Source organism: Allobosea sp. AK1, from assembly GCF_006714945.1.
GTDB lineage: Bacteria > Pseudomonadota > Alphaproteobacteria > Rhizobiales > Beijerinckiaceae > Allobosea > Allobosea robiniae.
In genome coordinates this window covers 1-184817 of the sequence record NZ_VFMG01000002.1, presented here as the reverse complement: position 1 = coordinate 184817, position 184817 = coordinate 1, and the positions used below count along the sequence as shown (strand labels likewise).

Sequence of the window (184817 nt, the reverse complement as noted above, 5' to 3'; positions counted from 1 at the left end):
CCGAGGCAATCCCTACGACAACGCGAAGGCCGAGAGCTTCATGAAGACGCTCAAGGTCGAGGCCGTCTACCCGATGGCCTACGAAACCTTTGAGGACGTCGCCGCCGACCTTCCGCGCTTCATCGATCACATCTACAACGCAAGCCGACTGCACTCCGCGCTCGGCTATCTCAGTCCGCAGCAGTTCGAGGATCAACACACCCGGCTCATGGTCAAAACCGCAGCCTGATCCTGTCTACCGTCAGGGGCGCACTCCAGATCCCCCGCCTCACGGGGTCAAACTTGCACGCCGAAACACAGGCTGACGCGACGAGGGAAATCGCAAAACTCTCGCCAAACATCCGCTATTGCCCCCGCGAGCTACGCAATCGCCACCGAAAACCGCCGATCACCGCACAAGGTCGAATATATTCAATGGTATTAGATGCTTATGATGCTTTCGTAGTGCTCATCTTCGTCGAGCGCGGGCCGCCAACCCCGCCGATTGCACGCCGTGGCGCGATATTCCGCGCTATGGATACGCAAACACCGCCGATTGCCACGTGGACCACGTACGCGGATATCGAACATGGCGTGCCGCGGGAAGCCCGTATCGGCAGCTTCCGACCCCAAAGTGGCCATGCAGGGTTGGATTGGTGTTCGCCGAAAGCTGCCATCTTATGGGTGCAACACGTGATGCGCCCACATCCGAGCAAAAACCTCGGTTTAGAAGCGGGTCGAGGCTACGGCGGGTCCCAGAAGTTACTGCTCGGCTTTGTCGTAGGCGCGACGATGTTCTTCAATGGTAGGTAGGTTATCTCGAATCCAAAAATTGAGTCCTTCAAGGGCGAGCAAAACGCCGGTTCCCATGTCGGTCAACTCGTATTCGACCCGCGGTGGCACTTCGGGAAAATAATGGCGCACGACAAGCCCGTCGCGCTCTAGATTACGCAGTGTCAGCGTCAGCATTCGCTGGGTGATCCCGTCGATCTTTTTTTTGAGCGCTGAAAAGCGAAGCCGTCGCTCATCTGCAAGGGAGAGACGCCACAGGACTTGGACAGTCCATTTGTCGCCGAGCCGCGTGCAGATCCCGTTTGATGGGGTTGGTTTGAACTCCACCTTGCCCTCTGGCGCCTGATGTGAGCGGGCAGGAATAGACTTGTCCAAGAGTATCATCCCCGTACCTAATGCTGAAAAATGTGCCGTCTTCCGATAGCCCTCTATTCGTATATATGGATGACCCTTGTTCAACGCGAGGGTCATCCATGACCAATGACAAACGTCCAATTTTGGTTTTCGGCGCCAGCGGACGACAGGGCGGATCGGTCGCCAAAGCCTTGCTGAAGGCAGGGTGGCCTGTTCGCGCGCTTGTACTGGATCCCATGGGATCGGCCTCGATTGCCCTACGAGACGCAGGCGTCGAACTGGTGCCCGGATCTTTCGAGGACAGGGATGTAATTCGGGCGGCGATGAAAGACACTCATGGTGTTTTCAGCGTGCTGCCGGCGAACTTGGCGGCAGAGGATGAAGTACGCTACGGCGCCTCGATCGCGGACTTGGGCGCCGAAAGTGGCGTCGCTCATCTCGTTTATTCCTCGGGCGCGAGCGTCGGGGATAAGCTGACAGGTGTGGCGCGGTTCGATGCCAAGCCTCACATCGAGGCGCACATCCGCAAATTGCCCATTACGGCAACCATCGTCAGGCCCATGATCTTCATGGAAATGCTTGTGCGACCCGGGTTCGGTTTGGACGAAGGGCGATTGCTCTCTCTTATCAGACCAGATCATTCGATCCAGCTCACTGCCGTGGACGACATCGGAAAGTTCGTTGCGGCCATGTTCGCCGATATGGCTCGGTTCGGCGGGGTGACTTTGAGGATCGCAAGCGACAGGGTTACAGGTCTGGAGCTCGAAGCCGCCTTCACCGAAGTCGCCGGTCGCCCGATAACTTACGCACGTCTTCCGCATGACGTTCTCGCAGCCAATGCGGACCTCGCGCACATGGCTAAGAGCTTGGAACATGGCCCGCTGGCAGAACGTGTCGATCTAGACGCTATGCGGGAGATCAATCCAGAACTCCTCTCTTTCCGATCTTGGCTTGCCGGGAGCGGACGCACGGCGCTCGTTGAAGCCTTGGGGAAAAGTGCTGCCCACCAACCGGAGTAGCAGTGTTTTGGTGGCTTCGGCTCAGTAAGTACGAAGACAAGCAAGTTTGCATGACCGTCGAGATCTTAGCGATCGCTGCCGCTCCGGCATGCTAGCGATCGCAGAGGCAAAGGCGGGCGAAAACGCCCGCCAATAAGGTGTTCGTGGACAGAACCTGACTGCATAATAGCGCAGGTTTCCATTCTGGCGAGCAACGCCAGAATGGACTGGCGGCTTCCTACCCCGACCCGGCCATTCAGAAAATGGCCAAAAAACCTGATGAACTGCGCCAATTGGCACTGGAGGTGGCACCGTGCGGCATTAGAGGGCTATAGCGTAGACGTAGTGCTCATCATCGTCGGGCGTGGCCCGCCAGGCCCGCCGATTCTACGCCATGGCGCGATATTCTTCGCTATGCCTACGCGAACGCCGCCAATGACCGCACAGTCTTGCAGCGAGGGTTATGATTTCAATTCTCTGCTGCTGACCCACACGGTGGCAAGGCCGCGCGTCAGCCTGTCACTTTCCTACAGAATCGCCCGTTTCAAGAGCTGCTCAAGCCAGTCCGCAAAGACCTGAAGCCTGCGGGAGGGATGCTGACGATGCGGGTAGAGCAGCGCCATCGGCATCGGCGCGGCGCGATGATCGGGCATCACCTCGATGAGTGCGCCGGCGTCGAGGCGGCGCTTCACATCATATGCGGCGATCTGGATGCGGCCGAGGCCGGCGATGCAGCAGGCGATGTATGCTTCGGCACTGTTGACGGTGACGCGGGCGCGCATCGGCAACATCCGCAGCTCCCGCCCTCAACCCACTCCCAATCCTCGACGCGACCGATCGACTGTGAGGCATAGTTGACGGCGAGACGCACGGCCGGTCGCGTGCGAGTTGAACGACATCAGTGGGCATTTCATTGCGGCGGGGGCGGGAGCCGGCGTCGCCGGGCTGCCCTGCTTTTTGGGAGACGCCAACCCGAAACTGATGCGATAGGAGAGAAGGTCCCGCCCTTTTCCAGGGAGATCTGGCTCCTCGTGCATCGCGATTTACGTAAGACGCCTTCCGTCCGCGCCGTGATGGACTTTGACCCTGCGGCGCTTGTAGATGAGACTTCAGACCATTTCGATCGGCTTTGGCGGTCAACGTCCGCGGACCTGTTTTAGGTCTGAAGGCTGCCCTGGGCGCTTTGAGCGATGGTGGTTCGGTTGTGCTTGTTGGGTCGATCGCAGGATCGATGGGCGCCGCATCGTACGGTACTTACGGTGCCACGAAGGCGACCTTGGGCGGCTATGCCCGGACATGGACGGCGAGCTGGCCTCGCGCGGCATTCGGGTGAATGTGGTGGCTCCGGAGCCGACGAAGACCGAGATCATGGCGCAGGTGCCCGACGAAATGCGCGCGTCCCTTGTCGCACCGATCCCGCTAGGCCGCATGGCTAAGCCGGCAGAAGTGGCCGAGCGCCGCTGTTCCTATTGAGCGACAAGGGGAGCTTCATCGCCATTGTAGAGCTATGCGCCGATGGCGGCATGGCACAGGTCTAAACGCCGCTGTAGCGGTGACTCAGTAAAGCCCGCTTTCGATTAGCGATCGGAAGCGGGCTTTACATTGCTGTCGGGCGCCGTCATTCACAAAAAGCGGCTGATCACGCTCCCAAAAATTGCTCTACCGCGTTGCGGTTCCCAACATAGGTCGGGTGGACTGAAGAGCCGTTTCGAACGGCTCGTGCGTACGGAGGATCTTTACCATCACGCTGGCGCCAAGCCACAGATAATAGAGTGACGCGGCCAGGTCTGCTGGGCGTTCCTGGATCGCAAGAGAGCCATCCGCGACGCCGTCCTCGATTGCGCGTGTCATGCGCGAGATGATCCCATTGGTGCCCTTTTTCAAAGCAAGGCGCATCGGCTCGGAGAGATCCGCCACTTCGGCACCAAGCTTCACGGCAAGGCAGCGCCCCTGACAGTCGAAGGCGCCCTGGTTCTCGCGCCAGGCAGCGAAGTACAGCATCAGACGCTCGGCGCCGGTAAGGCCCGGTTTCGAAAACAGTTCATCCATCTCGGCATGATAGCCATCGAAATAGGCAGCGAGCATAGCTTCGCCAAACGCGTCCTTGGACGCGAAATAATGATAGAACGATCCCTTGGGCACGCCGGCGTCCTTCAGGATCTCAGTCAGTCCGACCCCGGAGAATCCCTTGCGGCTCATAATCTTCTGGCCGGTGGCCAGGATCGTGGACCGCGAGTCGTGTTCTTGAGCTCCTACAGACATGCCATCCTCGTGCGATTTATTAGACCAGTCGTCTATATATAGCACCTCATACGACTTCTGCCAGTGCCCCTGACGCGGAAGCACGCGGAGGGCATTTCTGAAAAAAAGCATATGCGGCGAAAATAGTTATAGACGACCGGTCTATTTTGGCCTATCTCCCTTTCATCTGCGCTGCAGCGGCATCCGGAAACGGATCGCGAACAAGCTACCGACGCCAATAACAAGACGACCGGTCCACTCCGGTGTCTCTACTTAGAACGTGGGCCATGCCGGTCGCACGACAACATCGAAGGACGTCCAATGAAGATCCTCATGGTACTCACCTCGCACGACGAACTCGGCAACACCGGCCGCAAGACCGGCTTCTGGCTCGAGGAGCTCGCGGCGCCCTATTACGCCTTCAAGAACGCCGGCGCCGAGATCACGCTCGCCTCGCCCACGGGCGGTCAGCCGCCGCTCGATCCGAAGAGCAACGAGCCTGCCAACCAAACCGATGATACGCGCCGCTTCGAGGCGGACCGCGAAGCAACCGCAGCGCTCGCCACAACGGTGAAGCTGTCGGACGTGTCGCAGGAAGATTTCGACACCGTCTTCTATCCTGGTGGCCATGGCCCGCTATGGGATCTCGCCGAGGACGCAACGTCGATCAGACTGATCGAAACCTTCCTCGCCGCTGGCAAGCCGGTCGCCTTGGTCTGCCACGCACCCGGCGTCCTGCGCCACGTCAAGACTCCTGCTGGCCGTCCGCTTGTCGAGGGCAAGAAGGTCACCGGCTTCGCCAACTCCGAAGAAGAAGCTGTTGGCCTGACCGATATCGTGCCGTTCCTCGTCGAGGACGAGCTCAAGGCGCTGGGCGGGATCTACTCGCGCGGTCCGGACTGGGACTCGTACGTCCTTCAGGACGGCCTGCTCATCACCGGCCAAAATCCGGGATCGTCGCCTGCGACCGCACGCGCGCTGATGGACGCGATGTCGGCCCTCGATGCAGTGAAGACCGAAGCGTGACCGCTTATGCCGTCATCATCTGCGAGCGGACGACCGATCCCGACGCCCTTGCGCGGTATCGCGAGACAGCTCCGCTTGCGCGGGAGAAGCATCCGGTAGCCCCGATCGCCTTCTATGGCCCTCACGAGGTGCTTGAAGGTGACCCTGCAGAGGGTGTGGCGATCCTGAGCTTTCCCACGATGGCGGCAGCCCGCGCCTGGTACTCGAGCCCCGAGTACCAGGCAGCGCTTCCCCACCGTCAACACGGCAGCATCTCCCGTGTCATCCTCGTCGCGGGCACCGATGACCCGGTCGATAAACTGACAGAATAGGTCCGAAGATGCGCAGCCTCCGGCACTGGATTGGCGCCGCTTTGGCAGCCCAGCCCTTCTACTCCGAAGAGATCAAGCTGGTGCAGCTGATGTTCCAGACCTGGGCCCCGCACTTCGAGCCGTTCCGGGTCAACGAATAGGGCAGAGGCGGCATGCCCCTCCGCAATCGAGGCAGCCAGCCAGCCGCTGATCGGAGCGGAATCCCACACGTCGGGCGACCTCGCCTGAGCAAGACAATGACCCATTCAGAGGACGCACCATCATGACCCGCCACAAGGCCCTCTTCAAGCCTGTCCAATTGGGCACCCAGACCTTGCGCAACCGCATCGTTTTGCCGCCGCTGACGCGGCAACGTGCGGCGCAGCCGGGAGACGTCGCCACGGATCTCATGGCTGAATATTACCGCCAGCGCGCCAGCGCCGGTTTCATGATCAGCGAAGGCACGCAGATCGAGCCCCGCGGCCAGGGCTATGCCTGGACGCCGGGTATCTACACCGATCCCCAGATCGCCGGTTGGCGCAAGGTCACCGACGCCGTCCATGCCGAAGGTGGCGTGATCTTCGCGCAGCTCTGGCACGTCGGGCGCGTTTCGCATACCGAGCTCCAGCCGAACGGCGATGCACCGGTCGCGCCGTCCGCCATCATCGCTGAGAAGGTGAAGGCGTTCATCGAGATCGAGCCGGGCTCGGGCACGCTTACGGCGCCGTCGTTGCCGCGTGAGCTGACCGTGGCAGAAATCGGGGAGATCGTGGAGCTCTATGCCCAGGCGGCACGCAACGCGCTCGCCGCTGGCTTTGACGGCGTTGAGATCCATTCGGCCAATGGTTACCTCGTAAATCAGTTTATCTCTGAGCACGCCAACCAGCGCACCGACGACTATGGCGGCACGCTGCACAACCGTCTGCGCTTCCTGCGCGAGATCGTCGCAACGGTAGCACGCGTCGTAGGTCCGGATCGTCTCAGCGTGCGGTTCACCTCCCTGTTCGAGAGCACTGATCAGGACCGGGTCTACATCGGTCTGGTCGAGCAGGATCCTCACGCCACCTATATCGAGGCGATAAAGGTGCTAGAGAACGCCGGCGTCGCCTATGTGTCGATCGCGAAGCGGATTGGGACAATGCGCCCGACTTGCCGACAAGCTTCCGCGAAGCGGTTCGGCAGACCTTTTCGGGGCGCATCATCTACGCGGGACGCTACACCGCCCAGCGCGCCGACAGCCTATTGTCCACTGGCTTGGCGGACATGGTCGCCTTTGGCCGACCTTTCGTCGCCAACCCCGACCTGCCAGCGCGGATCGCCAATGGCTGGCCGCTCAACCCATTGCGAGCCGAGACGCTCTATGGCGGAGCGGAGGAGGGGTTCACCGACTACCCCGCTTATCCCCACCAGATTGCTTCCTGAGCTCGCACTCAAAAAATCAAGGAATTTGTAATGGCAGGCTCGGCATCACTGGTGAACGTGGTGGAGACGATCCGCATCGCGGTTGCTCCCGTCTTTCTTCTGACCGGGCTCGGCGCGCTCCTCAGCGTGACGACGGGGCGGCTCGCCCGCGTTATCGACCGGGCACGCGTATTGGGAGGTAAGGCGAGGCAAGATCACCTTGCGATCGAGCGAGTCGAGCTGGGCCTAATTCCCAAACGGATCAGGCTGATCAACGGCTCGATCCTTTTTGCCGCTCTGTCCGCGCTGGCGGTGTGCCTGGTGATCGTACTCCTCTTCGTCTCAAGCCTGATCGACCTGCATATCGGTATCGCGGTCGCGCTGACGTTCATTGTCTCAATGCTTTTGCTAATGGGGGCGCTGATCAGCTTTATTGCCGAGATCAGGGTTGCCCTGAGTGTGCTCTATGTCGCGACCGAAACGCTTGCTGAAGAGCAAGCTGGCTTGCCCTGATTACGCGATGCGCAGCAATGCCGCGCTTTGCGCAACGGTCATCCGGAAGGCTGCAAACGCGCTTTGACGATATGGGGGGAGCGGCTCGGAACCCTTACTCAAGAACGCCTAAATCAAAGTTCTTAAAAAAATGTCATCTAAAAATCACAACTAGACGACCGGTCTATTAAAGACTACCTAATCTTTATCGGGCTGCTTAAGGCCTGACTAACGCGAAACACTCTGACGCCTTTCTCAAGACGACCGGTTTAATATCGCCTGCCTGCAGCCTTGCAAAAACTGGAGACCCACATGAACGTCCTTCGCACCCTGCTCGCCACCGTCTCGATCGCCGCTTTGCCAGGCCTCGCGGTCGCCGCACCCGCCTCCGGACCGGTGCGCAACATCGTCCTCGTCCACGGCGCCTTCGCCGACGGATCGGGCTGGAAGCCGGTCGCCGACATTCTCGCGAAGGACGGCTACATCGTCAGCGTCGTGCAGGAGCCGCTGACCTCGCTCGCCGACGACGTGACTGCCACCAACCGCATCCTCGACCGCCAGAACGGGCCGGCCGTCCTCGTCGGCCATAGCTATGGCGGCGCGGTCACCACCGAGGCGGGCACCAACCAGCATGTCGTCAGCCTGGTCTATGTCGCGGCTTTCGTGCCCGACGAGGGTGAGACGGTCATCTCGCTGATCAAGTCCGATCCGCCTGCGGCCGATAGCATCGCGCCGACCGCGGACGGCTATCTGCTTGTCGATCCGGCTAAATTCCCGGCGGATTTCGCAGCGGACCTGCCGCTTGCTGACGCCCGGTTCATGGCCCTCTCGCAGGTGCCGTGGAATTCGAAGATCGTCTCGACGCCGATCACCACGCCGGCGTGGAAGGCCAAGCCCGTCTACGGGATCGTGGCGACGCAGGACCGCATGATCAACCCGAACCTCGAGCGCACGATGTACCAGCGCGCCAAAGCGAAGGTGACCGAGATCAAGGGCAGCCATGCCGTCTTCATCTCGCAGCCGCGCGCGGTTGCGAACGTCATCGAGCAGGCGGCGCGCGAAAGCCGCTGATCTATCACGGGCCCGGGCGCTGGTGCCCGGCCCGACCCGAAACATATAACGATCGGAATATGACATGACGCAGGGAATCGAAGGCAAGGTGATCTTGATCACTGGCGGCAGCACCGGGATCGGCGCGGAAACCGCCCGGCTGCTCGCCGCACGCGGCGCTACGGTCGCGATCGCAGCGCGTCGCAAGGACAAGCTCGACGAGGTCGTGAACGACATCAAAGCACACGGTGGTGCTGCGGCAGCCTATGTGCTCAACGTGACCGACAAGGCACAGGTGGAGGCGGTGGTCGCTGATGTCGTCAAAGAGTTCGGACGCATCGACGTGTTGATCAACAATGCCGGGTTAATGCCGATCCGGCCGATGGCGGAGGTCAATACCGACGAGTGGGATGCGATGATCGACATCAACCTCAAGGGTACGCTGTATGGCATTGCGGCTGCGCTGCCCCGCTTCCTCGGTCAGGATAGTGGCCACATCATCAACCTGAGTTCGGTCGCGGGCATCAAGGTCTTTGCACCCGGTGGTACGGTCTACTCGGGCACCAAATTTGCGGTGAGCGCCATCACCGAGGGGCTGCGGCAGGAAGTCGGCGGCAAGATCCGCGTCACCTCCATCGAGCCGGGCGCGGTCGAGAGCGACCTCAAGTTCACCACGTCCGGCACCGCGGCGGAGACGGTGCTGGACTTCTACAAGCAGGCGATCCCGGCGAGCGCGGTCGCACGCGCCATCGCCTTCGCGATCGAACAGCCGGCGGAAGTTGACGTCAACGCGATCGTGATCCGACCCACGGCGCAGCAATTCTGATCGCGGCCACTGCATCTCCCCACGCGTTCGAGCAACGCAGCTCCGAAGGAACCACCATGTCGTCGCAACCAACCAACAATCCGGCCGTGATTTATGCTGCTGGCGCGGTCTCGCGTAATCCCGCGACCGATGAGCTTATCGCCACCTACCCTTATCAGACGCCGGAGGAGGTCGAGGCCACGCTCCGCGCAAACGCGACTGCGTTTCGGGTTTGGCGCGACACTCCGATGGCGGAGCGCGTTGCCGCCTACCACCGGCTCGCCGCGACTTTGCGCGATCGTTCCGAAACGCTGGCCGCGATCATCACCGCCGAGATGGGCAAGACCATTGGTGCGGCGCGCGCCGAGGTCGAGAAAAGCGCCTCGACCATCGACTGGCTCGCCGAGCACGGCCCCGCAATCCTCGCCGACGAACCGGTTTCGGTCGATGGCGACGATCAGGTGCACGTGTCCTATCTGCCGATCGGCACGATCCTCGCAGTCATGCCCTGGAACCTGCCGATCTGGCAGGTTATCCGGGCATCGGGTCCGATCATGCTCTCCGGGAACGGTTTCCTGCTCAAGCACGCGCCCAACGTCATGGGATCTGCTTATGCCCTGGAGCAGGTCTATGAGGCGGCCGGGTTCCCCAAGGGGCTGTTCGCCAATCTCAACGCCGGCAACGACATTGTCGCCGACGTCATCGCAGACCCTCGTGTTGCCGCGATCACCCTGACCGGCAGCATGCGCGCCGGCGCTGCGGTCGCATCGACCGCCGCCAAGGCGCTCAAGAAGAGCCTGCTCGAGTTAGGCGGCAGTGACGCGTTCATCGTGCTGGCCGATGCCAGTATCGATCTCGCGGTCGAGGCCGGCATCAAGGCCCGGTTCGGCAACAGCGGCCAGGTCTGTCTTGCCGCCAAACGCTTCATCCTCGAACGGCCGATCGCCGACGAATTCACGCGCAAGTTCGTGGAAGCAGCCAGGAAGCTGACGGTCGGCGATCCGCAGGATCCCTCGATCGCCATGGGACCAATGGCACGCAACGACCTTCGCGACGAGCTGCATAACCAGGTGGAGCAGACGATCGCACAGGGCGCGACGCTGCTGCTGGGCGGCCATAAGGTCTACGGCGTGGGCAATTTCTACGAACCCACTGTGCTTGCCGACGTAGCCCCGGGTATGACGGCCTTCGAGGAGGAGACGTTCGGACCGGTCGCCGCGATCACGGTTGCCGACGATGTCGAGCATGCGATCGAGCTGGCCAACACCAGCGACTATGGGCTTGGCGGCAACCTGTGGACGGCCGACACGGCACGCGCGCAGCGGATCGCACGACGCCTGGAAACCGGCGGTGTGTTCATCAACGGCTTCAGCGCATCGAACCCGCGGATCCCGGTCGGCGGTGTGAAGAAGAGCGGCTACGGGCGCGAGCTTTCCCACTTCGGCCTGCGTGAATTCACGAACCCGCAGGCGGTCTGGACGACGTTCGTCGATTAACACACACTTTAATGACTCAGAGGACAAATAACCATGCCGCCGAGGCGATCATGGCGCAGCTGCATGATGAACTCGATTGGAATGAGGCGGAGAACTTGAATGCTCTCCGATGGCAACCCCTACCGCACGCCTTCTGCCGTCGCCGACGGTGGAGCCCTCGGCTTCAGTGAAGAGGCGCGCGAGTAACGAAGCGACAGGCTCGATGCTGAGCGTGTTCATGAACGTGTCCCGTAAGAGGATGCCGGGGGGCGCCTGAGCCCCGGGCAGGGGTTCAAGCGGCAACCGCGACGGCGAATGGCTTGAAGCCGCGCGCCTTCATCACATCCGGCACGAGCAGCATGACAGCCTCTGGCCCACGCGCCGTGGCTATGCCGCCCAATTATTCTGCGCGATGTCGTTGCCGGCTACGGCGAAACGATCATCCTCGAAAACATCTCATTCCAGCTGCGCGCCGGCCAGATACTGGCCCTACTTGGCCGCAACGGCGTCGGCAAGACTACGCTCCTCCGGACCTGCCTGGGCCACACCACCCTGCATTCGGGCGAGGTGTCTTTCGACGGCGCATCCACGACGCTCTGGCCGATCTTCAGGCGGGCGCGAGCCGGGCTGGGCTTCGTGCCGCAGGAGCGCGAGATCTTTCCGTCTCTGACCGTGCTGGAGAATCTGACCGTCGCCGCGCGAGGCTCACACTGGACGCTAGAGCGAGTCTTCGACCTCTTCCCGAACCTCGCCCGACTACGGGCCAATATGGGCAACCAGCTGTCGGGCGGCGAACAGCAGATGCTCGCGGTCGCGCGGGTGCTGATGTGCGATCCAAGATTCCTGCTGCTCGACGAGCCGCTAGAGGGCTTGGCTCCCGTTATCGTGGACGCGCTTATGGAGGCTTTCCGGCGCCTACAGCAGGAGGATCAGCTCGGGATCATTTTGGTCGAGCAGCATGCCCAGCTGGCTCTGTCCTTCGCATCCGACGCCATGATACTGGATCGTGGCCGCACATGGGGGCGAGCCTTGTACTCGAAAGCGATTCCGCAAAGCTTGCCGAGCTGATGGGAGTCACCGAACGACGGCCGGGACACTCTCAACCATAGGCCTGCCTTCCAGGATCGGCCCCTCGCCTCGTCGGCCGTGGATATGGCGCTGCCATCACTGGCGAAGCGGAGAGCGACCCTCACGCCGATACCGCTTCCCGCACCCGTGATGAGGACCACACGATCCCGACACTGCTTGCTCATCAATTCCCGCCCTGAAAGATACCGTCCGACGAAACCAACGGACGTTTGTTGTTAAATCGCCTCCGATCCTGACGACTCGATCGTCGGGCCGCCAAGAGATTTCTCGTCTAGCTGACAAACGCAAGGCGTTGCGCGCGGGCCGGTCCAAGGCCCCGGCAGCAGCCCGCGCCAAAAGAGAGCGTTACAGCAGACATAACCAAACTCTGCTGGCAGAGCGGCATCGCTGATGGTTGCATCAGGCAAAATCAGCGCCGCCCGGCATCCGGGCAGGACGCCTGTCTGGGAGGAGAGCACATGCACCGGCAGATCAGGTCAGGAAGCTCTCCGCATTACAAGCCCCGCCTAGGTTGTCGCCGAGCGCCATGACCGCCCGCTCGACCGGCAAGGGCTTTGCTGACCGCCGCAAGCGTGCGCTGACCGCGCAAGACACTATGGCCATGGCAGCAATTACGCCGCGGGGTTCTCTGCGCCTCGTCGGCCGCCTCGGGGACCGGAGGAGAGCGCCGCCATGGCCGTGACGCTCGCAGGCGACGAATGCCGCTTCATCACCGGGCCGTCATCGGCATCGACGGCAGGTATAAGATTTGGACAAATAATCAAAAGCGGAGGGAAAAAGCTGTGGGGAAGAACAACGAAAGTCACGCGGCAGGCGTCGATCAGGAAACTATGCGCAAGGTCATGCGCAGGCTTCTTCCGCTGATGATGCTCCTGATGATCGTCAACCAGATCGACCGGTCCAATATCGGCTTCGCCGCGCTGACTATGAACAAGGATCTCGGCCTGACGCCATACATGTACGGCCTTGCCGCCGGCATGTTCTCGCTCGGCTACATCCTCTTCGAGGTGCCGAGCAACCTGATACTCACAAAGGTTGGCGTGAATCGCTGGATTGCGCGGATCATGCTGACCTGGGGTCTCGTGACCATCGGCATGGCTTTCGTCGTCGGCCCCAACAGTCTCTACGTCGCCCGGTTCTTGCTCGGCGTGGCTGAGGCCGGCTTTCAGCCCGGCATGACATTCTACGTGCTGAGCTGGATTCCTCTGGCAGAGCGCGCCCGTTTCACCGGCATCTGGTTCATTGCCGTGCCGCTCAGCCCGATCATCGGCGGGCCGCTGGCGGGGCTGCTGCTGCAATTGGACGGGGTTCTCGGCCTTGCCGGCTGGCAATGGATCTTCATCATGGAAGGCATGCCCGCGGTGCTGCTTAGCGTCGTGACATGGCGCTATCTGACACCGCGCCCGGCTATCGCCGAGTGGCTCGAACCGGCCGAGCGCGACGCCCTCGAGCGCATGCTTGAGAGAGAGAACGCCGACGTACACGGCGGAGTCCATCCGACATTGCGCAACACGCTGATGAACGGACGCGTCCTGGTGCTCGGCCTGCTCTATATCGGCATGAACATGGGCATGTACGCGGCCAACGTATGGATGCCGACCATCGTCAAATCGCTGGGATCGCTCGGCAACCTGGAGACGACGCTGGTCATTTCGGTGATCTGGGCCGTGGCCTCCGCGACATCGATCTTCTGGGGTCGCCGGTCTGACAGGGTCCAGGAAAGATATTGGCATCTAGGCCTCGCGCTTCTGTTCGGCGCCGCCGGCTTCAGTGTGAGCGCATATGTCGGCTCACCCGCTCTCGCGATGGCGGGCCTCACTGCTGCGGTTGCTGGGATCCTGTCGGGTTACGTGGTGTTCTGGGTCATCCCCGGAACCTTTCTCACCGGAATGGCCGCCGCCGCCGGCATCGCGCTCATGAACAGCATGGGCAATCTCGGCGGCTTCCTCGGCCCATTCGTCGTCGGCTGGCTGCGCGAGAGCACGGGAAGCTTCCAGATCGCGTTGCATGTGCTCGCGGGTGCGATGGTCATTTCCGGCCTCATCGCCATCGCCATCCGGCCGGGCAAGCCTATGGCCAGATCGCCGTCGTTGCTGGCGCCGACCGAGTAGGCCGCGAAAGCACCGCATGAACGAGTGCGATATCGTCATAGTTGGAGGAGGTGCCGCGGGCTCAGTGCTCGCGGCGCGCCTCTCGGAGAATCCGCATACCCGTATCGTTCTCCTGGAGGCCGGGGCCGATATCGTGCCGGGCGGCGAACCTGCCGATGTGACGAGTCTGTTTCCGCTGTCGACCTTCAACGAAGCCTACATGTGGCCGAAGCTCCATGTGCATTGGCTTCGTGCTGACAATTCGCCCGCCGTTCATATGGCGCAGGCGAAGGTGCTCGGCGGAGGCTCGACCATCATGGGCATGTGGGCGATGCGCGGGATGCCCAGCGACTATGACGAATGGGAAGCGGCCGGCGCGACCGGATGGTCCTGGCAGCACGTATTGCCGTATTTCCGCAGGCTGGAGACAGATGTCGATTTCGGCGGAATGCCTCTGCACGGCCAGTCCGGACCCGTTCCCATCCGCCGGATGCCCTACGCAGACTGGCCGCCTTTCGCGAAAGCCGTCGCCGCCGTCTCGGCCAGACGGGGAACGGCATTCGTCGAGGACATGAACGGTGACTTTGGCGACGGTCACTGCACGCTTGCGCTGAGCCGCTACGAACGTTCGCGCGCTTCCGCGGGCATCTGCTATCTCGACCGTGAAACCCGTGCGCGGGCGAACCTGACGATCCGCACGGAAACGGTCGTGCGCCGCCTGCTCGTCGAGGGAGGCCGGATCGCCGGCGTCGTGCTCGCCGGCCCCGACGGTACCGAAGGCAACCTTCGCTCCTCCCATACGGTGCTGGCGGCAGGTGCCCTGGCGACGCCGGTGTTGCTGATGCGCTCCGGCCTCGGCCCGGGAGCGATGCTCGGCGCAGCAGGCGTCCAGATCATCGTCGACCTGCCGGGAGTCGGCCAGAACCTCCAGACCCACCCCATCGTGCTGCCGCTCGCCTGGCTCAATCGTGCGGGACGCACGACAGGGCAGGCGGACCGCCCGCCGTCCTCGACCTTCCTGCGTTGGTCTTCGGGCCTCGAGGGTTGTCCGCCCGGCGACATGTCCATCTATGTCCGCGCCTTCGTCACCTGGCATGCACTTGGCAGGCGTCTCGCGATGCTGGCCCCCGTCCTCGGCCGTCCGCTTTCCCGTGGCAGCGTGACCTTGAGGGGGCGAGATCCGGATGCGGCTCCCATCATCGCCTTCGATCTGCTGTCGGACGAGCGGGACCTGCTGCGCATGATGCAAGGTTTCCGGCGCGCAGCCGCCATCTACGCCGCACCGGAGTTGCGGGCGATGTGCGGGCCGGCCTTCGTGCTGGAGAATGCCGTGCAACTCTCCCGCTACAACCGGATCACGCCGGCAAATCGGCTCCTGACAGCGGCGGCAGCCTCACTTCTCGATGCCGCGCCCGGTCCGGGGCGAAAGCTGCTCGGCACGATCGCCGATATGCGCCCGCTTGAGGACTTCGTCCATGATGACGCGGCGCTTGCGGACTATCTGCGCTCTCGCATCTTCGGCACCTATCACGTCGCCGGTACGTGCCGGATGGGCGCCGCGGGCGATCCGATGGCCGTCACAAATACGCGTGGACGCGTGCGCGGTATCGCCGATCTTAGCATCGCCGACACATCGTTGATGCCGGTCGTCCCCGCCGGCAACACCCATATCCCGGCGGTAATGGTCGCCGAGCGGATCGCCGAGTACATCAAGGCCGAGCTCGGCGCGTAGCTCTATGACCTGTGCTTCCGATCTATTCCGTGAAGCAGGTGGCGGCCTCTCTGGCGGCGTTCAACGTGTCGCGGGAACCCGGCTGTAATGGAAACAGGTATTGCGGTCCGAGATCCGCGACGTCCGAACACCCGATGAGCGCGAGCGTCGTGTCGATCTCCTCCTGCAGGATCTGCATGGCACGCCGGACACCGTCGTAGCCGGCAGCGGCGACCGCGTAGAGCGTAGCACGGCCGGTGAACACGAAGCTTGCACCAAGGCACAGGGCGGCGACTACATCGGCACCACGGCGAATACTGCCGTCGATCATGACCGGAAACCCCTTCGGTACGGCTTGGCGCACGGCCGGCAGGAGGTCGAGGGCGGACGGAACGCGGTCCAGGGCCTTGCCGCCATGATTGGAAACAATGATGCCGTCGATCCCCAGCGACGCCGCGCGAACGGCATCGTCGGGATGCATGATCCCCTTGACGATCAGCTTGCGCGGCCAAATCTGCCGGAAGGCCTCGATGTCGTCCCAGGTCTGCACGATCGGGCTCTGGCTGCGGAAAAATTGCGCGACGTCGCCCGCCGAGGCCCCCGCCGGAGCGTAGGGCGCCCAGTTCTCCATCACCGGAAGGCCGCCTTGCATGAAATAACGCAACAGCCACGCCGGATGGAGCACCGCGTCGAGGACGAGGCCGGGCCGGAGTCGCATCGGCAGACGGAATCCGTTGCGCGCATCACGTTCCCGTTTCGGCGACACCGGATTGTCGAGAGTGAGCACGAGGCCTGCCATGCCCGCGGCTTCCGCCCGGCGCAGCAAATCGCGCGTTATGGCCGGATCGCGGGCCGGATAAAGCTGAAACCAAGTCGTCTCGGGCGAGATCGCAGCTATCCTTTCGAGGCTAACCATGCTGGCGCCTGACAGGATCAGCGGCAGTCCCGCCTCCTTGGCCGCCGTCGCAAGCATCGTTTCGGCGCCGCGACGGAACACCCCGGCGATGCCGGTCGGCGCGACGCCGAACGGGCCGGCGAACGTCTTGCCCATCAAGGTCGAGCGCTGGCTACGGCGGCTCACCTCGGCACAGACGCGGGGAAGGAAGCGTTGGCGTTGGAAGGCTTCGGCGTTCGTCTTCAGGCCGATCTCGTCCTCCACGCCGCTCTCGATCACGTCGAACAGCAATCGCGGAAGCCGCCGACGGGCGAGGCGCTCCAGATCCGCAATGCTGAGAATCGCATCTTGCGCCATGACACTCGCACCCTTCATGCAGACAAGCGACGAGCGGGGGACTTGCCCGCCGCGCTCATCGCATGGGACGCCACAATGTCCGATCCGGCGCGCCGTTGTAGAACGGCGCGGTCCGGGCCCGAAACGCGAGATAGTCAGAGTCCGACTGCTGCTGTTCCCAGGCGGCCCGATCCTGCCACCGCGCGCAGATCAGAAAGTGATCGGCATCTAGCTGGCTGCGGTTGAGATCGAACCGCAATAGACCAGCAGCGGTGGCGCTGTTGCGGTTGATTTCCTCCAGCATCGGCGAGACGTCGTCGGGTCGCATCTTGAACCTGACGAGCGTCGTATGCTGCGGTGCGGCGTCCGACCGCACGGTCGCGTCGAACTGCGTCCAGAGGGAGTACTCGACCGGGCCGGCAAGAGCGCTTACAAGTTCGCCCTTTAGGGCTTGGACGTCGGTCCGCTCGCCATGACGAGCCAGGGCGGCGTCGTCGTCAAATTCCGCGTAGAGCAGGAACGTATCGCACTTGTTCCAGGCGACGTGAAACTCGTACTGACGGGCTGTGCCGCCGAGACGGAGTTCTTCGGCGAAAGCCGTCATACGGGCGGCGATCGCCTCGACCTCGCCGGGCCTGACCAGGAAGGTCGCGAGGCTGACGACGCCATTATCCGGCACTTTGGACATCTCGCTACCTCGCGCATCATGTTGTTAGAGTATTCCACCATTCTCCAGAAGCGCGGAATTGCTCTGATATCTTGTTTTTGAAGCATTTTTTCACGCGAATTCGGTATCCACTTCGCTCGAAAATGCTCTAGACGCGTCACGTCAGACCGTCTCTTCGCCCCATCGGCGACGAGACATTTCGACGACCCCTGCCCTGCTCGCAAGAACCTATCAGTGATAGCAGCTAGCTGTTCCTGCTATCGCCTGCCGGCAGCAGGCGCGCGGCGTACGCGCTTTGTTTTGGCGGGCTCAAAGCCGACCTTAAGCGTCGCCCCGCGCCGGTTCGCTCGCCACGAGGTCGGAAATCAATCCGCGCAGCGTCACCTGCGCGCGCGTCAAGGCCCGTCGGCGCGAGCGCACGAGCGAGACGGTCAGCCGCAGTCCGGGGTCGGTGACGGTCCGCGCGACGACGCGGCCGTCGTTCAGGTAGCGTTGGACAGCCCCGCGAGGCAGCACCGTGCATGCGATGTTGCGCTCCACTAGCTCCATGATCGTTCCAATGGAGCCGATCTCGAACGCGACATCGGGCTCGTGGCCCGCTTGCTCCGCGGTGCTGTGCAGCAGCTCCCGCAGGTGATGTGGGCGCGCCGGCATAACGAGCGGATGGCAGCAGACCTCCGAAAGCGAAATCGTCGGTGGCAATGGCCGGTCGGCCGCCTGCACGAAGACCGCGCTCTCCTGCACGAGTGGTTCGACGATGAGGCCGTCGAGCCGCACGTCAGACAGATGAGCGAGCCCGAAGTCTACCTCCTCAGCCCGCACCCAGTCCAGCATCGTCGCGTTCATTGCTTCCTGGAACTTGATTTTAATATTCGGCAGTTGCACCGCGCTGAGCTGGATCAAACCGATGGTCACGTATGGCGGCGTGCTTGGCGTCGTGGCGAGCCGCACCGAGCCGCGCAAGGGCCCGGAAAGTTCCCGGACGGCCTGTTTCGCATCTTCGATTCGCTGTAAGATGTCGTTGGCATATTGCCGCAGCAATTGCCCGGCTTCCGTAGGCTCGACGCCGCGGCTGTGACGGACGAGCAAATGCGTCTGAAGTTCGTCCTCGAGCTTGCGAATCTGCATGCCCAGTGCGGGCTGTGCAAGGTTCATTTCATCGGCCGCACGGCTCAGACTCTTCAAGTCGACGACGCGCACGAAGTATCGAAGCCGACGAATTTCCACGCGCATGCCCTTCTTCTGCCACATCACAAATATGGTATTTTGACGACGTTAACGGCGGAGCAAACTACGAAACGATTGTCCCAATCCCCAATTTCTGGAAAGTTTTCATAGGTGTCTGTGCCCCGTTATCGGGCATGGCCGAAATCATCGATTAGGATCGCAGACGAGAAAACTCGCGCTTATTTTCGGGTGAAACGATGAATTCCGCCTTCGAATTGCGCGACCGCGATTAAGCCATTTAATGCTAGACTATCAGTTCCTTGAAGGGAAACAAGGCACGCCGGACGGAAGCGCCGAAGTGGAAGCACCAATGCAAGTCACTCCGGCTATTGTGGTGTCCGTGACCAGTTTACCCTCATTGCCCTGCTTGAACGCTTTCTGCGCGTCCGAAACTTCGACGCCTTCTTCGTCTCCCGCTCCCCCAGTCGAGGGTTTTGGCGCCTATAACTCCAGCTTTAAACGGTCAAGTTTGCGGGGAGCAGATCGAAGAGATGGACGATGCGCCGATCATCGGCTGAAGGCGGGAGTTCGATCAAGTTAATTGAGTCCTTCAACGCTGACCCCGAGCTAGTTGTTGGCGCGATTAATAGAGAGGGCCGGCGCATACACCGGTATCGGGACTTATCGGCTTAGAGATAATGCGAATGGCACGAAACCGTGGCTGCGGAGCACGTGGGGCACGAGAAGAATGAAGGCTTCCGGCCCCCGGGCCGTTGAGATCCCGCCCAGATCTTCGATCGATGCGGCGGGCCAGCCGAGATCCTGCAGCAGTCCTGTAACGACAGCTTTCGCTACAACATCTTCACCAGATAAGAACACAGACGGCGGCTGTGACAGTGCGCCTGGGTTCGCCATCACAGTGAATAACATGGTGTTGAGAGTCTTGACCACGCATGTCTCAGGCAGGGCCGCCTGAAGATGCTCCGCCAAACTATTGTTCGGATAGCTCAGCTGCGCAGGCATGCCGTCCTCGCCTCGCTTCGTTGCGTTTGAGATGTCGATAAGGATTTTGCCCTTGAGCTCGGCTCGCATTTCCGAGAACAGAGCTACGCTAGTGTCGCCGGGCGTCGCATTGAAGACCACCGCAGCATGCCGTGCGGCCTCGGCAGGCTTCGCGAAACCGACCGACGGTCCCTGCCACGCAATCTTTACCTTGGCCGGATCTCGGGCGCCGAAGGTTAGGCTATGCCCCGCCGAGGCGAGTTTCGATGCTAACGCCGAGCCGACCCGGCCCGCGCCGATGATTGCTATTTTGGTCATGTGGAAGCACCCTGTTTTGCTGCGTGACGAACTCAGGCTACGGCAGACGGAACCTCGACGGCGTGGGCGTGCACGCCCGGTGCCGCAGCCAGAAAGTTTGAGCTTTCTAGACCCCATGGCTCGCCATGGATGTCGGAGATTATGCCGCCTGCCTTTTGGACAAGGAGCGCGCCGGCAACGAGGCCGGAGCGAACATGGCGGAACTGCCCGAACACTTCGGTGCGCCCCGCCGCCAACTGAAATAACTGCCACCTCGCCGGCGCTGAAACGGCCACCACCAAAGCTCTCTCGAGCATTTCAGTCACCGAGCGGCCGATCTGCTTATGAGTGATGGCGCCTTCGCGCGGTCTTGCTTGTCCGGTGCCGACCATGGCTGCAGACAGATCGAATTTTATGGAAACATCAAGCTTCTCGCCGTTGAGGAACGAGCCGCCCCCGCGGACAGCGGTGTAGATCTTGTTGGTCGGCGGAAGATGTACGACGGTCAGCACCGGTATATTCTCACGCATTAAGGTTGCGGTGACGCACCAGTCGGTCAATTCATGAACAAGGTTGATCGCCTCCTCAACCGGGTCGACTACCCACCACTCTCCGGGCGGCAGATCCCCGCCAATGAGTTCGTCCTTGACCCAGCTGGCGGTTGGTCGCGCCTTGCTTAGACCGGCCCGCAACGCCTCCAACGAGATTTCGTCGTTGGCTGCGATCGTGTTAATGACGGCCCGCGAACCGACTGGTTTTTGCTTAGAAAAGGCGGCTAGCATGCGCCGACCTGCGTGTTTTAGAACATCTGCAACCTCGGAGATCAAGGCGCCATCTTCGGAAATGTCGGGCATCAAAGGTCGCTCTATTGCAGGTTCAAGATCAATAGACATATGAGGAAATGCTCGCATAACAACTCGCATTTTGAATGACCCTTCTGATAAGAGGCTCAGGCCTCGGACCCCGCAAATCACCGCACCAAAAGCGTTCGAAAGCGACTGTCGCTGCGGTCGTCGAGGCGGCAGCTCGCATTTTGGAAAGCAGGGGGCTGCAGGCCTACACCACAAACGCGGTTGCTAAAGTGTCTGGCGTAAGCATTGGTTCGCTTTACCAATACTTCCCAAACAAGGACTCAATCACTCAGGCGCTTATCGCGCGCGAGGCACATGTTCTGGTCGCGGAGGTCGAGCGGGCTGCGTCGTCCGCAGAGGGTTGGGAGGTCCTGGCCAAAATCGTTGAAGTCGCAGTTCGCAACCAACTCCGCCGGCCTTCACTGGCAAACATCCTTGACTTTGAAGAGCAGCGCCTGCCGGTCAGCGAGGGTATGGCGCAGCTTGGAGCTCAGCTCGTCAACACAATCGGAGTGAGTTTAAGCAGCGCTTCGTTCGAGCAAGCGGGCTCCGACCCGTTCGCGGTTCAAGACTTGATCGCAATCGTTAGGGGGATGGTCGACGGCGCGGGGGCGAGAGGTGAACGTGACGAGACAGCTCTTGCCTCGCGGGTGCAAAGGGCTGTTTTCGGATACTTGCAAAAAAATAGGGCGTGAATCGCCCCGGGTTTGTCGGAGGCCATTTCATTTAAGCCACGCCGCCATGGCTGGCTTGTCGAGCATAGGGTAGTAGCGCTCTTCGGCCTCGGGCCGGCGGAATGTTGCCGATGGGCTCCAGCAGCCGCGGGTTGTTGAACCAATCGATCAGGTCAGCGTGGCGAATACGACGGCTTCGAAGCTCCGGCAAGGTCCGTGCCGGGCCGTTGCTCCTGCAGGGCCTGGTCACGCGCGTCGAGCACGAAGCGGGCGTGTGCGGTCCGCGAGCGCCAGCGGACGATGCGACGGGCATAGGCGTCGATGACGAAGACGACGTAGACGAAGCCTGACCAGTTGCTGACACCTGACCAGTTGCTGACAGAGGAGAAGTCCGAGAGCCAAAACATCTTCGGCGCCGGCGCAGGGAAGATGCGGTTCACATGATCAAGCGGGCATAGTGCCGCCTTGCCGGCCCAGGGTGCGCTGGACTTGCCGCGCATCACACCTTATAGATCCGCGCTTCGCATCAGGCGCGCCACGTTGCATCGAGCGAGTCGTTGCCCTTCGCGCTTCATCTGCCGCCAGACCTGGCGCGCACCACAGACCTGAAAGTTTTCTCAAAAACCCGTGCGACCTCAGGCAACAGGGCGGCATCGCGCCTCTTCCGGATCGAGAGTTTGGCCGGATCGTCACGCCGAGAGGCACGAGCGTGGTAGGTTGACGGGGCGACCAGCAGCACCCTGCACATCGGCTCGACCCCATAGGTCCGTCGGGGGGGCGTCAATAAAAGCGATCATCGCTTGAACGAGCGGTCAAGCTCCGCTTGGGCAAAATACGCCGATGTCTTGCGGAGGATCTCATTTGCCCGCCGAAGATTATCGATACTCGCGTTCCAGCGTCGTGAGCTTGGCCGCCATATCTGTTGTGAGACCGGGTTTCGGCCGCTGTCGGCCTCGGACTTCTTGACCGACTCGTCAGCATCTGACCGTGCCGGAGATCGACATGATCGCCGTCCAGCGGGACGGATGGTCGGCCTCATAATCCAGCACCATCGGCGCCGCACGGAGCCGCATCTCAGGCGAAAATTTTGCTTGTCGTCTTGCTCGTCATCGCTCCACCTTCTCGTCTTAATCGTTGGCTGGTTTTCGTGCGAAAGCAGAGCTGTCGAAGGGTGGGGTGGTCCCGCCCGGCGGCGCCTGGGAGCTCTGACTGCAATCATGCGAAAATCATCGTGATGGCCAAGGCCCTCATCCGCGACGGCCATCGGTGGACCACAAGCCGCGCTTGACCAACACGGATGCTCAGGAGTTGGAGCCTCCGACCAACCCTCAGTGGTTCACCAAAGCTAAAAAGCCTACTTCACAGATGACCTCACTTAGTGGGCAGGCCAACGTGCGGAAGGGAGCGTGATCCTCCCAGTTCCCGACTGAGTTCCGTGGCCGCTTCGCGCAATGCGCGTGCAACGCGCCCGTTGTCGGAGGTGTCGAGGCCGCCGACCGTGCCAACCACCGTCAAACCGGCGACCAGTCCGGCTGGGCCGAAAATTGGCGCGCTCAATCCGGTGATACCCGGAACCAGAAGACCTTGCACTTCGGCAAGCCCTCTCGCGGTGACTTCGTCGGCGATCCGGTTGACGTCAACGATCGAGTGGATGCCAGCCCGCGCCGCGGGGCCGTCCTTGTCCGCCAGTTCACGGGTTACTGCAGCCGCTGTCGTGGCTCGGTCAAGCCAGGCCAGAAAAATGCGTCCGTTAGACGATGTTAGGACATCCAGCACCGCGCCGAGTCGCACCGTCACCACCACCGGACGACTGTTCTCGACGAGGCGCACGATCGTTGCGCCGTAACGGTTCCAGACGGTCAAAGATAGTGTCTCGTCAATTATATCAGATAGTTGATGCATAACGGAATAGGATGACTCGATGACGTCCAAACGGCGCATCGCGCCCAAACCGAGTTCGAGCGCGAAGCGGCCCAGGTCATAGAGACCGCTCGAATTGTGCTGGCGAACCAGACCAACCCGCGTGAAGCTCGTCAGGTACTTATGCGCCTGGCTCAAGCTCATATCCGCGGCTGCGGCGAGAGCGGACAAGGACATAGCACCGTTGCTGGCAGTCAGGGCAGTCAGTAGCCGCAATCCCACCTCGACCGACTGAATGCCGGAGCGGCCACCGTCCGTGGACGGGCGAAAGAAATCAGTTGACAAGGCTCGTTCCTTTTATTTCCTAATAAGACATAGATATCTCAATAAGAAATTACCACGTCAGCGCCTACGGCCGAGAGCCGTACAGAAAGGGTGCGACAGCCATGGGAAGGAAAACGACATGCGCTCATTGCTCGCGCTATTGAGTCTCGCGCTATTGGCTCTCATCAGCGCCTCCTCCAACGTCTCGGCCGACACACCGCTCCGCGTCGGCGTGGTTTCGCGAACATTCTACTACGTGCCGCTCTGGGCGGCGGTCGAACGAGGCTTCTACAAATCGGAAGGCCTCGATGTCACGCTAGAGGTGATGCAGGACGCCACAACACAGGTGTCGGCTCTGCTGGAAGGAAAGTCCGACATCACGGTCGCCCCGACCGAAGCGATCATCAGCAACGCAGAGAGCGGCGGTCCGCTCCGGATGCTTGCCGGTAATTCCGGAAAGCTCAGCCACTTCGTCATCGCCCAAAGCAAGTTCAAGCGAATTGAGGATCTCAAGGGCGCCCGCATCGGCATTCTGAGCATGATGGAGGGCAGCCGCTTCCATTTCCAGGAGATCGCGGAAAAGCATGGTCTGCACTATCCGGGCGATTACACGCTCGTCCAGACCGGTGGGGCTCCCGCGCGACACAAGCTGCTGCTTTCCGATACGATTGATGTCGGCTTGCAGTCCATCCCGTGGTCCTACGTCGCGGAAGATGCGGGGTTCGCCAATCTCGCAGATGTCGCCAAGTACATCCCGGATTGGCAGTTCACGACTTTCAATGCCGACGGCCGTTGGGCTTCCGCCAACCGTGACGTGGTGGTGCGCTTCCTACGCGCCACTCAGCGTGCCGTGGACTGGATGTATGCCAATCGCGAGGAATCGGTCGGCATCGCTGCACGCGAATTGCAAGTCAAGGAGAGCTATGCGGACCGCGCCTGGGTGTACTTCACCAGCACCGGAGCGATCACCCGCGATATGGCGATCAACGAAAAGGGGCTCGCCAGCGTCGTCCAGGTGATGCGCAAGGCACAGCTGCTGAAGGGAGACGCGCCCGTCGAGCTCAGCCGTTATGTCGATGACAGCTTTCACAAGGATGCGCGGGCCATTGCCTTTGCGACCGGTCCGTTTCTCAAGACGCCTGCCGAGACGAAGGATCTCTTCGACAAGCTATTCGCCAATGTCGCGGCGAAGGCGGGTGTCGCGCATCGGACTGTCGTCTTCGCTGACTGGAAGGATGTGGGACGCGCGTTGGTCGCCGGGCAGGTTGATGTCGCATGGATGGGGGGCGGTTCGCGCTACGCCGAAGCTAAGCTCGCGGGAGCCGGGCCAGCCATCGCGACTGCGCTTTTCCAGGGGAAACCGACCTATCGCGCGCTGCTGATCGCGAGGAACGGCATCACCTTCAAGGATTTTCCCAAAGACGCCAAAGGCCTGAGCCTGCAGCTGACTCATCGGAATTCGACCACCGGATGGCTCGCCCCGTATGCGTGGCTTGCCGATCAGGGCCTGAAGCCCCAGCGCAACTTCGCCTATCGCGAAGGAACCCAGCATCGTGACAACGAGATCATCGTCGCGAAGGGCGAGGCGGACCTAGTTTCGGACAGCGACAATAATCGCGAGCTGATGATCCGGCAGGGCGCGATCAAGGCGGATGACGGCCGTGTGGTCTGGACCTCGGCTCCGGTGCCATTCGATCCGATCCAGGTCCGCGTCGATCTCGATCCCGCGCTAGCTGCGAAATTCGCAGCTGCCTTCGTCGCCATCACACCCGAACAGGCCAAGCAGTCGATGATGACGAACTACACCGGCTTTGCGCCGGCAACGGATGCGACCTACGCGGACGTCGTGGAAGCCTGGCGCCGCTATGGGAAGGACTGAGAAACAACAAAATAAGGAGGTTGCGCCATGGAATTGAGCTTAGCTACGCAAAATTTTGATCAATCGAGGTCAGAAAATTTGCCGATTTTACTCACAAAACTTCCGGCGATGCAGGAACTTCGACGACAGCGCCGACGCTACATAGTCACTGCTTCGCTGTTCCTCCTCATCTTCAATCTGGCACAGCCAGTGCTGTCGGTATCGACCCGCTGGCTTGATGGAGTGGCCTTCGGAAATCTGACCTGGGGATGGATCTATGCCTTTGCGCAATTCCCGGTGCCGCTCGCGGTTCTGCATCTCTACCTGAGAAAAGCGCGCGAATACGAAAAGGCGGCTCAAGCCATCAGGGAAATCAACAATGGCTAACTTCCAGACTGTGGCGTTTCTTGGCGCCATCGCAGTGATCGGCTTCCTCATTTCGCTGTGGGGATTGCGCCGCTCGCGCACCACCGGAGGATTCTTCACTGCCGATTCCGGTGTATCTCCCGGGCAGAACGGCATGGCGATCGCGGGCGATTTCCTGTCGTCCGCGGCGTTCCTGGGCATTGTCGGTGCGACCGCGCTCAACGGCCTATCCGGCTTCTATCTCGCGATCAGCGTTCCAACCACCTTCGTGCTGATGGCGCTGATCATTGCCGAGCCGCTGCGCAACCTTGGGCGCTATACGCTTTCGGACGTGCTCGCCGCGCGGTTTGACGGCGCCAATCTGCGCGCCGTCGCCGCCTTCAATGCGCTGGTGATCAGCAGCCTGTTCCTGGTCGCCCAGTTTGTCGGCGCCGGGCTGGTCGTCAGCCTCCTTATCGGCACCAGCTACCCGGTCTCGCTATTGTTGGTGGGCGGGCTCATGACCGTCTACGTCTTGCTCGGCGGCATGAGCGCGGTGACTTGGATTCAGATTTTCAAGACCGTGCTGCTGCTGCTTGCTGGTTTGACGCTGGGTGTGCTGACCCTGGCGCGCTTTGATTGGAGCCCGAGCCGGATCTTCGCGGAAGCCATGACGCGTATCGGACCGCACGTCATGCTCCCGCCGCATCCCGGAACGATTGCCAGCTCCCTCGACTATGTTTCGCTGAATCTGGGTGTAGCGCTCGGCCCACTTGGCCTCCCGCATGTCCTGATCCGCTTCCTGACGGTGAAGGATTCGCGGGCTGCACGAAGCTCGGTAGCGATCGCGTGCTGGATCATCGCAGCATTTCTGCTCGCGATTTCCTTGACCGGGCTTGGCGCAGGCGTGCTGCTCGGCACCGACGCTATCCGCGCCGCCAACCCGGCCGGAACCCTCACCACGCCCATGCTCGCGCAAGAACTGGGCGGCTCCGCGCTGCTGGCCTTCGTTGCGGCGGTGATTTTCGCCACCAGCGTCGCGGTCATCGCCGGTGTCGCCATTTCGGCCTCGGGCACCTTCACACATGACCTCTACGCCAGTCTGATCCGCCCCAAGGCGAAGGAAGGCGAGCGTTTGCTGGCGGCACGCGTGGCGGCGATGGCGATCTGTTGCCTGGCCATCGTGGTTTCCCTCGGCGCGTCCAAGCTCAACATTGCCTATATCGGGGTTATCGCCATGACGGTTGCCGCCAGCGGCAATGTCCCGGTCGTCCTGCTCACCTTGCTCTGGCGCGGCTTCAACAAGACCGGCGCACTTTCCGGCCTGATTGGGGGCGTGACGGTTGCATTGGGGCTGACCCTGGTCGGTCCGACGGTGATGGGACCCGATGCGCTCTTTCCTTTGGCGAATGTGGGCCTGGTTTCGATTCCGGCAGGATGCCTAGCGGCATGGCTGGGCGCGCTGCTCGGCCGGCCGGAGGCGGGGGCGGGCGATCGCTTCGATCAGGTTGCGGCACGTGCCGCCCTGGCTCCCCAGTAGGAGATCGGGATGCGCGTCGGCCTCATCATTCCTTCGGTCAACGTCGTCATCGAGCATGACCTCAGGTTGTTTCTGCCTGAGGAGGTCCGTGCCCATGTGACACGCATTCCCTTGACCTCGACATCAACCTCGGCGCTACAGGCCGCGCTGTCGGCGGCGCCGGCCGCCGCGCGCCTGCTGGCCGACGCGGGGGTGTCGGCGGTCGCGCTCGCCTGCACCGGGGCGAGCATGATCGCGGGCGAGGGGGGGCTCACCGCGGCGGAGCGCCTTACACAGGAGACCAGCTTGCCAGCCATCGACACCATGGGGGCGCTGTTTGCCGCGTTCAGCGAGGTGGGAGCACGGCGCATTGCGCTGGTCAGCCCCTTCGGAGAGGCCTTCAACGCAGCGGAAGCCGCTGTCTTGAATGCCGGAGGCGTGGACGTCGTGGCCATGGCAGGGTTTGGAATGGCAAATCCGGCTCTTTGCCCCGACGTCGATCCGGAGGTCATCGTCGAGCGCGCGGCTGCGATCGATAACGACCGCGCCGATGCGGTGTTCCTGAGTTGCGCCAACCTGCGCGCCCTCGAGGCGGTAGCACCGCTGGAGGCGAGACTCGGCAAGCCCGTCATCACGAGCAACCAGGCGGTTCTATGGGCGCTGCTGCGCCTTTGCTCCAGTACTGCCGTCCCGAAAGACGGCGGCCGCTTATTCATGAGTTCTTTGGAGAGATGCCAGTGACTGATCGTATCCATTTGGGAATAGTCGTGCCGGCCTTCTTCTATCTCCCGTTCTGGGCTGGGGTGAGCGAAGGCTTCTACGCTGCCGAGGGTCTGGACGTTGAGATCGAGGTCTTCGGCGGCATCGATCCTCTAACGGAGGCGCTGAAGGAAGGGCGTGTCGACATCGCTGTCGGTTCCCCCGAACATGTCATCCACGACGTGGAGGTGGGTGGCTCGTTGCGTATGATCGGCGGAAACGTCAATCGCCCCACTCACGACCTCATCGCCCAGCCGGCGATCAAGACGCTGGAGGATCTCAAGGGCAAGCTCATCGGCGTTTCGTCGCTATCGGGCGGCACGAGTTCGCTTTTCATCGAGATCCTGGAGAAGGAGGCGGGGCTGCGATACGGCACGGATTATCGCATGGAGCCTGCCGGCGTCGTGCCTCCGCGGCACGAGAAGCTGCTGGCTGGGACGATCGACGCCTGCATGCAGACCGACCCGCACAACTACATGGCCGAGGATGCCGGATTTTCCAATCTGGGGCCGGTGAAGCAGTGGATCCCCTACTTTCAGTTCACGTCGATCAATGTCCGGCAAGACTGGGGCGATCGCTTCCGCGATAAGGTCGAGCGCTTTCTGGCCGCTAGCATCCGCGCATCGGCCTGGATGGCCGAAAATGAGGACGCCGCGGTTTCTCTCGCGACCGAGAGGATGGAGGTCGAGGAGCGATACGCGCGCAAGGCGTGGCATGACCACGTCGACGGCGATGCGCTGCCGCTCGATTTGCGGCTTGAGCCGCGCGCGATCGAAACGGAGCTGGACATGATCCGCCGCGATCGCAATGCGGCCTTTTCGATTGCGCCCGATTCAACCTGGCGAAAATACGTCGACGAGAGCTTCCTCGCGGCTGTGCGCGAACGGTTCCCCGAACTCCGCAAAGCTGGATAGAGGCGAGCGGCTCTCCCGCTTCCTTACGGCTCCGCCCAGTTATTCAGAGTGGAGCCGGCGCAGGTCTTACCCCGCCTTTGCGTTGGTAGCCAACGTCGATCCGCTAATCAATGTCCATGAGCGACCATTTCTGCCGTGCTCCGCAGGGGACAACCGCGGGCACCATCGCGTTCGGCGCTCGGGCCCGTGACCTCAATCCAGCAAGGCGTTGACAGCAGGTAGATTGTATGTATTCTGTTGATCAGCATACATACAATCTGGCGTAGACCAGAGATAAACATTGGGAGGAATGGTCATGCCGTGTTGTTCCCACGCCACGACGTCCGTGCAGGCTGCTTGCCGTCAAAGTCCTGGAACTGGCAAGCCCGAATGGGCCCGTTTGCCCGTCCGACGGCAGTCGACAGCAGAGGGGCCGGCGAAGCTTGCGACCCGCGGGCGCACTCTCCTCAACGACCTGACATTGCGGGCGACGCGTTAGCCCGAGCACGATGTCTTGGGGGGCGTAATGCAGATCATCTGCCGGTCAGCGCCGCATTAGGTCGTCGCATTCCCGGGTGGCGGCATCTCAGAGCGCAACCTGCTGGGCGACCTTCCGCAGCCGTATCGCCAGCCACGTGTCGTGAGCCGCGATGGAGGCACATGAGGGCAGCCCGACGCCCAAATCAGCCTTCCCTTTCGAGAAAGCCCTTGTTTCGGAGCGACGTCATGACCCTTCATTTTCGTGTAGATACCGACGCGGCCGAGCAGATTCCGTCGCTTAGCGCTGATTTCTGCCACGGCTCGATGGTCGCGAACCCATGACGGCGGGCGTGGCCAAGATGATTCAACCGTCGCGAATATCCGAGCAGATCGCCGCCGGACCGCCACCTCTCGCGGTCGAGAATGTTACGAAGCGCTTCGGCGAGGGGCCGGATGCGTTGACCGCGATTGATCAGATTTCCTTCACCGTCGAGGCAGGGGAGTTCGTCTCGGTCATAGGGCCCTCCGGCTGTGGAAAGTCGACGCTATTTCACGTAATCGGCGGTCTCACCAACGCCACGAGCGGGCAGGTGCGCGTTGAGAACGATACGATCGACGGCCCTCATTCCGCCGTGGGTATCGTCTTCCAGGAGGAGTCCACCTTCCCCTGGCGGAACGTGATCGACAATGTCGCCTTTCCATTAGAACTGCAGGGCATCGGGCGTGGTGAGCGCCATGAGACCGCACGCCACTTTATCGAGATGGTCGGCCTTCAGGGTTTCGAAAAGCGCCTTCCGTCGGAGTTGTCCGGTGGCATGCGCCAACGCGTCTCGATCGCTCGGACGCTGGCAGCGCGGCCCCGAATCCTTCTGATGGACGAACCTTTTGCCGCGCTCGACGAGCAGACGCGTCTTCTGCTCGGCGACCGGGTGCTGCAGATCCAGCAGGATTTGGCGCAAACGACGCTTCTCATCACCCATTCGATCACCGAGGCGGTGCAACTCTCCGATCGGATTATTGTCATGAGCTATCGGCCAGGGCGCGTGAAGCGGATCGTCAAGGTCGACCTGCCGCGGCCTCGCACCTCCGACGTGGTCGTCAGCCCGGAATTCGGAGCCTATGTCGCCGACATCTGGGCCGACCTTCGCGAGGAAGCCAGCAAGGGCCTGGCGGAAGCCGAGCGGCGCGGGGCCTGAGGCCATGAGGACCCATCCCCAGATTTTCGCGCCTCTGTACGGCCTTACCACGATCGTTCTCGCGCTCGTCGTTGCGCAGGGGCTTATCCTGGCGGAGGTCATTAGCCCCTATATTGTGCCCTTGCCGACGGACATCATCATTAGCCTGTGGCGGATGGTGGCGGAGGAAGGCATCATCGGCCGGTTTTTAGTGACGGCCGGAGAGACGCTTGCCGCCGGCCTGCTCATTCTCGTGGTCGGCATCCCGATCGGACTGCTGCTCTACCGCTTCACAAGACTGCGCATGGCCTTCGAGCCCTGGTTGGCGGGCTGGGCCGCGGCGCCGCTTGTACTCGCCTATCCGTTGTTCCTGGTCCTCTTCGGGCGCAGTTCTCTGACGATCATCGTCATCGGTTTCGCATCCGGCGTGGCGCCCGTGGCGCTGAAGACGATCGAAGGATTCGCTTCTACGCGGAGCGTTCTGGTCAATGTCGGGCGCAGTTTCCGGCTGACCCCGGCGCAAGAATTCCGTCAAATCCTCCTGCCCTCGGCCTTGGCGCAAATCTTTGTAGGGCTGCGTCTTGGGTTGATATTCTGCCTGATCAATATCGTAGGTGTCGAGTTCCTGATCAATCTAGGTGGGCTCGGGCACCTGATCAACGAGCTCTCGGAACGATACGATCTTTCTGGAACCTATGCTGCGATCTGTTTCGTCGTTTTCGTGAGCGTCATCTTCTTTGTAATTCTCGATCGGTGTGAAACATGGCTGCGACATCGGGGATAACGGTCGGCCGAGGCCGCAGTGAGATGAGCATCGGCGCGATCAGGCTTTGCGCCGCCGCGCTGCTGCTGGCGCTTTGGCAGGGCCTTGCGCTCTCGGGTCTGTTCTTTCGCGATGTCGTCCCGACGCTGCAGAAGATCGTCTACGGCCTGGTCGCGCTCTTCGGCACGCCGGCCTTCTACTCCAATCTCGCCGTCACCGGCGGCGAACTTGCGCTTGCGCTCCTAATCGGCGGCATAACAGGCCTGTTCGTCGGTTTTGCGCTGGGTAGCAATGCTTCCCTGTCGTCTGCCTATGAAAGGTGGCTGAGCTATCTCGGGCCGACGCCGAAGATCATCCTGTTTCCCGTGATGATCATGCTCTTCGGGGTGGGATCTGGATCGAAGGTCGCGATGGGCGCGGTCTCTTGCTTCTTCCCGATCGCGATCAGCGTTGCGGCGGGGGTCCGGGGCGTGTCCCCGACCTTCCGACGGGTTGGCCGCTCGCTGCAGGCTAATGCCTGGCAGATGTTCACGAAAATCGAGCTTCCAGCCATGGCGGCGCCGCTCGTCAACGGATTTCGGCTGGGTTTCGGAGTGGCCATCATCGGCGTTCTGCTCGCCGAGACCAAGCTGTCCAACCAGGGCATTGGGTTCATGATCATCAACGCCTTTTCGCGGTTCGACATGCCGCAGATGTACGCGCTGCTGATCGTTACGATCGCTTCCGCGGCCACGATCAACGCCTTGGCGGTGAGGGCGGCGCGGCATTTCGGCGCAAAGACATTCTGAAACTGGTCGGGAGAGAAGTCGTGATCGGCAAGCCGGCGCAAGTATTTCTCGCAGCTCTCGCTCTGATGAACTCCTTCCTGCCAGCAGCGGCGGCAGAGCTGAAGGTCGCCATCGGCCAGCGAGGCAACTGGGATACCTCGATCACCGAGCTCGGCCTTCGCGCCGGCATCTTCAAGAACCATGGGCTGGATCTCGAACTGCTCTACACGCAAGGCGGTGGCGAGACCCAGCAGGCCGTGCTCTCGCGTAGCGTCGATATCGGCGTGGCCGTTGGAACACTGGGCGTGCTCGGCGTTGCATCGAAGGGGGCACCGCTGAGGATAATCGGCGGCGAAGCGACCGGCGTCGGTGAACTCTACTGGTATGTGCCGGTCGCCTCGCCGATCAAAACGATCGCGGATTTGCAGGGGCGCACCATCGCCTATTCGACCAACGGTTCTTCGAGCCATAGTCCGTTGCTGCTGCTTGGGCGCGAGCAGAAGCTCAATCTCGACAAGCTCGTCGCGACCGGCGGGCTGCCAGGCACCTACACGCAGGTCATGTCCGGCCAGATCGATGTCGGATGGGCGGCTGCACCGTTCGGCCTCGATCAGCTTGGCAAGACCACCCGCATCGTCTTTCGCGGTATCGACGTTGTCGGGATGCGCAACCAGACCTCGCGCGTACTCATCACCCATGCAGGCGTGCTCGCGCAGAAGAAGGCGGCCGTCACGGCCTACCTGGCTGCCTATCGCGAGACGATTGACTGGATGCATGCGAGCGATGAGGCGATCCCGATTTACGCGGCATTTGCGGGCGTCAGCGAGGAGGCTGCCAAGCGTACTCGCGACGAGTTCTTCTCCAAGGCCGCGCTGGATCCAGGGACGCTGGTCGGGCTTCCCGAGATGATGGCAGACGCCGTGCAGTTCAAGTTTCTGCAGGCCCCGCTGACGCAAGAGCAACTTGCGCAGATCATTCAAATAGAGAGGAAAAGCCCATGAGACGTAGAGATGCACTGCGCCTGATCGGCGCAACAATCCCCGCCGTTGTAATTGGCTCTCAGCGCGCATTCGCCGAGGACAATTTCAAGCTCGCGATCGGGCAGCGCGGCAACTGGGAGAATTCGGTTTGCGAACTTGGCCAGAACGCGGGCTTCTTCAAGAAGCACGGTGTGACCCTCGAAATCCTCTACACTGAGGGAGGAGGTCAGACGCAGCAGGCCGTGATCTCCGGCAGTGCCGATATCGGCATCGGCGTGGGTACCTACGGCGTCCTGGGCGCCTTTGCCAAGAACGCCCCGATCAGGATCATCGGTGCCTCTATGGCCGGTGCGCATGATCTGTACTGGTATGCCAAGGCCGACAGCCAGATCCAGACCATCAAGGATGCCGCCGGCAAGACGGTCGCCTATTCGACCACCGGCTCATCCACCCACCTCGTCGTCCTCGGTCTCGCCAAGACGCTTGGCGTCCAGTTCCAGGCGGTCGCCACAGGCAGCCCGCCTTCGACCTTCACCCAGGTGATGTCCGGTCAGATCAGCGTCGGCTGGAGTTCTCCGCCTTTTGCGGTCGAAGCGGTTGATCGCGGCCAAATCCGGATCGTGGCGCGGGGTAGCGATGTTCCTGCGTTCGCCGGCCAGACGGTGCGCGTCATGATCGCCAATGCGGCGAGCTATCAGCGTCGAAGCGAAGCCTATGGTCGCTTCATGCAGGCCTATCGCGAAACGCTTGATTGGCTCTATGCCGATCCGCAGGCGCTCGACGCCTACGCCGCTTGGGCTGGGGTCACTCCCGCTCTCGCCAAGCGGGTGCGCGACGAGTTCTTCCCCAAAAAGAACCTCGAGCCGGGCCGGATCATCGGCTTGCCCGAGCTCATGGAAGATGCGGTCACGCACAAATATCTGCCGGCGCCGCTGTCGCCGGATCGGATCAAGACGCTCGTCGTTCTCGGCACAACGTGACTGGAGCGACACTACGCATGTCGCGCTCACCGTAATTGGGCGCGAGATGCGAGCGCCCGTGCACATATGCGGTCAGCGGTTACCGAGCTGAAGCTCGTGCGCGGCACTGCGGGCAGCTACTCTTGTTGCCGGAGACTTCAGGAGGCCTCGCGAGCCTCCTGAAGCCTTCTTCCGCGGCGCCTTCTGCAGAGAGTCGCTGCTACCCTCAGCCCAGCATGATGTTGATGGTTTTGGTCTCGGTGTAGGAGAACATCTCCTCGATGCCTTCTTCCCGACCGACGCCGGAATTCTTCATGCCGCCGAACGGCACGCCGAGGAAGTGATTGCTGAAGCCGTTGATCCAGAGATGGCCAGACCGGACGGCACGGGCCATGTTGAGCGCCGCCTTGATGTCGCGCGTCCAGATTGCCGCCGTTAGCCCATACTCGGTGCTGTTGGCCAGGCGGATTGCCTCGTCGGTCGTGCGCCAGCGCCCGACGGAGAGGATCGGGCCAAATACCTCTTCCTGCCAGAGCCGCATGCCTGGCACGACATCGGCAAACACGGTCGGCTCGACCCAGAAGCCGCGGGCGAACTGCTCGCCGCGCGGCCGGTTACCGCCGGTCATCAGTCGGGCTCCCTCAGCTTTGCCTGACGCGATGAAGCCCATAACCTTGTCGAGCTGAACTTTGGAGTTGACGGGACCCATGCCGGTCTCAGCCAGCGCGGGATCGCCCAGCCTGATCGCCGCAACGCGTTCCGCGACCTTCTCAAGCACCGCGTCGTAAATGTCCTCGTGGAGCAGCAATCGACTGGTCGATCCGCAGGACTGGCCCGACCAGGAGAAGTTCATGCCGCCGACGGCCGCGCGAGCAATCTCTTCCGGATCATTGTCCGGAAACACGATCATCGGATTCTTGCCGCCGAGCTCCAGCGAGACATGTTTCACCGCGACCTCGGCGGCCGAGCGCTGAATCGCGCGGCCGCTGGCAGGGGATCCGATGAAGGCAATGCGCTTGATCTCGGGATGACGGACGATGGCATCGCCGACGCTACGCCCAGGGCCTGTCACGATGTTGAAGAGGCCCGGCGGCAGCGCATCACGGGCGATCTCGCTCAGGACCATGGCGGACAGGGGGCTCGTTTCGGGCGGCTTGACGATGACGGCGTTGCCCGAAGCGAGCGCCGCGGCCGTACGGGCCACGGCAAACATGACCGGATGGTTGAACGGCACGATCCGCGCAACCACACCATAGGGCTCGCGAAGCGTCAGATGCAGGTTGCGGTCGGTGGCCGGCAAGGTCTCGCCCTTCAGCTCGTGGGCAATGCCGGCGTAATAGTTCAGGCTCTCGACCGCCATGCGGACATCACCGCGCATGGGCGTGATCGTGTTGCCTGTGTCTGCGACCTCGACGCCGAGAATCTCCTCGGCTCGCGCCATGATTTTCTCGCCAAAGCCGCGCAGCACCTCTGCGCGTTCCTGTGGAGGTCGGGCGTTCCAGAGCGGCCAGGCCGCTTGCGCTGCGGCGACGGCGCGATCGACATCGGCGGCAGTGCCAGCAGGCACCCGACCAATGACCCCTTCAGTCGCCGGATTGATGCTCTCGTCCCAGGCGCCTGACTCGCTGGCAACGAGCTCGCCCCCGATCAACATCCGGTCAAGCTTGGTAATCTGGTTCATGGGGAATTGTCCTGATTTCAGGAACGGCTGGCGCGACGCGCCTCGGCGGCTTCTTTCCAAAGCGCCCACGGGCGCTGCATCTGTGGCTCGACATTACGGACGCTGGCGTCGGCTTCCTCGGCTGTCAGGTAGGTGACCTCGCCGAGGCGCATGGCGTCCATCTGGTAGCGCGCGTTCAGCTCAGCGTAGACGGAGCGGTAGACCGCCTGCTTCAACGACTGGGCGACCAGTGTTGAGCCGTGACCACGCATCAGCACGATGGAATGACTGTCGAAATGCTTCGCGAGCGCAGCGCCGAGTTCGTTGTTGCGGATCAGCAAGTCGGTTCCCGTTCCGGCGACATCGCGAATTTCGAAGACGGGAGCCCCCTCTCCGATGAAACCGGCCATGTGGAATATCGCCCGCAAGGGCCGTCCCTTGACGACGCTCAGGGGAACGATGCTGTGCGAGTGGCTGTGTACAACGGCCATGATATCGGGACGTGCCCGGTAGATCTCACCATGAATGAAACGTTCCAAGTAGATCCGACGGCCGGCCGCATTGACCGGTGTGCCATCGAGATGAAACTCCACGATGTCTTCGGCCGTGACCTGCCCAGGCGCCATATTGCGCGCCAGCAGGAACCGCTCCGGATCCTTGTCGTGCCGCACGCTCGCGTGTCCGAATGCGTCCACGACGCCTTGGTCGAAAAGGATATGATTTGCGGTGACCAGATCGGCCACGAGGCTCGGGTCGGCGGGGGAAGCCGGCTCGCCCCGGTCAGTCGCGTTCTGCGAGACCTGTTCTGACGAAAGCGTATTGCACATCTTCTTTCCTCCTTGATTTTCGTTCCGAAACGGTCGTTCCGGTTTCGCTGGTAAAGTTCATCGCCGCGTCCGGGCACTCGATTGGAAGCGGCCCGTGGCGCGTGAAATTCAGTCGAACAGGGGGCGGTCCCCAAGCTGGGCGCAGCCGCTATTAGGCGTCCTACGCTACCCGACCTGGCCCAGCGGTCCTCTCGTTCGGAGCTGCCCTGCCTTGGGACGGGCTGCCGTTAGATTGCGTGCGATGCTCCAATGATTGGCAGTCTGCCGGGACAAGTTCCGCTGGCCGCCGGGCAGGGGCCTTTCGCGCGTCCGGAGATGGCTCATAGGTTGCTGGCTCCTCCGGGCACTTTCGGCCGACAGCGCCATCGTCGGGCATGATCTGACGCCCTTGATGGGTGCATCGATCGTCAGCATGCAGATTATCTTTCAGCTGTCAATGACGGTTCGTTCGCGATAATTCATGTGCAATGCGACATGATTTGTCCCTAAATTCGCCAAATCGCACGAAGGAAACGGCGTCCATCATGGGCGAGAAGAACGACTTGAACCCTGAGGCCGACGAGACTTTCGCGTTGTACGGCCTGCCCGGCCATCTCATTCGACGCCTGCAGCAGGCATCTGTGTCGCTGTTCATCGAGGAGACGCTGGAGGCCGGCTTCGATCTCACGCCTGTCCAGTATGCAGCGCTGTTCGGTGTCGGCGAACACCCTGGGCTCGACCAGATCACGCTCGCAGGACTCATCGCCTACGACCGGACGACAATCGGCGGCGTGATCGACCGCCTCGAGGCCAAGGGTCTGCTCCGGAGGGCGGCATCGCCGGAGGATCGACGGGTCAGAACCCTCTATCTGATGCCAGAGGGGGAGGAGCTGCTGAAGGCGATCAGCTCCACTGTGGCAAAGATTCAGGATGAGATCCTTCAGCCGCTAGGTGCTGAAGAACGTTCGATTTTCATGCTGCTCCTAAGCAAGTTGGTCCGGGCGAAGAACGAGCGTACACGCGTCCCGATGCGGCCTGTGAAGAAGCGCTAGGCTCGTGCTGTCGTAAGCACCGTCAAAACGGTCGGCATAATCTGAATATGTGTCTCGGCGGGACTGAGAAGCCCCGTGCGGCGGCGATATCATTGCACTTGGTCGCCTTGACATAACGCATATTATCAGTATGCTGATTTAAAGTGACCTATGTCGTCGCTGGGCTGACGGCCGGACACGCTTGGTGCGGGGTTTAGGCGGCGCAGCGGGATGTCTGTCTCCGAATGGCGCTCGACCAAATGGTCGTTGGACGTCGCGGTTGAGTGGGTCGCATCACGTAAGGCCAGCGGCCGTGCGGCGCGTGTGACCGGGTCAGGAAGGTCGCGTTCGCCGGGGCGAGATCAGAAGCAAAACAAGACGGAGCTTCCGGAAGCTCTCAGGAGGACTCCCATGACGACATCGCAACCGGTCGTGATCGCCGGAGCCGGCATTGGCGGTCTCGCAGCGGCGCTCGCCTTGTCTGACAAGGGATTTCGGGTCGTCGTGCTGGAACGCGCGCCGGCCCTCGGCGAGATCGGCGCTGGCATACAGCTCGGCCCCAATGCCTTCCATGCCTTCGACCGGCTGGGGATCGGCGACGCCGCGCGTGGCATGGCGGTCTTCATCGATCAGCTTCGGCTCATGGATGCGTTGAGCGGGGAAGAGATCGCGAATATTCCGCTCGACCAGCCGTTCCGGACTCGCTTCGGTAACCCATACGCCGTGGTTCACCGGGGCGAGCTACATCGCGTGCTGCTCGATGCCTGCCTGGCGCGATCGAATGTGGATTTGCGGACGTCCGCCGAAGTCATTGAATATCACCAGGATGGCAGCTCGGTGCAGGTCCGCCTGCAGACGGGCGAGCATGTGCGCGGCCAGGCCTTGATCGGCGCTGACGGTCTCTGGTCGAACATCCGCAGCCAGCTCGTCGGCGACGGTGCGCCCAGGGTGTCGGGGCACACAACCTATCGATCCGTGATTCCGGTCGATCAGATGCCGGAACAGCTGCGTTGGAACGCTGCGACACTGTGGGCCGGCCCCAAGTGCCACATCGTCCACTATCCCCTGTCCGGCTGGAAGACCTTCAACCTTGTCGTCACCTATCACAACGATGCGCCAGAGCCGGTGGCCGGCCTGCCTGTGGATCGTGATGAAGTCCTCAAGGGTTTCCAGCATGTCTGCCCGGTAGCGCGCTCGATTATCGAACACGGCACGAACTGGAAATTGTGGGTGCTCTGCGATCGAGACCCGATCCAGCGCTGGGTGGACGACCGCGTGGCGTTGCTGGGCGATGCCGCCCACCCCATGCTGCAGTATTTCGCGCAGGGCGCCTGCATGGCGATGGAGGATGCCGTCTGTCTGGCGGACTGCGCCGAAGCCTATCAGGGTGATCTGCCGCGAGCTCTCCTTGCCTATAACGAAAAGCGGGTGCTCCGCACCACTCGGGTGCAATTGCAGTCACGCGAGATCGGGCAGCACATCTACCACCCCGCCGGCGCCCATGCCGAGCTGCGCAATTCAATCCTGCGGGCCAAAAGCCCCGCGGACTTCTACGACGATCTGCAGTGGCTCTACGGCGGCTACTCAGAAAACCTTGCCGCCTGAGGCGAAGCTCCGGAGATCACCATGCTCTACGTCACGCATTGTCTCGACAAGTCGGATACCTCGTCAATCCGGCAAGCCAATCATGCGGCCCATCGCGAACATTTGGGCAGCGCGCCGGTCAATATCGTCGTCGCCGGCCCACTCGTGGCGGACGATGGAGAGACGCCGATCGGCAGCCTTTTTATCGTTGAAGCCGAAAGCCAGAGCGAGCTCGAAGCGTTTCACAAGGCCGATCCGCTCTGGACGGAAGGTGTCTGGGGCGAGATGCGCATCCATGCCTTCCTGAAGCGGGTCGATCGTCGGTAGTTCCGGTATCCGCCAAGGCCAATAGGCGCTGGCACGCAGTCGTGCCAGCGCCTTTCGTCGTCGAGTCCAAACGCTCTGGACTTGCCCTAGGGGATGTTCTGGTGCGGGGCCAGCGACCTCATGCGCTGGTTGTAGATTGGCAGCGTAAGGCCGCCGATGCCGAACCTCATGAGGTAGCCGAGCAGGAAATCATGTGCACCGGCCCGATAGAGCCAGGCAACGTCGCCCTCGGCCATTGCGCGACGCTCGTCGTCGCTCAGGTCTAGTGGGTTGAGCGCCGCCCACGGGTCGTCACGCATGGCTTCGCGAAAGGCAGGATCGCGCAGCAGCTCGCGGCAGGCATGGTTCACGGCATAGATGCTCATCGCCAAACTCCATAGGCGTGGCCGAAGCGCGTTTCCAAATGGACGAAATGCGGGCGAAGCTCGCCGATCGCGCCGAGCATGGCGAGCCAGTTGAACAGCTCGCCGCCAACATTGCCAGCTTTGTGAATCTGTTCGGGCGTGCATTCCTGCAGCATTTGCTCGATGTCGCCTGTGGCCAGGAGCGCCCTGATCCGCTCTGCCCAAGCCGGGTCCGGTATGCCGTATGGCCGGTTCTCGAACATGAGTGGACCCAGCACCTCCAGCGAAAAGCTACCACTTCCCATGAAGGCGACATTGAGCTCGCGGCCATAGCTCCTCACCGCACGCCCGAGCGTCTGGCCAAGCGCGTAGCAGCGGCGAGCCGAGGGCAGCGGTGCGATGTGGCCGTTGACGAAGACGGGAATGACCGGAATCGTCAAATCAGGCGTAGTGAAATGGAGCGGCACCGAAAAGGAGTGATCGACCGAAAACTCCTGCACGAGAGCCGTGTCGAAGCCGTCGGAGATCGCTGCCTTTCGAAGATGCTCGGCCAGAGCGCGATCCGACCGGACCTCGCTCACCGGCACCGCTTCGACCTCGTCGTTGGGACCGGCAAATCGGTCCGCGACGCCAATACCGAAAATCGGCAGGTTGTCGAAGAAGAAGGTGTTGAGGTGATCGGTCGAGAATTCGACGATCACATCAATGGGGACCGCAGCCATGGCCTCTCGGACCTGCGCGAATAGTTGTCCAGTCTCCGAGGTCGGTCCCTCCCGCAGGACGAGCGCTGGCAGGAAGGGGACATGCGGCAAGCCGATTCCGGCAGTGATACTAGCCAAGTTTTCCTCCCGCCTATTTGGTGGCGCGTGTCAGTGCGCTGGTCATCGACGGGTCGTAGCCGGTGTCCACGCGCACATCGACGACAGCTACCTCGCCTCGCCGGACGGCCGCGATCGCCTCACGGAATGTGGGCTCAAGATCCATTGGCTTCTCTACCGGTCCGAACGCTGTGGCGCCCTGGGCGCGTGCAACACCAGCGAGGTCGATTGCAGGGTCGATCATGCGCTGCCCAATCCAGCGGTTCTCGACGGGGCGGTGCCGCATGCGAGCGACGCGCTCCTGGTGAACCTCGTCGTTGAAGAAGGACTGATTGTTGGCCACCACGACGAGCAGCGGGATCCGATAGTGGACCGCGGTCCAGAGCGCGCTCGCACCCATCATGAAATCGCCGTCGCCGATCACCGCGACGGGAAGCCGATCGGTACCGCGCAAGGCAAGCGCGCCGCCGATCGCCATGCCTAGGCCGGAGCCGATGCCACCGCCGCCGTCATAGCCGAGGAGGTCGAGCGGGTGATTGAGCGGCCACAGATGCCCGGCCCAGGACAGGGGCGTGCGGATAAGGCTTGTCTCCGCTCCGTCGAGCGCCGAGCGGAGCGTCGTCGCCAGGAGCGGGACATTGATCGACGAGGCTGTCGCCGGCGAAGGCAGGTCCGGCAGCGAGACGGGGCTCCGGTCGGGCCAGGTCGCAGCGCCGCTGGGTGACGAGGAGAGGGCCTGCAAAAGGGCAGTCGCTGCGACGTCGGGTTCGGTCAGCAGCGTGATGTCCGCCGGCGGCAGACCCTGGTGGTCCATGCTCCAGCCGTTGTGGACCAGTTGATCGACAGACGCCTGAATGACGAGGGGTTGGGCGGCGTTGCAGTCGAAGGCAGCCCTCAGTGTGCCGGCCAGATCCACCCAGTCGAGGCTTAGAATGACGTCCGCTTCGCGGATGAGTGCCTGACCCGCCGGCGTCGGGAACATGCCAGCTGGCGCGCCGTGCAGCGGATGGGTTGTCGGGAAGCTCGCCGGGATCTTCAGGTCCGTGAGCACCAGCGCCCCGAGGTGTTCCGCTAGCTCGATCCGCGTCTGCCAGCCACTTTCGGAACGCGACACCCGTCCCGCAAGGATCAGGGGGCGCCGCGCCGCACCGAGCGCCTTGGCAGCAGCGGCCAGATCCTCTCGGTTCGGCTCTCCCGGGCGCGGTGCGACAAAACGGTGGATCGACGGCGGCGGCACCACCTTCTCAAGCGGCGCTTCCTGGATTTCCGCGTCGAAGCAGAGATAGGTCGGCCCGAAGGGAGCTGTGGTAGCGAGCAGGTGCGCGCGCAGCAGCGATTCCACTGCCGCTTCGACAGAGCCCGGCTGGTCGTCCCACTTCACGAAGTGGCGGACAAGAGCGCCCTGGTCGCGGGCCGTGTGGATCCAATCGATCCAGGGGCGGCGTTTGGCGGCGTCGACGGGGCCGGTTGCTCCCAGCACGAGCATGGGCGCGCGGTCACACCACGCGTTGAAGATCGCCATGCTACCATGCATGAGCCCGACATTGCTGTGCACGATCGCGGCCATCGGGCGGCCGGTGATCTTCGCCCAGCCGTGTGCGATAGCCACCGCATGTTCCTCGTGCAGACAAAGTAGCATCTGCGGTCGTTCGTTTCCGAGGAAGTTGACGAGGCTGTCGTGCAGGCCGCGAAAGCTCGCTCCCGGATTGAGCGCCACGAACGGGATGTCGAGGTCTCGCAATACAGAGGCTATGACGTCGCTGCCAAACGCCGGCGGCGTTTGCGATATGCCCACCGGCCGCTCCAGCGCGCTCGCGCTCTCGTCTATTGGCATGATGCACTCCTGCAAAACTTGCGACGATGAATGGACGAGATGGCGTTGCGGTACTGCCAGGACCGATGCAGTTCTGCCCGCAAGCGCCTACGGAAAGGCGTCTCGCCGATTTAATCAGTATGCGGATGATTTTTGGCGTGTCAAAGCGCTGCCGGGGCGCTCCAAACGCTCCTTTGCGGCTTCCCGATCTGCATCGGTTTGATCAGCCTGAGCAGTTCCGCGATTTCAGGTCGGGCATGGTGAACCTCCCAGGCCGCTTCGTCGTCGAAGATCTCGTAGAGCATGAACCGGTTGGGGTCCGCCGGATCGCGATTGAAGTCGTAGCAGTGATTGCCCGGCCCCGAGCGCACCAGGTCGACCGACCTCGTCATAAGCTCGTTGAACTCTTCGGCCTGATCCGGATCGACAGTGAACAGGACAAGGACGACGTAGCGGCGTTCCGCCAAAGAAGCCGGCATTGCAGACCCTTTCTCGAAGCTCGAATGTTGATGGGGAAGAGAGTGCGATGGGCTCGCTCGGACGCCGATGCTCACATCACATGCATGACGCCGCCATCCACCCCGAAGGTCGAGCCCGTAATCTGTTTCGCCAGATCGGAGCCGAGGAACACGACCAAAGCAGCGACATCTTCCGGCTCGCCGAGTTTTCCGAGCGGCAGTTTGCGGACGTTTTTGGCGAAGTGATCAATCGCCCCGTCGGTCGTCATGCCCCACTGCGGAGCCACGGAGGTGTCGAAGAACTCGATCAGGCCAGGCGTTAGCGTCGGTCCAGGCGCAACCGCGTTGGCGCGGATTCCCTTTGGCCCGAACTCAATCGAAAGGCTCTTCACCAGGCTGATGACGGCAGCTTTGGCGACGCAGTAATCGACATAGAACGGATCGGGCTGACGGCCGGCATCCGAGGCGATGCTGATGATGGCGCCGCGGCCCTGCTTGACCATTATAGGCAGCGCGGCGCGGCTGGCGCGGACGCCGCTGATGAAGTTGAGATCCAGCATCGCCTGCCAGGCAGCGTCGTCGACGTCGAGAAACGACTCCCGATGCTGGGCGCCCCCGAGATTGTTGACCAGGACGTCGACCGTTCCGAATTCCTTTGTCGCGCGATCAATGAGTTCCTGCGGTCCTGTCGATGCAAGCAGGTCGAGTTCCACAGGCAAAATGCCACTCGCGTCTGAGAGAGCTGAGACCGAGCGATCCCCTCCGACGACATGGGCGCCTTCCGCCGCGAAGGCCTTCGCACAGGCCAGGCCGATGCCGGAATTGGCGCCGGTGATGACCACGACTTTGTCCTTGAGTCCGGCTTGCATTGAGACCTCCCAGGGCTCGTTCCGGGCGGCTGGGCGCCCGAGTTTTGCGCCATTCTCCGATGGCGCTTGACATAAGATGTATGCTGATAATATCAATGCTGTCAATTATGCTGGCGATCAACGACCAGCGTTTTCTGGGAGGGAGCCATGGGCAGTCACCAAGGCAAGGTGGCCGTCGTGACGGGGGCGGCGTCGGGCATCGGTCAAGCCTACGCGATCCGTTTGGCGGAAGACGGCGCGGATATCGTCGTGGCCGATCTGAAGGCAGGGAGCGAGACGGTCACGCGTGTCGTCGCGCTTGGACGGCGGGCGATCGCGGTAGCAGTGGACGTATCCTCGCCCGAAAGCGTCGCTGATCTCGGTGCCGCCGTTGATGCCGAATTCGGGCGTTGCGATGTCCTCGTCAACAACGCTGGAATCTATCCAGTCCAAAACTTTGAGGCGATCAGCTTCGCTGATTGGCGGAAAGTCCTTTCCGTGAACCTCGACGCAGTCTTTCTGACGACGCAGGCTTTCGCGCCCGGCATGCGTTCCCGCAAACATGGCCGCATCATTAATATCGCGTCGAATACTCTCGGACTCGTCATCTCCGGTTTCGCCCATTACATGGCCAGCAAGGGCGGCGTGGTCGGATTGACCCGCGCTCTCGCCAGCGAGCTGGCGCCCGATGGGATTACGGTCAACGCGATCGCGCCAAGCCTCACTCGCACGCCCGGCACCATGAACCGCGGCAGCGACGCGCCTGGCGGCCTGGGCGGCGCCGACGAATTTGCTTTCGTCGCCACCATGCAGGCGATCAAGCGGAGCGAAGTGCCGGCCGATCTGGTGGGGACCCTGTCGTTCCTGGCAAGCGACGATGCCGCCTTCATCACGGGCCAGACGATCTACGTGGACGGCGGGCTGGTCCGCGTCTGAACTTTCGACAGCGGATTGTGAGCCGCGCTCGGGCCGGCTCATTCGCGTGCAGCGGAGAACGTGATGAGCCTTGAACCTGCCGTCAATCTGATCGGGCAGAACCGGGAAAGGGGGGCGTCCTTGGCCGGGCGATGGTTCGCGAAGATCACCGGCTTCGAGGAACTGGGTCTGGTTGTCGTGCTGGTCGCGCTGGCGCTCGTAATCGGGATCCCAAATCCTGAATTCTTCAGCACTCGGTCACTCGTAACCATCCTTCGGCAGTCGGCCTTCATAGGGATTATCGCCTTCGGGACGGTATATCTGATCGCCATGGTCGAGATCGACCTTGCGGTGGGAGGCATTTACGGCCTCAGCGCCATTACTGGCGCGCTGCTGATCCAAGCCGGGGTTGATCCCTGGGTGAGCGTCCTGGTGGCGATCCTCGCGGCAGTCGCGCTCGGCGCCCTCGATGGCCTCTTGGCCAATCTGCTCGCGGTGCCTCTGATAATCATTTCCCTCGGCACCTTATCCGTCTTTCGTGGGCTGGGATTGATATTGTCGAACGCACGCCCGATCACCGGCATGCCGCGCTCGCATCCATTCTTCGAAATCTTCGGCGGTGATCTTCTCGGCGTGCCAACCTCCGTTTGGGTGCTCATCGGCGTCGGCATCATTCTGCACTTCGTGTTCTTCCGTACGCGTTTCGGCGCCATCGTTCGGGCGATCGGCTCCAATCCGGCGGCAGCGGAGTTTATCGGCCTCCGCGTCTCCTTTTACCGCGTCGCGACCGCCGCCTTGGTTGGGCTGCTGTGCGGAGTATCCGGAGTGCTTACGCTGGCCTTCTTCAAGGCCGCAGATCCCACGCTCGGTGTCGGTATGGAGCTCCAGGTGGTCGCCGCGGTGGTCATCGGTGGAACATCGCTTGCCGGCGGCTCTGGCAGTCTCATTGGGGCCTTTATCGGCGTGCTGCTCATTTCGATCATCGGGAGCGGCCTCGTTTTCTACGGCATCAGTGCCAACTGGGCCCAATTCGTCACCGGCGTCTTCATCCTCGCGGCCATCGCCCTAGATCGCTTCATCAAACGTCGCCGAGCCAGGACGGCGGCCGGCAAGTAATTTGGCCTTTCGATCACCACAGAAAATATAAAGAGGGAGGAATTCCAAATGCAACGCGCTGTATTCATGAAACAGGTAGCCTTCGCTGTTCTGTCGCTGAGCATGCTGGCTGACGCTACGCCCGCTCTCGCCCAAGCGAAGAAAACCATTCGCATTTCCATTGTGCTGCCCGCCACTGGCACGCAGTTCGGTGATCGTCTGCGTTTTGGCGCGGAGGCGGCTGCTGCGACGTTTGGCGGCGCCGTGAAGCTGAAAGTCACCGGCCCGGCACAGATCGATCCCAGCCAGGAGGTCTCGATCTTCCAAAACGAGGCTCTATCCAAACCGGACGCCATCATCGTGGGGCCCATTCCGGCTTCGCTTTTCGTAGAGCCGGCGCTCCAAGCCCAAAAGGACGGCATCAAGGTTACATGGATCGTCGTGCCTCCGACGCGCGACATCAAGGACGGCCTGTTCGTTGGCAATAACGAGTACGAGATGGGCAAAACCGCCGGCGCTCTGCTTGCCGACAAAATTATCGCGGCAAAGGGCCCCAATCCTTCCGGCACTGTGGTGCCGGGCATCTGCATCCCCGGCCTGACGAATCTCGAGGATCGTTTAGCTGGTGCGAAAGAGGCGCTGAACCAGCGGCTGCCGGGCGTAAGAATCGCCAATACCATCGATACAGGCAACGAGCGCGGACGGAACTACGCTGCCTGGGATCAGGCCATCCAGGCCAACCCGGATGGGCTTGCATTCTACGATGCCTGTGAGCCAGGTATGATCAACCTCACCAAGCTTAAGGAAGACGACAAGCGTGGCTTTGCGCTTGTCGTCTGGGACACGCCCGACGAGGTACTAGCAGGGGTGAAACAGGGCGTTGTATCGAGCGCCGTTCCTCCGTCGCACTTCATCAGCGGCTACACATCCGTCTACTTGGTTGCGAACGCGCTGCTCAATGACCGGCCCATTCCCAATGGTTGGGTGCGCACGCCGACGCAGGTGATCAATTCGAGCAATATCGACGCCTTCTCGCAGGCCGAAACCTCGGCTGCGGGCATGCTGACGTATTTCAAGCCGGAAATTGACAAGCTCATAGCAGGGATTCCGGCGCAGTTGCCCCCGCTTGCTGCCTCGCATCGCTGACGGGGGCGTCCGTGGTCGCCATTCTCTCCGGGCACAAGCTCGTAAAGCGGTTCGGGGCGAACATCGCCCTGAAAGGCGTCGACTTCGACATCGAGGCCGGACGGGTAACCGGCCTCGTTGGCGCCAACGGGGCTGGGAAGTCGACCTTGCTGAGGATTCTCGCAGGTGCGCTGGCGCCCGATGAGGGACGGCTCGTCCTCGACGGCCGTGAGGTCAGGTTCGGTTCGATGGAGGACGCTTGCCGCCATGGCATCGCGCTCGTCTCGCAGGAGCTGAACCTCTTTCCTGCGCTGACCGTGTTCGAAAACCTGACCCTGACCGCGTCGGCAGGTGGGCGAGCATTGATGGGCGGGCGCGGCGCTGCGGAAGCTGCGCAGGCTGCGCTCGATGAACTCGGGTTGCATATCCCGCTGTCCGCCCGCGTACACAATCTGAGCCTGTCGGATCGCCAATTGGTCGAGATCGGACGGGCGCTGCTGCAGAAACCGCGCATCCTTATTCTGGACGAACCCACCTCTGCTCTGCGGCAGTCCGAGAAGGACAGGCTTCACCGGCTGATCGGCCAGCTGCGCGATCGCGGTGTCGCCATCGTCTATGTGTCTCATTTCCTCGAGGACCTGCTCTCGATCTGCGACGACGCGGTCATATTGCGAGACGGCGCCCGTGTCGCGGAACATCTCAACCCGAAAAGCTGCGGTGTTCCGGATGTCGTTGCGGCAATGCTCGGCGCGAAAGCCGGCGTCGAGACGGGGCGCGCGCAGGCCACCTCGCTTGCGTCGGCTGCTCCGAAGACGCTTACGTTGAGCGGGCTGCGGGGCCCCGGGCAACTCGCTATCGATGCGTGGTCCGTTCCGGCCGGTCAGGTCATTGGCGTGGCTGGCCTCGCCGGGGCCGGTGTGGAAGAGCTCTTCGGCCTGCTGTTCGGCCGATTGCAACCGAAGGCGGGCCGGATCGGGCTACCCTCCGGCGGCGGCGCACCGAATTCCATTCCGGATGCTGTCCGGCAAGGCGTCGCCTTTATTCCATCCGATCGCGCGCGCTACGGATTGATGATCTCGCGCTGCGTGGCCGACAATGTCAGCGGGGTGCGTGCGCTCGCACAGGGCCGCGACGGCTTTGTTCTCCGCAACCGGAGAATCGATGCTGCTGTGCTCGAACGGTGCCGGACACTCGGGGTCAAGATGTCATCCATCGCCCAACCTATCGGGCAGTTGTCGGGTGGGAATCAGCAGAAGATCGTCTTCGCAAAGTGGATGGAGGCCGACCCCTCCCTGGTGCTGCTCGACGATCCCACGCGCGGCGTGGACATCGGAGCCAAAAGGGACATGCACGATATCATCGGGCAGCTCGCGGGGCAGGGGCGAGTGGTCCTGATGTACTCAACGGACCCCAGAGAGCTGATCACTGCCTGCGATCGCATCTTTGTTTTTGTGGCCGGCCGGCTCAGCAAGGAACTGGCTGCGTCGGAGTTCAACGAACACGATCTTACAGCTGCGATGAATGCGGGAGTACGGGGCGCCGCATGACGTCGAAGGGGCCTTGGCGCGGCGCGCTTGGCCTCAGCTTCACTGCGGCGGAAGTGAGCATTATATTGACAGCGTACTGAGGATCTGTATGCTTACAACTGGCTTCTTGGATGAACCGGTGGAGCCGGTCGTTGGACCGGTGGTGACCGAGGTATCGGAACCGCAAAACGATATGGGAGGATAAGATGTCGGCTGTCATGACAACGGCTGCCCCGCCGAGCGCGGATGAGGCAGCACAGCTCGCGCAGCTCTATGCCGATTTCGAGCGTCATCACCTGATGCCGCTCTGGACGCAGACCAACGATCTCATGCCGTTCACGCCGGCGCCGAAGGCGGTACCGCACGTCTGGAAATGGTCGGATCTCTATCCCCTGGCGAAGCGTTCAGGTGACCTCGTGCCAGTCGGTCGCGGCGGCGAGCGGCGCGCCATCGGCCTGGCAAATCCCGGACTGGGCGGGCACGCATATATCAGCCCTACCCTCTGGGCTGCGATTCAGTATCTCGGTCCGAACGAGACAGCGCCCGAACATCGCCATTCCCAGAACGCCTTCCGCTTCGTGGTGGAGGGCGAGGGAGTCTGGACCGTCGTCAATGGCGATCCCGTCAGGATGAGCCGCGGTGATTTCCTGCTCACACCGGGCTGGCATTTCCATGGCCACCAAAATGCCACGGATCAGCCTATGGCCTGGATCGACGGCCTGGATATCCCCTTCGCGCAGCAGATGGATGTGGGTTTCTTTGAATTCGGTTCGGAACGTGTGACCGACTATGCCACGCCGAACTATTCGCGGGGCGAAAGGCTCTGGTGCCATTCGGGCCTGCGGCCCCTCTCCGGTCTGCAGGACACGGTCTCCTCGCCGATCGGCGCCTATCGCTGGGAGTTCACGGACCAAGCTCTCACCGAGCAGCTTCTCCTCGAGGAAGAGGGCCAGCCCGCCACCGTCGAGCAGGGGCATGCGGCTATCCGCTATATCAATCCAACCACCGGCGGCGATGTGATGCCGACCATCCGGGCCGAATTCCACCGGCTTCGCGAGGGAACGGTGACTAGAGGCCGGCGTGAGGTCGGCTCTTCGATCTTCCAGGTGTTCGAGGGCAGGGGTCTGGTGACTCTTGGCGGCGCCGAGCGCCGGCTTGAAAAGGGCGACATCTTTGTGGTGCCGTCATGGTGCCATTGGTCGCTCTCGGCAGAATCGCAGTTTGACCTGTTCCGCTTCTCCGATGCGCCAATCATGGAGCGGCTGCATTTCGCCCGCACCCATGTCGACGGCGGCGAGCGCTGAAGGAGCGCCATCGTGGTTTCGCTCGAACAGGCACGCGCGGCGCTGCGCGAGAGACAAGGGGACGGTGCTCGGTATGAGGCTCCCGAAGCTCCCGCCGAGACACTGGGCTGGGCTCGGCTGGGAACAGCCTATTTTGCCCGCCTGCTGAACAACCTTGCGGATACGGATCTTCGTAAGCCCAGCCTCGTTCCGGGCTGGCGCCGAAGTCATATCGTCGCACAAGTCGGCTACCAGGCGCGCGCGCTGACCCGGCTCACGGAATGGGCGGCGAGCGGCACGCCGCAGGCGATGTACCCGTCGGAGCGGGCGCGGCTCGATGAAGTCGAGAACGGTTCGACGCTTCCGACCAGGGCCCTGCGTGGGCTGTTTCGCCACGCCGCGGTGCATCTCGATGTCGAATGGCGCGATCTTTCCGGGCCGGCCTGGGATGCGGAGTTGGCTTTGCCGGACGGCCGGCTCATCACTGCGCGCGATACCGGTTGGATCAGGGCCCGCGAGATTTGGCTGCGCGCAGTCGATCTGGATGCTGGCGGCTCGTTTTTAGATATGCCGGCCGCTTTCGTCGATCGCTTGCTGGAGGAAACCCCGGCGGGGCGGAACGGTGCTCCCTTCGTCCTATGGCCGACGGATCGGACGGCTCCGCTGAAATTGGGCGATGGCAAAATTACGATCTCCGGCCGTGCCGCAGATCTTGCCCGCTGGGTGACGGGGCGTGGTGCGCGTCGCCTGCTTCACGATCAACCACTTCCGCCGATGGCCGCGCCGAACCCCACGCGCAATGAGTTTTAGGAAAAATTAGATGGCAAAGCGCCTGTTTGTATCGCCCGAATACCCTGTCGCGTCGGCGGGCGACCAATTGGACTATCCGGTGCACCGCATTTTCTGCGTGGGCCGCAACTACGCCGATCATGCTGCCGAAATGGGTGTTGAAGTTGATCGTGAGGCGCCATTCTATTTCATCAAGGATGCGCAGTGCCTTGTACCCTCGGGCGCAACGACGCCCTATCCGCCGGGTACGGAGAACTATCACTACGAGATGGAGTTGGTCATAGCGATCGGCTCGCCCGTTTTTCGAGCGACGGCGGAACAGGCGCAAGCCGCGATCTGGGGCTATAGTTGCGGGCTCGACATGACCCGGCGCGATTTGCAGCTGGCGGCGCGAGCCAAGCAGCGCCCTTGGGATCTCGGCAAGAACTTCGAGGAGTCAGCCGTCATAGCTCGCCTCGCGCCAGCGGCCGAGGTCGGGCTGATCGGCCCCCAGCGCATTTGGCTGACCGTCAATGGCAAGGTGAAGCAGGATGCTCATCTCAGCGACTTGGTTTGGTCACCGGTGGAATTGGTCCAACATCTGTCGAGGTATTACCATCTGGCGCCGGGCGACCTGATCTACACAGGTACGCCGGCGGGTGTCGGCGCGGTCGTGTCTGGCGACCAGCTTCGCGGCGGCATAGATGGTCTGCCGGACGTCGAGCTGACCGTGGGGCCGGCAGAATGATCTTCCATGGCTATTTCCGCTCCTCGGCCGCGTGGCGCTGCCGCATAGCCTTCAATCTGAAGGAACTGCGGCCCGAGACCGTCTTTGTTCATTTGAGGCGTGATGGCGGCGAGCACAAGAAAGCCGCCTACCGCGCCTTGAATCCGCAAGGCCTGGTGCCGGCATTGCAATTGGATGACGGAACTATCCTGACGCAGTCGCTTGCCATCATCGAATGGCTTGAGGAAACCCATCCAACGCCGCCGCTGTTGCCCTCCGATCCGGCGCGGAGGGCGTTGGTGCGAGGCTTCGCCCAGGCCATCGCGTGTGAAATCCACCCGCTGCAGAATCCACGCATCCAAGGCTATCTGCGCAATGAGCTGGGGCAACCCGAGGAAGCTGTTGCCGCTTGGCTCCGGCGCTGGTTAGGTGAAGGACTGGCCGCTTGTGAGGCGCTGGTCGAGCGCAGTGGTGGCGGTGGCCGGTTCTGTTTTGACGACACGCCGGGCCTGGCGGATATTTGCCTGGTGCCGCAGGTGGGGTCGGCAGAGCGCCTTGGCGTCGACACATCGGCGATGCCGCGGTTGCGCGCCATTGCGGCTGCATGCGCTGAGCTGCCAGCATTTTCGGATGCGGCGCCAGCGAAGCAACCAGACTTCGAGCCCTAAGCTCCTCGGCGAATAGGGCTGTTCGTCGCTTCTTCAACAGCGTTTGGCAGCCCGTGTCACAAGCAAAGAGCGATGTCGATGGAAGATGTCTATCAAAAGCCGGGTCATCTCATACGTCGTGCTCAACAGATCGCCGTTTCGATTTTCCTGGAGGAGTGCGCGCCCGTCGACCTTACCCCGGTCCAGTATGCGGCCCTGGTAGTCGTCCGCGAGAAACCCGGTATTGATGCGACCCGGCTCTCGGCTGTCGTCGCGTTCGACCGCTCCACGCTCGGCAACGTGCTGGAGCGAGTGGAGACCAAAGGACTGATCCTCCGCACCTTTAGCAAGGAGGACAAGCGGGTGAAGGTGCTCCATCTCTCACCCAAGGGCGAACTCGCGCTCAAAGAGGTCGAGCCGCTCGCACGGCGCGCCCAGGAGCGTATCCTGAGTCCCCTTGCTCCAGAGGATCGCGAGACTTTTTTGCGCATGCTGTCGCAGATCGTCGAGCTGAATAATGACGCCTCGCGTGTGCCGCTACGACTGGCGACCTCGCATGGGCCGGAAGCTGCCTGAGTGCTTTGCCCCAACATTGCCCGGGGAAAAACAGAAAATCCCCAAAACGTGCGCAGATACAAGTCTTAGTTTGACGGCCGGAGGTTGCGCGGCAAGTTGATAATAAATCGTTGGTGTTTTGGGGGGCGCTGGTGTTCGCGGTGGGGAACACACCTTCGAAACGCCGATTCCCGAGCGATAACGGTCTCGTTGATGAGGTCGTGAGCTGCGCTGAAGTATAATAATCTAGCGATTATTCTAATCGTCATTAGTGAATACGTAATTATGCCAACATAACGAATTCGTTCTGGGACTGCAATCCTTTTACCTAAGATAATATTATTATATTTGGCACGCCACCAGTGCTCGATAGGCAATCAAAACTATCGGATTTTCCACTGTATTAATATTAATATCAGATTGTAACAAAAAAGTCTAGCTCATCAAAGCTCAAAATTTTACAAAGAACAGCTCGACGCGCCTAACGATATTTACGCCATGGCTTAACGTGCCCGGTGGTATGTTATGATCCCTAACACATTTCACTCAGATCTCCGCCTTTGGGGGGGCGTATCCGGCGGGGCGCAATTGGAGCGCGCCGCCGGTCATTCGCGTGCTCACCGCTTGGCGAGCCAGCTGTCGAGGGCCTCGATCAGCTTCGCGGCGAGCAGGTGATCCGACGCCATGTTCTGACCGGTGATCAGTTCGCGATCGATCACGACATTGGGTGCCCAATCGACCGGATTGGTCGTCACCTTTGCGCCGCTCAGCTGCAGCGCGTCTGGCATGTAGAAGGGCAGCTTGGCATGGAAGAGATTGTCTTCCGCCCACTGCTCTTCACTTACCGAAAAAACAGTCGCCTGGTAGCCTGTGTAGATCCAGCCCTTGGCGATCGCGGCGGCCGCCTCTCCGTTACCGGTAACCAGCGCTGCCCGGAACTCCCGGGCCCGCGGCATAGCCGCGGCGATTGCCACCGGCCCGTGGCAAAGCAGGGCGGTTGGCTTTGCGGCGTCATGGAAGTGGCGCAGGATCGTGCCCATGTCCTCGTCCTGCATCAGATCAACGACCGGAGCATGGCCGCCGGGCACGAAGACGCCGGCAAAGCGGTCGAGTCCACCGTCTATGACAGAGCGCAGCGTGCGCACCTGGTTCATCGTAGGGTCGTCGGCGTAGAAAGCGTTGGCCCGCGCATGAGCCGCCTCGTCACCGCCGAAATGCTGCGCCGAGTCCGATGCTTCGTCGATATGCATCTTGGTACCGGCCGGCGTGGCGAGCACGATGTCGTAGCCGGCGTCGAGCAGCGCCATCGATGGCACGACGGTCTCGTTGAGGTACTGGCCGATCGCGGCCGAGCCACCGCCCTTCAGTTCGATCTGCGTCGCATTTGAGCCGATAACGAGTACTGTTGCCTTGGTCATTGGAGCCTCCGTTTGCTGCACCGCTGTGGGTGAAAGCACTATGAGCTCCCTGCACATATTCCAGAAGTTGATTGTTCTGATTTTAGATATGCTGTATGAGATATAGCTGTGCGCTACGATTTGAACCTTCTACCAATCTTTGTTGCCCTGATGGAGGAGCGCAGCGTCACGCGCGCTGCTGATCGGATCGGTATGACCCAGCCAGCGCTGTCAAACGCGCTCGCGCGCCTGCGTGCGATGTTCCAGGATCAGCTTTTCGTCCGTGAACGATACGGCATTCAGCCGACGCCGATCGCATTGGAGCTTTCACCTGTCATTGCCGAGGCGCTGGCGAAACTTGATGACGCCGTACTTGGCCAACAGGGGTTCGATCCCGCGAACGCCGAGCGGCTGTTTACCATTGCGCCAAATGGTTATGTCGAGTTCGTTCTGGTGCCTGCGCTTGTTGCGAAGCTTCAGGCGGTCGCCCCTGGGATAAGTCTTCGGATGATCTCGTATGGGAACGACCTTGGGGAGACCGGTGTCGTTTCCGGCAGTACCGCACTAGTGCTCGGACGGATCGTAGATCCGCCCGACAGCCTCGTGGTGCAACATCTGATGGACGAAGGGCTGGCCTGTGTGGTGCGGGCCGATCACCCCCTCGTCGGAGACAGCATCACGCGAGAGCAGTTCGAGCAGCTGCGGCACGTCAACATTGTGCCGCTTGGCCGAATGCGGGCTGGATTGTTTCAGGCACTCGCGCAGCAACAGGTCAAACGAGAGGTGGCCGTCTCGGTCACTAACTTCTTCGCCGTAGCCGAAATCGTCGCCATGACCGACTATTGCGCGACACTGCCCAAGTTGATCTGCCGCCAACTGGCGCATAACACGCGGCTGAAGATACTTGCCGCTCCTGTCGACCTCGGAACCTTTCCCGTCGAAGTTGCGTGGCATGTGCGCTACCGTCATGATCCAGCGCATCGCTGGCTGAGATCGCTGATTATAGATATCACAGCGGCTCTCCGGAATGGTGAACTGTAATCCTTTGCGGAGGGTCAGGGCACTCTGGCCTGATCCGACCTCGCTGAGAGGCCCAAGCTGATTATAGTGGGGGTTGGCCTTGGCGCCAGCACGGGCGGAGTAGCTGGACGGGCTTGCGCAGCCGCCCTTTCGGTCATGGTGTCAACGTGCACCGAGTCCCCGATGTGGGCTGGCAAAATACCCTACATAGCGGGTTGTGCGGATCAGCCGGCGTCTTGATCGGTCGAAAACCTTTCTGGAAGGCGGCCACCGCGATGGGGCGCCACTCGATACTCGCCCGGCCTTCAATAGTTGTCGGCCGGTCTCGGCCGCGTGCTTCTCGCGACGGTTCTCCACCTTACGCGGTCACAGAGTGTCTATCAGTACAGAAACGTGCGCCGCGCGCTCGTAGGTCGGCGTATGTCAAGCTCGGCTTTCCAAGGCCGAACAAACCTCCGCGGCGCGCGTGTCGGGTCGCGAGCGATCACCCTCTAGTTGGGCGGTCGCGCGGACTTTGGCGGAGGTGTCGAGAACGCGGCGCAGGGCGTAAGGTCACTGGACGGCTTAGCCCGATGAGGATGCAAAAGGTGATTATCGCGAACACCAGGATGGCGGGGGAAGATAAATTAGTAAAATCGGTATCTTACGGGAAGTCGTGTTCTGCGTTTGTTCGACTGTTCCCGTTCTCTCTCGTGTTCGTTCTTGCGCCAAAATGACCCCGCCCGTAAGGTCCCGGTAGCGCCGCCATCTTTGACCTGCGCTGCGAGGAGCGCGCTACAGTTGGACCGCCTTTGCTTGGCCGTACCCGTAGTGATTATCGCGCTTGCACGAAAATTCTTGAAATGGTGATGCTAGCGAGGAATGATCGCGCATCTGACGAACTCGGAGCCCTGATCGACCCGGATCGTCTTCGGTTAGCCCAGTTTCGCGCAGACCCTTTCGAGCGTGGCGACGACGTCCTCGGCCCGGTAGCTGAAGCGGGGATCGATCGCCGGCGAGAAGCGCGAGAAGGTGTCGACCACCGTCAGGATTCGGATTGCGACCCGTAGCAAGTTGGTCATGGACGAAATCCATCGCCCAGACATCGTTGGGCCGTGTCGCCGGCGCGCGATCCTCGCGCAGCTTCGCCTTGACCCGGCGCTTGGGCGTCTTGTTCCGGAGTTGCAAGCCTAACACATGGTAGATCCTTCGAATCCGCTTCTGATTAACATGCCAGCCCTCGCGTCGCAGCAGCACGGCGATAGCCGTAGCGAACACGGGTCTCGCAGATAGCCTTGATCCGGGCTGCCAAGGGGGCCTGGTCGGGCCGGCACGATTTGTAGTGGTAGCTTGAGGTGTCGAACTCAAGGACCGCACAGGCCCGCCGGATCGACACCTGCCATTCGCCACACATCGCGCCGACAAGCTCGCGCTTGCGACCAGGCCTTGTATCTCACGGTTGCCGACCGGCTCTGAGCCGGGGAAGCTGTCGACGGAAGGGAGCCCGTACAGGCCTTGGGTGATTGAGCCCGCCTCTGAGCATGGGGCCCCGCCCGTCGGTTCCAGAGGAGCCCGAACAGTCGCTTGGGCCGCAGTGCGAGCCCGGATTTGCAAGGACGGGTCATGGAACAACCTCCAGCGCCGCCGAGCTTCGTCGCCATCGATGTCTCGAAGGATCGTCTCGATGTCCATGTTTTGCCGTCTGGCGACGCGTTCGCGGTCGCCCGTAACGGCAAAGGCTTGGACAAACTGCTGACAGCCCTTCGCTGCCGATCCGTAGGCCTCATCGTGATCGAAGCGACCGGAGGATATGAACTCACGGTATCAGCCGCAATTGCCGCTGCCGATCTACCGCTCGCCGTTGTTAATCCGCGTCAGATTCGGGATTTTGCTCGTGCTACCGGGCGAGAACGATGCCTGCCGCAACTAGATGGGTCGTTTGACATCTCGGATCCCATGGATGCCGACCAAAACAATCTAATGGGCGATCGCTGCAACAGCAGCGTTACACACCGCGATATCCTGTTCGACGGTGCCCCCGCTGGCGCCGACCGCACCTATAATGACGTTATCATATACGATCGGCACGCCTCCACCGATCAAGACGACAGCGCCACCATTGCTGTGCTGAATTCCGTACAGGTCAGCACCCGGCTGAGCCAGATGGTTCAGCTGTTGGGTCGACTTGTCGAAAATTCTAGCGGTGCGGGCTTTGCCGATGGCGAGATCGACGCATCCGATGAGTGCCCCATCCTGCCGCGTAAAGGACAGCAAATGCCCGCCGGCATCGACCACGGCAATACAGTAAGGCACGTCGAGAGCGTCTGCGGCTCTAATTGCGGCGCGGATCATCTGCTGCGAGTCCAGGGAGCTCAGGGTGGAATATGTTCGAGGCATCGGGGTGTCTCCATTTCTCGGGGCCCTGATGCTCGCGCCGATGCGATTGATCGGATTTGGCATGAGCATTGGGTACCTTGGTGGCCGCTGGTTGGGCCCCGATGAAGCGGTACCTTCATCGGGGGCGACTGTTTGGCCGGATTAGGCGACGGCCATGCCGTCGAGCGTGACGGCAGTGCGCTCTGCGATGTCCGCGATAACTGATACGTAGTGTTGGAAGTGCGCGGAATTGCGGTGCGCCGCAACGGCGGTGTTGTTTGTGTAGAGTTCGTCGAGCACGAACCGGGACGGATCGGCTTGGTCCCGCCAAAGGTCGTAACGCAGATTGCCCGGCTCGGCGCGGCTCGGCGTGAGCATGCCGTGGAGCAGATCGCGCAGTTCCTCGGTCTTTCCCGGCCGAGCGACGAAGATCGCCACGGTTTTCACATATTGGGTCATATTATTTTTCCTTGTTGGGGGGCGTATCCGGCGGGGCGCAACCGGAGCGCGCCGCCGGTCATTCGCGTGCTCACTCCTTGGCGAGCCAGCTGTCGAGGGCCTCGATCAGCTTCGCGGCGAGCAGGTGATCCGACGCCATGTTCTGACCGGTGATCAGTTCGCGATCGATCACGACATTGGGTGCCCAATCGACCGGATTGGTCGTCACCTTTGCGCCGCTCAGCTGCAGCGCGTCTGGCATGTAGAAGGGCAGCTTGGCATGGAAGAGATTGTCTTCCGCCCACTGCTCTTCACTTACCGAAAAAACAGTCGCCTGGTAGCCTGTGTAGATCCAGCCCTTGGCGATCGCGGCGGCCGCCTCTCCGTTACCGGTAACCAGCGCTGCCCGGAACTCCCGGGCCCGCGGCATGGCCGCGGTGATTGCCACCGGCCCGTGGCAAAGCAGGGCGGTTGGCTTTGCGGCGTCATGGAAGTGGCGCAGGATCGTGCCCATGTCCTCGTCCTGCATCAGATCAACGACCGGAGCATGGCCGCCGGGCACGAAGACGCCGGCAAAGCGGTCGAGTCCACCGTCTATGACAGAGCGCAGCGTGCGCACCTGGTTCATCGTAGGGTCGTCGGCGTAGAAAGCGTTGGCCCGCGCATGAGCCGCCTCGTCACCGCCGAAATGCTGCGCCGAGTCCGATGCTTCGTCGATATGCATCTTGGTACCGGCCGGCGTGGCGAGCACGATGTCGTAGCCGGCGTCGAGCAGCGCCATCGATGGCACGACGGTCTCGTTGAGGTACTGGCCGATCGCGGCCGAGCCACCGCCCTTCAGTTCGATCTGCGTCGCATTTGAGCCGATAACGAGTACTGTTGCCTTGGTCATTGGAGCCTCCGTTTGCTGCACCGCTGTGGGTGAAAGCACTATGAGCTCCCTGCACATATTCCAGAAGTTGATTGTTCTGATTTTAGATATGCTGTATGAGATATAGCTGTGCGCTACGATTTGAACCTTCTACCAATCTTTGTTGCCCTGATGGAGGAGCGCAGCGTCACGCGCGCTGCTGATCGGATCGGTATGACCCAGCCAGCGCTGTCAAACGCGCTCGCGCGCCTGCGTGCCTGCGTTGACCACGTCCGGCTTGTCCTGAAAGTCTTGGAACAGCGGGTTTGCCGTGCTTGGCCAGCATCGCTTGACCCGGCGCCGGATCCCGCGCGGACGCGACGATGAGGAGCATCTCATCGCCGACATCTTCGATCTCATTCATTGTTATGTTCGCAAACGCGGCCTCTCTGGCTCGCGGACTTGGCCCGCCCCCATAAGGCGGCCCGGTTCTAATCTAATGCATGGTAAGCTTGGCGGCCACGGTTGAGATGGCCGGCGCTTCTTAGGGATCGGCGTCCCGCCGCCAGCCCCGACATGGGGCAACATGCTCGCCGATGGGCGCGGCTATCTGCGGCAGGCCTGGTGGCTGGCCGTGTTTCCGGGGCTTGCCATCATTGCGTAAACACACAATAGCGTCTCGAATTCGACGAATTCCACTTCACTTACTCGCCAAGCGCTGCCATCAATCGCCTGAAGATCTATGTCTTACTCGGTGTCGAAGAATAGTATAATATTCCGAGTTCATCCCATTTTTTCTCTGCGGATTCGAGATAGTTTCGACTATTATCCGCATCAACATCAAACAATGCGGCGCTTATTGCTTCGACTAGACAAATCGACGGAAGGACGGTCGGGAAGAAAGAAAAGCCTTCCGACGGAACGACCAGAGCATGGTCGGCCTTGTCCGCAACGGGCGTATTGACCGAGTCGGTTATCAGATAAACAGGAACCCCTCGCTCGCGGCAAAATTCCGTGGCGAAGAGTGCCCATCGATACAGGCGCCACACGGTGAATATGACGACGACATCGTCAGAGCACAGATCGGAGATATTGTTGCTGATTGAAACAGGATCTTCCAAAATCTCACATCGATATCCTGCAAGCCCGGCGTGATGTCCGAGAAGACGCCCTGCAACTGCCGAGCTTCCCGAAGCAATAATCACGCGACGCTTTGCTCCGGCAAGCGCCTGTGCAGTCTTCTTGACCAGGCTCCTATCGAACGTGCGCCTCAGGCTGGCCAGATGTTCCATGTATAGGGAAATGGCGTCTTCAAGCGGTTCTCCGCTGGCCTTCGACCGGTGGGCGTCGCGAAGCTGAACTGGAGAGAGGGTACTCAGGTACCTGTTGCGGATCTCGCTGCGCAATTCGGTCCATCCATCAAAGCCCAGAAACTGCGCAGCCCTTGAGACTGTGGCGGTATTGACCCCGGCGCAAGCCGCAACTTCGGCTGCCGTGGCATAGGATGCCTGTTCCACACCTTCGATGATACACTGAATTACCCGCTCGCAAGACTTTGATATCTGGGGGTTATTTTTCAGCGCATGAAGCCATTCCTCCGCCGATCGGAATGCGTCAATCCGGTTTTGCAATGGCTGTTGCATTTTAGAAAAATTTCCATCATTATGATCGAGTTGTTGCATTCTTTGTTTAAGCGTCTCACGTCGCACCGGCCGGATGCAACCGCAATGGGTGAGCGCAGAATCTTACGGCGGGGCGCATCTCAGCGTCCGATATCCTCGCGACCAAAAATACTCCGACAACCTGAGTAACAAAATAGCAGTAGGATGAGCGGTTACATGTCGTCGACTTTGATCATCAACGCTCAGATCGTCGATGCTTCGTATAAGGAGCCGTTCGAAGCGAACGTCCTCATCGAAGGTTCGGTCATCAAAGATATTCGAGCGACGGCAAAGGCCCGCGACGGGGTCAGGGTTATCGATGCGCGCGGGGCAAGTCTGATGCCGGGCCTCATCGACTGCCATGTGCATGTCGTTGCCAGCATGATGAACCTGGGCCTGAACGCTCAGTTGCCTGATGTCGTCGGTGTCTTGAAAACAGTGGAAATCATGCGGGGCATGCTGTCGCGTGGTTTCACAAGCGTGCGGGACGTCGGAGGAGCTTCGGCCGTCCTTGCGAAAGCCCAGCGCGACGGATTGATTGAGGGGCCCAGGCTGTTTGTTTGCGGCAAGGCGCTTTCGCGTACCGGGGGTCATACAGATTTTCGTGCGTCGAGCGACGCTAGCGATCGGTACGCTAACGACAGGCGATATGGCTCGATCGGACGCATTGCTGACGGCTGCGTCGAGGTTCGCCGTGCTGCGCGCGACGAACTGCGACAAGGAGCGAATTTCATCAAGGTGATGGCCAACGGCGGAGTTTCCAGCCCAAACGACCCGATCGCCTGGTTTGGCTATAGCGAAGACGAATTAAAGGCAGCTGTGAGGGAGGCTGCAGACGCCCAGACTTACGTCTCGGCGCACCTCTATACGGCCGACGCCATCGAACGTGCGCTCGTTTGCGGTGTCCACTCGCTCGAGCATTGTAATCTCATCGACAAGAAGCGCGCGGAAATGGCCGCGGCTGCCGGCGCGATTGCAGTTCCCACGCTTGTCGTTTTCGAAGAGCAGTTTCGCAGTGGGGTCTCGCTGGGCTTGCCAGCCGAAAATCTCTGCAAACTCCAGATCGTGCGCTCCGCCGGTTTCGAGTGTCTGGAAATGCTGAGGGCCGCAGGGGTACCGATGGCCTACGGCACCGATCTGCTCGGCGAGACGCACGCGGCTCAAAACGACGAGTTCGCGATCCGCAGTGAGGTTCTCGGTGCCCGCGATATTTTGGCCAGTGCTACGACGATCGCGGCGAGGCTGATCGGCATGGAGGGGCGGCTTGGTGCCGTGCGCCCGGGAGCGGAGGCGGACCTGCTGCTCGTCCAGGGCAACCCGCTCGAAGACATCCGCGTTCTCGCGCGCCCCGCTGAGAACCTTCTCATGGTCATGCAGGGCGGGCAGATCAGATTCGGGGGGCTGCAATGAGCATCCCGTCAATCAGAGGGCCAGCGCCACAGAGCCTGGCCGTTCGCGATGCCGGCGTTCTTCTTGGGCGGGTCCTTTACCTTTCGCTTGTGGCAAGTGGGTTGCTGCTCACTCTCGTTCCCGTCGTGCTCGTGACGTGGCTAAGCCTCTTCGCCAACGAGGTTCCGACTGTGCCGCCGTCGGGATACACGCTGAAATGGTATGCCGCATCGCTCGCCAATCAGCAGTTCTTGACCGGCTTTTCGATCAGTATCCAAGTCGCCGTGATCGCCACGGCCATCGGGCTCGTCCTCACGATCCCGGCGGCGATTGCGCTTGCCAAACGCGCCATACCCTACTCCGACTGGATGGTTCAATTCTTGATGGGGCCGATGATCGTTCCGGCCATCGTGCTGGGAGCAGGGCTCTACGTAACGTTCATTCAACTTGAAATCGCTTTCGATCTGCCTTTCGTGGGCTCGGTGCCGGGGCTGGTCCTTGGGCACATCCTCATTACCATACCGTGGAGTCTGCGCCTGCTCTTGGCGAACCTCAACGGCGTGAACCAATCTATAGAAGATGCTGCTGAGAGCCTAGGCGCCCGTCCTTTCACCGTTTTGACCAAGGTAACGCTGCCGCTCGTCTGGCCTGGGCTGGTCGCAGGCGCGCTTTTCAGCTTCGTCGTGAGCTTCAGCAATCTCGAGATATCGCTCTTCTTGGTGGCTCCTGGGCAGACGACGCTGCCGATCGCCATCCTTCAATACCTCCAATGGAAGCTGGACCCCAGCGTCGCTGCCGCCTCTGTCCTTCAGATCGCCGTCATCACCATCGGCGTGCTCATGACGGACCGCTTCGTCCCCTTGACCAAGGTCGTCTGATGTCATCCCTATCGTTACGGAATGTCTGCAAACAATACGCGGACTTCACTGCCGTTCACGATTTTTCGCTCGATATTGAGCAGGGCGAACTGATCGTCTTCCTGGGGCCTTCCGGCTGCGGGAAAACCACAACGTTGCGCATGGTGGCCGGATTCATCGAACCCACCACCGGATCGATCATACTCGGGGACAAGGAAATCACGCGCGTTCCGGTCTATGACAGGAACATCGGGGTGGTGTTTCAGAATTACGCGCTTTTCCCGCATTTGTCGGTCTTCGAGAACGTTGCGTTCGGGCTGCGGCGGCGAAAGGTGCGGGACGGCGAGTTGCGCAAGCGCGTCGCTGACGCGCTCGGGATCGTCCAGATGGAGCATCTCGCCGAGCGCAAACCCTCGGCGCTTTCGGGCGGGCAACAGCAGAGGGTGGCGATCGCGCGGGCCATCGCCATCGATCCGGCGGTTCTGTTGCTGGACGAGCCGCTGTCAAACCTCGACGCTAAACTGCGCCTCGATGTTCGGCGTCAGGTTCGCGACCTTCAGAAGTCGTTGGGTATCACGGCCATCTTTGTGACGCATGATCAAGAGGAAGCGATGAGCGTCGCGGATCGGATCGTTGTCATGGACGGCGGCAACATCCTTCAGATCGGCACGCCGCAAGAGGTCTATTCAAAACCCGTCAGCCGGTTCGTTGCCAATTTCATCGGTAGTGCGAACTGCCTTGGCGGGCGGTGCGACGGGGCCGACCGATTTCTCATAGACGGTCGCATTCCAGTCGCATCGACCGAACTGTTTTCCGGTTGCGACAGTATCATGATCCGCTCCGAAGCCATCTCGCTGTGGCCGGACGATTCCAGTCCGGACGGGACAGTGCTCGACGTCGAACTGCGCGCAACGACCTACCTGGGGTCCGGGGCGCTCCTGCATGTCTCCGTCGGCGGGATCGATCTCGACGTTCGTACGGCAGCGCTGCCGGCGACCGACTGGCTTGCAACCATCGCGAATAGCGGCCGACTCCGGATCAAAATTCCTGCCAGCGCGGTCGTCGGCATCGTTTGAAACGAACAATGAAGGGGAAAATGATGAGCAGCCTTTCTCGACGGTCCTTCAATCATCTACTTCTCGGGGCCGCCGCCGGGTCGGCATGTCCGGGATTCGCATCTGAGGCTGCGGCTCAGACCGGCGGCCGGCTCGTCATCGGCACCTGGGGCGGCGATACACAGACGATGCTCGACAAATTCGTCGTGAAGCCGAAGGTCCAGAGCGCAGGCGTCTCGATTGCATACGACGCAGCGTCGGAAGCCCCGCGCAAGACGAAACTGCTTGCGGAACGGCCTCTGCCAAGGGGGACGCTCGATGTCGGGGGGTTCCAGCCGCCCAGCACCTTCGAACTTCAGAACGTTGGCGCGCTTGAAGAACTCGACAGCTCTCGTGTCAGCAAATTTAATAGCATTTTGCCGAACATCCAGTCGAAATATGCCATTCCGCAGTTCTATACGGCACGCGTGATACTCTACAATTCCCAGAAAGTGACCAATCCACCCAAGTCGTATGCCGATCTGTGGAAGCCCGAATACGCAGGCCGGGTCGGCATCGTCGACATTCAGTACCAGTCCACGATCGAGTCGGCCGCCCTAACGGCCGGCGGCGCGGTCGGCAATTACGAGCCAGGCAAGGCCCGGCTGCTCGAACTGAAAAGGCAGGGGGTTAAGGTCTATCCTTCGAACGAGGCTCTCGGGCAGGGGCTGGCGAGCGGAGAAGTCTGGGTCTGCATCATGTGGCAGGCCCGCGGCGTCAAATGGCAGGACGCCGGACTGCCGATATCCATCGTCTATCCCGAGGAAGGCGTTGCGCTGTCGGTTTACGAGTACGCGATGCCCAAGAACGCGCGCAACAAGGAGGCAGCTTACCTCTTTCTGAACGGCCTGCTCGACGAAGGCGCCCAGATCGGTCATGCGCGCGAGCACGGATACATCCCGTCACGAACGGATGTCGAGCTTCCAGCTGACCTAAAGGCACGTATCCAGATCCCGGACGCGTTCGCCAACAAGCTTCTGCTGCCGGATCTCGCATATCTGCGCGAAAACGATAGCCAGCTCAAGGACTGGTGGGATCGCGTGTTCAAGGGTTGAGGTGGCTGTTCTCATGCAAACGAGAGCCCCGAAATGGCTGGTAATGCCCGTGCTCCTGGTCACAGGCATCACTCTCTTGGCTCCACTTGGTCTGTTGGCGCGCTACAGTCTTAACGAATTTCGTCCGGCAGAATTCATGGTCCCAGGGTTGACGCTGGGCAACTACTTCAATGCTTTGGGAGATGAATACTATCGGAATATCCTGGCGAACACGATCCTCATGTCCGTCGCAATCACCCTGATATCGTTGGTCGTCGGCTATCCCATGGCACTATTCACGGCCCGGTCGCGTCGGTTCAAGAAAATCCTGCTCTTGTGCGTGATATTGCCTCTGTTTATCGGCAATGCCGTTCGCGCAGCTGGCTGGATGATCGCTTTTGGCGAAGTGGGCTTAATCAATACGCTCCTGCAACGTCTCGGCATCATCGAAGCGCCGGTTCAGATCATGTACACATGGGTGGCAGTCCTGATTGGTGCCGCAGCCGTCAACACACCTTTCGTGGTTTTGACGATCCAGAGCGTGCTCGAAGGGATTAGCGCGTCGATCGAGGAGGCTTCCGCAAGTCTGGGAGCCATTCCGGCCGCCACATTCTTCAAGGTAACGTTGCCGCTGTCCCTGCCCGGCGTGCAGGCAGCCGCTGCGCTGTCGTTCATCCTGGCGATGAACTCGTTCGCGACACCGGTGCTGTTGGGAGGGCCAAGCTTCCGCATGATGGCCCCGGCGATCGCCGAGGAGATCATAGCCAAGAACAACTGGCCCTCCGGAGCGGCGCTCGCCTTCATCCTCGTGACTACGACGCTGGCTCTGAACGCGCTCATCCATCTGGCAGCAAGAGGGCGGCGAGGCACTTAACGGACGTTTCCCGACCTCCCGAAGCCAAGGCCAAGCCGACCATCCACGTCACGCACAAGCCTGCCGTGCATCGCAAAGGGGAATTGAGAATGACGTCGCTTACTCGGGATCAAGCGAGCGGGACCGCAGCATGGTGGGATGCGACGGTCGAGGGGGCGCAGCTTTTAGACGGGCTGGATCGATGAGTGAAACCCTTAGCATTCGTGCTCTCGCGCTCGACTTTTACGGATTGCAGGTGCTCCGTGGCGTGGATTTCACCATTCCAGCAGGCTCCTTCACGGGTCTGATCGGTCCCAACGGAGCCGGCAAATCGACCCTGTTTAACGCGGTATCGGGAATCTATCGCCCGAAGGGCGGTTCCGTGCGCCTGGGCTCTCGGGACATCACCGGTCTGGCGCCCGAGAAACTGGTTGCGGCTGGGCTCGTGCGATCTTTCCAACTGGCACGCGGCTTTCCCAAGCTCAGCGTGTTCCAGCATCTCATTTTGTACGGAGCGGCGCAGCCCGGCGAGGGGCTTATCGCAGCCCTGCTCGGCAGCGCGGCAGCCCGCCAACGCGAAGCGGAACTGGCCGAACGGGCTCATGCGATTGCCCGACGCCTGCGCCTCGACCACATCATCGACAATCCGATCACGGCATCTTCCGGTGGGCAAAAGAAACTCGTCGAGATCGGCCGAGCGCTGATGGCGGATCCGCAGATCCTCCTTCTCGACGAACCGATGGTGGGCGTGAACCCGACGCTGGCTGAGAAGATCGCCAGCCAACTGGTCGACCTCAACCGCGAGGGCCTGACCATCTGCCTCATAGAACATGACATGGCGTTGATCCGGAAGCTTTGCGATCCGGTTATCGTCATGGCGGAAGGCAAAGTGCTGACGCAGGGCCGCTTCGACGACGTTGCTTCGGACGAACGCGTCCTGGAAGCCTATCTCGGGAGGCGGCATTGAGCGCGCCCGCTCTCCTCGTCGCTGGCGGCCTCGTTGCAGGCTATGGCGCGTCGGAACAAATCCTGAGGAGCTTCGATCACGGTTGCCGTGGACGGGCGTCCCAGCGGCGTGGCGCTCGGTGCTTATGCCGTGGTGATCTTCCTGGAGAGTACGCGCTTCATGGCCGAATGGGTGCCTGGCTTGCAGCCGGTCCAAATCGCAACGGTGCGAGAGATGATGGTCGGCCTTGTCCTCCTTCTCGTTCTGCATTTGAGACCACAAGGCATCTTACTCGAACGCATCCCGAAGGCGCCCCCGGTGCCTCTGGCCATGTGAAACAAGGATCCGCAATGACTGACGATTTCGCTATACTTTCCGCCGTCATCAAGGAGCCCGGACAGCCGCTCACGCTCTTCCGGGCTTTCGAAGCGGTTACGCAGCGCCTCGTTGGCCATCAGCATTTCACGCTGTTGTACGTCGACGGGCCGGATGTAGCACGCATCTACTCCAGCCGGCCTGCCGAGTACCCGGTCTCCGGCCGCAAGACGATGGGCCCGACGCCCTGGGGCAAGCATGTGCTGGAGGGTCGAAAATCCTTTCTCGGCAAGGACCTGGCGGACATCCGTTGGGCGTTCTCCGACCACAAATTGATCGAGAGAATGGGCCTCGGCTCCGTCATCAACGTGCCGGCGGTCTATAACGGAACTGTGTTAGGCACCATTAATCTGCTTGCTCCAGAGCATCATTATCGCGAAGAGCACGTCGCACAGGTCGAACAACTCGCGCCCGTGCTCCTCCCCGCCTTCCTCACCGCGTGTGGCTGACACGTGCAGATGAAGCGGCCCGGCGGGGCCAAGCATGCGCCATTTCAATCGAGATTGGCGGACTCAGCGACCAACCCATCGCATCGAAACGGGGCGCAAATGACTGAAGAGATACGTCTGTCGCTCGTGGAGCTTCGACGGTTCACCGTTAACCTGCTGGTGAACAATCAATTCTCGTCGGAACAGGCGGCGGCCATAGCTGCCGTAGTATATGCCGCCCAACGTGATGAATGCCACTCCCACGGCCTGTACCGGCTGTTTGGTTACGTCCAGTCCGTTGCGATGGGATGCGCGAACCCGGTCGCTGACCCGAGGGCGATCGACCATGCTGCGGGTATCGTTCGTGTCGATGCCAGCTTCGGGTTCTCCGTCGCCCGCGGGATGCCGCTATTGACGGAGAAGGCCCGCACTGCTGGTCTTGCTGCTCTGATGATCAACAACTGCTTCAACCTTTCCGCTCTTTGGACCGAGGTCGAGGCGCTGAGCGAAACTGGGCTCGCTGGCATTTCGATGACGGTAAGCCAAAGCGCAGTCGCTCCTGCGGGTGGCAACAAGCCTCTCTTCGGAACGAACCCTATCGCTTTCGCGTGGCCTCGCCCCGACGGCCCACCCTACGTTTTCGACTTTGCCACGAGCGTCGCTGCCCGTGGTGAGATCGAGCTCCATCAGCGTGGCGACAAGCCTATCCCTGCCGAGTGGGCTGTCGACAGCCAAGGTAACCCGACAACCAACGCCGCCGCGGCTTTGGCAGGCGCAATGCTGACGTTTGGCGGATACAAGGGATCAGCCTGTCGACAATGGTCGAGTTGATGGCCGGGCCGCTGATCGGCGACAAGACGAGCGCTTCGTTGCTGGAGTTTGACCAGTGCAAAGGCGCTGCTCCATGTCATGGCAAGCTAATTTTTGCGTTCGACCCGACGGTGTTCTTGCGCGATGAGGCTGCGCATTATCTTGCCGGAGCAGAATTGATTTTCAACGCAATCGTGGGTCAAGGAGCACGGCTGCCATCACAACGGAGATACGAGGCTCGCAAGCGCAACGAAGAAGTGGGCGCCTGCATCCCTCGATCGCTCCACGACGATCTGCATGCGCTCCTTCAGCTGAGTTACTTACAATGAAAAATGCTGTCGCAGAGACTTCATACTCGGGCATTGCCTATGTGCAGGGCGAGGCGTCAGGAGAAGTCATAGCCAGCGGTCTGGAGTTGAGCTTCTGGGGTGGAGTCGACCCTGGTAGCGGGGAGGTTATCGATCGACATCACCCGCTGAGCGGTCGGATTCTAGGAGGCAAGATCCTGGCGATTCCGGGCGGGCGCGGATCGTGTTCAGGCAGCGGCGTCATCCTTGAACTGCTTCTAAATGGCAAGGGCCCCAAAGGAATGATCGTCGAGCGTAAGGACGACATAATGACGCTCGGTGTCGTGATAGCCGAAGAGGTGTTCGGCGTATCCATTCCTGTCGTAACGCTCGATCCAAGTGATTTCCGGAACGTACTTTCGTCCGGATACGTGGAAATCAAAGGCAATCAGGTTCGGTGTGACGCGCGCGCGCCCGGCAAAGACCGACGGGACGACGCGGGCATCAATCACGGCGGATTTCCTGTCGAGCTCTCGGAAGTCGACAGGCAGTTCCTGGATGGGTCGTACGGTAAGGCCGCCCAGGCGGCGATAAAAATCATACTGAGAATGGCCCAGTTGCAGGGAGCCCGGCAACTCATGGATGTGTCGCAAGTCCATATCGACGGCTGCATCTATACTGGACCCGGCTCTCTGGCGTTCGCACGGCAACTGCGCGATTGGGGAGCAAAAGTCGCGGTACCGGCGACACTAAATTCAATCTCCGTGGATTACCGACGATGGCGCGCTCACGGGCTTGATCCGGCTTTCGGAGTACCTGCAAGCCAACTGGGCGATGCTTATACCGATATGGGTGCTCGACCGACGTTCACCTGTGCGCCGTATCTTTTAGATACGGCTCCGAGCAGGGGGGAGCAGATTGCTTGGGCGGAATCGAACGCAGTTGTCTACGCTAACAGCGTACTCGGTGCGCGAACGATGAAGTATCCAGATTTCCTCGACATCTGCATCGCGCTGACGGGGCGTGCCCCCCTGGCGGGTTGCCATGTCGATATGAACAGGCTAGCGAAACTACGAGTGAATATTCACGAAGTCGGTCGCGTGGACGACGCTTTCTATCCGCTGCTGGGTTACCATGTCGGCATGCTCGCGGCGAACCTCATTCCCGTTATCGTCGGGCTTGAAGACGCCGCGCCCACGCACGACGACTTGAAAGCTTTCGGGGCTGCCTTCGCTACCGTCTCAAGTGCTCCGATGTTCCATATCGTGGGTGTTACTCCGGAGGCAAACACGCTGGAAAGCGCAATCGGGCAGGGAACGGACGTGACGTCGATAGACCTGAAGTTGTCCGATCTCATCGAGAGCTGGAATGCGCTCAACAGCGCGCACGAAGAAAAAGTCGACCTCGTCTCGCTTGGCAACCCACACTTTTCTGCGACGGAATTTGGCAAACTCGCCGAGCTATGCCGTGGAAAAACAAAGCATCGAGATGTCTCGATTATCGTAACGTCTGGGCGCGCTGTTCTCGAACAGCCAAATGTTGCAGGCTTCAAAGTGGACCTCGAAGCGTTTGGCATTCAGTTCATCACAGATACATGCTGGTGCATGATCACTGAGCCGCTAATTCCCGCGACGGCAACGTCCATCATGACAAACTCTGGCAAATACGCTCACTACGGCCCGGGCTTGACCGGTAGGCGCTTTCATTTTGGAAGTCTTTCAGATTGCGTCGAGGCGGCGGAGACCGGCTTCCGTCGCGGCGAACGACCAGAATGGCTAAGGGCCGATTGATGTTCGTGACTGTCAGCCGTCCGTCTCCCCGGCCTGTTCTTTGTCCCCGGCTCGAGATCACCGATTGGAAGCATTTCCTGGTTGGTTTGGCCTGAGCAAGCTTGGTGAAGTTGGCAATTCCGTGCGTTGAGAACGTCGCGAATCCGGGAGGGCTCTTCAGGGATCTCCGCGAGCGCCTCGAGCAACCGGCCCCTCGGATTACTCCTCGAGTGGGCATCACGGATACGGCGGATTAGCTGCTCGTCCACGGCGACCTCATGAACCCGGTTCGCGGCCATCTTAGGAGATCGACGGCTTGGAAGCGAACCCGATATCGTGAAGCAAAAGCCCACCTGCATCCTCTCGCACAGGAGCTTGACGCGCGCTCTCGGCATTCGATCGCGGCGCGACAAGCCTTTTACCGGCATGCGCAGGACGCGAGGAGTTTCTCTGTTCACCGCGTTGGGCCTGAAGGCGGCAGCCTCGCGCAATGTCGCTCCGCAGCTTCAGGCATGTGTGTTTCGGCGTGCAAGTTTTGCGGGCCGTTTGACAATCCCTAGTCCGCTGCGGCGCCATAGGGGACGTTTTGACGCCCGAAGCGGCGGATGCGCACGTTCGCCTGCTCGGCGTGCCCGACGAACCCCTCCATGATGCACAGGCGGGAACAGTACTCCCCGATCGCGACCGAGGCCTCGTCCGTGCGGACGCGCTGGTAGGTGCAGGTCTTCAGGAACTTGCCGACCCAGAGCCCGCCCGTGTAGCGCGCGGCCTTTTTCGTCGGCAGCGTGTGGTTGGTGCCGATCACCTTGTCCCCGTACGCGACGGTGGTCCTGACACCGAGGAAGAGCGAGCCGTAGTTCGTCATCCGGTCGAGGAAGTACTGCGGGTCGGCAGTCATCACCTGGACGTGCTCAGAGGCGATCCGATCCGCCTCCAGGACGAGTTCGTCGACCGTGTCGCAGACGATCACCTCGCCGTAGTCCTCCCACGCCTTGCGAGCGATCTCGCCGGTCGGGAGAATCTCCAAGAGCCGCTCCACCTCGCGTATGGTGTTTCGGCCGAGGCTCTCCGAGGTCGTGAGCAGGATAGCGGGAGAATTGGCGCCGTGCTCGGCCTGCCCCAGCAGGTCGGTGGCGCAAATCTCGCCGTCGACCGTCTCGTCCGCGATGACGAGCACCTCGGTCGGCCCCGCGAACAGGTCGATGCCGACCCGGCCGAACAGCAGGCGCTTCGCCTCCGCCACGTAGGCGTTGCCCGGGCCCGCCAGCATGTCGACCGACGCGATGGTCTCCGTGCCGAACGCCATCGCGGCGATCGCCTGGACGCCGCCGAGGCAGTAGATCTCGTCGGCGCCCGCGAGGTGCTGCGCCGCGACGATCAGCGGCGCGATCTCGCCGTTGAAGGGCGGTGCGCAGGTGATCACGCGGTCGCAGCCGGCGACCTTGGCGGTCAGCACCGACATGTGCGCGGAGGCCAGGAGGGGGTACTTGCCGCCCGGCACGTAGCAACCCACGTTCGCGACGGGAATGTTCTTGTGGCCGAGCACCACGCCAGGAAGGGTCTCGACCTCGATGTCCTTTAGGGCTGCCCGCTGCGCCTGCGCGAAGTTCCTGACCTGCGCCTGGGCGAACTCGATGTCGTCGCGCTGCCTCGTCGTCAGCCTGTCGACGCATCCGGCGATCTCCGCCGGCGTCAATCGGTAGGATGCGCGGTCGAGGCCGTCGAACCTGTTCGCCAGCTCGCGCACAGCCGCGTCGCCTCCCGACTCGACTTTTCCGAGAAGGCCCTTGACCGTCTCCGTGAGGGCGGCGTCTTGGGTCCCGTCTTCGACCCGGCCGGCTGCTTTGATGCGCCTGATCATGTCGCTTGCTCCTTTCGTGGCCCGCGTCCGCAGGCGCTCTACCGACGCCTGACTCGCCCTGGAGATTATCGGCCCGGCGGAGGGGAGCAATTTCGCACCCACTTGATTGTTGACGCGAGGTGACGCAGTGATCGCGACTGATTGCGTCGGGGCAGACGGCATGGAAACGAATGCGGAACCGGGGGCCGCCGAGAGGTTCGCAGCGAACCTGCGGATGCTTTGCGAGCGGCACGGCCCGATCACGTCGATCTGCCGGAAGATCGGGCTCAACCGGCAGCAGTTCAACAAATACCTGTCGGGAGTGCACGCCCCCTCTCCCCGCAACGCGCGCGCGATCGCGCACTTCTTTGGGCTGAGCCCTGCGATCATGCTCGCGGACCCCGACGAAGTCAGGACGCTCGTCGACGGCAACTACTTCGCCGTCTTAGAGCGTCTGCGAGGCTCGCCCCAGTTCAGCGCGTTCGTCGCCTCCGCGGTCCTCCACGGCAAGGATGCGCCGGCGGGGATCGCGGGCGTCTACGACCGCTACCAGTACTCGTCCATCTACAGGGGAGCGGTCCTGCGCTCCTCCTTCTGCGTCTACCGGAACCACGAGTTCTACCAGCACGCCTACGTCGAGAGGTTCCCCAGCCTGGAGGACGCGGGCAAGGCGGAATACGTCTTCAAGTATCACGGCTTCTCGTTCCCCGTCGCGGGGAAAGTCTTCTGCTTCGACTTCGAGAGCGTCCAGCAGAACGAGATCACGACGGCCGTTTTCACTCCCGTGCAGCGAAGCAAGACGAGATTCCTGTTCGGAATCGCGACGGGCGTCGCCGCCACCATGTCCCGCGAACCGTTCGCCACGAAAGTCGCCCTGCACTACCGGCACCCGGGATTGATCGGGCGGGAGGACTTGAAGCGCTTGACCACCCTCGCCCCCGCCGACCCCTCGATCCCGAGGGAGGTCCTGCACTACCTCGGCGACGGCGCCGACATGCTGATCGCCCGCTGACAGGAATTGAGCCCAGGAGATAGACGATGAAGTTCGCGCACGTGGCACTCTGGACGCGGGACCTGGACGGGGCCGCCGAATTCTGGCGCCGCTACTTCGAGGCCGAAGTCGGGAGCGACTACAGAAGCACTCGCCGGCCGGGCTTCGTCTCACGCTTTGCCAAGCTGCCCGGCAGCGAAGTCGAGGTAGAACTGATGACGGCGCCCTGGCTCGAAGCCCGCGTCGGCGGCGAGGCTATCGGTTGGGATCACGTCGCCGTCTCGCTCGGCAGCCGGGAGGCGGTCGACTCGCTCGCCGCTCGCTGCGAGGCCGAGGACGCCCTCGCGTCGAAGCCGCGCATGACGGGAGACGGATTCTACGAAGCGGTGCTGCGCATGCCCGACGGGACGCTCGTCGAGATCACTTCGTAGCCTCCATCGCCGCGCAGACCGACGCCGGTCGCGCCGACCCCGCACCTGCTAGGAGAACCTCGCCGGAGAGTACGGCGCGGGGTCGATTGCCGGGCGCTCCCCGGCAACGAGCTGGGCCAGGAGCTGCCCGCTCGCCGGGGCGGCGGTCAGGCCGGAGTGGCCGTGGCCGAAGCACGCGAAGAGCCCCGGCTTCCCGTGGACCTCCCCGATGGCGGGCAGGCCGTCCGGGATCGACGGTCTGTGGCCCATCCAGTACGCCTGTTCCTCGAAGGCAAGGTCGGGGAACAGGCGCTTCGCCTGGGTCACGAGGATCTTCGCGCGGGCGAGCGTGGGCGGCGCGTCGAGGCCGGCGATCTCGACCGTCCCCGAGACCCGCAAGCCGTCCGACATCGAGCTGACGCCGAAGTAACGCGTCTTGTTCAGGATCGGCATGCCCAACCGCACCGACGGGTTGCGCAGCATGACGTGGTAGCCCCGCTCCGTTTCGAGGGGGATCGCCACCCCGAGGGGGGCGAGGAGGCGTCCCGACCAAGCACCCGCGGCTACGACAAGCGCGTCCCCGCAGTGGCTTCCTAAGTTCGTCATCACCGACCAGCGTCCGTCTTCGGCCCGCCATGCCCTCATGACCCGCTCCCTGAGGAGCGTGCCCTCGCCCTCCCGCAGGAACGCCTCCGCGAGCGAGTTGACCAGTCCGTGCGGATCCACGGTGTGGCCGTTTCCGGGTACGAGGAGGCCGTGCGAGACGTCGCGGGAGATTCCGGGGAAGTACTGCCGGACCCGGTCGGCCCCCAGCATCTCCGACTCGATCCCGAGGTGCGTCCGGACCTCGTCCTCGAGGCCTCGGGCGGGAGGAGCCTTCATGCCCTCCCAGAGGTAGACCTGGCCGTCGCGCCTCGTGAGGCGGGACATGGCGTCGTGCCCGACGTTGTCGAGCCAGCCCTCGAAGGTCGACCGGTGCAGTGCCCTCAAGGCCTCCGCCGCGTGGAAGACCTGCCGCCGCGTTCCGGACTTGAGGTAGCGCCACAGCCACGGCAGCGCCTGCGGCAGGTAGCGGGCCTTGACCGTCAGCGGGCCGAGGGGGTCGGCCAGCCAGCCCGGCACCTTCCATATCATGCCCGGCTGGAACGTCGGGATAGCGGTGTCCGCCACCAGCATTCCCGAGTTGCCGTAGGATGCGCCAGCGCCGGGCGCGCTCTCCTCGATCACCGTGACGGCGAAGCCCCGCCGCTGCAGCTGGATCGCCGCGCTCAGACCCACCGCGCCGGCGCCCACGACGAGCACCCGCCGCGCTTCCATTACGCTCGTCATCGCCGGTCGCCTCACTCGCCACGCCGGCGCGAGAGCCGCTCGGCTGCGATCACGAAGGCGGTGATCAGGAGGAGGAGCACGACCGAGACCGCTGCCAGCGTCGGGCTGACCTTGAGCAGCGCGTCGTCCCACATCTGCTTCGGAAGCGTGCCGAACAGGCCTCCCGTGACGAACAGCGCGATCGTGAGCTCGTCGAAGGAGGTCACGAAGGCGAACAGGTAGGCGGCGATCAGCCCGTTCCCTATGAGCGGCAGCGTGACCCGCCTCAGGGTCGCGGCCCGGCGCGCGCCCAGCGTCGCGGCCGCCTGCTCAAGGCGCCAGTCGTGGTGCTTCAGGACGGCCATCACGGTGATGGTGACGTAGGGCACGGAGAGCACCGCGTGTCCGATGACGAGGCCGAGCGTGGTCCCGACGAGCCCGAGTTGGGCGAAGAGGTAGAACAGCCCGACGGCGGTGACGATCCGGGGTACGATCAGCGGCGCCAGGATGAGGGCGAGGACGGCGGACTTGCCGGGCAGCTCGAAGCGCGTCATCGCGAAGGCCGCCGGCGTGCCAATGACGACCGCGAGCGCTGCCGAGAGGCCGGCGATGACGAAGGAGCGCGCCGCGGCGCCGAGCCACTGCGGGGAGTCCGCGATGGCGGCGTACCACTTGGTCGAGAACAGTGCCGGCGGCCACTCAATGAAGGAGCCCGTCGAGAACGACACCGGCACCAGGAACAGGGCCGGGCCGGCGAGGAATGCCAGCACCAGGACCCTCGTCGCCCACCCGATCGAGGCCGGCCCACGGTTGAGGCCTGCCGACCGCAGCGCCGAGCCTGCGGCGTCCGAGGCGCGGCCGGCGGCGGAGAGCACCGCCTTCGAGAAGCGCGTCGAGCGGCTTCCCGGACCCGAGCGCGCGGACTCCCCGCCAGCCAGCGTCGACATGCCGACGAGCCGATCGTAGGCGAAGAAGATGATGATCGTGGCCGCGATGAGGAGCGCAGAGATCGCTCCCCCGAAGCCCCAGTTCATCATGTCCTGGATCTGCTGGATGATGAGTTGGCCGACCATGGTCTGCTTGGGGGAACCGAGTAGGGCCGGGGTGATGAAGAACCCCAGCGCGGAGATGAACACGAGCAGGCCGGCCGCCGCCACCCCGGCGAAGGAGAGCGGGAAGTAGACGCGCCAAAAAGTCGAGCCTCCCCGCGCCCCCAGCGTCGAGGCCGCCCGCTCCAGGTCGCGGTTGATCTTCTCAAGGACCGGCACCAGCGTGAGGATCGCCAGCGGCATCAGCGCGTGGACCATCCCGACCAGCACACCTGCGAGGTTGTAGATGAGGTCGAGCGGCGCGCCGGTGACGCCCAGCCGCTGGAGGACGTCGTTGACGACGCCGTTGCGGCCGAGCAGCACGATCCAGGCGAAGGTCCGGACGAGGAAGCTCGTCCAGAACGGCAGCAGCACCCAGAGCATCAGACGCGCCCGGCTCCGGGGCTCCGCGCGAGCGATCGCGTAGGCGACGGGATAGCCGGCGACTAGCGAGACCACCGTCGTCCAGAAGGCGATCTGGAGGGTGGTCCACAGCACGGACGCGTAGACCGGCGAGGCGAACAGGCGGGCGTACTGCGCGAGGCTGACCTGGCCGGCGGAATCGGCGAGGCTCAACGCGAGGAGCTTGACCACGGGATAGACGAAGAAGCCGCCGAGCAGGAGCGCGGTCGGCACCAATAGCGCCCAGCCGCGCAGATCGGGTAGCCTTGTTCCGCCCGCGCCGGGCCGGTTCGGCGAGGTGAGGTTTGTCGCAACCGTCATGGCGTCCCGCCTCAAGCTGCGTGCGCGGGCAGGACGATGCCGGCGTCGGCGTCCCATCCGACGCGCACGGCCTGCCCCTCGCCCACCTGGCAGTCGCCGGCCGTGAGGAGGAGGGCGACGAGGTGGCCACCGCCCGCAGGCTCGATCGAGACCCGGGTGAGAGCGCCGAGCATGACCGTCTCTCGCACGGTGCCTGCGAGCTCGTTGTCGGCCCTCTGCCCATCGCCGATGAGGCGCAGGCGCTCGGGCCGGACCGCCAGGAGTGCGGGGCCCGACGAGGGGCTGACCTCGAGGGCCTGGCCGACAAGGTCCGCGCCAGCGGCGGTCGACACCGAGCGGAGCTGCCCGGAATCCCGGCCCACGGTGACAGGCAGCAGGTTGGACTCGCCGATGAAGTTGGCGGCAAAGGACGTGCGCGGCCTGAAGTAGAGGTCGCTCGGCGTGCCGATCTGCTCGATGCGGGCGTTGTTCATGAGGCAGATGCGATCGGACAGACCCATCGCCTCGTCCTGGTCGTGCGTGACATAGAGGACCGTGATCCCGAGCTCGCGGTGCAGCCGGCGGATCTCGTCCTGCATGTGCTCCCGCAATTTCTTGTCGAGCGCGCCCAGCGGCTCGTCCATCAGGATGATCGAAGGGCGGTAGACCATGGCCCGCGCCAGCGCGACGCGCTGCTGCTGCCCGCCCGAGAGGCGTGACGGCAGCCGGTCGCCCAGTTGCCCGAGTTTCACGAGGTCGAGCGTCCTGCGCACCCGCTCCTCGATTTCCGGCTTCGGGCACTTCCGCATCTCAAGGGGGAACGCGATGTTCTCGGCGACCGTGAGGTGCGGGAAGAGCGCGTAGCTCTGGAACACCATGCCGATGTCGCGGTCGTAGCTCGGCAGGTTCGTCGCCGGCCTCCCGTCGATCATGACCTGCCCAGAGGTCGGCAGGATGAGGCCCGCGACGATCATCAGCAGCGTCGTCTTGCCCGAGCCGGAGGGCCCGAGCAGCGTGACGAACTCGCCTTCCGCCAGGTCGAAGGTCGCGCCTTCCAGCGCGACCACCTGGGCGTAGCGCTTGCCGGCCTCGCGGACGGCTAGCTTGATCGGCCTGCCTGAGCTCGCCGCGCTCATCCGAGGAGCCAGGCGTTGAAGCGCTCCTGGACGGCGTCCTGCGCGCCGGCCCAGTACTTCGTGTCGATCTGGACGGCGCTGCGGATGTTCTCGGGCGAGGTGGGCAGGGTCTTGGCCCGCTCCGCGTCGATGAACTTGTAGGCGTCCGGGTGGACGGGACCGTAGGACAGGTGCTGGGTGTAGGCGGCCTGCCGCTGGGGATCGCGGGTGAAGGCGATGAACTCGCGCACCAGGTCGGCCTTCGGGCCGCCCTTGATGACGCAGAAGCCCTCGGTTCCCAGCAGTCCCTGGTTGAAGACGATCTTAGCCGGCGCGCCCTCGTCGATGACCGTCTGCGCGCGGGCGTTCCACGTCGGGCAGAGGTCCACCTCGCGCGTCTTGAGCAGCTGGGAGGTCTGCGCGCCGCCTGTCCACCAGATCTGCACGTCCCTCTTCAGCCGGTCGAGGCTCTTGAAGGCGCGGTCCAGGTCGAGCGGGTAGAGCTTGTCGGCGGGGACGCCGTCGGCGAGCAGTGCCTGTTCGAGGGTGTCCTGAGGCGCTTTGCGAAGCGACCTGCGGCCGGGGAAGTCCTTGACGTTCCAGAAGTCGGCCCAGGAGCCGGGAGCAGTCTTTCCGGAGAAGGCGTCGGTCCGGTACCCGAAGATCGTCTGGAGGGCGAGGACGGGCATGAAGCTCGGGGTGACGAACTTCTCCGGTATGCCCCCCGCCGACGCCCCGTGGTTCTCCAGCAGCGGTCCGGACTTCGAGCCCATCAGCACGTCGTGCGACATCTGGTTCAGCAGGGCGCCGTCCCAGACGTAGTTCTTCGTCTCGACCATGCTTCGGATGTAGGCGATCGGGTCGTGCTGCCCGACCACGCCGACGACCTCGATGCCGGTCGCCTTCTTGAACGGGTCGTAGAACGCGAGTGTGAAGCCGGGCGTGTACGGCCCGCCGGGATCACGGACCACGATCCGCCGGCCTTCCTGCGCCCTGAGCCCCCAAACGGCCGGCGCGAACACTGCTCCGGCGCCCACGACGGCGGTTCCGAGGAAGCGGCGGCGCGACGGGCCTTGGCCTAAATCGATCTTGCTCATGTATCCCCTCCATCGGGCGTAAACGCCTCTGGCTCCAGTTGTTGACATGTCAGATTTGACATGTCAATCGACCGACTTCCATCAATGGAGCGGACATATGTCGATCAAGAGAAGCGGCACCAACAAGCGCCTGAGCAAGCTCGTCGTCCATCGCGGACTCGCCTACCTTGCCGGACAGGTGGCAGACGATCTCGGGGCAGACGTCTCGGTCCAGACCCGGGAGACCTTGGCAAAGATCGACGCCCTCCTCACCGAGGCCGGAACCGACAAGACGCGGATACTCTCTGCGCAGGTGTGGCTCGCCTCGATGGAGGATGCTCCCAAGATGAATGAGATTTGGGAGGCCTGGATGCCGGAGGGTGAGGCCCCGGCGCGGGCAACCGTGGGGGCGCCTCTCGCGACGCCGCGCCACCTCGTCGAGATCAAGGTCGTCGCCGCGGTCGACTAGGACCGCGAAGCCGCGGGGGCTCAGGCCCTCGCGGCGGAGACGTGCGCCGCGCCGCGCAGGGTCCGATGCCCCGTGATCAGTTCGGGCGCAGCCGCGAACACGCCCATGACGCGGTCTTGGCTGCGCTTGATGCCGTCGAGCGTCGTTTGGTGGGCGGCGGCGCGGTCTCCCGCCACCAACGCGTCGATCATGGGCCCGTGCCCGTGCGACCAGTCGTCCGACAGCTCCCGCTCGCTCGCGCTCAAGTAGAGCACGCGCAGCGACTCGTCGTGGAGCCTCTCCACCGAGCGCGCCAGCCTCGGGCTTCCGCAGGCTGCGGCGATCGTGACGTGGAAGTCTCGGTTGGCGAGCAGGAAACGGCGCTTGGCCGCCACGTCCGTGACGCGATACGGCGCCGCGCAGGCCTTGTTGAGGCGCCTGAGCTTAGTCTCCGAAACGTTTCCGGCCGCCCTCGCGGCAGATTCGGGCTCGACTATCTCGCGCATCGTGAAGATGTCGATCACGTCCTCGATCGTCATCGGCGTCACAATGTGGCCGCTGCGGGGGACGCTCTTCACCCACCCGTCCTGGCCAAGCCGCGACAGAGCGTGCCGCACCGGCGCCTTCCCGACGGCGTAGCGCGCCGCGAGGTAGCCCTCCGAAAGCTCTGTTCCTGGCGGGAGCTCGCAGGAGATGATCGCCAGCTTCAGGGTCTCGTACAGGTAGTCCTTGAGCTGCCCTTCTGTCGCCTCTTGCAATGCCGGCCCCGCAGTTGAGCGCCTGACAACCAGAGTCTTGACATGTCAGGCCGAGCGGCAAACTAGCCGAACGGCATCGCTTTGGGAAGCGGCGAGCGCGACAGCAGCAGTCCTCCACCGCGTGGTCGGTATTGGCTCAGCTAGATACTCGAAATGAGTCGCCCGTCCACGCGGAGCGTCGAGCCGGTGATGTAGGACGCTCGGCTGCTCGCGAGGAACGCGACCGCGTCGGCGTACTCCTCAGGCCGGCCGTAGCGTCCGGCCGGAATGGAACCCACGCTCTCGCTCACGATGTCCTCGACGCCTCTGTTCTCGCGTTTCGCTTTCGCCTCGTCCAGGGCCTGGATCCTACGGGTGGCAATCCGGCCCGGTAGGATGATGTTGGACGTGATGCCATCCCGGGCGACCTCGCGGGCCAGTGTCTTAGACCAGCCGACGAGCGAAGGCGCAACGCGTTCGAGATGCCGAGATTGGGTATGGGGGCCACGACGCCGGACGAGGTGCTGGTGATGATCCGGCCCCACTTTGCCTCGCGCATTCCGGGAAGCAACCGGTCTGTCGTGGTGATCAAGGAGAGCACCATCGCCTCGAAATGCTTTTGCCAGAGAGCCGATGCCTGGCCCGCGACTGGAGTGGGAGGCGGGCCGCCCGTGTTGTTGACCAGGACCTCGACAGCTCCAAGGCGCGACTCGATGGCCGAGCATCGGTCTTCGGCCCCCGCGATGTCGGCGAGGTCCCACTCGAATGCCTCGGCAGTCCCGCCGTTGCCCGATGATGAACCAGATGGTCTGGGCGATCGTGATGACCTCGCTCGGCGTCGTCGTCGGCTTGAACAGCGATCTAACGGGCGTGACGCAGGACCTAAACACCAAGACCTTCCGCACGTTCGAGTACTTCGCGATCGCGGCGGTCATCTACTACGGCCTGACGAAGATCGTGACCTCCGCCGCCCGCCTCATGGCCTGGCGCCTCTTCCGGTACTAGGGGTCACGCAGGTCGATGTCCTTCGGCTCATTCCACACGGCCCTGACCGCCGGCGACCTGCTGTACATGCTGCAGGGCGCTCTGGTCACGCTGTCGATAACATTCTTGGCGGTACTCGGCGGCACGGTCCCGGGGTCGCGCTCGGACTGGTCAGGGCTGTCGCCCCAGTGGTGGGTCAACGGCCCCGTCGGCGCCGTCCTCGACGTCTTCCGGTCCGTGCCGCTCCTCATCCAGTTCGTCCTCGCGAACTCGTTCAAATCGATTATCGGCCTCGACCTGTCGGTGTTCGCGGTGGGGTGCATCGTACTGGCAGTGTACAAGAGCGCTTACTGCACCGAGATCGTGCGCGCGGGCGTGCTCGCGGTGCCGGTCACCACGCGCCGGGCCGCGCGCTCCCTTGGGATGAGCTGGCACCAGGACCTCTTGTACATCGTGGCGCCGGCGGCGCTGCGGGTCGTGCTGCCGAGCTGGATCGGGCTGACGCTAGGCGTCATGAAGGATTCCGCGCTCGTCCTGTGGATCGGCATCATCGAGCTGCTGCGCGCGTCGCAGAGCGTCATCACCCGCATCCAGGAGCCCCTCTTCGTCCTCTCGGTGACGGGCTGATCTACTTCCTGAGGAGCTTCCCGATCGCGCGGCTGGCGAGCCGACTGGAAAAGAAATGGCGCGAGAATGATTGAGATCGAAGACGTCCATAAGTCTTTCGGCCCGCTCGACGTGATCAAAGGCGTGACGATGACCATCGCCAAGGGCGAAGTGGTCTCGATCATCGGAGGGTCTGGCTCCGGGAAGTCCACGTTGCTGATGTCCATCAACGGGCTGGAGCCGATCGATTCAGGCCGTATCCTCGTCGACGGCACGGTGGTGCACGACAAGGGCACCAACCTCAACCGGCTGCGGCGCAGGATCGGGATCGTCTTCCAGCAGTGGAACGCGTTCCCCCATTTCACTGTGCTTGAGAACGTCATGATCGCCCCCCGGAAAGTCCTGGGGAAAACGAGGGCCGAAGCGGAAGCGATTGCGGTCAAGAAGCTCGGCAGGGTCGGGCTCTCCGACAAGCTCGAGTCCTACCCGTCCCGGCTCTCCGGAGGCCAGCAGCAGCGCATGGCGATTGCGAGGGCACTCGCGATGTCGCCGGGCTACATGCTGTTCGACGAGGTGACGTCCGCGCTCGACCCCCCACTCGTCGGAGAGGTGCTGGACACGATGAGGCTCCTGTCGTCCGAGGGCATGACCATGGTCGTCGTCACGCACGAGATGACCTTCGCAAGGGAGGTTCGGACCGCGTCGCCTTATTCCACCACGGCAAGATCCCCGAGATCGGCCCACCAAAGCAGATATTCGCCGAACCCGAGAAGGCGGAGACCGCGGCGTTTCTCAGGGCCAGCCTTCAGCGGGAACTCGCCTGAACCGATCCGGCCCATCCTTGCAGCCCACCTCGGAGCAGTTCCGTCGAGGAAGCGACCACGAACCCACTCCGACGTTGGTTGCAAGAGGCTTTTGGCATCGGCGCCGAACGGTGATCGACTTTCTGCTCGGGTAAATAATCTCCGACGATCGGGTGCGACGACCTCGGAAGCTCGATCACGTCCGCCGCAATGGAGCGGTCACATTGAAGTTCAGCGGGGACGGATTTTAGCCTAGCATCCGCTTCCCTGTGAAAGCCAGTCCTTTCCGATTTGAAAAACGACCGTCGCACATGAAGTCACCCAGAAAGCGAGCCGCCGCGCTGCAGGTTCCCGTTCACCGGGCGCCGGAGGAAGGCGAAACCGAAACGTCCGGCTCCTCGATCGGCAATCGTATAGCGAAGGCCAGGCGGATGCGTGGCTGGACGCTGACGCAGCTGTCCCAGGCGAGCGGAGTGGCGATCGGGACGCTATCCAAAGTCGAGAACGGCAAAAGCGGAGCCTCGTTCGACACGGTCTCGCGTGTCGCCTCCGCGCTCCGGCTGCAATTCGACGACGTGCTGGCCCCGACTGGAAAGAAGTTCGCCAGCGGCCGCCGGTCGGTCACGAAGGCGGGAGAGGGCATCCGCTTCGGGTTCCGCAGCTACAACTACGAGATTCCGTGCAATGACTTGATCAGCAAGGCGATGATCCCGCTGCTAATGACCATAAAGACGCGCGAGGTGCTGCCGGCCGACCAGTGGGCGAGCCACCCCGGGGAGGAGTACATTCACGTCATCGCAGGCGCGATCGAGCTCTACACGGAAGTCTACGGCCCGGTCCGCCTCGAGAAGGGCGACAGCGCCTATATCGACAGCCTCATGCCCCACGCCTTCGTCAATGTCGGGAAGGGCGACGCGCGCATGCTGTCGATCTGTCTCTCCGGCTCGCTGCGCGAGCTCTTCGGCGAAGCTGAAGTCGTTGACCGCGCCGCTCGGCAGCAGCGGCCGGGAGCGTGACCGGATAATTCCGCATGCAGTGCATCGCATAAATTTCGTTATCGAAAATATATTGCCGACATCGAAAATATCAGGATACTCTCCCTGTACGGGAGGGCACCGATGCGCGTCGCGCTGGCTAGTTTCGAATTCGAGGGCAACACACTCTCGTCCCAGGTCCACCGACGGGCCGAGTTTGCGCGCAAAGTCCTTGCGGAAGGGGACGACATCCTCCCGGCGATCGAGGGCCGCGACCTGGCTGTCGCCGGAGCATGGGAGGCTCTGCGGAAAGAGGGCCTCGACGTCGTCCCGGTGCTCGTTGCCCATGGCGGGTCGGGCGGCATCGTCGAGGGTGCGTTCTATCGCGAGACTTTTGACAAGATTGTAGCAGGCGTCCTCAGCCAGCCGGTCGATGGCGTCTTCCTGGCCCTGCACGGCGCCATGATCTGCGAGGGCGAGAACGACCCCGAGGGCGCGCTGATTGCGGCGCTCCGTGAGGTGCTCGGGCCGGGAGTGCCGATCGCGGCGAGCCTCGACCTGCACGCGCATGTCACGCCGCGAATGGCCGACAATGCCGATATCCTCGTCGGCTACGAGACCTACCCACATATCGACGCGTACGGCACGGGACGGCGCGCGGCGGAGCTGCTCGCGGCGACCATGCACGGCCGCATCCGGCCGGTGACGCGCCTCAAGCGGATCGACGCGCTGCTGCCGGTGGCTGGGGGCTCGACCAACGGCACCGCACCAATGGCTGAGGTCAGGCGCCTCGCCCGGCTGGCCGAGAGCGGCGGGCGGGCTCTCTCCGCCAGCTACTTCCCTGTCCAGCCATGGCTCGACATCGACGACCTCGGCATCGCGGGCGTCGCCGTCTCGGACGGCGACGAGGACGCGGCGGACGCCGTCGCCAAGGAGATGGTCCTCGCGATGTGGGACAGGCGCCGGGACTTCGAGATTCCCTGCCGGTCGCCCGACGACGCGATCCGGGAGGCCGTGCGACGGCCCGGCCGGGTCCTGATCTCGGATGCGCCCGACTGCGTCGGTGGCGGAGCCCCGGGCGACGCCCCCGCCGTGCTGGCAGCCCTGCTGCACGCCGGCCTCGAGGTGGAGGCGGCGGTGCTCGTCGTCGACCCGGATGTCGCGGCCAGGGCGTTCGCGCTCGGAATTGGCCAGTTGATCCGCGTCAATGTGGGCTCCGCGCTCGACCCTCGGTTCCACCCGCCGGCCGAGGTGGACGGCGTCGTCGAGAGCCTGCACGATGGCCGCTTCACCTATTCCGGCGGCATAAGCGCAGGCACGCCCGGCAATATGGGCCCGACCGCGGTCATCCGCGCGGGGAAGCTCCGGGTCGTCGTGCCGACTTACGCGACCTACGAGTACGGCGACGAGCAGTACCGCGCCGCGGGCGTCGATATCGGCGATTGCAGGATCGCCGTGCTGAAGAACCCGATGAACTTCCGCACGCTGCTCGACGAGCGGACCTCTTGGATCATGGTCGGCGGGGCAGGCCCCACGACGCCCGACCTCGCAAGCATCGAGTGGCGCGTCAAGAAGCGCCCGTTCTGGCCCTGCGACGACCAGGACAACCCCGTCTTCATGGAGCCCCGCCGTGACAACTGAACAGCTGCTCTCGTGGCCAGCGCCTTCCCGCTCCCGTGGCCGGGAGCCGGCCGACCCGCGCTTCGCCGACGGAACGGCCTGGATCGACGGCAAACTCGTGCCGGTTGCCGAGGCGACGCTCCCGCTGCTCGACTGGGGCTTCCTGCGGTCCGACGCGTGCCAGGAGACCATCTCCGCCTGGGACGGCCTGCTCTTCAGGCTCGACGACCATCTGGACCGGTTCTGGCGCTCGCTCGAACGGCTGCGAATGGCGTCGCCGCTGAGCCGGGAGGAGGTTCGCGGCGTGGTCCACTCGCTGATCGCCGCCGCCGGCTACGACAACGCCTATGTCCAGATCATCATGACACGAGGCCGGCCGCCCATCGGCAGCCGGGACATCCGCCTCTGCGCCAACCGTTTCCAGGCCTTCTGCATCCCGTATGTGTGGATCGCGACGCCCGAAGTGCAGCAGCGCGGCCTGCACGTCCATGTCGGCAGCCGCCACCGCGTGCCGGCGGCGTCCGTCGATCCGATGGTCAAGCACTACCATTGGCTCGATTTCGAACTCGGACTCCTCGAGGCGTTCGACAACGGGGCCGAGACCGTCGTGCTGACCGACGGGCACGGCAACGTCCTTGAAGGCCCCGGCTTCAACATCTTCGTCCGCCAGGGCGACAGGCTGCTCACGCCGCGGACAGGCATGCTAGACGGCATGACGCGCCGGACGGTGATGGAAATCTGCGCGGATGCCGGGATTCAGGTCGAGGAGACCGATGTCCCGGTCGAGGCGCTGCTCGCCGCCGACGAGGCCTTTCTGACCACCACGGCGGGCGGGGTCCTCCCCGTGACCTCGGTCGGAGGGAGGGCGATCCGCAACGGCCCCGGCCCCTTCACCGCCCAGATCCACGCCGCCTACTGGCAGCGCCGAGCCGATGGCTGGCACGGCGAGCCCGTCGACTACGCCGCCGCTTCCGCCATCCTCGCCGCAGAGTAGGACCTCCAATGCTCAACAGACGCACCTTCCTCGGCGCGGCCGGCGCCGCCGCGATCGCCCGCCCTGCGATCGCCCAGAACGCGGCCGCGAGGACGCTGAAGTTCATTCCCGAGTCCAATCTCGCCATCCTCGATCCGATCGTGACGACGGCCGCGGTCTCGACGACGCACGGCTACTGCGTGTTCGACACGCTGTTCGGCGTCGACGAGCAGTTGCGGCCCCAGCCCCAGATGGCGTCCGGGGCCAAGGTCTTCGACGAGGGCAAGACGTACGAGATCACGCTGCGCGACGGGCTCAAGTTTCACGACGGCGAGCCTGTCCGGGCGCGCGACTGCGTGGCGAGCCTCAAGCGCTGGAGCCGGCGGGACAGCTTCGGCCAGGCATTGGGCGCGGTCGTGGACGAATGGCAGGCGGTCGACGACAAGACGATCCGCATTCGCCTGAAGCGGGCGTTCCCCCAGTTCCTCCGCGCAATCGGAAAGCCGCACTCCTCTGCCGCGTTCATCATGCCGGAGCGGATCGCGAACTCGGACCCGATGACGCCGGTGACCGAGATCGTGGGCTCGGGACCGTTCCGCTTCTCGGCGCGCGAGTTCGTCGCCGGGTCGCGGATGGTCTATGAGAAGTTCGAGGGCTATGTGCCGCGCGACGAGCCCGCCAACTGGACGGCCGGTGGCAAGCGGGTCAATTTCGACCGGGTCGAGTGGCACGTCATCCCGGACGCTGCGACGGCGGCTGGCGCGCTGCAGCGCGGCGAGGTCGACTGGTGGGAGCGCCCCCTCCCGGACCTCCTTCCGACGCTCGCCTCGAAGGACATCACCGTCAGGGCGCTCGACCCCTACGGACTGATCCTCGGGATGCGCTTCAACCACATGAACGCGCCCTTCAACAATGCCGCGCTGCGGCGGGCGATCCTCGCGGCCGTCAACCAGGACGACTATCTGCAGACGGTCACGGCCGGAGACGCGGGCGGCTACCGTGCGTGCCGCGCGATGTTCCCCTGCGGCCTGCCGGGCGTGAACGAACTGGGCACCGACCTGATGAAGCAGCCGCCGGACCTGACAGCCGCCCGTGCCGCGATCGAGGCCTCGGGCTACAAGGGCGAGAAGATCGTCCTGCTCCACGCCGCCGACCACCCGATGATCGCGCCTCTCGGCGATGTCACCGCGGACCTGCTGAAGAAGCTCGGCCTGAACGTCGACGTGCAAACGATGGACTGGGGCACCGTCGTCCAACGCCGCACGTCGAAGGAACCGTTGGACCGCGGCGGCTGGAGCATTTTCCACACGACCTGGCCTGGCTCGTCCGTCACGAATCCGGCGGAGAACCTCTACATTCGAGGAGCTGGCCCATCGGGTTGGTTCGGCTGGCATGACAGCCCGGAAATGGAGAGCCTCACCGCGCAGTGGCTTGAAAGCACGGATGCTTCGCAGTCGCAAAAGCTGCTGGACGACATCCAGCAGAGCGCCTTCAAGACCGTTCCTGTCGTCCCGCTCGGCCAGGTCATTCCCAAGACTGCTCATCGCAGCAACATCCAGGGCATTCTAACGGCCTCTTCATCGTTATTCTGGAACGTGCGCCGCGCTTGAGGCAATTGCTCAGCTTTCAGGACGCCAACTCTCGCTGGGGCCATCAGCAACAACGTAAGCCCTCTGGTCTAGGGCGTTATGTAATTAAGTCGGGTCATACCCTGAGCTTGCGAAGAAATTGGCGCATTCCTGCGCGGTGACGTTTTGCAGGATGTCCTTGAGGGCACCGATGATGTCAGCGAGCGAGCGTGGCTTTGACTCGCGTAGCCAGTGTTTGATCTTGGAGAAGAATTTTCGATCGGGTTCAGGTCGGGGGAAGATTTGGGCAGGAAGAGCAGCTTTGCTCCTGCTTTGCGGATGGCCCGACGCACGCCTTGCCTTTATGGGAGCCGAGATTGTCCATGACGACAATGTCGCCTGGCTTCAGTGTCGGCACCAATTCGGCCTCGACATAGGCCTGGAAACTGGCGCCATTGATCGGACCATCCAGGACCCAGGGGTCCTCCACCTGTCATAGCGCAAGGCCGCGATGAAGGTCTGGGTCTGCCAATGACCATGCGGGACAGTGGTCTCGAACCGCTCGTGATCTGAGCCCTGAAAACTGGATCGCTTTGAGCTAGAGTTTTCTGCGTCGTTTCCCTTGGGCTGGGAGGAGCGGAAGACGATGAAGGATTCGAAGTTCTCGGACGCGCAGAAGGCATTCATCCTGAAGCAGGGCGCGGATGGGATTCCGGTGGCGGAGATCTGCCGGCGGGCCGGGATCAGCCAGGCGACCTACTTCAACTGGAAGAAGAAGTACGACGGGCTGCTGCCGGCCGAGATGCGCCGGTTGAAGCAGCTTGAGGACGAGAACGCGAAGCTGCGCAAGCTCGTCGCCGATCTCGCACTGGACCCTGAGATGCTCCAGTGACGTGATCCGCCGAAAGCTCTGAGCGACTGTCTTTCGCGTCAAGCGTTTTGCCATGGCGTCGCGCTCCGGATGATCGCGTTGAGGATGGTGAGGAGGCGCCGCATACAAGCGACGAGGGCGACTTTCTTCGGACGCCCTCGTGCCAGCCGCTGATATTGATCTTTGAGAACGGGGTTCCAGCGCACGCCGACGAGAGCAGCCATGAACAGCGTTCGCCGTACGGTGGGGCGCCCGCCGGCTATCGCACGATGGCCGCGCCAGGTGCCACTGTCGCGGTTGACGGGCGCTACGCCGACAAGGGAGGCGATGCTTCGCCGATCGAGGCGCCCGAGTTCTGGAAGATCAGCAATCAGCGTACGAGCTGTGACGCTGCCGACGCTTGGAACGGACAGAAGAAGGTCATCCGCGGCACGCCAGATAGGCGAGGCGCGAACCGTATTGTCGATGTCGTGATCGAGAGCGGCAAGTTGCGCCTCAAGCATTTTGAGCGTTGCCCTCAGACTCTTCTGGATAAGCGGAGTGTGCGCCTGGCGTAGGCGGTTGCCTTCCATGCCGATCATCTCGACCAGTTGACGCCGCCTCGCGACCAGATCCGCAAGTGCTTGTGCATCTGGCCCAGGCAAGTGGCGCGCTTCCGGGCGGATGCGCTCAGCAAACAACGCGATAACCTCGGCATCGAGCGCATCGGTCTTCGCCAACCGCCCGGTAGCACGAGCAAAATCCCGAATCTGACGCGGATTAACAACGGCGAGCGGTAGATCGGCAGCGGCAATTGCGGCTGATACCGTGAGTTCATATCCTCCGGTCGCTTCGATCACGATGAGGCCTACGGATCGGCAGCGAAGGGCTGTCAGCAGTTTGTCCAAGCCTTTGCCGTTACGGGCGACCGCGAACGCGTCGCCAGACGGCAAAACATGGACATCGAGACGATCCTTCGAGACATCGATGGCGACGAAGCTCGGCGGCGCTGGAGGTTGTTCCATGACCCGTCCTTGCAAATCCGGGCTCGCACTGCGGCCCAAGCGACTGTTCGGGCTCCTCTGGAACCGACGGGCGGGGCCCCATGCTCAGAGGCGGGCTCAATCACCCAAGGCCTGTACGGGCTCCCTTCCGTCGACAGCTTCCCCGGCTCAGAGCCGGTCGGCAACCGTGAGATACAAGGCCTGGTCGCAAGCGCGAGCTTGTCGGCGCGATGTGTGGCGAATGGCAGGTGTCGATCCGGCGGGCCTGTGCGGTCCTTGAGTTCGACACCTGACCTGAGACCCTGATCTTCCTCCAGATTTGAGTAGAGTCCGTCACTCACGGAGACGGACGATGCGCCCCTCACGGTTCACGGAAGAGCAGATCATCGGGATGCTGAAGGAGCAGGAGGCTGGAGCTGCGACGGCTGACGTCTGCCGCAAGCACGGCATCTCCTCGGCGACCTTCTACAAGTTCAAGGCGAAGTATGGCGGGATGGACGTGTCGGATGCGCGTCGGCTGAAGACCCTCGAGGATGAGAATGCCCGCCTCAAGAAGCTGCTGGCCGAGCAGATGCTCGATAACGCGATCCTGAAGGACGTCGCCGCAAAAAAATGGTGACGCCCGACGCGAAGCGGAAGGCGGTGGCTCATGCCTGCACGGTGCATGCGGTGAGCCAGCGTCGGGCGTGCCTGGCCTTGACGATCGACCGCTCGACGGTGCGCTACACGAGCACCCGGCCGGACGATGACCTGTTGCGCGAGGCGATGAAGGCCGTGGCGGCGGAGCGCCGGCGGTTCGGCTATCGCCGGATCCACATCATGCTGGACCGTCAGGGCATCGTGATGAACCAGAAGAAGCTGCGGCGGCTCTATCGCGAGGAGAAGTTGCAGGTGCGCCGGCGTGGTGGCCGCAAACGGGCATTGGGCACGCGCAGGCCCATGCTCGTGCCGGATCGGGCCAATGCGCGCTGGAGCCTCGATTTTCTGTCCGACACGATCTCGGACGGTCGCCGCTTCAGAGTGCTCGCCATCGTCGACGACTACACGCGCGAGTGCCTGGCGCTCGTCGCCGACACTTCGCTCTCGGGCCTGCGCGTGGCTCGGGAACTGGATGGTGTCATTCGCCTGCGCGGCCGGCCGGGGACGATCGTGTCCGACAACGGCACCGAGTTCACCTCGATGGCGATCCTGCGCTGGTGCCAGGAGACCGGCGTCGAGTGGCACTACATCGCCCCCGGCAAGCCGACACAGAACGCCTTCGTCGAAAGCTTCAACGGGCGCTTTCGGGACGAGTGCCTCAACGACACGCTGTTCTCGACGCTCGTCGAGGCCCGCAGCGCCATCAGCTCATGGAAGGAGGACTACAACCGGAACCGACCCCACTCGGCCCTCGGCAACATCACGCCCGCCGAGTTTGCCCTCAAATCCACGCTGGAAAAACAGGCCGCCTGAGGCCAGAAATGAAACCCAGGACTCTCCCTCAGACCGGAGGAGAAAAGGGTCTCAGGTCACACCTCAAGCTACCACTACAAATCGTGCCGGCCCGACCAGGCCCCCTTGGCAGCCCGGATCAAGGCTATCTGCGAGACCCGTGTTCGCTACGGCTATCGCCGTGCTGCTGCGACGCGAGGGCTGGCATGTTAATCAGAAGCGGATTCGAAGGATCTACCATGTGTTAGGCTTGCAACTCCGGAACAAGACGCCCAAGCGCCGGGTCAAGGCGAAGCTGCGCGAGGATCGCGCGCCGGCGACACGGCCCAACGATGTCTGGGCGATGGATTTCGTCCATGACCAACTTGCTACGGGTCGCAATCCGAATCCTGACGGTGGTCGACACCTTCTCGCGCTTCTCGCCGGCGATCGATCCCCGCTTCAGCTACCGGGCCGAGGACGTCGTCGCCACGCTCGAAAGGGTCTGCGCGAAACTGGGCTAACCGAAGACGATCCGGGTCGATCAGGGCTCCGAATTCGTCAGCCGCGATCTCGATCTGTGGGCCTATGCCAAGGGCGTCACGCTCGACTTCTCGCGGCCAGGCAAGCCGACGGACAATGCCTTCATCGATGCGTTCAACGGCCGCTTCCGCAGTGAGTGCCTGAATACCCACTGGTTCCTGACGCTTGCGGATGCGGAGGAAAAGATGGAGACTTGGCTCAGATACTACAACGAGGATCGGCTGCACGGGGCCATCGGCAACAAGCCTCCGATCCTGCTGCAAAATCCCGGCGGAGCACCCAGCCTACCGCCGTGATCAAGGCCGGAAACTCCAGCCTCCGGCGGTCCAGCAAACGGTCTCGGATCAAAAACCCCACGCCACTCCCTCAGACCGGAGGAGAAATGGGTCTCAGGTCACAATCCTTCGCGAGATGGCCAAGTCCAACGACGTCCGGAACGGAGGCAATTTGAAGTCCCATCCCGCTGTGATTTTCGCAATGAGCGGGTGGGTAGTCCTGATTTCTCGATCGGGATCCGTTGTAGCCACGTGGTAGCTTTAGCTTTTTACATGATCTTTCAGAAGCTCTAATGTCTTTGAGTGGTTCATGCCCTTAACAAGCAGCATCATGACTGAAGCGGAGGCGACAGCGGGAACAATATGTCGCGCATTTTCGCCGACCCAGCCGCTATGTATGCCGCGAACGTTTAACCCGGTTTCGTGCAGACTACGAGCATACCCTGGCCATTGCCGGCCGGGCCGGAAAAGCCATACAGATTTTTCAGGTGATCGTCGGCAGAGGGGAGGGCGTTTAAGGCTTCAAGCTCAGTTGACGAAAGCTGCTCTGCATCATCGTAAAAGCCGTCGATAGTGACGCGCCCATCAGGCGATTTCATTGGCGAGAGCAATGTCGCTACCACTCAGCAGCGCTGGGCGCGAAATTGGTGAAATGTCCTGTACAAAGAACAATGTGCCGTAGACAGTGATTTCGGCTGTTGACGTGCCTCTTTGCCCAAACCAGGCGGTCGTCTGGCCCGTGTAGTAGGTAGGACCATCACAAGAAAAGAACGCATCTGATTCAAGCAGCGCGGGATAGGATCTTACGAAACCCGCGATATGCTTTGATCTGGACTCTTCTTCCCCCTCGAGAACAAAGCGTATATTGTCTCTCAACGGCAGCTCTCAGGCTTTGACGGCATCGAGCGCCGATAGCATCGCTACGATCGGTCCTTTGTCGTCGCTGGCGCTACGGGCATAAATTCGCGAATCTTCGTCGAAGGGCTCACTCGGGGCCGGAAGCGTTAACGCAGGGTCCAAATGCCAACCGCGAGGCTGGGGCGATGCAGATGCGCCCTCGCCCTTTGGAGTCGCCTAGTTGAACCACGTATCGGACAGTCGATAGCCTTCTGGAAAGGGATCTTCCGGGTCAACGCCATAGTAGCTCACGCCGGTGAGCCACGCCCTTCCCGAGACGAGCGGAACAACGGCAGGTGTTTCGCCCACGGTAGCGGTCTCAAGAATTCGGCAATCGAACTGTGTGTCTAGGATTGACAGGTGTCGGAAAGGTTCGTCGATTACAAGATTACCCCTGGCGTGCAAAAGAGCCATCCTAGCGGAGGTTCCGGTTCCACAAGGGCACCGATCCAGACGGCCCGGCGAAACGACAACAGCGTTTTTCGACGTCTTGACGCCATCAATGATGCCAAGCGGGCCGGCGAATTCCACCTGATTAATGGTGTGGATTTCCGGATTACCGGGGTGGATTGAAGGAAGCTGGTCAGCCGCGGCAGCCTTAATCTGCTCGCCGATCTCGACTAGCTTCCGAGCTTCGCTCCGGTCCAACGTCAGCCCCAGATCGAGCGCGTCGACAATGCAATAGATCATTCCGCCGTAAGCTACGTCTACCCGCAGCGAACCGATACCCGGCACCTCGATTATGCTGTCTCGATGCATAACGAACGAGGGAATGTTCCGGAAGCTGATTTTTTTGCATTTTCCGTCTCTACACTCGGCCTCCACCTCAACAAGGCCGGCTGGGGTATCGACACGAACAAGGGTGTTAGGGCCACGCATCGGAATCACGCCCGTTTCGAGCGCTGCTGTGACCGTGCAGATCAAATTTGAACCTGACATCGGAACGAAATAGTCCGACTCCATCACAATAAGGCCGAAGTCCGCGGTGGGATCGCATGCCGGAGTGATGAGATTTACCGCGGCGTTAACACTGCCGCGTGGATCGAAGAGCAGCATGTTTCGCAGCCAGGAGCTCTCTCTCTCAAGATTTTGCATTCTTTCGAACATATTTGAACCTTTTGGGGGAAGGATACCGCCCGTAATGACGCGTCCCACCTCCCCTTCGGCATGGGCTCCCACGACTGTTATTGCCCGGTCTAGGTGCATTTCACTCTCACGTTATCGGATCGAACGGGGCCCAGGGGGGCTTTAGGAGACTCTGCGCACGATGTGGGTGGGCGAGCAGGCGTCCAATTCATAAGCTGCCTTGCGACTTGTAGAATGGATCCAGTGAAGGGTAATTTGAGGTTATGAGGCCGTCAAGTTGGCTGTGTCCATTCTTTAAGGGTGGGTCTGCGTCATTCCGGCAAATCTCGGGAGCGAAGAATGTTGAAGCTTTGCCACTGAGCTTCCGCGAGACTGATGGACCTGCGAGTTCGGTCGACGTCGATTCCCTCAAGCTCTGAGCACACACTTTCAATGACCGACAAGCAGGGGACTAGAGCCGGAAAATAGGAAGCCCCTTCAGCAGGGATCGCTATAACTAAGTCTGCGTATTGAGCAAGTTGAGACTTGGTTGAATCCGATATCAGGAGAATTTTTGCGCCGTTCCTGCGCGCAGTTTCAGCCGCGACTAGAGACGGATTATAAAGACGCCAAAACATAATAATGACGACAACATCTCTCGGGCCGCAATCCGCAAGTCCATTTGCCGCTGCTATGCTGTCATCATAGAACTCGGATCTATAACCTGCTATCCCGCAGTGATGGGCTAATATTCGACCGACGCCGCCAGAGCTCCCCCACGCTAGGATAATTCTACGATCACCGCGTGCGAGCCCTTTAGCAAATGCCTTGATTTTCTGCCGCGGGACATTCTTTCGGACGAAATTCAAATCCGCGATTTGTTGCTTGATGGTGTCGCCGAAGGCCGAACTGGTCGCTTGCTCATCGTGCAGTGTCGCAAGTTCAGGGGCCGTGAATGAGCGGATGTAACGCGCCCGGATCTCCTGACGAAACTCTGGCCAACCCGAGAACCCAAGCGCTTGTGCCGCGCGAGTCACGGTCGCCGTATTCACTTCCGCAACACGGGCCAAGTCAGCTGCCGATGTATATGCCGCGCTTGCGGGGTTCATAACAGCTGCGTTCAGCACCGCCGTTGTTCCTGGCGACAGGTGCAAATGCCTCACCCTATCGTGGATCCACCCTTCCACGGTTTGGACCGTCATTTCAGCTGCACCATTTTTTGCGGTTGACATTATCGAAAGCCGATTGCAAATGTTGTTGCAAGCGTCGCATAGAACGCCGTGACAGCGCAATACCGATAACGAGGGCCCTCGCCGATGGCAGAGAGGAGCACCTTGAGGGGAAGACATGTTGCAGTATGGATCCAATCTACAGTTGCCAGTCCTTCGCCGCTTTGGAATTCATGAAGCCGTGCAGTGAGGTGGCCATGACTCACGTCCTCACTATCCGCGATGTGGTCCGAGAGTTTTACGGAGCTCGCGTCCTGCGCGGAGTGACATTTTGCGTCGAGGCTGGCGCCATCACTGGGCTCATTGGGCCTAACGGCGCTGGCAAAACTACTCTCTTCAACGTCGTTTCTGGGCTTTTCCCGCCGACTTCCGGAAGCATCGCCTTCATTGGAGACGAGTGCGCTGGTGTGCGACCCGACCGGCTCGTTCGTCGTGGCCTAGTTCGCACATTCCAGCTGGCCCGCGGCTTTCCAAAGCTGAGTGTATTCCAACATTTGATGCTTTACGGGCCCGCTCAACCGGGTGAAGGCTTGGTTGCGGCCTTGCTGGGCACAAAGGAAAACCGTGAGAGAGAGGCGGAGCTCGCGGAGCGGGCCTGGTCGATAGCGGGACGCCTAAAGCTCCGGCATGTGATCGACAACCCCGTTACAGCTCTTTCCGGTGGCCAGAAGAAGCTCGTCGAAATAGGGCGTTCTCTGATGGCGGAGCCAAAGCTGATATTGCTCGACGAGCCCATGGCCGGCGTTAATCCGTCTCTTGCAGAAGAAATAAGCGATCATCTCCGCGTTCTAAATGCTGAGGGTATTTCAATCTGCCTAATCGAACACGACATGGCTCTAATCCGGAAGCTCTGCAAGAACGTGATCGTCATGGCCGAAGGCCAAACTCTGATGCAGGGAAGCTTCGATGCCGTCTCTGAAGACCCCAGAGTACAGGAAGCGTATCTGGGGAGGCGTCAATGAGCCTGCTGGCGGTAGACGATACTGTTGCCGGCTACGGCGCAGCTGAAAACATCCTGAAGGGTGCCTCGCTCCGCGTGGCGCCAGGCGAGATTGTCACAATTATTGGTCCGAACGGTGCGGGAAAGTCTACGCTTCTCAAAGCGGTCGCCGGCCTCGTTCCCCTCAAATCAGGGCGTATCACACTAGGGGATACCGTCCTCACTAACCTCGATCCCATGAGCCGCGCACGCGCAGGAATCGCGTTCGTGCCCCAGGAGCGAAACGTCTTCGGCGCCCTGAGCGTCGGAGAAAATCTATCGATTAGCTCATTTCTCGCACCGGCGGAGGAAGGCGCCAGGGTCACTGAAATTTACGAGCGATATCCAATGCTGAACTCGAAGCGGAAGGCGCTGGCGAGAACTCTTTCTGGAGGGCAGCGGCAGATCCTAGCTATGGCGATGGGCCTTATGGCCGGACCAAGCCTTATCTTGCTTGACGAACCCACTGCAGGGCTCTCCCCCAAAGCCGCAGAGGAGCTTTTCGACGCTATCGTCTCGCTCAATCGGGGAGGACTTCCAATACTGATGGTCGAGCAGCACGCCATCGAAGCCTTGGACATCTCTCACCGCGGCTACGTGTTGGTTTCCGGAAAAGTTGCTGCTGAAGGAGCAGGCCAAGATCTCGCGAGGGATCCTGAAATTAGACGCCTCTTCCTTGGAGGATGAGGCCGGCATCTACAACGCAATCAAAAACGAAGGGGAAGACCATGCGAAACATTATCAACTTCGACCGCCGTCAGTTTATCACTGGAGCGGGCGCCGCGCTGGCGGCAAGCCTTGCTCCAGTCGTGGCAAATGCTCAGAACTCTGGTCCTATTCGCCTAGGCGGCATTGCTCCCTTGACGGGCGGGAATAGCGTGGATGGTCCCCCTACCGCGAAAGTGATGCGTGGCCTGGTTGATGAGATCAACGCCGCCGGTGGAATAAATGGCCGGAAACTTGAGATCATCGTCGAAGATGATCAGTCGAACCCTGAAGCTGGTGTGCGGGCCGTGAGGACGTTGATTGACGTTCATAAGGTAGTGGCAGTGTGCTGCTCGGGTTCGTCGGCAGTTACGATGGCGATTGCGCCTGTTTGCTGGGAATCCAAAGTGATGCTCACGACAGTGTCGGGAGCCGACGCGATCACGCAGTTGCCCCATCAAGGATACATCCTGCGGACGCAGCCGAATACCACTTTTCAAGCGCAGCGCGTCAGCACCTATCTTTTGGAGAAAGGGGCAAAAAGGGTAGCCTTTGCGTCGGCGCCCACGCCGTTTGCGAAAACGATCTATGACGCAATGGTCAGCATCCTGAAACCTAAGGGTGTTGAGACCATGTCCCTGATTTACGACGACAAGAAGCCGACCTTCCGGTCCGAGGTCGACGAGATCATACGCTTCAAGCCTGATGCAATTTCCTTTGCAGGATATCTGCCTGACACGGTCGCGCTGCTGAAAGACATCTATCGTGCGCGTTTCTTGGGAATGAAGGTCGCATACGGATTTGCCTTCAATCAAACGGTAGTCGACGGCGTGCCGCCTGAAGTTTCTGAGGGCGTTGTCGCCATCTCGCCTTCGGCGGTCGTTGGCTCCAAGGCATTTGAAAAGGTCGCGAAACTGACCGGAATGGCGGTGCCCACGCCTTACGCGGCTCAGATTTACGACCACATCAACATTCTGGCGCTGACTTTGGCTGCATCGAAGCAAGAGCCGAGCGGCTTGCTGATCCATGATACCGTCCGAAATGTTATCCAAGCGCGCAACGGGGAAAAGGCGGACAACTTTGCCGACGGGGTGAAAATCCTCGCGAGCGGAAAGCCCCTCGACTATGATGGGGCGAGCGGGCCCTGTAATTTCAGCTCAACGGGCGACATTACCGACGCACGCTTCCGCTACGAGGAAGTCAAGGGCGGAAAGTTGACCTTGGTCTCCATTTCCTGAGGCGGATTGGTAATGACCGAGGTTTTCCAAGCGTTTTTAAACGGCTTGATGGCGGGGAGCCTATTGGCAATTCCTGCCATCGGCTTCACCACTATTTTCGCGGTCCTGCGATATCCAAGCTTTTCGATTGCCGCTTATGCGACCATTGGGGCCTTTGCGGGCTGGGCAGTTGACGCACACGTATTAGCCGGGGTTCTGCCCGCTTTGATCGTCGCTGCCATTGTTGCGGGGATGGCGGGAGTAGTGGGCGAGCGGCGCATTCTTGCGCCGCTTCTGCCCGCCGGCTCACTCATGATCGCCATTGGCTCTGTCGCATTGAACCTGGTGCTCGAAAATATCGTGCGTTTTGTCTACGGCAACGAGCTGCGAAGCTTCAATATCCCAATTGAACAGGACATCGTCTTTGGAGACTTGCGCGTAGGGCCGCTTCAAATCCGTGCGATGTTATGCGCTTGCGCACTAATGATCGCGGTCTTTGCTCTCTTGAAATTCACGCGGTTCGGACGGGCTATGCGCGCAGTCGCTGACAACGCCGACCTGGCGCGTCTAAAGGGCATCGATCCGAACAAAATCGCTAACTTCACTGTCGCCTTAAGCGCTGCATTGATTGGAATGAGCGGTGTACTGCTGGGACTAGAGACGTCCATCGACCCCTTCATCGGCAATCGCATACTGCTTGCCGTGTTTGCTGCTGCTGTCCTTGGTGGACTGGGTTCGATACCGGGCGCAGTTGCGGGGGCTCTTGCCTTGGGAATTGCTGAAGAACTCGCGCTCCTCGTCGTGCCTTCGCTGTATCGGTCGGCTGTCGGTTTTGCGGCGATTCTTCTGATGCTGACGTTCCGACCCCGTGGTCTGCTTGGCGAAAGGGCACACTGATATGCTGTCCTATTTCATTTTTATCGCCACTGTCGGCGGGATTTATGGGTTGCTCGCGCTAGGGCTAAACCTCGTCTGGGGCACCGCTGGCATGGCCAATCTCGGATTGGCAGGCTTCTTTGCGCTGGGAGGTTATGCGACCGCCGTTTTGACCGGGGCAGGGGCGCCTGTTTTCCTCGGCATGCTATTTGCCGTTGGCATTGGCATTGCTGCTGGATTGCTAGTGACCGCCGCCACGCTTCGATTGCGCGACGACTATCTAGCAATCGTGACACTCGGATTCGCTGAAGTGCTACGGCTCGTTGCGCTCAACGAGAGGTGGCTTACGAGAGGAGCAGAGGGATATTCAGGCATCCCAACACCATTCAAGCAAGAACTGGGGCCATTCGGTTTCAACGCATTTTACCTCGGCTTTGTGTTGCTCATACTGGTCATCGCGCTTCTGCTTCTCCGCCGGCTTGATGTTTCTCCCTATGGACGGGCGCTCAAGTCAATCCGGGAGGATCAAGAGCTCGCGGCATTCGCCGGTAAGCGGGTAAAGCATTTCAAATTTGTCGCATTCTCAGTTGCCGCCGCTATTTCCGCTCTTGCGGGGGCATTGTACGCTCACTTCCAATCTTATATCTCGCCCGATCACTTCCAGCCTCTGCTCACAATATACATTTTTCTCGCTGTGAGCGCGGGTGGCGTCGGCCGACCGACGGGCGTTGTCATTGGTGCGTTCGCGGTAATTTTCTACCTCGAGGCGACGCGCTTCATGGCGGGTGCGATTCCTCACATCTCTGCGGTACAGGCTGCCGCCATGCGTGAAATGCTAGTTGGTGCCGCCCTCATCGCGGTGTTGCGCTGGAAGCCCGCCGGGTTGTTTCCGGAGCAAATCCCTAAGGCAGGCTTTACAGCAACTTCACAGCAGGCAACGCGATGAGCGATGTCATTTCCCTAGCGCACGCTTTGGCCCCTGAGGGACAGCCCACGCGATTCTTCCACGCCCTGGATCATTATCTCCAGGCGTCGGTGGGGCACATCTACATGACGCTTTTGATCGTCGATGGTGATGACGTCGCTCGTGTCTATTCAAGCGATGAGAGTAACTATCCTTCAGGCGGCCGAAAGCCGATGAGGAAAACGCCTTGGGGTGACCTGGTTCTCAGGGATCATCAATGCTTTCTAGCTCGCGATCGATCAGGCGTTCGATGGGCATTCTTCGATCATGCTTTTATGGAGAGCCTCGGAGTTGGCTCAGCAATCAATGTGCCGGTCCTATATAACGGCGCGTGTTTGGGAACTCTGAATCTCAATAACGCCGAGCATCACTACGAACAGGGGCATCTGCAGATCGCTCAGGACGTAGCCCCGCTCCTAATACCCGCTTTCCTAACTTTGCAGCGGGCGCAAACGAAGGCCTGACAAGTCGTCGCGGCAGTGAGTTCTACCGCGCCTAATTGGATCCAATAAATCTACATCCAAGAAGAGGAGAGGGGATATGAGTATCAAGGCGAAGGTGCTTGCTTTAGCACTCACTGGGGTTTTAGGGCTCGCTACGAGCGCGGCGGCGAAAGAAATTCGTTACGCATCACAAGGGGACTTTAGGTCCATGGATCCTCATGGGTTCTATGAAACCTTCACCCTTGGAATGCTCGGTTCGGTTTACGAAGGCCTCGTGAGGATCAATAAGGACCTCGCGTTTGAGCCCGCCTTGGCTGAGCGCTGGGAACAAAAGGATCCGCAAACTTGGGTTTTTCACATCCGCAAGGGTGTAAAATTCCATGATGGCTCGCCGTTTACAGCCGACGACGTTGTCTTCTCTCTGAAGCGGGCCGCGGCTCCCGGCTCCGATATGAAGCCGTCGCTTGCGACGATAAAAAATGTGTCGAAGGTTGATGAGGGCACCGTCGCGATTTCGACGGATGAGCCAAACCCAATTCTGCCGAGGCAGCTTGCGTCTCTCTACATTCTCTCGGCCAAATGGGCGCTCGCTAACGGGGCGGAGGAACCGGCGGACGCTCGTCAGAATAAGGAGAATTTTGCGGGCCTCAATGCGAATGGGACTGGTCCGTTCAAGCTGGTCGAACGCCAACCTGGCCAGAAAACGGTTTTCGCAGCCAATGCAGATTGGTGGGACAAGCACACGGGTAATGTGTCGCGGATCGTGTTTACGCCTATTACAAGCCCGGCGACACGCGTCGCAGCGCTGGTAGGTGGACAGGTGGATCTGATCGAGCCTGTGCCGGTCCAGGACCTGCAGCGCTTGAAGCACACCGCGGACGTCAAGCTTTTAGAGGGGGCCGAGCTACGTACGATCCTGGTTGCATTCGACGTCAAGCGGGACGAGCTGCCCGATTCATCTGTGAAAGGAAAGAATCCACTGAAGGACAAGCGCGTCCGTCAGGCGATTGCGAAGGCGATCGACGAGCCAGCAATCGTCAAAGTGGTCATGCAAGGTGCGGCCACGCCGACCGCACTTCTCGTCGGTCCTGGCCTTCAAGGCTATTCCGAAGCTCAAAATGTCAGGGCAAAGGTCGATCTCGAAGGTGCTAGAAAGTTGCTCGCGGAAGCAGGATACGCCCAGGGCTTCGAGCTCGGATTTGATTGCCCGAATGATCGTTACGTGAACGACGAGCGCATTTGCCAGGCTATCGTTCCAATGCTTGCCAGGATTGGTGTCCGGGCAAAGCTGAATGCCCAGACAAAGTCAAAGTGGTTCGAGCTGTGGCTAAATGGCAAATCGAGCTTCTATCTCAACGGTTGGACGAGCGTCACCTACGATGCGCTGAATCCGATGATCGGCTTGCTGGCTACTCGTACGGACCAGCGTGGGACATTTAATGGCGGAGGCTACTCGAACCCCGAACTTGACCAGCTTTTATCAAAGATCCAGGTCGAGATCGACCATTCGGCCCGTACTGCTCTGGTCGACAAGGTGTGGACGATCCTGAAAGAGGACGTTCCGGTTATCCCGCTTCACCAGCAGTGGCTGGCCTGGGGACTCCACAAAAATGTCGATGCGGTGCTGATGCCTGACGGTGTCGTCCGCTTCCAGTGGGTAAAAATCAACTGAATGCATAAGACCGGCCCCGCCATGCGGGGCCGGATACCGGAGCTTTGCAATGTTCGCCAAGTTAATGCTGAAGCTCGGCGAAGGCCTCGCAGTGGTCTTCGTTGTCCTGGCAGTGGCTTTTGTCCTCTTTCAATATGCAGGCGACCCGGTCGCCGGTCTTGTCGGTCAAGACACCGATTTGGCTGCCCGCGCGGCTTTGCGGAACGCCTTGGGTTTAAATGACCCGCTGTGGGAGCAGTTTGGCCGTTACGTCTGGCGAGCATTACAGGGCGAATTAGGCTTCTCATATCAGTACAAGAAGCCCGTAATGTCGTTAATCTTCGAGCGTCTGCCGGCGACGCTCGAACTCAGTCTGCTGGCTGGGTTCGCATCTCTGGCGATTGGCCTGGCGGCTGGAGTTTTCGCAAGCATCTACCAGGGCAAGATGCGGGCGAGGGCGGTTGAGCTGGCCGCGGTTGGCGGAATTTCATTGCCGCCCTTCGTAGTTTCTCTTCTGCTGATCCTGGTTTTTGCAGCAGAGTTGAAAGTTCTTCCCGCATTCGGCCGCGGAGAGACAGTGCGCGTGGCGGGGTGGGAAACGGGCCTTCTGACAAGTAGCGGGCGATCATCGATCATTTTACCAATGCTAAGCTTGATCATATTTCAAGTAGCATTGGTCATGCGGCTCACGAGAGCGCAAATGGTTGGCATTTTGGCGAAGGATTATATCCGATTCTCGAAGGCAAGGGGTTTGCCTGACCATCTAATTTACTTGAAACACGCGCTGCGAAATGCCCTGCCTCCTGTTTTAACGGTGGCAGGTCTTCAGTTGGGGTCAATCATTGCCTTCTCGGTTGTGACGGAAACCGTTTTCCAATGGCCAGGCGTCGGACTTCTGTTCATTCAAGCGGTTACCTTCGCCGATTTTCCTCTCATGGCAGGTTACCTATTCGTCGTAAGTATTCTGTTCGTGCTGATTAACCTCATCACTGATGCTGTGGTTCTATTCGTGGATCCCCGCAGTCGTCGAGCGGGAGCTTCAAAATGAGCGTCGCCAACTCACAAGGTAATGCCGGAATTAGCTCAGGAGGGGTTTTTTTCGCGGCGAGGCGAAAAGTATTCGAACTGCAACTTCTATCATTGGAAGGTGCTGCTCTCGTGACCCTGATGGCGGTGGTTGCTTCTGCTTTCCTCATTCCACTTTTCCTGGCTTATGATCCGTCAGATCTGAGCAAAATCAACCTGATGGATGCCTTTACTCCGCCGGTTTGGCTCGGAGGGGGAAATTGGAGCCTCCCGTTCGGCGCAGACGATCAGGGGCGTGACCTGCTCGCAATGATTGTGCACGGGACCAGGACATCCCTGATCATAGCAACTCTTGCGGTTTCGCTATCAATGGTGCTCGGTGTAACAGCGGGGTTGGCAGCTAGTTATTATCGTGGCTGGCTTGAGATCGTAATACTGCGTTTGGCCGACGTTCAGCTATCATTTCCGCCTCTGCTAATTGCTCTAGTTATCGATGGCGTTTTGCATGGCATCATCAAAGATCGCGATAGCGCTCTGCTTTCAGGGACTGTTGTTGTAGCTGCGATCGCGCTCAGTGGGTGGGTACAGTATGCTCGCTCCGTGCGGGCATCTGCGCTGGTAGAGCTGCAAGGTGAATACGTTGTGGCATCACTAATATCGGGATGCTCTGTAGCAAGATGTCTATTTCTTCACGTATTGCCGAATGTATTCAGTTCAATACTTGTTCTTGGAAGTATTCAAATCGCGTCTGCTATTATCATTGAGGCGACGCTTTCGTTCCTGGGGGTGGGATTGCCTGTGACAAAGCCCTCGTTAGGTACCTTAATCAGAGTTGGCAATAATTTCCTCCTGTCTGGGCAGTGGTGGGTGTCCGTTCTGCCGGGGCTGGTGCTCGTACTGATCGTCCTTTGCTGCAATCTGGTTGGAGATTGGCTGCAAGACCGGATCGCGAGGAAATGAGCATGACCGCGGCTGCATGTCTCCGAGATTTGACTATCTCGCTCTCTACTTTCGGTGGGGACCTCCCAATCGTTGAGGAGATAAACCTAACACTTCAACGCGGAGAAATATTCGGACTAGTCGGCGAGTCGGGTGGTGGCAAGTCGGTGCTCTCATCTGCTTTCTCTGGGCTGATCGCAAAACCTCTAAATATCGCGTCAGGAGCAATTGAGGTCGATGGTCGCCCCGTGGTTCCCGGCGATCTTACGGGTTTGCGGGAGATACGAGGCCGAAAAGTCGGCATGATTTTCCAAGACCCTATGACCAGTCTAAACCCTGTATTTACAGTCGGGGATCAGCTTACAGAGACCGTGCGGCATTTGTGCGCATGCACTGTCCAGGAGGCGGCTGAACGAGCAGTTACGCTACTTGAAGAAGTAGGCATCGCTCGACCTCGGGAAAGAATGAAGGCCCTCCCGCAGGAGCTATCTGGCGGGATGCGGCAGCGCGTCGTTATTGCGTTGGCACTTGCAGGTGACCCAACCCTCCTGATCGCCGATGAGCCCACGACCGCCTTAGACGTATCCGTTCAGGCACAAGTCATGGAACTCATTCGAAAGCTCGCCGCCGATCGCGAGATGTCCGTTCTTTTTATTACCCATGACATCGCTCTCGTCGGGTCGATAGCGAACCGGATTGGGGTTCTTTATGCCGGCCGGTTGGTAGAAGTCGGCGCCATTAGCGAGGTCTTGCTGCGGCCGAAGCACCCCTACACCGCCGGGCTGCTGGCCAGCATCCCCACTATTGGCGGACCCCTCGGATCACTTCACCATGTTCCTGGCCGAGTTCCGCCGCTGGATGCCCGTTCTAGCATGTGCTCGTTCACCCCTCGGTGCGATCGAGCGCTGGACTGCTGCCTGACCAGCCCGCCGCCGGCTCGGGTGGAAGGCTGCGGCCGTCGCGTCCTATGTTGGAATCCGCTCGCCGAAGGAGCGCACGCATGAACCTCCTGGATCCGGTGCAAGTGCTAGAGCCAAGGCTAAAAGTGACTGGGCTGAGCAAACAGTTCGCGGTCGGTGGAGGTCTTTTCAAAGCGTCGAAGCGGGTCAACGCCGTAACCGACGTTTCCTTTGCAATTGGGCGAGGCGAATCCTTCGGTATCGTAGGGGAGTCCGGTTGCGGGAAAACCACGCTGGCGCGCATGATCGTTGGCATCCTGCGGCCGACAAGTGGCGAGATTATCTTATCTGGAAAAACGGTTTCGAGCGCCCATTCTACGCCTAGCGCTGGACACGGCCGCCAAATCCAGATGGTTTTCCAGAATCCGTATGCCAGTCTCGATCCCCGATGGCCGATATGGCGCAGCATCGTCGAACCAATTTCCTGCGATCCGGATCTTCGCAGCTCTCGGTCGGAGCGCCAGAATATAGCGAAAGAATTGCTGATTGCGGTTGGATTATCCGCAGGCGACGCCATGAAACTACCGGGGGCCTTTTCCGGGGGGCAACGACAGCGCATCGCTGTTGCGCGAGCTATTGCCGGTGATCCTGGTTGCATTGTTTTAGACGAGCCAACTTCGGCGCTGGACGTATCCGTGCAGGCTCAAGTCATAAACCTACTTCAGAGTTTGAGAGAGAAGAGAGATCTATCTTATCTCATGATCTCTCACAATCTTGCGGTCATGTATCATTTTGCCGATCGCATCGCTGTGATGTATTTTGGTTCAATTGTAGAAATCGGTGCTCGCGATGATGTCATGCTTGTACCAAGTCATCCATATACGCAGATGTTGCTTCGATCCGCTCCTAGGATGGACGTGATCGGAAAGCATTATGAACAAATCAGGGGCGCGCCGCCTGACAATATGACCCCAGTTCCCGGCTGTGCATTCGCTAGTCGCTGTGATCGGGCAACAGACCTCTGCCGAAGAGAGAAACCCTCACTGCGCAAAAGCCCTTCGAGCAGCGCCGCAGTGTCTTGTCACCACGTATGAGCGGTAAGGAAACCGAGATGACCATAACGATTTTCAGCAACGCTGCTGTCTTCGACGGCGAAAGCTCAGAGCTCCAGAACGGCTTGCATGTCGTCGTGGAAGGGCAACGCATTCGCGAGGTCAGCAATCGTAAAGGCCGGTTCGAAGATGCTGTCGAGATCGACTGCGGTCGACGAACCTTGATGCCGGGATTGATTGACGCTCACGTCCATGTACTGGCGACGAACGTGAACCTAGCGCCTCTTGATCGCCTGCCGAAATCTTATCTGTTTGCGCAGGCGCGCTTCATTATCGAGGATATGCTGCAGCGGGGATTTACAACCGTCCGAGACGCGGGCGGGGCAGATGCGGGTTTCGCACGCGCCGTTGAGGAGGGGTTCCTCGATGGGCCTCGAATGCTGATATCTGGAAACGCTCTGAGCCAAACTGGTGGGCACTGCGATTTACGCTCTCGCATTCCGATGCCCTTCCAGAAATCTTGGATGACAACGTCGAGCATTCTAGGTCGCATCGTGGATGGCGTTCCCGCGGTTCGGGAGGCGGCGCGTGATGAACTACGCATGGGCGCGCACCACATCAAGATCATGGCTTCGGGTGGGGCGGCATCCCCAACGGATCCCATCGCGAACACGCAATTCTCCGTCGAAGAGCTTGAGGCTATCGTCGAAGAGGCCGAAGCTTGGCAGACTTATGTCATGGCGCATGCCTACACGCCGAAGGCGATCAGTAGGGCAATTAAGGCAGGCGTCAGAACGATCGAGCATGGCAACTTGATCGACGATGAAACTGCGGTTTTGATGCGCGAACGAGGCGCCTATCTAATCCCGACGCTTATCACCAGCGATAGCCTGGTTCGGTTTGGTGACGAGCTCGGCTCCCCCGAAGAAAGCATGCGCAAAATCAGGTCCATTCGCGATAAGGGCCTCGAGGCCATCCAGATCGCGGCTCGAAACAACCTCAAAATGGGGTTCGGGACGGATATTTTGGGCACTGAGCTGCATCCGCTGCAATGTGAGGAATTCCAACTTCGAGCTAAGGTTGAGAAGCCGGTCGACACACTTAGGTCTGCAACGAGCGTCAACGCTGAGGCGCTGATGCAAAAGGGTGAAATTGGCGTCATTGCCGAGGGCGCTTTTGCAGATATCCTACTGGTGGATAAAAACCCCCTCGTCGACGCCAACACGTTTGACAGCAAGGGTTCGGCAATCGCCTTTATCATGAAGGGCGGCAAGGTTTTCAAAAACCGGCTTTAATGCGGTGATGCCGGAACGCCGCAGGCGTTCAGAGCAGATTCATTGCTCCCACCCCCTTGTTGGTGGGAGCAATCGAGTGCATATGCCGGCAAGGGGACGCGGTTGTTTTCTGATGCAGAATGTTTCGCGCCAGCAGGGGCTTGCAGCCGGGAGGTGGGCTGCGAACGGCACTTTCAGAAAATTGGCGGGAGCGGCAGGCTCCGTTGTTTGCTCATTCCTCTTTATGAGACAGGGCGATAAGTTCAGCGTACAATCGGCACGGGAGCTCCACCCCTTCGCTTAGGCTCCTCGCTCTCGCCTTATACCTTCGCTCCGAAGGTAGCCTGGCTCCCTGCCGGGTAATTGCATCGAAGACTTTCTCAGCACGAGCGATGTGAGCAGCTGCCGACAGCCCCAAGAAGCCCTCGGGGTCGATCGCTATGATCAGCTCGCCTCCTATGGGAGAGGACTTTCGGCCAGCGTCGACCTGGATCGACTCCAAACTCGTCATATCGCCGATCAAAGGGCCGCCCAGCAGCTCGATCATCATTGCGAGTGCCGAGCCCTTGTGTCCTCCGAAAGTCTGCATCGCACCGGCAAGGGCGGCTTCTGCGCTAGTGGTCGGATTTCCTTCCTTATCCAGTCCCCATCCCAGTGGGATTGGCTTATTCTCCCGATTATGAAGCTCAATTTCGCCTCTAGCCGTCGCGCTTGTGGCGAAATCAAAAACAAATGGATATCGCCCTGGTCGAGGCCAGCCAAACGCAATCGGATTGGTACCAAATACCGGCTTGGTACCGCCTGCTGGAGCAACCCAAGCATGACTTGGAGTACATGCTATCGCGACGAGGCCTCGCTCCGCCATCGCCTCGACTTCAGGCCAAAGAGCCGCGAAGTGAACGCAGTTGTTAAGAGCCAGCGCAGAAATCCCGAACTTCTTGACTTTGTCGGCCAAATGAGAAACGCCGGCTGAAAAGGCAAGCTGAGCGAACCCCCCGTGAGCGTTGACCTTTGTAAGAGCAGGCGAGGGATGCGTCACTTCAGGCACTGCATCTTTGATTACATTTCCTTGCTGTAGCGTACGGGCGCAGACAATAAGCCGATAAGCACCGTGAGACGTACAGCCATCGCGCTCACCGGCGACGACAGTGGCGGCCACCGCTTCCGCGTGATCACTGGCAAGTCCGTGAGCTTGGAGAATTTTAATCGCTAGCGTGCGGAGCTCATCGAGAGAAAGCCGCACGGGATGATGCGCGTTATCCATTTCAGCGCACCTCAGCTCAACTGAAAGCCGTGTACGAGCGGGTCGCGATCGTCCGCATATATTGTGTTGTGTCCGATCACGCGCGCCCAGCCAGCTACGCTCGGCAGGATAGCATCGACGTTGCCGACCCGCCTGGTTCCCTCCACCTTGCAGTTAAACATGGTGCCGATAATGCTTTCATGGACAAACGTGTCCCCGACGGCCAGGCGCCCGCGGGCTACCAACTGTGCCATCCTGGCCGACGATCCAGTTCCACACGGTGATCGATCGATAGCCTTGTCTCCGTAGAAAACCGCGTTGCGAGCGTTGGCTCCAGCAGCTTTAGGCTTGTCGCACCACATCACATGACTGACACCGAGAATGCGGGGATCTTCAGGATGTACGGGTGCTAGTGCGTCCTGCGCAGCTCTCCGAACGGCCGGGCTTAACCGTTTAATCTCTTCAGCTGACATGCCATCCAAGCCAGCCCAGTTCGCCTGCGGTTCAATTATGACGTAGTAATTTCCGCCATAGGCGAGATCTACAGAAATTTCACCGAGTCCTTCGATGTTCAGTATGATGTCGCGAGCATGAAGGTAACTGGGCACATTGAATAGACGAACCTCATCAACATATTGACCGTTCTTGGTGTACTCGATCTCTACTCGGCCGGCGGGCGCTTCGATCGCGATGCGCCCCTCCTGTCTGGGGATCACTAGACCCTCTTCGATCGCTGCTGTCACCGTTCCGATGGTTCCGTGTCCGCACATGGGGAGGCAGCCGCTCACCTCAATGAAGAGAACACCGACATCGCAATCTTCTCTGGATGACGGATAAAGAATTGTGCCCGACATCACGTCGTGACCGCGAGGTTCGAACATCAAAGCACGACGAACCCAATCGAAATGTCGAACAAATATGTCCCGCTTCTCTGCCATCGATACGGCTGGCAAGAGAGGGCCGCCGCCCGCGACAACCCGAACCGGATTACCGCAGGTGTGAGCGTCAACACAGAAATATGTATGGCGTGTCATGTTCTATCCCAATCACGCAAACCGAGCAGCAGAGTAGGGCGACAGATCGATCGAATCTGGCCGACCGGCAGCCACGTCTGCCACCAGGCGGCCCGTTGTTGCCGCTTGCGTCAGCCCCAGATGCCCATGGCCGAAGGCATAAATGATGTTTTTGTCTCTGCTAGCGCGGCCAATTATGGGCAAGCTATCAGGCGTGGTCGGGCGGTGTCCCGCCCAGCGGGTGCCTCCCGCCGTCTGCAAAGCTGGAAAATAGCGCTTGGCGAGCGTCAACAGAGCATCAGACCGCTTGAAGTTCGCCTCCGATTCTAAGCCACCGAATTCCGCCGCTCCGCCGATCCTCAGGCCAATTGAGAGTGGTGTGGCGACGAATTTGCGGTCTGCAAAAATCAACTCCCGAGTCAGTTGGATTCCGGGCGAGTGGAGCGTGGTGTTATATCCACGCTCACTTTCGATGGAGACCAGATCCCCAATTGTCTTAGTTAGCCGGCCTGACCAGGCGCCTGCCGCCACGACTATTCGATCAGCTTCGATGCGCCGTCCGTCCTCGCATATAATGGCTGGGCGCGAGCCTGACTGAAGCGCAGTTGCATTTCCGGGCAACATAATCACGCCACGCTCCCGAACAAGCCATTCCTTTAATGTCTCGGTGAGCGCTTTCGGATCTCTGACGTGCGACCAAGCTGGGGTGAAGACTGCGCTCTTCACAAGGGGACCGAGCGACGGCTCCATATCCCGCGCGGCTTGCCCTGACATAAGCACCGCTTCGAAGCCGTGACGCCGCTTGAGGTCCCACTCGACAGCATCTCGCGTCGGGCCATGCTCGGACTCGTAGACTGTTAGGGCGCCCTTCTGCTGTAGTTGCGACGCGAGCCCGCTCGCATCCAACATTGGAATGAGATCCGCATAGACGCGGCTGTTGAGCGCGGCCAGCGCAACCGCGATGCGTTCAACCTCTGAAGGCTTGCCCGCCTTCGAAAACCTCCAGAGCCAAGGAAGGAGCTTGACCGCATGGCGCGGCCTTACAGCTAGCGGACCGAGGGGGTCGAGAAGCCAGCCCGGCACCTTCCAGGCTAAACCGGGGACGGAGACAGGCATCACTTCCGTCACTGCCATCCCTGCCGCGTTTCCGTAAGACGCTTTGTCGCCCGCATGATCTCGATCGAGAACCGTGACCTGAAAATCGTTCGCGAGATGAAAAGCGATCGATAGGCCAATGATGCCTCCCCCGATCACGATGGCGGTTTGCTCAGTCACCTACAGCCTCTCAAACCTCGTATCAATTAAGTGTAGATTGGATCCAGAGGAGCGGTGAGTCAACGCTTCTGCGGGGAGGGGCACTCGCGACACTGAGCCTGATGATATCCAGTTGTATTGGATCAACTAGATGCAATATGGGCGCCGCTTTTGGCCGTTGCCAATCAGGCGAAGAGGGGAAGAAAATGAAGGCATCTGTTAAAGGAGCGGCCGCTCTCTTGATTCTAGCGGCTTCACCCGCCTATGCAGACAAGCTCGACGCAATCTGAACCGCCCCGGCTTCGCCGGAGGCCGTTTCATTTGAGTCATGCCGCGATGGCAGGCTCATCCAGCATCGCGTAGTAGCGTTCTTCGGCTTCGGCCGGTGGGATGTTGCCTATAGGCTCCAGCAACCGGCGATTGTTGAACCAGTCGACCCAGGTCAGTGTCGCGAACTCCACCGCTTCGAAATTACACCTTGCAGGCCAAGGTCGGTCATCAAACGCTCGACCGTGCATCGCGCAACGTCGAACCCCTCGCGCAACATCTGCCGCCAGACCTTCCGCGCGCCAAAGTTCTCCCCGAACACGCGCTCGATCTGAGGCTTCAGCTCCAGGTCCCGCCTCGCCCGAGCCGATAGCTTCCCCGGATCGGTCCGCTTGGCGACATGCTCACGGTAGGTTGACGGGGCGATCGGCAACACCTTGCAGATCGGCTCGACCCCATAGGCCCCGCGGTGATCGTCGATGAAGCCGATCATGACCGGTGTCGGCGGTCGAGCTCCGCCTGGGCAAAATACGCCGACGCCTTGCGCAGGATCTCGTTCGCCTGCCGAAGCTCCCGGTTCTCGCGTTCCAGAGCCTTGAGCTTGGCCGCCATGTCCGTCGTCAGCCCGGCCTTGCGGCCGCTGTCGACCTCGGCCTTCTTCCCCCACTCGTTCAGCGTCTGCGCCGTGCAGCCGATTTTGCCCGCAATCGACATGATCGCAGCCCAGCGCGACGGATGCTCGACCTCGTGATCCAGCACCATCCGCACCGCGCGGGCGCGCACCTCAGGCGAGAACTTGTTCGTCGTCTTGCTCGTCATAGCCCCATCCTCTCAGGAGTTGGGGCCTCCGGCGAAGCCGGGGCGGTTCATGGATATCTTCCGCTCAATCCCGCTGCTGATCCAGTTCGTGATCGCCAATTCCTCGAAATCGATCTTGAACTTGGACATATCTGCTTTCAGTGTCGGATGTATTGTGTTGGCGCTGTATACCTCCGCCTACTGCGCGGAGATTGTCCGCGGAGGTATCTTGGCGGTGCCCCCGACAACGCGCAGAGCCGCCCGCTCGCTCGGACTAACCTATAGCCAGGATCTGAGACAAATCGTCTTCCCGATCGCGATGCGTGTTTCGCTCCCAAGTTGGATAGGCCTGACCTTAGGCGTGATGAAAGATACCGCGTTGGTGCTGTGGATCGGGATTATCGAGCTGCTGCGCTCCTCGCAGATCATCGTGACCCGAATCCAAGAGCTATTGTTCGTCTTGAGCGTAGCGGGATTGATCTACTTCTTGATGAGCTTCCCGATTGCGCGCCTTGGCGCTCGTCTCGAAAGGGGATGGCGAGAAAATGATTGAACTCAAGAATGTCCGCAAATCCTTTGGTAAATTGGAAGCTTTAGAAGGCGTTAGCCTGACGGTCCAAAAAGGAGAGGTACTTTCTGTCATCGGTGGTTCCGGATCTGGAAAATCCACCATGCTGATGTGCATCAACGGCCTTGAGCCCATTCAGGGCGGAGAAATCATTGTCGATGGCATCAATGTACACGCCCGAAGCACCAATCTGAACAAGCTACGTCAGAACATCGGCATCGTGTTTCAGCAGTGGAATGCCTTTCCGCATCTTACGGTTCTTGAGAACGTAATGCTGGCGCCTCGCCAGGTGCTTGGGAAAAGTAAAAAGGATGCGGAAGAGATTGCCATAAAGCAACTCACGCACGTTGTCCTCGGCGAAAAATTGAAGGTTTATCCTTCAAACTCTCGGGCGGCCAACAGCAGCGGATGGCGATCGCTCGCGCGATGTCACCCGAATAGATGCTGTTTGATGAGGTCACATCTGCGCTCGATCCGCAGCTCGTCGGGGAAGTTTTGGATACGCTTCGCATGCTTTCGGAGGAGGGAATGACGATGATTATCGTCATGCACGAAATCCGGTTTGCCAAAGATGTATCGGATCGGGTCGCGTTTTTTCACAAGGGCCTTATGCACGAGATCGGTACGCCCGATCAGTTGATCGGTAGCCCGCAGAAGCCAGAAACGATCGATTTCCTGAAATCGACGCGCTAGGTGAAGGGGCTGCACAAGCTCTCTCAGCTGCCTGTGCAGTGCTGCTGGTACGGGGCTATCGCAAGGGTGGCATCGTAACGATCTGAGCAAAAATAGCGCGCGCTGCTGCTTGATTACCGAAGCGGATACTTATTGTTAAATATTGTGCTCCCTCCCTGCAAGATTAGAGGATACGCTAAGCTAGCGGGAAGGGGCGCATGAACTTTTCATGCTAGTCCACAGCGCTTCTGCCGAGCCAGTACCTTCATATCAGCAATGCAGGTCGCCTTGCTGCGCTTCCTACCAACGGAAGCGGCGGATCGCCATGAGATATGGCGATCCGCGCGTCGATTGGCTTAAACAAAGATGTTTGGCTGCTGAGCAGACTCACGCAGCGGCGACCGACTGTGATGATGTGGGCCCGTTTCGGGCGTTAAAAATGTGCTCGCGGAGATATTCAATCGCTTTCGGATCACGGGATGCGCAAAGCCGCAGAAGTTCACGATGCTCCCTCTCGGCGGTTTCTATTGCTCCAGAAACCAAAAGCTGAACTCTAATGAAGCGATCAGTTTGTATATTAATCCCCTCAATAATAGAGAGTGTCTCCGGGCGGTTCGCTGGAAGATACAAGCTCTTATGAAACTGCCAGTTCAGTCCGCCCCACTTTGGAATGTCGTTGTTGTAATAGGCATTTTCTAGCTCAGCCAATATCTTCTGCGCATCTATAACATCAGCATCGTGGAAATTTGGCAGCGCGCGCTCAAGGATATTGCACTCAAGAAGGGCGCGAAGATCGTAGAGCTCGATGACCTTTTCGCGAGGCATCGAAGTGACAATCGCACCCTTGTGCGTCTTTAGAACAACCAAGCCTTGTCCTTCAAGCTCTCGTAGAGCTTCTCGGACAGGCATTCTGCTCACTTCGTATTCTTCCGCGATCGTTTCCTGAACGATAGGATCGCCATCCTTGAATTCCCCATTCAGGATTCGCTCACGCAAAGCTTCTGCGAGAACACGCGGTAAACTTTGTCGCTCGATGGCGAACCTCGATCGCGATCCCTTCATTTCGGCTAGCCCGATCCTCGTAATTTGATTCGCACGCGCAGGATTGCGGCAAAAGCATAGCTCATACGCATACACCGTCATCATCACGAAAAAAAGTAGACAGGATGTCAAGTCGCTTGTAGATTGGATCCAGTTAGCTGATGTGGCTCACTGAAAGGGAATGATGATGACGAAGTGGACGGGTGTTTTCCCCGCTGTGACGACGAAGATGACGCAGGACGGGAACGTCGATCTTCCGGCGACCCAGTCGAGCATCGAGCGCCTCATCAAAGCGGGCGTGTCCGGCGTGATCGTGCTGCCGATGCTGGGTGAGAACGCCTCGCTCACGCTCGCCGAGCGCGAGCGCGTGATCCGGGCCGGCGCCGAGGTGACGAAGGGCAGGGTGCCTCTGCTATCGGGCCTCGCCGAGACCAACCTCAATTCGGCTCGCGCCAATGCCAAGGCCTACGAGGGCTTCGGCGCGCAGGGCCTGATGGTGTTCCCGAGCCTGGGCTACAAGACCGACGATCGCGAGACTGCGGAATGGTACAAGGGCATCGCCAGCGCCTCATCGCTGCCGATCATGATCTACAACAACCCGATCGCCTACGGTGTCGACGTGACGCCGGCAGTGCTCAAGGAGCTGGTCGACACGCCCCAGATCGTCTGCGTGAAGGAAGAAACCGGCGATATCCGTCGCGTCACCGACATGTATATCGAGCTCGGCAACCGCTTCAGCGTCTTTTGTGGCGTCGATGACCTGATCGTCGAGAGTTCGGCGCTGGGTGTCACAGGCTGGGTGTCCGGCATGACAAATGTCTGGCCGGAAGAGTGCGTCGAGATCTTTAATCTCTGCGCCCAGGAGAAGTTCGCCCAGGCTCGCGAGCTCTATCACATCCTGACGCCGTCCTTCCATTTGGACACCCACGTCAAGCTCGTTCAGTACATCAAGCTGGCCGAGAACTTCGTCTACGGCTCGCCGGAATGGACCCGCGCGCCGCGCCTGCCGCTGGTCGGCGCCGAGCGCGAGCATGTCGTCTCCACCGTGTCCGCCGCCGTCAGCGCCCTCAAGAACCGGACCAAAAAGGCCGCCTGAGGCCTTGTTGGTTCGATTTCCCGCCCCGGCCTAACCGCCGGGGCGTTTTGTTTCCAAGAAACTCGGAGGCGGGAAATGTCCGTTGCAGCGGCCGAGGCCGGCCGAGCACCAGCTGCTCCCAGCAGTGCTCTCAAGACCAAAGTTCTGATCGCTAGTCTCGTCGGTAGCGCGATCGAATGGTTTGATTATTTTTTCATGGAACCGTAGCAGGCCTGGTCTTCAACAGGCTCTTCTTTCCCAATTATGATCCGGTTGTCGGTCTCCTGCTGACGAGCTCCGAAGGAGGTCGACGCCGACGAGGTCGGAGCCGATGTCGTCGAGGGGAGGGCTGCCGTATGAACCGCGTCGGTCTCCCGGAGCCTGCCGACACCACGCCCGGATCCGTGATTGACCCCACCTGGCATCGTGCCTGTCTCGGGCCGTAGGATTTCATCGGCTGGCCGCCGGGGAGGGCGACATGATCCCGCCGAGCGATCGCCGCGCGCGACTCCTGCGCATGGAAGAGGCCCGCCGGCAGACCCAGCATCAGCTCGATATCATAGACCGGCAGATCATACGCCGCATCACGGCGCTGATCCCGGCCATGAAGCCGAAGCACACGGCGTATCGTGGCGGTAAACCGCCCGACCCGAGCGCCCTTCTCGAACGCCATCGTGCTAGTCTCGCGGCGATCACGGCTGAGCGGCAGCCGGAGATAGACGCGTTATCGCGAAAGCTCGCCCGACAGGACCGGGGTATCGCGGTGCTATCTCGGCATTTTCCAGCACGGGCGGCGTGACGCCGTCCGTGATGCGGGCCGATCGTCGAGTGGTGACGTCTGTTAGCACCCATATCATCGCGTGAATTTCGTCCTGATTTCTGCGATGAATCGCCAAAGCCAACGGAGCGCCCGCATATGGACAATGAAACTCGCGCCGCGTTCGAGCGGCTCCTTCGCATCGCATGCACCGATATGCACCAGGCCAACCGCGTGGCCAACTTCGTCCTCGCTTGGTGGAATGCCGAGAGCCTCGGCGGCTTCGATCTCGCCGACCTCTTCGCGGTCGACTCGGCGATCGCCGCCGACATGGCGCTCGTCTTCAACCATCTCGCGCGCCTCTCCAACGCCGAGTATCCGAACGAATACCGCCGCGAAATCGAGGGCATCATCGCGCAATGGCGGCCGGGCATCTGGGCTCGCGCGCAGGCGACGGCGTAGATCTGGGCTGCCGTTCGGTTGACAGTGCAGTATCTCCGACGCGGTGGCTGATAGGGGTCTTCTCCGCCACCTTCGTCCCACCGGCGGGAGCTCCCGGCACGCCCGTCGTTTCGCGGACGCCGTCGCTGGCGGGGACGCGCTCACGTTCCGACGCGAACTGGGAGGTGCCGGGACCAGCGGACCAACAGGTCGTCGGCTGGCTCGTGCAGGGGCACGGCTTTTCTTCCCGAGGGAGCCGGAAGGCATGTTTCCGTTCTCCGGCCGCATTTGGGTGGCGCGCGGCGCTCACCGTCGTCCCCTCGGCTTGGTGATGCGGTCTGAACCGTCTGCCGTGAGCTTCAAGGCCGCGTTCCGCGCCGCGTAGCGGCCGGGCCCCGCCGATCTTGCAGACCGGGGCTGGCGTTCTGCGCGAGGGCTGAAAGCCCTGCTCGCCCGCAACCCCGGCCCGCTCGCCTGGCGGCGTCCGGGCCCTGAACCCCCCGGCCGAAGCCGGTTCCTTTCGACCGCACCCGAGGGGACACCGGCAAGCGCCGGCGAGGCTCCCCAAGGCGACCCGAAGAAAGGACTTCACCATGGCCAAAGCCGCTCAATCCCCCCGTCAGACCGCCCGCGTCGTGCAGCTGCGCAAGGGCACGACCCTCGAAATGGTCCGCCTGGCATGCCCTGACGCCACCCAGGCCTTTCGCATCTCGGAGAGCTTTGGTCTCCCCATCCTTGACGGCGACGGCATCCGCGATCTGCACGAGCGGCTCATCACCGAGGCCGCCGATAGCCTCCAGGAAGGGCTGGGCGAACGGGCGATGCAGATCCACCTTCAACGCATCGTCGGCGCTTATGTCGGCTCGGCCCACGGCGCTGGCCAGTTCTACTCCCGGGCCGTGACCGAGGCGCGGGACGCCACAGCCAAATCGGCCTGCGATGCCCGTGACGAGGACATCGACGGTCCGGTCGGCTTCGACGGCCAAGCCCAGCGCCGGCGGGAGTTCGCCGCAGACATGGGCGTTCAGGCCCATGCGCTCCGCATGGCGGCCGAAGGCGCCGTACGTGCCTACGAACACGTCGTTGGCGAGGCCTGGAAGCCCTTCGAGCGGGCGATCGAGAACATCGGCGCATCTGTCGGCCGCAAGGCGGCCGAGGCGCAGATGGCGGCCTTCGGTTGAGGCACTCAGGGCGGGACCGCGGTCCCGCCCCCTTCTTTTTCGCCGCCATCCGAAGGCGAGCGCGCTGGCGCGGGCCTCGACGCGATGCGGGGCCGGAGCTGATGCTCGTCGATGACTGCGCCATCATCGCCGTGCTGTCGGTTGAGCCCGAACCGGGTGCGTCTCACGCGCGCTCGGCGGCCGCCGTTCTCGAAATAGCCATCAGGTTCCCGCCCCCGGACAAATTCAACCTTTCGGCGATGGACAGAAGGAAGGGGGAGGCGCCCGCGCGACCCGCCCCGGCCGTGCTCGTGCCGGGCCCGAGAGGCTCGCGCAACGGCTGCGCCGTCCTCCACATACGTTCCGGCCCTGCGCCACCCCATTGCCGGGCAATGGGTCCCCGGCTCGGGTGCGCGACCTCCCTGAACGGCCCGGCTCGCCGGACCGCCGTGACGGGGTCGCGATCGGCGCGACCTCCGCGACGGAGGTTGATCATGAAAAGGAAGAACGAAGGGGAACGGACCGACATCTATTCCCGTATCACGGACAAGATCGTCGCCGATCTGGAAAAGGGCGTGCGGCCCTGGATGCAGCCGTGGCGCGCCGGCAATGCCGTCGGTCGGGTCACGCGCCCACTGCGGCATAACGGTCTCCCGTACAGCGGCATGAATGTGCTGCTGCTCTGGTCGGAGGCCATGGCCAGAGGGTACACCTCGCCGACCTGGATGACCTTCAAGCAGGCCATCGAACTCGGCGGAGCGGTCCGGAAGGGCGAAAGCGGAACCCTGGTCGTCTTCGCCAGCCGGTTCACGACAACCGAGATCGGCGCGGCCGGCGAGGAAGTCGACCGGGAGATACCCTTTCTGAAAGCCTATTCGGCTTTCAACGTCGCTCAGATCGATGGGCTGCCCGACCGATATTACGACGTTGCCGCGCCGGTTCAGGATCCTGTCGAGCGGATCGAATATGCCGATCGGTTCTTCGCGGATACCGGCGCGGTGATCCGCCATGGTGGCGACAAGGCCTTCTATTCGCCGGCCGGCGACTTCATCCAGATGCCGCCATTCGCGACGTTCCGCGACGCAGCTTCCTACGTCGCGACCCTGAGCCACGAGGCATGCCATTGGACAGCGGCGCCGCATCGCGTGAAACGCGACCTCTCCCGTTATGGGAAGGACAAGAGCGAACGCGCGCACGAGGAGCTGATCGCGGAATTGGGGAGCTGCTTCCTCTGCGCCGACCTCGGCATCGCGCCGGAGCTCGAGCCGCGGCCGGACCACGCCTCCTACCTCGATTCCTGGCTTCGCGTTCTCGCAGATGACAAGCGTGCGATCTTCCAGGCCGCCGCGCATGCGCAGCGCGCCGTCTCCTATCTGCATGATCTCCAGCCGGCGATCTCAGGCGAACGGGAGGCCGCATGATGGGTCCCTCACCGAGACGAACGGCCCCATCGGGCTCGTGCGGCGAGATCTCCGCATTTGGCTCGTCTCTGATGGCGGGGGGCAAGCTGATGCTCCCGTCTCAACGCGCCGATCGAGACGGCTTCATGCCCTCTCCGCTATCACCGCGTCTGCGCTTGACGCCGGCGCTGCCGCCGATCGCCGTCACGCCGGTCCTCGACGACCTGTTTCGCCAGCACGCCGCCGTCGCCATCGGCGTCTCAGGCGGGAAGGATAGCCAGGCGGCCGCTATCGCCACCTTCGACTATCTCGACCGCATCGGGCATGTCGGCCCTCGCCGGCTGATCCATGCCGATCTCGGCATTGTCGAGTGGTCGGATTCCCTCCCCGTCTGCGAACGCCTCGCAGAGCGTCTCGGCGTTGAGCTCGTCGTCGTCCGCCGCGAGCAGGGCGGATTGATGGAGCGGTGGGAGAGCCGATGGCGCGGGAATGTCGCGCGCTACGAGGACTTGAGCACCGTGACCCTCGTGCCGTGCTGGAGCACACCGGCGATGCGCTTCTGCACGTCCGAGCTGAAGACCTCGAGAATCCATGCCGCGCTGAAGCGGGGTTTCCAAGGCCTTCCGATCATCAGCGTGACCGGCGTGCGGCGACAGGAGAGCCATCGCCGCGCCCGTGCCGAGATCGCGGAGCGAAAGGCGTCCAATGGCATCTGGACCGGGCGGCCGATCCTCGACTGGTCCGAAGGCGAAGTCTTCGACGCGCCGATACGCGTGGTGTCGCGCTTCACCCGGCGTATCGGCAGTTCGGGCTGTCGCGGGAATCGTGCCGGTTCTGCATCATGTCGAGCCTCGCCGATCTTAAGGCCGCGAGCTGCCAGCCGGAGACCCACGACCTCTTTCGCCGGATGGTCGACCTCGAATGCCGCAGCACCTTCGCTTTCCAGAGCGCACGCTGGCTCGGAGACATCACTCCGCGCCTCCTTGATGCCGACATCCGCGACGCCCTGATACAGGCGAAAGAGGCGGCCAGGCTGCGCGTCGCGATGGAGCGCCGCATCACCCGGCCGATGTTGTACCAGAAGGGCAGGCCGAGCCGGATGCTCTCCGACGACGAGGCCGATCTGTTCGTGGAGGTCCGCGGCGAGGTCAGCCGCCTGTTGCACCTGAACGCCCAGTATCTCGATCGGGAGGCGATCCATGGCCGTTATGCTGAATTGCTGGCGATCCAGGCCAGTAGAGGGAAGCGGACATAAGCGGCGATCGCCCAGCCGATTCCGGTTACGGTCGCTTGCCCGGCTTGCGGCCTACGCCCGGGATTGCCGCGGAGAAGCCCCGCCTTGCGTCGGGCTTCAGCGAGGGAGCACACCTTGCGTGGCAGGCGGCTCTGGACGCCGGCGATGCGGGCCTCCGTCTGGGCGCGGCCGCACCGCCCGATGGCGCATGAATGCGCGCTGGTTACGGCTAGACGGAGATGTTGGCCCGGTCGGCGGGGAGACGGTGCTCCGGTTCCCACCAACCTCAGGCCCCCGAGCGATGGAGGTGGCGAATCCGAGGGTCAATCCTGTGAGGCATCGACGGCGCAGAACGGGCTCGGGACCGGACGTGGCACCGGGAGGGGCGACGCCGCGGATCATCCGTCGCCGTTGTTCATGTCACCGAACGCCCCCGATGAGCCAGCGCCATGGCCAGGCGCCTCTCCGCTCTACCATCCGGGAGCGCCCACGCAGACCTCGATGAGTTCCGGTGTGACCGAGGGACGACTGCGTCTCGATCGTCCTCCGCAACGGTCGGCCGCGACTATTTTCCGCCGGCGGGCAAGCCCGCCTTTGCATCGCGAGACAAAATTGCCCCGTCCGGCCGCCCTCCACTGCGTTCCGGCCCTAAGGACCACCCCATTGCGCAGGCGCAACGGGGACCCCGGTGGGTGCGGGGTCGATCGCCCCCGGTCCTTTCACCGTCATCGAGGCCACGATGGGCGCGGCCCGAGCGCAACGGAAAGGAACCTGATCATGGCAGTCATCGGAGAATTCGCGACCAACGGAAACGGCACCATCAGCGGCAGCGTCCGCACCCTCGAAGCCAGCTTCCGGGCGCAGTTCAACCCCATCGAGCGCGTCTCGCGCGATGCCCCGGACTTCCGCGTCACCGCCGGCCGCTTCGGGGCCGAGATCGGCGCGGGTTGGAAGCAGACTTCCAACGACGGCGAGCCCTACGTCTCGGTCAAGCTCGACGACCCGAGCTTCAATGCCCCGATCACGGCGGCGCTGTGGCCCGGCGAGACGGAAGGCGAATACGCCCTCATCTGGAACCGGCCGAAGCGCGAGGCCTGATCCCCGAAAAGAAGCCCCGCCGCAAGGCGGGGCTTCTCCCGCGAATACGAAAGCCGGGGCCGGGCATCGAGCCCTGGCCCGGCTTGCCTGGCGCCCATTCAGGTCGAGTTGTCTTACGAAACGATGTCATCGCGCAGGTAACGGTGGCATCTCTCCCTGACCTGTGTGCCAGATCCAGCTATCCATTTCCGGGCGGGAGCCTATCATCTCCGCGAGCGCGCTTTCATAAGCCTCATCCGCGCTCGCCGGCACGACGAAAAGAGCCAGCGGTCGTGGCCTGTGTTGCATCAACAAAGCTGCCGCGATCGGCTGGTCCGACGGCGAGGCGTAGCGCAGGCCCTTGACGCTCTGTTCGCGGACCTTGGCCAGCGCCTCGACAAGGCGCAGCTCCTGCGCGGATTCGTAGGGAATCCAGTTTTCCGCCACCACCATCAGCGCGATCTCCTCGACGATCGCAATGCCGGCGGCATTCAGTCCGAAGGTCGCGATCGCGATGAGATGCGAGGCGTCATTTGCCGACCACAGCGCGACCTCGGCCTCGAACCGCGCCTGCACCCGTTGCCAGGTTCGGTCATCGAGCAGAAACGGAAAGCCCGGCATGTGCTTGACCACCAATCGGTGGCCGCCGCGCGCCTCCTGGAATTCCTTGATCTCCCCGACCAGCACCATCAGCTTTCGGGGGCCGGTTTTCTGCGCCTGGATTACGCTCAACGCGGCGGCGCGCCGCTGCTCAATCGCGTCCTTGTTTTCTGCGCGGAAAGGCTCGGGGATCAGTAGCACCTCGCCGAGCGGCGCACCTTTCGCCAGCATCGTCTTTGCCGCTTCGATCAGATGGTAGCGGATGGTCCACCAATCGCGCTTCCCGGCCCAGGCCGAGGTCCATTTGGTCAGGCCCGACTCGTTCCAGAGCAGGTGCAAGAGGCCGCGCAGCGAAAGTCGCCGTGCCTCGCTCTTGACTGAGGTTGCCTCCGCCACCCCAGGCATAGGCGCTGCGCGGCTGCCGGTCCGCGTCAGGCTGAACTCGAGCCGTAGCGCCGCCATGCCGCTGGCGGGATCGAGCCGGATCGCACTGCCCATCAGCGGACCAAGACCCGATAGATCGACCGGCGGCTCATAGGAGTCGCAAGCTGGATCGTGCTGGCCGCCCGAGAGCGGCATGCGCTTGACGACGTACTGGTCGCCCATCGCCGCGACATACATCGCGATGCCGGGATCCCGGCACAGACAAGTCGGGCGGATCCGATCGCGATAGGCCCTAGCGATCGCCGCGGGTAATGCCGGATCGTCCTCGCCCAGCGTGCTGCCTCCGATCTCGAACCGGCGCATCCCCATTCTCCTCGCTGACCGGCGAAGTTTCGCCCGGTGCGATCTGAGCCGCAACCCGCGATACGAAACGATGCTGAGGATGCTCCGGGTATTTGCCGGCGGATTTCGTTTGGGGCGCGTAAGCCGGAATCCGGCTTCGAGCCGGCTTCCGGCTTTTGGCGCTGACCGGAGCCCCAAAAGTCTGCTCAAATCGTCCAAGGGTGCCATGGCGGTCCGAAGGCCTCAAGGACGAGCGGTACCCCCAAAATGCTATCGCATTTCGGCTCCCCCACCCGCCGCCTCCGGCGGTCGCTGCGCGATCCCTGACCCCTCCGGCCCACCATGACTGCCGGCCTCGTCCTTCACCAACATCAGGGAGACGACGATGTCGATCGAACAGCACATCGAGGAACTGCGTGCCGAACTCAGGAACTGCTGCGACGTCGCGGAGCGCGCTCAGATCGAGGGCGAGCTGGAGACAGCGCTGGCGGAGTGCCAGGCGATGCTGGCCGCGGCCGAGGCGCGCTACAGCAGCGAGCCTCCCTTCTGAGGGAGGCTAAGTTCAGAACGAGCCGGCGTCGTCGTTGAGACGGCGCCGGCTCTTTAGCGGATTTCGGCTCCTAGCCGTTGAGCGCGTCCTTCATCGCCTTTGCCGGCGTGAAGGTGAGCTTCTTCGAAGCGGCGACCTTGATCGTCGCACCGGTCGAGGGATTGCGGGCTTCGCGCTCCGGCATGTCCTTGATCTTGAATTTCCCGAAGCTCGCGATATTCGTCTCAGTCCCAGCCTTGGCTGCTTCGGCGATCTGCTTGAACACGCTGTCGACGATGGTCTTCGCCTGTGCCTTGGTCAGGCTCTGCTCGGCGGCGATCTTGTCGGCGATATCGGCTGTGGTCGTCATGGAAGAAATCTCCAGTCAGGTTGACAATCTTGTCCGGTATCGCAGGCGGCTTGTGGCGATGGTAGGGCGAGGAATACGCCACGGTGCGGAATCCACGAGATTTCGCTGTCTTTCGCTCGCCAGCTTCGCCTTCTCGGCCGAGATCGTCATCGACTGCGCGACGCGAATGCTGGTGTCGGGCTCTTCGAACACGATGCCGGCGTCCCATGGTGACGCGACGGCTCAGCCTTAGGTTCGATGGGTGGAAACCACCTGGTCAACGAGCCGGCGCAGCTCTTCGCGAACCGTGGTCCGGTTTCTGATGCAGTGCATCTTGAAGGCCTGAGCCTTGTCGATGGGGACCGTCGTTTGCAGCACCATGTGCTCGGGCTTGTGGACCGGGTCTGATGATGCGGGGGCCGTTTGTCGCTCGGGGCAATGAGCTGTGTCGGTTGGCGGTGTGGTGTCGGAGCTTGCATTCCTGGCGGGATCGTTCGTCATGCCGCTGGCATCGAGGCTGCGCGGATCGCGTTGCGCCTGAAGTCGCAGATCCTGTGGTGGATCGCCGATCTCCGTCAGCTCTTCGAGTCTTTGGAACGGGCCGGAGCCTCGCTTCTTTGGCAACGACGGTAGCCGGCTGCCGGCCGCGGACAGCGCTTTGTCGGGTTCCTCGGCCATCAGCGCGCACTCCTCAAGCGATTGATGATTTCCGCCGCAACGGCGTTCGTCTGATCCCGCGCGTCTTTAATGGGTCTGGTCTCGCCGTCGACCTCGTAAAGGGTGCCCGCCGTCGCGATCGCGCCAAAGGTAGGACGCTGCGACAGATAGCTATCGAACAGATGCACCTCGGCTTTGGTCAATTGCGCGAGTGCCGTCCTGAAGGCCATGGTGTTCTTGTCGATGCCCGACACGCCGTTCATCAGCACACCGTACGGAATCGTCCTGTGTCTTCCTCCGAGCAATTCGATTTGCCGGATCAGAGCCAGTGAGCTGTCGACATCGAAGACATGCGGGCGGGTCGGGATAACGACGAAGTCGGCATAGGCAACGGCGGCGCCCATGGCCGCGCTCGCGGTCCCCTGGATATCGACGAGAATCAGGGAGTAGTGCCGCGCGTTCTTTAGTGTCTCGCCGAGAGCGGTGACATCGGTCACCGAGACCAGGTCGATATGGCGTAGCGCGAATCCGACCTTCTTGCTGTTCCGGTACCAGCGCGAGGCGGATTCCTGCGGATCGGTATCGACGACAAGGACCTTGTGACCAGCGGCAGCGAATTCGCCGGCGAGCAGGATCGTGGTCATGGTCTTGCCCGAACCGCCTTTGGGCGAGGCGATCGTGATCTGTAGGGCTTCGCTGTCAGGTTCGCTCACCTGGCGCTTTTCCTTCAAAGAGCTTGAGTCATTCCACCATTCTGCAATGACGCCATTCGCTCAATATATCAAGCAACGATCCAAAAACCGACGTCTTTTCAGCTCCGGCTGAGGGGATGGGACCGTGACGCGATGAGCGAATGACACGATGATCGGCAATGCGAATGACAGAATAGGAGAATGAGAAGTTGACGGGATGGTCAGTAGGCCGAATGATGAAATGACGCCATCGGCAAATTGTTTGATGTATTTATGAGTGCAGTGTAGGTCTCTGTCGCGGTTTTATTGACAAGATACTCAATTTGGGTCCAAATTGATCAGCAGGTCGCGCTGCGGCGACCTGGGCCGGCTGCGCCGACAAGTTTCCCGGGCCTAGGGAGCTTTCATGTCTGGGATCAGGACCCGCGGCGACGACCGCAAAAGAGCCCGTGTCGACCTCACGCCCGAGGTCAGTGCCTGGCTCGATGCAGCGTCGCGGGCCTTTGGTTTGAGCCGTTCAGAGACCCTTCGACGTCTGGTTCAGGCAAGCCTCGATGTCGGTCCGGCACTCTCCGCAGAGAACAGCCGGACGGTCGCAGCGCTGGCATCGCAGGTCCGGATGGTGGGCCGGAACCTATCGCAAATGGTCCATGCGATCCATGCCGGGCGCGCCGTTTCGATGGAGGCGGCGCTGCCGATCTGGGAAATGTTGGATGAGCGCGTCAGTGCGATCGATCATGAGCTGACGGCGATGACCGTGGCCCACGGTCTGAGGCTCCGCCGGGCCGCGCATCTCCTGGAGGTCGAGACGTGAGCCCGGACCTGGCTGTCTTGCACGACATGGCGGCGCGGATGCGGGCACGCCTCGCGGCGGAGGCGGAAAATCGCGCGCGCCGGCGCCGAGTGGGAGAGGGGGCCTCTACCGGGCTCCCGTTCTCCGCGGCCCGGTATGCACGGGGCTTACCGTTGGGCGATGGCAGGCCGGCACGTCCCATCGCGTCGCGTTTCGATGTCGAGGATCCTCCGCTCGGAAAAGCGGCCCGACGGGTTTCAGGCGGTAGGCAAGCTTCGCGGCCTGTGCCGAGCGCCGGAGCCGTGACCCCGGCCGGTCTGCTCGCGGCCGGTTATCAGCCGGCCGTGCTGAAGGTGATCTCCTACGGTCATGGCGTCACGCGGGCCACAGCGATCGGCCAGTACATCCAGCGGGACGAGGTGGCGCTTGAAACCCATGACGGTCGACTTCTCGAGACCCGGGAGGCAGTCGCCGCGGAGATGAAGGCGTGGGCGCGGGACTTCGACAAAAGGCGCGAGAGCGACGATGTCGTGACATTCCGGCTGACCGTGGCGGGGCAGAAGGACCCTGAGCGCCTCGCCGCAGCGGTCGAGGCCGCATTCGCAGGTCATCGTTATGCCTACAGGATCGATCGGCGTGACGATGGCACAGCTTCCGCTCGCATCGTCGCGACGATGGCCGGGCACAGCGTTGTGCGCGGCCAGAACGGTGATGAGAAGCTGCATCACCGCTTTCATCTCTCCGATGCCCGGGTGCAAGGGGATCGCCAGTTCAGTGCACCCACCCGACGAATGATCGCCGACCGTGTCGAAGCGGCGCTCGGCGTTTCCGCTGCAACCGTCGACCTGGTCCCGGTTGGCAAGGCCAGCCACGGCAAGGCTGGGGTCGTCTATCAGCTCTCAAGGCTGACCCACGGCGGCGCGGCCCGCAACGAAGCTGGCGAGGCGATCGCGTCCGAGCCGCAGGTGCGCACTGCAGCCCAGGCGTGGAGCAAGGCGCTCCATTCCTTCTCACCACGCGACACGATGCACATGATCCTCTCGGCGAAGGCCGGCGAGGATAAGGAGGCGCTGGTTCGGGCAGCGCGCGGGTTTCTTCACGAGCAGTTCTCCGAGCATAAGTTCGCCTTCGCGCTTCATGACGACAAGGAAGTCGACGGGCATATGCATGTCCACGTCATCGTGGCCGTAAAGGGCGAGGACGGACAGAGACTGCGGCCCGGCCCGGCCGATCTGCGAAGCTGGCGTGAGCTCTATGCGGCCCATGCTCAGCAGCAGGGCCTCAAGATCGTCGCCACCTCGGCCGCTTACCGCGCCTCGTCGCAAAGCTATGGTCCGCGTGACAAGGCGATCGTCGCCGTCGCCGAACGGCCTCGGGCGGGGCGGGAGGCCCGGGACCTGGCCTATGCGAAAGCCAATCGGCACGTCGTCGACAAAGCGCGGCAACGGATTGAGCGCGCCAGGATCAACCCCGTTCGGCTACCGGAGACGAGGCGGCAGCTCGCCGCCACGGAAGAGGGGCTGCGAGACTGGCAAGCGGTCGCACAAGCGCAGCCGGAGCATCCGACGACGGCTCAATATATTGCGCGGCTGACGCAAAGCCTTGCTTCGGGTAAGATTCTGGTCTGGCTCAACGCGTACCGAAAGGCACCCAACATGGCTGACGCGACCGCCGCCGAGATGCGGGAAAACCTGAAAGGCATCAACGAGGCCGTGGCGATTGCCGCCGGCGTCATGGACGGGGCAACGAAGCTGGAGTTCCTGCGCCGAACCGCCGCAACCATGGAGAAGCTGGCAATCCAGACGGACCTCAAGGCCAGTCAGGAGAGCGGGCAGACCTACATGTCCGAAGATGAGGTGCGCCAGCTCTTCGGACCGCAGGCCGACGCACTGATCGCACGCGCCCGCGAGATCGAGGCGGCTGAACGGCGCGAGGCCGAACGGGCTGAGGCCATACGCGATCGGTCGATCGCCGAGCAGAACCGGGAAGAGAGTTCCGGCGCAATCGATCCTGCCTCGCTGCGGGAGGTGGCCGAGGACCGCGCCGCCACTCACCATGCCGAGGCGATTGCGGTGCGCGAGCGCCGCGAGGCTCAGGCCGCGGCCGAGGCTGCACGCGCGCTGGCGGAAAACCCAAATGAACGGCTCGATCCCAATCTTGCACAGGGCGAACGCCTGCAGGAGCTGAAGCATCAGCAGGACACCAGCATCAACACCCGGCCGATCGAGGGCGAGGAACCGGACAAAGAGAAGCCAGCGAGCCAGCGGATGTGATCACGATCTTGGCGCTATCGTAGCGATGGGCCCTGTCGCATATCCGCCGTAGCCTGGACCGACGTGCCGTGTTGGCCGTTTGAAAGGCGAAAGCGCACATTTTATTGACCGGGCACTACGATGGTCACGCCGGCTCTCCCCGTTTGGGCGCCATCGGTCACTATATAATCTTTGTAAACTTCGTGCTACATATCTTCCAGATCTGTAGTGCGAAGGTGGCAAATGCCGACTCCTCACAATCCTCCTGCCGCTGTGCGGCGCGCCCTGCGCAAGCTTGGGGCGGACATCCATGACGCCCGCCGCCGCCGCCGGCTGCCCATGGCGGTCGTGGCGGAGCGCGCCTTCACGTCCCGCTCCACCCTTCAGAGAGTCGAAGCCGGCGACACCAATGTCAGCATCGGCATCTATGCCGGTGTCCTCCAGGCGCTCGGTCTCCTCAACGGCCTGGGCCAGGTTGCCGACATCAGCCACGATAGCGTCGGGCAGGCCCTCGCGAGCGCCGAGCTGCCAAAGCGTGTCCATCTCAAGCGGCCGACCGGACCGTCCCGTGATGGCTGATTTCGAGGTCCATATCGATCTCGAAGGTCGCACACGCCGGACCGGGCTGGCGCGGAGCAATCGCGTTCGCGGCGCCGAGACCATCCTCTTCGAGTATGACGGCACGTGGCTGGAAGACCCCGACGCCTTCTCGCTTGAACCCGCCCTCGCTCTGGGCCGCGGCGCCTTCGCGCCGCCCGCCGGCCTTGCGACTTTCGGTTCCATCGGCGATTCGGCTCCCGACACCTGGGGCCGTCGCCTCATGCAACGTGCCGCGCGCCGCCTTGCCGAACGCGAAGGCCGTGCGGTCCGCACGCTCGCGGAGAGCGATTATCTCCTCGGCGTCGCCGACGAGACCCGATTGGGCGCGCTGCGCTTCCGCTGGGCTGGCGACGACACCTTCCAGGCGCCGATCCGCGCGGGCGTGCCCGCCCTGATTGAACTTGGTCGCTTGCTTCAGATCACCGAGCGGATTCTCCGGGACGAGGAGACGGACGAAGACCTTCAGCTCATCTTCGCGCCCGGCTCCTCCCTTGGTGGTGCGCGGCCCAAGGCGTCGGTCATCGATCAACACGGCCATCTCTCCATCGCCAAGTTCCCGAAAGAGACTGACGATTACAGCATGGAGACGTGGGAGGAGATCGCGCTGCGCCTTGCGGGCCAGGCCGGCATCGTCACCCCCACGCATGAGTTGATCGACGTTGCCGGCAAGAAGGTGATGCTGTCGCGACGCTTCGACCGGCGTGGGGCAATCCGTATTCCATTTTTGTCGGCCATGGCGATGGTGGGCGCCCGGGACGGCGAACGCGGCAGCTATCCCGAAATCGTCGATGCCCTCGCCGAACATGGCGCGCAGGGCAAAACCGACGCCCATGCCCTTTATCGGCGCGTCGTCTTCAATGTGCTGATCTCCAATGTCGACGATCATCTGCGCAACCACGGCTTCCTGTGGCTCGGAAAGGCGGGATGGTCGCTCTCCCCCGCCTACGACCTCAATCCTGTCCCGACCGATCTCAAGGCGCGGGTCCTGACGACCAACATCGATCTCGACGAAGGCACCTGTTCGCTCGATCTGCTGGAGGCTGCTTCCGAGTTCTTCGCTCTGACACTGGTGCAGGCCCGCGCGATCATCAAGGAAGTCGCCATCGTCACCGCGACCTGGCGCGACACCGCGAAGGCGGTCGGCGCGCGCGGCGCTGAAATCAACCGCATGGCCAGCGCATTCGAGCACGACGACCTGAACCGAGCGCTGGCCTTATGACGAGAACCTTCCTGCACAGTTTCGACCCGCCGACCGCCAATCCCGTCACCGGCCCCACCGTCAACCTTGATGTCGCAGCCATCGAGGACGCCGGTATCCGGGAAGTGCTGCAAACGCCCGGCGCGGCCTATGGCGCATGGTCCATTCTGGATGCGTTGCTCACCCCAACCGGCTCTGGGACGCCCTTCATCTTCAAGGAGCCGCTTGGTCAGGCCCGCGAGGTGAAGGTGGCCTTATCTGGTCTGTTCGGGCGCTTCATCGCCCGCGCCTACCTTGAACGGTACTTCAACCTGTCGATCTTCGCGCATCTCGGCAGCCGCGTCATCGATCTCGACGGGCGCCGAAAGGTGAGGATCAAGCGCCTGTCCCGAGGTGATCTGCCTGACTGGATCGCTTGCGCCTCCGACCTATCCTCCCTGACCGTCGCGGAGGCCAAGGGCTGCCATGATGCGGGAGGCCCGGCAGCGGCGTTGGCCCGCGCCTGGAAGCAGGCCGCGCGGATTGATGTGACGGCCCGAGGCCGCAAAGTCACCGTGAAGCGCATCGCCGTCGCGACACGTTGGGGCATGGCCGTCTCCGGCCCGGCCGATGCCCACCTCTCGGTCAAGAACCCCGTGGACGAGGGCGAGCCCGTCAAGCCGGAGGAGAAGGACGCACTCTTCATTGGGCTGCTCCGCCTCCACATCGCCAATCTGATCCGGCCACTCGGTCATGCTGAACTGTCGGATGTCCTGAAGCGCATGACCCATCAGCCCTTCGCCAACCGGCTCCGGGCTGATCTCCAGACGGCACGATCACTGCTCGATGCCGCCCCGGTGCAGGATGTTGAAAAGGCAAGCGCGATAGGTGGGCTTGTCGGTGGAATCGTCACCCGCGCCGGACCTGTAAACAATGCCGATATCTCCGGCGCCGATCAGGAAGCGCTTGCCCGCCTCAATCTCCGGCCGATCTTCGTCGGGATAGACCGGGATCTCATCCGCGCCGCCATCGATGCCGAGCCCGAGGCAGTGCGCGTCCGGCTAACCGAGACCGCGCAGCCGGACGACTTTGCACGGTCTGATCGTGCGGGAGGCTGGATCGTGCCGCTCGGACAGGAACGCCGGATCATCGGGGGAACCTGAGATGATGATTGCGAGAGCGAAACTTAAAAACGAGGCCTGTGGCGGCAGGTAAAGGTCAGGGGGAATCATGGACGGACAAGACGGCGATCTTTCGAACGAAGCAGCAGCTCTTGCCGACATTCTGAAATGGTCGGCGGATTTGCCGGCTTGGCAGCGCGATGCACTGCGGCGACTATGTAGTCAGCCCAAGCTAGAAGGCGCCGATATCACGACGCTTGTTAGCATCTGTAAAGCCACCGAACAGGGAACGCCCCTCGACGCAAGCCACGTCCGGGATCCGGCGGCCAGCCATGCCGCTGTCAGCCTTGGCGCCCTTCACGGCCTGTCGCACGTCAACGCCCTGGCACCCGGCGAGCGGCTATCCTTTGGCAAAGCCGGCCTCACGGTCATCTACGGTGACAATGGCGCAGGTAAGTCGGGCTATGCCCGCGTTCTCAAGCAGCTCTGCCGCGCGCGTTCGCCGAAAGGCGACGCGATCCTGTCCAACATCTATGCAGCCAGCCCCGGCACTCCCGCCGCCAGCATCGACTTCTTTATCGGCGGACAGAAGCGAAGCGCGTCGTGGACCCAAGGTAGCGCACCGGACGCCATGCTTTCCGCCGTGAACGTGTTCGATTCTCGGACTGCCAACGTCCATGTCGAGAACACCAACGATCTCGCCTACACACCGTATCCGCTCCGCATTCTCGCCGGTCTCGCGCAGGCCTGTCAGGACGTAAAGGCCAAGCTGGTCGCCGAGACAAAGACGCTCCACGAGCAGACGCCGGCTGTCCTTTCCAAACCCGAATGCAAGCAAGACACCGCAGTCGGCAAGCTGATCACCAGCCTGTCGGGCAAGACCAAACCAGAAGCTGTCGAGAAGCTCGCCGGCCTATCGCCCGACGAAGAAGCGCGCCTCCAGACGCTCACAACCGATCTTTCAAGTGATCCGGCCCGGACCGTTCGCCAGCTTCAGGGCCAGGAAAACCGCATCAATACCATGGTCAGCCAGCTCGAGCGGCTGGCTGCGACCGCCACGGATAAAGCATGGACCGCGCTCAGCGCGTCCCACACGCATTTGTCGAACGCGCGCTCCGCCGCGGCGGCCGCATCCGCAAATCTCTTCGCCGATGAGCCGCTGCCGGACATCGGTTCTGACGTCTGGAAGGTCTTGTGGGAGGCCGCCCGCGATTATTCGCGCGCATCAGCCTACCCGGATCGGCCGTTTCCGGTAACGGAAAGCGGCGCCCATTGCGTCCTCTGCCAGCAGCCGCTCAGCGAGGAGGCCGCGCGACGGCTCCGCAGTTTTGAGACCTTTGTCCAGGACGAGAGCAAGCGCCGCGAGCAGGAAGCCGCTGACGCCTATGACGAGAAATGCCAAGAGGTCTCGTCGAAAGCCGTCTCGATGACCGATCTGCTGGCGATCGTCGCCTTGATCCGGGATGACATCGGCCAGGAAGAACTGGCGGTCACTCTTCGCCACGAAATCCTGCGACTGGCCTGGCGGCTGCGCGCGCTTCTGAGAACTCACCATTTGGCGGCGATGCCGGCCCTTCCGTCCGCAGCAGTCCCTTCCGTTGCTCCTTTGCGCACGGTGCTCGATGATATCGCCGTGCGCATTACCGGCCTCCAGGCCGAGGCCAATTCTCCACAGAGGGCAGCGCTCATCGCGGAGCGTGATGGCCTCACCGACCGCAAATGGCTCGGTGTGGTGAAAGCCGATGTGCTGGCCCAGATCGAACGCCTCAAGGCCATCGAGGCGATCGAGAAGGCCAACAAGGACACGGCGACGAACAAGATCACGACCCAGAGCGCCCGTATCGCACAGGCGCTTGTCACAAACCGTCTCCGTGGCCAGTTCGCCATTGAGGTAAATAAGCTCGGCGTCGCCGGTCTGGCCATCGAGCTTCAGCAGGCGAAAACCAGCGCGGGCGTTCCCTTCTTCCAGGTCAGGCTCATCAACAAGCCGAACGAGCCGGTCGGTAAAGTCCTGAGCGAAGGCGAGCATCGTTGCGTGGCGCTCGCTGCTTTCATGGCGGAGCTTTCGACCATCGACGCCCAGTCGGCGATCGTGTTCGACGACCCCGTCTCCTCACTCGACCATTTGCACCGTGATAAGGTTGCCGCCCGACTGGCCGAGGCTGCGCAGGCTCGGCAGGTGAACGTCTTCACCCACGATATGGCCTTCTTGCTCCTTCTTGATGAAGCCTGCCGAGCGACCAAAGACCGGGAAGCGACGCCGGTGGCCTATCGGCTGATCAGCCGCGGCGCCGAAAACTCCGGCTACTGTCACCAGGAGCCGCCGGCCAGCGTCATGCCGCTCGACAAAGTGATCGAAGGGATGAAGACGCATCTTGCGAACGTGAAAATCCATCACGAGCGCGGCGATCAGGCGAAGTGGCTTCGCGAGGTAACGTCCTTCCAGGATCAACTTCGCACCACGTGGGAACGCGCTGTCGAGGAAGTGGTGGGGCCGGTGATCCGCCGCTTGTCGCGCAAGGTCGACACGACGGGGCTCATCAAGCTGACGGTGCTTACCGACGCTGATTGTACGGTGATGCGGGACGCCTTTGGGCGGTGTTCGGCGCTTCTCCATAGTCAGCCCGGTGAAATCAATCCGCGCTTGCCAGCCCCGGCTCTGATCGAGGGCGAGATCGATGTCCTTGAGAAATGGATCGCCGACGTCCGGACTCGTCAGGACAAAGCAGCATGAAGTGATCCTAGCTGAAGCGGGTGTCCAAGACCGTCCTTGCTGTCTGTGCTCCAAGTCAGCGGCCATCGTCATGCCTGCGGCGCCGGCGTCGGCGCGGTATTCACCCATGCCTCACCGTGAGCCTCCATTTGTTGCTTCGCGCGATCGAGGGCCTCTCGTGCTTCCGGCGTCAGATCAGCGAGCATCGCATCCGGAAGCAATTCCAGTTGCTCGGCCAGGGCCCCGCCTGAATTCGCCTGGATCAGGGCGGAAATACTGACGTTCCTGGCGCCCGGACGTATTGGAAGTGCCAGCAATCGCTGAGGGGAGGGTGAGGGTTCCGTCGTTCGTTCCTCGGCCTTTGCGACTTTCGGGAGCTTTGCCGCTTCTGTCGGGCGCCCGGGTCTGAGCTCGACGATATCGTCTGCGCCGTTCTCTTCGGGATGCTTTGGAAACGGCTGCGCCTCCTGTTCCGGCGGTGGCGGCGTCTCCTCAATGATCACGCCTAGTCCATCGAGTGCTGGCGGAGAGGGAGCGGCAGGTTCGGCCGCCGTCTCGCGACCGACGACATGTCGTATGGGAGGCAGCACCTCAGGCTCGACGAGATCGATGGGCGGGTGGGAGGCTGCCGGGATGGTTTCCCGAGCAACCTTAGCCTTCACCTCCGCTAACGATGCGAGCGGCTGCGCTTCCCAGGCGGGGAGGGGCGGGACTTTAAGGCGCCGGTCGCGGAAGCGGCGATAGATCGTTTTGAAGGGCGCATCGCGGAAATACCTCAGCTTGCCGATCACGAAGCCCGGAGCGTTCGGCACCAGCACGATCGCACGGTCCGACGGCATCTGGCGCAATTCCTCGGCGGTGCGCAAGGCGCGCTCCTGATAGCTGACGCTCTTGTCGCGGGTCGCGAAGATGCCTTTGCCGGCGCGGATGATCGGGGTGCGCACCTCGATCGTGGTGGAGCCGAGCATCTTCGAGACGTATTCCGATGTCTCCAGATCGTTCATGCGGATGAAGAGCTTGACCTGGCAGGCCGAGACGGTGGTTTGCCGCGTCGCCTTGCCATAGAGCTCGTCAAGCTGGGCGAGGTCCTGAAGGATCAGGACCATGCGGAAGCCATAGCCGGCATTGATCGTGAGCTTGGAGACCAGTGACTCCATCTTGCCGAGCTGGCGGAACTCGTCGATCACGATCAGCACCTGATGGGGTTCATCCGGCCCGGGCATCGCGGTCATCAGCACATCGTGGATCTGCTGGATCAGGATCTTGATGATCGGCCGGAAGATGTCGAGCTGCGCGACCGAGCAGCCGATGAAGATGGCCATTGGATCTTTGCGGAGCTGCGCGATGTCGAAGTCGGTGCTCGCGGTCGCGGCCGCGACGAGATCGTTGGTCCAGGGGTTCAGCGCGGCGGTCAGGTTGAAGAAGGCCGAGTTGCGGGTTTCCTTCTCGAGCGCGATGAACTGGTTCAGACCCTGGACGACCCAGCTCGGCAGAAGCGCCTGCTCATCGTCGCGGATATTGGTCAGCACCCGAAGAAACTCGACGCCTGTCGCGGTCAGGTTGGAGACGGCGCGAAGATGGCGCTGGCCCTCGTAGCGCGGGCTCGCGATGACATAGCCGATCAGGGCAGTCAGGAGCTGGCGGCCGGTCCGCGCCCAGATTTCCGAGGATCCGGTGCCCTCCGGAACAATGAAGGAGGCGACCACGGCTGCATCCGTCGCCATATGCGCATCGCGACGGATGAAGTCGAGCGGATTGAAACGGTGCGTTTCCCGCTCGCCGGGGGAGAACATGAATACCTTGTCGCCGAGCGCCTGGCGATGAGCGCCGATCGCTTCGAAGAGCTCGCGTTTCGGATCGAACCAGACCGAGGATCCGCGCCAGTTGTAGCCATTCGGGATGACGAAGCTGACGCCCTTGCCCGAGCGGGTCGGGCCGACGACGAGGACATGGGACGGGTCGTCCGAGATGATCGTCGCACCGCTCAGCCGGCCGAGGATCAAGCCATGCCTGGCCAGAAGCCCCTTCCGGCCGGCATCCATGAGATTGCCGAAGCGCGCATTGCCGTGGTGGGTGGGCTTGCGCATTACCACGGTGAAGAGGGCGATTCCCGCAGCAAGCGCGATTGTCGCGCCGCCGGCGAACAGCCCGCGGAGGATCGTCTCCGAGCGTGTGGCCGGATAGGCGAGGCGCTGCGAAAAATGCTCGAAGGCGACGAGCAGGGCACCTGGATCGCGACGGCTGTTCTGGTACTGAAGGAGCGCCCAGCGCGATTTTCCCTCGCCAGGCAGAGTGGGATTCCAGCGCGCGGTGACGACGAGCTCGTAGGCGAGGCTGGTCAGGAGGAAGGCGGCGATCAGTGCAAGCAGCGCGATCAGCAGCCTAGACGCGTAGACTCGCGCCATGGCCAGGCCCCTTTCTGGCCGCCTGCCAATCGGCCATGCGGTTGAAGAAGATGGCGGACGTTCCGCGCCAGCCACCGCGACGGGTCTGCTGGATGACGATCGGCAGGACCGAGCGGATGTAGTCGACGATCTCCGATTTCCGCAGGCCGAGGCCGGCCTGCATGACCATGAGCGCGAGCTGCTCGAAGGCGCCATGCGGGCTGTCGGCATGGATGGTGGTGATCGAGCCGGGGTGACCTGTATTGACGGCGCGCAGGAAGGAATAGGCCTCGGCTCCGCGGATTTCGCCGAGGAAGATCCGATCCGGACGCAGGCGCATGGCTGCCTGCAGAAGGCTCTCGATCGTGACGCGCGCCTGACCCTGATCGCCCTTCGAGGCGACGAGCGGGAGGTAGTTCGGCTGGACCGGCTTCACCTCGCGCGTATCTTCGATGGTGATGATCCGCTCGGCCGCAGGCACCTCGTGCAGAATGGCGTTGAGGAAGGTCGTCTTGCCCGATGAGGTTCCGCCCGAGAGAAGGATCGAATAGCGCTCAGCCACAGCGAGGCGGATGAAGTTTTCGATCTCACCGGCGTCGAGATATTCGCACAGGCGGATATCGGTCGCGCTCAGCGCGTTCGGATCGCCGATATCGATCGCCTCGAACGAGCCGCGCTTGCGGTATTCCTGAAGGCGCATGTCCTTGACGACCTGCTTGCGGATGGCGAAGGCGCCGCCGTTCGTCGTCGCCGGCGGCAGCACCCCCTGGAAGCGCTCGCCATCCGGAAGGGCAGCCGAGAGCAAGGGATACTCTTCGTTGACGGACTGCCCGCTGAAGGCGGCGACCCGTTCCATCAGATGGCGCAGCGCTACACGGTTCAGCTCCGGCACGTCATGGCGCTCCATCTCGATGCCCCCGGCGACCTCGATCCAGACCTCTCCCGGCCGATTGGCGCAGATCTCGACGATCGAATCGTCGGCGAGCCAGCGCCTGATCGGCTCCAGTGCGCGGCTCAGAAAGACGGTTCGAGTCGTATCGCTCATTGGTGTGGGCCGCGATTCGCATAATGGAAATTATGGAATATATTCCTAGTATCAGATTTATTTCACAGGGCGTGCTCGGGCGCGCTCTTGCCGGATTTCCCGCAAAGCCTCCTTCACCGGATCCGGGTAAAAGGCCGAGAAATCGAGATCGCGCCGGACGAAGACCATGATGCGTGAGCCCTGGTCGACATGGATCGTCGGCGGAATGTTGATGGAGTCGCGCAGCGCCTCTTCCGCAATCCGGTTCAGCGTCATCGAGACCTGCTGCGCGCCAATCTGGCGGGCGTAGAGTGAGGTTTGGTTCGGCTGGCCCTGTACGAGCACCGGCTGTCTGGTGGCCGGATCGATCGTGCTGTACTGGTTCTGACCGGACTGGTTGTCCTGGCCGAGATTGGCGATGAACTGCGCCGCGCCGCCCACGAGGCTGAGCAGGATCGCCGAGCCGAATTTTTCGACCCAGTGTTTGTCGACGATGCCGGTCATGCCCGCCCGGCCGAGCGCGTCGGTTCCCGTCGAGCCGAGCTGTACGGAGACCCCATCGCTTCTCAGCATCCGCGTCCAGACGATGAAGACGCGGGTCTGACCGGTGCTCAGGCCACTGCGATATTCGCCGATCAGGCGCGAGCCGGCCGGGATGAGAATCCGGCGGCCATCGAACGACCAGACATTCTCGGAGACGACGGCGCGCACCATGCCGGCGAGATCGCTCTGGATCGCCGTCTCGAGCACGCCCTTGATCATCGTCCCCTGCGCGACCAGGGCGTCGATGCGCGGGTTTTTGGTCGCCTCGGAGATCTCGACGCCGGCCTGCCCGGTGCGCGCCAGGAAGCGCCGGTTCGGATCATCTTCGGTATTGTCGGCCGCGATGGGTCCACCACCATTGCGATTGGCGGCCCTGGTCTCACCGGGGGCCCCGCCGCTGTCAGCCACGAGCTGGCCCGCGCGCAGGCGCTCCCATCTCTTGCGTTCCTCCTCTGCCAGGCGCAAGCGCTCTTCCTCGGCCAGCCGGCGCGCTTCGCTGTCGTCGGGCACGGTCGCCTCCTGGATCGGCGGCTGAAGGGGCGGCGGCGGTGGAGGCGCTTCGATTGTCGTCGGCGGTTGAACAGGAGGGGGAGGCGGAGGCTCGGGCGCTGGCGGCACAGTGATGGTGCCGTTGTCGAGCTGCGGCCGCGGCCTGTCGATCGAGGGAGCCGGAAATTGTGTCGTTCGGAAATCCTCGGTGTCTGGGGTCGTGATCGACGGGCGTTCGGGGGCCCGGATCGCCTTGTAGATCATCCAGCCGGCGACCAGGATCGCGCCGGCCGGAACCACAACCTTCAGGAAGGTCCCGGCCCGTGAGGTGCGCGCTGCGACCACACTCCCGGCAGCCTCCTCGGCCAGAGCCCGGTATTCGTTAGGAGATGGCATTGCGGGTCCTCACCGGACGCGGCTTTGGGCCACCGATGCGCTGCGGCGCATGAGGCTCCAGACTCGTCGGCTCGTTCACATTGTTGAGGCGCATATTGAAGATGCAGGTCGCGTCATCGCCGTTGCGCAGCGTCCACTGGTAATTGACCCGATCGACGACGAGATATTCTCCCTCCCGCCGGAAATTGATCAGGCTCTCGTTGCGCTCGGCATCGACGACATAGATGGCCGGCGTCTCGCGGGCCGGATCGAAGCGGAAGAAGGTCTTGGTGCCGTCATCGAAGATGACGAGCGGCTTGTTGGCCGAGGAGCCCTTATAGCCATAGGCCGAGTTCACATTCTCCGCCCGCAGATTGCGGAGATTGGGCTGCGCGGCGCGCTCGCGCGCCTGCGCCAGCATCGCGGCATTGTCGCCCTCCTCATCGGGATAGCGGAAGACGATCGAATAGACCTGCTGCGCGACGGGGCGGAATTCGCCCTTCAGGATGAAGACGTAGGAGCGCTTGTTGGTGAGCACGTTGAGATTGGCGTGGGCCTCCTTCTCGACAGGCTTCACGAAGAGGACGTTGCCCTTCTTGTTGGGTTCGATGCGCCACGCCAACGCATCGCCGGCGCCCAGCGTCTCGATCCGCTCGTCCTCGGCGAAGGTGATCATGGTCGAGGCGCCATAGGACGCCTGCACCGAGACGACCTCATCCTTGTTGTACCAGACGTAGCGGATACGGCTGTCGCGCGGCCCCGACCGGGGGCTGAGCTCCGCGGCTGCCGGGAGGACGAAGAGGACGACCTGCATGACCAGGAGACCAAGCGCACTGATGCGCGCGACAGCCCTCATGGCCTGGCCCCTTCGGGTGAAACTGTCTCCTGGTCGCGCCGATATTCGAGGACCTGGAATCCGAGCGGGTTCTGGAAACGGTATTCGTTGCGGGCAGGCGCCGAGGTGTAGCGGAAGCGGATCAACGAGACCCAATGCCGAGTGACGATGTTGGTCTGGGATTTCTCTTCGGTCGAGAACCTGACCAGCGATGTGCGCTGGTTCGGGAAGGTCACCGATTTGACGTTTGCCGCGACGATCGTGTTCGAGCCGAGAATCTTGATCGGGTTCTGCGGGTTGGCGGGGCTATAGAGCTCGACGAGCTCGCGCGAGGCGTCGCCCGAGGAGAGAAGCTGCGCCAGGTCGAAATTGTCCTTCAGCGCCTTGGGATCGTAGGTCTCACGCGCCTTCACATAGCGCACGAGATCGAAGGTCGCGATCGCCTCGTCCTGCTGCAGCGGCCCTTCTGCAATCGGCCGCTTCACCTCGACGAAGCCCGTCGAGCGGTCGACCACCACCATATAGGGTTCATAGGTCTTGAGCGGCAGAGCCAGCACCAGGGCGCCGAGCGCAGCGACCGCGATCACAGACATGACCAGCGCGATCGTCCAGGCGATCGAACGGGACCAGCGGTTGCGGCGGGCGATGTCGTTCTCCCAGATCGCCGCGTCGCTGTAATACGGCAAGGGCGGCGTCCGCCCCTGGGCCGCGCCGGCGGCCTCGCTCACCATCTCCGTCATGCCTGTTCCTGACCGCTATGCGGTTTCTGTGAGTTTCTTCGCCAGGCGCTTGTAGTCAGCGCTCTGCTCGAACTCCCGTTGCGTGTAATGGAGCCGTGCCCGCGCCCGTCCCGCGCTGCGTTCCGCGGGCGTGGTCCAGCCTGTTCTGTCGAGCAGCTTTCGCCCAAGCGCGCTGCCGCCCATGGCGGCGCCAAATGCGCCGATCCGGGAGTACATGCCGCCAAATCGCGGCGATTGGACCGCGATGCCCCCGGCGATCGAGGCGGCAACCATCGTGATCTGCGAGAGCAGCAGGATGCCGATCACGCAGATGACCACGAGCGGCGCAGCTTCGGTGAAGCTCGTCGCCACCTTCGCGTTCGCCTGGTTGACCGCGTCGAAATAGCTCTGGCTGATCGAGATGAAGAAGGCGCAGAAGCCGTAGACCAGAATCTGCACGCAAACATATTGCACGATCGAGGATGCCCAGCCTGAGAAGAACCGGCTCGTGTAGCCGAACAGCAGGAGGACGATGAAGATCGGCGCAAGTGCCAGCAGCAGCCAGAGGAAAATCTTGGCGAGAATGATCAGGAACAGCGCGTAGCCGACAAGCAGCGCCCCGAAAATCAGGATGACCGCCCCAAGGACATAGCCGCCGAAATTGAGCACGCCGAGATTCTTGATGAAGCTCGTCGTCGAGCCCGCGAGCGAGTCCCACATGTTCTGGAGCCCGGTCTGTACGCCGTTGACCGAATTGAGCCCGGCCGAGGTGCCGGTGACGTTGGCGCTCACGCTCGTCAGCATCGCGTTGCCGATGGCGGAGGGACCCTCGTTCAGCATCTGATAGGCGAAGGTTTGAAAATCGTTCCAGCTCGTCGCCAGCGCATAGATCGCGAAGGCGCGCAGGAGCCGGAACATGATCTCGGCGGGATTGCCCTGCGCGGTTCCCGACCAGATGCCGTAGGCCCAGATGATCACATAGAGCGTCAGCAGCAACCCCGCGACGCCGACCTGACCCCCGCCCGTCAGGGCCGACGCGAGGTTCTGATAGGCTTGGCTGACGAAATTATTGCCGAAGCGGTCGACGGTCGAGAGCAGCGTCGTGATGTTGAAATTCAAGGGCCGGGCTCCGTGCTACCGCACTGGCGCCGCGTTGACGGGCCGCATGGGGCCGCATTCGTCGGCGGCGATCGGCTTGCCGAGCCCGAGCGACGAATAGGCCATGGGTACGATCGGCGGGCCTTCGTCGCGCGAACACGGCGCCTTGAGCGGCTTGACCCCGCACCCTCCCAAGAGCGTCGACGCCAAGGCGCAGGCCGCAAAGAGGCGCCCTCCCCTCATCGCTGTGCCTTGTACTCGAGCGCGCGTGTCGCCTGCGAGATCATGGTCATGCGGTCGATATTGGGCTGGTTGGCGGCGGCGGTCGCCGTGTTCACCGCGCCGATGAGCTCGTTCACGGTGAGCCCGGTCTGGACCATGATCTGACTGTTCTGGTCGACGCTCCCCTTCAGGTCCGGGGCCTGGCCGATCATGCCGGCGCCTTGCTTGAAAGATCCGCTACGGGTCTGAACGCCCGATTGCGTGGAGTCGACGAGGCCAGTGATGGTGCCGGCCGTATTGACGAGCTGGGAATAGCTTTTATCCATCGGGCTGGTCTGGCCGCTGATCAGGCCGGAGATCGTCTTCACGAGCTGCAGGCCGTTGATGAGGCCCGAGACGATGTTCTGTGAGCCGCCGCCCATTCCGGCAAAGGACAGCGATCCCCCGGAGATCACGCTGCCAAGGGAGGGCGCGCCGCCCATCGAGAAGCTGCCGCCACCGAGTGCGATCTGGGAGAGCTGCCCGGCCTGGCTGGTGCGATCGCCGGTCACCGCGGCAAGCGTCTTCTGGGTAAACTGCATGATCTGCCGGTCGGCGGCGAGGATGTTGTTGGTCGTCGTCGCGATCTCCTGCGCCTTGCGCAGGTTCGCGTTGTCGATCACCGGCGTCTGGGCCGCGGCGGCGGCTGCGAAAAGCATGGCCGCGACGCTCACACACAGGGTCTGGACGGAATTGCGCATCACGATCGCTCCCTTCGTGTTCAGCGAGATTGGTACTGTCGGACCGCGGCCATGAGCTCATCGCTCGACAGTGGCTGTCGCGCAGCATTCGCCTGCGCGGCTTCGCGTTCGATCGCAAAGGAGACGTTGCCCGCCGTGTCGTTGTAGCGGCGGGCAACGCAGCCCGACGCCGGCGTCGTCCCGTAGGGCGTCGTCGAGCAACCCGACGCCACACACGGGCTCGCGGCCGTCCCCTCGCCTGTCATTCCGGTCGGACACAGGCTGATCGTCTGCGGTGGCCGCGATTGCCGGTCGACCGATGTCGGCAGGGTGAAGCCGCGCGTTCCCTGGCTCGTCATCGAGGCGGTGGCGAGATTGGGCAGATTGAAGGCTTGCGTGAGGAAAGACACGCCGTGGATGGTCTCGTTAAAGGTGAGCCCCGTCTGCGTGCGGATCGCGCTGTTGCGGTCCAAAGCCTCCATCAGCGTACTGTCCGAGCCGACCTCACGGCCCATGCGCTCGAAGACCTGACGGTTCGGTTGGAGCGAGGCCTGCACCGTCTCCATGCCGCCGATGACCTGGCCCGTGCCTTCGCGATCGGCGCGAGGCCCGGCCGTCCAGTCGGCCGCTGGTTGTGACCCGGTGCCGGTGGATCCCGTCGTCGTCGGTTTGGCGAAGGCCGGAGACGTCCTGATGGTCGGATCGGCCCGATCGCGGGTCGCCGCGCCGCGGCCGGCATCGGGCTTCTGCGTCGGGCTCGTGACCGCATTATCCTTCTTCGGTTTGGTGACGGAACAGTTGATGCCCTGCGCGTATGTCTGGGTCTTGCCGGTGATGAGCTTGATCGCGACCTTCTTGGCGGACTCGTCCGTGCGCCGGTCGAGGATCGCCCCGTCATTCACCGGCACGGCAGCTTGGGTGACACCGGCAAGCCCGGTCGCCAGCAACACAAGCGCGAGTGTTTGTGCCCGCATGATCAGTCCCTCCCCATGAAGATCGGCAGCCAGACATGCGGATCGTCACCGACCCGGGCGCGCAGCGCGTCGAGCTCGGCGACCGTTTCCGTGCGGCCCGACAGCACCTTGATGAGCTCCGGCATGCCGCGGAGATTGAGGCGCGCGATCACGCTGTCCTGGTCGTGCTTGATCAGGAAGGAGCGCGATTCTGCTGGCGTCGTGCGGATCCAGTGCACCTCGCGGGCCGAGAGGCGGAAGGCGCCGCCATAGGATGCCTCGTCGGCTTTAGGGTTCGGGAAGAAGATGTTCGTCGCCGATTGCTCGATCAGAGTATGCGCGAGCTTGGAGTTCACGATATCGGCTGCCGATTGCGTGCCGAAGCCGATGACGCCGTTCTGTTTGCGGATGGTCTTCAGCTTGTCCTTGATGAAGTAGCTGAAGACCTCGTCATCGAGGAGCCGCCAGCCCTCGTCGAGGAAGATCATCACCGGCTGACCGTCCAACAGTTCGTCGAGCCGATGAAAGATGTACATCAGCGCCGCCGTCCGGTTGACGGGATCGTCGAGGACGCTGGTCATGTCGAAGCCGAAGATCGAGGACATCGAGAAGCTGTCCTCGGCATTGTTGAACAGCCAGCCGCGCTGGTCCTCACGGATCCAGGGCTGCAAACGGGCGTAGAGATCGTCGTCGCCAGCCCGCATGGCGCCACGCATCAGCTCGGCGAACTCGTCGAGAGTCCGTCCCTCTGGCGGCGCCGTCAGCACCTGCGTGATTGCGTTGCGGATCACCTGCTCCTCGCGGGTCGAATGACTGACACTGTCGGCGCGGCGGAGCATGAAGCTGAAGAGCTGGAAGAGGAATTCGCGGTTGGCGCCGTTGTCGGAGAGGCGCAACGGATTGAACCCGGTCGGCTCGCCGGCACGCAGGACCTCGTATTGCCCGCCGAGCGCGCGCACGAAGATCTCCAGGCCCCGGTCCTTGTCGACCAGCACCAGTTTCGGCCGTGGCTGCACGCGTTGGGCCTGGGCCGAGATGAAGCCGAGAAACACGGTCTTGCCAGAGCCCGATGGCCCTGTGACCGTGAAATTACCGAGATCGCGGACGTGGAAATTGAAGAAATACGCGGTCTGGGATGTCGTCTCGAGAACCGAGATCGGTGTGCCCCAATGCGTCCCGCTCGCCTGGCCACTCGGATAGTTATGGAGCGAGGAGAACCCGGCCATGTTCTTCGAGGAGATCATGGAGGAGCGAGCGACATAGGAAGCATTGCCGGGGAGCTGTGCCCAGAAGGCCGGTTCGCAGTTCAGGTCCTCGCGCACCCAGATCGCCGAGACATCCGTCAGCGCCGTGCCGCAATCGGTGACGCATTTCGTGACCTCGTCCATGTCGCGGCCGAGGCAGAGCACGCTGAGATGGTGGCGGCCGTAGATCGATTCCGACGACAGGAGCTCGTCGCGCGCATCCGAAAGGTGCTCGGCGACGACCGAGCCGGCCTCGTCCGACATCTCGATCTGCCGACCGACCCGCTCGATCTGCGTCATCGCGATCGGCTTGTCGATGATGGCGAAGGACTGCGTGACGATGAACTCGTGCGGCACCCGCAGCATCGGGTTGAGCATCCCCGGGCCGGTCAGCGCAGGATATTCGCTGACCGAAATCATCGCCCCGAAGCGGGTATCCTCCGGCGAGGCGCCGCGTATCTCGACGGCGTTGCGGCCGAAGAACAAGCGTTTCATCGACAGTGCTTCAGCGAGCTTCATGCGCGGCAGCGCCATCGGGCGTGGCATTCCACCGTTCACGAGCTGGACAAGGAATTCCAGCGACTCCGAATGCCAGACGCCGCCGCGCTCGACGACCCGCAGGACCCGAGCGCCATAGGCCTGCAGCGTCTCGCGCATGGCCGTCATCACGTCGGACAATTCGTTGACGGCTTGCTCCTCACTGAGCGAGCGGCCGTCCGCGTCGTGGCGCCCGAACAGCTTGCGCAACACGACATCGACCGTGCCGACACTGCCCTGGAGTTCTCGCCGGACGACGGTGAGATAGATGTCGTTCACGAACATCCGCCGCTGGCGTAGGCCGGCGGTGTAGCGTTCGTCGAGCTGGCGACAGAAATCGTTGTCGAAGGTCGAGGCGATCGAAGGCTTCACCTCGCGCCGGACGATATGGGTGTAGAGCGCGTAGCGCGACGAGCCCAACGCCCGCAGGAGATCGTTGCGGCCGAGCAGCCGCGAATTGACCTCGCTGATATCGGCCGTCTCGAAGCAGAAGCCGGAGAGGTGCAGGAACGACATGATCATGCCGTCATCCGTGCAGATCGCTTCATCCGAGACGTGTCGCGAATAGGGGATATGCGCGGCGACTGGGTTCTCCCGCCGGGAAACCGCACCAAAGCTCAGCTCGTCCCGCAGCGCTCGCGCGATCGCCATGGCTAGACCCGGTAGCTCGTGGCGCCCCAGAACCCCTTGCTTCGGGGCGGGATCTTCCGGCCGCGGATCAGCATGATCTCGAAGATCGCCGGATCGCGCACGATCATGATCCGACCGATCGCATAGAGCGGCAGGATGGTCAGCAGCATCAGGAGGTTCTTGGTGACGAGAAAGATGACGGATGAGACGACGCCGATCAGCATGAAGAACTGATAGGGCACGCCGAGAAGGCTCGGCGGCCGGGTCAGGCCTTTCACCAACGGCGTGATCAGCGGCTGGTCGAGATCGTCGGTCATCGCGTCACCTGCCGACGGCCGACTGGAAGAACTGGACGATCTGGGCCGATCCGAACACCAGGACGATGCCGAAGATCACGGATCCGGCGAAACCCCAGGTCAGGCGGGCAACGAAGGCCATGAGGCCGCAGGCGATGACCGCGAGGACCGCAAGCGACGTCGCGATTGGTCCGGTCAGCGTGTTGACGAGCGTCTGCAGCGTACTCTGGACAGGTTGAAGCTGGCCGCCGCTCTGTGCCAGAGCCGGGGCCGCCAGTGTCACCGTGACAGCGCTTGCCAATGCGATCCGTTCGATCCAGCCCTCAAGCCTCATGGTCTTTCTCTCCTTCAATCGAAATTCTGGACGAAGCCGCCCTGCCAACCCTCGGCCTGCCGGCGCGCACCAGGACGCGCCGGCAGAGCCGTTCTCGGCACGCTTCCCGTGGGTTCGCCGGCAGAGTCGTTGCGTCCGCGCCTGGGCGCGGGCGCGAAGGCGTCGACGCGGCTGCTAAGGGCCGGCCACTGATAGAAGTCATTCAGCACCGCGGCGACGAAGCCGACGGTCTCAGCGATCGGCGGCACACCGCCCGCTTCGAGGACGGCCGGCTCGCCGGCGTTGTAGGCGGCGAGCACATAGACCGGATTACGGTATTTCGCCGTCAGCTCGCGGAGGTATGCGATGCCGCCGCGCACGTTGTCCTTTGGATCGCAGATGTCGACGCCGAAGGCTTGGGCGGTCGCCGGCATGAGCTGCATCAGCCCATAGGCGCCCTTCGCCGAGAAGCTCGTCGAGTTGAAACGGCTTTCGGCCTGCGCGACCGACAGCACGAATTCCGGCATGAATTGCTCTTCGCGCGCCGTTGTCTCCACGACACGCCTCGCCTCCTCCAGGCTGAGAGGCGCGGTCTCTGCGCAGGACGAGGCCATGCGCTTCGCGAGATCCGGCGCGGCGCGAGCGCCCTCCCCGACTCGCTGCACGGGCCCGGCCTGACCGGCGTTTCCCGGTACGATCCGCCCGTTTGGGTCGACTGAGGCAGACCTGACCGCAGGGCGTTCGGCCGGCGCCGGTAGACGCTCCTGGCGCTTGGCCGGAGCGGGTTGGTTCACGTAGGATTGCTGGGCCTGCGAGGCGCCTGCTGCAGCCAGAAGCGTGATCCCTGCCAGCGCCGTTCGGCGTCGGGCGCTCATGTCGATTTGCTCCGCATCATGCTATACGCTTAATATATTGAGCGAGACGCAGGCAACCAAAAATCACGGAGCGGTTGGATGAGGTCCCGAAACTGTCTCGCGTTGGCCGCTGTTCTGCTGACGCTCGCGGCTCTTTCGCCGGCGGCCGCTCGAGCGGATACCTTCGGCTGCACCGTCCTTCTCTGCATGTTGAACCCGCAAGGATGGGCGTCCGTTCCCCATTGCGTCCCACCCGTCCAGGCGGCCTTCGCAATCGTCGCGAAGGGCCGTCCCTGGCCGCAATGTCCGGAAGCCAACATATCGGCGCAGCCCGACACGGCGAGCGAATCCATCGACATTTCGGGCCAGAGCGGCAGGACCCGCGTCCCGCTCGGCAAGTCCGCCGCACCGTGATCCGCAGTGCTGGCCTGATCCTCGCCGCTTTTCTCGCCGGAGCCGCGGGAGCACAAGAGCCTGGCAAGCCCGATCCGTGGTTTGCCGTCCCGAAGGGCGCCGTTTTCACGACCGGCGACACCTGGACCTATGCCGGCGAAACTCATCGGCTCTACGGCGTCCAGGCCTGCCTGCGGGGCACCAGCTTCACCAATGGCAGTGGCGCCCGGATCGATTGCGGCGAGGCGAGCCTGACCATGCTCGTCGCGCTCGTCCGCGACCTTAATCCGCTCTGCTATTCGGCGGGGTGGCAGGCTGCCTCGAAGACGCGATTCGTGATCTGCGTCGCGCAGCCCAGCCAGGGCGCGGGCGCCGGCTCGCGGATCGATCTTGGCACGGCGCTGATCTCCAGCGGATGGGCTTTTGCCGCCGTCAGCCCGGTGGGCGCAGCGGTCCACGAGCCCTATTTGATCGCCCAGGCCGTCGCCCGGAAGGAGCGTCTCGGCCTCTGGCAGTTTCCCGACATGCCGGACCCGAACGCCATCATCCTCAGGCAGATTCGCACCGGTGCCGCCGCAACTGCGGGCGCTCCCCTCCCCGCTCAGCCTCCAGCTCGATGACGGGTGGCCGGTTCCCGCGGTCCCCTGTGAGCGTCTCGGCACGTCGGTGCATCAGGAAGCCGAGCGCAAGCGCCAGACCGGAGAGCCCGCCGATGAACAGCATGGCGAACAGACCGGGGTCGCGCCACAGCGTCGCCTCGTCCCAGTTCACGATTAGCCGGAAACCACCGAAGGTGAGGATCAGGATCGTCGCCACGATGATGCCCAATCGTGGATCGATCGCGAATCGCGTCAGCAAAGCGTTCCTCCTTCCCCTATGCTTCGCGCTCTCGCTTGAGGCGCTTCATAAGCCGATGTCAGAGGCCAACCGATGACCTTCACCAAGTCCGCAACCACGGTGATTGTCAGTCTCCTCCTGACCTCGATCGCAGTTGCCGCCGACACCCGGGGCGTTCCAAAGATCCTCGACGGTGACACCGTCGAGATCGGCGACCAGCGCGTTCGGATTTTTGGGATCGACGCGCCGGAGATGGAGCAGCTTTGCCTCGACGCAGCGGCCCAGCGCTCCAGCTGTGGCGCCGACGCCCGAAACGCGCTGTTGTCGTTCGGTGCCCGGCGGTCATGGTCTTGCAAGAGCGTCGATGTCGACCAGTACGGCCGACACGTCGCGCGCTGCCAGATCGAAGGACAGGACGTCGGACGCTGGATGGTCGCACAAGGGTGGGCGCTCGCCTTCATCCGCTATTCCTCCAATTATGTCGAAGACGAGAAAGCGGCTCGCGCCGCCCGACGCGGGCTCTGGAGCGGCGCCTTCATCGCCCCGTGGGACTGGCGCTCCCGCAGTACCAGCACCGTGATCCATGGCGCCGTCAGTGTTCCGGCCGGTGCGCAGAAGCTCCTCCTCAACTCGCTCTCGGAGGCTGGAGCCCCCGCTGGCGCGTGTGCGATCAAGGGAAACTTCAAGGTGGATGGCTCCTGCATCTACCACCAACCAGGTCAGCGCTTTTACGACGCGGTGCACATGAACGGGTCGGATCGAAAGCGATGGTTCTGCACGCCGGCGGACGCCGAGAAGGCGGGTTGTCGCGCGGCGCGCTGGTAACGCGCGAAGCGGTCGCGGGTTGGCTCGCTGCCTTCGCCGCCTAATTTCGATCCCTGAAACCCATGATCAACGCTTTCATGAGGCGAACGCCCCGGCGCAGGAGCGCCAAGGTGATGAGTCCCAACACGGAGAAAGCGAAGACATATCCAAGGCCCGGCATCCAGCGCTCGATGGTGTCGGCGGCGATGCCGATGCCGCTGGCGAACAGAAAGAGCAGCAGCAGAGATCCGAGGATTCCGTCGAAGTTCGGAGCGCCCCCGGACCGGAATCCCTGCTGGTTCATCTCATTGTAGGTGTGCGGGTGCCAACGCTTATCCATCTGATACCACTCGCAGTTTGACGGAATTGTGGGACGCTTTCGTCTCGTCCCCTCTGTTCCGTCTCACTCCTGCGCGGCAGGCCTGTTTCCCGTCTCGCTTAATATATTGATCTAACGCGGCCGGATGCTTTAAGCAATATTCTCGGCCCATCAGGGGCGTGGGAATTGGCATTCTGCCCCTTGTCATCAGCGGCGCTGCGCCCCTGCCCTCCCGGCGGCGTTGGCCCGTTCGGCATCAGCGCAACCCGCGACTGGCAAGAGTTGCCCACGCGCGGAACGGAGATCAGTTTGGATGAGGCGATGGCTTCGCGTTCTGACCAGTTGCCTTGCCCCCCTACTCCTCGCGACGGGATCTTCATTCGCGCAAACACCAGGGGCGCCGACGAGCGCGCCTGCGGCTCCGCAGTCGCCAGATCTCTACGCGCCGCAGTCGACAACCGCGACGGTTCCGATGCGCGTCGAAGTCGTGACGAGCACGACCTTTCGCGATGTTGAAACCAGGCAGCTCTATCGCCTCTACGGCGTCGACGCCTGCGATCCCAACCAAACCGCGGTCCTCGGCAAGCAGACATGGCCCTGCGGGGTCGTCGCGACCGCCTGGCTCGTCAACGTCACCCTCAACCGGTGGGTGGCCTGCACTCCGATCCGGCAGAGCGAGACCCCGAAGCTCGGACGGTGCGCGACCGGCGAGATTCCGGATCTCGCGGCCGAGATGCTCAAGCTCGGCCACGCGATCACCCTCCCCTCCCCCGAGGACCGGCTGATTCCGACCTACGCCCAGATCGAGAAGGATGCGCGCGCTGCCTATCGCGGCATCTGGGCGAGTTCATTTCAGATGCCGTGGACGTTCCGGCAGCAAGCCGGCCCTCCGAAAAAGCCGTGACGGATCCGATCGCCATGCACCGCTCTGTCTTGCTGATTGGGATTGCGGCTGCGGCCGTCGCGCTGGCCGGCTGCGCGTCCCAGCCCGTCAACGATGCTCCGGTCTTGTTGCCTGCCACCAGTGCCTATCTCGCCCCGGAGCAGGTCCACCGAGGCGGACAGGAATACGGCTCCGGCTACGAACGTTTTCCGCCCATCATGACCGAGCGTATCGGCTACCCCACGGAGAATCAGGCCAACGCCGCGCTCCGACGCTCGCTCTGGGGAACGGTTCCGATCCGAACCCTCGTCACCAAGGAAGGCGTCGAGGCCATCGCCCTGCCCGTCGCCCTCCCCGACGCCCTTGCCCATCGTGTTCGTTTGTTCGCCTGTCGGCCGGGCGCCCTGGACGGCGTGACCGGCCGCGTTCGGACCCATCGCGGCCCCGTCGTCGTCTGCGCCTCTGATCTCCTTGCCGCAGATGGCGCTGTTCTGGCGCGCGTCCCGCTCAATTTCTACTACTGGCAGGATGCCTGGCGGCTTCAGGATCCCCGGCCCGGCTACAAGCCGGTGCCATGGGTCGAGAACGAGCCCTCTCCGCCCAAGAGTTCCGGTTGGTTACCCTGGCAGGATCGCTACTGATCCCCAGTCGCTTTCACCATCGAGGCGCCCGCCCAGGACAGTACCGCATCGGGTTCGAACGGCTCTCGGAGAGGCCAGCGCCCTCCCCTCACCCAACCAAGCCTTCATTCCGGCTCGACAATCGATGGCTCAATATATTAAGCAATAACGAGTTGTGAGGGAGGCCATGATCGCGCGATCGACTATGGCGCTGGGCGCCGCGCTGTTCTCGTCGCCTCCGGGCCTGGCGCAGTTGCCGTCGACGGAGCCGGGCAAATGGCGGCCGGTCGTCTATGCCGATCTGCAGCTCCCGGGCGAAACCGCCCTCCCCTATGCTTCGCTCTGGGCCGACGAGCTCAGGCGCAACAATGACGCCTACAAGACCAGAGGCGACAGGCGCTTCCTGGTGGCGAACGCCCCGGCCTCCGAGAGCCATGTCGTGATCCGGAGCCCGGAACGGGTGGTCGTTCTTTCGGTGCTGCATACGGTCACAGCCTGCACGGTCCTGCGCAGGGATGCAGCCCATGCGACCCTGAAGAGCTGCCCAATGCGGCTCGTGATCTACGAGAACGGGCAGTCGCGCGTTGCCGATGCCGGCAGAGGCTGCTTCATCGAATATACGGCGAGCCAGGGCGGCACTGCGCCTGACATGGTGCGCAACGCGGCGCTCGCCGCCTACGACATCGAGAGCCGCACGATCCGCGCCGGCATCGTCTTCCAGGGCCAGGCCGCGGACGAGTGCCAGTTCCGCGTGCCCATTCCCCGATCCTGAGGAGGTTCATCATGCGATCGTCGTCGAGCCGAACCGAACCTGAGTGTCCACTGTGCCGCGGCTCGTCGCCTTGCGGTCAAGGCAACCCTGCGGGCGCGCTGCGCGCGGCCTTGACCGCAGCGCCGCTCCGCGGCCGGGCCGTGGCCTCAGGTTCTCGGAGGTTCGCCATGACGACGCTCGCTGCATTCGCTCTCTCGATCGGCACCGTCACGCTGCCCGATCCCGGTCAGGCCCAGCAGCCGGTCTTTCCCTCGCTGCCGCGCGGAACCTATGTCGCGGCGCAGTACACCTGTACGGAATACATCGAAGCCGGCCTGCTGCGTCTCGATGCCAATGGCATCTCGCCGCCGAAAAGCACCTGCAAGATCGTTTCGGCCGACGAGCGCAGCGCGACCTATGAGTCGACCTGCCATGAGAACGACACTCCCTCCGAGCAGGAGCGCGTCAAGCTGAAGATCGAGCCGCTGACGAAGCAGTCGCTGCGCGTCAACGGCATCGTCTACAATTACTGCAAGGATCTCTGACGATGCACGCCCTTGTCGTGCTCTGTCTGGCCCTTGTGGTCTCTACATCCTCTACGGCGCAGAACGCCTATACGTCAGATGCGAACTCATGCGATCTCGGCCAGAAGACGAAGCTCGCCGATCTCTGCCCGAGCGGCTTCGGCTTGCCGGAATACGGCAGCACGCAGGACATCATCAATCGTAACCCCAACAATGCCGGGATGATCGTTCAAGCAGCCAATGAATATGGCGTCAATCCGCGCCTGGCGCTGGCCGTGTCGGCTCATGAGGGCGCGATGTCAGCCTGCGCCGGATCGTTCAGCGGCGTCCGCGGCCCGATGCAGCTCACGCAAGGCACGGCGCGAGGATACGGCATGAATCGCGATGGCCTCTCCGACAACATCCGCGGTGGCATGGCGACCTTGAGGGACGCCATCCGGTCCTGCGGAGGCGATGACAACATCCGGTGCCTGGCGGATCGGTACAATGGCAGCACCGAGCACCAGAGGCGCAACTGGACCAACGACGTGACCCGTCGAGTGGCAGGACTCCAGACAGCCTCGATTCCCCAAGGGTGCAATGGCAACCCGGCGGCCTGCCTCGGCCCGGGTGATTTCCCAACGCCCGGCTCGAGCCCGAGCCAGGTTGCGGGAGGGCCGGGATCATCCGCCGGCGGCGCGCAGCTCGCGGCGATCGCGCCGCCACCCGCAGCGACCGACATCGTCGTCGGATCGCAGATGGCCACGTACCCGCTGAGTAGTCTGGTCACGCCCGGCTAATCTAGTTGTCAGGCGGTTCGATTTTCGAGACGTAGCGCTCGGGCAGCTGACCTTCCTGATCGTCCCTGAAGAGCTTGTTCGAGTGCTCGTGCATCAAGAGGTTCTCGACCTCGTCGGTCGAGAACCCATACGACTCCACCCCACTGCTGACCGTTTCGGCGCGAATGCCGAGGAGGCTCCAAACAGAAACCTCATACGAAGCCGCCAGTGTGAGCAATGTCGCGAAGCTTGGATTCCCTTTTCCATTGCGCAGCAGCGCTAACGTCCGACGTGAAATCCCGGACTTCTCGGCAAAGGCCGAATAGCTGGGAAAAGAGCGCTCAATCTGCCGAAGCCGCAATGCAAGCACACTATTTAGCCACCTATCGGTCGTATCGGCAGGCTTTCTCCCAGGCATCGTCATAGAGCCTCGACTTGCGATCAGGCTCAATAAATTAACCCGTGGAACGAGCCGAGTCGAGACGAAACGGTGGAGTTCGCGCAATTAGTGTGCGTCAGCGGCGCCTCTTGCTGTCCGTTTCTTGCTTCCGGGTGGGCTGAGGGGCCGGTGCTTCTGCACCTATTTCTTTGTTCAGCTGCTCGAAAATGCCGTCATATGGGAGCCCGAAGGACTCGACGTCGCCCTTCACACTCTCCTCGCGGATTCCGAGCAGGCTCCAAACCGAAACGCCGAAGCTATTCGCCAGCGTGGTCAAGGTTTTAAGGGAGGGGTTGCCGCGGCCATAGCGGAATAAGAGCAGGGTGCTGCGTGAAAGCCGCGATGCTTTCACGAACTCGTCGTGGCTAGGATATGTGCGCTCGATCTGCCGCAGGCGCAAGGCGAGGACCGAGGACAGCCACGGATCGTCGTCGCGCTCGCGCTTCTTGTAAATCTTTGCACCCGAAGGCGACCCTTTCCTCATAACCGTTTCCAATCGCGGCTAAGGGCGTGGGTTTCGGCCAGGATTCGATACTCGGGCGTTTTCCTCAGCCACATGCTCGAGGCACCTTGCTCAGGGACAGCAGCACAGCGCGAATGACTCGAAAGCTGTGTGATGTCCAGCATTTTAACAAAAACAGCAGGGACCATCCCGCCGGCCTGGTCCTTGGCGCTCCACGCCGCACGCCGACCATCATGATATCGCGTTCCAAAAGGTGCCAATTCCCGCTTCTGAAAGACACGCACGAAGGTCCATTCTCGACCACGGGATCATCAGGTTGTCTCAGAATTGAACAGGCGGACAGCACGGTCCTCGGTAACGAAAATATCATGCCAATGCGAGTTCGGACACGCGGGACCTGTTACTCATTGGGCTTATTCGTTGACGTACTCCGCCGAGTCGTTTGAACTGAGACGGACGGCGGGGCACTTGCGCCGCCATCGCGTTCCGCTAGTCTGACCTGGCGGAAAGCGAGACCCTTTCCACACCTCCCCGAACCTGGTTTTCAGGTAACTTCCAAGGGCCCACGCGGCCCTTTTTCTTGGGCTTTTAGGGCGATGGTGCTGTGCTCTGTCCGGGTGCTGGCGGTTGATCGTCTCGGGACGCTTAGAGTGCACGCAACCGCAGCGAAGCGATGACGGCGAGGTAGATCCGAAAAAATGGCCGGCGTCCCTCTCGGGAGCCGGCCTTGAAAGTTTGAAACACTCGGCGACACGCCGAATATCTCAGAGGGGAACGGCTGAAACGGGACCGACGCCGGGAGGAGGTGGCGGAGCCCGTTCAGAACAACCGTGGCGCTGATATCGACCTCTGCTGTTCATTCTGCAATGCAGCATTACAGAGGTTCGTTATGCGCATTGCGCATGACCAAGTCATGATGACTCAGCGTCTCAGGCGCGCAGGTTCTGCTCGCGATTGGCTGCCCGCTCAAGTTCCGACTGGCTGACGAGCACGCCTTTCTGGAAGACGGCGCAGGAAGTCACGCCGGAGCCGGCCTGCATCTCGCGAAAGAGCCGAAGAGCTTCGCTTGCCGTCGCGGCGCGCTTGCTGTCCTTGGATGCCCGCGTGAAGGCTTTTACCTGATACACAATGTCCTCGCCGCTGATTGCGGCCTGCGGCATAGCGAATGCAGTGCGACAGGGAAAGCACTCCCCGTCGATTTCAATTGGGAAACACCGTCACGGGGGCACCAAGCCGATTGTTGGGCAGCGCTTTTACGCGCGCCGATGCTCGCTTGGGCGGGGCTGCCCAGAAAACGTCAGCGCGCAAACACCAACGGTAACACCATGGCTCCGAACAACAGGGCGACAATGCCCGTGCGAATCCACACACCCGTGAAACGATGGCTCAACAGCACCGACGCTCTCCACCCGACACGCTGCTCTTCGGCCGCGCTCTACTACGAGATGACCATGGGAGGGGGTGACGGCAAGTCGGTGGATAAGGCGGACCACAACCATTCGATCTTGCAGTATGGCGGGGATGTCCTGGGTCCAGCAGAGCGTTTGGGCGCCGGCGAGGTTCTTCCCGTTTAGCTGAACCGCCATGGCTCGCGGAGAGCGGCGGCGGCGTCATCGGATGCTAACGTCCGGTCCCGGAAAGATCATAAGCGTCGCGATGCTCCTGAGCTGCGGACAGATCGCACAGTGCACCACACCGGAACGTTTGCTGGTATGGTCATAAATGACCATTGCGAGCCGAATGCCCCCTGCCCTGCTGTGGATTCAGGCGAATCTACGCTCGCGGCTGATAGCCGCGACGGCGCTTGCGCCTCAGCCAAGTGTCGAGCGCGAGATGGGCGTCGCTCGGCTGCGGGAAGAATTCGCTACGTCGCTGGCGGGATGAGCCTATACGTCCCCACTCGCGAACCAGGGCGCTATCGCCGAACAGCGTCGGTTCGATCGACAGCACATAGTAGCGCGCCATGTTCTGCGATGGGTCGATCCGTTCGAGGAGGATGTGGAGAAGAGACATGACGGTCCCGCGATGTTGCGCTGACCGAAACTTCCCATGCGCTTTCGGGTGGGTCCAATTGATTGCTTGAATCGATAGGGAACCATCGATTCACATTCATGATGGGCGAACAACGGCGACGTTAAGCGCTTATTGGCACGGCCGGGTTCCTTTGCGAGGAGCACAATCCCCTCCTCTGTCGGAACGAATCCGAGTTCGTCTGTCAGATCACGAAAGACGATGCGGCGGCGTTCCTCTCTGCTTCGGTATGGTTGGTGAACTGGATCAGGTATTCGGTCGAACGTGCGGAGCCGCCGGCAGAGGTCGCACGATATCACATGAAAGGCTCGGTCCGGAGGAACCTGTTGCATACGCCACAGGCCATCAGGTCAAGGAGTGCGGCCATAATTGCCGGCACCAAACCCTCGTAGGATTTTCGACGCCCCAGAATAGCGCGCTTTGTCCCAGCCGCACGCCAGTCGCCCAAGAGCCGTGCGGGCACGTGGATGGGAACCACCGTGTTCTTCAGCCGCAGCGGCAGTGCGCAGAGGGGCCGGCTCCTCCACGGGGCAGGACAGAAGGTCCTCCAGGCGATCGTCGAGGGGCGGACTACGGGGGGCGCGCAGTTCCTCTGGGACTTTGCGGAACGATGGAAAGGAGGCGCCTTCCGGCGGGGCGCGCTCTCGGCTTGCTGCCGTTCGCCCTGGGCGGGCCGGAAAGATTCACAGACGTCCTAGTCTAGCCTGTGCGTTCCGGCTCCGGCGTTGCGATCGCTGGCGCGAGAGTCCGGCTTCGCTCTCGGCTTGGCGTAGCCGGGAGAATCGCACTGTTATGCGGGTCGACAGAATGGTCCGACTCGAGTTGCCAGCTGGCAACTCGAGTCGGTGCCACAAAGGCAAATCCTCGTTAACCTTAAACTGCTTGCCAATTCGGGCGACTCGGCGCAATTCTGCCTACGATAAACTGCCGTAGTTGGAGAAGATCGCGTAGTTATGGAGAAAGCACGTAGCGCAAAGACGATTGCGACGAACTCCAAGCCGTTGATGACTGATGTCATCGCTGGGGACGGCGCATCGCTGTCGAACGAGTTGCTGGCGATGCGCGAGGCTCTCTTCCCGCCCGTCTCCAAGAAATCGCTGCGCTCGTTCTCCTCGCTTGAGACCGCGAAGCTGATCGGGATTGCAGACGCATATCTGCGCCAGCTTTCGCTCGGCGGCAAGGGGCCGCAGCCGACGACAGGCGCCGGCGGCCGACGCTCCTACACGCTCGATCAGATCAACGAGCTGCGCGTCGCCCTCGAGGTAGGTTCGAAGGGAAAGCGCTACGTTCCCCGCCGCCGAGGCAACGAACATTGCCAGGTCATGGCTGTGGTCAATTTCAAGGGCGGATCCGGCAAGACGACGACGGCGGCGCACCTTGCCCAGTATCTTGCACTCCACGGCTATCGGGTGCTCGCGGTCGATCTCGATCCGCAAGCCTCCCTCACCGCGCTCCACGGCTATCAGCCCGAATACGACATTCAGCCGAACCAGACTATGTATGCCGCCGTGCGCTACGACGACGACCGCCTCCCACTCAGGGATGTGATCCGCAAGACCTATTTTCCCGGCTTGGACCTGATTCCGGGAAACCTCGAACTGATGGAATATGAGCACGACACTCCGCGGGCGCTCGCCGAACGGGACGCCGAGCCGTTCTTCGGTCGCGTCGCCACGGCCTTGGGCACCGTTGCCGATGACTACGATGTGATGATTCTCGATTGCCCCCCCCAGCTTGGCTTCCTGACGCTGGGAGCGCTGTGCGCCGCAACCGGACTTCTCATCACCGTCCACCCGCAAATGCTCGACGTCATGTCGATGTGTCAGTTCCTGCAGATGGCGTCCGATATCCTGCGAGTTGTCCAGAACTCCGGTGGAGATCTGGACTATGACTTCATCCGTTATGTCGTCACTCGGTTCGAGCCGGCTGATGCGCCTCAGACCCAGATGGTCGCTTTCATGCGCTCACTCTTCAGGGATCGGGTTTTGAACAGCGCGATGGTGAAATCGACTGCGATCTCCGATGCTGGCCTGTCGAAACAGACCCTGTATGAGGTCGGCCGGGAGAACTTTTCAAAGCAAACTTACGATCGCGCTGTCGAATCGCTCGACGCCGTCAACGGAGAAATCGAGCGCCTGATCGAGCAGGCGTGGGAGCGTTCATCATGAGCCGCAAGGACACGCTGAAGGCAATGCTGACGCGCCGGACCGAAGAGTTGCCAGATGGCAACTCGGAGTCGGAACCGGCTCCGCAGCCGATCTCGCACGTCCGCTCGGGCGCGGTCGGCGCAATGGGGCGGTCCCTAGGCCAGATCGCGAGCGCTGCCGAGCGAGCAAAGGCTCTGGTGGCATCGGGCGCTGCCGTGGTGGAAATTCCCGCCGACAAGGTGCTCGGATCGTTCGCGCAGGATCGCCTGGAGGACGAGGGGGCCGAATTTACCACGCTCTATCAAGCGATCAAGGACTCCGGCCAGAAGAGCCCGATTCTGGTTCGGCCCCATCCGGATAAAGCCGACCACTACCAGATCGCTTATGGGCATCGTCGCGCGAAGATTCTTGCTAAACTCGGCCGGCCCGTTCGGGCGGTCGTACAGAACCTGACCGACGAAGAACTCGTCGTGATCCAGGGGCAGGAGAATTCGGCCCGCAAGGATCTGAGCTATGTCGAGCGCGGCCTGTTCGCCGTGACGCTCGAGGAGCAGGGGTTCGATCGCGCCGTGATCATGTCGGCGCTCAGCATGGAAAAGACGCAACTCTCGCGACTGCTCTCCCTGACGAAGTCCATTCCCAAGAGTGTCATCGTCGCGATCGGCCCTGCGCCCAAGGCCGGACGGCCGCGTTGGACCGAGCTCGCCGAGCGCATCGCCGCGCTCAAGAATAATGCGCGACTGGACGATGCCATAGCCGATCCAAAGTTTGTGGAAGCTGACACCGATCAGCGCTTCGTGCGCCTGTTCAACGCGCTGGCGCCGCGCAAGCCCGCTGCCAAAACGAACAAGGTAATTGTCAAGGCCGACGCCGGCCAGAAGATCGCCACCGTCGAACGAACCAGCACAAAACTCGCTGTCGTCGTCGATGCGCAGGGATCATTGGAGTTCGGGGAATTCGTCGCATCGCGGCTCCCGGAACTCTTCCGCCAGTTCGAAGAGAGAAAGGAGACGCCGAACGGATAGCCGCACGATCATCATAGGCCGCAAAAGAAAAAGGCCCCCGAAACAGCGTCCGGAAGCCCTTCTCAGTCCTTAAGCAAGCAGAGAATCGCACTTCCGCGAATCGCAGTCAAGAGTCCCGTGAGGGACTGCGCCGTTTCGGCGAGCGGATTTCTTTTGCCTGAACACAGGTGAAGGAACATGGAAGCGCACATCTCGACGACGCCCTTTGGGCGGCGACCAATGACGCTTGGCTTGATCGCAAATCAGGTCACAGCGCGAACGATGCCCAAGGATGCCGTCGTCCATAAATGGAAGGTCTTCCAGGACATCCGCGTGGCGCGGGAACTCCTCGGCGCGACGGATCGCTCTCTTGCGATCTTCAACGCGCTGCTGACCTTCCACCCGGAAACGGCGCTCACCGGCGATGCCGAGCTCGTCGTCTGGCCGTCGAACGAGCAATTGATTGCCCGGGCCAATGGTATGTCGGCGACAACGCTGCGGCGGCACATCGCGGTGCTCGTCGAGCGCGGCCTGATCGTTCGCCGCGACAGCCCGAACGGCAAGCGCTTCGCGCGCAAGGGCAGGGGAGGGGAGATCGAGCAGGCCTATGGCTTCGACCTCTCGCCGATCGTCGCGCGTGCTGAAGAGTTCAAGGACCTGGCTGAGACGGTTCAGACCGAGAAGAAGGCCTTTCGCGTGGCGAAGGAGCGGCTCACGTTGCTGCGCCGGGATATTGTCAAGATGATCGACGCCGGCATCCAGGAGCGGGTTCCGGGAAACTGGGGCAGGGTGCAGCAGACCTATCAGGCGATCATCGGTCGGTTGCCGCGTACGGCTCCCAGGCAGCTCGTGGAAGCCATCTGCGCTGAGCTGCAGGAGCTCTGTACCCAGATCCGTGGCGTGCTGGAATCATTTGCAAAAGCTCAGAATCCGGATGCCAATGAGTCCCATTCTGGTCGCCACATACAGAATTCAAAACCAGACCCTCTAACTGAATCTGAAGGCGGCTTTCCAGAAGGGGAAGAAGCGGCTGGCATCGTCGCGGAAACCGACAACGTGCGGAGCCTGCCGAAGCGGGAACTGCCTTTGGGGATCGTGCTCGATGCCTGCCCGAACCTGCGGGATCTGGCGCAAGGCGGCGAAATCCGACATTGGCGCGATTTCCTGGCTGCTGCGGAACTCGCGCGGCCGTCACTCGGGATCAGTCCCAGCGCCTGGCGGGACGCGCGTGACATCCTCGGCGAGCAGCATGCCGCGATCACCCTGGCGGCGATCTATCAGCGCGCCGATCAGATCAACAATGCGGGCGGTTATCTGCGCAGCCTGACCGACCGGGCGAAGGAGGACAAATTCTCGACCTGGCCTATGGTCATGGCGCTGCTGCGAGCCAGGCTCGATGCGCAGAAGGCCACGGGCAATGGCGGAAGTCCTGCTGAGGGCGGCGCTGCCGTCGACGCACCCCGCATCCAGGCCTCGGAGGCGCTCCTGAAGAGCTTGAACAAGCCGCGGCCGCGCTGATGACCGGGCTATCCTTGTGCGGCGGTGTCATCGTCGCTGGCGATCAAACCGGATCGGCGGGCGCGATCGATCAGGTTCTTCACCGAGGACGGCGACCATTTCGAACCGCCGCGCGGCGTCCGCTCATGCAACCGCTCGAGCTGGCTTGCGATCTCGCGCAGCGTCAGGGTCGGGTTCGATACGTGGATGCCGGCGACCAGCGTCACCAGGCGATCCTCCGGGAGGCGCGGAGGCGATTTCTGCAGGAGAGCCCGATCGGCCATGTGCTCGCTGACCAGCCAGTTGACAGCGCGCCGCAATCGCTCGGGTGTCCAGTCGAGGCCGCGCTGCTTGAGCACGCGGGTGATATCGTCCCAGCTGTGATCGGGCCGCATCCGCCTGACTGTCGGCAGCCATTGGCTCGCCGTCGCCTGAACCCGATCGCCATAGGCCGCTTTCTGAGCCGCGGTCATCTTCGCCAGCATCTCTGGTCGGCGCTCGCGAATGCCGGGATTTCCGGGAAGCCGGCCCTTGGCCTTCGCAGCTTTGATGCCGGCCTTGGTCCGCTCGGAGATGAGGGCGCGTTCGAGCTGCGCCACGGCGCCGAGGACCTGCAGAGAAAACATGCCCTGCGGTGTCGTCGTGTCGATCGGATCGCGCAGCGAGCGAAAATGCGCGCCCTTCTCCGTCAGATCCTCGATCACGTCGAGCAGATGACTGACGGAGCGCGCCAGACGGTCGAGCCGGACGACGATGAGCGTGTCGCCGGCGCCGATCTCCCGCAGCAGCTTCGCCAGAGCCGGGCGGGCACGCGAAGCGCCGGAACCGTGCTCCTGGACGAGAAGATCGCAGCCGGCCGAGCGCAGCTCGATCTCCTGCGCTTCCGTCGTCTGCTCGTCGGACGAGACGCGTGCATAGCCGATCAGGCGGCCCTGTGGTCGACGGGAAGCTCGATTCTGGGTGTCGCGGGCCATTTGGAGCGCCTGAGAGAACGCCGAGTGGCGCTTTTCCAAATGCAGAGGATAAGGATAACCGAACGTTTGTGACCGCGGAGTAGCGGCCGCTCGAGCTTCGCCATGACCGTGCAGGCGAATGGCACGAAATCGAGTTTGGAGGCTGTTGCTATGTTGACCCCGGAATGTTGCAGCATTGCCTGGACAAAGCACATCCGACCCTAGGCGGAGCGACGACCGGGAGCATTTGAGGAATTGCGTGCCGGTCGCGATCCTCTCCAGAGCGAGCTTGTCGACGCTTCAAGGAGGGTGGTGGCTATAATCGTACGCTGACGGATATTACTCGCCGCCGCAACTCAGGCTCATTTAAAAACTGCATCGCTACGTCTGCTGCTTCCAGACCGGCGAGTTGATTTACGTTCTTTACGACCTTGGCCACGTCAATACTCGCGTGCGCATGCGTGAGTTTGAGGAATTCGTCACTGAGATCGAAACTCACATTGATAGCTGATGTACAAGCCAGCGCGACCCGCTCGATATCGACTGTGAGTTTTCCATTTTTTGGCGCTCCGCGGCCTATACAATCGAACAATATTCTTTCTGGAAGATACTCCGCTGCTGATAACCGAATCTGTTTGGTGGCGGACTCTCGGACCGTTGCCCAGATAGGCCGAACCGTTTCTCGTGCAAAAAGGAACGCTATCACATACTCCATCAGCAAATTGCAGTCGGCGGCTGATTTCGCCGCTTGCGCGCTCAGAGACCAGAACAGGAGTGAGGCGGCTACCGACTGTCGGGATTCGGCACGCTGTGATGTGACGCCGGTCTCGGATCTCAAAACCTTCGAGGCCAGTTCCGCTTTCGCCCAGGGTAGGGCTTCTTTCGGTATGATAAAACGAGTCGCTCCTGCTCGCAGAAAATAGTCTATAAAAATATCCCAAGGGCTCGGTACTTTGAAGGTGCTTGCGGCAAGCTTTCCAATTTGAACGAAAAGATCAAATCCACTCAGTGGTATCGACCGTGCATCGGTTCGCTTTAAAAGATCGAACCAGTCTGCCGTAGTTGCTTCAGCGTTTCCCGAATTTTGGACCCATCCGATCAAAAACGAAATAATTTCGGGGTTCAAATTTCGAAGCGTCCTTCTTAGGGACTGCGGCGCTTTATCCTTAAGCAAATTATTCTCGAATAGGTGCTCTGCTACCAGGAATTCCTGTATAGAGCGGTGTGCAAAATAAACAGAAGAATTATCATTTATCACTAAGCAGCCTGCAATGAGCTCACGCCGCAGAGCAGGCAAAGTGAATGAATGAAAGGCTCCCCCGATCGCTTGTTGAAATAGCGCATCTGGAATAACAGAGATTGAGCTGGTGGAAGCACCACCTTGTTCCCACAGCCACCAAGCCAACATGTTGTTGAACCGTCGACGTATGTCGAGGCTGAAGCCACTGAATCTGCTAGATTTGGCTACTTCCCGATGCAATAAAAAGTGGATAAATCTATCGTACAATAGGAATTTCGATACTTTTTCTAGATTTAGATTGGGCTCAGTTGCAATCTGACAGAGCATCTGAGCATGGACCGGCCGTGAAAGAAGCTCGTCAAATTTGCCCGACAGCAGGAATCCAAGCCGGTCGGAGATCCACTGTGCGCTGGATTCGGAGCCATCTGGTTTGCCGCTGGCCTCCTGAACCGCGATTGGAAAATATCGCTCAACAAAGTCGCGGGATTCGCCAATATCAAAGCCCTTCAATGTCTCGGTTTGGCATTGCGTCTTGCCGGGAACCGGGATGAATTGCCCAGCACGAGTTAGGTCTTTCCCCTCGATAACCGACCGAAACTCGATGGCGTCATGGAACACTGTGTCTCGGCCTAAGAACAATAACTTGGCGGCTCCTTCATTGAGACCCAGAAGGCGTTCGAAATTTGCTGTGAAGATGGCTGGAGTCATCCCGTGCTTCATTTCATCGAAGCCGTCGAAAACAATGATAAAATGACCTAGACGGTTTAGTTCTCAAAATAATTTAAAGTGATACCCGTCAACTCTTGCCTGACTTGCAAGTAATTTCCCTAGCAAGCCGTCTACCGATTGCTCGTCGTAAATCTCTCCCAATGGAACCAATAGGGGTACTCTGCCATTTCCGCCGCTCAATATCTGTTTTGCGAGCTTGGCGCTTATGTGTTTGGCGAACGTGGATTTCCCTTGCCTATACCGACCTATAATAACGACAGGCGTAGTGCTTGAGGAATTTGCCCAATCGCCGATCACCGTCTCCATGTCATCGCCTGTGACATTCTGCGGTGAGATATAATATTTCTCTATCGAGCTCCGATCGTACGTATCGGCAAGATTGGAAAGGTATGGTTCAAAAGAAAGAAGCGCGCGCTTGAATTCGCGCATCGAGAAGCACCGAAGATTTGGGACCGCCTCTATGAGAGCTCGTGCATCAGGGCTGATGTCTTTCGCGGCGATCAACCACGCTCTGGAGAAAATTCGCTGAGAGACAAGGCGACCATATTCGATAATGAATTCCTGGCAATCAGCTTTATTTACGTTTCTCGCAAGGTTTTTTAGCTCAATCGCTGTCGTTTGAATCCCGTCAAACGGATCAACGCGTGTTGCAACAATATCAGCTTTCTTAAAATCAGCTCTAATTTCTGATTTGCACTGAAATCCGGCTGCTTCTAGCAGGACAAGAATGATGTCTCGGAATTCGTTTCCTTTTGCCGTCGTCGATAGCATTTTCAGGTATGACTTTCCAGGTTAGCGAAAGCGTGATCTGTGGATCTCTGTTACCTCAGTTCAATCTGCACTGTATGGGATGGGAGTTCGCCGTCAAACACGTCAAACGAGGAGAAGCTTTTCATGACGGACATTGAGATGAGCTAGTGAAGCTGAATTCCATAGCGGTGGGTCGGGAGGGAGCTTGGACCAACAAAGCGATAGCCATTAGAGCGCCAGGCGGGCCGCCTTGCTGAGCTGCCGGTCGGCGTCGTTGTAGTAGCTCGCCGCCTGCTGCACCGAGCGGTGCTGCGATTGCGCCATCGCCGCGGGCAGGGGGACGCCATTGCGGGCCGCCTCGGTCAGATAGCCGGAGCGCAGTCCGTGGGCGGAAAACGCCTCCGGATCGAGCCCGGCCTGGGCACAGCGGCGCTTGAGGATCAGGTTGACGGCCTGTGGGGTCAGAGCGCGGTCGCTGAGCCCCTCCCAGCGGTCGATCGCCCGGAACACCGCGCCCTTGCTGATATGGGCTCGCTCGAGCCAGTCGCGCAACGCCTCGACCGGCCGGCCGACGATCAGGACCCGCGCGCCCTCGTCGGCCGCCGCGGTCTTGGTCCTGCCGAGCGCGATCGCAAGGCAGGGCAGGCGGGCCGAGTCCGGATCGTCGGGATCCAGCGGCACCGGCGCCTCCTCGCTGATCTGCTCGACGCGCAAGCGGGCGATTTCGCTGCGGCGGCGGCCGCCTGAGCCGAAGGCGACCAGCAGCAAGGCACGGTCGCGCGTATCGCTCAAGCGCTCACCGCCGCAGGTCGCGAGCAAGCGGTCGAGAATGCTGCGGGTGACGGCGCGCTGGCTCTTGCGCCGGCGCGGCCGGGCGCTGGCCCGCACCGCCAGGCGCACGGCCGTCCGTAACGACGGCGCGGCGAAGGGGCCCAACAGCCCTTTCCAGCGATGCAACGTCGCCCAATGGGCAAGCCGGCGCTTGACTGTCGCCGGTGCGTGCGGACCCGCGACGCGCAAATGCCCGTCCTGGCGCAGAGCGGTTGCGATGGCGTCGGGCATGCCGTGCCCGGGATCGTTTTCGCGTTGGGCCGGATCCCAGAGATGCTGCGCCACGAATTTCAGCGCCAGCGCTTCCGGCGCCGGCCAGGGCAGGGGCAAGCCGGTTGCAGCGAGCGCCCAGGCCTCGAGATAGGCCAGATCCGAGGCCAGCGCGCGCAGCGAATTCTCGCCCAGGCCCTCCTGGGCCAGGTGGCGCAGCGTCGCGACATCGTCGTCGGTCAGGATCTTGGCGAGCTGATCGCGCCGCTCCAGCGGCAGGATCGCGGCGAGCGCGTCGAGCTGCAGCGCGCGCCGGGTTTCCGAGTCGGCCGAGAGCAAGGTGGTCGAGGTCACGGGCGCTTCGGGTGCGGTTCGCATGGGCCGTTCTCGTCGTCCGGATGCCTGATCGAGGGCGTCGGCGGCATTTTGGAGCGCCAGAATCGCCGATTTCGAAGCGGGTGTCCATGACTATCGATAAGAGGTAATTATCGATAGTGATATGCATGCACGGAGAGGTGTCGATGTGAAACAAATCAATAGCGCTTTAGCTTGGGTATGGTATATCAAATGACGTGAATTCAAATGCATATTCCTTCTCACGCGCGCAGCGCCAAGCGCTGGTTTGCGACTGTGCCGCGGCTGCCGAGACCATGACAGTCGCGCTCGCGCGCTGCGACGAGCGTTTGCTCCGCGCCGAGCCCGTCGTGGCCGAGGGGATGCGGCAGCGCGGCCACGCCTTTGAAGCCCAGGCGCTGATCGGGCTGACTGGCGGCCTGTGTCCGATCGAGGATCTGTGTCTGCACGACGCCGGCATGGATGTGCGCAGCCCGACCCGCGAGATCGCGCGGGCCGCCGCCATGCTGGACGAGCGCCGGCGCCTGGCCCGGCGCGAGCCGAGCGAGGTCTTGAGCCAGACTGCCCTGCGGCTGCGGCTCGGTATTGAGGAACCGCAAGACCCAGTTCGAACGGACAGGGCGAAGACCCCGTCTGGGACCGCGAAACAGGTCGCGGCGCCATGGGACCGGATCGATCGGGAAGACGAAGAGGAAGACCACGCCGGCGAGGAGGATCTGGACCTGGAGGACGAGCCCGATCACCGGGCCGATCCGGCCTTCGCCGAGATCGACGCGCTCTTGGCGCGCACCCGGAAAAAGCTCGATGCCTGGAACGACCTGTCCTCGGACGAAGGCCGCAGAAACCTGACTTTGCGCGATCCCGGCTATGACGCCATCGGGCGGTTTGAGCGCTGGCTTGCCATCCTGGAGGAGGGCAGGGGGCTGCCGGCGACTCTCGCGGCCGCGCTTGCGCTCGATGCCTGGCTTTGGCTCGAACCATCGGAACGCGCGGGCGAGCTCGGGTTTGCGCTTGCCGCGACTGTGTTGCGCCAGCGCGGGTTGGCGGGCGTGTATCTGCCGGCGATTGGCGTCGGGCTGAGACGGGGACGGTTTCGGTGGAGCCCGCACCAGGCGCTCGACGTTCGGGTCGCGGGGCTGCTTGGCGCTTTTGGCGAGGCGGCCGCGTTTGGTCAGGGGGATCTCGATCGGTTGGGGTTGGCGCGGACCGTGATGCTGCGGAGGTGTGAAGGGAGGAGGAGGCATTCGAAACTGGCGGAGCTGGTCGATCTGTTCGTGTCGTCGCCGCTGGTCACGGTGCAGCTGGCGGCGGTGCGGCTGCAGGTGACGCCACAGGCAGTTGAGGCCATGCTGAAGCAGCTCGGTGGCAGCCTGCCGCGTGAACTCACCGGCCGGAAGCGCTATCGGGCTTGGGGAATCGTCTAGCCCCGCCGACGCCCTGCATGAGAGGCTAAGCGACCGTGCCATGCAGATCCACCCCCACCGTTCGTCGACGCTTTCCGCGAGCGGCTCAACCGCCTGACAACGGCTGCGACGCTCGCGCTGCGGTTCACCTGCTGCGGATCGGTGATCCCACCTATGACGCTGCTGCGGCGGCTCGCGCTCTACCTCGCCTTCCTGGCGAGGGTATCCTAGGCGCCACCGGGCGGCTGGTACTTGGCTTTTGCTGGCGAGCCCGATGAATTGGTGTGCGTTGCAGAAGCCCGGCGACGGAATCGCGTCGTTAAGGGATCCCACCTAAGCTATGTCTCTTAGCGAGAGTGAGCGGAATGGCTTTTAATATCCTAGCACGAACGATCCTGGAGCTCGGGGCCGAACTTATCAGTTCGGATGGGATAGCGCTTTACGAGCTGCTGAAGAATTCGATCGATGCGGGGTCAAGACAGGTTCGAATCGAAGTTCAGGTCGCGCTCCGTCATAGTTATTATCAAGGCGCTTTGGCAGAGATCGAAAATGGAATTGGTGAGTATAGAAATATACTAGAGGATGGAGATAGGGAAAACGCTAGTACATATAGATTTAACAAGCTTCGTGAAATAAAAGAGTTCGTGCTATCTTCTATAGATCAGAAATATATGGACGATTTGCAGCAACTAATTATTCCACGCCTAAATGATAGCCGGTCATTCGCAAAATTAAAAGACAGTTTAAAATGGATATACACCAGGATTAACTGGATAAGCGTCACCGATTGGGGTGAGGGGATGAGTCTCGCCGATCTCCAGAATGTGTATCTTACAATCGGGACACGTTCACGTCAGAAAGAAAAGAGTGCTCGAGGAGCCTCGGACGCGGGTCGAGTCTATCTCGGAGAGAAAGGTGTTGGCCGGCTTTCGACCATGAGGCTCGGTTCGCGTCTGCGCATCAGGACGACGACCAACGGAGAAGCACGTGTCAACAACTTGGACGTTAATTGGAGCAGGTTCAGCCACGACTCCGACCGTCCCTTAAGCGACATAATGATCCGGCCGCGTCGCGGTGCCCTCAAATCAGATCGTGCGGAGCAAGGTACGACCGTAACCATCTTAGATTTGAGCAGCGATTGGACGGAAGATAAATTCAGAGAGATCGTTATTTCCGAATTTTCAAGATTGATCGATCCTTTTGAAGGCAGAGGTGCCGCAAGAATACTAAGATTATACTTCAACGGAACACGGCATCATCCCCTTGAGATCGAGCAAAAGCTCTTCGAGATAGCGCACGCTGAAGTCAACGCAACATTCCGTTACGAAGATCAAGGGCCCGTTTTGCGCGGGCACGTCAACTATCGGTTACGCGGCCGGGAGCGTAGCTTTGTGATGAGAGAAGCAGAATTGCGCGGGCAAATTGGTGCCGCGCTTTGGCCGGCGCTCCTCAATTTAGGGCCTTTTGATGTCGAGTTCTGGTGGTACAACCGCTCGGCGCTCACGGATTTGCCCGGACTTGGGAACAAGCGCGAGGTGCAACGTCGGGTAGCACGCTGGACCGGCGGACTGATGTTGTTTCGTGACGGCTTCAGAATCAACCCATATGGCGGGCCAGATGATGATTGGCTGGGGTTGGACAAGAAGGCCTTCTCCTCGAGGGGCTTTAAGCTAAATCGCCAACAGGTGATCGGTCGAGTGGCAATCAGCTGGAAAAATCCAGCTCTTATCGATCAGACCAACCGGGAAGGGCTCACCGAGACTCCTGAGAAGGCTGTTCTGGTGGCCCTTTTGCAGCAGATCCTTTTCAATCAGTTCAAGGTCCATCTCGACACATGGGACCGTGAAGTGCGGGTTCAGGATCTGACAACCACGGATGACTTGCAGGCACACGTCGAACGAGCCCAGTCAGAGATTGGTCGGAAGCTGCGCGAGCTATCACTTCGAGTGCCAGCGGAGCGCGCCGCGATCGTCGAGTTGCACGGACTGTTTCGCCGTTTAGATGGGTACGTTCAGAAAGCCCGGACTCTTGCAGAAGAATACGAGAATGACCGAGGAAAATTCGTGTACCTCGCTGGGATCGGATTGATGGTCGAGTTTATCCTGCATGAACTTGGGCGGGCAACATCTCATACACTTAGGACCCTGCGCTCGATCGAAGCAGCTAATTTCAGTAATCCGGCCGAGCTACAGGGAACCTTCCGCACTCTCGACGATCAGCTTGCCACTCTCGTTAAGCGGATTGAGACACTCGACCCTCTCAGCACCTCGCGCAGGCAAAGAAAAGAGGACTTCAATGTCTTTGAGGTTGTTCAGCAGGTTGTAGAGGGTCGACAGGACCAGGCGCGCCGGCATGGCATATCGTTCAGAGGAAACTTCGGCGATCTAGAGATACTTACGATTCGCGGCGTCAGGGGCATGTTCGTTCAGATAATTGAGAACCTGCTCTCGAACGCGTTTTTCTGGCTGGGCGTGCAAAGCGAGATAGACCCCGAAACTGATATGTTCATCGAGATTAATATCGATTCGGATAATGAAGCCATCTCAGTGACGGATGGCGGGACGGGCGTGGATCCGGCTGCAGCAGATGAAATATTTGAAGCATTCGTCAGTCACCGCCCAGCTAATTCTGGTCGAGGTTTAGGATTATATATCTCTCGTGAGATTGCGGGCTATCACGATTGGACGCTGAGCCTCAAAAAAGAGAACACAGTTAGACGCGGACGCTTCAACACATTTATTCTTAACCTATCAGCGGATGGACGGTGACATTAATGGAGGCTCAAGTTGCTCCGTCTCTGAGAGAGGCCTTTGAACAGGCAAGTGTCGCCAAGATTGCGATTGTTGACGATGGCTATGATCCACCGAACAAAGCTGCCGATCTTGAAGAAGGTAATTGGGGGGCGGTGCTTGAGGTCCTCGAAGGTACGCCGGCGCGGGCGAATGAACTCTTTAACGACCGCCGCGGCAAGGGAGCGAATATCGCGCCGGCCTTCGGCGATCTCACTCCCAAACATATCAACGAGCTTTGGGAGATTTTTACCGACGCAAAGCCGGAAGAAATTGAGGCCGATGTCTTTCTGAAATCGTTAAAGCCGTTATTCTCTCGGTACTTGGCAGGCCGTGATGCGAAGTTATCCGAATTGAGGCACGTGGAGGATTTCGTTCTCGCAGCTACGGGTTATCAGGCTGACAGACTCAACAGCCAAACGGATCCACATACTATTGCAAAATATGATCTTGTATTGCTCGATTTCTACCTAGGGGACGAGATCGTAGACGGAGAAATCTCGCCTGATCAGCAGACGCGAGCGCGAGAAAATGCTAAGAAGGTTATAAGGGCAACGATGAAGGCGTCTAGTGATCGGCGCTGTCCGCTATTCATCTTGATCAGCAGTCGGGCAACTCAAGAAGACATACCAATTTTCCGTGATGAGGCAGAGTTACTCGCTTCCAAATTTCGCTTTCTCGCCAAGCCAGAGTTTCGGGACCATCCTCGCAAGGTCGAATTCGAGCTGAAAACCCTTGTATCCAATCGTGCTCCGGCCGACGCGATCGAACTACTTATTGAACGATGGCAGTCTATTGTCGAAGAGTCGACAGGCGAAATGGTCAAGTCGATCAGGCGTCTAGATGTTGCTGATTATGCTTATATGCAGAACTACCGTCTCAGCGAAGAAAAGATATTATTGCTCGAATACCTGACTTGGATGTTCAATTCGTATCTTGGGGCTCTTGTTGAGCGCAGGATGATGAGCGACACGACTATCAAATTGGACGAACTCTACAAAGCGGCCAATCTACCGCCGGCGCTTCCGCCGATGTCTGAGCTGCCTAGGATTTACTCGGAGATTACGACCTCGCAAGTTCCGACATGCGACCACGAAGGTTCGCCCATCAAGGTTTGGACAGGCGATCTTTTTGTTCGACGAGAGCTTCTACCCTTAGCCGGCGGGGAAGCGACTGCCGATGCTATCGCAAAATCCCAGGTGACGGCCGCGGTTAGCGCAGCAGATGCACACAACGGCATTGTCCCAGCGGCCGGCGATAGAGCTGTGGCAGCTGACGCTCCGCAGCCAGGCTCGGGAGGGCAGCGGAGCACCGACGCAAAGAAGCCGCGGAAACCCGATGTGCTTGCCGTTGTTACGCCGGTTTGTGACCTTATCCCCGGCCGGCTGACAGCCAAGTCCGTCGTTCTAACGGGAGGCACTCTCAAGGAATTTGGTGCCGCACCGATGCCGTCGAATCACCTTCTGGTCTTGGATCGACCAGGGCGGGCGATGGGCATGGTGGCGAAGCCGTATCAGGTTGATTGGGATCCTGCATGGCCACAGGCATTTGAGCATTCGGATTTCGATGGATCGGCGATCCTGGGAACCGATTATGTCAAAGTGTCTCGACTGCGCGAAGTTTATGCTGCGGAGCTCGCTGGAACGCTAAGCGGCAGCCTCGGTCGGGTAGGCGTTCCTGTCGCACCGCCTTTTTCACAGGCCTTGGGCGCACGCCTATTGTACCGGCCAAACGGAAACGGAAAAGCACGTGAACTGCTTTCGGCGCCTGCAGAACAGCCAGTGGCGTGGGAGTTCTATCGCGCGCGAAGTCGGCCCAGTCGGCATTGCGGGATAGATAGTGCGTTCATATGGACTATTATGAATGCCGCTAAGGCCGCCGGTATCAGCGCCGACCATCCGGCCTTCTCAATCCTGTCAGATCCAGAAGCGTGGAGAGAGCTCATAACTCCGTTTGAGATTAAGAACGGCAAGTGGTCCCGCGGTCCGCTGACAGTATTGCGGATTGCCGCTGTGGACGAGCGGGACATTATCAGCGAGCCGCAGGCACATGTCGTCGTTCAACTAATAGGGCACGTAGCTATCAAAGAGGAGTGAGCCTATAGGCGGCTCTTCCTGCTTCGTGAAAACGTACTACAACGACATGGATAATATTGGTGCGGATGAATGTCGGGATAACGCATCGGCGGATGCTCAATCCCTACCGTCCGCCGCCTGTCTGCGAAGTGGCGCATGTCCCCGCGGGCAATGCCACCCTCACCATTCGGGCTAAATTGAACACACCAGACATCCGTCGCGCAAATGCGGATCGTCCTCAGATTCGAGGCCGCCAAGGGTCTCGACGAGGGAAATATTCTTGCGGGTCGCCTTGCGGCGCGCCTCGGACTTTTCCCAATTATCCTTGATCGCCTGAACACGCTCGGGACGGCTCAGTTCACGCAGAGATTCGCTCTTGCACCAGTAGAACTGGCCGCCGAACTGGACTGCCTTTTCCTCGTAATCCATCGCCAACTGAAAATAGTCCGGATGGCGTTCATACAGCCGGACCCACTCGATTTTCTGTTGGTAGAAGCAAAAAAAGCAGCCGGACCGCGAACGACCCCAATCCATATAGGGAGGAAGGCCGAGTCCGGAATCCTCCAGAATGCGGATGATGTCAGCGCGCACCAGGCCGTCGTCCTGAAACGGATAGATCGCGAGGATGTTGGGCTTGGTGCTGATGTAGCCCGTCCGGTCCTCATCGGCGCGAAGGCCAACATAATTGATGACGGGGCCATCGCCGACATAGGCCTCAAAGGGCTTGAGTTTGAGCATCTTTGTGCACCATCGGCGATGATTCGAAGGCAGCATGCCCCGATAAACCGCTAGCCAGTGATCAAAAGAGTCGGTTGGCGTGGTGCGTACAATGGGCTTGCCCAAGATCGCCTCGAGGCGCCGAATATAGTCGTATGTCTCCGGGAGCTCCTTGTCGGTATCGTGGAAAATATACTCGATCTCAGGAACGCGGTCCCTCAGATAGATGGCCAACGCCGCGCTGTCTTTGCCACCGGATAGGCTCAGGATATGGCGGGGTGAGTCGCCTTGAGGCATCAGGTGATCATAGTACCCGCTCATGCGCGTCGTCCTCCCGTGGCGGCTGCGGATCCATCGTCTGGTGTCGATTCCCCGACGTCTTCCGCCGGCAGATCGTCCCAAAGGAGGCGGGACAGGATGTGAAGCCGCTCCGCACGAGGCTGCCCCTGAAGCTGTTCGCCGATCTCGCGCGCCAATTGTTCAGATGCTCGGCTGAGCTTCACGTTCTGAACGACAAGACCGCGACCGTCGCCCGTGGCCTGAGTAAGCTTGATCAAAACGGCGTTCTCGCCCTTGAGCGCGCCATTTTCGAAAGCTGCGGTTTCTACACGATGAAACAGCTGGCTGAGTGACGTCATCTCTTCGAGGGCTCGTCGCTCGTCGGCGCCGTTCCATCGGGCCGGAGGCTTGGCGACGAGGTAACTGCCAATGGCTTCCGCCCAAGCTTCGTTGGTCGTATTGGGATCACGCAAGCGCAGAGCAAAAGTCTTCAGCTTCGGCAGAGTTGCGGCAGTGGCGACCCGCGCGGCCCGCTGCGCCAGGGCAGCGCGATCCAGAAGCCCCTCCGTGCCACCGATGCTCGCCGCGATCGTCTCAGTGATGCGTTGGAGCAGCTTGGGATAATCTGCGCGCATCTCCGAGATGGCAGCTTCGAGCCGTTGCACGAATGTCGTCGCCCGCAACTCGTCGGGCGGGTGGTTGGCGGCGAACGGCTCGAGTCCGCAGGCCACGGGCAAATCTCGGAATAGCAGGCCCACGGGCTCGGTTGCCGACAGCAACACCTCCCGAACCCTGGCGGTTCTCGGGCTTAACTCCCCCGCTTTGCGGGTGTACTCCGGCAGTCGAGCGGCAAAACGCGCCAGTGGCTGTACGACGTCGAGAATTTGGGATTCCCGCGCCATGGCCGGCTGGGCAAAGGCCCTCGCAAGCTTGGCGAACACGTCGGCGCGCACGCCTTCAATGCGACACGACTGCAGCGCGAAGGTGTCGGGGCCTTTGATGAGGCGAATGAAGTCCTGTCCGGTGAAGGTCGATCGGAAGGTCCCGTTTTCGTAGACCGCCACCTCATGCGCGCGCATTTTGAGCACGACTGCCAGCAGGAGCGGGGCGACGCCGGCACGGACGCCGAAGGGCCGCGCCGACAGGCGATTCAGAATCTCGCCGACGCCAACCTTTTCGCCTTGCGCGGCCTCCAGCATCGCCTCAACGACGTTCAGCGCCGGCCGAAGGTTGAGTGCATCGCTGCCAGCTTCTGGGAGGGTTAGAGAAAAATGACCGCCGAGCGTCTGTTTCTGGAGCTTACCAACCTCGATAACCGATAGGAACATCGATTTCTCCGGCGGAGCTTTGGTTGGATCGATCCCGAAATATGGCTTCTCGGGAGCGGTGAATAAGCCTTCGATAAGGCGCATCCGAGCAGCGGCGGCTGGACTGCTCAGGACCTTGCGGTTGAGCAGCTCGTTGGCGATACGTGGGGCGTCCGCGTAAAGGCTGTCGCACAGGCTCGAGACCAAGCTTGAAAGACCGTCGGGGGTCTCTACCGGTTTGCCCAGCCACCGCCAGGATACTGTCGAAGCCCCGCGCTCGCGGAGCGCCGCCGTGACGCCAAGCGAAATCTCCAAAGCGCGGCGTCGGGCTGCGAGCTGCCGAGCCACCTCGGCGGAGGCATAGGCGTCATTCGCCAGTTCAGGCGTGTGGTCGGCGACCCATTGCCAACATTTCAAGTCGCTGATTTCGCCTGCGAGCGCGCCGAGCGGTTGCGTCACACCAATGATGACGTCATCCCGCTGCACCGCGACAGGGCCCTTTGCAATGTCGAAGGCTGCAGTGCGATCAGCTGCGGTGTCAGCAAGGGCAATAATGACGAGGCCGTCGGCTTGACTGGGCCGGCTGATCATCTGCTCAAGATGATGCACTGGCGCATAGCGGACCTCGAAGTGCCGCATTGTGCCGCGCTCGATATAATGACGACGTGCTAGAATCGGTTCATGGGCAACAAAATTCGCCAAATGGGGACTGACCGTCTCCAGCTCGCCCAAATTCCGACGGGCGGTCTCGATTGCAGCGTAGAGATTCACGCTTGAGTTCGGCCAGAGGCGATAGCCAGTAGTCTTGCCACGGCGGAACAGGAGCCCGCGATCCACCAGAGTGACGATCGCTGCGTCCACCTCACCGCGGTTTGTCGGGGTGAGGCAGGCACGCAGCGCGGCATCAGTCGCCAGCAGTTCGGGATAGTCAAGCAAGCTGAGGAGGGCGGCTGTCTTCAGAACACGCGTCTCAGTCGCGTTCAAGTCCTGCGCTGTATCGACTGTTGCTGCGATTCGCATCCAGCTCGATTGATAGCTGTTGCCGCTCAGGCGATGACCGAAAATGGCGCGGACATAGTCGTAGAATTCTGGCAGGCCGTACCAAACATCGCGGCCGACAGGACGATCGGCGAAGGCCTGCAGGCCGTATGGTTCCGACGATAGAAGGAAGCCGAACAGCGATCTCTCATGCTGCCCGTATCGCGAGAAAAAGCGCACGAGCGGGGGCAGCAGCGTGGGGTGTAGTGGATAAAGCTGCGCTGTCTCCATTGTCATGGCTGCGCTCGTGGCGCCGCTCATCCACCCCATCGCCGCAGTGGCGCTAGCGGTCTGGCGGGCAGCAACTTGCACGGCATCGGGCAGTCGCTCGGTGTGCACACCGAGCGCGCCGGCAACAAGCGCAGCAGTGTGAGCCATCGGTTGATCGAAGACGATTTCCTCGAATCGCCCCGCGACCTTGTCCCATTCATGCCGGACGACTGACGGCAAGCGCTCAGCGTAAGCCTGGAAGCCTTGGTGCAGCAGGCCGATCAAGAAAAAAGGACGCTCTCCGCTACGCGCGGCCGCCTGGGCCAGGCTCTGCAGCAGATAGACGTCGTCACGGCCAGGCTCGGCTGCTGCGTACTCCAACAGTTTGCCCAACTCATCGACGATCAGGAGCACGCCTTCGCCGTCGGCTTCCGCCAGGGTTCGAACCCGTTCGAGGAGATCGACGAGGGCATCAGGGTCGGGGCGCCGCCGTAGCGCCTGGGCCTCCTGGGCAAGCTGTGCCCAAATCTTCCCAGGCCGACGCGGTCGCCGCCGCTCCAGCCCCTCCTCGATCCCCCGAGCCATGGCCGCGGTGAGATTTTCTCTCGCACCCGTGACGAGCAAGGGCCAAAGGCGACGATGATCTTCGTTTGGCGACCAGCCCATGCGCTCAGCGATCGCGGAGGCAACTGAGGATGTCGGGGTTGCCAAAAGATGTGCCAAAACGACGGCAAACGACGACTTCCCAACGCCGTAGTCGCCGGTCAGCCGCCAAGCTCGGAGACGAGAGGACGTCGCGGCGCCGCTGGCAACGCGCTGGAAGGCCGCTGCCATAGCTGGGGTGACGATATAGTTCTCGAGCGCCTGTGGGTCGTCGAAATCGCGCTCGAGCTGGACCGACCGCATGAAGCGGGTGGGAACGTCGAACAGACTCTCGATGGTCTGTGGAGATGTCTTAGGCATGGGCAGGCTTCCGGCCGTAAACAGTGTCCAGAGTCACGGGTGTCGTGTTCCGGCGTTCGGTCAGGAGCCCTTGGACAGCTGACGCCTGATAGCTATAGGGTGCTGCATAGGTCCGCCCGGCTGGGTCTTCCAATCGGCTGCGAATGTCGTCCTCTGGAAGCTTGAAAACTTGCCCTGGCGATCCCGGAGAAACCGCGACCTGGCGCAGGGAAAGGGTTTCCTCCCCGGGACTAAACGTCTTCCAGTAGTCCATCACGCAATAGTCGAACAGCGCGGCGTCGATGTCTGGCTTAGGCTCTCGCCGGAAAGTGTAGACCGGCTCCCGGTGCCCGGTCTCGTTGTGGCGTTCGCCGGAAGGGATAAGGAGGGCCAGGCCCACAAGCGGCCCATCAAGCGTATCTTCCACCGGCCCGCCGTTTCGGCTGGGGAGATAGGTGTGTAGAAAAACGTCTAGATGCTGTCCCAGCGTTGCGTCGGTATGCCCGCCGCCGAGCTTCCGCGACTCGCGTTGAAACGCCGACAACGCTTCGCTCCGGGAAAATTCCGGCAGCGGCCAGCGCCCTATGAGGTAATCCCAGGCAAAGAGCGGACGATCGCGACGCGATGACAGCTTCCAGTGCAACAGCCAGAGCGTCCTGTGGTCCTCGAGATAGGGATCCAGGCCCTCCCTGCCGAAAATTGAATGACCAAATGGCGTCAAGACGAATTCGCGTCCGCGATGGAGAGGAGTCGCGATCCCGACTGCCTCGACCCAAAAACGCAGTGAGCGCACCATGTTCTTGCCGATGCCGAGGACCAGCATCGCCTTTTCCTCGTCCACGAACAGTCCAGGGTCCGTGCTCAGCGCGCGATACGCTTTCGGAAGCCATGCATAGCGGAATGCGAAGCTCTCATGGCCAGAAAAGCGGGGCGCAAAAAGGACCGTGTCGTCCGTGTCGAGGTTGGTGATCATGCTGCAGGCTTAAAAAGTGACTGAATCTGCTGTGCGACGTCGATGATGGCCTCGGCCGCCCGTTCAATATCAGCCAAGGTCGTCTCGCGGCCTAGGCCCATGCGCAAAGCATTCTCTTGACGCCAGGATTCGAGTTTCATTGCCTGAAGTACGTGGGAGGGTGCGTCAACACCAGAGACGCAGGCCGCGCCAGTGGAAAGCGCAACCTGGTCCCTAAGATTGGCCACGACGATATCGTTCGGCGCCCCGGGGATAGAAATGTGGAGATTTCCAGCCAAGCGGTGCTCGGTATCACCATTGATAACAAGGCCAGGCAAGCCAGCGATCAAAAGCGCCTGAAATTGGTCGCGAAGCCGAGCAATGCGCGCTTCATCGTGGGCCATTTCCAGCCGTCGAAGACGGGAAGCCTCGCCGAGGCCCGCGATGCCAGGCACATTGGGCGTTGCATTGTGATAGGCGAACCGGCTGGGCGGAGGTGCCTCGCCTAACCCGCTCCCTATCAGGGCGCCGACGCCTTTCGGGCCGTACATCTTGTGCGCACTGATCGTGACAAAATCGAACCCATCAGCCCGCATATCGAACGGAATACGACCTGCAGCTTGGGTGGCATCGACAAGAATCGCAGATCCCGTCGCATGGGCGATTGAAGCGGCCTCGTGGATCGGTTGTAGCACACCAACTTCGTTGTTGGCCGCCATCATGCATACCAGATCGACACCTGATGCCGTTGCCGTAGCAATAGCTTCTACATCGACGCGCCCGCTGGAATCGACCTCGATCCAATCGACTACGAACCGTCCCGAATGCACACCTGCTGACAGCTCGTCGAGAAGTGCTGGATGCTCGATCCGGGGTGCCGCGATTTTCAGGATCGATCCTGTGCGCCGATCCTCCGCGTAGCCTAGCGCAAGGCGCAGAGCCTCTGATGAACCAGACGTGAAACGCACATCTTCGGGCTCTGCCCCTAGGAGAGACGCCACGTGGTACGCGGCGTCCAGTACGAGTTTAGCAGCGTCTTGGCCAAACCGATGCTGCGTGTTGTTGGGATTGCCGAACGCTTCGGTCATAGCGCGAAGCATGACCTGGGCGACCCGGGAATCGACCGGTGTGGTCGAATGATGATCAAGAAATATTGGTTGATTGACCGGGGTCGATGTCATTTTGGCGTCGCATCGCGTGAGTCGGCCAAAGCCTGAAGGTCCGCTAGGAGGGTCTGTTCTGGAGCGACGACAAACTCGCCGCCAAGGGTCCATCCTTTCAGTTCAGAGGACACCAGAAGTGCCTGTTCCGCAGTGTGCGCCGCATTTCCCGTCGGGAACTCGACTGTTGCTATGATTGTCCAGCCTAGGCGCGCCCCGGGCGGGAAGCCAGCGCTGAGTTCGCTTACCCGACGCATGGGATCATTGGATCGTCCGAGCTTTGCGACAATCGAGCCTTCTGGGATTTGCCCAGACGCGAACAGGGATTCGAGCGGACCATGAAATCGAAGCACGTACACGACGCACTCGCTATCGAGGCGCTCCGCTGTAACGGATCCAAAAGAGGGTACCGGTCCTTGGGTTCGGGTAAGTGCCAACTCGGTCGAAACCGGGATGGACCATGCAATTCCCTCGGCTGTCAGAATGCGATCAATCTCTCGCGCAAGCTGGACCGGTGCCTCTGCCAGATCGCGCCAGACCTGAGCATCAATGCTTACCGCTCTAAGCCCTTTGCGGCCCAACGCGCGGAAGGCAGGATCTTGCTGCGCCATCGCCTTGAGTTTCATCGCGACGCCCTTGGCGTTCCGATAGGTGCTGGTCACCATCTCGCCACGCCGTTGCGCGATGATACGGAGGTCTTCAGATAAACGGCGAACTTGGAGATCCTCACTGGGCGCCCGCCCGACCCTAAGATAGAGATCGAGTAGCAGTATCGCCTCGTCGCGGTTCCAGACAGGGTTTCGCCTTTGGGGGCGCTCCATCGTGGCGCTGAGCTCAGCTAATCCATCGAGAACGTGCACGATTTTTGGCCCGGTTGACAGTTTCTAGCTTACGGCAGCGTCTCTGATTAGGGTTTGAACCAGTCTTCCAATCAAGATCATCTGGCCAATATCCTGTGGGAGGGTTGGAAATATCGGCATTTTGTCCTCCTCTGGATCATGCAGGAAATAGGGGATCAATGTGCCCAAGCGCCTCTGCGCATCTCGCAACTCGGCCATCTTATCAAATTTCTGTTCTCGCAACGCTGTCGAGATCAAGGCCTCAAAATGCTCAAATTCGCGCAGTTGTTCGGGCGTTAAAGCGGTTGGTGGTACGTAAAGCGGCATTCGGTGTGCTGCTGGATTGCGCCGCTTCTTGACGTCCGCTTCCCACGGCTCAAACGCTTCGAGAGGCGCGAGGCGGGCAGAGAGGATCTCATCCTTGCGGAGTGCCGGCTTGAACAGGCCGATCGCCGTTTTCTTCGCCGAACGGGTAGTCTGGGTCGCCACTTGATGCACCAACAGCCAAGCATAGTTGTCGAGAATGCCAATTATGTTGATGTAGATGGCGTTGAGATCTCGGGCAGTGTCGTCCGATTGCTGCAGCGAAAGAGGCGCTGTCCGATCTGGCGGGATCGTTCTCCGGAACGCGCGGAATGCAGACTGCATCAGTCGTAGACGCCGCATCACCCCGTAGCGGAGGAAATGATCGGCTTGAGTCGTGAGTTTGACACCCGTCGCAATCAACAAGGCATCGGTCGTGAGCCTGTCGAGGGCGTGAGAGACGCCCAAGACGTGCATTTCTTTCGCTTGGTTCTCAAAGAACAGGACATTCGCTGGGTTGGGATTGTCCGCATAAGGTGCGGCAAACTGATCGTAGTGGACTTTATAGTCCACCTCTTGGAGACCAAATTCGTCATCTAAGGTCATTGGATTGCCTGATGCCCTTATGCTGCTCGCGCTGGCCCGGCAGCGACTTATAGCTGACGTTCGGGATGGTTTTCCCCGGCAGCCCTAACTTCACCGTCTCTCTGGATCAGAAAGACGCTGACGGCGCACGCGACGCTGACCACCAGCTCGGCCTCAGCTGGGCTCGGATTCGTTCCTTCGCGGATATGCCGACCGTTCTCCGAGGCGTAGCCCCATAGCTTGGTGAGAGCGTCGTCAAGTGGACGTGGAACCGCCAGTCGCGGAATGAGCTTGCCTAAGGTTGCGCTGGGGTCGCCCGTAACATCGCGCGCCGCGCATTCGAGAGCCGCCATAGAGTGCTGCACGGCGCCGGTGCGATCGGGATGAGGGCGCCTCGAAATGTCTTTGAGAGCCTCACGAATTTCGCCGGCCGCGCTTTTGCGACCGGTGGCCTCGAATATCGCTGCGGCTTCGGTTGTCGCCGCCGTGAAAAGAGCATCGCCGCGAAATACGATCCCATGAGAGCTTTTCAGCTCCCAGCCGATCCCCTTCTCCCGGAAGAGCCGGTTCAGCTCCGCTTCAAAGAGGTCTTGCCACTCGTCATTCGGATAAAGGGCGCGCCAAAGTGCCTCGGCGATGTCGTAGACTTTGAACCATTCGCACTGTTCAACCAAGCCAAGCGCCTCTTCCCAGATATTTGGGTATTCGGACCAGTTGGTCGGATTCGGCGCTTCGAACAAAACGGAGCATACAACATTGCGGATGCTCGAGGGCTTCATCCCGACATTGCGGGCGATGTTGACGACTCCGAAGCGGAGCGATTCAGGCGCGTCTTCCCGCGTGGTGATTTCGGGAACAGCCGCGTCGTAGCCGTGTCTGTCTGAGAAAAATCGACTCACGCTCGGCTTCCCCAATTATGGTTTGATGCGTTTTCCACAAGCTCGCTCAGGGTGCTGTGCGTAGCGCGACACCGATGGATTTCAGCGCGAGAACCAGGTCCGAGTGGCGCACGAGATTCACCGCCGGTGATGAGACCAGTTTGACGTCCACCGCGCGGTCATAGACCGCGAGGCACTCGGCCGAGGTCAGCCGGGACGAATAGAGCAGGGCGTCAACCGCGAAGGCGCCGTAGACCGCCTTGCTGAGCTGCTGTCCTTCTCGATGTGCTTTGGCGCGGGCCGCGTCAGTACTGACGCCGAGCCTCAGCAGTCCCGTCGTTCGTAGGTCGAGTACCTGGAGAGGAGACGGCGCAGTCACCTCTGCAATGGCCCATTCCTCGATCTCGCTGTAGTCGAGCACGCGTGCCGTCGCACCTTCGAAGCGGTCCCGGACAATGGTCTCCGCGATTGCCGTTGCGAGATCACGCGCGATGTAGACCAGCCGAAACGACTGATCGGGACTTGAAAAGCGGGTATGACCGAAGCGCATGCCGAGCGGGGTCGCGGCATGGGCGGCCGGCATGACGCGCAGGTAGGCTTGCGGCCGGAATGCCAGGGCAAGATCCGCGACGGTCCTGGGATCAAGCCTCACGATCAGCCGAAGTCACGTTCGGCAGCGTCGATGACCTCGTCCAGATGTCCAGCCTTGAGCCGATCGAGCGGAGTTCCGCCGATGCTCGGCTTGGGCTGAATGAGCCACTGCCAGGCGGCTCTTGGGTTGTCGATGATCCTGGTGACGTCCGACATGCCTTCGACCGGCCGGCCGTCGACGAACTGCCCCAGGGGGAAGACATGCTTGCGCTCGCCCTTGAGCAGCCCAATGACGGCGCCTCGCCTTTGCCAGTCATGCAGGGTCGATCGCTTGGTGCCGAATGCCTTTTCGATGTCACCCGGTCCAGCAACCGGCCCCGCCCAGTCCTCAAGGCGAACAGGCGTCGCGTAGGTCGCAAGACGCCGGCGGCCTTCGTCGAAATCGACCACGTCGGCCAAGCCGGCTCCCAGGCTGACCTCGACGGGCTTGTCGACCGTGAGCTGGATCAGCTTTTCAGTGGGGCGGCCGGCGAGACCGGCGACCACGGTCTGCATTGCCGCGGCAAGGTCGTTTTCGTGAGCCAGAATCTGACGCTGCTGTTCGTCAGACATCCGCACAGCGGCCGCCGTGAGTGCGGCGACGACCTTGCTCTTGTCCTTCAGCACGGATCTGGAAATTCCAGGATTGTGCCGGGCGAGCACGTCGAGAATGTCGGCGACGGCTGCGCTATTCACGTTGAACTGCGCTCCCCCACCAGACTTGCGAACCGTTGCGACCATGTTGGCCTCCATAACTTCGGAGGATCATATAGTCCGGATTGTCCGGATTGTCCAGATTATGCGGGTGTGGGCGCCAGAGTGCCAGTCGAAGCTGCCCGGCCCCAAAGTCCGAATTCTCGACAAGAGACGACAACGTCACGCCAAGCAAGCCAATGCCTTTGGCAATCGGGAACACCCGATCGATGAGTGCGAAGCGAATGGCTTCGATCTCGCCTTGGCTCGCCGGAGGCGAGATGACCGTCTGGCTGCGTGTGATCTGATGGAAATCGGTGTTCACCTTCAGCGGGACCGTCCGGCAGCGAAGCCCGTTCGTCTCGCAGTGGCCTTTGAGATCAGCGGCACGAGCTCGGCCCGCGCGGCGTCGCGCTCGAAGATATCGGCAGCGAGGGTGTCCTCCGCCCCGACCGATTTTCGTGGCCGATCGGGTTCGACAGGCCCCTCGTCAATTCAGCGCGCGATGGTAAGCAAGGGACATATGCCGACCACGAGCTGGAGGCGCGGCCCGCGGAATGGCTGCATCTCGACAGTCCAACCGGCTACCCATCTGCAACCTCTGTTTCCAACGCAGCGAACGACGTGTCATCGTTGGCTGATCGGTTTGCGAGCAAGCGCCGCATTGCCAATCGGCGCAAAGCCTTCATAGTCGTTGTTGAAATAGACCCAGGCCCGCCTTGCGCCGCTGTCACGGATTTTATCCGCCCATTCGGTTAGCTCGCTTTCCGAGTAGTCATGCCGATACCAGCGCTCCGGGCCGTGGAGCCGAAGATAGACGTCGTCTGCTGTGCACACGAGAACATCCGGAAGACGAGGTCCGCTGCAGGAGCAGAAGATCGTGCCGGTCTCTCGAAAAGCCGCGTAAACCGTCTCATTCCACCAACTGGCGTGCCGAAACTCCACTACAATGCGCCCCGCCGGGTCGAGTTGGCCTACGGTCGCATCGTCGGCGAGCACGCCCGTTCCTACGGCCGCGATCAGACGACCTTCGATCCCTGGCACTATGTGCCGGTGCTGGCCCGCAAACCGGGCGCCCTGCGCAATGGCGCGCCCTTCAAGGACTGGATCCTTCAGCCGCGCTGGACCGGGTGCGTCGGAAGCTGGCGACCGCGCAGGATGGGGACCGGCAGATGGTCGATATCCTGACCACGGTGCTGAGCGACGGCTTGCCTGCGATCGAAGCCGCCTGTGCCGAGGCATTGAAGCAAGGCGTCCATTCCGCCGACGTCATTCTCAACATCCTGGCCCGACGCCGGGAGCCGGCTGCTGCGATCACCATCATGACGCCCGATGCGCTGCGCCTACGTCATGAGCCTGCCGCCGATTGTGCCCGCTACGACAGCCTCAGGAGAGCCGTGTGATGGAACGCTCGGAGATTCTCGCCACCATGGGCGAACTCAAGCTCTACGGCATGATGGCCGCCTTCGACGAGATCATCACCACGGCGGTGAAGCGCCAGCACGAACCCCAGCGCATCGTCGGCGATCTGCTATGGCGGAGATCGCGGAGAAGCAGGCGCGCTCCATCAAGTACCAGATCACCATCGCAAAGCTGCCGCTCGCCAAGGATGTCGGCGACTTCGTCTTCGACGGCACGCCGCTCAACGAGACGCTCGTCCATGACCTGGCGGGCGGCAACTTCATCGCCCATCAGCGCAATGTCGTCCTCGTCGGCGGCACCGGCACCGGCAAGACCCATCTCGCCATTGCGATCGCCCGAGCCTGCATCCGTGCCGGCGCCCGGGGACGCTTCTTCAACGTCGTCGATCTCGTCAACAAGCTCGAGGCCGAGGCCCGCGCCGGCCGGCAGGGCCGCATGGCAGACTATCTCTCCCGCATGAACTTCATCGTTCTCGACGAACTCGGCTATCTCCCCTTCGCCCAGTCCGGCGGTCAGTTGCTGTTCCACCTGATCAGCCGCCTCTACGAACAGAGCTCCGTCATCGTCACCACCAACCTCGCCTTCGGCGAATGGCCTTCCGTCTTTGGCGACGCCAAAATGACGACCGCGCTCCTCGACCGGCTGACCCACCACTGCGACATCGTCGCGACCGGTAACGAGAGCTGGCGCTTCAAGAACAGGCTCTGAGACAAGCGCTCCACCGACCCGGAGCCGGCGCGACTGCGCAACCCAGGCCAGCTCCGCCGCGCCGCCTCCTGACCGCCACAGCTCACCAAGGGGTCAAGATTGGACGCCGATCTGGAGTGCGCCCCCTGAGGCGGACAGCGTGACGGCGAGCAATTGACCGGGGAGCCGGGCTTTCGAAGGATGGAAGCCCATGGCCCGACACCGCACCCACAGCATCGAGTTCAAGCGCCAGATAGCGCAGGATTACCTGGCGGGCGAGACGCTCCATAGCCTAGCCCGCCGGCATGACCTGTCGCGCAACCTGGTCCGCATCTGGATCCAGAAGTTCGAGGCCGGCGCCTTCGACGACGAGGCTATCGCCGCCGATACGATCGAAGCCTACGAGGCGCGCATCGCCGCGCTGGAGCGGCTTGTCGGCAGGCAGACCTTGGAGATCGAGTTCCTAAAGGGGGCTCTGAGCACGCACCCCGAACGAGAAGCGCAACTACGTCCGTCGTCACCGGCCCCGCGGCATCTCCATCGCAGAAGGATGCCGGCTGATGGGGATCGCGCGCTCCACTTACTACGATCGGCCCGCGGTTAGCATCGACGACACCGCGCTCGTCGAGACGATGGCCGCGATCTCCGACAGCTTCGAGGCCTATGGCTATCGACGGATGCAGGCGGCGCTGCGTCACCGCGGTGTCGTCGTGAATCACAAGAAGATCAGGCGGCTGATGCGCGAGCACGACCTCCAGCCTCGACAGCGCCGGCGCTATGTCGCCACCACCGATGGCGATCATGATCTGCCGATCTTCCCGAACCTGGCGAAGGATATGGTCCCGGACGGGCCGAACCAGCTCTGGGTCGCTGACATCACCTACGTCGCGATCCAAGCGGGCTTCGTCTACGTCGCGGTGATCCTTGATGCCTGGTCGCGCAAGGTCGTCGGTTACGCCATCGGCCGCTCGATCGACGTCAGGCTGACCCTCGCAGCCCTGCGCTCGGCCATCGAAAGGCGACGGCCGCCACCCGGCTGCGTGCATCACACGGACCGCGGGTCGCAATACGGGGCTGGGCTCTACCGGCAGGCCCTCGCCGAGCAAGGCCTCGTCGGATCGATGGGCCG

At 61.7% G+C, this 184817-nt stretch carries 165 protein-coding genes, 20 pseudogenes and 2 other annotated features; of the genes and pseudogenes, 109 read left to right on the top strand and 76 right to left on the bottom strand.

Going from position 1 to position 184817, the window contains the following annotated elements:
* Window positions 1–229, top strand: a 229-nt coding sequence (locus FHT98_RS26040) for an integrase core domain-containing protein (protein WP_142116022.1), incomplete at its 5' end; no start/stop codon positions are given.
* 512 nt (window positions 230–741) lie between these two features.
* Here the strand turns inward: FHT98_RS26040 and FHT98_RS26035 are convergent.
* A complete protein-coding gene (locus tag FHT98_RS26035; RefSeq protein ID WP_142116037.1) occupies window positions 742–1155 on the bottom strand; it encodes a winged helix-turn-helix transcriptional regulator in 414 nt (137 codons plus the stop codon).
* Between the two features lie 89 nt (window positions 1156–1244).
* On the opposite strand from FHT98_RS26035, the gene FHT98_RS26030 reads away from it, so the two are divergent.
* The gene (locus FHT98_RS26030; protein ID WP_142116021.1) at window positions 1245–2144 is read left to right on the top strand and encodes an NmrA/HSCARG family protein; all 900 of its coding nucleotides are present in this window, start codon (window positions 1245–1247) and stop codon (window positions 2142–2144) included.
* Between the two features lie 506 nt (window positions 2145–2650).
* Here the strand turns inward: FHT98_RS26030 and FHT98_RS26025 are convergent.
* A pseudogene (locus FHT98_RS26025) lies at window positions 2651–2985 on the bottom strand (LysR substrate-binding domain-containing protein); the annotation flags it as partial.
* Between the two features lie 267 nt (window positions 2986–3252).
* Here FHT98_RS26025 and FHT98_RS26830 point away from each other — a divergent pair.
* Window positions 3253–3596 (top strand): annotated as a pseudogene (locus tag FHT98_RS26830) (SDR family NAD(P)-dependent oxidoreductase).
* A 186-nt stretch (window positions 3597–3782) separates the two neighbouring features.
* On the opposite strand, the gene FHT98_RS26015 reads toward FHT98_RS26830, so the two are convergent.
* Complete coding sequence (locus FHT98_RS26015; RefSeq protein ID WP_142116020.1) at window positions 3783–4385, bottom strand: TetR/AcrR family transcriptional regulator; 603 nt, start codon at window positions 4383–4385, stop codon at window positions 3783–3785.
* 300 nt (window positions 4386–4685) lie between these two features.
* Here FHT98_RS26015 and FHT98_RS26010 point away from each other — a divergent pair, with 300 nt between their 5' ends.
* From FHT98_RS26010 to FHT98_RS25965, 11 genes are all read left to right on the top strand, one after another.
* Entirely contained in the window at window positions 4686–5390 is a 705-nt protein-coding gene (locus FHT98_RS26010) for a type 1 glutamine amidotransferase domain-containing protein (RefSeq protein WP_142116019.1), read from the top strand.
* Complete coding sequence (locus FHT98_RS26005; protein WP_142116018.1) at window positions 5387–5701, top strand: DUF1330 domain-containing protein; 315 nt, start codon at window positions 5387–5389, stop codon at window positions 5699–5701. Before FHT98_RS26010 ends, FHT98_RS26005 begins: the two co-directional genes overlap by 4 nt.
* An 8-nt stretch (window positions 5702–5709) precedes the next feature.
* The gene (locus FHT98_RS26700) at window positions 5710–5841 is read left to right on the top strand and encodes a hypothetical protein (RefSeq protein ID WP_282568672.1); all 132 of its coding nucleotides are present in this window, start codon (window positions 5710–5712) and stop codon (window positions 5839–5841) included.
* A gap of 122 nt (window positions 5842–5963) precedes the next feature.
* Window positions 5964–7133 carry an oxidoreductase gene (locus FHT98_RS26000; RefSeq protein ID WP_465246941.1) on the top strand — a complete coding sequence of 390 codons (1170 nt, stop codon included), beginning with the start codon at window positions 5964–5966 and terminating at the stop codon, window positions 7131–7133.
* Window positions 7133–7594 carry a DUF2721 domain-containing protein gene (locus tag FHT98_RS25995; protein WP_142116017.1) on the top strand — a complete coding sequence of 154 codons (462 nt, stop codon included), beginning with the start codon at window positions 7133–7135 and terminating at the stop codon, window positions 7592–7594. The genes FHT98_RS26000 and FHT98_RS25995 overlap by 1 nt, the downstream gene beginning before the upstream one ends.
* Before the next feature lie 291 nt (window positions 7595–7885).
* Complete coding sequence (locus tag FHT98_RS25990) at window positions 7886–8644, top strand: alpha/beta fold hydrolase (RefSeq protein ID WP_142116016.1); 759 nt, start codon at window positions 7886–7888, stop codon at window positions 8642–8644.
* 64 nt (window positions 8645–8708) lie between these two features.
* Window positions 8709–9449 carry an SDR family oxidoreductase gene (locus tag FHT98_RS25985; protein ID WP_142116015.1) on the top strand — a complete coding sequence of 247 codons (741 nt, stop codon included), beginning with the start codon at window positions 8709–8711 and terminating at the stop codon, window positions 9447–9449.
* Window positions 9450–9505: 56 nt separating this feature from the next.
* Entirely contained in the window at window positions 9506–10924 is a 1419-nt protein-coding gene (locus FHT98_RS25980; RefSeq protein ID WP_142116014.1) for an NAD-dependent succinate-semialdehyde dehydrogenase, read from the top strand.
* A gap of 348 nt (window positions 10925–11272) precedes the next feature.
* Entirely contained in the window at window positions 11273–11971 is a 699-nt protein-coding gene (locus FHT98_RS25975; protein WP_142116013.1) for an ATP-binding cassette domain-containing protein, read from the top strand.
* Window positions 11972–12690: 719 nt separating this feature from the next.
* Complete coding sequence (locus FHT98_RS25970) at window positions 12691–14103, top strand: MFS transporter (protein ID WP_142116012.1); 1413 nt, start codon at window positions 12691–12693, stop codon at window positions 14101–14103.
* Window positions 14104–14119: 16 nt separating this feature from the next.
* Window positions 14120–15814, top strand: a complete 1695-nt coding sequence (locus FHT98_RS25965) for a GMC family oxidoreductase (RefSeq protein ID WP_142116011.1) — start codon at window positions 14120–14122, stop codon at window positions 15812–15814.
* Between the two features lie 22 nt (window positions 15815–15836).
* Here FHT98_RS25965 and FHT98_RS25960 read toward each other — a convergent pair whose 3' ends face one another.
* From FHT98_RS25960 to FHT98_RS25940, 5 genes are all read right to left on the bottom strand, one after another.
* On the bottom strand, window positions 15837–17045 hold the full coding sequence (locus FHT98_RS25960) for an alpha-hydroxy acid oxidase (RefSeq protein WP_142116010.1): 1209 nt from the start codon (window positions 17043–17045) through the stop codon (window positions 15837–15839).
* A gap of 55 nt (window positions 17046–17100) precedes the next feature.
* Window positions 17101–17712: a putative quinol monooxygenase gene (locus FHT98_RS25955; protein WP_142116009.1), complete on the bottom strand. Its 612-nt coding sequence runs from the start codon at window positions 17710–17712 to the stop codon at window positions 17101–17103.
* 300 nt (window positions 17713–18012) lie between these two features.
* A complete protein-coding gene (locus tag FHT98_RS25950) occupies window positions 18013–18924 on the bottom strand; it encodes a LysR family transcriptional regulator (protein WP_185745298.1) in 912 nt (303 codons plus the stop codon).
* A 615-nt stretch (window positions 18925–19539) separates the two neighbouring features.
* Entirely contained in the window at window positions 19540–20178 is a 639-nt protein-coding gene (locus FHT98_RS25945) for an NADPH-dependent F420 reductase (protein WP_142116007.1), read from the bottom strand.
* A gap of 32 nt (window positions 20179–20210) precedes the next feature.
* Window positions 20211–21050, bottom strand: coding sequence for an inositol monophosphatase family protein (locus FHT98_RS25940; RefSeq protein WP_185745297.1), 840 nt, complete (start codon window positions 21048–21050; stop codon window positions 20211–20213).
* Between the two features lie 35 nt (window positions 21051–21085).
* Between FHT98_RS25940 and FHT98_RS25935 the strand changes: the two genes are divergently transcribed.
* Window positions 21086–21703 (top strand): TetR/AcrR family transcriptional regulator, encoded by a 618-nt coding sequence (locus tag FHT98_RS25935; protein ID WP_142116005.1) that lies wholly within the window; start codon window positions 21086–21088, stop codon window positions 21701–21703.
* Window positions 21704–21730: 27 nt separating this feature from the next.
* On the opposite strand, the pseudogene FHT98_RS25930 reads toward FHT98_RS25935, so the two are convergent.
* Both FHT98_RS25930 and FHT98_RS25925 read right to left on the bottom strand, forming a co-directional pair.
* Window positions 21731–22755: pseudogene (locus FHT98_RS25930) on the bottom strand (IS3 family transposase).
* Window positions 22404–22521 (bottom strand) — a sequence feature (AL1L pseudoknot). (Overlaps the previous pseudogene by 118 nt.)
* A gap of 298 nt (window positions 22756–23053) precedes the next feature.
* A complete protein-coding gene (locus FHT98_RS25925) occupies window positions 23054–23887 on the bottom strand; it encodes an IclR family transcriptional regulator (protein WP_142116004.1) in 834 nt (277 codons plus the stop codon).
* A 118-nt stretch (window positions 23888–24005) separates the two neighbouring features.
* On the opposite strand from FHT98_RS25925, the gene FHT98_RS25920 reads away from it, so the two are divergent.
* From FHT98_RS25920 to FHT98_RS25875, 10 genes are all read left to right on the top strand, one after another.
* Window positions 24006–25745: a PhnD/SsuA/transferrin family substrate-binding protein gene (locus tag FHT98_RS25920; RefSeq protein ID WP_185745296.1), complete on the top strand. Its 1740-nt coding sequence runs from the start codon at window positions 24006–24008 to the stop codon at window positions 25743–25745.
* Window positions 25746–25772: 27 nt separating this feature from the next.
* The gene (locus FHT98_RS25915) at window positions 25773–26111 is read left to right on the top strand and encodes a DUF485 domain-containing protein (protein ID WP_142116002.1); all 339 of its coding nucleotides are present in this window, start codon (window positions 25773–25775) and stop codon (window positions 26109–26111) included.
* Complete coding sequence (locus FHT98_RS25910) at window positions 26104–27609, top strand: solute symporter family protein (protein WP_142116001.1); 1506 nt, start codon at window positions 26104–26106, stop codon at window positions 27607–27609. Before FHT98_RS25915 ends, FHT98_RS25910 begins: the two co-directional genes overlap by 8 nt.
* A gap of 9 nt (window positions 27610–27618) precedes the next feature.
* Complete coding sequence (locus FHT98_RS25905) at window positions 27619–28329, top strand: maleate cis-trans isomerase family protein (RefSeq protein ID WP_142116000.1); 711 nt, start codon at window positions 27619–27621, stop codon at window positions 28327–28329.
* Window positions 28326–29261 carry an ABC transporter substrate-binding protein gene (locus FHT98_RS25900; protein ID WP_210244442.1) on the top strand — a complete coding sequence of 312 codons (936 nt, stop codon included), beginning with the start codon at window positions 28326–28328 and terminating at the stop codon, window positions 29259–29261. The genes FHT98_RS25905 and FHT98_RS25900 overlap by 4 nt, the downstream gene beginning before the upstream one ends.
* A gap of 818 nt (window positions 29262–30079) precedes the next feature.
* Window positions 30080–30916 (top strand): ABC transporter ATP-binding protein, encoded by an 837-nt coding sequence (locus tag FHT98_RS25895; RefSeq protein ID WP_142116035.1) that lies wholly within the window; start codon window positions 30080–30082, stop codon window positions 30914–30916.
* A gap of 4 nt (window positions 30917–30920) precedes the next feature.
* On the top strand, window positions 30921–31679 hold the full coding sequence (locus FHT98_RS25890) for an ABC transporter permease (RefSeq protein WP_185745295.1): 759 nt from the start codon (window positions 30921–30923) through the stop codon (window positions 31677–31679).
* A gap of 23 nt (window positions 31680–31702) precedes the next feature.
* Window positions 31703–32446, top strand: coding sequence for an ABC transporter permease (locus tag FHT98_RS25885; protein ID WP_248309364.1), 744 nt, complete (start codon window positions 31703–31705; stop codon window positions 32444–32446).
* 20 nt (window positions 32447–32466) lie between these two features.
* Complete coding sequence (locus FHT98_RS25880) at window positions 32467–33426, top strand: ABC transporter substrate-binding protein (RefSeq protein ID WP_248309363.1); 960 nt, start codon at window positions 32467–32469, stop codon at window positions 33424–33426.
* Window positions 33423–34385 (top strand): ABC transporter substrate-binding protein, encoded by a 963-nt coding sequence (locus tag FHT98_RS25875; protein ID WP_142115998.1) that lies wholly within the window; start codon window positions 33423–33425, stop codon window positions 34383–34385. The genes FHT98_RS25880 and FHT98_RS25875 overlap by 4 nt, the downstream gene beginning before the upstream one ends.
* Before the next feature lie 205 nt (window positions 34386–34590).
* Here the strand turns inward: FHT98_RS25875 and FHT98_RS25870 are convergent, their stop codons facing one another.
* Both FHT98_RS25870 and FHT98_RS25865 read right to left on the bottom strand, forming a co-directional pair.
* Window positions 34591–36045 (bottom strand): aldehyde dehydrogenase family protein, encoded by a 1455-nt coding sequence (locus tag FHT98_RS25870; RefSeq protein WP_142115997.1) that lies wholly within the window; start codon window positions 36043–36045, stop codon window positions 34591–34593.
* Window positions 36046–36062: 17 nt separating this feature from the next.
* Complete coding sequence (locus FHT98_RS25865; protein WP_142115996.1) at window positions 36063–36851, bottom strand: class II aldolase/adducin family protein; 789 nt, start codon at window positions 36849–36851, stop codon at window positions 36063–36065.
* A gap of 524 nt (window positions 36852–37375) precedes the next feature.
* Here FHT98_RS25865 and FHT98_RS25860 point away from each other — a divergent pair.
* The 3 genes from FHT98_RS25860 to FHT98_RS25850 all read left to right on the top strand — a co-directional run bounded on the left by FHT98_RS25860 (window position 37376) and on the right by FHT98_RS25850 (window position 39772).
* Complete coding sequence (locus FHT98_RS25860; RefSeq protein ID WP_142115995.1) at window positions 37376–37882, top strand: MarR family winged helix-turn-helix transcriptional regulator; 507 nt, start codon at window positions 37376–37378, stop codon at window positions 37880–37882.
* Between the two features lie 390 nt (window positions 37883–38272).
* On the top strand, window positions 38273–39466 hold the full coding sequence (locus FHT98_RS25855; RefSeq protein ID WP_142115994.1) for a 3-hydroxybenzoate 6-monooxygenase: 1194 nt from the start codon (window positions 38273–38275) through the stop codon (window positions 39464–39466).
* Window positions 39467–39487: 21 nt separating this feature from the next.
* Complete coding sequence (locus tag FHT98_RS25850) at window positions 39488–39772, top strand: YciI family protein (protein ID WP_142115993.1); 285 nt, start codon at window positions 39488–39490, stop codon at window positions 39770–39772.
* Window positions 39773–39858: 86 nt separating this feature from the next.
* On the opposite strand, the gene FHT98_RS25845 is transcribed toward FHT98_RS25850, so the two are convergent.
* From FHT98_RS25845 to FHT98_RS25825, 5 genes are all read right to left on the bottom strand, one after another.
* Window positions 39859–40137, bottom strand: coding sequence for a hypothetical protein (locus tag FHT98_RS25845; protein ID WP_142115992.1), 279 nt, complete (start codon window positions 40135–40137; stop codon window positions 39859–39861).
* Window positions 40134–40928 (bottom strand): DODA-type extradiol aromatic ring-opening family dioxygenase, encoded by a 795-nt coding sequence (locus FHT98_RS25840; RefSeq protein ID WP_248309371.1) that lies wholly within the window; start codon window positions 40926–40928, stop codon window positions 40134–40136. The genes FHT98_RS25845 and FHT98_RS25840 overlap by 4 nt, the downstream gene beginning before the upstream one ends.
* Before the next feature lie 40 nt (window positions 40929–40968).
* Window positions 40969–42768 (bottom strand): thiamine pyrophosphate-binding protein, encoded by a 1800-nt coding sequence (locus FHT98_RS25835; RefSeq protein ID WP_142115990.1) that lies wholly within the window; start codon window positions 42766–42768, stop codon window positions 40969–40971.
* A gap of 140 nt (window positions 42769–42908) precedes the next feature.
* A complete protein-coding gene (locus FHT98_RS25830) occupies window positions 42909–43301 on the bottom strand; it encodes a putative quinol monooxygenase (protein WP_142115989.1) in 393 nt (130 codons plus the stop codon).
* Window positions 43298–44074, bottom strand: coding sequence for an SDR family NAD(P)-dependent oxidoreductase (locus FHT98_RS25825; protein WP_142115988.1), 777 nt, complete (start codon window positions 44072–44074; stop codon window positions 43298–43300). Before FHT98_RS25825 ends, FHT98_RS25830 begins: the two co-directional genes overlap by 4 nt.
* Window positions 44075–44221: 147 nt before the next feature.
* On the opposite strand from FHT98_RS25825, the gene FHT98_RS25820 reads away from it, so the two are divergent.
* The 9 genes from FHT98_RS25820 (at window position 44222) to FHT98_RS25780 (ending at window position 52715) form a co-directional block, all read left to right on the top strand.
* A complete protein-coding gene (locus FHT98_RS25820) occupies window positions 44222–44989 on the top strand; it encodes an SDR family NAD(P)-dependent oxidoreductase (protein WP_142115987.1) in 768 nt (255 codons plus the stop codon).
* Between the two features lie 63 nt (window positions 44990–45052).
* A complete protein-coding gene (locus FHT98_RS25815) occupies window positions 45053–46084 on the top strand; it encodes an ABC transporter permease (RefSeq protein WP_142115986.1) in 1032 nt (343 codons plus the stop codon).
* A gap of 48 nt (window positions 46085–46132) precedes the next feature.
* Window positions 46133–47209, top strand: a complete 1077-nt coding sequence (locus FHT98_RS25810; RefSeq protein ID WP_142115985.1) for a sugar ABC transporter substrate-binding protein — start codon at window positions 46133–46135, stop codon at window positions 47207–47209.
* A gap of 11 nt (window positions 47210–47220) precedes the next feature.
* A complete protein-coding gene (locus FHT98_RS25805) occupies window positions 47221–48735 on the top strand; it encodes a sugar ABC transporter ATP-binding protein (RefSeq protein ID WP_142115984.1) in 1515 nt (504 codons plus the stop codon).
* A gap of 185 nt (window positions 48736–48920) precedes the next feature.
* The gene (locus FHT98_RS25800; protein WP_142115983.1) at window positions 48921–50018 is read left to right on the top strand and encodes a cupin domain-containing protein; all 1098 of its coding nucleotides are present in this window, start codon (window positions 48921–48923) and stop codon (window positions 50016–50018) included.
* A gap of 12 nt (window positions 50019–50030) precedes the next feature.
* A complete protein-coding gene (locus tag FHT98_RS25795) occupies window positions 50031–50807 on the top strand; it encodes a maleylpyruvate isomerase family mycothiol-dependent enzyme (protein ID WP_210244441.1) in 777 nt (258 codons plus the stop codon).
* A gap of 10 nt (window positions 50808–50817) precedes the next feature.
* Entirely contained in the window at window positions 50818–51513 is a 696-nt protein-coding gene (locus tag FHT98_RS25790) for a fumarylacetoacetate hydrolase family protein (protein WP_142115981.1), read from the top strand.
* Window positions 51510–52160, top strand: coding sequence for a maleylacetoacetate isomerase (maiA, locus tag FHT98_RS25785; RefSeq protein WP_142115980.1), 651 nt, complete (start codon window positions 51510–51512; stop codon window positions 52158–52160). Before FHT98_RS25790 ends, maiA begins: the two co-directional genes overlap by 4 nt.
* Window positions 52161–52232: 72 nt before the next feature.
* The gene (locus FHT98_RS25780; RefSeq protein WP_142115979.1) at window positions 52233–52715 is read left to right on the top strand and encodes a MarR family winged helix-turn-helix transcriptional regulator; all 483 of its coding nucleotides are present in this window, start codon (window positions 52233–52235) and stop codon (window positions 52713–52715) included.
* Window positions 52716–53311: 596 nt separating this feature from the next.
* On the opposite strand, the gene FHT98_RS25775 is transcribed toward FHT98_RS25780, so the two are convergent.
* Window positions 53312–54112 (bottom strand): type 1 glutamine amidotransferase domain-containing protein, encoded by an 801-nt coding sequence (locus FHT98_RS25775; RefSeq protein WP_142115978.1) that lies wholly within the window; start codon window positions 54110–54112, stop codon window positions 53312–53314.
* Between the two features lie 108 nt (window positions 54113–54220).
* Between FHT98_RS25775 and FHT98_RS25770 the strand changes: the two genes are divergently transcribed.
* Entirely contained in the window at window positions 54221–55132 is a 912-nt protein-coding gene (locus FHT98_RS25770) for a LysR family transcriptional regulator (RefSeq protein ID WP_142115977.1), read from the top strand.
* Window positions 55133–56028: 896 nt separating this feature from the next.
* Here FHT98_RS25770 and FHT98_RS25765 read toward each other — a convergent pair.
* A pseudogene (locus FHT98_RS25765) lies at window positions 56029–56537 on the bottom strand (DDE-type integrase/transposase/recombinase); the annotation flags it as partial.
* A 176-nt stretch (window positions 56538–56713) separates the two neighbouring features.
* Here FHT98_RS25765 and FHT98_RS26565 point away from each other — a divergent pair.
* Window positions 56714–56998 (top strand): annotated as a pseudogene (locus FHT98_RS26565) (IS110 family transposase); the annotation flags it as partial.
* 69 nt (window positions 56999–57067) lie between these two features.
* Here the strand turns inward: FHT98_RS26565 and FHT98_RS25760 are convergent.
* The 3 genes from FHT98_RS25760 to FHT98_RS25750 all read right to left on the bottom strand — a co-directional run bounded on the left by FHT98_RS25760 (window position 57068) and on the right by FHT98_RS25750 (window position 58796).
* Window positions 57068–57442: a GlcG/HbpS family heme-binding protein gene (locus tag FHT98_RS25760; protein WP_248309370.1), complete on the bottom strand. Its 375-nt coding sequence runs from the start codon at window positions 57440–57442 to the stop codon at window positions 57068–57070.
* A 186-nt stretch (window positions 57443–57628) separates the two neighbouring features.
* Window positions 57629–57925, bottom strand: a complete 297-nt coding sequence (locus tag FHT98_RS25755) for a putative quinol monooxygenase (protein WP_142115975.1) — start codon at window positions 57923–57925, stop codon at window positions 57629–57631.
* 70 nt (window positions 57926–57995) lie between these two features.
* Window positions 57996–58796, bottom strand: a complete 801-nt coding sequence (locus FHT98_RS25750; RefSeq protein ID WP_142115974.1) for a type 1 glutamine amidotransferase domain-containing protein — start codon at window positions 58794–58796, stop codon at window positions 57996–57998.
* Window positions 58797–58904: 108 nt separating this feature from the next.
* On the opposite strand from FHT98_RS25750, the pseudogene FHT98_RS26825 reads away from it, so the two are divergent.
* Window positions 58905–59030: pseudogene (locus FHT98_RS26825) on the top strand (LysR family transcriptional regulator); the annotation flags it as partial.
* Window positions 59031–59295: 265 nt separating this feature from the next.
* A pseudogene (locus tag FHT98_RS26555) lies at window positions 59296–59409 on the top strand (ABC transporter permease); the annotation flags it as partial.
* Window positions 59410–59494: 85 nt separating this feature from the next.
* Here FHT98_RS26555 and FHT98_RS25735 read toward each other — a convergent pair.
* On the bottom strand, window positions 59495–60436 hold the full coding sequence (locus tag FHT98_RS25735; RefSeq protein WP_142115973.1) for a MurR/RpiR family transcriptional regulator: 942 nt from the start codon (window positions 60434–60436) through the stop codon (window positions 59495–59497).
* 156 nt (window positions 60437–60592) lie between these two features.
* Between FHT98_RS25735 and FHT98_RS25730 the strand changes: the two genes are divergently transcribed.
* The 9 genes and pseudogenes from FHT98_RS25730 to lhpI all read left to right on the top strand — a co-directional run bounded on the left by FHT98_RS25730 (window position 60593) and on the right by lhpI (window position 70278).
* Complete coding sequence (locus FHT98_RS25730) at window positions 60593–61825, top strand: metal-dependent hydrolase family protein (RefSeq protein ID WP_142115972.1); 1233 nt, start codon at window positions 60593–60595, stop codon at window positions 61823–61825.
* Between the two features lie 101 nt (window positions 61826–61926).
* On the top strand, window positions 61927–62682 hold the full coding sequence (locus FHT98_RS25725; RefSeq protein WP_142115971.1) for an ABC transporter permease: 756 nt from the start codon (window positions 61927–61929) through the stop codon (window positions 62680–62682).
* Entirely contained in the window at window positions 62682–63737 is a 1056-nt protein-coding gene (locus FHT98_RS25720) for an ABC transporter ATP-binding protein (RefSeq protein ID WP_142115970.1), read from the top strand. The genes FHT98_RS25725 and FHT98_RS25720 overlap by 1 nt, the downstream gene beginning before the upstream one ends.
* 23 nt (window positions 63738–63760) lie before the next feature.
* Entirely contained in the window at window positions 63761–64810 is a 1050-nt protein-coding gene (locus FHT98_RS25715) for an ABC transporter substrate-binding protein (RefSeq protein ID WP_185745294.1), read from the top strand.
* A 43-nt stretch (window positions 64811–64853) separates the two neighbouring features.
* Window positions 64854–65663 carry an ABC transporter permease gene (locus FHT98_RS25710; RefSeq protein WP_142115968.1) on the top strand — a complete coding sequence of 270 codons (810 nt, stop codon included), beginning with the start codon at window positions 64854–64856 and terminating at the stop codon, window positions 65661–65663.
* A gap of 181 nt (window positions 65664–65844) precedes the next feature.
* On the top strand, window positions 65845–66609 hold the full coding sequence (locus FHT98_RS25705) for an ABC transporter ATP-binding protein (protein WP_142115967.1): 765 nt from the start codon (window positions 65845–65847) through the stop codon (window positions 66607–66609).
* 329 nt (window positions 66610–66938) lie between these two features.
* The gene (locus tag FHT98_RS25700) at window positions 66939–67412 is read left to right on the top strand and encodes a GAF domain-containing protein (RefSeq protein WP_142115966.1); all 474 of its coding nucleotides are present in this window, start codon (window positions 66939–66941) and stop codon (window positions 67410–67412) included.
* Window positions 67413–67511: 99 nt separating this feature from the next.
* Window positions 67512–68530 (top strand): annotated as a pseudogene (locus FHT98_RS25695) (Ldh family oxidoreductase).
* Window positions 68527–70278 (top strand): cis-3-hydroxy-L-proline dehydratase, encoded by a 1752-nt coding sequence (gene lhpI, locus FHT98_RS25690; RefSeq protein WP_142115965.1) that lies wholly within the window; start codon window positions 68527–68529, stop codon window positions 70276–70278. The pseudogene FHT98_RS25695 and the gene lhpI overlap by 4 nt, the downstream one beginning before the upstream one ends.
* A 535-nt stretch (window positions 70279–70813) precedes the next feature.
* Here lhpI and hisD read toward each other — a convergent pair.
* On the bottom strand, window positions 70814–72118 hold the full coding sequence (gene hisD / locus FHT98_RS25685; protein ID WP_142115964.1) for a histidinol dehydrogenase: 1305 nt from the start codon (window positions 72116–72118) through the stop codon (window positions 70814–70816).
* A 160-nt stretch (window positions 72119–72278) separates the two neighbouring features.
* Here hisD and FHT98_RS25680 point away from each other — a divergent pair, with 160 nt between their 5' ends.
* Complete coding sequence (locus FHT98_RS25680) at window positions 72279–73109, top strand: helix-turn-helix domain-containing protein (protein WP_142115963.1); 831 nt, start codon at window positions 72279–72281, stop codon at window positions 73107–73109.
* A gap of 26 nt (window positions 73110–73135) precedes the next feature.
* Window positions 73136–73519: a VOC family protein gene (locus FHT98_RS25675; protein WP_142115962.1), complete on the top strand. Its 384-nt coding sequence runs from the start codon at window positions 73136–73138 to the stop codon at window positions 73517–73519.
* Between the two features lie 48 nt (window positions 73520–73567).
* Here the strand turns inward: FHT98_RS25675 and FHT98_RS25670 are convergent, their stop codons facing one another.
* From FHT98_RS25670 to FHT98_RS25655, 4 genes are read right to left on the bottom strand one after another with little or no spacing between them, the layout of a single operon-like run.
* Window positions 73568–74827, bottom strand: coding sequence for an NAD(P)/FAD-dependent oxidoreductase (locus tag FHT98_RS25670; RefSeq protein ID WP_142115961.1), 1260 nt, complete (start codon window positions 74825–74827; stop codon window positions 73568–73570).
* Between the two features lie 11 nt (window positions 74828–74838).
* Window positions 74839–76617, bottom strand: a complete 1779-nt coding sequence (locus tag FHT98_RS25665) for an ABC transporter permease subunit (RefSeq protein WP_142115960.1) — start codon at window positions 76615–76617, stop codon at window positions 74839–74841.
* 11 nt (window positions 76618–76628) lie between these two features.
* Window positions 76629–77732, bottom strand: coding sequence for an ABC transporter ATP-binding protein (locus FHT98_RS25660; RefSeq protein WP_142115959.1), 1104 nt, complete (start codon window positions 77730–77732; stop codon window positions 76629–76631).
* On the bottom strand, window positions 77729–78808 hold the full coding sequence (locus tag FHT98_RS25655) for an ABC transporter substrate-binding protein (protein ID WP_142115958.1): 1080 nt from the start codon (window positions 78806–78808) through the stop codon (window positions 77729–77731). The genes FHT98_RS25660 and FHT98_RS25655 overlap by 4 nt, the downstream gene beginning before the upstream one ends.
* Before the next feature lie 97 nt (window positions 78809–78905).
* On the opposite strand from FHT98_RS25655, the gene FHT98_RS25650 reads away from it, so the two are divergent.
* Entirely contained in the window at window positions 78906–79256 is a 351-nt protein-coding gene (locus tag FHT98_RS25650) for a RidA family protein (RefSeq protein WP_142115957.1), read from the top strand.
* A 20-nt stretch (window positions 79257–79276) separates the two neighbouring features.
* Here FHT98_RS25650 and FHT98_RS25645 read toward each other — a convergent pair whose 3' ends face one another.
* A complete protein-coding gene (locus FHT98_RS25645; RefSeq protein ID WP_142115956.1) occupies window positions 79277–79993 on the bottom strand; it encodes a GntR family transcriptional regulator in 717 nt (238 codons plus the stop codon).
* 140 nt (window positions 79994–80133) lie between these two features.
* Window positions 80134–80783 (bottom strand): annotated as a pseudogene (locus FHT98_RS25640) (SDR family oxidoreductase); the annotation flags it as partial.
* Here FHT98_RS25640 and FHT98_RS25635 point away from each other — a divergent pair.
* The 7 genes and pseudogenes from FHT98_RS25635 to FHT98_RS25605 form a co-directional block, all read left to right on the top strand.
* Window positions 80762–80977, top strand: a pseudogene (locus FHT98_RS25635) (amino acid ABC transporter permease); the annotation flags it as partial. The pseudogenes FHT98_RS25640 and FHT98_RS25635 sit on opposite strands and share 22 nt — an antisense overlap.
* A gap of 15 nt (window positions 80978–80992) precedes the next feature.
* Window positions 80993–81657: pseudogene (locus tag FHT98_RS25630) on the top strand (amino acid ABC transporter permease).
* Window positions 81650–82386, top strand: a pseudogene (locus FHT98_RS25625) (amino acid ABC transporter ATP-binding protein). The pseudogenes FHT98_RS25630 and FHT98_RS25625 overlap by 8 nt, the downstream one beginning before the upstream one ends.
* 290 nt (window positions 82387–82676) lie before the next feature.
* Window positions 82677–83381 (top strand): helix-turn-helix domain-containing protein, encoded by a 705-nt coding sequence (locus FHT98_RS25620; protein ID WP_142115955.1) that lies wholly within the window; start codon window positions 82677–82679, stop codon window positions 83379–83381.
* A 102-nt stretch (window positions 83382–83483) separates the two neighbouring features.
* Window positions 83484–84980 carry a M81 family metallopeptidase gene (locus FHT98_RS25615; RefSeq protein WP_142115954.1) on the top strand — a complete coding sequence of 499 codons (1497 nt, stop codon included), beginning with the start codon at window positions 83484–83486 and terminating at the stop codon, window positions 84978–84980.
* A complete protein-coding gene (locus FHT98_RS25610; protein ID WP_142115953.1) occupies window positions 84970–85953 on the top strand; it encodes an aminotransferase class IV in 984 nt (327 codons plus the stop codon). The genes FHT98_RS25615 and FHT98_RS25610 overlap by 11 nt, the downstream gene beginning before the upstream one ends.
* Before the next feature lie 8 nt (window positions 85954–85961).
* On the top strand, window positions 85962–87542 hold the full coding sequence (locus FHT98_RS25605; RefSeq protein WP_142115952.1) for an ABC transporter substrate-binding protein: 1581 nt from the start codon (window positions 85962–85964) through the stop codon (window positions 87540–87542).
* Window positions 87543–87626: 84 nt separating this feature from the next.
* On the opposite strand, the pseudogene FHT98_RS26545 reads toward FHT98_RS25605, so the two are convergent.
* Window positions 87627–88046, bottom strand: a pseudogene (locus FHT98_RS26545) (transposase); the annotation flags it as partial.
* A gap of 100 nt (window positions 88047–88146) precedes the next feature.
* Between FHT98_RS26545 and FHT98_RS25595 the strand changes: the two are divergent.
* Window positions 88147–88408: pseudogene (locus tag FHT98_RS25595) on the top strand (transposase); the annotation flags it as partial.
* Window positions 88409–88430: 22 nt separating this feature from the next.
* Here FHT98_RS25595 and FHT98_RS25590 read toward each other — a convergent pair.
* On the bottom strand, window positions 88431–89375 hold the full coding sequence (locus tag FHT98_RS25590) for an IS110 family RNA-guided transposase (protein WP_142115950.1): 945 nt from the start codon (window positions 89373–89375) through the stop codon (window positions 88431–88433).
* A gap of 331 nt (window positions 89376–89706) precedes the next feature.
* On the opposite strand from FHT98_RS25590, the pseudogene FHT98_RS25585 reads away from it, so the two are divergent.
* Window positions 89707–90773: pseudogene (locus FHT98_RS25585) on the top strand (IS3 family transposase); the annotation flags it as partial.
* Window positions 90774–90869: 96 nt separating this feature from the next.
* Window positions 90870–91603 (top strand): annotated as a pseudogene (locus FHT98_RS25580) (IS3 family transposase); the annotation flags it as partial.
* A gap of 1053 nt (window positions 91604–92656) precedes the next feature.
* On the opposite strand, the gene FHT98_RS25575 reads toward FHT98_RS25580, so the two are convergent.
* Both FHT98_RS25575 and FHT98_RS25570 read right to left on the bottom strand, forming a co-directional pair.
* Window positions 92657–93685, bottom strand: coding sequence for a proline racemase family protein (locus tag FHT98_RS25575; protein ID WP_142115948.1), 1029 nt, complete (start codon window positions 93683–93685; stop codon window positions 92657–92659).
* A 191-nt stretch (window positions 93686–93876) separates the two neighbouring features.
* Window positions 93877–94671, bottom strand: a complete 795-nt coding sequence (locus tag FHT98_RS25570; protein WP_210244440.1) for a MurR/RpiR family transcriptional regulator — start codon at window positions 94669–94671, stop codon at window positions 93877–93879.
* A gap of 299 nt (window positions 94672–94970) precedes the next feature.
* On the opposite strand from FHT98_RS25570, the gene FHT98_RS25565 reads away from it, so the two are divergent.
* The 12 genes from FHT98_RS25565 to FHT98_RS25510 all read left to right on the top strand — a co-directional run bounded on the left by FHT98_RS25565 (window position 94971) and on the right by FHT98_RS25510 (window position 106819).
* Window positions 94971–95735 carry an ABC transporter ATP-binding protein gene (locus tag FHT98_RS25565; protein WP_142115946.1) on the top strand — a complete coding sequence of 255 codons (765 nt, stop codon included), beginning with the start codon at window positions 94971–94973 and terminating at the stop codon, window positions 95733–95735.
* Window positions 95732–96439, top strand: coding sequence for an ABC transporter ATP-binding protein (locus tag FHT98_RS25560; RefSeq protein ID WP_142115945.1), 708 nt, complete (start codon window positions 95732–95734; stop codon window positions 96437–96439). Before FHT98_RS25565 ends, FHT98_RS25560 begins: the two co-directional genes overlap by 4 nt.
* A gap of 41 nt (window positions 96440–96480) precedes the next feature.
* Window positions 96481–97695, top strand: coding sequence for an ABC transporter substrate-binding protein (locus tag FHT98_RS25555; RefSeq protein ID WP_185745292.1), 1215 nt, complete (start codon window positions 96481–96483; stop codon window positions 97693–97695).
* A 12-nt stretch (window positions 97696–97707) separates the two neighbouring features.
* Window positions 97708–98571, top strand: coding sequence for a branched-chain amino acid ABC transporter permease (locus FHT98_RS25550; RefSeq protein WP_142115943.1), 864 nt, complete (start codon window positions 97708–97710; stop codon window positions 98569–98571).
* 1 nt (window position 98572) lies between these two features.
* Window positions 98573–99496, top strand: coding sequence for a branched-chain amino acid ABC transporter permease (locus tag FHT98_RS25545; RefSeq protein ID WP_142115942.1), 924 nt, complete (start codon window positions 98573–98575; stop codon window positions 99494–99496).
* The gene (locus FHT98_RS25540; RefSeq protein WP_142115941.1) at window positions 99493–99978 is read left to right on the top strand and encodes a GAF domain-containing protein; all 486 of its coding nucleotides are present in this window, start codon (window positions 99493–99495) and stop codon (window positions 99976–99978) included. The genes FHT98_RS25545 and FHT98_RS25540 overlap by 4 nt, the downstream gene beginning before the upstream one ends.
* Before the next feature lie 76 nt (window positions 99979–100054).
* A complete protein-coding gene (locus FHT98_RS25535) occupies window positions 100055–101629 on the top strand; it encodes an ABC transporter substrate-binding protein (RefSeq protein WP_142115940.1) in 1575 nt (524 codons plus the stop codon).
* 49 nt (window positions 101630–101678) lie between these two features.
* Entirely contained in the window at window positions 101679–102656 is a 978-nt protein-coding gene (locus FHT98_RS25530) for an ABC transporter permease (protein WP_142115939.1), read from the top strand.
* Entirely contained in the window at window positions 102653–103594 is a 942-nt protein-coding gene (locus tag FHT98_RS25525) for an ABC transporter permease (RefSeq protein WP_142115938.1), read from the top strand. Before FHT98_RS25530 ends, FHT98_RS25525 begins: the two co-directional genes overlap by 4 nt.
* Window positions 103591–104577 (top strand): oligopeptide/dipeptide ABC transporter ATP-binding protein, encoded by a 987-nt coding sequence (locus FHT98_RS25520; protein WP_142115937.1) that lies wholly within the window; start codon window positions 103591–103593, stop codon window positions 104575–104577. Before FHT98_RS25525 ends, FHT98_RS25520 begins: the two co-directional genes overlap by 4 nt.
* On the top strand, window positions 104574–105566 hold the full coding sequence (locus tag FHT98_RS25515) for an oligopeptide/dipeptide ABC transporter ATP-binding protein (RefSeq protein ID WP_185745291.1): 993 nt from the start codon (window positions 104574–104576) through the stop codon (window positions 105564–105566). Before FHT98_RS25520 ends, FHT98_RS25515 begins: the two co-directional genes overlap by 4 nt.
* A 17-nt stretch (window positions 105567–105583) precedes the next feature.
* A complete protein-coding gene (locus tag FHT98_RS25510) occupies window positions 105584–106819 on the top strand; it encodes a metal-dependent hydrolase family protein (protein ID WP_185745290.1) in 1236 nt (411 codons plus the stop codon).
* A gap of 211 nt (window positions 106820–107030) precedes the next feature.
* Here FHT98_RS25510 and FHT98_RS25505 read toward each other — a convergent pair whose 3' ends face one another.
* From FHT98_RS25505 to FHT98_RS25490, 4 genes and pseudogenes are all read right to left on the bottom strand, one after another.
* Window positions 107031–108062 carry an Ldh family oxidoreductase gene (locus tag FHT98_RS25505; protein ID WP_142115934.1) on the bottom strand — a complete coding sequence of 344 codons (1032 nt, stop codon included), beginning with the start codon at window positions 108060–108062 and terminating at the stop codon, window positions 107031–107033.
* A gap of 11 nt (window positions 108063–108073) precedes the next feature.
* The gene (locus FHT98_RS25500; RefSeq protein WP_142115933.1) at window positions 108074–109075 is read right to left on the bottom strand and encodes a 4-hydroxyproline epimerase; all 1002 of its coding nucleotides are present in this window, start codon (window positions 109073–109075) and stop codon (window positions 108074–108076) included.
* A gap of 12 nt (window positions 109076–109087) precedes the next feature.
* Window positions 109088–110329: an NAD(P)/FAD-dependent oxidoreductase gene (locus tag FHT98_RS25495; RefSeq protein ID WP_142115932.1), complete on the bottom strand. Its 1242-nt coding sequence runs from the start codon at window positions 110327–110329 to the stop codon at window positions 109088–109090.
* Window positions 110330–110777: 448 nt separating this feature from the next.
* Window positions 110778–111394 (bottom strand): annotated as a pseudogene (locus FHT98_RS25490) (IS3 family transposase); the annotation flags it as partial.
* Window positions 110994–111110: a sequence feature (AL1L pseudoknot), on the bottom strand. It overlaps the preceding pseudogene by 117 nt.
* Between FHT98_RS25490 and FHT98_RS25485 the strand changes: the two are divergent.
* Window positions 111384–111926: an amino acid ABC transporter permease gene (locus FHT98_RS25485; RefSeq protein ID WP_248309368.1), complete on the top strand. Its 543-nt coding sequence runs from the start codon at window positions 111384–111386 to the stop codon at window positions 111924–111926. The pseudogene FHT98_RS25490 and the gene FHT98_RS25485 overlap by 11 nt on opposite strands.
* Window positions 111919–112634 (top strand): annotated as a pseudogene (locus FHT98_RS25480) (amino acid ABC transporter ATP-binding protein). Before FHT98_RS25485 ends, FHT98_RS25480 begins: the two are co-directional and overlap by 8 nt.
* Before the next feature lie 366 nt (window positions 112635–113000).
* Here FHT98_RS25480 and FHT98_RS25475 read toward each other — a convergent pair.
* On the bottom strand, window positions 113001–113675 hold the full coding sequence (locus tag FHT98_RS25475; protein WP_142115930.1) for a GntR family transcriptional regulator: 675 nt from the start codon (window positions 113673–113675) through the stop codon (window positions 113001–113003).
* Window positions 113676–113841: 166 nt separating this feature from the next.
* On the opposite strand from FHT98_RS25475, the gene FHT98_RS25470 reads away from it, so the two are divergent.
* From FHT98_RS25470 to FHT98_RS25435, 8 genes are all read left to right on the top strand, one after another.
* Window positions 113842–114750, top strand: coding sequence for a dihydrodipicolinate synthase family protein (locus tag FHT98_RS25470; RefSeq protein WP_142115929.1), 909 nt, complete (start codon window positions 113842–113844; stop codon window positions 114748–114750).
* 457 nt (window positions 114751–115207) lie between these two features.
* A complete protein-coding gene (locus FHT98_RS25460; protein WP_142115928.1) occupies window positions 115208–115528 on the top strand; it encodes a hypothetical protein in 321 nt (106 codons plus the stop codon).
* Between the two features lie 192 nt (window positions 115529–115720).
* Window positions 115721–115948: a DUF7673 family protein gene (locus tag FHT98_RS25455; RefSeq protein WP_349236278.1), complete on the top strand. Its 228-nt coding sequence runs from the start codon at window positions 115721–115723 to the stop codon at window positions 115946–115948.
* A gap of 572 nt (window positions 115949–116520) precedes the next feature.
* Window positions 116521–117108 (top strand): hypothetical protein, encoded by a 588-nt coding sequence (locus tag FHT98_RS25450; protein ID WP_142115926.1) that lies wholly within the window; start codon window positions 116521–116523, stop codon window positions 117106–117108.
* Between the two features lie 473 nt (window positions 117109–117581).
* The gene (locus FHT98_RS25445; RefSeq protein WP_142116032.1) at window positions 117582–118508 is read left to right on the top strand and encodes an ArdC family protein; all 927 of its coding nucleotides are present in this window, start codon (window positions 117582–117584) and stop codon (window positions 118506–118508) included.
* A gap of 155 nt (window positions 118509–118663) precedes the next feature.
* Window positions 118664–119497, top strand: a complete 834-nt coding sequence (locus tag FHT98_RS25440; protein WP_248309359.1) for a phosphoadenosine phosphosulfate reductase domain-containing protein — start codon at window positions 118664–118666, stop codon at window positions 119495–119497.
* Window positions 119498–119532: 35 nt separating this feature from the next.
* Window positions 119533–119742, top strand: coding sequence for a hypothetical protein (locus FHT98_RS26540; protein ID WP_248309358.1), 210 nt, complete (start codon window positions 119533–119535; stop codon window positions 119740–119742).
* 756 nt (window positions 119743–120498) lie between these two features.
* The gene (locus FHT98_RS25435; protein WP_142115925.1) at window positions 120499–120819 is read left to right on the top strand and encodes a DUF736 domain-containing protein; all 321 of its coding nucleotides are present in this window, start codon (window positions 120499–120501) and stop codon (window positions 120817–120819) included.
* Window positions 120820–120945: 126 nt separating this feature from the next.
* Here FHT98_RS25435 and FHT98_RS25430 read toward each other — a convergent pair whose 3' ends face one another.
* Window positions 120946–122145, bottom strand: coding sequence for a DUF1173 domain-containing protein (locus tag FHT98_RS25430; protein WP_142115924.1), 1200 nt, complete (start codon window positions 122143–122145; stop codon window positions 120946–120948).
* Between the two features lie 364 nt (window positions 122146–122509).
* Between FHT98_RS25430 and FHT98_RS26315 the strand changes: the two genes are divergently transcribed.
* Window positions 122510–122674, top strand: coding sequence for a hypothetical protein (locus FHT98_RS26315; protein WP_185745289.1), 165 nt, complete (start codon window positions 122510–122512; stop codon window positions 122672–122674).
* A gap of 70 nt (window positions 122675–122744) precedes the next feature.
* Here the strand turns inward: FHT98_RS26315 and FHT98_RS25425 are convergent, their stop codons facing one another.
* The 3 genes from FHT98_RS25425 to FHT98_RS25415 form a co-directional block, all read right to left on the bottom strand.
* Window positions 122745–123023, bottom strand: coding sequence for an HU family DNA-binding protein (locus tag FHT98_RS25425; RefSeq protein WP_142115923.1), 279 nt, complete (start codon window positions 123021–123023; stop codon window positions 122745–122747).
* Window positions 123024–123251: 228 nt separating this feature from the next.
* Window positions 123252–123680, bottom strand: coding sequence for a hypothetical protein (locus FHT98_RS25420; RefSeq protein ID WP_142115922.1), 429 nt, complete (start codon window positions 123678–123680; stop codon window positions 123252–123254).
* Window positions 123680–124372, bottom strand: coding sequence for a ParA family protein (locus FHT98_RS25415; RefSeq protein WP_248309357.1), 693 nt, complete (start codon window positions 124370–124372; stop codon window positions 123680–123682). The genes FHT98_RS25420 and FHT98_RS25415 overlap by 1 nt, the downstream gene beginning before the upstream one ends.
* A gap of 385 nt (window positions 124373–124757) precedes the next feature.
* On the opposite strand from FHT98_RS25415, the gene FHT98_RS25410 reads away from it, so the two are divergent.
* From FHT98_RS25410 to FHT98_RS25385, 6 genes are all read left to right on the top strand, one after another.
* A complete protein-coding gene (locus FHT98_RS25410) occupies window positions 124758–125165 on the top strand; it encodes a hypothetical protein (RefSeq protein WP_248309356.1) in 408 nt (135 codons plus the stop codon).
* Window positions 125166–125446: 281 nt separating this feature from the next.
* Window positions 125447–127417, top strand: a complete 1971-nt coding sequence (locus tag FHT98_RS25405; protein WP_248309355.1) for a relaxase/mobilization nuclease domain-containing protein — start codon at window positions 125447–125449, stop codon at window positions 127415–127417.
* 222 nt (window positions 127418–127639) lie between these two features.
* Window positions 127640–127975, top strand: coding sequence for a helix-turn-helix domain-containing protein (locus FHT98_RS25400; protein WP_142115920.1), 336 nt, complete (start codon window positions 127640–127642; stop codon window positions 127973–127975).
* Window positions 127968–129215 (top strand): type II toxin-antitoxin system HipA family toxin, encoded by a 1248-nt coding sequence (locus tag FHT98_RS25395; protein WP_142115919.1) that lies wholly within the window; start codon window positions 127968–127970, stop codon window positions 129213–129215. Before FHT98_RS25400 ends, FHT98_RS25395 begins: the two co-directional genes overlap by 8 nt.
* Complete coding sequence (locus FHT98_RS25390; protein WP_142115918.1) at window positions 129212–130336, top strand: hypothetical protein; 1125 nt, start codon at window positions 129212–129214, stop codon at window positions 130334–130336. The genes FHT98_RS25395 and FHT98_RS25390 overlap by 4 nt, the downstream gene beginning before the upstream one ends.
* A gap of 67 nt (window positions 130337–130403) precedes the next feature.
* Complete coding sequence (locus tag FHT98_RS25385) at window positions 130404–133028, top strand: AAA family ATPase (protein ID WP_142115917.1); 2625 nt, start codon at window positions 130404–130406, stop codon at window positions 133026–133028.
* Window positions 133029–133096: 68 nt separating this feature from the next.
* On the opposite strand, the gene FHT98_RS25380 is transcribed toward FHT98_RS25385, so the two are convergent.
* The 12 genes from FHT98_RS25380 to FHT98_RS25325 all read right to left on the bottom strand — a co-directional run bounded on the left by FHT98_RS25380 (window position 133097) and on the right by FHT98_RS25325 (window position 146263).
* On the bottom strand, window positions 133097–135412 hold the full coding sequence (locus FHT98_RS25380; RefSeq protein WP_142115916.1) for a type IV secretory system conjugative DNA transfer family protein: 2316 nt from the start codon (window positions 135410–135412) through the stop codon (window positions 133097–133099).
* The gene (gene virB11, locus FHT98_RS25375) at window positions 135390–136436 is read right to left on the bottom strand and encodes a P-type DNA transfer ATPase VirB11 (RefSeq protein WP_142115915.1); all 1047 of its coding nucleotides are present in this window, start codon (window positions 136434–136436) and stop codon (window positions 135390–135392) included. Before virB11 ends, FHT98_RS25380 begins: the two co-directional genes overlap by 23 nt.
* 57 nt (window positions 136437–136493) lie before the next feature.
* Window positions 136494–137843: a type IV secretion system protein VirB10 gene (virB10, locus tag FHT98_RS25370; RefSeq protein WP_142115914.1), complete on the bottom strand. Its 1350-nt coding sequence runs from the start codon at window positions 137841–137843 to the stop codon at window positions 136494–136496.
* The gene (gene virB9, locus FHT98_RS25365; protein WP_142115913.1) at window positions 137830–138678 is read right to left on the bottom strand and encodes a P-type conjugative transfer protein VirB9; all 849 of its coding nucleotides are present in this window, start codon (window positions 138676–138678) and stop codon (window positions 137830–137832) included. The genes virB10 and virB9 overlap by 14 nt, the downstream gene beginning before the upstream one ends.
* Complete coding sequence (locus FHT98_RS25360) at window positions 138675–139397, bottom strand: VirB8 family type IV secretion system protein (RefSeq protein WP_142115912.1); 723 nt, start codon at window positions 139395–139397, stop codon at window positions 138675–138677. Before FHT98_RS25360 ends, virB9 begins: the two co-directional genes overlap by 4 nt.
* Before the next feature lie 15 nt (window positions 139398–139412).
* A complete protein-coding gene (locus FHT98_RS25355) occupies window positions 139413–140495 on the bottom strand; it encodes a TrbL/VirB6 family protein (RefSeq protein ID WP_142115911.1) in 1083 nt (360 codons plus the stop codon).
* A 218-nt stretch (window positions 140496–140713) separates the two neighbouring features.
* Complete coding sequence (locus FHT98_RS25350; RefSeq protein WP_248309354.1) at window positions 140714–141436, bottom strand: conjugal transfer protein; 723 nt, start codon at window positions 141434–141436, stop codon at window positions 140714–140716.
* Window positions 141437–141456: 20 nt separating this feature from the next.
* A complete protein-coding gene (locus FHT98_RS25345) occupies window positions 141457–142389 on the bottom strand; it encodes a hypothetical protein (protein ID WP_142115910.1) in 933 nt (310 codons plus the stop codon).
* Between the two features lie 2 nt (window positions 142390–142391).
* Complete coding sequence (locus tag FHT98_RS25340) at window positions 142392–144800, bottom strand: VirB4 family type IV secretion/conjugal transfer ATPase (protein WP_142115909.1); 2409 nt, start codon at window positions 144798–144800, stop codon at window positions 142392–142394.
* 2 nt (window positions 144801–144802) lie between these two features.
* Window positions 144803–145096 (bottom strand): VirB3 family type IV secretion system protein, encoded by a 294-nt coding sequence (locus FHT98_RS25335; protein WP_142115908.1) that lies wholly within the window; start codon window positions 145094–145096, stop codon window positions 144803–144805.
* 4 nt (window positions 145097–145100) lie between these two features.
* Complete coding sequence (locus FHT98_RS25330) at window positions 145101–145409, bottom strand: TrbC/VirB2 family type IV secretion system protein (protein ID WP_142115907.1); 309 nt, start codon at window positions 145407–145409, stop codon at window positions 145101–145103.
* A gap of 14 nt (window positions 145410–145423) precedes the next feature.
* Window positions 145424–146263: a lytic transglycosylase domain-containing protein gene (locus FHT98_RS25325; RefSeq protein WP_248309353.1), complete on the bottom strand. Its 840-nt coding sequence runs from the start codon at window positions 146261–146263 to the stop codon at window positions 145424–145426.
* 389 nt (window positions 146264–146652) lie between these two features.
* Here FHT98_RS25325 and FHT98_RS25320 point away from each other — a divergent pair, with 389 nt between their 5' ends.
* On the top strand, window positions 146653–147255 hold the full coding sequence (locus FHT98_RS25320; protein ID WP_142115906.1) for a thermonuclease family protein: 603 nt from the start codon (window positions 146653–146655) through the stop codon (window positions 147253–147255).
* Here FHT98_RS25320 and FHT98_RS25315 read toward each other — a convergent pair.
* Complete coding sequence (locus FHT98_RS25315) at window positions 147185–147493, bottom strand: hypothetical protein (RefSeq protein WP_142115905.1); 309 nt, start codon at window positions 147491–147493, stop codon at window positions 147185–147187. The genes FHT98_RS25320 and FHT98_RS25315 overlap by 71 nt on opposite strands.
* A gap of 72 nt (window positions 147494–147565) precedes the next feature.
* Here FHT98_RS25315 and FHT98_RS25310 point away from each other — a divergent pair, with 72 nt between their 5' ends.
* Window positions 147566–148297, top strand: coding sequence for a thermonuclease family protein (locus FHT98_RS25310; protein ID WP_142115904.1), 732 nt, complete (start codon window positions 147566–147568; stop codon window positions 148295–148297).
* A 40-nt stretch (window positions 148298–148337) separates the two neighbouring features.
* On the opposite strand, the gene FHT98_RS25305 is transcribed toward FHT98_RS25310, so the two are convergent.
* Window positions 148338–148616 (bottom strand): hypothetical protein, encoded by a 279-nt coding sequence (locus tag FHT98_RS25305; RefSeq protein WP_142115903.1) that lies wholly within the window; start codon window positions 148614–148616, stop codon window positions 148338–148340.
* Between the two features lie 451 nt (window positions 148617–149067).
* Between FHT98_RS25305 and FHT98_RS25300 the strand changes: the two genes are divergently transcribed.
* From FHT98_RS25300 to FHT98_RS25280, 5 genes are all read left to right on the top strand, one after another.
* Window positions 149068–149499, top strand: a complete 432-nt coding sequence (locus FHT98_RS25300) for a nuclease (RefSeq protein WP_248309352.1) — start codon at window positions 149068–149070, stop codon at window positions 149497–149499.
* The gene (locus FHT98_RS25295) at window positions 149496–150119 is read left to right on the top strand and encodes a hypothetical protein (RefSeq protein WP_248309351.1); all 624 of its coding nucleotides are present in this window, start codon (window positions 149496–149498) and stop codon (window positions 150117–150119) included. Before FHT98_RS25300 ends, FHT98_RS25295 begins: the two co-directional genes overlap by 4 nt.
* Window positions 150120–150285: 166 nt before the next feature.
* Entirely contained in the window at window positions 150286–150870 is a 585-nt protein-coding gene (locus FHT98_RS25290) for a hypothetical protein (protein WP_142115901.1), read from the top strand.
* Window positions 150871–151037: 167 nt separating this feature from the next.
* Window positions 151038–151394 (top strand): hypothetical protein, encoded by a 357-nt coding sequence (locus tag FHT98_RS25285; RefSeq protein ID WP_142115900.1) that lies wholly within the window; start codon window positions 151038–151040, stop codon window positions 151392–151394.
* A gap of 2 nt (window positions 151395–151396) precedes the next feature.
* A complete protein-coding gene (locus tag FHT98_RS25280; RefSeq protein WP_142115899.1) occupies window positions 151397–152152 on the top strand; it encodes a transglycosylase SLT domain-containing protein in 756 nt (251 codons plus the stop codon).
* Window position 152153: 1 nt separating this feature from the next.
* Here FHT98_RS25280 and FHT98_RS25275 read toward each other — a convergent pair whose 3' ends face one another.
* From FHT98_RS25275 to FHT98_RS25260, 4 genes are all read right to left on the bottom strand, one after another.
* Window positions 152154–152555 carry a helix-turn-helix domain-containing protein gene (locus FHT98_RS25275; protein WP_142115898.1) on the bottom strand — a complete coding sequence of 134 codons (402 nt, stop codon included), beginning with the start codon at window positions 152553–152555 and terminating at the stop codon, window positions 152154–152156.
* A gap of 91 nt (window positions 152556–152646) precedes the next feature.
* Window positions 152647–153054, bottom strand: coding sequence for a hypothetical protein (locus FHT98_RS25270; RefSeq protein ID WP_142115897.1), 408 nt, complete (start codon window positions 153052–153054; stop codon window positions 152647–152649).
* Between the two features lie 908 nt (window positions 153055–153962).
* Window positions 153963–154193, bottom strand: coding sequence for a hypothetical protein (locus FHT98_RS25265; RefSeq protein WP_142115896.1), 231 nt, complete (start codon window positions 154191–154193; stop codon window positions 153963–153965).
* Between the two features lie 613 nt (window positions 154194–154806).
* Window positions 154807–155046, bottom strand: coding sequence for a WGR domain-containing protein (locus FHT98_RS25260; RefSeq protein WP_142115895.1), 240 nt, complete (start codon window positions 155044–155046; stop codon window positions 154807–154809).
* Window positions 155047–156017: 971 nt separating this feature from the next.
* On the opposite strand from FHT98_RS25260, the gene repA reads away from it, so the two are divergent.
* The 3 genes from repA to repC all read left to right on the top strand — a co-directional run bounded on the left by repA (window position 156018) and on the right by repC (window position 159733).
* Window positions 156018–157232 carry a plasmid partitioning protein RepA gene (gene repA, locus FHT98_RS25255; RefSeq protein WP_142115894.1) on the top strand — a complete coding sequence of 405 codons (1215 nt, stop codon included), beginning with the start codon at window positions 156018–156020 and terminating at the stop codon, window positions 157230–157232.
* Entirely contained in the window at window positions 157229–158236 is a 1008-nt protein-coding gene (gene repB / locus FHT98_RS25250; protein ID WP_142115893.1) for a plasmid partitioning protein RepB, read from the top strand. The genes repA and repB overlap by 4 nt, the downstream gene beginning before the upstream one ends.
* 177 nt (window positions 158237–158413) lie before the next feature.
* Window positions 158414–159733: a plasmid replication protein RepC gene (gene repC, locus FHT98_RS25245; RefSeq protein ID WP_142115892.1), complete on the top strand. Its 1320-nt coding sequence runs from the start codon at window positions 158414–158416 to the stop codon at window positions 159731–159733.
* Between the two features lie 8 nt (window positions 159734–159741).
* Here the strand turns inward: repC and FHT98_RS25240 are convergent, their stop codons facing one another.
* The 4 genes from FHT98_RS25240 to FHT98_RS25225 all read right to left on the bottom strand — a co-directional run bounded on the left by FHT98_RS25240 (window position 159742) and on the right by FHT98_RS25225 (window position 164803).
* A complete protein-coding gene (locus FHT98_RS25240; protein ID WP_142116026.1) occupies window positions 159742–160686 on the bottom strand; it encodes a recombinase family protein in 945 nt (314 codons plus the stop codon).
* Window positions 160687–160981: 295 nt separating this feature from the next.
* Complete coding sequence (locus FHT98_RS25235) at window positions 160982–162613, bottom strand: NACHT domain-containing protein (RefSeq protein ID WP_142115891.1); 1632 nt, start codon at window positions 162611–162613, stop codon at window positions 160982–160984.
* 63 nt (window positions 162614–162676) lie between these two features.
* Window positions 162677–163405, bottom strand: a complete 729-nt coding sequence (locus FHT98_RS25230) for a restriction endonuclease (RefSeq protein ID WP_142115890.1) — start codon at window positions 163403–163405, stop codon at window positions 162677–162679.
* 207 nt (window positions 163406–163612) lie between these two features.
* Window positions 163613–164803 carry a tyrosine-type recombinase/integrase gene (locus tag FHT98_RS25225; RefSeq protein WP_142115889.1) on the bottom strand — a complete coding sequence of 397 codons (1191 nt, stop codon included), beginning with the start codon at window positions 164801–164803 and terminating at the stop codon, window positions 163613–163615.
* A 272-nt stretch (window positions 164804–165075) separates the two neighbouring features.
* Between FHT98_RS25225 and FHT98_RS25220 the strand changes: the two genes are divergently transcribed.
* From FHT98_RS25220 to FHT98_RS25210, 3 genes are all read left to right on the top strand, one after another.
* The gene (locus tag FHT98_RS25220; protein WP_142115888.1) at window positions 165076–166203 is read left to right on the top strand and encodes an RHE_PE00001 family protein; all 1128 of its coding nucleotides are present in this window, start codon (window positions 165076–165078) and stop codon (window positions 166201–166203) included.
* Window positions 166204–166547: 344 nt separating this feature from the next.
* Window positions 166548–168950 carry a sensor histidine kinase gene (locus tag FHT98_RS25215; protein WP_142115887.1) on the top strand — a complete coding sequence of 801 codons (2403 nt, stop codon included), beginning with the start codon at window positions 166548–166550 and terminating at the stop codon, window positions 168948–168950.
* A gap of 5 nt (window positions 168951–168955) precedes the next feature.
* Window positions 168956–171067 carry a hypothetical protein gene (locus tag FHT98_RS25210; protein WP_142115886.1) on the top strand — a complete coding sequence of 704 codons (2112 nt, stop codon included), beginning with the start codon at window positions 168956–168958 and terminating at the stop codon, window positions 171065–171067.
* 171 nt (window positions 171068–171238) lie between these two features.
* On the opposite strand, the gene FHT98_RS25205 is transcribed toward FHT98_RS25210, so the two are convergent.
* The 11 genes from FHT98_RS25205 to FHT98_RS25155 form a co-directional block, all read right to left on the bottom strand.
* Window positions 171239–172084 carry a phosphoadenosine phosphosulfate reductase family protein gene (locus FHT98_RS25205; RefSeq protein WP_210244439.1) on the bottom strand — a complete coding sequence of 282 codons (846 nt, stop codon included), beginning with the start codon at window positions 172082–172084 and terminating at the stop codon, window positions 171239–171241.
* The gene (locus FHT98_RS25200; protein ID WP_142115885.1) at window positions 172081–175560 is read right to left on the bottom strand and encodes a helix-turn-helix domain-containing protein; all 3480 of its coding nucleotides are present in this window, start codon (window positions 175558–175560) and stop codon (window positions 172081–172083) included. The genes FHT98_RS25205 and FHT98_RS25200 overlap by 4 nt, the downstream gene beginning before the upstream one ends.
* Window positions 175553–176512: a DUF4007 family protein gene (locus FHT98_RS25195; protein ID WP_142115884.1), complete on the bottom strand. Its 960-nt coding sequence runs from the start codon at window positions 176510–176512 to the stop codon at window positions 175553–175555. The genes FHT98_RS25200 and FHT98_RS25195 overlap by 8 nt, the downstream gene beginning before the upstream one ends.
* A complete protein-coding gene (locus FHT98_RS25190; RefSeq protein WP_185745288.1) occupies window positions 176509–177672 on the bottom strand; it encodes a cysteine desulfurase family protein in 1164 nt (387 codons plus the stop codon). Before FHT98_RS25190 ends, FHT98_RS25195 begins: the two co-directional genes overlap by 4 nt.
* Window positions 177669–178316, bottom strand: coding sequence for a hypothetical protein (locus FHT98_RS25185; protein ID WP_142115882.1), 648 nt, complete (start codon window positions 178314–178316; stop codon window positions 177669–177671). Before FHT98_RS25185 ends, FHT98_RS25190 begins: the two co-directional genes overlap by 4 nt.
* A gap of 219 nt (window positions 178317–178535) precedes the next feature.
* A complete protein-coding gene (locus FHT98_RS25180) occupies window positions 178536–179399 on the bottom strand; it encodes a hypothetical protein (protein ID WP_142115881.1) in 864 nt (287 codons plus the stop codon).
* A 47-nt stretch (window positions 179400–179446) separates the two neighbouring features.
* Window positions 179447–180277, bottom strand: a complete 831-nt coding sequence (locus FHT98_RS25175; RefSeq protein WP_142115880.1) for an AbiJ-NTD4 domain-containing protein — start codon at window positions 180275–180277, stop codon at window positions 179447–179449.
* A gap of 46 nt (window positions 180278–180323) precedes the next feature.
* The gene (locus tag FHT98_RS25170) at window positions 180324–180908 is read right to left on the bottom strand and encodes an RES family NAD+ phosphorylase (RefSeq protein ID WP_142115879.1); all 585 of its coding nucleotides are present in this window, start codon (window positions 180906–180908) and stop codon (window positions 180324–180326) included.
* Between the two features lie 2 nt (window positions 180909–180910).
* Window positions 180911–181627: an antitoxin Xre/MbcA/ParS-like domain-containing protein gene (locus FHT98_RS25165; RefSeq protein WP_142115878.1), complete on the bottom strand. Its 717-nt coding sequence runs from the start codon at window positions 181625–181627 to the stop codon at window positions 180911–180913.
* A complete protein-coding gene (locus FHT98_RS25160; RefSeq protein ID WP_349236279.1) occupies window positions 181575–181910 on the bottom strand; it encodes a DinB/UmuC family translesion DNA polymerase in 336 nt (111 codons plus the stop codon). The genes FHT98_RS25165 and FHT98_RS25160 overlap by 53 nt, the downstream gene beginning before the upstream one ends.
* Window positions 181911–182206: 296 nt before the next feature.
* Window positions 182207–182524, bottom strand: coding sequence for a DUF72 domain-containing protein (locus tag FHT98_RS25155; RefSeq protein ID WP_349236277.1), 318 nt, complete (start codon window positions 182522–182524; stop codon window positions 182207–182209).
* A 15-nt stretch (window positions 182525–182539) separates the two neighbouring features.
* On the opposite strand from FHT98_RS25155, the pseudogene FHT98_RS25150 reads away from it, so the two are divergent.
* From FHT98_RS25150 to FHT98_RS25135, 4 genes and pseudogenes are all read left to right on the top strand, one after another.
* Window positions 182540–182982 (top strand): annotated as a pseudogene (locus FHT98_RS25150) (IS21 family transposase); the annotation flags it as partial.
* Window positions 182982–183709 (top strand): annotated as a pseudogene (istB, locus tag FHT98_RS25145) (IS21-like element helper ATPase IstB). The pseudogenes FHT98_RS25150 and istB, both read left to right, overlap by 1 nt.
* 190 nt (window positions 183710–183899) lie before the next feature.
* Entirely contained in the window at window positions 183900–184292 is a 393-nt protein-coding gene (locus tag FHT98_RS25140) for a transposase (protein ID WP_248309350.1), read from the top strand.
* Window positions 184222–184817, top strand: a 596-nt coding sequence (locus tag FHT98_RS25135) for an IS3 family transposase (protein ID WP_142116023.1), incomplete at its 3' end; no start/stop codon positions are given. The genes FHT98_RS25140 and FHT98_RS25135, both read left to right, overlap by 71 nt.

Coding starts and splice junctions, on each gene's coding strand:
- FHT98_RS26035 (WP_142116037.1), bottom strand. CDS start 1,155: ATGATACTCTTGGACAAGTCTATTCCTGCCCGCTCACATCAGGCGCCA.
- FHT98_RS26030 (WP_142116021.1), top strand. CDS start 1,245: ATGACCAATGACAAACGTCCAATTTTGGTTTTCGGCGCCAGCGGACGA.
- FHT98_RS26015 (WP_142116020.1), bottom strand. CDS start 4,385: ATGTCTGTAGGAGCTCAAGAACACGACTCGCGGTCCACGATCCTGGCC.
- FHT98_RS26010 (WP_142116019.1), top strand. CDS start 4,686: ATGAAGATCCTCATGGTACTCACCTCGCACGACGAACTCGGCAACACC.
- FHT98_RS26700 (WP_282568672.1), top strand. CDS start 5,710: ATGCGCAGCCTCCGGCACTGGATTGGCGCCGCTTTGGCAGCCCAGCCC.
- FHT98_RS26000 (WP_465246941.1), top strand. CDS start 5,964: ATGACCCGCCACAAGGCCCTCTTCAAGCCTGTCCAATTGGGCACCCAG.
- FHT98_RS25995 (WP_142116017.1), top strand. CDS start 7,133: ATGGCAGGCTCGGCATCACTGGTGAACGTGGTGGAGACGATCCGCATC.
- FHT98_RS25990 (WP_142116016.1), top strand. CDS start 7,886: ATGAACGTCCTTCGCACCCTGCTCGCCACCGTCTCGATCGCCGCTTTG.
- FHT98_RS25985 (WP_142116015.1), top strand. CDS start 8,709: ATGACGCAGGGAATCGAAGGCAAGGTGATCTTGATCACTGGCGGCAGC.
- FHT98_RS25980 (WP_142116014.1), top strand. CDS start 9,506: ATGTCGTCGCAACCAACCAACAATCCGGCCGTGATTTATGCTGCTGGC.
- FHT98_RS25970 (WP_142116012.1), top strand. CDS start 12,691: ATGCCGCTTCATCACCGGGCCGTCATCGGCATCGACGGCAGGTATAAG.
- FHT98_RS25965 (WP_142116011.1), top strand. CDS start 14,120: ATGAACGAGTGCGATATCGTCATAGTTGGAGGAGGTGCCGCGGGCTCA.
- FHT98_RS25960 (WP_142116010.1), bottom strand. CDS start 17,045: ATGGCGCAAGATGCGATTCTCAGCATTGCGGATCTGGAGCGCCTCGCC.
- FHT98_RS25955 (WP_142116009.1), bottom strand. CDS start 17,712: ATGTCCAAAGTGCCGGATAATGGCGTCGTCAGCCTCGCGACCTTCCTG.
- FHT98_RS25950 (WP_185745298.1), bottom strand. CDS start 18,924: ATGCGCGTGGAAATTCGTCGGCTTCGATACTTCGTGCGCGTCGTCGAC.
- FHT98_RS25945 (WP_142116007.1), bottom strand. CDS start 20,178: ATGACCAAAATAGCAATCATCGGCGCGGGCCGGGTCGGCTCGGCGTTA.
- FHT98_RS25940 (WP_185745297.1), bottom strand. CDS start 21,050: ATGTCTATTGATCTTGAACCTGCAATAGAGCGACCTTTGATGCCCGAC.
- FHT98_RS25935 (WP_142116005.1), top strand. CDS start 21,086: ATGACCCTTCTGATAAGAGGCTCAGGCCTCGGACCCCGCAAATCACCG.
- FHT98_RS25920 (WP_185745296.1), top strand. CDS start 24,006: ATGCGCTCATTGCTCGCGCTATTGAGTCTCGCGCTATTGGCTCTCATC.
- FHT98_RS25915 (WP_142116002.1), top strand. CDS start 25,773: ATGGAATTGAGCTTAGCTACGCAAAATTTTGATCAATCGAGGTCAGAA.
- FHT98_RS25910 (WP_142116001.1), top strand. CDS start 26,104: ATGGCTAACTTCCAGACTGTGGCGTTTCTTGGCGCCATCGCAGTGATC.
- FHT98_RS25905 (WP_142116000.1), top strand. CDS start 27,619: ATGCGCGTCGGCCTCATCATTCCTTCGGTCAACGTCGTCATCGAGCAT.
- FHT98_RS25895 (WP_142116035.1), top strand. CDS start 30,080: ATGATTCAACCGTCGCGAATATCCGAGCAGATCGCCGCCGGACCGCCA.
- FHT98_RS25890 (WP_185745295.1), top strand. CDS start 30,921: ATGAGGACCCATCCCCAGATTTTCGCGCCTCTGTACGGCCTTACCACG.
- FHT98_RS25885 (WP_248309364.1), top strand. CDS start 31,703: ATGAGCATCGGCGCGATCAGGCTTTGCGCCGCCGCGCTGCTGCTGGCG.
- FHT98_RS25875 (WP_142115998.1), top strand. CDS start 33,423: ATGAGACGTAGAGATGCACTGCGCCTGATCGGCGCAACAATCCCCGCC.
- FHT98_RS25870 (WP_142115997.1), bottom strand. CDS start 36,045: ATGAACCAGATTACCAAGCTTGACCGGATGTTGATCGGGGGCGAGCTC.
- FHT98_RS25865 (WP_142115996.1), bottom strand. CDS start 36,851: ATGTGCAATACGCTTTCGTCAGAACAGGTCTCGCAGAACGCGACTGAC.
- FHT98_RS25860 (WP_142115995.1), top strand. CDS start 37,376: ATGGGCGAGAAGAACGACTTGAACCCTGAGGCCGACGAGACTTTCGCG.
- FHT98_RS25855 (WP_142115994.1), top strand. CDS start 38,273: ATGACGACATCGCAACCGGTCGTGATCGCCGGAGCCGGCATTGGCGGT.
- FHT98_RS25850 (WP_142115993.1), top strand. CDS start 39,488: ATGCTCTACGTCACGCATTGTCTCGACAAGTCGGATACCTCGTCAATC.
- FHT98_RS25845 (WP_142115992.1), bottom strand. CDS start 40,137: ATGAGCATCTATGCCGTGAACCATGCCTGCCGCGAGCTGCTGCGCGAT.
- FHT98_RS25835 (WP_142115990.1), bottom strand. CDS start 42,768: ATGCCAATAGACGAGAGCGCGAGCGCGCTGGAGCGGCCGGTGGGCATA.
- FHT98_RS25825 (WP_142115988.1), bottom strand. CDS start 44,074: ATGCAAGCCGGACTCAAGGACAAAGTCGTGGTCATCACCGGCGCCAAT.
- FHT98_RS25820 (WP_142115987.1), top strand. CDS start 44,222: ATGGGCAGTCACCAAGGCAAGGTGGCCGTCGTGACGGGGGCGGCGTCG.
- FHT98_RS25815 (WP_142115986.1), top strand. CDS start 45,053: ATGAGCCTTGAACCTGCCGTCAATCTGATCGGGCAGAACCGGGAAAGG.
- FHT98_RS25810 (WP_142115985.1), top strand. CDS start 46,133: ATGCAACGCGCTGTATTCATGAAACAGGTAGCCTTCGCTGTTCTGTCG.
- FHT98_RS25800 (WP_142115983.1), top strand. CDS start 48,921: ATGTCGGCTGTCATGACAACGGCTGCCCCGCCGAGCGCGGATGAGGCA.
- FHT98_RS25790 (WP_142115981.1), top strand. CDS start 50,818: ATGGCAAAGCGCCTGTTTGTATCGCCCGAATACCCTGTCGCGTCGGCG.
- maiA (WP_142115980.1), top strand. CDS start 51,510: ATGATCTTCCATGGCTATTTCCGCTCCTCGGCCGCGTGGCGCTGCCGC.
- FHT98_RS25780 (WP_142115979.1), top strand. CDS start 52,233: ATGTCGATGGAAGATGTCTATCAAAAGCCGGGTCATCTCATACGTCGT.
- FHT98_RS25775 (WP_142115978.1), bottom strand. CDS start 54,112: ATGACCAAGGCAACAGTACTCGTTATCGGCTCAAATGCGACGCAGATC.
- FHT98_RS25760 (WP_248309370.1), bottom strand. CDS start 57,442: ATGATCCGCGCCGCAATTAGAGCCGCAGACGCTCTCGACGTGCCTTAC.
- FHT98_RS25755 (WP_142115975.1), bottom strand. CDS start 57,925: ATGACCCAATATGTGAAAACCGTGGCGATCTTCGTCGCTCGGCCGGGA.
- FHT98_RS25750 (WP_142115974.1), bottom strand. CDS start 58,796: ATGACCAAGGCAACAGTACTCGTTATCGGCTCAAATGCGACGCAGATC.
- FHT98_RS25735 (WP_142115973.1), bottom strand. CDS start 60,436: ATGCAACAACTCGATCATAATGATGGAAATTTTTCTAAAATGCAACAG.
- FHT98_RS25730 (WP_142115972.1), top strand. CDS start 60,593: ATGTCGTCGACTTTGATCATCAACGCTCAGATCGTCGATGCTTCGTAT.
- FHT98_RS25720 (WP_142115970.1), top strand. CDS start 62,682: ATGTCATCCCTATCGTTACGGAATGTCTGCAAACAATACGCGGACTTC.
- FHT98_RS25715 (WP_185745294.1), top strand. CDS start 63,761: ATGAGCAGCCTTTCTCGACGGTCCTTCAATCATCTACTTCTCGGGGCC.
- FHT98_RS25710 (WP_142115968.1), top strand. CDS start 64,854: ATGCCCGTGCTCCTGGTCACAGGCATCACTCTCTTGGCTCCACTTGGT.
- FHT98_RS25705 (WP_142115967.1), top strand. CDS start 65,845: ATGAGTGAAACCCTTAGCATTCGTGCTCTCGCGCTCGACTTTTACGGA.
- FHT98_RS25700 (WP_142115966.1), top strand. CDS start 66,939: ATGACTGACGATTTCGCTATACTTTCCGCCGTCATCAAGGAGCCCGGA.
- lhpI (WP_142115965.1), top strand. CDS start 68,527: ATGAAAAATGCTGTCGCAGAGACTTCATACTCGGGCATTGCCTATGTG.
- hisD (WP_142115964.1), bottom strand. CDS start 72,118: ATGATCAGGCGCATCAAAGCAGCCGGCCGGGTCGAAGACGGGACCCAA.
- FHT98_RS25680 (WP_142115963.1), top strand. CDS start 72,279: ATGGAAACGAATGCGGAACCGGGGGCCGCCGAGAGGTTCGCAGCGAAC.
- FHT98_RS25675 (WP_142115962.1), top strand. CDS start 73,136: ATGAAGTTCGCGCACGTGGCACTCTGGACGCGGGACCTGGACGGGGCC.
- FHT98_RS25670 (WP_142115961.1), bottom strand. CDS start 74,827: ATGACGAGCGTAATGGAAGCGCGGCGGGTGCTCGTCGTGGGCGCCGGC.
- FHT98_RS25665 (WP_142115960.1), bottom strand. CDS start 76,617: ATGACGGTTGCGACAAACCTCACCTCGCCGAACCGGCCCGGCGCGGGC.
- FHT98_RS25660 (WP_142115959.1), bottom strand. CDS start 77,732: ATGAGCGCGGCGAGCTCAGGCAGGCCGATCAAGCTAGCCGTCCGCGAG.
- FHT98_RS25655 (WP_142115958.1), bottom strand. CDS start 78,808: ATGAGCAAGATCGATTTAGGCCAAGGCCCGTCGCGCCGCCGCTTCCTC.
- FHT98_RS25650 (WP_142115957.1), top strand. CDS start 78,906: ATGTCGATCAAGAGAAGCGGCACCAACAAGCGCCTGAGCAAGCTCGTC.
- FHT98_RS25620 (WP_142115955.1), top strand. CDS start 82,677: ATGAAGTCACCCAGAAAGCGAGCCGCCGCGCTGCAGGTTCCCGTTCAC.
- FHT98_RS25615 (WP_142115954.1), top strand. CDS start 83,484: ATGCGCGTCGCGCTGGCTAGTTTCGAATTCGAGGGCAACACACTCTCG.
- FHT98_RS25605 (WP_142115952.1), top strand. CDS start 85,962: ATGCTCAACAGACGCACCTTCCTCGGCGCGGCCGGCGCCGCCGCGATC.
- FHT98_RS25590 (WP_142115950.1), bottom strand. CDS start 89,375: ATGGAACAACCTCCAGCGCCGCCGAGCTTCGTCGCCATCGATGTCTCG.
- FHT98_RS25575 (WP_142115948.1), bottom strand. CDS start 93,685: ATGCACCTAGACCGGGCAATAACAGTCGTGGGAGCCCATGCCGAAGGG.
- FHT98_RS25565 (WP_142115946.1), top strand. CDS start 94,971: ATGACTCACGTCCTCACTATCCGCGATGTGGTCCGAGAGTTTTACGGA.
- FHT98_RS25560 (WP_142115945.1), top strand. CDS start 95,732: ATGAGCCTGCTGGCGGTAGACGATACTGTTGCCGGCTACGGCGCAGCT.
- FHT98_RS25555 (WP_185745292.1), top strand. CDS start 96,481: ATGCGAAACATTATCAACTTCGACCGCCGTCAGTTTATCACTGGAGCG.
- FHT98_RS25550 (WP_142115943.1), top strand. CDS start 97,708: ATGACCGAGGTTTTCCAAGCGTTTTTAAACGGCTTGATGGCGGGGAGC.
- FHT98_RS25545 (WP_142115942.1), top strand. CDS start 98,573: ATGCTGTCCTATTTCATTTTTATCGCCACTGTCGGCGGGATTTATGGG.
- FHT98_RS25540 (WP_142115941.1), top strand. CDS start 99,493: ATGAGCGATGTCATTTCCCTAGCGCACGCTTTGGCCCCTGAGGGACAG.
- FHT98_RS25535 (WP_142115940.1), top strand. CDS start 100,055: ATGAGTATCAAGGCGAAGGTGCTTGCTTTAGCACTCACTGGGGTTTTA.
- FHT98_RS25530 (WP_142115939.1), top strand. CDS start 101,679: ATGTTCGCCAAGTTAATGCTGAAGCTCGGCGAAGGCCTCGCAGTGGTC.
- FHT98_RS25525 (WP_142115938.1), top strand. CDS start 102,653: ATGAGCGTCGCCAACTCACAAGGTAATGCCGGAATTAGCTCAGGAGGG.
- FHT98_RS25520 (WP_142115937.1), top strand. CDS start 103,591: ATGAGCATGACCGCGGCTGCATGTCTCCGAGATTTGACTATCTCGCTC.
- FHT98_RS25515 (WP_185745291.1), top strand. CDS start 104,574: ATGAACCTCCTGGATCCGGTGCAAGTGCTAGAGCCAAGGCTAAAAGTG.
- FHT98_RS25510 (WP_185745290.1), top strand. CDS start 105,584: ATGACCATAACGATTTTCAGCAACGCTGCTGTCTTCGACGGCGAAAGC.
- FHT98_RS25505 (WP_142115934.1), bottom strand. CDS start 108,062: ATGGATAACGCGCATCATCCCGTGCGGCTTTCTCTCGATGAGCTCCGC.
- FHT98_RS25500 (WP_142115933.1), bottom strand. CDS start 109,075: ATGACACGCCATACATATTTCTGTGTTGACGCTCACACCTGCGGTAAT.
- FHT98_RS25475 (WP_142115930.1), bottom strand. CDS start 113,675: ATGAAGGGATCGCGATCGAGGTTCGCCATCGAGCGACAAAGTTTACCG.
- FHT98_RS25470 (WP_142115929.1), top strand. CDS start 113,842: ATGACGAAGTGGACGGGTGTTTTCCCCGCTGTGACGACGAAGATGACG.
- FHT98_RS25460 (WP_142115928.1), top strand. CDS start 115,208: ATGATCCCGCCGAGCGATCGCCGCGCGCGACTCCTGCGCATGGAAGAG.
- FHT98_RS25450 (WP_142115926.1), top strand. CDS start 116,521: ATGGCCAAAGCCGCTCAATCCCCCCGTCAGACCGCCCGCGTCGTGCAG.
- FHT98_RS25445 (WP_142116032.1), top strand. CDS start 117,582: ATGAAAAGGAAGAACGAAGGGGAACGGACCGACATCTATTCCCGTATC.
- FHT98_RS26540 (WP_248309358.1), top strand. CDS start 119,533: ATGGAGCGCCGCATCACCCGGCCGATGTTGTACCAGAAGGGCAGGCCG.
- FHT98_RS25435 (WP_142115925.1), top strand. CDS start 120,499: ATGGCAGTCATCGGAGAATTCGCGACCAACGGAAACGGCACCATCAGC.
- FHT98_RS25430 (WP_142115924.1), bottom strand. CDS start 122,145: ATGCGCCGGTTCGAGATCGGAGGCAGCACGCTGGGCGAGGACGATCCG.
- FHT98_RS26315 (WP_185745289.1), top strand. CDS start 122,510: ATGTCGATCGAACAGCACATCGAGGAACTGCGTGCCGAACTCAGGAAC.
- FHT98_RS25425 (WP_142115923.1), bottom strand. CDS start 123,023: ATGACGACCACAGCCGATATCGCCGACAAGATCGCCGCCGAGCAGAGC.
- FHT98_RS25420 (WP_142115922.1), bottom strand. CDS start 123,680: ATGGCCGAGGAACCCGACAAAGCGCTGTCCGCGGCCGGCAGCCGGCTA.
- FHT98_RS25410 (WP_248309356.1), top strand. CDS start 124,758: ATGTCTGGGATCAGGACCCGCGGCGACGACCGCAAAAGAGCCCGTGTC.
- FHT98_RS25400 (WP_142115920.1), top strand. CDS start 127,640: ATGCCGACTCCTCACAATCCTCCTGCCGCTGTGCGGCGCGCCCTGCGC.
- FHT98_RS25395 (WP_142115919.1), top strand. CDS start 127,968: ATGGCTGATTTCGAGGTCCATATCGATCTCGAAGGTCGCACACGCCGG.
- FHT98_RS25390 (WP_142115918.1), top strand. CDS start 129,212: ATGACGAGAACCTTCCTGCACAGTTTCGACCCGCCGACCGCCAATCCC.
- FHT98_RS25385 (WP_142115917.1), top strand. CDS start 130,404: ATGGACGGACAAGACGGCGATCTTTCGAACGAAGCAGCAGCTCTTGCC.
- FHT98_RS25380 (WP_142115916.1), bottom strand. CDS start 135,412: ATGGCGCGAGTCTACGCGTCTAGGCTGCTGATCGCGCTGCTTGCACTG.
- virB11 (WP_142115915.1), bottom strand. CDS start 136,436: ATGAGCGATACGACTCGAACCGTCTTTCTGAGCCGCGCACTGGAGCCG.
- virB10 (WP_142115914.1), bottom strand. CDS start 137,843: ATGCCATCTCCTAACGAATACCGGGCTCTGGCCGAGGAGGCTGCCGGG.
- virB9 (WP_142115913.1), bottom strand. CDS start 138,678: ATGAGGGCTGTCGCGCGCATCAGTGCGCTTGGTCTCCTGGTCATGCAG.
- FHT98_RS25360 (WP_142115912.1), bottom strand. CDS start 139,397: ATGACGGAGATGGTGAGCGAGGCCGCCGGCGCGGCCCAGGGGCGGACG.
- FHT98_RS25350 (WP_248309354.1), bottom strand. CDS start 141,436: ATGCGCAATTCCGTCCAGACCCTGTGTGTGAGCGTCGCGGCCATGCTT.
- FHT98_RS25345 (WP_142115910.1), bottom strand. CDS start 142,389: ATGCGGGCACAAACACTCGCGCTTGTGTTGCTGGCGACCGGGCTTGCC.
- FHT98_RS25340 (WP_142115909.1), bottom strand. CDS start 144,800: ATGGCGATCGCGCGAGCGCTGCGGGACGAGCTGAGCTTTGGTGCGGTT.
- FHT98_RS25335 (WP_142115908.1), bottom strand. CDS start 145,096: ATGACCGACGATCTCGACCAGCCGCTGATCACGCCGTTGGTGAAAGGC.
- FHT98_RS25330 (WP_142115907.1), bottom strand. CDS start 145,409: ATGAGGCTTGAGGGCTGGATCGAACGGATCGCATTGGCAAGCGCTGTC.
- FHT98_RS25325 (WP_248309353.1), bottom strand. CDS start 146,263: ATGAGCGCCCGACGCCGAACGGCGCTGGCAGGGATCACGCTTCTGGCT.
- FHT98_RS25310 (WP_142115904.1), top strand. CDS start 147,566: ATGACCTTCACCAAGTCCGCAACCACGGTGATTGTCAGTCTCCTCCTG.
- FHT98_RS25305 (WP_142115903.1), bottom strand. CDS start 148,616: ATGGATAAGCGTTGGCACCCGCACACCTACAATGAGATGAACCAGCAG.
- FHT98_RS25300 (WP_248309352.1), top strand. CDS start 149,068: ATGCGCGTCGAAGTCGTGACGAGCACGACCTTTCGCGATGTTGAAACC.
- FHT98_RS25290 (WP_142115901.1), top strand. CDS start 150,286: ATGATCGCGCGATCGACTATGGCGCTGGGCGCCGCGCTGTTCTCGTCG.
- FHT98_RS25285 (WP_142115900.1), top strand. CDS start 151,038: ATGACGACGCTCGCTGCATTCGCTCTCTCGATCGGCACCGTCACGCTG.
- FHT98_RS25280 (WP_142115899.1), top strand. CDS start 151,397: ATGCACGCCCTTGTCGTGCTCTGTCTGGCCCTTGTGGTCTCTACATCC.
- FHT98_RS25275 (WP_142115898.1), bottom strand. CDS start 152,555: ATGACGATGCCTGGGAGAAAGCCTGCCGATACGACCGATAGGTGGCTA.
- FHT98_RS25270 (WP_142115897.1), bottom strand. CDS start 153,054: ATGAGGAAAGGGTCGCCTTCGGGTGCAAAGATTTACAAGAAGCGCGAG.
- FHT98_RS25265 (WP_142115896.1), bottom strand. CDS start 154,193: ATGCCGCAGGCCGCAATCAGCGGCGAGGACATTGTGTATCAGGTAAAA.
- FHT98_RS25260 (WP_142115895.1), bottom strand. CDS start 155,046: ATGTCTCTTCTCCACATCCTCCTCGAACGGATCGACCCATCGCAGAAC.
- repA (WP_142115894.1), top strand. CDS start 156,018: ATGGAGAAAGCACGTAGCGCAAAGACGATTGCGACGAACTCCAAGCCG.
- repB (WP_142115893.1), top strand. CDS start 157,229: ATGAGCCGCAAGGACACGCTGAAGGCAATGCTGACGCGCCGGACCGAA.
- repC (WP_142115892.1), top strand. CDS start 158,414: ATGGAAGCGCACATCTCGACGACGCCCTTTGGGCGGCGACCAATGACG.
- FHT98_RS25240 (WP_142116026.1), bottom strand. CDS start 160,686: ATGGCCCGCGACACCCAGAATCGAGCTTCCCGTCGACCACAGGGCCGC.
- FHT98_RS25235 (WP_142115891.1), bottom strand. CDS start 162,613: ATGACTCCAGCCATCTTCACAGCAAATTTCGAACGCCTTCTGGGTCTC.
- FHT98_RS25230 (WP_142115890.1), bottom strand. CDS start 163,405: ATGCTATCGACGACGGCAAAAGGAAACGAATTCCGAGACATCATTCTT.
- FHT98_RS25225 (WP_142115889.1), bottom strand. CDS start 164,803: ATGCGAACCGCACCCGAAGCGCCCGTGACCTCGACCACCTTGCTCTCG.
- FHT98_RS25220 (WP_142115888.1), top strand. CDS start 165,076: ATGACAGTCGCGCTCGCGCGCTGCGACGAGCGTTTGCTCCGCGCCGAG.
- FHT98_RS25215 (WP_142115887.1), top strand. CDS start 166,548: ATGGCTTTTAATATCCTAGCACGAACGATCCTGGAGCTCGGGGCCGAA.
- FHT98_RS25210 (WP_142115886.1), top strand. CDS start 168,956: ATGGAGGCTCAAGTTGCTCCGTCTCTGAGAGAGGCCTTTGAACAGGCA.
- FHT98_RS25205 (WP_210244439.1), bottom strand. CDS start 172,084: ATGAGCGGGTACTATGATCACCTGATGCCTCAAGGCGACTCACCCCGC.
- FHT98_RS25200 (WP_142115885.1), bottom strand. CDS start 175,560: ATGCCTAAGACATCTCCACAGACCATCGAGAGTCTGTTCGACGTTCCC.
- FHT98_RS25195 (WP_142115884.1), bottom strand. CDS start 176,512: ATGATCACCAACCTCGACACGGACGACACGGTCCTTTTTGCGCCCCGC.
- FHT98_RS25190 (WP_185745288.1), bottom strand. CDS start 177,672: ATGACATCGACCCCGGTCAATCAACCAATATTTCTTGATCATCATTCG.
- FHT98_RS25185 (WP_142115882.1), bottom strand. CDS start 178,316: ATGGTGACCAGCACCTATCGGAACGCCAAGGGCGTCGCGATGAAACTC.
- FHT98_RS25180 (WP_142115881.1), bottom strand. CDS start 179,399: ATGACCTTAGATGACGAATTTGGTCTCCAAGAGGTGGACTATAAAGTC.
- FHT98_RS25165 (WP_142115878.1), bottom strand. CDS start 181,627: ATGGTCGCAACGGTTCGCAAGTCTGGTGGGGGAGCGCAGTTCAACGTG.
- FHT98_RS25140 (WP_248309350.1), top strand. CDS start 183,900: ATGGCCCGACACCGCACCCACAGCATCGAGTTCAAGCGCCAGATAGCG.